Below are 226884 nucleotides of genomic sequence, written 5' to 3' on the forward strand. Positions count from 1 at the left end.
CAGCATGCCGATCAGATAGCGGTCGCGCGGCCCATGCGACCCCCGCGGCAACTCCTCGAAGTCGCCTTCGTACGGCCCGAGCAGGTCACGCTCGACCAGCTTCTGGAACGCGTCCCTCACCTCGAACGACGTGACCGGCGGAAAGTCCTGTGGCACATCGAGCGGATGTCGCGCCTCGCTCACCGGCGGGCCGGCGGCCTGCGCCTCCTCGCCGCCGAACAGATCGCCCTGGTCGGCTCCCGCTGGGAACAGTTTCTCCTGCCGATCGAACACGTGGTGGTGTCCTTCCTCGACTGACCGTTAGCGCCACGCTAGTTGTTCTTGGGCGGCATCTGAACGAGGAGTGACCAGATCGTAAGCGCCTCTACCTCCTTCACGAGAGCCCGTCGCTTACCAAGGCCATGGTGAACGGCTGATCCGCTGCACCAAAGAACCCCCTTCCTTACGGAGAGACGCCGTAAAGTGTCCATCCGTGTACAGTAAGTCACATGCATACGTGGACGAGTCCATGCGGATCGACGATGGACTCTATGTACTGGCTGCTGTCATCGTGCCTGTCGAGTATGCGGACGAGCATCGAGCCGCGCTGCGTGCTCTGCTGCTGAGGAAACAGCCCCGTCTGCATTGGCGCGACGAACGACCGAAACGCCGCCTCGAGATCACCCGTGCTGTAGCGGCCCTCCACCCGAACACGGTCATCGTGATCGGCACCCGCCTCATGCCCGCGAAGCAGCGACGAGCGCGGCGCAAGTGCCTGGAACGGCTTCTCTGGCATCTAGCGTGTCGTGATGTGCCACACGTCGTCATGGAGCGGCGGAACACTGAAGGCAACAAGGAGGACCTCGACATGGTCAACGCGCTACGCGCCCGCGAAGCGCTCCCTCAGGACATGCATGTCGAGTGGGCTAGCCCTCTGGTCGAAGAACTCCTTTGGCTTCCCGACGTGGTCGCGGGCATCGTCGCGCGAGCCGAGACGGGCGATCGGACCCTGAGGGACCTACTGCTCGGTGATCACCTGGTCGAGCACGTAAGCTGCGATTGACGTGGACAGCGCAAAGCCCGGGTTCCCGTCAATTCCGGCGGTAAGCCCGGGCTCACTTCCTCTCCCCCTCACAGGGGGCGGCAGGGGAAGAATACCCCTCAGGCGCCAGTTTGCACATCGCTTTCCGTGACTTCTTCGTGACTCTGCAGGTCAGCGGCGGCGGGAGGCGCACTTCACGCAGGTCTTGACGGCTGGGAGGAGCTTCAGGCGCTCGAAGGGGATGGGTTGCCCGCAGCTCTCGCAGCTCCCGTAGGTGCCGTCGCGTAGCCGCTCGAAGGCGAGGTCCAGTTCGGCGAGGTGAGTCCGGGCCTGTTCGAGCAGGGACTGGACGTGGGCCCGTTCGAACGCCGTGGACGTGCCCTCGGGGTCGTGCTCGTCGTCGGAGGTCGATTGCGCCGACGCGGTGACGAGCTCTTCCCGGTCGCGGCCCAGCAGGGCGATCCGGTCCGTGGTTCTGCGCCGGTCGGCGTCGAGCAGGTCTCGAATGATCGCCTGCTCGGAGGGGGAAAGCACGGCGTCCCGATGGTGTTCGGTCATGACGGCTCCTCACCTTCTCCACCAGGGTATGCCCATCACGGCCAGCGCACTTCCGGGGTTCGTTCGACGAACCGCGCGTACTGCTCGAACGCCCGCTCAACCTCCGCCCTGTCGCTTCCGTGGAGTGGCACGAGCGGCTGTACGGCGATCCGTACCAGGTTCTTCGTGAGAGTGCGTTTCCAGGTGGCCACGACCCGGCCCGCGCGTACCACGGTGGACTGGAAGACCCCGTTGTTGCCGGGGATGATGGCCGCCTTGTGCTCGTCGGCGACCATGTGCGAGCGGTCCTTGTAGCCCAGCAGGTATTCGTCGAACCCCGGCAGCACGAGCACCTCGTCGTCGGCGGCCGGGGGAGGGGCGGTGTCGAGGAGCGCGGCGTCGACGTACGTCTCCACCCCGTCGACGGTCACCTGGGCCAGCGCGTCGCTGGCCACGGCGATGCCGCGTTTGGCGTCGGTCGCGGTCAGGCCGGCCCAGCCCGCGAAGTCCTGCCGGGTGGTCGGCCCGCGGCCGCGGAAGTAGCGCAGGGCGATGGTGCCCAGCGCCTCGTCGCGCTCCGGCCGGTGCGGGTCGGGGACCCACTCGTCGAGCAGCACGAAGCTCTGCTCGTTGCCGATGTTGGGGGCGATGCACAGCAGGCCCCGCTGGCTGGCGTACCACAGCAGGTGGTAGCCGCGCTGGCCGCTGGTGTCGATGCCCTTCTCGGTCAGCACGGCCAGGCATTCCGACCGGCTCAGCCGCCCGCCGCCGGCCAGGGCCGCGCCCAGCACCTCCATGGCCTGAACGGCGGTCTCCTCCGAGAGACCAAGTTGTTCGCGCCGCCTGGCCGCGCCGTTCAGCAGCCGGACGCCCATCAATTCGACCATCCAGCGGGCGTCGCGGGACGGGACGAAATGGATGGTGCCGCGCATCGGCCACGTGCGCAGCGCCTCACGCCGCTCCAACGCTGCGGTGACGTCGGCGGCGGTGTATTCGGGCAGTCGCGCGCCGAACGACCACAGACCGCTGGCCAGGTCCTGCGCCTGCATCGCTCCGAGCCAGGTCACCACCTCGGCCACGCTCGTCGCCCGGCCCGGCGACGGTCGGAGCAGCAGGCTGGTCATGCGCAGATCGAGCACCTGCCGGGGGCTGAGTTCCACCGGTCAACCGTATCCTTCGCCCCCGACAATCTCGCCGATGTGATCGCCTGTCGTCCCGTCCGGCAGGGGGGCTTATGGCGGGCGGCCTGAACCCCTGGGTGTACGTCAGACCGCCCGCGGCCCCGCCGGCCGGAGTCGGCCCCCGGTCGGCGGGGCGGCTCATCGGGCCTGGCCGGCGAGCAGGCGGCGCCACCATTCGTGCGCCTCCTCGCGGCGCCACCGCTCGGCCGTCCAGGACACGGGCTGTACGCCCCGGCGGGGAAGGGTCCGGCGGCGGATCTGGTAGACGCCGCCGCAGGAGACCAGCTCGTAGACCGTCATCCGGCAGGAGCAGGTGTACGCGACTACCCGGCCGGGCCCGACGCCCTGCGCGATCCACCACAGCTCCGTACGCCCGGGGCGGGGCACGGCCGGATGCGGCGAGATCCCCGGGCAGTCCTCGTCCGTGAGGACATCGGGCGGAGCGAGAGCGACGGCGGACGCGGTCACCGCGTTGTCCGTACGATCCGGCACTTCTGCTCGGCGATGCCCTCCTGCTCCGCGATGGCCTGGCACAACTCCACCAGGTCGTCGGCGTCGACCGTACGGTGCGCGCCCGCGTCCTCGACGGCCCGGGGGAACGGCCGCTCACGCGTCGCCCAGAATCGTCCGGCGTCGCTGCGCATGATCCGCCACCCGGCGAATACCGGACGAGCGGCGGCTACAGCCCTATCGTTTGTCATGGGTCAGGACCACCATCCTGATCAAGGCCCCGTCGGCGATGTAGGGCATCGCTGGCGGGGTCCGCTTCATGCAGGCAGTGGTCTTGAGGCTCCTACCTGCATCACCGGCTTGGACGATCCCCATACTGATGCGCAGAGTAAGCATGAAGTGACACTCCGTGTGTCACGCAGAGGCTGTTAGGACAAGCCAAGCCATTCGGCGAAGCCGCACAGTTCGTCACTGCTGGCGCGGTTGAGGCGCAGGAGCGTCTCGACGTCCTCGCGTACCCAACGGTGCTCGCGCGTGTGCTGCGGTGCGATCCGGCGTGCGCTCCTCAACGCGTCGAAGGCGGCGTCTCTCATGCCAGCCCACAGTCGGGCACGCGCCAATTCGATGAAGAAGCCACTCCGGCGTTCGGCGGGCATGCTGGATGGTGGTGCCCAGGTGTCCCCGATGTCGAGAGCGGGCCGGAGATAGCTGTCGCCGAGGCTGACTGCGAGCGAGACCTCGTGAATGCGCACCGAGTCCGGCCCGAAGGCCGTCCCGTAATAAACGCCCTCGGGGACGATGCCGCCGAGCCGCTGAGCCTCGACACGATGGCTCAAGGCGTACTCCACCTGACCGGCGCGCGCTGCGACAACGGCAGCGCGCATGTGCAGCGACCCCAGCACGCCCATGTACTGGTGGCTCGTGTCCTCACGCGTGCGAAGGCGGTCGATTTCGAGTTCGAGGGCTCGTAGCCCCGCTCCATAGGTGTGCGTGGCGAAGAAGACTTCAGTCCGAACGTATGCCACCGACGCCGCCAGCAGCGGGTCCTCCACGAGCACAGAGGTCTGGCGCATCAGATCGATCAGCCGGGCCGAGAGGTCCAGATAGCCGTACTTGAAGGCGACTGCGTCGGCCGCGCGGTACGAGGTGACCAGCAGCGGTGCGAGGGCAGACGCAGTCCCAAGTCCTCGGATGAGTTCCGCGATCAGGTCAGGAAGCGCGTAGGACAGTCGGACGTACTGAGATTCCAAGCGCCACCGGACCGCTTCGCGTGCGGCCGCCTGTAGCTCAGGCAGGGGACGCACTGGACCCTCGCCGGGGAAATCACAGGTACTGATCACCTGGCGCAGGAGGGGGATGGTGCCGTGGACGCGACTGTCCGTGCGGTTGGTGCCGTGCAGAAGCCGGGACGGATCGACGCCAAGGGCCGCGGCGATGGCATCGAGAACGTTGTCGCCCGGGTTCCGACTTCCCTGTTCCAGCTTTCGGATCATGCTGAGCGAGATGTTCGCTGCCCGTGCGAGATCGCTCTGGGTCATGCGGCGCGCGCTGCGGATCGCCGCGATGCGATCTCCCGCGCCTGCGCTACTTTTCCTCGCCGAGGGCATCAGGGCTCCGTCCGGTCGTCTCCAGGAGAGCGGGAAGGTCTGCGAGACCGTTGATTCGCAGGTCGGCGGGTACGGCTGGGTCGTCGCCCCATAGAAGCCCCCACGGCCCCCGTCGAATGAGGCAGGTGACGAGGCCCGCCGCCTTAGCTGGAATGACATCGTTCACAGGGTGATCGCCGACGTAGAGCGTTTCCCTGGGGGCCGTGCCGGCGAGCTTGACGACGCGATCGAAGAAGGCGGTATCCGGCTTGGCCACACCCCATTCCGCCGAGGTGGCGAGGGCGTCAACGGGAAGGCGTAGCCCGCGCAGCAGATCGCCAACCTTGGCCGTCTGGTTCCCGGCGATGCAGACGCGTAGGCCCATGTCCTGTAGGGCCTGAAGCCCGTCCCGTACGTCGGGGTACAGGTCGGTGTCGTCCAGATGCTCACCCCGGCCGGCGTCTTCACGATCTCTGTACGCCGCGTGGAGGTCGATGCCGGGGCGGATCATGCGGATCGCTTCGGCGTTGTCCAGCCCCAGCGCCGTCACCGCGCCGACGAGCGCGGACATCGTGTGGCTGGGTACCCCGAGCCAATCCGCCCATGATCTCCAGTACCGATCGTCGCGGACCAGCGTCTCGCCGATGTCGAACACCACAGCCCTGACCACACCGGCAGCGTAAGCCACTTGACTGACGTCGCGATGGCAACGTGCAAAAGTGGCCAGGGCGGTTGGGTAGTCATCGATGACAGGAGGGACGACGGCAATGGACAGGGCCAGGCGCAAGCTGTATCCCGCCGGAGAACTTGACTATGCGGTACCGCCAGGGGAGACCCTGCGGGAGCTTCTCGAAGAGGAGGAAATGACCCGATATGAGCTGGCCGTGCAAATCGGCGTGCCGCTCGATTATGTGGACCAGCTCATTCGCGGCATGTTGCCTCCTACATCGGAGGTCGCAGCAGCTCTGGACGAATCACCGGGACTTCTGCGAGGCTCTGGAACCGGCTTGAGGCGGATTATCAGTCGACTCGGGTCCGTCTCCAATCCGTCGACGGTCGGAGAGAGTATGCATACAACCCGTGGTGACACCGTGGAGCCGCAGAAGATATCTGGTTACAGGACCAGCAGGTGGCAGCCGACCGTGCCGAGGCACAAGTCGGAGGACACCTGACGCGGCCGTGAAGGCATCACGCTGACGCTGCGCCGCTGGCTGAGATATGCGAGATCTTGATTGTGTTGGGGGCGCACCATAACTACAGTATTTGGCCAACCCAGAGGCTGATGGCAATCTCTCGAACTTAGGTGCTAATTGAGCTGTATAGACACTTTGAGCAGCAGCTTCATGCTTGTGGCGATATCGCTGGCTATGGACAGGCCGGTGATGATGGTCACGTTTTCATCGCAATCCAGGACGCCCCTACTGACAGTTCTGGATTGAGATGGAACGCTCCAATGATGGCGAGGGTAAGCGGCGAGTGGCGCAACAAGCTCTACTACGGCGACAACCTGGACGTGCTACGTGAACACATTTCCGACGAAAGTGTTGACCTGATCTATCTGGATCCGCCGTTCAACTCCAACCGCTCATACAACGTTCTCTTCAAGGAGAAGTCGGGGGAGGACTCGCCAGCTCAGATCCAGGCTTTCGATGACACCTGGACGTGGAGTCACGAAACTGAGGTCTTGTATATCGACGTGATGACAGGCCCCGCATCAAACGAGGTAAAGAACGCTCTTGAAGCGATGCGGAAGCTGTTGGGCGAAAACGACATGCTCGCTTACCTCGTTATGATGACACCCAGGCTCATCGAGCTTCACCGCGTCCTGAAGCGAACCGGCGCACTCTATCTTCACTGCGATCCAACAGCTAGCCATTATCTGAAGATGACACTCGATGCGATCTTCGGGCCCAAGAACTTCCGGAACGAGATCGTGTGGAAGCGTACGGCGGTCAAGGGGGATGCGAAAGTACGCTATGGCCGCGTTCATGACCTTTTGCTCTTCTATTCGAAGAGTACCGATCTCGCCTTCACTGCGCAGACAACTTTGCACTCAGATGAGTATAAGGCGCGGTTCAAGCTCGACGATAAAGATGGGAGGGGGCCTTATCAGGATGGCCCGCTAGATTCTCCTAACCCGCGGCCGAATCTGATGTACAACTACAAAGGATATCCGCATCCACCTAATGGCTGGAGAGTGAGTCCGGGGGAGATGGAACGCCATGACATGGAAGGGCGCCTGATCTTCCCGAAAAATCCTGGTGGTCGCATCCGCAGGAAGCTCTACCTTGCTGAGCAACCTGGCGTACCGATGGGAGATGTGTGGACCGACATTCCGCCTATCAACTCTCAGGCCACGGAGCGCCTCGGGTATCCGACACAGAAACCCCTGCCCCTGCTTGAACGTGTTATAGCTTCAAGTAGTCGGCCGGGGGATACCGTCCTAGATCCTTTCTGTGGATGCGGCACCGCTATCGACGCCGCGCAGAAGCTCAAGCGGAATTGGATCGGCATCGACATCACGACTCTCGCTGTAGACCTCATCGATGCGCGACTGCGTCATACCTACGGTGAGTGGGTTACGGCGAGTTATGAGACCCGTGGCATTCCCAAAGATCTATCGGGAGCTCGCGCCTTGTTTGCACGTTCTCCGTTCGAGTTCGAGCGTTGGTGCGTGGGGATGGTGGACGGCCAACCCAATACGAGGCAGGTCGGAGATAAGGGTATCGACGGGGTCATCAGAATCCCCGTAGGTGGTCGAGGCCAGCAGGACAAGATACTCGTTTCAGTGAAGGGTGGAACAACGAATCCCAGTCATGTGCGGGACCTCGTAGGGGTTGTTACTTCGGAGCGAGCAGCTATGGGTGTTTTCATCACTATGAACAAGCCCACTGCGGGCATGAGGAGCGCTGCCGACCGCGCCGGTTTATACACGTGGCCCGTGAACGGGCAGACCTATCCAAGGATTCAAATTATCACCATCGGAGAACTACTCGATGGTAAGCGGCCTAAGACGCCCCCAACTCTGAACCCATACTTCCGGGCAGAGCGACGTTACGGGGACGTCGACCAAGCCGAACTCTTTTGAGAATGGTGCGATTCAAGACAGCCTGCGGCCCGAACTGCTTGGCTGCCCGGGGTGTTCATGTGTTTCGGCCGTCAACACATCCGGGGCATGGAGTCCAGCCGTCGGCCTCGGCGGCGGCTGCGGACATCCGTAGGACGCTATGCAGGCGATTGCCCTGGCTTTCGCTGCCACGCCGACCCGCCTGGAACATGAGGCAGTCCTCGCTGGCGTGGTAACGGTCGCTCCCCCTCGTAGTAATCACCTGAAGGATGTCTGTCATGCCTTAGCTCCTGTCAGGGACGTCAGTCTGCCAGAGTTTCTTCTGTTTACCGATCAGAGTCCCAATGCTCGCTGCCAATCGCATTGTCAGCGAACTCTCGTACTGACTGGTCTACTTGCATTTGGTGCTCAACATCAAGTTGGTTGTATAGATCATCAAATTCTTCCTCGCTCAGAGACTCCAAGCCCTCAACGAGTTCCCCGACAATGCCGTCCTGTTGGGCTTCAGTCAGTCTTCCCTTGCTCATTACTCCCTCCCTTCGTGGGGTTATCGCCCGGCTCCGAACGCTTCTTTCTGCGCTGATTGGATGATGCTCTTGCCCGTTTTCGCCTTAGCGGCACGGTTCCACTGGTTTGGGCCTAGCAGACGGGCTGGAGCGCATCGGCAATCACTCCAACTATGACCGGCCGTGCAACGAGCCGCTACAGGTTCAGAACAATCCTGGCGGGCCGGCTTCGGGCTTCTGGGGGGCGCGGCCGGTCTTGGTGGGCCTAGGCTTGCCGGACTTCTTCTTGTCGTGGAGGCCCTTGGCGACCTCTTCGGCGTAGCGCTCGTGGTTGAGTTCGAGCAGGCGGTCCACGAACTCGCGCTGGGCGAAGGGGCCGACCGTGTAGCGGGTCTCCCGACCGCCCACCGTGTGATGGCCGTGGTCGAGGCGGTCGAGCATGTCGTCCCAGCCGTAGGCCCGGCAGACCGCCGCGTCGATGTCTCGGTGGATGCGGCGCAGTTCCACGATGTCCTTGTCCTGGCACGCTGGATTATTGACGAGGTTGTACGTCGCGGTTAGCCCGGCGTGGCGGGCCAGCATGAGTTCCCGCCGGTACGTGTCGAGCTTGTTTCCAAGGTCCCGCATCTCTTCTGTCAACTCAGGCAGCGGCAGCGTCTCGAACACATCCGACGGCGTATAGCGAAGGTCCGCCTTCATGGACGACGCGCGAGCACGCGCCCACCAGTAATGTGGCGCACTCGACAACAACGCCAGCATCGCCGTGTCGTCGGTCGCGAACACGCCGAGCATGTGCGAGAAGACCTGGCCGGTCGGCGCCATCACCGGCATCACGACCTTGCTCACCAGCGTGATGACGATGACTCGATTAAGCTCCGCAATCGCAGTCCTGAGCCCTGGCGCCAACTTCTCATACTGCCACCAACGCTCTCGGGTGGCTTTTTTAGTATCAGGTAGCTTGTCCCGATCCGGCTTAACCAGGCGCCGCACCCTCTCTAGACAGAAGGGGTACTGCCCGGCTTGAGTCAAAGGCCAATCGCGAAAATCGATAATCCAACGACTGGCGCTCTGGGCAGGGCTAGAGTTCAGATCCTGACCATTGAGATACTTGAACAGGACCTGCCTGCTGCCTGGATCCTTCGCAATCAGATCCACGGCATCTTCGTCTGACATCGCGAAACCGATGCCATTGACGAAGTTGCCGATAAAGCCAATATTCTGACTGGCGACTAACTTGTACGGGTTTCCGGAAATTCGAGATTCTGGAGAGAGTGTTGAGGAGATTGCAGGAACCGACACGCCATCAGCCACGCGCTCCACCTGCTGGCCGAGAGCATATCTGCTCGTCCAAGCGGCGCAGTATTCCAGCGCGGCGCTCTTGGATGGCCACGGCTTACTCTTTATGGCTTGTCTGATTGTTACCCCGTCTGCCATAAGTTGATCAAGACCAACCTCCCGGGTGTCACCTTGGGCCAGGGTGTTGGTCGCGATCAGGCCCGTCTGGCCGGCAGGGCTGAGTATGGCGTGAGCGCGTAGGACGAAGTAGGCGACCAGGTCGGCATTTCCTTTGGCGCCGTTGGCTATAGCCGAGACGAGGTACTCACGATAGGCCGACCCCGAGCTTCCGCTGATCTTCTTGCCGCCGAGGAAGGGCGGGTTGCCGATGATGGCGTCGAAGCCGCCGCTGGCCGAACTGCCGTCGGCCTTCCCCTCGAAGACCTCGGGGAAGACCAGCGGCCAATGTACCGACTGGCGGTTGAAGGTGCCGGGGACCTGGTCCGTTGCCAGCCACTCCTTCCTCGTCTCCTCGGTCTTCGGCATGCTGTCGGGCTCGCCGTTCACCAGCGCGCTCGCGAACTGCGCCGCCTGCAAAGAAGCCCGGTCAAAACCGCGCAGCTTGTCCGGCTGAGCGGGCACCGGTGCGTCACCCATCCGGCCCTGCTCCACGGCATACCGCAGCGACGCCCCCACCAGCAGGTCGGCGAGGAGCCGGTTCTGGCGGGTCTCGTTGTCGATCTCGGACAGGATGCTTCGCTTCTTGTTCAGCGCCTCGATGCCGTTCGAATCCACCGAGATCTCGGTAAGAAGCCTCCGCTTCTCCGCCGCGTCGCGGACGACCCGCTGCACGTCCTTGGCCCATTCGAAGAGGTCGCTGTGCACCTTGCGCCCCCGCGCAGGCACCAGGTGCATGTATTCGAGCTGCTCCAGCGACGTGATCCCGAGCAGTGCGTCACCCACCGCGAGCCGGTCGTCCACGAATGTGAACGGCCGGGCCGGGTCCATCGACACCAGCCACAGCGACAGCTTGGCCATCTCCACGGCCATCGGATTGATGTCCACGCCATACAGGCAGTGCTCGATGACCTGCCGCCGCGCCTCGATGACGACAGGGTCCGCGTCGGCATCGGCCGTACGTTCCCCGGCACCCTCCAGGTAAGCCGCCGCCTCCTCCTGGTCCTCCTGCGACCAGGCCTCGACCAGCCGGTCCCCGAGGTAGCGCGCAGCGGCCACCAGGAAGGCCGCCGAGCCCATGGCGATGTCGGCGATCTTCAACCCCCGATGCCCATCCCTGCCCAGGATCTCGGCCGAGCTGCGCAGTTTCCACTGCGACCGGTCGGCCGTCTGCAGCGGGCCGGGCGAGTAGACCAGAGGCTCCAGAGCACCCTCGACGACCTGCTCCGCCAGGAATCGAGGCGTGTAGTGGGTGCCGGTGTTCTTGCGCAGCGCCGACTCCGTGACGAACAGCGCCCCGGGCAGGATGACGACCGGCAGTCCGCGCAGGTCGTGGCGCAGCAGACCGGCGAACGGCAGCAGCCGCCGGGCCAGCTCCGCGTCGCCGCCTGTGACGGCGAGCAGCCGCCGAGTGGCCTCCAGCGTCCCGGCCTCGTCCAGCGGCGCAAGCCGCTTGCGCAGGGCGGCCACGCTGCCGATGCCCGAGTCCTTGTACTTCTCCGCCAGCCTCTCGGCCAGGGCATCACCGGAGTCCCGCGCCAGCGCCTCCAGGTCGGCGAGCTCGACCTCCTCTTCCCGGCCGGCCTTGCCGACCAGGCCGAGAACGGTGTCCGCCGCACGGAACCCGTCGTACGACAGCAAGCCCTCGTACACATAACCGATCTGCTCGACGTCAAGGGAGCGAAAACTGAGCCTGCGACGCTCCCGGTTCTTGCCCTTGCCGACCTCGACGTACTGCACGGCTCGCAGCATGTGCAGCACGGTCCGGTCGTCGATGGTGAACGGCATCCAGGCGTGCGCGTCGGGGTCGAACAGCGACCCGTCGTGGGCGTGCATGGTCAGCCGTGGGTGCTCGACGCCGCTGTGCACGGCCCGGAACAGGGCGAGCAGCCGGTGCCAGGCGGCGTGGCTGTTCTCCAGCTCCTCCTCACTGCCCTCGATCGCCCGCTGCTCCAGCTCCGCACAGAGCCGCCCCGCCGAGTACGCAGCGGCGTACACCTTGTTGTCCGACGGCAGCAGGCCGCGCTCCTCGGCGAAGAGCAGGAAGACGACCCGCATCATGACCGACACCGCGCCCCGGTAGACCTCGTGCGCGGTGACCTCGCCCGGCACGCCGGCCCGGCCGATCGCGGCGACGAGCAGCTCGACGGCCTGGCGGACCTGGACGCCGAGGGCCTCGGTGATGTCCTCCTGGCTGTCGAGGCTGGCCTTGAGCAGCGCGGGCAGGCGTTCGGACTCGGGGAAGGAGAAGAACCGGTCGAAGCCGAGCAGCGAGACGAAGGCGCGCAGCACGTCACGCTCGGCGGCCTCCGGCCAGGGGATCGCGTCGAACACCGCCGTGGTCGTCACCCCGCCCCTGGGCGCCCAGACCAGCGTCCACCAGCGGCCGTCGGTGACCAGGCCGAGCTCCACGCCGTGGTGCCGGCACAGCTGCGCCATCCGGTCGGCGGGCGTGGCCGCCCACTTCGACAGCTTCATGCGCGCGGTGGGGTGTCCGCTGGTGATCATGCCGAGCAGCCGTATGGTGTCGGGCTTGGGCGCGTGTCCCGGCACGGCCAGCGCGAACGACGGCGTGAGCGTGGTGTCGTGCTCGGGCACGTCCATCGCGAGGTGGTCGAGCGCGCGTTCCGGGCCGCCGACGTGGAGGGCGTCGCCCCAGCGCAGCAGCCCGCGCAGCACGTGCTCGACCCAGGCGCGGCGGTCACGGCCCTTCTGCCACGCCGCATGCGCCAGGCGCAGCCCGTCGAGCCGCTGCCGGTCGATCGCGTCGAGGGCCGGCCAGGTGGAGCGCAGCACCGGGATGCTGAGGAACGGCCCGGTCACCTCGACGAGGCTGAGCCACCCCTGGTGGTCGACATCTCGCGTGAACCTGCTCATCGGGTCGCCTCCCGTCTCGGCATGACGAAGACCACGGCCACCGGGAACCGGTGCGGCCGGGGGTCACGGTAGCGCGCCGCGATCGCTTCGAGTTCCCGGTCGCGCTCCCGGCCGAGGCCGGCCAGGCGTTCCTCCCAGGATCTGCGGTCCCTGCGGTATTGGTCGCGTTCCTCCTTGGTGGCCGCCGCCTCGGCCCGGCTGAACAGCGCGTCGCCCTGGTCGCCCTCGGCGAGCTTGGCCCGCAGGGTGGCCTCGAACCGTTCGAGGTTGGCCACGACCCGGGTCTGCTCGGCCTCCCTGCGCTGGGCCAGCTTGCGTTCGAGCTGTTCCCGTTTCTGCTCCGTACGCCAGTCGATCGACTGCAGGAGCGGGCCGGCGACGCGCGGCCAGACCTCGGCCAGGCGGTGCCGTACGGGGGCGGAGGCGGGGGTGCCCTGGGTGAGCGCCCGGTCCAGGATGCCGCCGAGCACGGTCAGGTTCTCCAGGCGGCGGAACCGCCCGCTCTCCTGCACCCAGCCGCCTGCGTACAGCACCTCCTCGTGCAGCCGCACCCCGTCGCCGCCGACCAGCACGAAGCGGGAGAACGCGCCGGCCAGGGTGGTCTCCAGAGCGGGATCGTCGCTGACCACCGCCGTCACCCGGTGCAGGCCGATCTCGCTGTTGGAGACCGCCGCCCGCAGCAGGCGGGTGGACATGGCGACGAGCGGGTGGCCGAGGTGGGCGAGCACGACGTCGTCGCGCACCCGGCCCTCCGGGTCGAGCGTCGCCTCGGCCTTGAAGGTCACCGGGCGCTGGTACGGCGCCTCGTCCTTCCTCGTCTGCTTCGCCGGCAGCCCGGCGGCGGCGCGCTCCCAGGAGCCGGTGAGCGGCGGCACGTCGTAGAGGCCCTCGGTGAGGTGCTTCTCGTCGAGGTGTGGCGTGAGCGGCTGCTGCCGGGCGAGCTCCAAGGCGGTGTCGACGACGCGCTTGACGTTCTCCGGGGTGATCCCGAGCTCGGCGACGGTCTCGTCCAGGTTGGCCCGGAGCCTGCGGACCTGCTCGCCGACGTTCGTCTCGGCGGGGACGGTTCCCTCGGAGGCGCCCGCCTGCTCGACGTCGTAGTCGGCGATGTCGCCGAGCATCCGCCGCTGCACGGCCCTCGCCAGGACGGCGTTGACCGAGCCGAGGTCCTCCTCCATCTGGGCGACCTTGTTCGCCACCCGGGACAGGAACTCCAGGTCGGCCTCGTACGAGTCGACGGCCTTGTCCCAGCCGGTGCCCACGAAGTGGCGGATGTCCGGCGTGCGCTTCTGGCCCCAGCGATCGACCCGGCCGATGCGCTGCTCCAGCTTGTTCGGGTTGAACGGGATGTCGTAGTTGACCAGGCGGTGGCAGTGGTTCTGCAGGTCGATGCCCTCGCTGGCGGCGTCGGTGGCCACCAGGATCCGCACCGGGTGCTCGCCCGGGTCCTTCTGGAAGGCCACCCGGAGCTGCTCGCGCTCGGCGGTGGACATGCCGCCGTGAAGCACGGCGAGGTGGTCGCCCCCGAGGTCTTCCTGCCTGAGCAGCTCCACGAGCCACTTCTGGGTGTCGCGGTACTCGGTGAAGACCACGACCCGCTCGTTGGTCCAGTGCTTGTCCGGGCGGCAGACCGCGCGCAGGTAGTCGATCAGCTCGCGGGCCTTGGCGTCGGGCGCGGATTCGTAGTCGCGGGCCCAGGCGCGCATCCGCTCCAGCAGCGCGATCTCCTCCTCGCCGGCGACACCCTGCAAGGGAACGGCCATGCAGAGCGCGTCGTCCTCGGCCTCGGCGAGCGGCTCGTCGTCGAGGGTGGCGATCTCCTCCCAGAAGTCGTCCGCCCACTCCTCGTCGTCGTCCTCCACGGGTGTGGCCGGAAGGTCTCGTACGCCGTCGAGGTAGACGCCGAGGGTGTGGGCGAAGGCGGCGGGGCTGGAGAACAGGCGCTTCTTCAGCAGCAGCGTGACGAGGTCGGCGGCCTTGCGGCCCTTGAGGTTGGCGTTGAGCCTGGCCCTTCGCGCCTTGGCGAACTGCTTGAGCAGGTCGTGCACCTCGCGCTCGTCCGGCGGATACGGCACCGGGATCGCGCGGGCGTCCCGGTCGAGGAACCGCTTGGTGCCGTCGGCGTTCACGATGTGACGCTTGAGCCGGCGGATCACCGTCTCCTTCATGGCGGACTCGTCCGGGTCGACGCCCCGCGCGAAGCTCTGGTCGTCCAGGATCTCCAGCAGCGCGGTGAACGATGCCTGGTAGCCGTTGTGCGGCGTCGCCGACAGGAACAGCCGGTGGGTGAAGTGCGGCGCGAGGCGGCGGATGAGCTTGGTCTGCTGGGAGTCGACCGCGTAGACCTGCTTGGGCGCGGCGGGCGCCACGTGATGGGCCTCGTCGAGGATCAGCAGGTCGAACCGGCGCTCCATCGCGCCCGGGTCGAGGACCTCGTCGAGCAGCCGCTGGGCCTTCTGCCCGCGCAGCCACGGCAGGCTCACAATGCTGAGCGGGTAGACCGTGAACGGGTTGGCGGCGCTGCCGTGCGTGCGACGCACCTGCGCGCACCGCTCCGTGTCGATGATCGTGAAGTCCAGGCCGAACTTCTCGGCCATCTCGTCCTTCCACTTCAGGGTGAGACCGGCTGGGCAGACGACCATGATGGTCCGGGCCCGGTGGCGCAGCAGCAGCTCCTGGGCGACGAGACCGGCCTCGATGGTCTTGCCCAGGCCGACGTCGTCGGCGAGCAGCAGGTTCACGCGGGGCGCGTCGAGGGCGCGGGACACCGGTTCCAGCTGGTAGTCCTCGATGGCCACCCCGGAGCGGTACGGCGCCTGCAGGGTCTTCACGTCGGCGCTCGTCACGGCCGACCAGCGGATGGCGTCGAGGAACGCGGCGAGCCGCTCCGGCGAGTCGAACCCGTCAGGACTGACGTCGGGCAGGGAACCGCTGGGCAGGACGCGGCGGCCCGGCTCTATCTCCCACACGACGTCGAGGGTGTCGCCGTACCGGCCGTCCTCGACGCTCTGCAGGGTCACCAGGGTGCTGCTCTCGCCCGGTTCGACCTCGCCGACCACCCAGCGCTGCCCGCGGACCGAAACCAGCTCTCCGATGGCCGGTCTCTCAGAGGTCGCACTCGTCACCGTTCACTCCTTGCCGACGGCCCTTGCCAGCTTGGGCCAGCATGGGGAACGATCCAAGCCCCATCCGCCCCGGAAGTACCCGCTGGAATCTACGGCAGATACCAAACCGATGTCCATAGCGACAATGGTTGTGTTTTCGGTTCACAGATAGACATCTGGTCGCTTACGCCGGTGGGGGAGTGAGATCGCCCTTGCCGAGGGCTTTCAGGAGCGAAGCGGCAGCGGCTTGGCCGGCGTTGCTGACGTTGCGCAGTTCGTCCTCGAACTCGAAGATTCTCCTGAATGACTCACCGTATCGCCGCTGCTCTTCGAGAGGCATGCGTGGCACGACAGCGCGGCGAGGTTCGAACCTGCTCACACCCGAGTGGGTGCCGGTGCCCATAGTCACGGGCAAGGCTCTGAGAAAGCCCGCGAGGAAGTACGAGTCGATCCTCTGGGCATCGGGTCGCAGCAGGGTGAGCCGGGGACCCAACAGGATCCCTCTCTCCGTGACCACTCTTGCGGCGAACTCTCCTGACCTGGCTGCGACGACGACGTCACCCGGCTCGATGAGGACGCGGCCTTCCGGGTGCGTGCGGTGCGGCGGCGTGGTCCCGGAGAAGAGGTCTTGGTCGGTCAGGACGAGGTCGCCGGCTCCCGATATCTCGAAGCGCCCGGCGTTGAGCACCCGGATCGCCCCGACGCGCTCCAACTCGGAGAGATGGACCGAGGGCATCGCTGCGGCCGCGGAGGGCACGGCTTGGGGGATCATCGTCGACAACCGCTCGACGCGGTGGAGCAGTTGCTCGCGCACCGCGGGGAAATCGTGTGCCGATGGCTGGCCCACATGGCTCACATGTCCAGCGGGGGTGACATCGACGTTCTCATCCACCAACTCGATGATGGGCACCGACCGCACCGCGCCCGGCCCTTGGGCGGCTCGCTCGGGATCCACCCGGAACTCACGCCAGCGCTCGGCGATCTCATCGAAGCTTTCAGGCTCGGCTTCGGCCATCAGCACGTGCGAAGGGATCGGGCCGCCCTCGATCGGCTTTCGCAGGACCCAGATGTGAAGAGGGAGGCCCGTGCCCGCGCCCATCCTGGGCGGCAGCCCGACGACCGCCTGGAGCGCCCCTTGCCGGAGCAGGTTGCTCCGGATGCGGCGGCCCGAGCGGCGGCCGGCGGCGATGGCGGGCATCAGCATGACGGCAGTGCCGCCGGGTTTCAGATGGGACATGGCGTGCTGCACCCAGGCGAGTTCGGACTCCGCCTTCGGCGGCATGCCGTACTCCCAGCGTGGGTCGCTGACCAGGTCGTCGTATCCCCAGTTACGGTCGTTGAAAGGGGGGTGGCACAGGACGGCGTCGACCGTGACCCCCGGCCAGGAGTCGTGGCGGAGAGAGTCACCGGTCCGCACTGACCCCTCGATCCCCGCCAGCACCAGGCGTGTCCGGGCGAGCCTGGCCACCGAGTCGTCGGCTTCCTGGCCGTACACCTGTTCCACCTCGCGGATCGTGGTGAGGAGCACGCCCAGCCCGCACGCGGGGTCGAGGACGGATCGGACATCAGGGCCGGCCAGCCTCGCCATGAAGTGCGCGATCTCGGCCGGCGTCTCGAAGAGCCGGCGCGAGTGGACCTCGGCGTAGCGGTCGAGCAGGAAGGCGCCGGCCTCGGCGTTTCCCTGTTCTTCCGCGAGGTCCCGCAGGAGCCCCCAGGCCGAGGGAGGCACGAGCCGGCGTTTTCCGTGGCCTCTCAGCAGCTCGGTCGCTTCGGCGACGACCTCGCCGAGACGCAGGTCGTCGGCGGCGTTCCTGATCTGCTGCCAGACGCGTTCCCTGAGCGGCACTTCCTCGACCTTGCCCTGGTGGAGAAGCCATTCCTCCACCGCTTTCAGGGAGAACGCAGGGCTGGTCGCGGTGCCTCCGACAGGGGGTGGGAAGTCCTCGTAGCGTCGTCGCCAGTTGCTCACGGCCGCGCGGCCCACGCCGACCATCCGGGCGATGTCGGCCGCTGTGACGGTCGCCTCGTCTCCCGCCATCGTCGGCCTCCTCGTGTCCCGTCTGCTCCTGAGGGCGATCGCCCTCAGGAGATGGCCCGTCGGAGGGGCGCCGTGTAAGAGATTCACAGTTTAGCTGCTCACCTGCAACCCCGAGTCCATGGGCCCCGCGTGCCGGTCACTCGTGGTTGAGCGGAACACGATCTCAGGACGAAGTTCTAGCAACCGACATTAGTCTTGTGTGTACGATTCACAACATGCTTTACTTGCCTTCCTGTAGTCCCTGGGCTTACGAGATCCCCGCCGACCGCCACGAAGAGAGCCGGCCATGCACACAAACCCCCAGCAGCCGCAGCACGGCTATCCACCGCCCCACCCGCCAACCGTGATCGTCCAGAAGAGAGGTGGCGGCTGCCTGAAAGCCCTGCTGATCGGCGCCGCCGTCCTCGTGGGGCTGGTCTTCCTCGGTGCGGTCCTCGTCGGCGGCTCCGACAAGACCGGCGAGCCCACCGCCGCCTCCGCCCCGGACGGTGAGGAGCCGAAACGGGCGGGCATCGGCGATGTGGTCAAGGACGGGAAGTTCTCCTTCAAGGTCACCAAGGTCGAGAAGGGGCTGTCGCAGGTCGGCGAAGGATTCACGATCTCCAAGGCCCAGGGTCAGTACGTGGTGATCCACCTGACCGTGAAGAACATCGGCGACGAGGCCCAGATGTTCCACGACTCGTCCCAGAAGCTCATCGATGCCAAGGGGCGCGAGTTCGACGCCGACTCCGGCGCCGCCATGCTCGGCCTGAAGGACTCCAACGCCTTCCTCAACAACATCAATCCCGGCAACGCCGTCAAAGGAATCCTGCTTTTCGACGTTCCCGAGAACGTCACATTGAGGGCCGTCGAACTGCACGACTCGATCTTCTCCGGCGGCGTCACCGTCGCCCTCACGCGCTGACGAGCAGGGACAGAGTACCCAGCGGGCCCTGCCTGTTGTGATCCCAGGGACACCGCCGGCTCTCGATAACGTCTCCAGCACATCGGTTGACATTGATACCAGAAGCCGCAAAAATCACGCAGTTTCCAGCTAATGGACCGGTCCATCCGGAACCCTCTTTAAAGCTGCACCCAAACATGACCGAAAGGACATGTGTCTTCCGTGACGGACCAGGAACTCGCCGGAGAATTACGGGATCTCGCGCGGCACCCCGAACTGAAACTCCGCGCTGAGCAGCTTCGTGAGCTGGCGAAAGCCACCACGACACCCAGCGAGGCCGAGCGCTGGTGCGAGGTGGATCTGTTCGCCGCCTTCCCGCCCCGAGAATCGGTCATCCCGGCAGTTTCGGAAGTGAGTCCGAAATGGTATCGGCTGCTCAAGTTTCTTGACCTTATCCAGCCTGTTCTCGTCTTCCTTCCCATCGCCGTCACCTGGTTCGGCCTCAAGGAGGCCACTACGGCGTACGGCGAGACCCTCGCGGCAGGCGGCATCGAGGCGGCGCGCCGGCCGTTCCTGGAGATGTGGCAGCAGGGCTTCGGCGGAAGACTGCCGGCCTGGCTCCAGTTCGACGGCGTCGCCGTGCTGACGTTGTCGGCCATCGGTCTGCTCATAGTCGTCACCATCAGCGAGCGCATGCTGCGGCGCTGGTTGGAGCAGCGGGCCGAGGAGCAGGTGGACGCCCTCCGTGCCAAGCTGTTGGCCGCACTGACCCGGGCGAGCCTCATGCTCGCCCAGGTGCGGCTGTCCTCTCCGGCCCGGTTCCAGGCCGAGCTGACCAAGAGCGCGGCCGAGCTGAACATGCTGGGAGAGACGACCAGGAAGGTCTACACGAAGGTGGTGGAGGCGCTCGACCTGGCGCTCGAAGCCTCCGGCCAGGCCTCGGACGCGCTGACGGCGGGAGTCGCCGACATGCGGGACTCGATCGCGACCCTCGACAAGCAGGTGGCCACGGTCACCTCCGCCGCCGAGACCCTGCTCCGGGCGGTCGAGCGGACCGCGTACGCCATCGACTCGGTCGGGGAGAAGACCGATGAGGCGGTCGACCGCGTGGGTGACCGGCTAGGAAACGTGATCCTCGACTCCACCACCGCCGTCCGCAAGTCGGTCGACGAGTTGGCGGCACTGAGCGCGCAGGCCGTAAGCGACATGGCGGCATCCGCCGGCCAGGTCGTCGGGGACCTCGCGACCTCGACCGGGCAGGCGGTGCGCGAGCTGGCGGATTCGACCGACCAGGCCGTACGCGAAACGGCGGCGGCCCTGGACGTGCGGATCGGTGAGCTGGTGAGTGTCACTGCCGATCTTGGTTCCGCCGTGGGCCGGGTGGAGACGGCCACCAGCGTGAGCGGCGACCGGATCAGCCGGGTCCTGACCGACGCCAACGGCACCCTCGCCGCCACTCTCGGCGGTGCGGGCACAGAGGTCAGGGAGGCCCTCGATGACTGGGCTGGGACCGCGAGCGCGCACGCCGCGCGAATCGAGATGGTCTCGGACACCGCCGGACGCACCGTACGGCTGCTGGAGGAGACGCGGGACGCGCTGGACCGGCTTCCCGCCGACCTCGCGCGGACCCTCCAGGAGGTCCCATCAGCTGTCCGCGAGGTCACCGCTCCCGAGATCGCCGGACTCCAGGCCGCCATCGCCCGGCTCGACGACACGGTAAGGCAGGTCACCGCCGCCGGCGCCACGGCATATCCGCTCTCCGACACCGAGGCGGCCTCGGGAGGGCACCCGTGACCGCTCGTCGCGGTTCAGTCGCACCGCTGCTCCTCGCGGGATGGCTGTTCGCCGACCTCCTGCTGGCGCTCACGATCATCATGCTGGGAGCGCAGGCACCGCCGCCCGCCCCGGCCAAACCCCTCGCGGGCAAGGGGACGACGTCGCCGAGCCCGTCCCCGTCACCCTGCGCGACGCGGGCCGCCGGGGTGGCCGCGAAGCCAACCAAGATCTCCTTCCGGGTGCACCCCGGCTCCTCCGACCGGGAACTGCTCGGTCAGGTGAAGCGGGAGCTGCGCAAGTACAAGAAGCGGCTGGCCGGACGGCACGCCGGCATGGTGCTGACCTTCGGCGCCGACGGCGGCGCGGGGAACGGCGTGCACCTGGCGACGCGGGTCAACGCGGCCGCGGGCAAGGCGTTTCCTCGCATCTTCCAAACCGCCGCGACTCGGAACTTTCATGACCTGGCAGCCCCGAGCGGGTCGATCTCCATGGAGATCTACTTCGTCTCCGACGGCTGCTCCTCCATCCGCGAGAGTTGAGGACCACCTGATGAGCGAACAGGTACTCCCCTTCTACCTGGTCTGCGACGAGTCGTACTCCATGCAGGGCCCGCCGCTCGACGCCATCAACCAGGAGCTTCCCCTGATCTACCAGGAGATCGCCAGCAACCCGGTCGTCGCGGACCGGGCGAGGCTCGGCATCATCGGCTTCAGCACCACCGCCGAGGTGCTGCTCCCGCTGGCCGACCTCAACGACGTGCACTCCATCCCGCAGCTGACGCCGCGCGGCGCGACCAACTACGGAGCCGCGTTCTCTCTGCTCAAGCAGACCATCGAGCAGGACATCGCGGCGTTGAAGCAGTCGGGGCACACGCCGTACCGGCCCACGGTGTTCTTCCTCACCGACGGGCTCCCCACGGACCAGTGGCATGTGGAGTACAAGAATCTGGTCAGCCACGATTTCAAGGCATACCCGACCATCCTGGCGTTCGGCTTCGGCGACGTGGACGCGACGACCCTGCAGCAGATCGCCACCTTCCGGGCGTTCATCGCCGACGGTGACATGGCACCAACGCAGGCGCTGCGAGAGTTCGCGCGGCAGCTGCTCAACTCCGTGGTCCAGTCGGCCGTGGCGTCGTCCTCGAATCCGTCGGGCGCCGCCCAGCTCATCATCCCCGACCAGGTGCCCGGGTACACGGTCCTCGCCCCCGACCCCATCTGACCAAAGGAACCGCACATGGAACAGGTTCAGGAGTTCTCGGCGGCCGAGACGGTGGAAGCCGCGCCCGGGATACCCGAACCACTCGTCATCGGCCGCACACCGAGGCTGCTCTCCCAGCCAGGGCCGCTGCCGTCGGTGCGGCGGCCGGATACGGAGATCGACGGCTGCGCCCTGCCCTGCCTGGAGGTACGCGCCGCGTCCGTAAGAGGAGACGCGCATCGCTACTACGGCACGCCGCGACAGGACGCGATGGGGCTCTGGCACGACGGCGACCGCAGGCTGCTCGCTTGCGTGGCAGACGGCCTGGGCAGCAAGGAACAGTCACATATCGGAGCGGCCACGGCCTGCGAGGTCGCGCACGCCAACCTGCCTGACTTCCTTTTCTGCGCCGAGCCGATGACGGCTGCCCGATGCCTCATCGAGAACATCGCCTGCGACATCAACGAGCGGGCGGAGAACCTCAAGATCGCACCGGACGAGCTGTCGACGACCTTCCTCGCCGCCGTCGTCGAGGAACTGCCTGAGGCGTCCATGCATCGCGCCGTCATCATGCGGGTCGGTGACTGCACCGCTTGGCGGCTGCACAGAGGCGTGTGGACGTCGTGCTTTCGGGACGGCGAAGCCGCGGATGCGGTCGCGACCTCGGCGACCCGCGCCCTGCCGCGGGACGTCGAGCACGTCGAGATCGGTCACGCCGACCTCTACCCGGGCGACATGCTGCTGTTGTGCACCGACGGTCTGGCCAAGCCGATGCGCGCGCCGCAGGTGAGCGCGCAGCTGTCGGACTGGTGGCGTATGGGACCGCCGCCACTGCCCGAGTTCTTCTGGCATATGAGCTTCCGGGCCAGGACGCACGACGACGACCGTACCGCCGTCTGCATCTGGAGGGGCTGAATGGCCTTCACCCCCCACCCGCTCGACCGGCAGCGCGGGACACTGCCCCTTGAGCCCGAGCCTCTGGACAAAGGCGGCCAGGGCGTGGTCATCCGTGTCCTCGGGCCGGAGAACCTCGTCTACAAGGAGTACATGCCGCACGTCGGCCACGTGAACGGCAGGGCCCTGGCGGAACTCGTCGACTTCGGTCATCGGCGGACGGCCGGAGAAGTGGGCTTCCTGCTGGCCCAGTGCGCCTGGCCCGTCGCGAGAGTGGTCCACGAAGGCCGGGTAACAGGCTTCCTCATGCCGCATGTGCCCCGGGAGTTCTACGGCCCGATAGGTGGCAAGCCCAAGCTGGTCGAGCTGCAGTATCTGCTGTATGAGCCGAACTGGGCCTGGCAGAGCCTGCACCAGCCGAACATCACGGGCCGTCTCGAGATCGCCACCATGGCCGCCAAGATGATCGACCTGCTGCACACCCACGGGTGGGTGGTCGGAGACCTGTCCTTCCGGAACCTGCTGTGGCGCCCGGGCGCTCCGTACAAGGTGTTCATGCTCGACTGCGACGGACTGCGCCGGCACGGGGGAGAGCCGGTGCTCCGGCAGGCGCACACGCCCGACTGGGACGATCCGCACCAGCCGTCCAGCGGGCCGGAACTGGACACGGACCGCTACAAGCTCGCGCTACTGGTCGTCCGGGTGCTGGGTCGGGCCGCGTCGGTACGGCCCGGTCAGGAGCCGACGCTGCTCCCTGGCTTGCCGGACCAGGTGCTCACAGCGGTCAGGGAGCTCTTCACCCGTGCGCATGGGCCGCGAGGCACTCGTCCCAGTGCGGCCGAGTGGGTGCAGGCACTGGTCGGCCGTAAGCGCATCGCGGTGACACGCCCTTCGCGTCCGCAGCAGTCAGTCCCCGCCGGGCCTGTCGCCCCGATCAATCTGCCTGGTACGAGCCGGCACAGCGTGACAGTCAGCAGACCGGCATCGGGAAGCCGTCCCGTCCTTCCGCAGCCGTCACCTTCACCGTCTTCCGAGCGGAGATGGACCCCCGTCCTCCCGCCCAGTGGGCGGACGGCTTCCCCCGGCAAGGTGATGAAACCGCCCCCGACGCCTCCGCGGTCCGTCCCTCAGGGCGCACAGCCCGTATCGGCACCGCCGAGACCGCGGCCCGTGCCGGTGTCCGGGTCACAGGCGGCACCGCGTCAGCCCGTAGGGGCATCGCCGTCGCCATCATCGACGGCGGGAGCAGCGACGACCCTGGGCCGGCGAGTGATCGACTCGGATGCCTATGCCGAGCAACGGCAGATGGCCCCGCGAGGCGGCGCCGTCGATGACGACGCGGTCGCCCGCCTCATCGATCACCTGGCGGCGGGCACCGGGCGGGACTCGGTGGCGAATGTGGCGGTGCTGCTCGGAGACCCCGCCGACAGGACGGTCCTGCTCATGCGGTCTCTGAAGAACCTGCTCAACGTGGAGCAGACCGAGGTGATCACGCTGAAGGACGGCGACCGTACGGTCGAACTGAACGTGCGACTGCTGCAGGAGCAGTTCCTCGAGGAGGATGAGCCGTGACACCGAAGGTGAGCCGGGCCAGGCGCCGGCAGATCATCGAGGCCTTGGGCCGTGGGACGGTGCCGCGAAGCGGCCTGGACCTTTTCGCGGTCGGCATGGAACGGTTCGAGAAGGCGCTCGACGACGAGTTGGCAGCGGTGACGGCGGGCAGCGCGGGGTTCAAGGCGGTCCGCGGCGAGTACGGCTCGGGCAAGACGTTCTTCGCCCGGTGGCTGGCCGAGCGGGCCAAGCGGAAGAGGATGGCCACCAGCGAGATCCAGATCTCGGACCGGGCCACACCGCTGCACAGGCTGGAGACCGTCTACCGGTCGCTGATCGGCGCGTTGAGCACGGCGACCTCGCCGCCGAGCGCGCTGCGGGACATCGTGGACACCTGGCTCCTCGCCCTTGAGGATGACGCCGGGGTCGCGAAGGACAACCGGAGCGCGATGACGGCGGCGGTCGAGGACCTCATCGAAACGCGACTGGCGGAGACCGCCAAGAACGCGCCCGCGTTCGCGACCGCGCTGCGTTTCTACCGCCGGGCCCGCCTATCGGGCGACAACGCGACCGCGGACGGCCTGCTCGCCTGGGTAGGCGGCGAGCCGAACGTCGCGGCGAGCGTCCGCCGCTATGCCGGGCTCAAAGGCGACCTCGACTCGACCGCGGCTCTCCACTTCCTGCAGGGCCTGCTCGTGGTGCTGCGGGACTGCGGCTATCCAGGGCTGCTCGTCGTGCTTGATGAGGTCGAAACCCTGCAGCGGATGCGCAGCGACAACCGCGAGCGGAGCCTGAACGCCCTCCGGCAGCTCATCGATGAGATCGACAAGGGCCGGTTTCCCGGTCTCTACCTCGTCATCACCGGCACCCCGGCCTTCTACGACGGCCAGCAGGGCGTTCAACGGCTCACCCCGCTCGCGCAGCGGCTCCACACCGATTTCCGGACCGATCCCCGGTTCGACACCGCCAGGGCGGTGCAGATCCGGCTCACCGGTTTCGACCGGGACAAGCTGGTTCAGCTGGGCGGCGCCGTACGCGATCTGTACGCTCAGGGGAATCCTGCCGAACAGCGGATCACAGCTCTCGTCGACGACGCCTACATCAAGGATCTAGCGACGTCGGTCGCGGGGCACCTGGGGGTAGGCGTGGCGCCCCGCATCTTCCTCCGCAAGCTCGTCGCCGACGTGCTGTACCGGGTGTCGGACCATGAGGACTTCGACCCGCGCAGGGACTACCGGCAGGTCACGGTCACGGAAAGCGAGCTGAGCGAGGACGAGCTGAACGCTTTCCGCCGGAGTCGGGCCGCCGTCTCCGCGGACGAGGTGGAGCTCGATCTGCCGTGACCTCACCGGTGCTCGCGCTGCATCCGACTATCGCTTACCACCTCACGAACACGATGGGCTGGCCGCGGCTGCGACCGCTGCAGGCGGAGGCGCTCGAACCCATCGGCGAGGGGCAGGACACGCTGCTGATCGCGCCGACAGCGGGCGGCAAGACCGAGGCGGCGGTGTTCCCGCTCCTGTCCGCCATGGAGGAACGGACCTGGACCGGGCTGTCCGTGCTGTACGTCTGCCCGCTGAAGGCCCTGCTCAACAACCTGCTGCCTCGCCTGCAGGCGTACTCGAGCTGGCTCGGCAGGCGGGTGGAGCTCTGGCACGGCGACGTGTCCGGCTCCCGCCGCCAGGCGATCCTGCGTGATCCGCCGGACATTCTGCTGACCACCCCGGAATCCCTCGAGTCCATGCTGATCAGCAACGGGGTGGACCACCGCCGTCTGCTGGCCGACCTGCGTGCGGTGGTGGTGGACGAGGTGCACGCGTTCGCTCGGGACGACCGCGGCTGGCACCTGCTATTCGTCCTTGAGAGGCTGACCCGGCTGACCGGCCGTCCGCTGCAGCGGATCGGCCTTTCCGCGACGGTAGGCAATCCCGCCGAACTTCTCACCTGGCTCCAGGGTTCAAGCGCCGGGAGACGCCCAGCGCGGGTCCTCGCCCCCGAGTCGCCTGCCTTGGCCGCCGAACCCGACGTCGAGCTGGACTACGTGGGATCGATCCCGAACGCGGCCCGGATCATAGCCGCGCTGCACGAAGGCGAGAAGCGGCTGGTCTTCTGCGACTCGCGGCGCATGGTCGAGGAGCTCGCGCAGGCGCTGCGCGGACACGACGTCACCACGTTCGTGTCCCACGCCTCACTGTCTCTGGACGAGCGCCGCCGCGCCGAAGAGGCGTTCGCCCAGGCCCGCGACTGCGTCATCGTCTCCACATCCACGTTGGAACTCGGCATCGACGTGGGCGATCTCGACCGCGTGGTGCAGATCAACGCGCCGTGGTCGGTGGCCTCGTTCCTGCAGCGGCTCGGTCGTACGGGCCGCAGAGCGGGCACCCGCCGCAACTGCCTGCTGCTCACGCTCACCGACGACGACCTGCTCGCGGCGGCCGGGCTCTTGGTGTTGTGGGGCAAGGGGCAAGTCGAAGCGATCGAGCCGCCTCCGGAGCCGCGGCACATCGTCGCCCAGCAACTCCTCGCGCTCGCCCTCCAGGAGGGGAGGGTCGGCGACGCGCTGTGGCCCGGCTGGTGGAACGGCCTTGACCCGTTCCGGCTCGCAGGGGCCCAGCAGGTGCTGGACCATCTGATCGCGGAGGGCTTCCTGGAACGGGACGGGGGCGGGCTGCTCGTCGGGCCCGAAGCGGAACGGCGGTTCGGCCGCAGGCACTTCATGGATCTGACTGCGGTGTTCACCGCGCCGCCGGAGTTCACCGTGTTTCATGGCCGTGCGGAGATCGGACGGACCGATCCCGCCGTGCTGACCAGCGCGTCACCCGGCCAGCGCCTGCTGCTGCTCGCCGGGCGCACCTGGCAGGTGGACTGGATCGACTGGAAGCGCCGGCGATGCTTCGTGGAGCCAGTGGACGGCACGGGCGGTGAGGCCCGCTGGGCGTCATCGGTGTCCGGCGGCGTTTCCTACGCACTCGCCCGCGCCATGCGCGACGTCGTTCTCGGCGCTGATCCCCCGGTACGGCTCACGCGCAGGGCCGTCGCCGTGCTGGCCAGACTGCGCGACGAGCGCAGCGGCACGGTACAGCCGGGGGGCACGTTGATCGCCCGCGAGGATGGCGACCTCCGTTGGTGGACCTGGGCAGGCCTTCGGGCCAACGCCACATTGAAGAGCAGCCTCGGCCCGCTGACGGACCCTCTCCAGCGAGGCGATGATCTGTACATCAGGCTGCGCAACGACATGGACCCCGGCGCATGGCGGCACGCCATCCGGGGCCTCGACACCCGGCTCCGCCCTCCGGAGGTGGACGACAGGGCGCTGCGCGGTCTCAAGTTCACCGATGTGCTGCCGCGTGACGCAGCCCATCAGACGTTGTCCGCCCGCCTGGCCGATCTCCCCACCGCTGCCTCGGTACTCCGTGAACCCGTGCGGTTCACGGTCTCCGCGAACTGATGGAGCGCCGTGTCAGAGCCGGGGCCGGATGCTCAGGCGAGGTGGGGTCCAGCAGCCGGACGCGGGCTATGTCTCAAGCGGAACGGTGCCTCCCGGAACCGGTCCGGGAGGCACCGTCGGGGAGGGGTCAGGCCGCCACGTGAACGCGCTCCGTGCGGCGCTCGCGGGCCGGGACCAGCCGGGCGCCCAGGGCGCGGGCGCCGATGACCATGGCGGCGGCGGCCAGGACGATGTCCTTGAAGATGTACTGCGCCTCCAGGGTGGGGGCGCCGGGGAACAGGTCGGTGAAGAACAGTGCGTACGGTGCGAAGAACCCGGCCAGTGCGCCGGTCATCACCACCAGTCCGGTCTTCAGGAGTCTGCCGGTCACCAGGGTGAGGCCGATGAAGACCTCCATGCCGGCGATCACGAGCTGGGCGGCGTAGCCCGACAGCATGCCCAGGGACAGCTTCTCCAGCGTGGCCACCGAGAGGGCCTCGGCCGGGCTGACTCCTGGGAAGAACTTGAGCGTGCCGAAGGCGACGAAGACCAGGCCGAGGCTGACGCGCAGGATGTCGATGCTGTGCCTGGACAGCCAGGTGGTCAGCTTTGAGGTCGCGTTCTCGATCATTTCTTTCTCCCCGTCGGTGTCGTTTCCGTCTGGATCCAGACTGGCGAGACGGCCGGCGGAGAACATCCGGCGACGGGAGGCAGTTGGTCTACGCCTTCACAGGTACGGCGGGTCACGCGCCTACTGCCTCACGCCTAAGGGTCCGCCCTAGGGGGAGGTCCGGTCCGATCCCCTAGGGCGGCGGGCGTAGTTCGCGATGGGACGCCCGGCGGACGCGCCGGCGCCGGGCCGAGCAGGACTCTGGGCTCACCGTCCCTTCGCAGAAACGGGAGTCATCATGGTGCGCTTGCTCATGGCAGGTGTCCTGGCCGTCGATCCGCACGTCGTCGACTGGATCGACAAGAACGCCCAGCAGCAGGTCACCAGGGAGGCGATCGGCGCGGCCACCGTCGTGGGCCTGGGGGAGTCCAGCCACGGCACCCACGAGGAGGCCACGATCAAGTTCGGCGTCCTGCGCTTCCTCGTGGAGGAGATGGGGTTCCGCTCGATCGCGTGGGAGGAGGACTGGACGACGAGCGTGCGGGTCAACCGGTACGTCCTGACCGGCGAGGGCGACCTCGACGCGCTCATGGGCGAGCTGACGACGACGTGGCGGAACCGCGAGGTGCGCGACGTGCTCGCCTGGCTGCGGGCGTACAACGCGGGCCACGACGACAAGGTGCGGTTCGTCGGCGTGGAGTACTACGCCACCCGCTCCCTCGCCTACGACGCCGTCTCCTCGTACGTGACCGAGGCCGCCCCGCAGCGGCTGGGCGAGTTGCGGAGGCACCTGCGGCCCATCCGGCCCCGCCACGAGGACGCCGGGGCCAACCTGAGGTGGTACATGGGGGTGACCGACAAGCGGCCCTACATCCGTCACGCCCGCGCGGTGTACGAGCTGGTCGAAGGGCTGCCCGGGAACGACCGGCAGCGGCTGGCCCTGCACCACGCCCGTCAGATCCTCTCCTGGTACGAAGCGTTCAGCCTGCCCTTCGAGGACGTCTACGCCTACCGCGACGCCCGCGCGGCCGAGAACCTGCGCTGGTGGCAACGCCGCACCGGCGACAAGGTGGCCTACTGGGCGGCGAGCGCGCACACCGCCGCCGCGCCGGGCCTGCGGATGGTGCTCGGCGGCGAGGCGGTCGCCTTCGACAGCGCGGGCTCCTACCTGCGCCGCTGGTACGGGGACCGCTACCGCTCGATCGGCGTGCTGTTCGACCACGGGAGGCTGAGCACCGGTGACGGTTGCGGCGTGGCCCCGGCGCCGGTCCCGCGCCCCGACCCCGGCTTCGCCAACCGCGTGTTCGGCGACGTCGGCCGCGCCCAGTACGTCGTGGACCTGCGCGCCAAGGCGCCGGAGGCCGTGCGCGAGTGGCTGCGCGCGCCGGCGAAGGTACGCGGTTACTCGGACTACGTCCCGGCGGCGGCGCAGAAGTCGTACATGGAAGGCGGGTCGCTGGCGCAGTGGTTCGACGTGGTCATCCACCGGCAGGTGATCACTCCCTGCACGCCCCTCTAGGGGCGGCGCCCGTGTCCATCCGGCGGCTTTCCGTTCGTCGTCATGCGGTACGCACCCTTTCGTGAAAGGACCGGACCCATGACCGCCCAACACCGCCGAACCACGCTCCTGCTGAGCTGCGGCGCGCTCGCCGGGGTGCTCTTCCCCGTCGTCTCGTTCGCGCAGGCCTTCACCCGCGAGGGCTTCGACCTGCCCCGGCACGCGCTGAGCTCGCTGACACTCGGCGATCTCGGCTGGCTCCAGATCGCGAACTTCGTGGTCACGGGCTTGCTGGCCGTCCTCTTCGCGGCCGGCATCCGGCGGGCGCTGCACCCCGGACGGGCGGGCACGTCCGGGCCGGCGCTGGTCCTCGTCTACGGCGTGGGCATGATCGGCGGCGGGATCTTCGCCCCCGACCCCGCCCTGGGCTGGCCGGTCGGCGCCCCCGAGGGCCTTCCCGGGCATCTCAGCGTGAACAGCCTCCTGCACACGGTCTTCGCGGCCGCGGCGTTCCTGTCCCTGATCGCAGCCGGGCTCGTGTTCGCCCGGCGGTTCGCCGGTCAGGGACGCCGCGGCCGGACGGTGTACAGCGCCGCGACGAGCGTCGCCACGTTCGTCCTCACGGTGCCGCCGTGGAGCGAGGACAGCGCGAGCCTGCGGTTCGCCGCCGCCGCGGTGATCATCTCCAGCTGGCTCGCCGTCGTCTCCTGGTGGTTGCGTGCCGGGTCTCAGGCGTTGTCGTCGCCGTACTGCGCCGCGATGTCCTCGGAGGAGGCCCAGCGGCTGTAGGTGGGCGACTGCGGCCAGCCGCCGGGCGAGTCCTGCCACTCCTCCTGCCGTCCGTACGGCAGGAGGTCGATCAGCGCGAAGGTGTGGGTGAGCTGCTCGGTGCCCCGGCCGTTGGTGTGCCAGGTGCGGTAGACGGTGTCGCCGTCGCGCAGGAACACGTTGACGGCGAAGCCTTCGCCGGGCGGCGCGCCGACGTCGGCGCCGAACGGGCTGTTCGCGGTGGAGTACCAGGTCATCTTGTTGCCGACCCGCCGCTTGTAGGCGAGTGCCTCGTCGATGGGGCCCTGGGTGACGATGACGAACCGGGCGTCGTAGTCGTCCAGGAACTCCAGCCGGGTGAACTGCGAGGTGAACCCCGTACAGCCCGGGCACTGCCACTCCTTGCCAGGGAACCACATGTGGTTGTAGACGATCAGCTGGCTCTTGCCTTCGAAGACGTCCACCAGGCGGACGGGTCCGTCCTCGCCCTCCAGCGTGTAGTCCGGCATCCGCACCATCGGCAGGCGGCGGCGCTGGGCGGCGATGGCGTCGAGCTCCCGGGTAGCGGCCTTCTCCCTGACCCGCAGCGCTTCGAGCTCACGCTGCCAGGTGGCGGCGTCGACGACGGGCGGTAGTGCTTTCGTGTCCATGTCTTCTCCCTGCTTGCCGTGTCCGAAAGAGGTAGACCTGCCCCGGCCGTCGAATTCATCGGCAGGCGTTCCTCACGTTTCGGTAGGAATGCCGCCAACCGCGATCCTTTAGGGTGCAGGCGTGGAGAGGATCTTGGCGGCGGCCGCGGCGGTCCTGGGCGAGGAGGTCAGCGGGCCGGTCGATCTCGGCGGGAGTTCGCGCAGCCACGTCCTGAGGTGTGCGACCCCCGGCGGCGGCACCGTGGTGGTCAAGGCGTACCGGGAGGTCGCGGGGTTCGCGGCCGAAGCGGCCGGGCTGCCGTTCTGCGGCGGGTCGGGGCCGCGGTTGCTGGCGGTGGACCCGTCCTTCCCGCTCGTCGTGATGTCGGATCTCGGCGTCGCGCCGAGTCTGGCCGACCTGCTGCTCGGGGAGTCGGCGGAGGCGGCGAGGGACGGGCTGCTCGCCTGGGCCAGGACGTACGGGCGGATCGCCGTGGCCGGCGCGGGGAGGCGGCGGGAGTGGGAGCGGGCGCGGGCCGTCTACTCCGGGGGCGAGGCGAGACGGCGTCTCCTGAGTGGTCTCGGAGAGGTGTTGCCCTCGGTGCCCGCGGGCCTCGACGCCGAGCTCGCGGCCCTGGAGGCGGACCAGGAGCGGTTCCCGGTCTTCTCGCCGGGTGACATCTGCCCGGACAACAACCTGCTGACAGCGGGCGGGATGCGCGTGCTCGACTTCGAGAGGGCCGGATACCACTCGGCCTTTCTCGACGCGGCCTACGTGCGCATGCCGTTCGCGACGTGCTGGTGCGTGTTCCGGCTGCCGCCCGGGCAGGCGGCGGAGATCGAGGACGCGTACCGCGAGGAGGTGGTCGTCGTCCATCCCGAGCTGGCCGACGACGGACTCTGGGCGGCGGGGGTGCGGCAGGCCGTGGCCACCTGGACCATGTTCATGACGTGGGCCATGCTGCCGGGGGCGCGTGAGCGGGACCGGCCCACGCATTCCACCCGGACGCCCGTGCCCAGCAGGCGCCAGCTGCTGCGCCACCGGTGGGGCTACCTGCTGGAGCATCTGGACGCGGGCGAGTTCCCCGCTGTTCAGGAAGCCGTACGGGCGTGCCTGGAGACCACCGCGCACTGGGAGGTCGCCGAGCTGCCCTACTACCCCGCCTACCGGTAGGCGGGCGGTCTCTCCTGTCGCGCTACAGCATCGTCTGGCGCAAGCCACAGGACTGAGCCGGGCCGGGCGAGCGATTGGCCGTCCTTCGCGCGCGCGGCTCCGATATCGTGACCACGCTACGTGAGCAGATCGGCACGTTTAGACACGTTCAACCCCGCTCGGGCTCTGCCCGCCCCCACCGAGGAGGATGTGTGAGCTCACTCCCCACGCGTATGGCCGACCGCTGGGAGAGACGGCGACCGCAGGACCGGCTCTACTGGCAGGTCCTGCTGGGGGATGACCCGGGCGCGCGGGCCATCGTCCAGGAGGCCCACGACCGCCTGGCCGGCGTGCCCGGTCTCGATCGGGTGCCGCCCGAGTCCGTGCACCTCACCACGTTCGTCGCCGGCCGCTCGGACGAGATCACCGGCGACCAGGTACGGGTGATGGCCCAGGAGGCGGCGGGCCAGCTCGCCAGGGTCGAGCCGTTCACCGTCACGCTGGGCCGGGTGCTGTACCACCCCGAGTCGGTCGCGCTGGAGGCGCGGCCGGTCGAGCGGCTCCGGCCGCTGCTCGAAGCGGCGAAGTTCGCCACGCGGGCGGCGACGGGCCGCGACGGCGTCCTGGACCACGAGCCGTGGACTCCCCGGGTCACGCTGGCCTACAGCAACTCCGACGGCCCCGCGGCCCCCGTCATCGACGCGCTAGGGGAGCGGCTGCCGGACCGTGAGGTGACGATCCGCAGCATCCACATCGTCGACCAGGAGGCGGCGCTGAGCTGGCGCCCGGTGGCGGAGGTCCGGCTCGGCGCGTCATGAGGTCGTCCTGGAAACCGCCCATAGGGTGACGATTGATCTGTGAAAGCGCGTGCAGTTGAATACTCGGGTGCGAGCTGGCCGAGTGATCTCCCCGGTTCTGGTGGGCAGGGAGAAGGAGCTCGCCCGGCTCGTCGCGCTCGTAACCACCGCGCCCGCCGTGGCGGTGATCGAAGGCGAGGCCGGCATCGGCAAGTCGCGCCTGGCCGCCGAGCTGCTCGGCGACCCGGCGGTGGCGGGGATGCGGGTGCTGAGCGGGTCGTGCGTGCAGATCAGGGAGCCGTTCCCGCTGGGGCCGATCGTCGAGGCGCTGCGCGGGCGCGCGCCCGATCTGGCCGGGGCGGAGCTGACGCCGGTCGCGGGAGCGCTGCGCGACCTGCTGCCCGAGCTCGCCGGGGTGCTGCCCGAGAAGCCCCGGCTGCCCGACGACCGGGCGGCCGAGCGTCACCGGCTCTTCCGGGGGCTCGCCGAGGTCATGGCCGCTCTCGGTCCCGCCGTCCTGCTCGTGGAGGACCTGCACTGGGCGGACGGGCAGACGGTCGAGTTCCTCACTTACCTGATGTCCGTGCTGCCCGGCACGCTCCGCGTGGTGCTGACGTACCGGGGCGAGGAGGCGCCGGCGGCGGTGCGCGCGATCACCGCGCGGACGGCCGACGCGATCAGCGTGGCGCACCTGGTGCTGCCGCCGCTCGACGCCGCCCAGACGCGGATCATGGCGTCGGCGATCCTAGAGGCCGACCAGGTGACGGCCGAGTTCGCCGAACACCTCCGCGCGCGGGCGTCCGGCCTGCCGCTCGCGGTGCAGGAGCTGCTGGCGCTGCTGCGCACGCGGGGGACGCTCATCAAATGGGAGGGCGGATGGGCGCGGCGCGCGCTCAACGAGCTGGACGTGCCGAGCGGCGTCCGCGTCACGGTGCGCGAGCGGGTCGCGCAGCTCTCCGACGGGGCCAAGCGCGCCGCGGAGCGGGCGGCCGTGCTGCGCACGCCGGTGCCCATCGAGGTGCTCGCCGACGGTGACGCCGGGGCGATCGACGAGGTGCTCGGCTCGGGGCTGTTCGCCGAGACGGGCGGCGCGGTGGGGTTCCGGCACGTGCTGGCGGCGCAGGCCGTCTACGAGGCGATCCCGGCCGGCCGCCGCCAGGCGCTGCACGCCGCCGCCGCGGATCTCGTACGAGGGCTTCGACCGGTGCCGCTGGGCCGCCTGGCCCACCACCTGCGGCACGCCGGACGGGCCGAGCAGTGGGTGGAGACCGCCATCGAGGCGGCCGACCAGGCGTCGAGGCTGGGCGACGACGCCGAGGCCGCGCGCCTGCTGGAGGACGTGCTGCGCGACACCGACCTGCCGGCGGCACGGCGGGCGGAGCTGACGGTGAAGCTGGGCTGGGCCGCGCTGGAGCTGCTGCGCCCGCCGCCCGTCGCCGACCTCATCACCGGCGCGCTGGAAGGGGATGTGCCGCGCCCGCTCCGCGGCAGGCTCCGCTTCCTGCTCGCCCTCCACCTGGAACGCACGCGGACGGACATCGCGCGCATCGGCGACGCCTTCGCCCAGGCGGTCGAGGACCTGGAGGAGGAGCCGGGGCTGGCCGCCTGGGCCATGGTGGGAGTGGGCCGCCCGCCGAGCGACCTGCCGCCCGCCGAGAGCAGGGCCTGGCTGGAGAGGGCGCTCGCGACCCTGCCCGCCGTCGGCGACCCCGCCATGCGGATGCTGGTGCTCGGCAAGATCGCGATGATCTTCGTGGTGATCGGCGATCCGCGCTGGGACGGGCTGGCGGAGGACCTGCTGCGCGAGACCGGCGGGCGCGGGCTGCTGCGCCGCGAGGTCAACGCCTACCGGTCCATCGGGGGCGCGGCCCTGTTCAGCGGTCATCACCGCAAGGCCCGCCGCCTGCTGGCCGCGGCGATCGAGGACGGGGCCGAGCCCGATCTCCGCGGGCGGCTGGAGCTCCGCTGCCTGGTGAACCTGGCCGCCGCCGACTACTTCGACGGCTCGTGGGACGGGCTGGCCGCGCGGCTGGAGGAGCTGCGCGGCCATTTCGGCGACGAACCGCACGAGCGCATCCTGGTCGACATCGTGGCCGCCTGCCTGGGCGCGGTGCTCGGGCGGCAGGAGGCGGCGCTGCCGCCCCTGCTCGACGCGATCGCCATGGCCCAGTCGCGCGGCCAGTTCGACGACCTCGTCCTGCCCATCAGCATGCTGCTCAGGCTGGCCGCCGCGCGCGGCGAACCGGAGCAGGCGATCGCGACGGCCGCCGAGGCGGCCGCCCATTGGGAGGCGGGCGGGCTGTGGCCGGTGGCCGTCCGCGCCCTGCCCGCGCTGACGGAGGCGCTGCTGGCGGCCGGCCGTGCCGCGGAGGCGGCGGATGTGATCGACAGGCACGCGTCCCAGTTGGCCGGGCTCGACGCGCCGCTGGCCGGACCGGCTCTCGGCCACGCCCGCGGCCTGCTGGCCGCCGACGGGGGGCGCGGCGCCGAGGCCGCGCGGGAGTTCGCCGCGGCGGCCGAGGCGTTCGAGCGGATCCCGGCGCTGTACGAGGCCGCGCAGGCGCACGAGCACGCGGCCGCCTGCCTGTTCGCCCTGGACGACCCCGAGGCCGCCGTCCACCTGGGCCGGGCCGTCACGCTGTACGGCGGGCTGCGCGCCCGGTGGGACCTGGACCGGGCCACGGGGCTGGGCCGCCGGTGGGGAGTCCGGCCGCCCGCGCCCGCGCAGAACGGCGGCGACCAGGCGCTGTCGGCCCGTCAGGAGCAGGTGGCCCGGCTGGCGGCGGAGGGGCTGACCAACCAGGAGATCGCCAAGGAGTTGTTCCTGTCGCCGAAGACGGTGGACAAGCACGTGAGCGCGGCCATGCGCAAGGTCGGGGCGCGGTCACGGACGGAGCTCGCCCGCCACCTGAATTCCTAGATTGGGGATTTTTCCCCATAGGGCTCCCCATACCCCATTCCGCCGGGCTGTGGCGACACTTGCGGCATGTCCGAAACCACCTCCGAGCCCGGCCCCGACGACCGCCAGGAAGAGGCGACGGAGCCGCCCGAGCCGCCCGAGCCGTCAGAGCCGCCTGAGCCGCTCCTGCCGCCCGACGGCTTCGAGCCCGCCTGACCACCCCCTCCAGAAAGGCCACCATGGCACTGCCCCGCCCCCCGTTAGCGCGCCGCGCAGGCATGATCCTGACCGCGGCCACGATGCTCACCACGGCGCTGGCCGCCACCCCGGCGTCGGCCGCCGACGGGACCACGCCCACCCCCGCTCCCGCCGCGCAGGCCCGGACCCAGACCGTCACCCTGTCGGGCGTGCGCGCCGGCAAGGTCGTCGTCACCCTGATCACCGGTGACAAGGTCCAGCTGAGCCGGTCGGAAGCCGGCAAGTATCGGGTGGAGACCGCCCCGGGCACGCGGGACGAAGGCCGCCGCGTCAACCTGTTCACCCAGTTCACGCCCGACGGCGTCTTCGTGCTCCCGGACGACGCGGTCTCCGCCGTCCAGGCGGGGCTGCTCGACAAGCGGCTGTTCGACGTCAAGTATCTGGCCGAGAACGGGTACGCCGACGACGCGACCAAGCGGGTGCCGGTCATCGTCCAGTATCCGGAGGACCAGGCCGAGGCGTCACTCAAGCGCTCGGCCGCGGCCATCCCCGCCAGTGAGCCCACCGGGACGCTGGAGAGCATCCACGCCTCCGCCCTCGACGTCGACAAGGCCGAAACCGGCGCCTTCTGGGCAGCCGTGCGCGAGCGGCCCGACGCCAGGCGGGGCCTGGCCGCGCCCGGCACGCTGGGCGGCGGCATCGCCAAGCTCTGGCTGGACGCCAAGGTCAAGGCCGACCTGGACGTGAGCGTGCCGATGGTCGGCGCGCCCCAGGCGTGGGAGCGGGGGCACGACGGGACCGGCGTGACGGTCGCCGTCCTGGACACCGGCGCCGACGCCGCCCACCCCGACCTGACCGGGAGGATCGCCGACAGCCGGTCGTTCGTCCCCGACCAGCCCGTCCAGGACGGGCACGGCCACGGCACCCACGTCGCCGCCACCATCGCCGGGACCGGCGCGGCCTCGGGCGGCAGGCACAAGGGCGTCGCCCCCGGCGCGCGGCTCGCGGTCGGCAAGGTGCTGAACGACAACGGCGAGGGCATGGAGTCGTGGATCATCGAGGGCATGGAGTGGGCCGCGCGCAGCGGCGCCAAGGCCGTCAGCATGAGCCTCGGCGGCACGCCCACGGACGGCACCGACCCGCTCAGCCAGGCCGTCGACGACCTGACCGCTGAGACCGGCGCCCTGTTCGTGGTGGCCGCGGGCAACCTCTACAACGAGGAGACCGTGAGCGCCCCGGGCGCGGCGGACGCGGCGCTGACCGTGGCCGCGGTCGACAAGGACGACCAGCTCGCCCCGTTCTCCAGCCGCGGCCCGCGCGTCGGGGACTCCGGGCTCAAGCCCGACATCGCGGCTCCCGGCGTGAACATCGTGGCCGCGCGGGCGGCGGGCACGGCCATGGGCGCCCCCGTCGACGAGCACTACACGGGCGCCAACGGCACCTCGATGGCCACGCCGCACGTGGCCGGCGCCGTCGCCATCATGGCGCAGCGGCACCCGGACTGGACGGCCCAGCAGCTCAAGGCCGCGCTGATGTCGACCGCCAAGGACGACGGCTTCACCGTGTACGAGCAGGGCGCCGGTCGGCTGGACCTGGACAGGGCCACCGGCCAGCGGGTCTTCACCACCGGCGGCGGCGTCGACTTCGGCCTGCTCGAAGGATCGGGTGAGCCGAAGACCGGCGAGGTCTCGTACACGAACCTGGGCGACCAGCCCGTCACGCTCGCGCTGAAGGCGGAGATGAGCGGTGGGGCGAAGGTGGGCGTCGCGGACGCGACGCTGACGATCCCCGCGGGCGGCACGGCGGGCACGACCGTCACCCTCGATCCGGCCGGGCTGGAGCTGGGCAAGTACAGCGGGGCCGTGATCGCCGAGGCTGATGGCGTCCGCCTCACCACGCCCATGGGCGCTGTGCGCGACGTCCCCAAGTTCGACCTCACGATCCGCACCCTGGACAGGGACGGCAAGCCGCGCACCCCGACGGCCATGAGCGTCGTCGACGTCGACGGGACCAAGGGCGAGCTCGGCCCGCATCGCGTGCACGACGTGGGCGTTATCGTGACGCGGGTGCCCGCGGGCACCGTGAGCGTGCTGCAGGTGCTCGACTGGGTGGACGGCGACGACCGCGCCAACCGGGGCTGGCTGTTCGAGCCGGAGCTCACCGTCACCGGCGACACCGAGATCACCCTCGACGCCCGCGAGGCGTCCCAGATCCGCTTCACCACGCCGAAGACCGCGGAGCCGCTGAACAACAGCTACGAGGTCTTCTTCCAGCGGACTCTCCCCAGCGGGCAGATCTACGGCGGCACCCTGCTCAACGGGGCGCCCGTCGGGGCGTGGGAGAAGGTGTGGGCGCTGCCGACCAAGAAGGTCACCAAGGGCGCGTTCCGCTTCACCGGGCAGTGGGAGCTCGGCGTGCCCGAGGTCACGATGACCGCGCGGACGCCGAAGCGGCTGTCGCTGAACCCGGTCTCCAGGGTCCACGTCCTCGACCGGGCTGAGCTGCACCCCGGATACGTCCCCTTCGAGGGCACGCGGGACCTGCGGGTCGTCGACGCCGGCAAGGGCCGTCCCGAGGACCTCGCGGGCAAGGACCTGCGCGGCGCGCTCGTCCTGATCGACGCCGAACCGGCCGAGGGGTCGCTCGGGCCGCAGTGCGGTCTCCAGATCGAGCGCGTCGGGCCGATCAGGGACGCCGGCGCCGCCGGCATCCTCGCCTTCAACGAGCGGCCGGCCTCCTGCCCGATCCCGCTGGCCCTCGCGCAGAAGCCGTTCAGCGGGCCGCTGCTGCCGGTCAACCTGCCGATCGCGTACGTGTCCCACGCCGAGGGCGTGAAGGTGCGCGAGGAGGCCCGCCGGGGCCGGGTCACCATCCGGGTGGAGGGCACGCCGCACACCCCGTACTCCTACGTGTTCAAGCCGTACGCGGACGGCCGGATCCCGGACTCCATGCACTACAAGGTCACCGACCGCCAGCTCCACCGCGTCGACTTCGACATGCACGCCGGGCCGTACAGGAAGGCCTCGGTATGGCGGAGCACATGGCGCACCGACGACGTGACCTACACGGGCACCGGCACGGACGCGGTGAGCTGGTCACTGCCGCTGCCGCAGCGCAGGCACCAGTGGGTCTGGCCGCTCGACCGTACGATCGTGCACTCGACGGGCATGTCGGCCCTGACCACGCCCGATCCGGCGGCGGAGACCGAGGAGTCGCGCTACCGCGTCGACGTCTTCGACAAGCCGGGACGGACGACGCAACGGTGGTTCACCACCCCGAGCACGCCGGGCGCCGCGACCGCCTCGGAGAAGGTGTTCAAGCTCGCCGACCCGAAGGCCGCCCCGCTGGAGAAGCTGGTGGTCGGGGTGCCGTGCGCGATCTGCGTGCACGACGGCAACCTCTGGGTGACCCCGTCCATGGTCAGCGGGGTCGGGGAGCGGCGTGACGACGGCGTGGCCTTCGGGGACCTCCAGCCGCGGTACGAGATCCACCTGTACCGCGACGGACGGGAGATCCCGAACGCACCCGTCGAGCCCTTCGCCACCCTGCCGCGTTACCCGCTGCCGGAGGGCCAGGGTGTCTACCGGCTGACGGCCAGGAACGACCTGCAGGACGTCGAGTGGACGTTCACCGCCCCGCCGGGCGAGGACCACGCCAAGCCGGGTCTCAACTGCTACGCCTGGTGGATCGACGGCCCGGTGGAGCACTGCCGCACCACCCCCGCGGTGTACGTGAGCTACGACCTCGGTGACAGCCTGTCCACCGGGAACACGGTGGCCGCCGGCCGCAAGCACACCTTCGAGCTGGAGGCCTACCACGGGCCGTCGGCCGCGAAGATGCCCGCCATCGCGGGAGTCCGGCTCTGGACGAGCACCGACGACGGCGCCACCTGGCAGCCCGCCGATCTCAGGCGCGGCCGGGACGGCGTCTACACCGCCGGGGCCAGGTATCCGGCCTACCGCGCCACCAAGGGCGCGGTGAGCCTGAAGGTCGAGGCGTGGGACGCGGCGGGCAACCGCGTCAAGCAGACCACGCTGCGCGCGTTCGACCTGCGCTGACCCCTCGCGCCGGCGCCCGTCCCCGGTGGGGCGGGCGCCGGCTAGTCCTCGGGGCTGGTCCTGGAGTCGAGCCAGGCGTCGATCAGCTCCGTGAAGTCCTCGCCCGTGTGCTCGTTGACCCAGGCGGTGAACGACGCCCGGTCCTGGCCGGTGTTGCGGTGCTCCTGGACCCAGGCGCGGGTCATGGCGAAGAACCTGTCGTCGCCGATGCGCCGCCTGATCTCGTGCAACATCACCGCGGGGCCGTAGTAGACGTTGTGGTCGGCGAACCGCTCGGGCCGGTAGTCGCCCGGCGGGCCCGCCAGCCGGCGCGCGAACCTCTCCTCCAGGCGCAGGTCGTCCATGTGGTCGTCCATCGAGCCCGGGCTGTGGTCGGCGGTCCACTGGATCTGGAAGTACATGGCGAAACCCTCGTTCAGCCAGACGTCCTTCCAGGTGCGCGGGCCGACGCTGTTGCCGAACCAGTGGTGGGCCAGCTCGTGCAGCACCACCTCGGGGCGCAGGTAGTCGCCGCCGAGGGCGATCATCTGCTGGGTCTCCATGCCGGAGTCGCTGGTGGCGACCAGGCCCGCGCTGGGGAACGGGTAGGGACCGGCCTTCTTCTCCATCCAGCGCAGCAGCTCCGGCATCCGGCGTATCACCGGCAGGGCATGCCTGTCCTCGCGGCGCACCCAGTAGGTGATGGGGAGGCCGCGCGGGCCCTTCGCCCGGTGCATCCGGTACTTGTCGACGGTGAACAGGGTCAGGTAGCTGGCGACCGGGTCGGTCGACTTCCAGCGGTAGGTGACCTTGCGCCCCTTCTCGGTCTTGCCGCCGTACGTGCCGTGCGCGACGCCGGCCCAGCCCTTGGGCACGGTGATGGCGACGTCGTAGAGCGCCTCGTCCGACGGGTGGTCGTTCACGGGGAACCAGGTGAACGCGCCGAAGGGCTCCTGCAGCGCCCAGGCCGAGCCGTCCGCGGACGAGCGCAGGCCGAGCCGCGCGAGGTCGTAGCGCATCTGCCCGGAGTTGTGGGGTTTCGGTACGCCGTGGTAGCGGATCACCACCCGGGCGGACTTGTTCGCGGCGAGGGTGGCGCGGAGCGGGATCGTCAGGTCGTCGCCCCTGCGCCCGGGCTTGGCGGTCTTGCCCGCGACGGTCACGTGGTCGATCTTCAGGGCGCGGCCGAAGTCGAGCCTGATCTCCTTGATCGGCTTCACGGCCCGGACGGTGAGGGCGGCGGTGCCCGTCAGGCTCCGGCGGTCGGGCTGCCAGCCCAGTTTCAGCCCGTAGTGCAGGACGTCGATCGACGGGTTGCCGTATGCGGGGAACACCGGGTCCTTGACCGGTTGCGAGCGCCCTTTGGCGTAACGGGCGGGTTCGCCGGGAGTGGCCGCCGAGGCGGTGCCGCAGCAGGTGGCGGTCAGCGCGCCGACCAGGACCAGTAAGGGTAATCTCCGCATTCGCGACATCATAGTGATCACCGCCGGGGTCGGCGGGGGATTGCTCGTCCTGCGGGTGCCGGTGAAACTTTCACTCTCTGGATGGAGTTCCGATAGGCCAGGTAGAGCCGGTGGCCAGGTGGGAACCGGACACGCCGTCTCCGATATGTTTCGGAAATCGTTGACAACTTTCGGGGCCGGATGAACACTGTCGCCAGTTCGCATCACGCTCTCCGCCTTCGCGAGGAGGAAGCACACATGAACGGCGCCCCCGCCCCCCAGAGCACCCGCAGACGCGGCGGCATCACATCCTTCGTCCGCCGATCCTGCGCCGTAGCCGCAGCGCTGGTCATGGCGGTCGCGATGCCCGGCATCGCGCACGCCGCCCCGATCACCTCCAATCAGACCGGCAACAACAACGGATACTTCTACTCGTTCTGGACCGACAGCCAGGGAACGGTCTCCATGGAGCTGGGTTCCGGCGGGAACTACAGCACCTCATGGCGCAACACCGGCAACTTCGTCGCCGGCAAGGGCTGGAACCCCGGAGGACGCAGGACGGTCAGCTACTCGGGCAGCTTCAACCCCTCAGGCAACGCGTACCTGACGCTCTACGGCTGGACGAGAAGCCCGCTCGTCGAGTACTACATCGTCGACAACTGGGGCACCTACCGGCCGACCGGCACGTACAAGGGCACGGTCACCAGCGACGGCGGCACGTACGACATCTACGAGACGACGCGCTACAACGCCCCCTCCATCGAGGGCACCAGGACATTCCAGCAGTACTGGAGCGTACGACAGTCGAAGCGGACGGGCGGCACCATCACCGCCGGCAACCACTTCGACGCCTGGGCCAGGAACGGGATGAACCTCGGCAACCACGACTACATGATCATGGCCACCGAGGGATACCAGAGCAGCGGAAACTCGAACATCACCCTGGGCAGCACCGGCGGCGACCCGGGCAACCCCGGCAACCCCGGCAACCCGGGCGGCGGCTGCACCGCGACCCTGTCGCAGGGCCAGCAGTGGAGCGACCGTTACAACCTCGGCGTCTCGGTCAGCGGTTCGAGCAACTGGACCGTGACGATGAACGTGCCGTCACCCGCGAGGATCCTCTCCACCTGGAACATCAGCGCCAGCTACCCCAGCTCTCAGGTGCTGACCGCCAGGCCCAACGGCAGCGGCAACAACTGGGGGGTGACGATCCAGCACAACGGCAACTGGACCTGGCCGACGGTCTCCTGCAGCGCGGGCTGACCTCGTACCCCGTGGCGCGGCGGCCCGGCGGCCGCCGCGCCGCTGTCACTCACGGAGGCGCGACCGCCCGCAGGGCCTCCCGGTCGGCCGGGGCGGCGTCGGCGACGAACCACGCGGCGACCCTGCGGAACACCTCCTCCTCGGTGTCCACGTCGAGCAGCAGTTCGGGGCCGATGAGCGCGGCGACCTCCTCGAACGCGTCGCCATGGTCAGTCAGCTCCCACCCCGGCCACCGGGCGGGCAGGTCGCGCGGGTCGAGCGAGCAGTCGAGCGACCACCAGTCGAGCCGCCGGCCGGGCGCGTCCACGTAGAGGCCGTTCCAGGGGACGTTCTCCAGCGCCGCGAACGGGACGGCCTCCTCCTGCGGGGTCAGCAGCACGCCCGGTCCGGCGAGCAGGGGCTCGGCCAGCCCGGCGGCCCACCAGCCCCCGAACGACAGCCGCTCCCCGTCGCGGGCGGCGATGAGGACGTCGGCGACGGCGGACAGGTCGTCCTCCGCGGGCGCCTGGGCCCAGCGGGCGCGCGGCGTCGGTGTCTCGTCGAGGTAGAGCACGGTGTCGTACGGGAGCGCGAGGTAGTCCATGACCTGGTGCAGGCCGCGAGCGGCCCAGGTCACCGTCCAGCCCGGCCAGAGGGCCGCGACGAGCCGCAGCCAGGCGCGGACCTCCAGCACCGAGGTGTGCCGGTCGGGCCCCGGGATCCACTGGTCGGTGTGGACGAGCAGGCGGCGGGCGGGCAGGTCGAGGAGCGCGACGCCCTGCCACCAGATCGAGTTCATCCAGTGGTCGCGGTGACCGCCCCGCTGCTCGCGGATGAAGGCGAGCATGCGGTCGGGGCCGCGGAGGAGGTCGTGGTAGAGGGTCTCGGCCGCCCTGTCGCGCGACCAGACGCGGTGACCGGACCCGTCCACGATGACGTAGTGCGCGTGGCCGCCGCTCATGCCGGCTTCCCGCGCAGCTCCCTGGTGGCCGCGCGGTGGGCCTCGCCGACGCGGGCCAGCATGTCGAGCAGCAGCGGCGCCTGCTCCGGGGTGTAGTGCGCGCCGAGCGTCGCCAGGTGCCGCCTGGACGATTCGCAGGCGGCCTCGTAGTCGTCGAGCCCGCCCTCGACCAACTGCACGGTGACCATCCGGCGGTCGCGTTCGCCGCGCACCCGCCGCACGTAGCCCGCCTTCTCCAGCCGGTCGATCAGCCGGGTCGTCGAGGCGGACGGCAGCCCGAGCTCCTCGGAGAGCGCGCCCGCGGTCATGGGCCCGCGCGTCTCCAGCAGGATGGCGGCGGCGACGTCGACCGGCTGCAGGCCGAGCCGGTCGGCCACGGCCTCGTTGTGCAGCAGGACCGCGACCAGGAACTCGCGGAAGATCGCGTCCTCGGGTTGCTTGTGGGGCACTTTCCCAACCTACTCCACCCCGGAGTATCTTCGAATCGAAGATACTCCGAGTTGGAGAAAGATATGGACATCCTTGTCATGGGAGCAGGCGTCGGGGGCCTCGCCGTCGCCCGGGTGCTGCTCGCCGCCGGGCACCGGGTGCGCGTGTACGAGCGGGCCGCGGAGTGGCGCACCGGCGGCGCGGCCTTGATGATCTTCAGCAACGGCGCCGCCGTGCTGCACGACCTCGGCGTGAGCCTCGACGACGTGGGCGGGCGCGTCGACCGGATCGACGCGATGACCGCCGGCGGCCGGCTGCGCGTCAGCATGGACATCGCCCACGCCGCCGCCCACCACGGTTTCGAGACCAGGGCCGTCTCCCGCCGCGACCTCATGGAACTCCTCGCCGACGGCGTGCCCGGCGACCTCGTCCAGTACGGCAAGGCCTGCCAGGACGTCACCCAGGACCACGACCGGGTGACCGCGACCTTCGCCGACGGATCGACGGCCACGGGCGACCTGCTCATCGGCGCCGACGGTCACCACTCGGCCGTGCGGCACCGGCTGTGGGGCGACGCCGGAGTCCGACCGGCCACCTTCGGCACCTGGCAGGGCCTCAGCCCGATCGACATCGAGCTCACCCGTACGCACCGCCACCTCATGATCACCGGACGGGAGGGCGCGTGCGGCCTCATCCCCGCGGGCAAGGGCATGCTGCAGTGGTGGTTCGACGTGCCGTGGTCGCCCGGCGACCGGCGGCCCGACGCGCCGCTGGCCGAGCTGCGGCGCCGGTTCGGCCACTGGGCGTCACCGGTGCCCGAGGTGCTCGCCGCCGCCACCGAAGCCGATCTCACCTTCTTCGGCCACCACTGGCGCAAGGTCGGCCCGGTCTGGGGGAAGGGCCGCGTCACCCTGCTCGGCGACGCGGCCCACATCATGCCGCCCACCCTGGGCCAGGGCGCCAACCAGACCCTGGAGGACGTCTGGGTGCTCGGGCGCGAGCTGGCCCGGGACGGCGACCCGGCGGTACGGTTGCGCGCCTACGAGAAAGCCCGATACCCGCACATCTCCCTGGTTTCCCGGATGGCCAAGCGCAACCCGGCCAACTGGCGCATCCCACCGCTTCTCGGCAGGCTGATCCCGGAGACGTCCCAGACCGCCATGCTCGCCCGCTACAGCAACCGCCTCACCGCGCGATCCCGCTGAGGTGCAACCTTCCGCCCGGCGGACCGCGCCTGCTCACCGGAGACCCTCATCTCGCGGAGGACCTGCTGCAGAGCGTCCTGGCCAACGTCGCAGGGCAGTGGTCGAAGCTCGACAGGAAGGGCAACCCCGAGGCGTACACCCGCAAGGCGCTCGTCAACCAGTACATCTCCTGGACGCGCCGCGCCCGCCCCGAGTTACCCAGCGCCCACCCGCCCGAAGCGGGCGTCTCCCACGACGAGGCCACGCTGGACCGCATCATGCTCCGCCGGGCGCTGGCCCAGCTGACCCGCAAGCAGCGGGCCGTGATCGTGCTGCGCTTCTGGGAGGACCTGACCGAGGCGGCGGTCACGGCGCTGGCGGCGACGACGGCGGGCGCGGTGGCGGTCTGGCCGCACCCCGCCGGCATCGTCGCGACACAGGGGCAGGACGTGCCGGACCTGCGGGGCAAGGTCGGCGCGATCCGCTACGCGTACCAGACGCCGTGCGAGATCGACGAGATGACGCGGCGCTCCGACTGCAGTGCCGTGGAGTGGCGGGTGGTCACCCAGAAGGGGACGTACCGGCTGCCGCAGGCGCTCACCTCCTCCAAGAAGGCCCCGCGGGTGCCGGTCGCGATCAGCCGGGACGGGAGGAGGCTCGCCTACTACAGCCGCGACGCCGGGGCGCACGTGATCAGGGACATGGCCGAAGGCGAAGAGGTGGTCTCCCCTGTCAAGGTGGCGGAGGAGCGGATCGGCGCCGGATCCACCTGTGGGTGACGCCGGTGACCGGAGGCGGCAAGCCGGTGCGGTTCGACGGCGTGTTCATCATGTTCAGCGAGCTGGCCCCGGACGGCCGCACGGTCGTCGCCGTCGAGTTCGACGAACTCAAGCCGGGCAGACTCACCCTGCTCGACGCCAGGACCGGGCGGACCCTGCGCAAGGTCTCGATGCGTGGCCTGCCGCCGGGCGACCGGATCGACGGGACCGGCATCTGGCTGAACCGGAACGAGGTCACGGTGGTCGCGGGCAGCCGGGAGCTCGTCGCGTACGCCCTCGATGTCACCACGGGGCGCACGCGGCGCCTGGCCTCGTACGGAAACGAGCGCAGGTCCCTGACCCTGCCCGGGGTCAACCGGGACTTCAGATAGCCGGGCGGGGCGGCGCGCGCCCCGCCCGTCCGCTACCTCACCGGCCGGTACGTGAGGTGGGTGACGAGCGCGGTGCGGGAGGGCTCGCCGAGCGGTTCGAGGTCGATGTCCGCCAGGCCGTCGAACAGCCGCTCGCCGCGGCCCAGGAGCACCGGCGCGACGTGCAGGCGCAGCTCGTCGATCAGCCCCGCCGCCAGGTACTGGTTCACCGTCATGCCGCCGCCGGCGATGGCGACGTCACGGTCGCCCGCCGCCTCGCGCGCCAGGCGCAGGGCCTCCTCGGGACCGCCGGTCACGAAAGTGAACGTGGTGCCGCCCTTCATCGGCAGCGGCTCGCGCTCGTGGTGGGTCAGCACGAAGACCGGCGCGTGGTACGGGGGCTCCTCGCCCCACCAGCCGCTCCACTCCAGGTCCCAGGCGCCGCGGCCGGGGCCGAACATGTTGCGGCCCATGATGAAGGCGCCGGCGGCGGTGATGGCCTCGATCTCCGCCTTGTGGAGCTCCGGCTCGTCGACCATCCACCGGGTCAGCCGCCCGTTCTCTCCCTCGCCGAACGGATTGTCCAGGCTCTGGTTCGGCCCGGCCACGAAGCCGTCGAGGGACATCGCCATGTCGCAGATGACTCTGCTCATCTCATCGCCTTTCAGTTCCAGGCGCTCCTTCTCGCGCCTGCCACCGGGTGGTCGGAGCCGCCCGGCGGTTCTCTACATCCGGCGGGGGAGCATGTTCCCCCGTGCGGGGGAGGCCGGGGCCGGGAGGCCCGCCGATCCTGGAAACACCGAACTCGAACTCCAGGGAGCTGCCCATGACCGTGCGCCAGGCGCGCTGGCCCGCGTACACGACGGCGGTGCTGTTCCTCGGCTACGCCGCCGGCAAGGCCGTCTACGCCGCGCAGGGCAAGCTGGGTTTCCCCGGCGGCCCGGTGGTTCCGGCGGCCGACTACGAGCGCTACGCCCGCGAGATGATGGACGTGGCGGCCGCGCAGTGGATGGCGGCCGCCAACGGCCTGCTCGGCGCGGCCCTGGTCCTGCTGACGGTGACCGGGCCGGGCCGCCGGGTGCCACGCGCGCTGATGCTGCTCGTGCTGGCCGTCGCGCTGGCGGGCGTCGGCGCCGGAGCCGTGATCATGGTGGCGGACGGGTTCGTCGGCATCGGGATCGGCTGGCAGTGGCACCACGGCGTGATCGGGATCGCCGCGCTGGGGCTCCTGGCCGCGACGACCCACTCCTATGCGCGCGCGACCCGGCCGGGGCATGCCGAGCTGACCGGCCGGTCGTGATCAGACGGGTTTTGCCACGTCGGACGGCAGGAGCTGTTCGGTGAGCAGGCGGCGGACGTTGGCGGGATCGGCCAGCCAGGGCCGCAACAGCTCCCATCCGTGGAAATATCCGAACATGTACGGGCTCATCGCCGACGGCCGCAGCAACGGCAGCGCCCTGGCGATCTCCGCGTCGTCGTACAGGCACCAGCGGGCCAGATAACCGGCCAGTTCCTCGTCCGTCCGCCCCTCGGCGGCGAGGAAGGCGACGTTGCCCCACACTCCCCACAGCGCGTTCCTGACCAGGTGGATCGCCGCGAAGTCGCTGCCGTCGGGCCGGATCCCCAGCTCGGCCAGGACGTTGTCGGTCAGCCACGCCTGCGCCTCGTCCCCCGGGAAGAGGATCTCCTCGGCGCACAGCCCGAGCCCCTCGCTCAGCGCGAACGACGGGGCCAGCATGAACCGGACCCGCTGGTCCGTCCGGGTCGCCCCCAGGTCCTTCAGCATCGACTCGGCGATGTGACCGGGATGGCCCTCGTGGGCGACGACGTAGAACAGGTCGGCCACGTTGAACGGGATGCCGGTGTTGATGAAGATCACCGACTTGAGGTCGCCCGCGTAGTGCCCGGCGGCGTGGAAGTGCGCCTCCGGCACGAGGTGGCAGCCGACGACCTCGTCCGGCGGCAGCGGGACGATCGCCTCCGTGCGGGCCCGGGTCTCGGCCACCGCCTTGTCCACCAGCGCGGGCAGCCGGTCAATCTGGTCCAGCGCGTGAGCCGACTGCCAGGCGTGCAGCCGGTCGGACAGCGAGCCGGCGGCCCTGGGCAACGCCGCGTCCAGCCGGTCGTGCGCCTCCTCGAACACGAGCTCGGGCACCCACCGCGGCCGCAGCCCCAGCACGAGCTCGCCGTACTCGGTCAGCGGGAGCCGTTCGCCGTCCAGATAACGGGCCACCGCGCGCATCGCGACCACCTGGGCCCGCAGGTAAGGGGTCAGCTCCCGGTCCAGTAACCGGTCGGCGCCGGCGATCAGGTCGCCGGGCGGCCGGACCGGCTCCGCCTGCGCCCGCTCGCTCCACTCGGCCGGCCCCCGGTAGACGAGCCCGGCACCGTTCAGGTGCCGGTTGAGACGGAGAGCGAGCATCGCGTATTCCTGCTGCCATTCCTGTTCGTCCATGCCCGCCACGCTAGTTGCACCGAACGCGCCCGGGCCGAAGGTGCATCTAGGTCTACCCCTGTCGTATTTCTAGCCGGATTCCCCGCGGGTGATCGCGTCCGTAGCGTCGGGGCCACGAGAACTTCATCGGAGAACGGGGTGCTTCCTGTGTTGCAGACGTCCGAGCCGGCCAGGCCGGCGACCACGGCCAGGGCCCTGGCCCCCGACCTGGCACGCGGTTTCATGCTGCTGGCCATCGCGTTCGCGCACGCGCCGCTGTTCGTGGTGGCCGTCGACCGGGGCTCCGCCGCGGCCAACGCGGTCTCCGAGTTCTTCCACGTGCTGTTCGTCAACAACCACGCGCGGCCGATGTTCGCCTTCCTGTTCGGCTACTCGCTGGTTCAGCTCCTGAACAGCCGGACCAGGCGCGGCGCCGACTGGGTGACGGTCCGCAAGCTGCTGCGCCGCCGGGGGTGGTGGCTGATCGCGATCGGGTTCGCGCACGTGGCGCTGCTGGTCCCGATCGACATCCTGGCGCCGTACGGGCTGGCGGCCGTGGTGCTGACCGGGATGCTCCGGCGCGGGGACAAGGCGCTGCTGTGGACGGCGGGGACGCTCATGGTGCCCGCCACGGCCGTGGTCGGGTTCGCCATGTGGGTGGCGCTGATGCAGGGGCTCTCCACCTTCTCCCTCGGCACCATCGCCGCCGGGGCGCGGGGCTTCGGCGAGCTGCTCGTCACCAGGATGGTCGGCTGGCCGTTCGGCCTGGTCCTCGGCACCATCATGGTGCTGCCCGCGGTGCTCTTCGGGATGTGGGCGGCCCGGCGGCGCGTCCTGGAGGAGCCGGAGCGGCACCGGCGCCTCCTGGTCCGCTTCACGGTGATCGCCACGGTCGTCTCCGTCGCCGGTTCCGTCCCCGCCGCGCTCATCCAGACCGGCCTGTGGACCGGGGCGTCCGGCCCGGCCGCGGTGGCGGCCTCGGTCGCGCAGCCGCTCACCGGATACTTCGGCGGCATCGCCATGGCCTGCGCCGTCGGCCTGATCGCCCCGCTGGCCGCCCGCGGCCGGGGTCCCCTGATCACCGCCGTCGAAGCGCTCGGCCGCCGCTCGATGAGCCTGTACCTGTTCCAGTCGATCGCGTTCGTCGTGGTGTTCTTCCCCTTCGGGCTCGGCCTGCAGGACGACCTCGGCATCGCCGGCGCCACCGGCGTGGCCGTGGCCACCTGGCTCGTCTCGCTGCTGATCGCCGACCTGATGCGCCGCGCCGACCACCGCGGCCCCGCCGAGATCCTGCTGCGCCGCCTGGCCTACCGCCGCACCTGACGCCCTGCGAGTACGACGAGAGCCTTCCGGAGGGTGATGGTTTCATCACTTAAGGTGATGGTCATGGATGCGGAGACGGACCGGCTGATCGGCGTGGCGACGAGGATGTTCGCCGAGGTGGGATACGACTGGACGTCGATGCGGATGATCGCCGAGGCGGCGGGGACCGACGTGGACCGGCTGGTCGAGACGGTGGGCGAGAAGCCGGAGCTCTACCACGAGGTGATGGTCCGCGCCGTCAACGCCGAGCGGGCGGCCATGGAGCCGGCGCTCAGGTCCTTCGTCCCCGGGGTCCAGGGGGCGCTCGACCTGGCCGACGCCTATCTCGACTACAACATCGCGCACACCGACTATCTGTCGCTGTGGCTGCACCGCTGGACGGGCGACGCCGCCGACACGCCCGACTTGGAGGGCATGTTCTCGCGCCCGCTCGCCTTGGAGGTGGCGGAGACCATCCGGGAGCTGACGCCGGACGACGTGGACGGCGACCACCTCGTCTGGACCGTGGTGTGGTGCGTCTACGGGTTCCTGTCGGGCGGCATGCGCCACGTGTCGCCCGACTGGCCGCAGAAGCGCGGCGAGCCGGTCCAGCCGGGCGTGGTGGAGTCCTTCCGCGCCTACCTGCACACCCTGATCCGCCGCATGATCGCGCCCGCCGGGTGACGGGTCAGCCGATCGCGCCCTGGTCGCGCAGCGCCGCGAGGCGCGCCGCCGAGTAGCCGAGCTCCTCCCGCAGCACCTCGCCGGTGTGCTGGCCGACGGACGGCGCCGGGCGCGGCGGGCTTTGCTCGCCGTCCACGACCACCGGCGAGCCCGCCGAGAGGTGCGGGCCGACGCCGGGCTGGTCGAGCATCCCCAGGACGGGGTTGCCGGCCAGCAGCGCATCGGGGTCCGCGGCCAGCTCCTCGAACGTCCGGTACGGCGCGTACAGCAGCCGCCTGGCCGACAGCGCCGCGTCCACCTCGGCGAACGGCCGCCCCGCGAACCACGGCTCCAGCAGCCCGCCGATGACCGCGCGGTGCGCGTACCGGTCGGAGTCGCGGCGGAAGTCGGCGCCGAGCGCCCGCTCCACCGCCTCGACCGCGGCGGTCAGTCCCGTCAGGGCGAGCAGGTCGGACCAGTGGCGCGAGGTGAGCACCACGAGCATGACGCGCCGGCCGTCGGCGGTGCGGAAGTCGCGCCCGTAGCCGCCGTAGAAGTGGTTGCCGTCCTTCGTCCGCGGCTCGCCGCCGAGCTGGGCGTCGGCGAGATAGCCGAGGTTGGCGACCATGGACAGCGCCACGTCGCGCAGCGCCACCGTGATGCGCCGCCCCTCGCCGGTCAGCAGCCGGTGGCGCTCGGCGGCCAGCAGCCCGGTCGCCAGGTAGAGCCCGGCCGCGATGTCCCAGGCCGGCAGCACGTGGTTGACCGGCCCCGCCTCCCCGGCCGGCCCGGTCACCGCGGGCAGCCCGGTCTCGGCGTTGACCGTGTAGTCGACCGCGGTGCCGCCGTCGCGCCTGCCGGTGAGCAGCGCGTGGATCAGGTCCTTGCGGCGCTCACGGAGCTTCTCGTACGAGAGCCCCGGCAGATCGGCGTTGGCCACCACGACGCCGCGCCGCTCGACCAGGTCGGCGATGACCGCGCGGCCCTCGTCGGAGCGGAAGTCGACCTCGACGGCCCGCTTGCCCTTGTTGAGCCCGGTCCAGTAGAGGCTGGTGCCGGACGGGCCGAGCGGCCACCGGGAGCGGTCGGCCTGGCCGCCGATCGGCTCCACCCGGACCACGTCGGCGCCGAGCTGCGCCAGCGTCATCCCGCACAGCGGCGTGGCCACGTAGCCGGACAGCTCGACGACGCGCAGACCTTCCAGCGGGGCGGACATTCCGGCCGGGGTCACGCGCGTGCCCCGCGCATCAGCTCGCGCCCGACGATCAGCTTCTGGATCTCGCTGGTCCCCTCGTACAGGCGCAGCAAGCGCACGTCGCGGTAGATGCGCTCGACCGGCACGCCGCGCATGTAGCCGCTGCCGCCGTGCACCTGGACGGCCAGGTCGGCGACCCGGCCCGCCGACTCCGTGCAGAACAGCTTGGTGGCGGACGGCGCGAGCCTGCGGTCCTCGCCGGTCAGCCAGAGCCGGGCGGCCTCGGCGGCCATCGCCCGGCCGGCCATGCACAGGGACTTCTGCTCGGCGAGCATCGCCTGCACGAGCTGGTAGTCGCCGACCGGCCGGCCGCCCTGCCGGTTGTGCGCGGCGAACGCCACCGACTCGTCGAGCGCCCGCTCCATCAGGCCGACGGCCATCGCCGACATGTGCAGCCGGCCGCGCGCCAGCACGGTCATGGCCGCCCGGAAACCGGCGTCGACCTCGCCGCTGACCAGCGCGTCCGCGCCGACCCTGACCTCGGTGAACGTGACGTCGGAGGTCCAGGCGCCCTCCTGGCCCATCTTGGCGTCCTTGGGCCCCACCGCCACCCCGGGAGCGTCGGCCGGCACCAGGAACACCGCGATGCCGCTGCCCGCCGCGTCCGCGGGGCGGACTCGGGCGAACACCACGAACAACCCGGCGATCGGGGCGTTGGTGATGAACCGCTTGCCGCCGTCGATCACCCAGCCGTCGCCGTCGGGCGCCGCCGTGGTCTTCAGCCCGGACGGGTCGGAGCCCGCCTCCGGCTCCGTCAGCGCGAACGCCGCGGTGACCTCGCCCGACGCCAGCGACGGCAGCCAGCGGCCCTTCTGCTCCTCGGTGCCGAACCCGACCAGGACCTGGCCGGCGATGCCGTTGTTGGTGCCGAACATCGACCGGAACGCGAGACTGGTGTAACCGAACTCGAAGCCGAGCCGGACGTCCTGGGTGATGTCGAGCCCCAGCCCGCCGTACTCGGCGGGGATGGCGTAGCCGAACAGGCCCATGTCGGCCGCCTGGCGGCGGAGGTCGTCGGGGATCGCGTCGGAGTCGGCGATCTCCTGCTCTCTCGGCACGACCCGGTTGCGGACGAACTGGCGTACCTGCTTGAGGATCTCTTCGAACTCGTCGGCTGCGACCATGCTCCTGACCTATCGAATAATGTTCTGCCGTGTCAACGGTTGTGGTAGTCGCCGGGCCGCTTCTCGCGGAACGCGCTCATGGCCTCCGCGTAGTCGTCGGTCGCCTGCACGATCGCCATGTGGGAGGAGATCAGGTCAAGGCTGGTGCGCAGGTCGGTGCGCATCGACTGGTGGACCGCCCGCTTGATCATCGAGATCGCGATCGGCGGCTTGGCCGCGATGCCCCTGGCGAACTCCATCGTCTCCGCCATGAGCGCCTCGTCGTCGTAGACCCGGTTGACGATGCCCAGCCGCAGCGCCTCGTCGGCGTCGACGAAGTCGCCCGTCATCAGCAGCTCCATCGCCTTGGCCGGGCCGACCAGCCGGGGCAGGAAGTACGCGCCGCCGTCGCCGGGGACCAGGCCGATGCGGATGTAGCCCTCGGAGAACCGGGCCGACCGGGCGGCGAACCGCATGTCACACATGAGAGCCATGTCCATCCCGGCGCCGACCGCGACCCCGTTGACCGCGGCGATCAGCGGCTTGTCCAGGTCCTCGACCGCCCGCGCGACCTTGTGGACCCGGTCGGTCAGCATGCGCTTGCGCTCGATCGGCGTCGCCTCGATCTCGTCGAGCGCCTTCAGGTCGACGCCGCTGCAGAAGCCCTCGCCGGTGCCGGTCAGCACGACCACCCGGACGCCCTCGTCGTCCTGCGCCTCGCGCAGCGCCCGCGCCCACGCGTCGATCATCGGCCAGGTGAACGCGCCCAGGGAGCGCGGGCGGTTCAGCCGGATCACCGCCACCCCGCCGTCGACCTCGTAAACCAGCTCGTCCTCGGCCTCGGCCACCGGACACTCCTCTCATTCCGGACAACCCGCCGAGCTTCTCACAGCGGCCACCCCCGGCTCGCGCCAGGTCCGCCGCGTCCTCTACCGTCTGCCTCATGCCGACCTTCAGTCCCGTGGCCGCTCCCACCGTGCTCGACCTGCTGACACTGGAGAAGCTCGAAGAGGACCTCTACCGGGGCACGACCGTCTTCGAGGAACCGTTCCCGCTGTACGGGGGACAGGTGGCCGCGCAGGCGCTGGCCGCGGCGGGCGACACGGTGGAGCCCGACCGGTTGCCGCACTCACTGCACGGCTACTACCTGCGCAGCGGCGACGCGGCCCGGCCGACCGTGTTCCGCGTCTACCGTGACAGGGACGGCCGGTCGTACTCCGCCCGGCGGGTGGTCGCCATCCAGAACGGCAAGGTCATCTTCAACATGTCGGCGTCCTTCCACGTCCCCGAGTCCGGCGCGGACGTGCAGATCCACCCCGCGCCCGACGCGCCGGACCCGGACGGGCTCGAACCCGTGCGCCTGCCCCGGTTGTTCTCCATGGACAGCCGGCTGCCGCCGCAGCCGTACGAGGCGGCCGAATGGCCCACCCGGTTCTGGGCCCGCTGCACCCAGGACCTGCCCGGTGGTCAGCTCCTGCACGCGTGCGTGCTCACGTACCTCTCCGACATCTCCAGCGGGGTGACCGGCGTCCCGCACGGGGAGGGCGCGCGTTCGGGCTCCAGCCTGGACCACGCGGTCTGGTTCCACCGGCCGGCCCGCATGGACGAGTGGGTGCTGATGGACCTGGTGCCGCACACCGTGTCGGCCGGGCGCGGCTGGTACACCGGCACCATCCACACCCGCGACGGCCGGCTCGCCGCCAGCATCACCCAGGAGACGCTCTTCAGGAAGCCGCGCTGACCAGCTCGACGTCGAACCGCACCTCGACGTCGTCGTCCAGCTTGAGCGCGCCGAAGAACGCCGAGTACGGCTTGACGCCCCAGAGGCTCTGCTTGACCGTCGCGCTGCCCCGCACCCGCTCGCCGTCGAAGCGGCAGTCGAGGGTGAGCGGCCGCGTCTGGCCCGCCATCGTCAGCTCGCCCTCGACCCTGAACGACTCCCGCGTCCCGGTGACCTGCCGCGACCGGAACGCGATCGCCGGGAACCGGCCGGTGTGGAGCACCTTCTCCTGGATGTTGCGCGCGATGTCGCGCCGGTCGGAGTCGGTGAGCGGCTTCACCCCGCCCGTCCCCGACACCACCCGCAGCGACCCGGCCTCCACCTCGACGCTCACCCGGCTCGCCCCGGGGTCGTCGAGATCGACCACGGCCTCGCCGCGCCATCGGTCCGCCTCGATCGTCAGGTCATGACCGGCCTTGGCGCCCAGACCGGTACGCCTCGTCTCGACCAGCAACTGCCCCGTCTCCGGACCCAGCGTGTATGAATCCCCCATACCCCGCACGCTACCCACCGTTGCCACGACAAGACCGACGGCTTCCGTAGGGTCGTGGCATGAGTGTCGTGATCGAGGCCGTGCGTGAGGCGAGTGACGAGGTCGTGGCGGCGTTCGGGCGGCTGCTGCCCCAGCTCTCCGCCGGGGCGGCGATCGACCGGGAGGCGGTGGAGCGGGTGGTCGGCTCCGAGGGGAACACGGTGCTGGCCGCGCGGGCCGGGGGCGTCGTCGTGGGCCTGCTCACGCTGGTGGTCTACCCGCTCGCCTCCGGGGTGCGGGCGCGGATCGAGGACGTCGTGGTGGACGGGGCGGCGCGCGGCCAAGGGGTGGGGGCGGCGCTCACCGGGCGGGCGCTGGAGCTGGCCAGGGAGCGGGGGGCGCGCACGGTCGACCTGACGTCCCGGCCGGAGCGGGAGGCGGCGAACCGGCTGTACGAACGGGCGGGGTTCCGGCGGCGGGATACGGCGTCGTACCGGGTCATTCTCTGAAAGGGGCTGGAACGGCTGGGTCGCATGATCGAAAAGCCTGGGTCGCTGTGGTGAAATTTCAGCAGAATACGGGATATGTCGTTTTCAGCGGGCGACGATCCGCCATCCCGGGACGACCACGCTCGCGAGCCCGTGGGGGAGGGGCGGGGCGGGAGGTTCAGGAGGGTGCTGCGGCGGGCCGGTGGGAGGTACGCGCCCGCTGACTTCGGGGTTCCCCCGTACGCGCCGGACGGGCCCGCGCCGCGGTTGTACGCGCCGGAGCGCGAGACCGACAGGAGGCGGCGGGGTGCGCTGGCGGTCGGCCTGGCCGTCACCGCGGCCGTGCTCGCCGGCGGCGGGGCGGTGGTCGCGGCGATCACGTACCAGCTGCACGCGATCCCGGCGCCGCCCGCCGATCCCCCCACGCTGACGCCGCACCACACGACGGCGGCCCCGGTGGACACGCGGCTGAGCCACGAGGAGTTCGGCGACCGTGACCTGGGCCGCGAGCTCACGGCCGCCAAGGTGGGCGGCTGGGACCACCCCACCTGCGACCCCGTGGACGGCAGGGGCCGCGTGCTGGGCAGGAACCACTGCGACCACGCCGCCCAGATCGCCTACTCCGCCCGGGACGGGAAGCTCCGGGCGGTCCAGCTCCTGCTGGCCTTCCCCACCGAGCACCGCGCCCGGGCCGCCGCCGTCAGCCTGTCCAAGCGGACGTCGGACGCGATCCGGTGGCGGCGGGGCGGCACGCATGCCAAGTACGCGTACGGCAAGGCCGGTGTGGCGGGCGCCGGCCCGTACGTGGTGGTCACCGTGGTCACCGCGACCGGCCGGGCCGGCGGGCAGGCGCCGGCGTTCCACCGCGTGCTCCACTCGGACACCGTGCACCGTTTCGCGGCTCTGAACAGATCCTGAAGGTCGATGCCCTACCGTGCTCACCGTGAGCCGGAAATCAGCGATCACGAGCGTCCTGGCCCTCCTCCTGGCGATCATGCTCGCCGCCTGCGGCGCGACCGGCGGCGGCGGCGCGGAGCGGCAGTCCCCGGCCGCGCGCTCGGCCACGCCCGAGAGCGCGCCCGCCGAGCCGACGGGCTGCCGGCACGGCGAGCTCATCCCGGCGGTCGACATCCCGGCCGTGCACGCGGACCCGGTGGTGATCCCCGAGGTACGGATCGGCGGCGAGGTCGTCCCCGAGGTGACCATCCCGGGGGTGGACCTCCCCGCCCAGCGGATCCCCGCCCAGTGCACCGAGATCAAGCCCGCGCCCGGCGGCTGCCTGGGGGCCGCGTCGATCCCGCCGGTGTCGATCCCCGCCGTCGAGATCCCGCCCGTCGAGATCCCCGGCCTGGACGCGGGCGGCATCAAGCTCGACCCGGTGCGCGCCGAGGGCGCAAGCGCGCCCGCGCAGCACGCCGAGGGCGTCTCGACGCCGGAGGTGTGCCAGGCCGAGCCGAAGGACGGAGGCGTCGTCCTGTCCGTGGTCAGGCCTCCCCTCGTCCGGGCGCCGCTGGTCCGGCCGCGTCTGATGCGCGGCAACCTGATCAGGCCGTACGCCTGCAACGACCGGAACGAGTGCGTCCCGGCCGTCGAGGTGCCCGCGCTGGAGGTGCCCGCAGTCGAGGTGCGGGCCGTCGAGATCCCCGCCGCCGAGATCAGGGCGTACGAGGTCGGCTCCTAGATCGTCAGTGCTGGTGGAGCTTTACCGATTTCTGGTGTCAGCCCCTCTGTGATGGTCCGGTGACCGGGTAGCCGCTGGTAAGGACAAAGGGGGAAATCATGAGACATGACGACTTCGTTGGCCAAGTACAGGCCCGAGCCCGTCTGGGCGACCGGGCACACGCCGAGCGGGCCATCCGGGCGTCGCTGGAGACGCTCGGCGAACGGCTGCCGGAGAGCCTGGCCGACAAGCTCGCAGCCCAGCTGCCACACGAGATCGGCGAGAACCTGCGCCGCACCGAGGTCTACGGCGGCCTCGGCACCGGAGAGCACTTCGGCCGCGAGGAGTTCATCCGCAGGGTGGGCGCCAGGGCCGGGGTCGACGATCGAAGAGCGGTGTTCCTCGCCCGGGTGGTGTTCGAGGTCACCGACGAGGCCACCCAGGGCCGCATCATGACCAAGGTCCGCGAGAGCCTCACCGAGGAGCTGCGCGAGCTGGCCACCGCGGGCAGCCAGGGACACCTCTGACAGGTCCGTGTTCCCGGCGCCGGACAGGGTAGCTGCCCCGGGCATCCCCCTGACCGAGCGTCGTGGAAAGGACCGCCGACATGTCCGATCGCATCGCAGATCCGTGGGGGAGGCGCACCCCCTACGGCCCGCCCTCGGCGGCCGAACGGGTGGCGGCGTCGCTGCCCGGACCGGTGCGCCGGGTGCTGCCCCGGGAGATCGGACAGCGCGCCACCTGGCCCGTACGGGTGGACATGTTCCTGGAGGAGGGCGTCGCCGAGGCCGACGTGGACCGCTGGGTCCGGGCGGCCTCGATCCTGCACAGCAACGGCGACGCGATGGACATCGCGGTCGCCGGAGGACGGATCGTCGGCGTGCGCGGGCGCGCCGGCGACCGCGTCAACCGGGGCAGGCTCGACCCCAAGGACCTGTACGGCTGGCAAGCCAACAACAGCCCCGACCGGCTCACCCAGCCGCTGGTCAGGCAGGACGGCCGGCTGGTCGAGACCGGCTGGGACGACGCGATGGGCCGGATCACGGCCCGCTCGCGCGAGCTGCTCGACGGGCCGGGCGGCTGGGGCCACTTCGGCTTCTACACCAGCGGCCAGCTGTACCTGGAGGAGTACTACACCCTCGGCGTGATCGGCAAGGCCGGCATCGGCACGCCGCACATGGACGGCAACACGAGGCTGTGCACCGCGACCTCGGCGGCGGCGCTGAAGGAGAGCTTCGGCACCGACGGCCAGCCCGGCTCCTACACCGACGTGGACCACTGCGACGCCATCGCGCTGTGGGGGCACAACGTGGCCGAGACGCAGACCGTGCTGTGGATGCGCATGCTCGACCGCCGCCGAGGCCCCCGCCCGCCCGCGCTGATCGCCGTCGACCCGCGCCAGACCGCCGTCGCCCGCGAGGCCGACGTGCACCTGGCAGTGCGCCCCGGCACCAACCTGGCGCTGATGAACGCGATCGTCCACCGCTTGCTCGACAAGGGCTGGTACGACGAGCGGTATGTGCGCGCCCACACCCTCGGCTTCGACGAACTGGCCGAGACGGTGCGCGACCGCACGCCGGAGTGGGCCGCGGAGATCTGTGACGTGCCCGTGCGCGACATCGAACGCGCGGCGGAGATCATCGGCACCTGCCGCAGGCTGCTCTCCACCGTCCTGCAGGGCTTCTACCAGTCCAACCAGGCCACCGCGGCCGCGTGCCAGGTCAACAACCTCCACCTGCTGCGCGGCATGCTCGGCCACCCGGGCGCGGGCCTGTACCAGATGAACGGGCAGCCCACCGCGCAGAACACCCGTGAGACCGGCGCGGACGGCGACCTGCCCGGCATGCGTAACTGGGACAACCCCGCACACATCGACGAGCTGGCCCGGCTGTGGAACGTCGACTCGTCCGTCATCCCGCACTGGGCGCCGCCGACGCACGCCATGCAGATCTTCCGCTACGCCGAGCAGGGCTCGATCAAGCTGCTCTGGATCTCGGCCACGAACCCCGCCGTCTCCCTGCCTGACCTGGCGCGCATCCGCCGCATCCTGGCCCAGGAGAACCTGTTCGTCGTCGTCCAGGACATCTTCATGACCGAGACGGCGATGCTGGCCGACGTGGTGCTGCCCGCCGCCACCTGGGGGGAGAAGACCGGCACGTTCACCTGCGCCGACCGTACGGTGCACCTGTCGGACAAGGCGGTGGACCCGCCCGGCGAGGCCCGCTCCGACCTGGACATCTTCCTGGACTACGCGCGCCGCATGGACTTCCGCGACAAGGACGGCGCCCCGCTGATCAAGTGGCACGACCCGGAGTCCGCGTACCGGGCCTGGCAGGCCTGCTCGGCGGGGCGGCCGTGCGACTACACCGGCATCACGTACGAGCTGCTGCGCGGCGGCGGCGTGCAGTGGCCGCTCGGCACCGAGCGGCTGTACGCGGGCGGCAGGTTCAACACCGACCCTGACTACTGCGAGACGTACGGGCACGACCTGGTCACCGGCGCCGCCCACGGCGAGGAGAGCTACCGGGCCAAGGAGCCGCGCGGACGCGCGTTCCTGAAAGCGGCCCCGTACCAGCCGTCGCCGGAGGTGCCCGGCGAGGAGTATCCGCTGACGCTGACCACCGGCCGCACCGTCTACCAGTTCCACACCCGGACCAAGACGGGCCGCGCCCCGCAGCTCGCCGCGGCGGCGCCGGAGCCGTGGGTGGAGATCAGCCCGGCGGACGCCACCGAGCTGGGGGTCGGCGAGGGCGACCTGGTGCGGGTGGAGTCGCCGCGCGGCGCGCTGGAGGCCAGGGCGCGGGTGTGCGGCACCCGTAAGGGCACGGTGTTCGTGCCGTTCCACTACGGCTACTGGGACCGGGACGAGTCAGGGCCGGGCGACGGGGCGGCGCGCGCCGCGAACGAGCTGACGATGACGAGCTGGGACCCGGTGTCCAAGCAGCCGATCTTCAAGGTGGCCGCGGTCCGGCTGAGCAAGGTGGCCGCGGCGGAGGGTGCGGTGTCGGCCGCGCCCACCGTCGGCAACCGGCCGGCCGACCCACGCGTCCCGGTCACCGCCGGCGGGCCCGCCGCCGAGGCGGACGAGCACGTCGAGGAGGAGTGAGCCATGCATCTCGCCCACTACCTGGGGCTGCTGCACCGTTCGCAGACCGAGCTGGCGTCCGCCTTCCGTGAGGTCGGGGAGCAGCACAAGGACGAACCGGACGTGTTCCACGTGTGCGAGCGGCTGGCCGCCCAGTGCGACGCGCACGCCGGCCGGCTGCGGCCGTTCGCCGAGCGCTACTCGGAGGAGTCGCCGGACGAGCCGGAGCGGCTGCACTCCACCCTGTTCTCCGGCTCCCGCACCGGCGGGCTCGGGCTGCTGCGCGACCTGCACGACCTCTACCTGATGGCGGCCGAGTGCGACATCTCGTGGACGCTCATCGGCCAGGCCGCGCAGGGCGCCAGGGACCGGGAGCTGCTGGGCGTGGTCTCCGTGTGCGAGAGCGAGACCGCCGCCCAGATGCTGTGGCTGCGCACCCGGATGAAGCAGGCCGCGCCGCAGGCGCTGGTCGTCGCCGCCTGACCCCCGGCCCGCCGATCAGGCCGGGCGGGTGAACTCGCGCCGCTCGGCCGTCCACCCGGCCGCCTGCTCGCTCAGCGTGAGGCCGAGCCCCGGCCGGTCGGGCACGAGCATGCGCCCGTCGCGGATCTCCAGCCGCTCCTCGAACAGCGGCTCCAGCCACTCGAAGTGCTCCACCCAGGGCTCCTGCCCGTACGCGGCAGCGAGGTGCAGGTGGATCTCCATGGCGAAGTGCGGGGCGAGCTGCACCCGGTGGTGCTCGGCGAGCGCGGCCAGGCGCAGGAACGGGGTGACGCCGCCGATCCGCGGCGCGTCCGGCTGCAGGATGTCGGCGCCGCCCGCGCGCAGCAGCTCGGCGTGCTCGGCGACGCTGGTCAGCATCTCGCCGGTGGCGACGGGCGTATCGAGCGCGGCGGCCAGCGCGGCGTGCCCGGCGTGGTCGTGCGCGTCGAGCGGCTCCTCGATCCACACCAGGCCGAACTCCTCCAGCGCCCGACCCATCCGGGCCGCCGCCGGCCGGTCCCACTGCTGGTTGGCGTCGACCATCAGCGGCACCTCCTCGCCCAGCAGCTCGCGCGCCGCCCGCACCCTGGCCAGGTCGGCCCGCCCGTCGGGCTGGCCCACCTTGATCTTGATGCCGCCGATGCCGCGCTCCAGCGCCGCGGCGGCGTTCTCCAGCACCCGCTCGATCGGGGCGTGCAGGAAACCGCCCGAGGTGTTGTAGCAGCGCACCGAGTCGCGGTGCGCGCCCAGCAGCTTGGCCAGCGGCAGCCCGGCCCGCCTGGCCTTCAGGTCCCACAGCGCGATGTCGAAAGCGGCGACGGCCTGGATCGACAGCCCGCCGCGGCCCACGGACGCGCCGGCCCACACCAGCTTCTCCCACAGCCTGGGGATGTCGTTGGCGTCCTCGCCGATCAGCTCGGGGGCGATCTCGCAGGCGTGCGCGTACTGGCCGGGGCCGCCCGCCCGCTTGGAGTAGCAGAACCCGATCCCCTCCAGGCCGCCCTCGGTGATGATCTCGGCGAACAGGAAGGCGACCTCGGTCATCGGCCGCTGCCGCCCGGTGAGCACCTTGGCGTCGCTGACCGGTGTGTCGAGCGGCAGGTAGACGGACGACAGGCGGACCCGGGCGATGCGGTCGAGGGGATTCATGAGGGGATCATACGAATCCGGTTGTCATGGCGCAGGGATGACAGGTGTCATGCCCGGCCGGTGACTGAGCGGACTGGCCCCGGCGGCCCATGATCGACCAGGCTCGTGCGTGACGTTGACGCCGAGTCCGGAGGTAGCAGATGTCGATCATGACACGCGTGCTCGCGGGGGTGAGCGCGCTGGTCGTGGCCGGGGCGGTCGCCGTTCCCGCCCAGGCGGCCGCGCCCGGCGGGGGCGAGCTGCGGGAGTCGCTGGACGCCGTCCACGAAGCAGGCATGTACGGGGTCTACTCCGCGGTACGCGACGGGCGCGACACCTGGAAGGGCGCCTCCGGCGTGGCCGACGTGCGCACCCGGCGGCCGGTGAAGCCCGACATGGTGCACCGGGTGGGCAGCATCACCAAGACGTTCACCTCGGTCGCGGTGCTCCAGCAGGTCGAGCGCGGCACGGTAGAGCTGGACGCGCCGGTGAGCCGCTACCTGCCGGACCTGGTCCCCGGCGACCGGATCACGGTGCGCATGCTGCTCAACCACACCAGCCACATCGCCGACTACATCCCCGGCGCCTTCCCCTCGCTGCTGGAGGGCTCCACGGCCAGCCTGGACGAGCACCGCTTCCGCCGCATCGAGCCCGAGGAGCTGGCGCGTCTCGGTCTCCAGGCCGCGCCGACGGGGCAGCCGGGGGCGACGCCCGGCTCGTACTCCAACACCAACTACATCCTCGCCGGACTGCTGCTGGAGAAGGTCACCGGCACGGACGCCGAGGCGTACATCACCCGCCACGTGATCCGCGAGGCCGGGCTGCGGCACACGTCTTTCCCGCGCACGCCGCGCATCCCCGGGCCGAGCTCCGGCGCGTACGAGTCCATGTACGGGCTGATCGACCCGCCGCGTGACTACGGCGTCTACGACATGTCGTGGGCCGGGACGGCCGGGGCCGTCGTGTCGACCATGGACGACCTCAACCGCTTCTACCGCGCGCTGCTCCAGGGTGAGCTGGTCGGCGCCGCCCAGCTCGCCGAGATGCGGCGGACCGTGCCCGTGTCCGCCGGGGGCGGCGTCATCGAGTACGGTCTCGGCCTCTACGCGCTCGACCTGCCCTGCGGCCGCTTCTGGGGCCACGACGGCGGCGTGTTCGGCATGATCACCCAGTCGCTGTCGAGCCCCGATGGCAGCCGCCAGATCTCCGTGGGCCTGAACCGCGCCAAGTACCAGACCGTCGACGAGAACGGCCAGATCGTCCCCCACCCGATCGACGCCGCCTTCGTCGGCCACCTCCTGCTCGCGCTCTGCGGGCCGGGCCAGGCCAGGACGCTGTCGACGCCCGTCACCCCGTTCCCGGCGGACCGGCTCCAGCTCAGCCGATGAGCCGCGCCACCAGCCTGGGCACCGCCTCGCTGATCGGGTCCCTGATCACCTCGTCGGCCAGGTCGTCGTACGGGGTCGGCCCGGCGTTCACGATGACCAGCCGCGCCCCGTTGCGCTCGGCCAGCGCGGCGAGCGACGCGGCGGGCATCACCTGCAGCGACGTCCCGACGGCGACGAACACCTCGGCCCGTTCGGCGGCCTCGGCCGCCCCGGCGATCACGTCCTGAGACAGGTTCTCGCCGAACATGACCGTGGTCGTCTTCAGGATCCCGCCGCACTCCCGGCAGGCGGGATCCTGCTCGCCGTTGTCGATCCGGTCCAGCGCCTCGTCCAGCGTCGAGCGGTCGCCGCATCCGACGCACACGACGCCGAACATGTTGCCGTGCAGCTCCAGCACCCGGTCAGGGCTGGACCCCGCCCTCTGGTGCAGGCCGTCGACGTTCTGCGTGATCAGCCGATCGAGCCGCCCGGCCCGCTCCAGCTCCACCAGCGCCCGGTGCGCGGCGTTGGGCTCGGCCGTGCGCGCCGGGCTGCCCCGGCGGAACGCCCAGGACCGGCGCCGGATCTCGGGATCGGCGAGGTAGTAGCCGATGGTGACGAGCTTCTCGTGGTCGGGGTCCTGGCGCCACAGCCCGCTGGGACCGCGGTAGTCGGGGATCCCGGACCCGGTCGAGATGCCGGCCCCGGTCATGACGGAGATCATCACCCCATGGTAGGGACAACCGGTAGTTCGGCATCAGCTGTGCCTGTTAACGGCCCCGAATAGTGACTATGTGAGAAATGAACTGCTTTCATGTCTATGTCCGATAAGTCTTACGTGTAGGGCTTCTGTGCCATGGGCATGACCATCACGCTCAATGCGACTCATTTCACCATCAGTCCGATTCGGGGGAACGGCTCGATGTATATAAACGGAATTCGCGCCATCATCGGAGGCGCCGTTCTCTCGGCCGCCGCGCTCGCGGTCGGAGCGCCGGCGGCCGGCGCGGGGGCGAGCGTACCGTGCTCCGGGCGCGCACTGGTGAAGGCGATCGACAACGCCGCGTCGGGCGCGACGCTCTATCTGACGCCCGGCTGCAGATACGTCCTGAACGACTTGACCGGCCCGCTTCCGGCCATCGACGCGCCCCTCACCATCCGCGGGGGCAACAGCACGATCCAGCGGGACCCGGCGGCGGACGCGTTCCGCCTGTTCACCGTCAACAGCGACTTCAACCTCGACCGGGTCAAGCTCCTCGGCGGTGACGCGAGGACCTCCCCAGGGGGATTCGGCGGAGCCGTCGCCGTCAACAGCGGGACCACGAACCTCAACAGAGTGTTCATCCGGAACAACACCGCCACCTTTTCCGGTGGTCTCGGCGGCGTCGCCGGAGCCGTCGTCAACGTGTCGAACAGCAATATTCAGAACAACACCGCGACCAGGAACGGCGGCGGCGCGGCCAATGACGGGAGAATGACGTTCATCGACACCGTCGTCAACAACAACCGCGCCGGGGAGAAAGGCGGAGGAATAGCCAGCGACGGAATCCTGGTGGTGACCGGAAGCGTCGTCAACGACAATACGGCCGGCACCGCCGGAGGGGGCGTGGCGAATTTCGGTCCCGGCACCGCGTCCATCATCCGCAGCATCGTCAACGGCAACACGGCGAACAACGCCCCGGGAGGCATCGACAACGAGGGCGCCCCCGGCGCCGTGACGCTGACGCGGTCGATCGTGCGGGGCAACACCCCGACCAACTGCGCGCCCACGTTCGTCCAGGGGTGCGTCCGCTAGGCTGATCGAATCCCCCCGATCATCCCGGCTTGACCTTGACGTAGCGTCAAGGTCTCTAATGAGGGCATGCGGATCGGCGAGCTCGCCGCGCTGGTCGGGGTGTCCACCCGGACCGTGCGGCACTACCACCAACTCGGGTTGCTGCCCGAGCCGGCGCGGACGGCCGGCGGCTACCGGGACTACCGGTTGCGCGACGCCGTGCTGCTCGCCCGCGTCCGCCGGCTGGCGGAGCTGGGGCTGTCGCTGGACGAGATCCGCGACGTGCTCGCCGACGACCGGGGCAGGGACCTGCGAGAGGTGCTCCTGGAACTGGACTCCGACCTGGCCAGGCAGCAGGAGCTCATCACGGCGCGCCGGGTCCGGCTGGCGGCTCTGCTGGAGGAGGGGGAGCTGCGGGCCGACTCGGCGGTCTCCCCGGACATGGCGGCGGTGCTGCGCGACCTGGACACGGAGGGGTCGACGTTCGCCGAGATGGACCGCGAGATGCTCACGCTCATGGACACGGTCGCCGATCCCGGGATGCGCGACGAGATCGTCGAGCTGATGCGGCCGCTCGCCGAGCCGGGCATGCGCGAGCGCGCGCACGAGCTCTACCGGCGCCTCGACGGGCTGGCCGACGCCGAGCCGGGCGATCCGCGGGTCCGCGAGCTGGCCGCCGACCTGGCCGCGCACATGCCTGACGAGCTGGTGCGCGGGGTGATCGAGCACCTGCCGCCGGAGGGCGGGCCGTGGCTCGACGCCATGCTCGAAGAGCTGACACCCGCGCAGGGCGAGGTGTTCCGGTTGATGGTCGACATGCTGAAGGAGCAGGCGTGAGGGTGCTGCGCAGGATCGCCGGGTTCGACGCCAAGGGCATGGCCAGCCTCGCGCTGTGGGTCGCCCGCCGCAGGGACGGCGTGCCGCCCGGCGCGCTGGCGGTGTCCTACTCCAGGGCCCAGTCCGCGACGATGATCCTCCTCCTGGTCATGATGGCCGTCGAGGTCGTGGTGGTGGAGGTGGTGCTGCGCGCCTTCGACGTGCCGGCCTGGATCCGCGTGCCGATCCTGGTCGCCGACCTGTACGGGCTGCTCGTCGGGTTCGCGGTGGTGGCCGCCTGCGTCACCCGGCCGCACGTCGTCACCGGCGGTGAGCTGCGGATCCGGTACGGCGCCTTCTTCGACCTGCGCATCCCGCGCGAGCTCGTCGCCTCGGTGCGCACGGTGCGCTCCTACAACGAGGCCGGTCTGGTCGGGGTCCAGGACGAGCGGCTGACCGTGGCGGTGGCGTCGCAGGTGAACGTGGTGGTGGAGCTGTCGGAGCCGGTCACCGCGGTCCGCCCGCTGGGCGCCGAGGCGGAGGTCACCACGGTGCGCTTCTTCGCCGACGAGCCGGCCACGCTGGTGGCGGCGCTGCGCCCGGCCCAGGAGAAGGCGGCCTAGCGCGCGCCGATGGCGTGGTCGATGAAATCGAGGAGCACGGCGGTCTGCTGGTCCAGGTCGACGCCGGCGTCCATCGCCCATGACTCCAGCACGCCGTCGACGCAGCGCACGATGATGTTGGCGACGCCGCGCGGGTCGAAGGACCGCAGCTCGCCGTCGCGCTGGCCCTGGGCGAGGATCTCGGCGATCCCGTCGACCTCCTCGGCGAGTTCGTCCGAGTAGGCGTACGAGCCGTCCTCGCCGCGGTGGTTGGCCATGATCTCGCTCATCGCGAGGAACTCGACGCGATGGGCCTGGAAGAACTCCAGCTGCGACCCGATCCACGCGCGCACCCGCCCGGCGGCCGTCTTCTCGGCCGCGATCCGGGGCTCCATGTGCTGCCAGCCCCGGTCGAAGAGCCGGGTCACCACCAAGCGGAGGATCTCGTCCTTGCCGCCGAAGTGGTAGCTGATCACGCTCTTGCTGATGCCGGCCTTCTCGGCGATCCGCGCGAACGAGGTGTGGGCGTAGCCCACCTCCGCCACCACCTCGGCGGCGGCCTCGACGATCTGGGCCCGCCGGGCCTGCTCGATGAAGGACGGCCGCTTCCGTCCCGGCGGCCCGTGACCCTCCGGCCCGCTCATCCCGACACGTCCGCCGCGTGGGCGAACAGCAGCCCGAGCCAGACCCAGCCCACGACGATCGTGGCGCGCTGCACGAGCCCGGCCTTCGGGTGGTCGGTCTCCCACGCGTGACCGAAGGCCAGGAAGCCGGCGGTCCCGGCCGCCGCCGTGAGGGCCGAGTACCACTTCCACCCGGTCTCGGGCAGGACGAACGCCGCGATCAGCGCGGCGGCGGGCAGCGCGAAGAAGACCAGCGCCCCGGCGTAGTCGTGCAGCTTGTGCGCCGTCGACACCTCCGTGGGCGTCTCCTCGGACGTTCCCGGCGGGTAGCCCCGCATGGGGTCCATCGGGAAGACGCCCGAGGCGACCAGCGAGAGCCCGAACACCCCGATCACGACGGCGAGCGGCACGCTGCCGAGGGCGCCCGCGACGGCGACCGCGCCCGCCGTGATCGCCGCGCCGCACACGATGAAGTTGGCCCCTTGCACCCATCCGCGCGGCCCGAGGGCCAGCGCGCTCACGGCGTGCCGGACCGGCCGGTATCCCGGCCGGGTCCAGCCGTCCAGCACGAACGTGACGACGAACAGCCACGAGCCCAGCGTGCCCAGCCACAGGACCGTCGTGGTCATGAGCCCAGTCCGTCCGTCTTGATTTCAGGTCGCATGGCCTGATTTTAGAGCAGTCGGACTGATTTCGCGTTCTAGCGGCAGCGGTCTCCGTTCACGTGGAACACCTCGGGTGACGGGTTCGGGCCTGCGGGGGCGGTGCCGGCGAAGCCGAAGGCGGCCGTGGCGCCGGGCCGGAGCTTGCCGTGGCCCTTCGCGGTCACGACCGGCCCGTCCTGGGAGACTGCCGCGCCCCAGGAGTCACGGACACGCTGGGCGCCGGGGAACGACCAGCGCAGATTCCAGCCGTCGAGCGACTTGCCGCCGGTGTTGCGCACGGTGACGTGCGCGACGAAGTTCCGGCCGCCCTGCGCCGTGTAGCGGACGTCGCAGCCGGCGTGACCGGACCGGTCGGCCAGGATCGCGGAGATCCAGGCCAGCGGGGCGTTCCAGTTGATGGTCAGCTCGTTCGTGGCCCACGACTCGATGTGGTCGACGTAGCAGAACTGCGGCTCACAGCCCTGGAGCAGCCGCTGGGCGACCGGGTCCTGGATGGCCGAGTTCGGCCCGCCGGAGAGCGTGCCGCGTGGCGGGTTGGGCAGCGACGCGTCGAGCTGGCGGGCGTACCAGCGGCTGTGCTGGTTCTGGGACGACACCTCGCCGTAGCCGGTCACGTACGACTGGTTGAGCGCGTTGCGGCCGAGGATGTAGTCCATGCCCTCGCGCACGCCGGCGCGGTACTTCTCCTTGCCCGTCAGGTCGTAGGCGACGGCCATCACCACCATGTTGTTGAGCACCAGGTTGTTGGAGCCCCAGTCGTAGTCCGGCGGCCCGTACGGCTGCCCGTAAGCCTGGTCGCGCTGCACGGCGAGATACTTCTCCGCGCCCTCCAGCACCGAGCGGCGCACCCGCTCGCGGTCCCGGATCGCGTTCGGCACCGTCGCCAGCTCCAGGCGGCCGAGCTGGGCGGTGTTGCCCCAGTCGAAGCCGCGCTCACGCCAGATGTCGCCGGTGTGGTGCGGCGAGGCCAGCACGAACTGGGCGAACTCCTTCTCTCCCGTGGTGATGAACAGCTCGGCGGCCGCCCAGTAGAACTCGTCGCTCACGTCGGTGTCGGAGTAGGCGCCGCCGCCCACGCCGTCGTTCGGGTCGGCGAGCAGGTCCGGGTTCGCCACGGCCGCGGCCCACGCCCGGCGGGCCGCCGCCAGGTTGCGCGCGGCGAACGCGGCGTCGTACGGGGCGAACACGCGCGCGGCCTGGGCGGCGGTCGCGGCCAGGTTGAGCGTGGCGGCGGTGGACGGCGGGTGCAGCTCACGCGGCTGCGGGTCCAGGTGCGGCATCAGCGGCAGCCCGGTCCACTGCGCGTCGTGGATCTTGTGGTGCGCCATGCCGGCCAGCCGCTCGCCCTGCGGGACCTGCATGCTCAGCAGGAACTCCTGCTCCCAGCGGGCCTCGTCCAGCACGTCGGGGACGCCGTTGCCGCTCTCCGGGATGCGCAGCTGACGGTCCGCGAAGGCGGCCTTGTCGCGCTCGTACAGGCTCATGAGCTGGTGGACCGAGATGCCGCCGTTGACCACGTACTTGCCGTGGTCTCCGGCGTCGTACCAGCCGCCGCTGACGTCGAGCGAGTAGTCGCAGACGCCCGGCTGGCAGGGCACGGAGGTGTCGCCCCGGTTGGGGGCCGTGCCGACATGGCCGGCGGGGCGGCCGTAGCCGGGCCGCAGGTCGTCGCGGATGTCGATCCCGCTGCGCTGGGTGTAGTAGAACTTCAGCGCGTCCACCCGCATCTCGTCATACAGGTTCTCGGCGATGTCGAACGGGCGGCTGGTTTCGCCGTCGGCGGTGAGCGTGTAGCCGGTGCCCGGCTTGCGGTGGCCGCTGAAGTCGATGCTCTGCACGTTCTGTCCCGAACTGGCGTCGACGCCGCGCGGGTCGCTCTTGCCGCGTGCGACGGTACGGCCCGACGAGTCCTTCAGCTCCCACTTGAGCGGCTCGGTCGCCTCGGTGACCACGGTCGCGTTCTTGGGGCCGGACGGCAGGTAGCCGACCATGTTGACGCGCACCCGGGGGCCGGTGTCAGGCTCGTACTCCTCGGGCTCCGCGCCGCCCCGCAGCGACACGTCGTCCATGCAGAACCTCCAGGGCTCGGCGCTGCCGCCCATCTGGAAGGCGACCTGGGCGTTCGGCAGCGAGACGGGGGCGGTGAAGGTGTAGCGGTAGACGTTGCCCGACACGCTCATCTCCGGCGCGGCCGACAGGTACTGCGTCCACGGGTCGACCGGGAGCTGCACCAGCGCCCTGCCGACCTTGGCCGGGGTCGCCGAGGCGTAGAACGCGAACGCGTACGTCTCGCCCTCGACCAGCGGCAGGTTGTCCTGGCCGATGATGACGTCCCACGGGTTGGCGGTGCCGCCGGGGACGTCCACGCACATCCGGCCGTCGTCGACGCCGAGCGTGAGGTTGCCGGTGCCCCACCAGGGGCCGGTGCCTTCGTCGAAGGTGCCGTTGACGATCTGTTCCGGGCCCTCGTCGGCGGCGTGCGCGGGAGTGGCCAGGGCGAACGCGGTGAGTAAGGCCAGTGCGGCGGCCAAGCGTCGAATCATGGGGATCCTCGGGTTTTGGGAGCGCTCCCAGGATCTTCTGGTGTCAGTGCCGCCCCGTCAACGAACCGTCACATCCGCCCTGGTCGGCGGTGAAACTTTCACACCCTGGTTAGTTCGGCCTCGATGAGGTCGGCGGCCCGGATCGTGCCGCCCTCGGCACGGGACTCCTCGCGCAGCCGATCGAGCCGCCCGGCCACCTCCGGGTCGGCGGTCAGCTCGGCCAGGGCGCTCCTGAGCGCGCCGGCCGTCGCGTCGGCCGTGTCGATCCGGCGGGCCACGCCCAGCTCCACCAGCCGGTCGGCGTTCATGAACTGGTCGACCGCCTGCGGCACCGCGATCATCGGCACCCCGGCCAGCAGGCCCTCGCCGCAGCCGCCCATGCCCGCGTGCGTGACGAACGCGTCCGCCCGCTCCAGGATCGCCTGCTGCGGCACCCAGGAGTGGACCTCCACGTTGCCCGGGATCGGACCCAGCTCGGCCGGGTCGGTGTGCTTGCCGATCTGCAGCACGACGTGCCAGCCGGGCAGGTCGCCGAACGCGGCCAGGCACTGCCGGTAGAACTCCGGCTGCCGAGTGTAGGCCGTGCCCAGCGAGATCAGCAGCACGTTCGCCGCCCCCGCCGGGCGCTCCCAGGCGCCGGTGGGCTTCTTGCAGGGGCCGACGAACGTCACCCCGTCGTGCACGCGGTCGGCGTGCGGCTGCATCGCCCGGGGGATCAGCGCCAGGCAGCGGGCCGGCCGGCCCGAGAAGGCGTCGGCGTCGGTCGTGGTCGCGCCGTTGCCCGCCAGCCACTCGGCGAACCGCGCCCGGTAGGCGTCCGCGCCGGGCAGCTGCCAGAGGTGCGCCGCCACCTCCTCGTCGTAGCCGTCCCAGCCGACCATGGAGGGGGAGAGCTGCACGAGCGGCCGTCCCTGCCGCTCGGCCAGCGCCCGCGCCGCGTACCCGCCGATGTCGTACAGGTAGAGGTCCGCCGGGTCTTTGTCGTACGCGGCCTCCAGTTGCGGCAGCAACTGGATGTTGTCCTCCAGGAAGATCCGCATGGCCGCGATCGGGTCGTCCGGCCAGTCGTGGTCGGCGACGGGCAGCGTCGAGGTGCAGGGCACCAGCTCGGCGCCCGCGCCGGTGACCATTTCGGCCACGACCGGGTCGTTGGCGTAGGTCACGCGGTGCCCGCGCGCCACCAGCTCCCCGATCACCTCGATGCTCGGCAGGACGTGACTGATGGCGGGGATGCCGACCATCGCGATGTGGGCGCTGCTCATAAGGTGATCCTATTGACCGTGCTTCCGTGTCAACGTCCACGTCAGCACGGCCACCGTCGCGGCCGCCGTCAGGACGGCGAGCGCGACGGGGAACACGGGCTCCGAGGGCTGCGTCGCCCGCGGAGCGGCGCCCGCCGCCACGGCCGTCGGCCCCGCACCCGGCGCCAGCACCTCGTTGCCCGAGCAGAGCGACGTGGTCAGCCCTTCGTCCCCCTCGCGGGCGAACACCAGATAACGGGTCCCCTCGGTGAACGCGTAGCCGCAGGCGGGCCCCTGCGCCCTGGTGACCACCTCGAACTCGTCCCGCTCCGGGCCCTTGTACACGCGGTCGGCCCGCAGCGTCGCCGTCACCCGCCCGCCGTTCAGCATCGGCTCGTCCACCCGTACGGCCGTGGCCGTCGCGGTGAGGACGACATCGGCGTCACGCATCCGCTCGGCCGGCTCGCGCGACGCGCACGAGCAGGCGTGCGCCGTGCCCCCGCCCGCCACGAGGAACCCCGCCACCAGCGTCAGCACGGCCAGAAATCGGATCATCATGCCTACCGGAACGTGCCGCGGGCGGGATCGGTTCAGCGGACGAAGTTGACCCGCTCCAGGTGGGGTTCGTACTCGGTCGGCCCGGCGACGAGCTTCTCCCTGATGAGGTCCAGGGTGGCTCCGCTGGACGGGGAGACGCGCTGGAAGATCTGCGTCCTGCCGCGCACCCGCATCACGATGACGTGCTTCTCGTCGTACCAGCCGGCGAAGGATTCGGCGTGTCCGCCGACGCGGTGCACGACCCTCCCCGTCGCGGCGTCGACGACGCCGATCCGGCGGCCCTTGTCGTTCTCGCCGAGAACGGTGGCGAACAGGCGGCCCGAGGGAGAGGCGACCGTCACCGCCGCCCATTCGTCGAACGCGCCCACGCCCTTGTAGAAGCGTTGCCGCCGGCCGTCCATGTCGTAGACGGCGACCCCGCCCTTGTGGTCGTGCCGGGCCATCACCCGTCCGGGGCCGGCGAAGAAGAAGCGGAAGCCGCGGCCGATGTCCCAGTCCGCCACCCGACGCTGGGGGCCGGTCCTGACCAGGCGGGGGACGCGGTCGCGCGCGTCCAGCGTGACGAAGCCGATGACGGTGAGAGCGCCGTCGCGGTGCTTCCGGTACGCGGTGAGCAGCAGGGTGCCGCCGTCCGCCGACCACTCGGGCGAGGTCACCGGAGCGGGCATCCTGACGGCGTGCGTGCGGCCGGTACCGCGGTCGATCAGGTCGATCTTCTCGGTGGCCCGCCACAGCCGTCGGTCGGGTACGCCCGCCACCCACCGGCCACCGGGCGCGACCAGCGCCTCCCGGTACCGGGTCTTGACGAACGTCCTCCCCTCGCGCAGGTAGCCGTGGAAGGCCTGGCCGGCGTCCCAGATCAGCGAGTACGAGGCCAGCCGCACCGGTAGCCCGTCGTTGACCGTGCCGACCGTCCCCGCGAGCCTCACCCACGGCTTCTCCCCGGCGGCGGCCGACGGCGCCCCCGCCACCCCGACCACCAGCGCCATGAGCACGGCGGCCACGGATCTCTTCAGCATGTCGCCCCCTCTTCGATCACCTGCTTAGACCCGTGATCAAGAGGGGTGGTTCGAGGGGTGCCCGATCCGTCGGGAACATGATCGAATCACCGCTAGGGTGTGGCGGGTTCTATCCGGACTTATGGGGGTTGCTCGCGTACAGCAAGATCCCTGACCTCCTCCGTACGGCGTCCGCGCCGGATAGGACTTGATCTTCGCGGGCGCTCCTGTCGGGAGATGCGAGGAAGTGACCGATGCGCCGCTACAGGTTCGGCTGGGTCGCCGCCGTGGTAGCCGGGGGATTCGTCGTCGCGGTCGTCGTGTCGGGGGCCGTCGCCGCGGTGACCGATGACGGCCATCTCTGGCTCCTCACCGGCGTCCTCGGCCAGGGTCCTGGCGGGTGGGCGACGGTGCTGCCGATGGTGGCACTGGGGGTGTTGCAGGGCTGGGGGTTGTGGCAGATCCTGCGCGGGCGGTCCATGAAGGAGAAGGCCGAGCCGGCCGGGGACGCTCGTCTCCTGCGGTCCGTCCTGTACGCGTCGCTGCTCTTCGAGTTCGTCCCCTCGCCGTGGTGGGTCGGCATCCTGGAGGACGCCCTGCGGGTGGCTCTGGTGGTGCTGCTCTACCGGGTGCTCAACCGCGCCTCCACGGTGGTGCGAACGGTCGCGCTGGTGGCGGGGGTGTACGGTCCGGTGGCCGGGCTGGCGGACATGGTGCTCGACGTCGGCTCACTCCGTCTGTTCGGGTTGCCGTGGCTCGTCTGGATGGTGCTGACGCTGGTCGCCCAGGGGAGGGACGGCCGGTGGAGCCGTGCCACGGTGTGGTTCGGAGCGGTGCCGGCAGCGGACTTCTTCTTGCCGGTGACTGTTTCCACCCTCGTCCCGGACGGCCTTGCCACCTTCTACTGGATCTCGATCGGTAGCCGGGCGTTCGAGGTGTTCGGGTTGGTATGGCTGGCCCGTACCGCGAACGAGCTCGGGAGCCGGCCGAGGGAGCCGGCGCCTGGCCGCGGGCACGATCCTCGTGGACCGTGGAGGCCGGCGCTCGCCGGGACCGTCGCGATGGCAGTGCTCGTCCTGGTCCCGGTGTCAGACCACGTGCCCGGGCCCGTCACCACGTCAAGAGCCTGCGAGCGGGCGGAAGACGAGCGGCGGTGGGACGCCTCGGCTCCGTCGATCACCGGTGAGCGGGCCTTCGTGTGCGAGGTACGCACATCAGGCAAGCCGTCGTTCGCGCAGGGCATGCCGGACGGCAGGCTGATCGTCTACGGGCACCGCCTGTGCGGCGCCTACACCCGCGCCGACCCGCGTGAGCTGGCAGGACTGCGCGAGAGCGACGGCCTCGACCCGGCGGACCTGGCGACCCTCCTGGCGGGCATCTGTCCTCGCGCCGCCGCCACGCTGAAGGCGGCGGCCGAGGCCGAGCAGCGGGAACTGCTGGCTTGGGAGGCGGCGCAGCAGCGCGAATGCGCCAAGGTGCCCCGCCACCGCCCTTTGATCAAGCCCGTGAAGGCGACGGTGGTGAAGAGTCCGCCCGCCGCCCGCCGATGGAGACCAAGGGCTGGGCACACGTCGTCGAGGTCGGCTACCACAGCCCGGAAGGCAGCATCGTCCTGCACGACGGGCTGGGCAGCGCCTTGCTCCCCGACCTCGCCGCCCACGGCAAGGGCCACTACCGGATCCGTGTCCATATGAGCCGGATCCCCTGGGAGGGGGAGGAACGGGGCGCACAGCGGCTGCTCATCATGTCCTACCCCGGCCGCGGTGACCGCGTCGTCGAGCACCGCTCACGCAAATCCCCTTGACCCGGTCAGCCGTCCCCTGCATGTCCCGCGAACAACCGGCGAAGATCTGGCGTGCCCGGCCCTGTTCCGGAAGCGGCCCCCTCGCGGCGTTCGTAGTCCGCCAGGATCTGGGTGCGTAGCGCGACAGCTTTCACGTTGGGTGACGATATATTGACTGTATGTTTACGGCCTTTGTCGACGAGAGTATGCGCCGCCGTCCCGACGACGACAACATCTACGCCATGGCCGCGATCACCCTTCACGCCACCGGCCACCACGACGCTCGTCTGACACTGGAGTCTCTGCGCCTCGGCAAGAACCCTCGCCTGCACTGGCGTGACGAGCCCATCGCCAGGCAGCTCGTCATCGCCGATGCGCGTCCAAGCTGCCCCTTGCCGCTGTTGTCGCCGTACACATCTACGACACCACATGCCGCACCGAGCGGGCACGTAGACGTTGCCTTGAGCGCCTTCTTCTCGAACTGGAAGGTGCCGGTGTGACGGAAGTCGTCGTCGAAAGCCGCTCGCCCAGCCAGGACCACTTGGATCTTCTGTTCGTCATGGCCCTGCGGAAGTCGCGGGTCATCTCAAAGGCGATCATGGTCCACTGGCGGCCCTCGCACCAGGAGCCGCTGCTCTGGGCGGCTGATGCGGTGGTCAGCGCGACCACCTGGTGGATCGATGGGCATGGCGCCGGCTTCGAGCGCCTGCAAGAGCGTGTCAGAGTCGTGTGCGTTGATTGAGGATGAAAGCGCAAAGGCCGGACGCCCGATTCCATCGGGAGGCCCGGCCTCACTTCCGTCACCCACCGGGGGTGCGGCGTTTTCAGTATGCCTTACCGAGAGTGATCGGACAACCCCGTTCCAGAACACCTGAAGTGCGACGAAGCCGGGTGACGGCCGCCGCCCGGTGGCAGGTGTGGGCGGCGGCCGTCGGCTCACAGGGGGAGGTCACCCGTGGCCGAGGCGGTGGAGCCGGTGGCCTGGTAGGCGGCGATGGTGCGTTCGGCGATGCGCATCTGGTGGATCTCGTCGGCGCCGTCGGCGAAGCGGGCCCAGCGGGCGTGCTGGAACATATGGGCCAGCGGCGTGTCGGTGGAGTAGCCGAGCGCGCCGTGGACCTGGATCGCCCGGTCGATGATGCGGTTGAGGCTGTTGGCCACGAAATGCTTGGCCATGGACACCTCGGTGCGGAAGTCCTCACCACGGTCGATCTTGTAGGCGGCGTGCAGCACCATGAGCTTGCACTGGTAGAGCTCCATCGCGGAGTCGGCGATGAGCCACTGGACGCCCTGCTTCTCGGCCAGCAGGGAGCCGTGGCTGTGGCGGTTGAGCGCCCGGTCGACCATCATGTCCAGGGCCGTCTCCGCTTGGGAGATCCAGCGCATGCAGTGGGCGAGCCGGGCGGGGCCGAGGCGATACTGGCCGAGGCGGTGGCCGTTGCCGCGTCCGCCGAGTATCTGGCTGTCGGTCACCCGCAGGTCCTTGATGACGATCTCGCTGTGGCCGGTCGAGCCGTGCATGGTCTCGACCTCGCGGACGTCGTTCCAGCCTTCCTGCGGGAGGTCGATGAGGAAGGCGGTGTTGGCGCCGCGGTGGCCTTCGGGGACGTCGTCCTCGGTCCTGGCGATGAGGATGGCGAAGCTCGCCCGGCGGGCGTTGGAGATGAACCACTTGTGCCCGTTGATCACCCATTCGTCGCCGTCCTTGACGGCGCGGGTCTGGATCAGGGTGGGGTCGGAGCCGGCCACCTCGGGCTCGGTCATGGCGAAGCAGGACATCTGCCGGCCTTCGAGGAGCGGCCGGAGGTACTTCTCCTTCTGCGAGTCGTCCGCCCAGTGCAGCAGTGTGTGCATGTTGCCCTCGTCGGGGGCCTGGCAGTTGAGCACCCACGGGCCGAGCCGGGTCTTGGCCGCCTCCGACTGCACCATGGCCAGCTCGACGTGGCCCAGCCCCATGCCGCCCCACTCCTTCGGCATGTGCGGCAGCCACAGGCCCTCCGCCTTGGCCTTCTCGCGCAGCGCGAAGATGCCGCGGAGGTAGGCGTCCCGGTCGCGCTCGCTCAGCTCGTCGCTCGCGGGGATCACGACCTCCTGGATGAAGGCGCGTACCCGCTTGCGGATCTCCTCGTGCTCCGGGGCGAGGGTGAAATCGATGGCCATGGCATTCTCCTAGATGTCGGGGAAGTGGCAGGCGACGTAGTGGTCGCCGCCGTTCACCGGGCGGATCTCGGGCTCCTCGCGCGCGCACCTCTCGGCGGCGCGCGGGCAGCGGGTACGGAAGCGGCAGCCGGACGGCGGGTCGACCGGCGACGGCGGCTCGCCGCTGATGAGCCGGTCCGCCGGCGGCAGGTCGAGCCCGCTGCCGGGGATGGCGGCGAGCAGGGCCTTGGTGTACGGATGGGCGGGCCGGGCGATGAGGTCCTCGCTGGGCGCGAGCTCGCACGTCTTGCCGAGATACATCACCAGGATCCGGTCGCTGACGTTCTTCACCACGGCCAGGTCGTGCGCGATGAACACCAGCGTCAGCCGGTAGCGCTCCTTCAGGTCCTCCAGCAGGGCGAGGATCTGCGCCTGCACCGACACGTCGAGCGCCGACACCGGCTCGTCGCAGATCACCACCTCCGGCTCCAGCACCAGCGCCCGCGCGATCGAGACACGCTGGCACTGCCCGCCGGAGAACTCGTGCGGCCGCCGCACCGCCGCCGTCGCCGGGTCCAGGCCGACGGCCTCCAGCACCTCGTCGACGTCGAGGGCGCCGCGCCCCCACACCTTCGGCCCCTCCTCGACGATCTCGCGGACGCGGCGGCGCGGGTTCAGCGACGAGATCGGGTCCTGGAAGATCATCTGCAGCCGCCGCCTGACCCGGCGCAGCGCCTCGCCGCGCAGCGAGGTCAGGTCGAGCCCGTCCAGCCGCACCGAGCCGGCCCGCGGGCGCGGGAGCTGGATGAGCGCCCGCGCGGTGCTCGACTTGCCGCAGCCGGACTCGCCGACGATGCCCAGCGTCTCGCCCTTGGCCAGGTCGAAGCTCACGCCGGAGACCGCCCTGACCGTGCGGCCGCGCCCGGCGGGGAACTCCACGTACAGATTCTCGACCTGGAGCAGCACTTCGTCACGCGGGCGCAGGTGCGCCGTCCCGCTACCGGCCATGGCTCTCGGCTCCTTCCGGCGCGCCGGCGACCGCCGATCCGGTCGGGTACCAGCAGGCGTAGAGATGGTCGTGGTCGCCGGTCAGCGGCGGGGCCTCCGCGCCGCACCGGTCCTGGGCGTACGCGCAGCGCGGCCGGAACGGGCAGCCCGGCGGGACGTCGGCCAGGTCCGGCGGACGGCCGGGGATGACCCGCAGCCGGTGGTGCGACGGGTCGGTGAGCCGCGGCGCCGCCTGCAGCAGCGCCTCGGTGTACGGCATCCGGGGCCGGGCGAAGACCTGCTCGGCGGGGCCGTGCTCGACGACCTTGCCCGCGTACATGACGATCACCTCGTCGGCCCACTGCCGCACCACCGACAGGTCGTGGCTGACCAGCACCACGGCCATGTCGCGCTCCTCCCGCAGCCGGTGGATGAGGCGCAGCACCTGGTCCTGGATGGTGACGTCGAGCGCGGTCGTCGGCTCGTCGGCGAAGAGCACGTCGGGGCCGCAGGACAGCGCCATGGCGATGGTGACCCGCTGGCGCATCCCGCCGGAGAGCTGGTGCGGGTAGCGGCCCAGCGTGCGGACCGGGTCGGGGATGCCGACGGAGGCGAGCAGCCGCGCCGCCTCCTCGCGGGCCCGCTTGCGGCTCATGCCCAGGTGCACCCGGAGCGGCTCGGTCACCTGGGTGCCGATGGTGCGGACCGGGTTGAGCGCGGTCATCGGGTCCTGGAAGACGGTGCCGAGCCGGCGGCCGAGCACCTGGCGCATCTCCTCGGGCGTGAACCTCGTCAGGTCGTCGCCCTCCAGGCGGACGTGCCCGCCCCTGGACACGTCGGCGGCGGGCAGCAGGCCGAGGATGGTACGGATCAGCATCGACTTGCCCGAACCCGACTCGCCCACGATGGCGAGGGTCCTGCCGCGCTCCAGCGTGAAGGACACCCCGTCGACGGCCTTGACCGTGCCGCGCGGCGTGTGGATGTGCGTGCGCAGGTCGTCGACCTGGAGCAGGGCGCCGGTGACGGGCTCCGCCCCAGGGCCCGCGGGCAGCGGCGCGGACTGCCGGGCCGGCTCCAGCCCGCTCTGCCGCACGTCGGTCAGCGCCCGCAGCCGGTCGCCGACCAGGTTGAACGACAGCACGGTCAGGAACATGACGATCGAGGGCGCCAGCACCACGTGCGGGGCGGTCTCCATCAGCGTGCGGCCCTCGTTGATGAGCCCGCCCCAGGTCGGGGTGGGAGCCTGCACCGAAAGCCCGAGGAAGGCCAGGCTGCCTTCGGCCACGATGACCACGGCCATGCCGATGAAGGCGTAGGAGGCGGCCGGCACCGCCACGTTCGGCATGATGTCACGCCACAGGATGCGGCGGTCCCGTACGCCGAGGACGCGGGCGGCGAGCACGAACTCCCGCTCGGCGAACGACAGCGTGGCGCCCCGGATCAGCCGCACCCAGGCGGGGATGCCCAGCACGCCGAGCACGATGAGCACGTTGCGCAGGCTGGCCCCGGCGAAGGCCACCACGGCCAGCGCGAACACCAGCGAGGGGAAGGCCAGCGCGATGTCGTTGACCGCCATGATCACCGCGTCGGCGAAGCCCTTGCGGTATCCGGCCAGGATGCCGAGCGGGGCGCCGAGCCCCAGGCCGAGCACCACCGCGCCGATGCCGACGCCGAGTGAGACGCGGGCGCCGTGCACGACGCGGCTGAACACGTCGCGGCCGAGGCCGTCGGTGCCGAAGGGGTGCTCCGCGCTCGGGCCGGACCGGGGCGGGCCGACCAGCGTCTCGTCGTAGCCTGGGATGGGCAGCAGGTCGGCCAGCGCGGCCGCGGCCACGACCAGCGAGATCCACGCGGTCGCGATCCAGAATCCGGCTCCGAAGCGCCTACGCACGACGGATCCTCGGGTCGACGGCCGCGTACACGACGTCCACCAGGAAGTTGACCAGCACGTAACCGACCGAGATCAGCACGACGCCTCCCTGCACGGTCAGATAGTCGCGGGAGAAGATGGAGTCGACGATGAGCCGCCCGATGCCGGGCAGCCCGAAGAGCGTCTCGATGATCACCGTGCCGCCGATGAGCGCGCCGAGGTTGAGCCCCACGGCGGTGATCAGCGAGATCGCCGAGGGCCGCAGCGCGTGCCGCCACAGGATGCGCCGCGGCGACAGGCCGCGGGCCCTGGCGAGCGTGATGTAGTCCTCCTGCAGGGTCGCGATCAGGTCGGCGCGCAGCAGCCGCGCGTAGACGGCGAGCTGCCCGCAGCCGAGCGTGATCGCGGGCAGCAGCACCGAGGTGAGGTTCCAGCCCAGGTCCACCGAGATGGGCGTCCACCCGGTGGCGGGCACGACCTGCCAGGTCACCGCGAAGATCAGGATGAGCAGCACGCCGAGCACGAACACCGGCGTGGACAGCAGCGCGAAGCTCATCGCGGTGAGCGCCTGGTCGAGCGCGCCCCCGGCCCGGCGGGCCGCGGCCACGCCCACCGGGATCGCCAGGCCGAGCGCCACGAGTTGCGCGGCGACGAGCAGCTCCAGCGTGACCGGCAGCCGCTCGGCCAGCTCGTCGGCGACCGGCACCCGGGAGATGTAGGAGGTGCCCCAGTCGCCGGAGAGCAGGCCGCTCAGCCAGTCGGCGTAGCGGACCATCAGCGGCTGGTCGAGCCCCATGTCCGCGCGGAGCTGCGCACGGGCCTCCTCGGTGGCCGAGATGCCGAGGATCTGCGTGACGGGGTCGCCCGGCAGGAGGTTGAGCAGCCCGTAGGACAGGAACGTCACCACGAGCAGCACCACCACGAGCCGGACGAGCCGGTGGACGACGAGGATCACTGTGTGCTGATCCAGACCCCGGAGAACGGGTGGTAGGGGATCGGCGCGCCGGTCAGCGGGAGACGCTTCTCCCCGTCGGGCAGCACCTGCTCGTCGATGCCGCGGACCTTGGTCTTCGCGATGATCGCCCCCGTGGTGAGGTGGTCGAGGAAGACGTACGGCACCTGCTCGCGCAGCCGCTCCTGGACCGTGGCGTACGCCTGCTTGCGGGCGGCCTCGTCAGGGGAGACCCGGCCGATGTCGAGCGCCTTGCTGAGCTGCTCGTCCTTGAGCCGGGTGAAGTTGAGCGAGACCTTGCCGACGGGCTGCGCGTAGGCCTGGTGCAGCCAGATGTACTCGCCGTCGGGGTCGGAGGAGGAGAACGCGGTCCACACGGTGGCGTGGTAGTTGCCGATGACGGCGCGGTTGATCAGGTCCGGCTGGTCGGCCTGCTTGATCGTCACGTCGATGCCGGCCTTGCGCCACATGTCCTGGACCAGTTCGACGCCCTGCATGGTGTTGGGGTCGGGCGTGGAGATCACCTCGAACTCGACCGGGCCCTTCTCCGCCTCCACCTCCTTCACCAGGGCGGTGGCCTTGGCCAGGTCGAAGGCGGGGTAGGCGCCCTGGTCGGAGTACCACTTGGAGTCCTTGGTCCAGGGACCGTCGGCCGGTTCCGTCAGCCCGCCGCGCAGGGTCGAGACGACGGCGTCGCGGTCGGTCGCGTGCGCGAGGGCCCGGCGCACCCTGACGTCGTCGAGCGGCGGGACGGCGGTGTTGAGCATGAACGTGTACTCGGGCGCTGGCATGCCCTGCGTCCGGTACACCGCGTAGGCGTCCTTCTGCTCGCCGTACTTGACGATGTCCTCGTCGCGGGTGGTGCCCATGGCGTCGACGCCGCCGGCCTCCAGCGTCTGGGCCCTGGTCTGGCTGTCGGGCAGGATGCGGAACTCGATCTCGTCCAGGTACGGGAGGCCGCTGCGCCAGTAGCGGGGGTTCTTGGTGACGACCATCCGGCTGTCCGGCACGTACTCCTTGAACACGAACGGCCCGGTGCCGACCGGCTTGAGGCTGGCGGCCTGGGGGTCGGCCAGCGACGAGGGCGGCACGATCATGCCGACCTGCGCGGCCAGGTAGTAGGGGAAGGCGACCCAGGGCTGCTTGAGCTTGACCGTGACCGTCATCGGGTCGGTCAGCTCGATGGAGTCGAGCGGCTGGAAGACGGCCGTGTTGAGCGGGGACGCCTTCTGCGCCTCCAGGTTGGCCTTGACGATGTCGCCGGTCAGCGAGATGCCGTCATGGAAGGAGATGCCGTCCCTGACCTTGATCGCCCATTCGTCGTACGTGTCGTTGGGGGTGAGCGACTCCGCCAGGTACGGCTTCCAGGCGCCTTCGGCGTCCATGCTCACCAGCGGTTCGATGATCGTGGTGACCATGCTGTAGCTCTGCGCCGCGAACTGGTCGGTCACCGGGTTGAGCCCGTTGGCGTCGGCGCTCAGCGCGTACACGAGCTTGCCGCCCGCCTTCGGCCCCGACGAGTCCGACGGCGACTCGCCCGCCGGCGCCGCGCCGGGCCGCTGCCCGCTGCACGCCACCAAGGTCACAGCCGCCAGCACGAGGGCCAACGGCCTGGTCCAGCGTTTCATCCACGCCTCCTCCCGGTCATCCCCCGAGAGCAATTTCACCGATAGTACTATCGGTGAAACTTCGCACAAGCGCCAGAGGGCGGATCGTTACCGGGGATCGGTCCAACTACAGTTATCGGTGGACGAGAGAAGGTAACCCGTGACCAACACACCGCTCACCAGGAGCGAGGCCAAGGACCTGACCAGGCGGAGGCTGATCAGGGCCGCCCTGGAGATCCTCGACAAGGAGGGTGAGGCGGGCCTGACGACGGTCAAGGTCGCCAAGGCCGCGGGCATCGCCCAGTCCAGCTTCTACGTGCACTTCAAGGACAAGCAGGATCTCCTGCGCGCCCTCGGCGACGAGGGCGGCGAGCGCCTGCGCCGCGCCATGCGCGAGGCCCGCCGCCAGGCCCGCGAGGCGCCCACCGAGCTGGAGAGCCACCGCGACTCCTTCCGCATCCCGCTCGACGCCATCTCCCGGCATCCGGAGCTGCTGCGCATCCAGCTGCGCGCCCGCCACGACCCGTCCTCGCCGCTGCGCGAGTTCGCCACGGAGACCGCCAAGGCCTACCGCGACCACCACGCGGCCGACCTGGCCGCGCTCGGCTACACCGCCGACAACGAGCGCGACCGCCGCCGCCTGGAGATGATCGCCGAAGGCATCAACGCGGCCACCAACGCCCTGGCGATCGGCCACATCGAGGGCCGCTACCCGGAGATCGAGGAGGCCGTCGACGTGCTGGTCGCGCTGTCGAGGGGCGCGCTGCGGTGGCTGCGCGCCACCCAGACGGGCTCCTGATCAGATCAGGTACGGGGCCACCAGCCCGAGCCTGCGCAGCCCGGCCGCGACCAGGTCGGCGAAGAGCGTCGCACCGTGCTCGGAGGTGTGGGTGTCGTCGCCCTTCTCCCGCGTGAGGTAGAGGCGCTCGGACCCCTCGGGGCCGAGCCCCTCGACCAGCGCGCGGCTCTCGGCGGTGAGGTCGATCAGCGCCACCCCCTGGGCCGCGGCCACCGCGCGCACCTCGGCCGGCAGGTCGACGCCGAGCCCGTTGACGATCAGCCCTTCCTGGTCGAGGCACCCGCCCCGGAACCGGCGCCGCACCACGGGCGTGACCAGCACCGGCGCGGCGCCCCTCGCCTCTATGCCGTGCACCAGGCGGGTGAGGTTGGCGCGGAACTCCACCGCGCTGGTGTGCTTGTCGTTGTGGCCGAACTGGACCAGGGCCACGTCGCCGGGGCCGAGCTGGTCGCGCATCGCCGCCCACATGGCAGGTTTGGCCAGGAACGACGCCGACGACTCGCCCGAGCCCGAGTGGTTGACCACCGACAGCCCGCGCCGGAAGTGACGCGGCAGCCGCTGCCCCCAGCCGGTGTAGGGGGCCGTCGCCTGGTCGGTCACGGTCGAGTCGCCCGCCAGGAACAGGCTCCGCCCCCTGGCCGGGCTCAGGTGCACCGAGCTCACCTCGGGATCCGGGCCGGTGAACGTGAGGGTGAGACCGGGGCTGCCGTCGCCGTCGAAGCCGTTCTGCTGGCTCTCCGGGGTGCGGACGTTGACCGTGAAGTCGCGGCGCGCGGGCCGGTCGCCGGGCGACGCCCACACCATCAGCCGCCTGGCCTCCGCCAGCACCTGGGTCGTGGCGCCGCCGATGACCACGCTGACGTCGTAGTGGCCTGGCTCCACGTCGAAGATGTGGGTGATCGGCTTCACACGGGCCCTCCTGCGCGGTCAGCCGCGAGCTGCACGCCCGCTGGCACGGGCCGGCGGGGGGAGCGTGCTGAGCGGCAGCGCGATCGCACGCTTGAGGATCTTACCGGTCGGGCTCACCGGAAGTTCGTCGAAGACCGAGATGTGGCGGGGATACTTGTACGGCGCGACCCGTTCCTTGACGAAGGCGCGTAGTTCGTCCGGATCCACGGGCTCCCGCAGCGCCACCACGGCGGCGATCTCCTCGCCGAGCTCCGGATGCGGCACCCCGATGACCGCGGCCTGCCGCACCGCCGGGTGCTCGTACAGCACCTCCTCCACCTCGCGCGGATAGACGGTGTAGCCGCCGCGCAGGATCACGTCGCGGCGCCGGTCGACCAGGAAGAAGAACCCGTTCTCGTCCACCCGGCCCAGGTCGCCGGTGTGGAACCAGCCGTCGCGGATGGCCTCGGCGGTGGCGGCCGGATTGTTCCAGTAGCCCTTCATCACGTTCGGGCCGCGCACCACGATCTCGCCGATGTCGCCGCACGGCACCTGGCGCCCGTCCTCGCCGACCACCCGCATCTCGATGCCGCGCACCGGCCAGCCGATCGAGCCGGGCCGCCGGCCGTCGCCGCCCCTGTTGGTGGCGGCCACCGCGGAGGTCTCGCTGAGCCCGTACCCCTCGACGATCGCGCAGCCGAAGCGCTCCTCGAAGGCGCGCAGCACGTCGAGCGGCAGCGGGGCGCCGCCGGAGACGCAGATGCGCAGCAGCGACAGGTCGGCGGCGCCCGGGTGGTCGAGCAGCGCGATGTACATGGTCGGCACGCCCTGGAAGACCGTCACCCCGTCGCGGCGCATCATCTCCAGCGCCCGGCCCGCCTCGAAGCGGCTCATCAACGTCAGCCGCGCCCCGGCGTGCACGGTCGCGTTGAGCGAGCACGTCTGGCCGAAGGAGTGGTAGAGCGGCAGCGCGCCCAGCACCACGTCGTCCACGCCGAGCGCGTGCATGCGGGCGATGGTCGCGGCGGTGCCGCCCAGGTTGCCGTGGGTCAGCTCGATGCCCTTGGCCCGGCCCGTGGTGCCGGCCGTGTAGTGGATGACGGCGGTGTCGCCGTCGTCGCGCGCGGCCACCCCGGGGTCGGCGGCCAGGCCGCGCAGCAGCCGGCGGAACTCGTCGGGCACCACGAAGAAGCAGTCGGTGCCGGTGGCGGCGGCGCCGGCCTCGGCGGTCTCGGCGAAGGCGTGCCAGGCGATCAGCAGGCGCGGCCCGCAGTCGCTCACGTACGCGGCGATCTCGCGCTTGCGCAGCAGCGGGTCGAGCGGCACCACGACGGCGCCCATGCGCAGCACCCCGTAGTAGACCGCGGCGAACTCCGGCACGTTGGGCAGCATGATCGCCACCCGGTCCCCGGTCCCGATGCCGCGGCCGCGCAGCAGCGTCGCCACCCGCGCGGACATCGCGTCCAGCGCCCGGTAGCTGAGCACCGCGTCGTCCAGCGTGATGACCGCTCTCTCACCGAGTCGCTCGGCGGAGGTGTGGAGCCGGTCGGCGAGGTTCATGGGAACGACCGTACGTCCGAGGTCCCCCGGTCCTCATTGGTCGCGGTGGCCAGTCTTTTCCGCTCGGGATTGGTGGGAGGAAGCGAGTCCTGCAGCGCGATCGCGACCAGCAGCTCGACGAGGTCGTTGATGTGGCGCAGGCTCCGGCCGGTGCGCTCCTGGATGCGGCGCAGCCGGTATTGAGCGGTGTTGGGGTGGATCTGCAGCCGCTCGGCGGCGGTGCGCAGGTTGAGGTCGGCGGCGGCGAACGCGCGGATGGTGGCGGTGAGCACGCCGCCCCTGGCCCGGTCCTCGTCCAGCAGCGAGGTGATGCGCGGGTCGACGAGGTTGCGTGCGGTGTCGTCGGCGCCCAGGGCGAGGTACTGGAAGGGGGTGATGCGCGGCAGCGCGGCCACCCCGCCGTCCTCGGGCAGGAAGTCGATCACCGCCCGAGCCTCCTGGTAGGCCTGCGGGATCCGGGCGATGCCCCCGCCGACCGTGCTGATGCCCATCGCCAGCACGATACCTTCGGCCAGCAGCGACTCGCGGAGCGCCTGCAGCCGGTCGCACAGCTCCTCCGGGTCGCCGTTCTGGCCGAGCACCGGGACGGCCACGATCTCCGACTGGCGCACCACCGACAGCGTCCGCCCGCCGGTCCTCGCGTTCGCCCCGGTGTTCAGCCGCGCGAGCGCCGCGCACGCGGCGTGCCGGGCGTCGGCGCCCCGGTCCGGCCCGCGCGGCACCGCGGTGCGCGGGCCGAGCACGACCGCGACCACCACGAGCAGCGGCGTGCGGGTGTCCTCGCACAGCCCGTGCGCCTGCGCGGCGGCGAGCTGCGGCCCGCGCGTCGGCACCGCGCCGGCCAGCAGCGTCTCCAGCAGGTCCCGGGTCTCGCGGACGGCCTCCGCGGCCGCGTACTGCTGGAACTCCATGTACGCGTGGGCGGCGTGCGTGCTGGCGAAGTCGCAGTACCGCATGAGCGGGGCCGCCAGCGACAGCGCGGCCTCGCGCCCGGCGGCGGTGTGGCCCGCCCTGGCCAGCACCGACTCCCAGAACACCTGCTGGCCGACCCTGAAGGCGTTGATGTAGTCGGCCAGCGCGATCCCGGCCCTGGCCCGGCGCATCGCGGCCCGGCGGACGTAGGCGATGTCGTCCGGCTTCACCGTCCTGTCCTCGAACAGCACGGCGAGCTTGCCCCGGTAATGGCGCACCACCTGGTCGCGCACGTCGGCCAGGAACTCCTCGCTCTGGGCCGCGTAGGCCGGGATCTCGGCGCGCATCGTGACCACGGCCGCCCCGGCGAGCTTTTCGACGTCGGAGAGTAGTTCGGAGAGGATCCGCGCGCGCTGCGCCCGGACCGGCTCCGCACCAGTGAACGTTTCCATACCGGAACCACTGGACATGTCCGGGATGATCCCCGGTGGTTGCGGGGAGGTCAACGGCTCGTAACCGCTCCGAGACAGTCGCTGTGTCCTGTGGACAACCTTCGGTGCACATGTTGGGTCGCCGTGCCCAATGCGGCCGGAGACGGGCCGAACCTACGCTGACCCCAACTTCAGAACATTCTTCCGCTCGCTGTGCCCCAGGAGGCCGGATGCTGGAAGTACACGATCTTACCGTCCGGTTCGGCGGCATCACGGCGCTCGACGGCGTCGGATTCTCCGTGGGGAACGGCGAGATGGTGGGCCTGATCGGACCCAACGGCGCCGGCAAGACCACCCTGTTCAACTGCCTGACCCGGCGCTACCAGGCCGACGCGGGGCAGGTGCGCTACGAGGGCGAGGACCTGCTCGCGGTGCCGCCGCACGCCATCGCGGCGCTCGGCATCGCCCGCACCTTCCAGAACCTCGGCCTGTTCCCGCGCATCTCCGTACGGGACAACGTGCTGGTCGGCGCGCACCACCGGGGCAGGGCCGGGTTCCTCACCGCGGCGCTGCGGCTGCCGGGCGTGCGCGGCGAGGAGCGGCGGCTGCGGGCCCAGGCCGACGCCGTGCTGGAACGGCTGGGCCTGTCGGCCGTCGCCGACCACCCGGCCGCCGGGCTGCCCTTCGGCACGCTCAAACGGGTGGAGCTGGCCAGGGCGCTGGCCGCGGAGCCGCGGCTGCTGCTGCTGGACGAGCCGGTCAACGGGCTCAGCTCGGCCGAGGTCGAGGAGTTCGCCGGCACCCTGCGCGCCATCCGCGACGACCTGGACCTGACCGTGGTGGTGGTCGAGCACCACATGGGCTTCGTCATGAGCACCTGCGACCGGATCGTCTGCCTGGACTTCGGCAAGAAGATCGCCGAAGGCCCGCCGGCCGAGGTCCAGCGCGACCCCGGCGTCATCGAGGCCTACCTGGGGACGGCGGTATGAGCGAGCTGGTGGTCTCCGGGCTGAACGCCGGATACGGCGGCGCCCAGGTGCTGCACGACGTCAGCCTCACCGTGGGGGAGGGCGAGATCTGCGCGATACTCGGCCCCAACGGGGCGGGCAAGACGACCCTGCTGCGGGCGCTGTCCGGCATGGTCAAGGGGCGCGGCGGCGTCCGGCTCGGCGACGTCGAGCTGCTCGGCCGCTCGCCCGACGCGCTGGCCAGGATGGGCGTCGCGCACGTGCCGGAGGGCCGGGGCACGTTCATGCCCCTCACCGTCGAGGAGAACCTGCGCCTGGGCGCCTACACCCGGCGCGACCGCCTGGAAGAGGACCTCGACCGCATCTACGGCTACTTCCCCGCGCTGAAGCCCCGGCTCAAGCAGGCGGCGGGCAGCCTGAGCGGCGGCGAGCAGCAGATGCTCGCCCTCGGCCGGGCGCTCATGCTGCGCCCCCGGCTGCTCCTGCTGGACGAGCCGTCGCTCGGCCTCGCCCCGCTGATCACCCGGGAGCTCTTCCGCATCGTGCGGACCATCAACGAACAGGAGCGCACCACCGTGGTCGTCGTCGAGCAGAACGCCCATCTCGCCCTGGGCATCGCCCAGCAGGCGCACGTCCTGGAAACCGGGCGGATCGTGCTCTCGGGCACGGCGGCGCAGATCCAGGAGGACGAGCAGGTCGCCCAGTCCTACCTCGGCTATCGGGTCTGACCATGACCGGATTCCTGCAACAGGTCATCCAGGGGCTGAGTACCGGCGCCATCTACGCCAGCCTGGCCCTCGCGCTCGTGCTGATCTACCAGTTCACCGGGATCGTCAACTTCGCCCAGGGGGAGCTGGCCATGTTCTCCACCTACATCGCCTGGCAGTTCACCGCGGCGGGCATGCCGTTCTGGCTGGCGCTGGTGCTCACGCTGGTCGTGTCGTTCGCCGGCGGCATGCTCATCGAACGGGTGATCATCCGGCCGGTCGAGGGGGCGCCGGAACTGACCCTGGTGATCGTCACCGTGGGGCTGTTCATCTTCGTCAACGCCGCCGCCGGATGGATCTGGTCGTTCCTCATCAAGGACTTCCCCAACCCGTTCCCCGGCGGCGCCTTCGAGGTGGGCGGGCTGACCGTCGGCTTCCAGACCCTCGGCGTCTTCGCGGTCGTCGGGATCGTCATGGGCCTGCTCTACCTGCTGTTCCAGCACACCAAGATCGGGCTCGGGATGCGCGCGGTGGCGACGAACCCGGTCTCCGCCCGGCTGGTCGGCATCCGGGTCGGCGTGACGCTGGCGCTCGGCTGGGGGCTGGCCGCCACCGTCGGCGCGGTGTCCGGCGTGCTCGTCGCGCCGCTGCTGTTCCTGGAGCCGAACATGATGGGCGGCGTCCTGATCTACGCCTTCGCCGCCGCCACGCTCGGCGGCTTCGACAGCCCGGCGGGGGCGGTCGCCGGCGGGCTGATCGTCGGCGTGGCCGAGACCCTGGCCGGCGCCTACGTCGGGGCCATCGGGCCCGACCTCAAGGTCGGCGTGCCGCTGGTCATCATCCTGGGCGTGCTGCTGCTGCGGCCCCAGGGCCTGTTCGGGCGAGCGGTGGTGGAGCGGGCATGAGCGAGTCGACACAGGTCACCAGCAGGGCCGGCGCGCCTCCACGGGGGCAGGCGCAGGCGCCGGGCCGACGGGTCCGCCGGCAGCGGATCGTGGCCGGCGTGCTGCTGGCCGCCGCGATCTACGCGCCGTTCCAGCTCGTGCCGTTCCACGTCTTCCAGCTCACCATGGTGCTGGTCTACGCGGTGGCGCTGCTCGGGCTGAACGTGCTGGTCGGGCACGCCGGGCAGATCTCGCTCGGGCACGGCGCGTTCTTCGCCGCCGGGGCGTACGCGGCAGCGATCATGATGTTCCACTGGGAGCTGCCGTACCTGGCGACGCTGCCCGTGGCCGCCGTCGTGGCGTTCCTGCTGGGGCTGGTGCTGGGCGTGCCCGCGATGCGGCTGCGCGGCCTCTACCTGGCGCTCGTCACGCTGGCCATCGCGATCTTCCTGGTGCCGCTGCTCAAGCGGTTCGAGGAGGTCACCGGCGGGTCCATGGGGTTGTCGCTGGCCAAGCCGGCGCCGCCCGCGTGGAGCGGCCTGGCCGAGGACCAGTGGCTGTACTTCCTCGCCCTGGCCGTCGCCGTGGCGGCGTTCCTGCTGGCCGCCGGGCTGCTCCGGTCTCGGGTGGGGCGGGCGCTGCACGCCGTGCGCGACAACGAGATCGCGGCCGAGGTCATGGGGGTGCGGCTCTCGTACTACAAGACGCTCGCCTTCGCCTGGAGCGCGATGTTCGCCGGGGTGGCGGGCTGCGTCTACACGTGGGTGATCGGGTTCGTCTCGCCGGACTCGTTCCCCGTCACGCTGTCGATCACGCTGCTGGCGGGCATCGTCGTCGGCGGTCTCGGGTCGCTGTCGGGCCCGGTGCTCGGCGCGCTGTTCGTGATGTTCGTGCCCAGCCTCTCGCAGGACATCAACGAGGCCGCGCCCGGCGTGATCTTCGGCCTGCTGATCATCGCGGTGATGTACGTGGCCCCGACCGGCCTGGCCGGCCTGGCGGGGCGCGCGGCCAACTCTCTCAAGAAGACCCTCCGGAAGGGGTAACACGACATGCGTTTTACTGCGATCGGCCGTACGGCGGTGACGGCCACCCTGGTGATCGCCGCGGCGGCCTGCGGGGGTCGAGGGGAGACCGGAGAAGGGCAGGCGACGACCAGCGCCGCCCAGGGACAGTGCCAGGGGCAGCAGACCACCGGCATCACGGACACCACGCTCAAGCTCGGCGGCATCTACCCGCTGTCGGGGCCGGCGTCCGCCTACGGTGACATCCCCAAGGGCATCAAGGCGTACTTCGACTACGTGAACGCGGAGAAGGGCGGCGTCGACGGGCGCAAGGTCGAGCTGGTCGTCCGCGACGACGGCTACCAGCCGCCGAAGGCCGTCGAGGAGGCGCGCAGGCTGGTCGAGCAGGAGCAGGTGTTCGCCCTCTTCCAGACGCTGGGCACCCCCTCCACGACCGCCACCTGGGACTACACCAACCAGCGCAAGGTGCCACAGGTCTTCGTCGCCACCGGCGCCTCCCAGTGGGGCACCGACACCGAGCACCCGTGGACCATCGGCTGGCAGCCGAACTACGTCTCCGAGGCCCGCGTCTACGCCCAGTACCTCAAGACGGAGAAGCCCGGCGCCAAGGTCGCCGTCCTCTACCAGAACGACGACTTCGGCGAGGACCTGTTCGGCGGCTTCAAGCGGGCCATCGAGGGCACGGACGTCACCGTCGTGGCGGAGCAGAGCTACGAGGTCACCGACCCCAGCATCGAGCCGCAGATGCGCAACCTGGCCGAGTCAGGCGCCGACGTGTTCCTGAACGTCACCACCCCGAAGTTCGGCTCGCAGGCGCTGGCCGCCGACGTCAAGAACACCAAGTGGAACCCGCTGCACATCGTCAACAACGTCGCCGCCTCCGTCACGGTGCTCAAGCCGGTCGGCTTCGAGAACGTGCAGGGCGTCGTGTCGTCCTCGTACTACAAGGACCCGAACGACCCGCAGTGGGCGGACGACGCGGAGATGAAGCTCTACAAGGAGAAGATGGCGCAGTACGCGCCCGGCGCCGACCCCAACATCCCGTACCACACCTTCGGCTGGGCCGTGGCGAGCAGCTTCCACAAGGCGTTGGAGGCCGCGCCCTGCAAGACCCGCGAGGGCCTGATGGAGTCGGTGCGCAACCTGAACAACGTCCAGGTCGACATGCTGCTGCCCGGCGTGACCATGCAGACCTCGGCCGACGACGCCTTCCCGATCGAGTCGATGCAGCTCATGGAGTTCAAGGGTGAGCGCTGGGAGGTGTTCGGCGAGGTGATCGACACCCGTAAGGAGTTCGGTCCGCTCAGCAACTGACGCCGGTCAGGGGCCGTCCGCCTTCGGAGGCGGACGGCCCTTCGGCGTCCGGCGGTCAGAGGCGAGGCGTCACGGGCGCGCCTTCTCCGGCAGCGGCCGCCCGTCCTCGCCGAGGTAGTCGCGCCAGGAGCGCGACGGCCGCCAGCCGAGCAGGCGGACGGCCTTCTCGCAGGAGATGCCGGACGCGTCGGGCCTGGACAGCGGCCTGATCGGGATCGCCTCGCCGTAGACCGTGGTGATCAGGTCGGCCAGCCCCCGGTTGGCCGCGTTGTCGGGCGAGGCGATGCAGAACACCTCGTGACCGGGCAGCCCGGACTCGACGGCCAGCACGATCGCGTCGGCCAGGTCGTACACGTCGATGTAGCTCCACAGCCCCGCGCTCGGCTGGTAGGGGTCGCGGAGCTGTGGCCCCAGGTTGCGGGCGTAGTTGCCCTCGTGCTGCACCCAGCTCGGCCGCAGCGACACGCACGGGATGCCGGTGCGGCGCACCGCGGCGTCCATGAGCTGCTCGCCGAAGTGTTTCGAGAGCGCGTACGGATCCTGCGGCGCGACCGGGTGGTCCTCGTCGATCGGCGCGTACGACGGCAGGAACGGCCGATCGGCGAAGAAGAAGCCCGGCACGGTCTCGCTGGAGATGTTGACGAACCGCGTCACGCCGAGCGCCACCGCGGCCTCGATCATGTTGAACGTGGCCATCAGGTTGTTCTGGAACACCACGTGCGGCGGGTTGTGGGTGGGGTCGGGGATCGCGGCGGCGTGCACCACCGCCTCCGCCCCGCGCACCACCGCGAACGCCTGGCCGGCGTCGGTCAGGTCGGCCTGCCGGTAGCCGGGCTCGGCCGGGTCGGGCCGCTCCCAGACCGGGCGGGTGACGTCGACCGCCGTCACCTCGTGGCCCGCGCCCATCAGCGCCCGCACGGCCGCGCGGCCGACCTTGCCGTGCGCTCCCGTCACGACGACCCGCATCGCACCCTCTTCCCGTGATGGCTCACCCGTCGGACTCCGGATAGGCGAAGAAGCGGGTGTGGACGCGCCGCGCCCCGGGGCCCGCCTCCTCGGCCGTCTTGTCGTACTTGCCGAGAAGCGCGATGTATTCCTCGAAGAACTCCGCCAGCTCCTCCAGCGTCACCCGGATCGTGCCCCGGGAGTAGGGGAAGGCGTCGCCCCAGCCGCCGGGATCGACCGCCGCCTGGGCGCGGCGGAACGCCTGCATGTCGTCGGCGATCGCGCGGGCGTTCATCTCGTCGATGATCGCCCTGGTCTCCTCGTCCTGCTCGCTGCGGAGCGGGAAGCGCAGGTCGGCGGGGACGAAGCGCCACCAGCGCTCGCGGCCGTGCGCCTTCTCCGGCAGCTCCTCGACGAAGCCGTGCTTGGCCAGCTCGCGCAGGTGGTAGCTGGTGGCGCCGGTGTTGAGGTCGAGCTCGCGGGCCAGCTCGGCGGAGGTGGCGGGGCCGTGGGCGCTGAGGTGGTTGAGGATGCGCTGACGGCGGGGATGGGCGAGCGCGCGCAGCGCCTCAAGGTCGTCGAGCTTGCGCGTGCCGTGCTCAGCCATGGCGTCAACCTAACTGTCGCGTGAGTTCTGTGCAACTTTGCCCGCTGCTAGCTGGGGTTCGGGGGTGAATTGTGCACAAGCCAGCTTGCACAATCCATTGTGCACAGTTCATTATGCATCTATGGATGCTCTCTCCCGGCGGCTGCCGGCCGCCGTCGCCCTCGTCGCCGTCACCCTGCTCGCGGTCGCCGCCTGGCTGGCCGAACTGCCGCCCGTCCCGGCCGGGCGGGACGCGCCGCCCGGCTCGTTCAGCGTCGAACGGGCCTGGCCCGTCCTCGAACGCATCGCCGGCGAGCCCACGCCCGTCGGGTCCGCCGCCGGCGACGCCGTCCGCGACCATCTCGTGGCCGAGCTGACCCGGCTCGGGTTACGGCCCGAGGTGCAGACGGGGGCCGGCGCGCACCCGTTCGGCGGGGACGTGGTGGCCGGGGTCACCGAGAACGTGATCGCCGTCGTCCCCGGCGCGGACTCCACCGGCCGCGTCGTGCTGGCGGCCCATTACGACTCCACGCCCACCACGCCCGGCGCCAGCGACGACAAGGCGTCCGTGGCCGCCATCCTGGAGATCGCCCGCGCCCTGCGCGCCGGGCCTCCGCTCCGCAACGACCTGGTGCTGCTGCTCAGCGACGGCGAGGAGCCCGGGCTCATCGGGGGCGAGGCGTTCCTCCGTCACCCCATGGCGCGGGACGGCGGCGTCGTGGTCAACCTGGAGGGGCCGGGCAACGCCGCCCCGTCGTCCGTCTACAACGTGACCCCCGGCGGCGGCGCCCTGGTGGGGGCGTTCGCGCGGGCCATGCCGCACCCGGTGGGCGAGTCCGCGATGGTGGGCGCCTACCGGGGGACCGGCTTCCACTCCGACCTGACCGTGCTGGAGGAGAACGGGTGGATCGGGATCGACCTGGGGCTCGCCGGCGGGCGCGCCTACTACCACCATCCCCGTGACACCCCTGCCGCCCTCGACCGGGCGGCGCTGCAGATGCAGGGGGACAACGCGCTCGCCATGGTCCGCGAGCTCGGCTCGGCCGACCTGCGTGAGCTCCGGCAGCCCCGGGACGAGGTGTTCTTCACGACCTTCGGCGTGGTGTTCCCGCTACCCGGCGGGACTCGCCACCCCACTGGCTGTCCTGGCCGCCCTGGCCGTCCTGGCCCTCGCCGCGTACACCCGCCTCTCGGCACGACCCCGGAGGGCGGAGCCGGCGTCCGGCGGCACCCACCAGCCGGACGTCCCCCGCTCCAGGTTCGGGGGTGGTGCGCCTGTGACGGTGCCGCGGTTGGTGGCGGGGGTGGTCGCCGTGCTGGGGGTGCTGGTCGTGGTCACCGGGCTGAGCATGGGGTTGTGGCCGGCGCTCGTGGCTCTGGAGCCGGGGTACGGGGATCTGGTCAGCGATCCGTACCGGCCGGAGCCGTATCGACTGGGCCTGGTCATGATGGCGGTGGCCGTCGTGTGGGGGGCGTACGTGGCGCTGCGGCGATGGCTGAACGCGGTGGTCCTGACCGTCGGGGTGCTGTTCTGGCTGGCGGTGCTCGGGGTCGCGGCGGCGTTGCTGATGCCCGGGGCGTCGAACTACGGGTCGCTCACCGCGCTCGCCGGGGCCGCGGGGCTCGCGGGCGCGCTGGCGCTGCGGCGGCGGCCCGTGCTGGGGACGGTCGTGCTGGCGTGCGGGGTGGCGCCGGCGGTCGTGATGTTCAGCGTGGGAGCGCGGTCCATCAGCACCGCGATCGGGCTGGTGATGGCCGCCCCCGCAGGTCTCTTCTACGCCTTCGCCGCCCTGTCGGCGCTCCCCCTGCTCGCCGCCGTCACCCCGGGAGGTGGCCGGACCCCGGCGGCTGTCCCTGCGCGCGGCGAAGCCCCGGCGGCCGTCCCTGCGAGGGGCGGCGCGCCGGTCCAGCCGACCGGCGTCGGGCCGAGGACGGGCGCGGAAGGTGGTCCGGGTGTGCGCGTCGGGCGCCGGTCGGGCGGAGAAGGTGGTCTGGGTGTGCGCGTCGGGCGGCGGACGGGCGGGGGAGGGGGCGGGCGCTTCTGGCGGTGGGTCGGGGTGTGGGGTGGGCCTGTGGTGGCGGGGGTGCTTGCTCTGGTGCTGGGCGGGGTGGGGCTGGGGGTCAACCGGTTCGGGGAGGAGCGGCCCCGGCTGGCGCATCTGGCGTACGTGCTCGACGCCGACGCCCGGCAGGCCGCGTGGGTGAGCATGACCGAGCCGCCGCACCCGTGGGCGGCCGAGCGGGCGCCGGACGTGCCCGGCTCCTGGGACCTGCCGCTTCCGTACCGGCAGGTGCCCGCCCGCGTGGGGACCGCGCCCGCCGCCGGGCTGCCCGCGCCCGAGCTGACCGTGCTGGAGGAGCGGCGTGACGGCGGCGAGACCACACTGCGGGTACGGGTGCGGTCCCAGCGGGGGGCCTACCAGCTGAACCTGCATGCCGACGTCGCGGTCACCGGTGGCTCGTTCGAGGTGCCGGGGCTGGCGCCGGTGACGCTTCCCGCGTACGAGCCGGAGGGCGGGGCGTGGCCGTTCGAGGTGCAGTTCTTCGCGCCGCCGGAGGAGGGGGTGGAGTTCACGCTCCGGTTCGAGAGCGCGACGCGGCCCCGGCTGGCGGTCGCCGACATCACGCTCGGCCTCGACGGCGTCCCGGGGCACCGGCCGCGCCCGGCTGGGGTGGACATGACCCCGTCCGGCGGCGGGCTCCCCACCGACTCGGTGACGGTGGTCAGGGTGCTCTGAGCATCCTGGGCGCGGAACTTCGCACCGAAGGTCAAAAGCTGAAATCTTCTTGGGAAACCCCTCGGGCTGGGCGCCGTAAGCAAGCCTTCGGCCTGCCCGGCCCGCCGTGGTCAGGGAAGAGCACATTCCGCCTCGGGACAGAGTCCTGACCGGCGACATGGAACGGCGGGGTCCTGTGAGGGCAGGGCCCCGCCGTTCCGGGGCGTCAGTTCTGGGCGGTTGCGGAGGAGAGGGCGGCGCGGGCGCCGGCCGGGCGGTCCGGGATGGTGCGCAGGTCGAACGCGTACCGGGCGGTGGAGTCGGCGATCGCGTCGGAGTTCACGTCCAGCGCGAACGCGTTCACGTTCGTGAGGGTGTCGCAGGCCAGGTGGTAGCAGGGGTCGTAGGCCTGGCCCGCCGTGCCGCCCCACAGGGCCGCCTCATCCGGCGTCTTGATGCCTTCCGCGCCGGTGAAGATGCCGCCGGAGGGGATGCCGACCGCGATGAACGGCCCGTAGTCGGAACGGCCGTCGAAGTCGGTGCCGCGGGTCGGCACCTTGCGGTCCTTGAAGAACTTCTCCAGCCGCGCCTCGATCTGCGCCGATCCGGGCGGGCCGGCGGGCGCGCCGGTGGCGTCGGAGTCGTCGCCGTCGTAGAGGAACAGGCCGTAGTTGGGCGAGGCGACCATGTCGAAGTTCAGGTAGACCCTGATCCGGTCGCGCTGCGCCTGGGTCAGGCTCTCCACGTACTGGTCGGAGCCCAGCAGGCCGATCTCCTCGGCGGCCCAGAAGGCGAAGCGGACCTTGTTCTTGACCGGGAAGTGCCGCATCTGCAGCGCGGTCTCCAGGATGGCGGCGCTGCCGGAGGCGTTGTCGTTGATGCCCGGGCCCTCGGGGACGCTGTCCAGGTGGGCGCCGACCATGACCACGTCGCGCGAGTCGCCCCAGCGGCTCTCGGCGATCACGTTGTCGTTGGTGCCGAGCGTGAGCGTCGCGTCGACCGCCAGGCGCACCGGCGTGGCCGTGGTGGCCAGCGCGTTGCCGACGGCGAAGTCGGCGTAGATCATCGGGATCCCGGCCCGCCACTCGCCGATGTCCAGCGGGTTGGCCTCGGTCCGGCCCGGCTGGCCCTCGTTGAAGACGATGATCGCGGACGCGCCGGCGAACCCGGCGTTACGGACCTTGGTGGCGAACGGGCAGGTGCCGCGCTGGATGAGCGCGATGTTGCCCGCGGTGAACCCCGCGAAGTCCGCCATCTCGCAGCCGCTGGTCGAGGTCGGCGTGGGGGCCGGCGGCAGGGTCAGGTCGACGCCCTGCACCGGGGCCGTCACGTCGCCGGCCGGCGACGGCTGGAAGGTGAAGAAGTCCTCGTTGGGCGTGTAGTCCGCCAGGACGGGCGGGCTGTTCTCGACCCAGCCCGCCACGAAGTCGATCGGCTGCAGGGTGACCTTGTAACCGGCCTTGCGGAGCTTGTCGGCGACGTAGTCACGGGACGCGTCGTAACCGGAGGTGCCCGCCGCCCGGTTGCCCCCGTTGGCGTCGGCGATGGCCTGGAAGGCCTTGAGGTGCTTGCTGACGTTGGCGCCCTTCACCTGCTTCACCAGCAGCTTGGCGAAGACCTCGTCGAGCCCTCCGGCGGCCTGGGCCGGAGACGTGAGGGAGAGCGGGAGAGCGAGTGCCGTGACCAGGGCGAGGGCACGGACGACGCCTCGGCGAATTGTCATGTCGCACTTTCCATGTGACGGCAGTGGAGTCGTGCGCCCGTCTGGGCGCTGGGCCATCTCAGGGGATGGCTAGAGGGAGATCCGCACGGCAACTCATGCCCCCGAAGCGTGCTGAACGGAACGTATGCCTGCGGGCAGCCTCTGAGAAGGCCCAGTCAGCCCATCACATGCGGCAGATTTGGGACACTCTCGCAGTTGACGACCCCGCGTACGCGGTCTATAGGGGCCCTCGCCGCCACGGCCCCCTGATCGCGTACGTGCGCCCTGGCGGATCGAGCGAGGCCGTCGAGCCGAGCTGGTTGACGAAGAGCACCGAACCGTCGGGGCTGAAGCACGCCCCGGCGAACTCGCTGTCGTCGGCGATGTTGACCGCGAACTCGAAGGGCCGGCCGCGGCGCGGGTCCAGCCCGATCAGCCGGTTCACGTTGGCCAGGCCGGGGGCCAGCGGGTGCGGGTCGGCGTCGGCGTCGGAGGCGTCGTCCTCGCACAGCACGATGCCGCCGCGCGGGGTGAACGTCAGGTTGTCCGGCGAGTCCAGCTCCTTGCGCCCCGGCGACTCGTACACCAGGACCAGGGTCCCGCCCTCGCGGCCGGGGATGTACCGCCAGACCTGGCCGTACCCCTCCACGTAGCCGTCGGCGCCCGGCGCGTCGCCGTTCTTGGCGTCGCCGCCGCTGGTGGAGTTGAAGAACACCGAGCCGTCGCCCCACCAGCAGCCCTCCAGCCGGTTGAACTTCGCCCCGCCCTTGGCCAGCCCCTGCTGCGTGCAGGTGGGGGCGCCGCCCTCCAGGTCCGGGTCGGGGTCGTCGACGCGCACCCACTCGACCGGCAGCCTGGCGCCCATCCGCTGGCCCTCGCGGCAGTCGTAGCCGTCCACGCCGCGGATCTTGAGCATCTCCAGCACGCCGCCCCGGGCCAGGTTCTCCGGGTCGCGCGGGCGGAACCGGTAGAACCCATCGGGCTTGCCCGAGTCGTCCTCGGTCTCGTACACGTACCCGGTGCGCGGGTCGACGGCGACCGCCTCGTGCGAGAAGCGGCCCATCGCGGTGAGCGGCATGGACGCGGCCGGTCTGCCGGGGGAGGGGCCGCGCAGCGGCACCTCGAAGATGTAGCCGTGCTTGCGCTGCCATCCGCCCGCCGGCCCCGCGGTGGTCTCCTCGCAGGTCAGCCAGCCCCGGTCGCCGAGCATGCGGCCGCCGGCGCAGTTGATGATCGTGCCGTTGAGGCTGACGAAGTGACGCAGGACCTCGCCGCTGCGCAGGTCCACCTCCAGCGTGGTGGTGCCGCCGACGCCCAGTTCGTCGTACCGGGCGGAGCCGGGCACGTGCACGCGGCCCTCGGGCGTGCCGGGGGCGGTGCGCACCTCGTGGTTGCGGATCAGGCGGACGGTGTGCCGGCGGGTGCCGGGGAAGGCGGCCATGCCGTCGTGCGCGATGGGCGTGAGCACGCCGTCGGACATCGGGGTGCCGGTCCTGCCGAGCACCACGTACGAGAACCCGGACGGCAGGGCGAGCAGTTCCTCGCCGGTGTTCGCGCTGGGGGCGCGGCGGAGCGGGCCGTAGCCCTCGCCGCCGGTGGCGGCCTCGCGGCCCGTCTCGGCCCAGGAGGCGTGCGCGGCCAGGGTCTGGACGGCGACGGCGGTGGCCAGGGCGCCGCCGGTGGAGAGGAAGGATCGTCGATCGAGCGCGGTCATGGGGAGTTCACCTCGCTGACAGCTCGGGTTCACAAAGCGTAGACGCCGGATTCGAGGGCAAGGAGGCCCAACTTGATCGGGCCGCGCGAAGTAGCGTGTGAACCGTTCCCGGCGCGAAGGGGCAGGTGTGCTGCAGCGGATCCTGCGGATGGCGGTCGCCGTCACGGTGGTGGTGCTGGCCCTCGTGCCCGACAGCCTGGTCGGCCGGGTGGCCGGGGCGGGTCCCGGGGAGTGCCCGCCGCGCGACACCCGGGTCCTGGCCCGCTACCCGATCACCGGTTACTGGATGATCCCGCGCTCCGACGCGTGCGTGACCCGGCGGATGGTCGAGGCCATCCACGGGGTGGGCGCCGACACGCTGATCACGTTCGGCGCGCGGCTGCTGCCCGCGTCCGTCGGCCCGGACGGGCGGGTGGGCGGCGCATTCGACGACTGCGTCGAGGACGGCAGGACCTGCTACCAGGCTGCCCGCGACACCGGCAGAACGATCCGGCAGGTCTACACGTACACGGCGAGCGAGCACTTCGGGGCCGGGGTGCTGCGCTGCCCCGGCCTGGACCGGCGAATCGAGAACGGCGGGCGCGTCTACTACCGGCTGATGCTCGGCGACTCGTGCGAGGCGTCCACGTACGACCTGCTGCTGGTCGCCGCCGACGGCGACGGCGTGGGGCACATGATGACCGAGGCCGCCGCGCAGGGCATGAAGGTCTTCCCCGGCCTGCCGGTGCCCCCCAAGGACGGGGCCAAGCCGTGGCTGCCCGACCTGGCCCACCTGCCGGCGCTCAACGCCTTCACCGCGCGGGTGGTCGCCGACTACCGGCAGCGGTACGGGGCCTCGCCCGCGCTCGGCGGCCTCTACCAGTCGTTCGAGCTGGCCATGCGGGGCCGGGCCGGCGACGACCCGATCATCGCCCTGTACGCGGCGCAGCACGAGGTGGTGGCCGGCGCGTGGCCCGGGGTGACGATCATGGTGAGCCCGTTCTGGGACGCGCGCCGGGGCCGCGGCTTCCCGCCGGAGCAGGTGGAGAAGGGGTTCGACGAGATCGCGGCCACCCGGGCGGGGGCGCCGATGGTCATCGCGATCCAGGACGGGCGCGGGGTCGGCAAGGTCCCGGTGCACGGGCCTGACGAGGCGGACGCGCCGGTGGACCCGCGGCTGGAGCCGGTCACGGGCAAGGTCACCAACCGGCAGGCCTACTACGGCTCCGCCCGCGACTACATCGAGGCCGCGGCCCGGCGGGTGACGCCCGGCGTGCGGCTGTGGGTGAACGTCGAGGTGTTCGAACCCACCCAGGTGGCGGGCGAGTGCGGCCGGGCCGACCCGTTCCCGCTGCGCGGCCGTACCACCAAGGCCCGGGTGGACGAGCAGGTCGCGGCGGCCGCCGCGCACGGCACCAAGATCATCGCGTACGGCTGGGACCCGTTCCTGACCTGCCGTGACGACCCGTCGGCGCCGTCGCTGGCGGACGAGCTGGCGGCCGGCTGGCAGGAGCCGATCGTGGCGCGAGCGACCCCGGCCGTGCGGGACGGGGTGGTCGGCGTCCTGGTCGAGGGCTACCACCTCGGGGGCGGCACGCTGCGCTTCGCCTACCACCGGGCGGGCTCGGGGCCGGTGACGGTGGAGGCGCCCCAGGAGTGGCACGACCCCGGCACGGGCCGGGGCATCCCTCTGGAGTCGGCGTGGGCCGCCTTCGAGCCGGAGGATCCTGATCCGGCGCGGCCGTGGGTCACCATCACCGCCACCAACGGGGCCGGGCACACCGCCACGTCCGGTTACGCCATGGCCGTCAGTCCGTGACCTCGTGGCGTCGCTCACCTATCGTGTCGTCGTCGTGACTTAGTGTGCTTCTGGGATTCGTTCTAGAGGGGGACCGATGTCACGCCGAAGCACCCTGGTCGCGCTGGTGACGGTGAGCACCGCGCTGGTCGCGCCGCCCGTGGAGGCCGCCGCCGCGCCGCCGCCCGTGCCGGGAGCGGAGGTCTCACCGGTCATGGATCCGCAGCGGGCGATCGACTACTGGACGGCCAGGAAGCAGTCCAGGGCCGACGCCGTCGACCTGCCGGAGAACGTCGTCATCCCGCGGTCGGCGGGGTCGAGGGTGAGCGTGCCGCGTAACGAGCGGCTGACGCCCGGCTCCGACGTCAACGGTTACGCCCGCGTGCGCAAGCCCTACCGGCGGACGCTGGAGAGCAGGGCCACCGGCCGGCTGTTTTTCCTGGACGCGGCCGGTGACCGCAGGTCGTGCAGCGGCGCGGTGGTGCGCTCCGCGCGCAAGCTGCTGGTGGCGACGGCCTCGCACTGCGTGTACGGGGTGGCCGGACGGGGCGGGCGCGCCACCTGGTCGGAGCACATCGCGTTCGTGCCCGCGTACGACGGCAAGGCCGCGAGCCTGCGCGAGCGCGCCCCGTACGGCGTGTGGGGAGCGCGGCGCGTCTACAAGCCGCGGTCCTTCACCGGCGTGTCGCCCTACGACTGGGACTCCATCTACGACCTGGCGCTGGTCGAGGTCGGCAGGCGGGGCGGCGCGACGCTGCAGGGGACGGTGGGCGGGTTCACGCCGCTGCGCAACGAGGGCGGCCGCCACACCGTCGCCAGCCTCGGCTACCCGAGCGACGCCCCGTACGACGGCACCCGCCAGCTCTGGTGCCTGGCCCGCACCCGGCCGTGGGCCGGACACGCGGTGCGCGGCGAGACCGGCGGGCGGCTGCGCACCGACAACTGTCACCTGTACGGGGGCAACAGCGGCGGCCCCTGGCTGACCAGGGACGACGGCCTGCTGATCGGGGTGCTGACGTCCGGGGCGAACGACGAGGCCGGCCACGGCTACGCGGTGGCCAACCCGCTCGGCCGGGACAGCTTCGGCGCGGTGGTGCGCCGGGCGGACCCGGCGGGCGTGTACGACGCGCTGTCGGTCGAGGGCTCGGGCACCGCCCGCGAGGTCACCGCCACCGTGACCATGAGAGGGCTGATGGCGGCGGCCCAGGTGCCGGTCACGTTCACGCTCCCGCCCGGCTCGCGGGCGGGGGACGCGCCGGGCTGCGAGGGCGAGTGGCGGCGGGTGACGTGCACGCTCGCGCTGATCCGCCCGGGTGAGTCGGTACGGGTGAGCGTCCCCGTCCGGATCCCGCGGGATGACCGGCCGACCGCGACCGTGTCCGTCGGCTCCACCTTCCTGGACCCGGACCCGCGCGACAACAGAGACACCTTCCAGCTCGCGTCACGGTGACGCGGCCCCGTCCAGGGCGGCGCCCAGCAGGTCCAGCAGGGGTTCCCGGCGGCGGCAGTTCTCCAGCGCGAACGAGTCGGCCAGCGCGATGAGCTCGGTGTCGTCGAGGCCCCTGAACAACTCGGCGTACTCGGGCAGCAGCGCCTGGGCGATGAGGATGTGCCTCACCAGGTCGTCGGTCTGGTAGCGGGCGCCCCACGGGTACGGGTCCCAGGCGGGGAACTCGGTCTCCACCAGCGCGTGCAGCGGGGCGAGCGCCTCGGCGCCCTCCTCCATCGTGGAGCCCCATCGATCCGCGCCGAGCCGCCGCTTCTTGTCGATGAACGGGCCGAACCTCTCCAGGTACGGCCCGCCCGCGCACACCAGGCCCTGCAGGCCGACGTCCTTGTAGGTCCACAGGGACCAGCCGGCCTCGTGGCGGTCGTAGATCTCCAGCTGGTCGCGGAGGATCTGGTAGCGCTCCCCGTCCCGCTCCGGATCCCCGGTGTAGACGGGCCCGAACTCGCCCACCCACAGCGGGGTGCCGGTCTCCCGCTGGAACCGCGACCGCTGCTCGAACGTGCGCTCCAGCTCGTCCTTGTCACACCAGCGGCCCTGGGTGTAGCCGGGATAGCCGCCGCCGTGGGCGAACCCGGCCAGGGCGTAGTCGTGACAGACGAACACCGTGTTCTCGTACACCTCCCTGAAGATCGAGAAGTCGGTCGAGTAGGTGTTGCCGTCCAGGAACAGCACGTGCCGGGGATCGGCCGCGCGCACCGCCTTGACCAGCCGGTCGTAGAACGGGCCGATGACCTTGCCGGTCGGGTCGCCCGGCTCGTTGACCGGGTTGTAGCCGGCCACCCACGGGTTGTCGCGGTAGTGGTCGGCGATGGCCTCCCACAGGTGCACGGCCCGGTCCTGGAAGTGCCGGTGCTGCCAGAAGGCGGCCACGTGCGTCGGGTTGTCGGAGTGCCAGTGCTGGTTCTGCGAGCCGGGCAGCGCGTGCAAGTCGATCACGCTGTAGATGCCGTGCGCGCCGAGCAGGTCGATCACCCGGTCCAGGTGGTGGAACCCGTACTCGATGATCTCGAAGGGCCGGTCGTCCGCCTCGAAGTGCCGGTAGCTGATCGGGATGCGGACGCAGTTCATGCCGAGCCCGGCCAGCAGCGCCGCGTCCCGCTCGGTGAAGAAGGAGGTGAGCAGCCGCTCGAAGAAGAGCGCGGCCCGCTCCTCGCCCAGCACCTGACGCACCGCCGCGCGCATCGACGCCTCGTTGGCCGGGTAGCCGGTGATGAAGTTCTCCATGTTCATCCAGCCGCCCAGCCCGACCCCGCGCAGGCGTACGGGCCGGTCGTCGGCCGTGCGGAGCCGAGCTCCGGAGACGTGCAGCATGGTCACCCTTTCGTCGCTCCCGCTGTGAGACCACCGATCAGGTGGCGTTCCGCTATGGCGTAGAACCCCAGCGCCGGCACCATGGCCAGCACGAGGTAGGCGAGGACCCGCGCGGTGTCGGAGCTGTACTGGCCCTGGAACTGCTGCACGCCGAGCGGGAGCGTCCAGCTCAGCTCGTCGCTGAAGACGACCAGCGGGAGCATGAAGTTGTTCCAGCTCCCCACGATCGCCAGCACCGACACGGTGGCCAGCGCCGGGCGGGCCATCGGCAGCAGGATCCGCCAGAAGAAGCCGAACGGCGAGCAGCCGTCGATCGTGGCCGCCTCCTCGATCTCTCCCGGGATGCTCCTGAAGAACTGGCGCAGGATGATGATCGTCAACGGCAGCCCGAACGCGGCCTGCACGAGGATCACGCCCAGCGGGTTGTCGATCAGGTTCAGCGTGCGGAGCATCACGAAGATGGGCAGGATCGCGACCGCGAACGGGAACATCAGGCCCGCCGTGAACAGCGTGAACAGCGCCTCCCTGCCCCGGAAGGCGAAGCGGGCGAAGACGAACGCGGCCAGCGCCGACAGCGCGACGACCAGCACGGTGGTCGCGACGGCGATGAACGTGCTGTTCCAGACCTGGCGCCAGAACGACCCTTCGGCCAGCACCTCGGTGTAGTTGCCCGGCTCCCACGGGCTCGGCAGGCCGAACGGGTTCACCGAGAGCTGCTGGGTGCTCTTGAAACCGCCGAGCAGCGCGTACACCACGGGGATGAGGATGAACGCGCCGACGACCCAGGCGATCGCGTGCAGGGGCAGGGTCGTGCGCTTCATCGTTTCCCTCCCATGGCGGTGGTCGCGCCCTCCAGGTCACGCCGCATGACCAGGCGCTGGTACGCCAGGGCGAAGACGAGGCTGAGCCCGAACATCACCACGCTGATGGCGCTGGCGTAGCCCACCTGGGCGCGCTCGAAGCCGAGCGTGAACATGGTGACGGCGAGCGTCTCCGACGCGTGCGCGGGCCCGCCCTCGGTGAGGATCCACACCAGGTCGAAGAGCTGGATGGTGTAGATGACGGAGAGGAACACGCTGATCCTGATCGTGGGGCCGAGCAGGGGCAGCGTGACGTACCGGAAGATCTTCCAGCCCGCCGCTCCGTCGATCTTGGCGGCCTCGATCAGCTCGTTCGGGATGTTCTGCCGCCCGGCGAGGTAGATCATCATGTGGAAGCCGAAGTACTTCCAGGTCATGACCACGAAGATCGACCAGAGCGCGCTGTCCGGGTGCGACAGCCACTCCGACTCCAGCCCCAGCGGGCCGAGCAGCTGGTTGGCGATGCCGTTCTCCGGCGACAGGATCAGCGAGAACAGCACGCCGGTGATGACCTCGGACAGCACGTACGGCGCGAAGAACACCAGCCTGTAGAGCGCCCGCCCCCTGATGCGCTGGTGCAGCAGCATCGCGATGCCCAGCGCGAACGGGAGCTGGATCACCAGGGTCGCCACGATCAGCAGCAGCAGGTTCCCCAGGTCGGTGTAGAAGATGTCGCTCTCGAAGAGCCTGGTGAAGTTGCCGAAGCCGATGAAGTCGGTGGGCAGGCCGCCGAAGCCGTTCCACCTGAACGCGCTGGCGTAGACGGCGACCAGGATCGGGGCCACCACGAGCAGCAGGAAGAGGGCCAGCGCCGGCAGCACGAACAGGGCGATCGTCAGCCGGTTGCGGGGTCTTCCCCGCCTGCGGCGGCGGCGCGGACCGGCCGGAAGCGTCTCCGCTTCCGGCCGGCGGGTCACGGTCGTCATTCGCTCTCGCTCTTGGCCACTTCGGTGATGTCCTGCGCCACCTGCTCCGGGGTCTTGGCGCCCGCGAACAGCTCGGCCACGCTGTCGTTGACCTCGGCGCCGACGGCGGGCGGGTACGCCTGGTCCAGGTAGAGCTGGAAGCCGGTGGCGCTCGCCAGCGACTCGGCGACGACCTTGAGGTTCTCGTCCTTGACCGCGCTCTCCACGCCCTTGAGGACGGGGAGGACGGCGCCGGACTCGACGGCCTTGGTGTGGTTCTCGGTGCTGGTGAGGAACTTCAGGAAGTCGAGGGCCTCCTTGGGCGCGTCGGCGCCCAAGGCCATGCCGCCGCCTCCGCCGAACGCCTCGGTGATGGCGCCCTTACCGCCCTCGACCTCGGGGAACGGGAAGAAGCCGAGGTCCTCGCCGAGGCCCTCGCCGGAGTCGGCCTGCACGGTCGGCGCCCACTGGCCCATCAGCTCCATCGTGGCCTTGCCGTTGGCGACGCTGGCGGACTGGCCGTCGGGGGTCGAGTAGCCGGCCCCGAGGAAGCCGCGCTGGAACGGCTCCAGGTCGACCAGCGCCTTGAGCTGCTGTCCGGCCTGGACGAACTCAGGCTTGGTGAAGTCGTGGTCGGTGCCGGCCTGCTGCAGCGCCGGCAGCCCGGCGATGCGCATCGCGAGGTAGGCCCAGTAGTAGTGGCCGGGCCACTTCTCCTTGCCGGCCAGCGCGATGGGGGTGATGCCGGCGGCCTTCAGTTTCTTGACGGCGTCGAGGAAGCCGGTCCAGGTCGTCGGCGGCTCGGCGATGCCCGCCTTCTCGAAGTGCTTCTTGTTGTACCAGAAGCCGACCATGCCGATGTCCGTGGGCAGCGCGTACGTCTTGCCGTCGAACTGGTACGCGGCCATGGAGGCCGTAGTGAAGTTCGTCAGATCGACGTCGGCGCTGATGTCCTTGATGAGCCCGGCGTCGACCTGCTGCTTCAGCACACCGCCGCCCCAGGTCGCGAAGACGTCGGGCGCCTTGCCCGACTGGGTCAGCGTGGTCAGCTTGGCCTTGTACGCCTCGTTCTCCAGAACCGTCATCTTGACGGTGATGTTCGGGTTGGCGGCCTGGTATTCCTTGGCCCGGGTCTCGTAGATCGTCTTCAGCGGGTCGGACGTCGACAGGTGCCACCACTCCAGGGTGACCTTGCCGGGCGCACCGCCTTCCTCGGGTTCAGTGGTGGCGGTCTGCCCGCCGCCGCACCCGGCCACCAGGACGGCTGCCGCTATCAACGCACAGGTTCTCTTCATAGGGGTTCCCTCCTCGGCTGGCGAAAGTTTCGTGAACCCCCCGATATTTTCATTGACCGGAGCATAGGTATATGGCTGACAAAGCGTCAATAGCCGCGTCGGTCGCGATCGGATCACGACCGGTTATCCGGATTCCGAAAGTTTCGGCTAAACTCCGGATCATGTCTGGGAAGAGGCGGGTGACGATCGCTCTGATAGCCGAGGAAGCCGGGGTGTCGATCCCCACGGTGTCCAAGGTGATCAACGGCCGGCCCGAGGTCGCCCCGGCGACCCGCCATCGCGTCGAACGGCTGCTGCACAAGCACGGCTACCAGCGGCGCATCAGCCAGGACGAGACCCCGGCCGGGCTGGTCGACCTCGTCTTCACCGAGATGGAGTCGCCTTGGGCGATGGAGATCGTGCGCGGCGCGGAGAGCGCCGCCCACGAGGCCGGGGCCAGCGTCGTCATCACCGTCCTGCACACCCACGCGGGGCCGGGCCGCGACTGGCTCGAACGGCTCGCCGGCCGCCGGACCGACGGCGTGGTGATCGTCGCGTCGAAACTGTCGTCCGGCGTGCAGGACCAGCTGAGTGCCCGCTCGCTGCCGTTCGTCGTGGTCGACCCGGAGGGCGAGCCCGCCCCCGGCGTCGTCTCCGTCGGCGCGACCAACTGGAACGGCGGCCTGGCCGCCACCCGCCACCTGCTGGAGCTCGGCCACCGCCGCATCGGCATGATCAGCGGGCCCGCCGACATGCTGTGCAGCCAGGCCCGCATCGACGGCTACCGCGCCGCGCTGGAGACGGCCGGGGTGCCCGCCTCGCCCGAGCTGATCCGCCGCGGCACGTTCATGGTCGACTCCGGCCACGACCACGGCCACGCGCTGCTCTCCCTCGACGACCCGCCGACGGCGATCTTCGCGGGCAGTGACATGCAGGCGTTCGGCGTCCTGGAGGCGGCCCGCCAGCGCGGCCTGCGGGTGCCCGAGGATCTCAGCGTGGTCGGCTTCGACGACATCCCGCTGGCCAAGTCGGCCTGGCCGCCGCTGACCACGGTGCGCCAGCCGCTGCAGGAGATGGCCGCGCTCGCCACCCGCACCGTGCTGGCCATGCGGCGCGGCGAGACGCCCGAGGCCCGCCGCGTCGAGCTGGCGACCGAGCTGATCGTGCGCGAGAGCACCACCCCGCTGCCCGCCTGACCCGGGTTTCGGCCCTGGCGGCGCGGGCAGCCGCAGGGCCATGATGCGCAGACTCGCGAACGGTGCCATCAGCGGCGCCGCGGCCACCATGACGATGAGCACGGTCATGCTGGCGGGCCAGAAGGCGGGCCTCATGCCCGGCCAGCCGCCCAAGCACATCGTCCGCGGCCTGCTCCCCGGCAGCAAGGCCCGCCACAAGACCGGCGAGGGCGTGCTGGGCGCGGTGGCCCACCTCGGTTTCGGCGTCGCCTCCGGCATGGCCTTCGCCCTGCTGTCGCGCCGCCCGCGCCGCAGGGTGCCGCTCGGCGTCGGCTACGCGCTGCTGATCTGGGTGGTCAGCTACGAGGGCTGGGCGCCGCGGCTGAGCGTCCTGCCGCCCATCGACCGCGACCTCCCGGGCCGCCCGGCCGTGATGGCCGCCGGCCACATCGTGTACGGGGCAACGCTCGCGGCCCTGCTCAACCGCCTCGAACCCGGTGAGAAGCCACCGGTGCAGGAGGAGGCCGCTCAGAAGGAGTCCCAGCCCGCGCTCTCGTAACAGCCGGTCACCCGCGCCATCAGCGCCTCGTCCACCTCGATCCGGTGGCCGTCCACCCGGTCCACGGCCACCACCCCCCACGAGTTCGCCAGGAACACGGCGGGGAACTCCGTCAGGTCGGCCACCCGCAGCACCCGCCGCTCGCATGGCACGCCGGCCCGCGCCAGCTCGCCCTCCAGCAGTCGCATGGTGACGCCGCGCAGCATCGGCGCGTCCGGCCAGATCACCCGGTCGCCGTCGAAACACCCCAGGTTGGTGACCGCCCCTTCCGAGATCACCCCGTCGTCGGACGTCAGCAGCGCCTCGTCGTACCCCTCCCGCTCGGCGAGCCTGCCCAGGTAGCCCTGCGGGAAGCCGCCGGTGTGCTTGATGTGCGGCAGGAACCGCTGGTAGCGGACCGACCTGAGCCTCTTCGGGGTCGCCGCGAGCCGCACCGGCGGGCCGGACACCGCGATCACCCGCACCCCGCCGGCGTCGCACACGAACACCCGCACGCTCGCGTCCACCGCCCCCAGCGCCCGGACGGACGCCCGCACCAGGTCCAGGTCGAGCTCCTGGCCGAACAGCTCACGGGTGGCGCCGCTCAGCCGGTCCAGGTGCGCCGCCAGCCCGCGCACCTTCCCGCCCCGCACCTGCATCGCCGTGAAGTGCCCGTATCTCGCGGACATGGCGAGCGCCACGTCGCCGGCCTCCGCCGCCCGCCCGTCGATCACCGCACCCATCAGGCCTCCCACGCCGCTCCAGGATCATTATCCCGAGCTGAAATATTCAGCGCACCTTCCTCGAAAGTTTCGCACCAGGCGAGGACTCGTAAGGTCGTCAACCATGACGACGGACTTGGACGGGCTGGCGGAGCGGCTGCGGGCGTTCGCGCGGGCCCGCGACTGGGAGCAGTTCCACACGCCGAAGAACCTGGCGATGGCGCTGGCGGGCGAGGTGGGTGAGCTGGTGGCCGAGCTCCAGTGGCTCACCCCTGACGAGTCGCGCGACCCCGGCCCCGAGACCCTGTCCCGCATCACGGCGGAGCTGGGCGACGTCACCGCCTACCTGGTACGGCTCGCCGACGTCCTGGGCGTCGACCTGGTGGCGGCGGCCCACGCCAAGCTGGACGCGGGCGAGCGCCGCTACGACCCCGCCCGCTACCGCGGCTCCGCCAGGAAGGCCCCGCACCTCCCGCCGGACGCTTTCTGACGGACCCGGCGCGTAGGGTGACGGGCATGCGTTTCGGGGTGCTGGGCCCGCTGGCCGTCTGGACCGACGCGGGAGAGCCCGTGACGGTGCCGGGGCTCAAGGTGCGCGCGCTCCTCGCCGACCTGCTCGTGCACGACGGGCGGCCGGTCTCCACCGACCGCCTGCTCGACGACCTGTGGGGCGACGACCAGCCCGGCAACCCGACGGGCGCCCTCCAGGTGCGGGTCTCCCAGCTGCGCAAGGCGCTGGAGGACGCCGAGCCGGGCGGCAAGCACCTGGTCGTCTCCAAGGCCCCCGGCTACCAGCTGGCCGCGGGCCGGCAGGTCGACGCCGCCCGCTTCACCGACCTGCTGGCCCGCGCCGAGGCCGCCGACGACCCGCGCACCCGCGCCGGCCTGCTCGCCGACGCGCTCGACCTGTGGCGGGGCCCCGCCTACGCCGACTTCGCCGACGAGGAGTTCACCAGGGCCGCCGTCGTGCGGCTGGAGGAGCAGCGGCTCACCGCGCTGGAGCTGCGCGCCGAGGCGCGGCTGGAGCTGGGCGAGCACGGGCTGCTGGTGGGCGAGCTGGGCGACCTCGTCTCCCGCCACCCGCTGCGCGAGCGGCTGCGGGCCGCCCACATGCGCGCCCTCTACCGCGCGGGCCGCCAGAGCGAGGCGCTGGCCGGCTACGCGGAGCTGCGCGAGAGGCTCGCCGAGGAGCTCGGCCTCGACCCGGGCCCCGAGCTGGCGGCCCTGCACCAGGCGATACTCGGCCAGGACCCGGCGCTGAGCGGCCCCGCCGAGCGCCCGGCCACCAACCTGCCCGCCTCGCTCAGCAAGCTCATCGGCCGGGGCGACGCGCTGGCCGAGGTGCGGTCGCTCGTGCGGGAGGAGCGGCTGGTCACCCTCACCGGCACCGGCGGGGTCGGCAAGACCCGGCTGGCGCTGGAGGTGGCCGGCGAGCCGGCCGAGGAGTTCCCCGACGGGGCGTGGCTGGTGGAGCTGGCCCCGCTCGACCGGCGCACGGCGTCGCTGCCCGAAGCCGTCATGGCCGCGCTCGGCATCCGCCAGGACGACGCCGCCGCGCCCGCCGACCGGCTGGCCGACGCGCTGCGGGCCCGCCGGATGCTGCTCGTGCTCGACAACTGCGAGCACGTCGTCGAGCAGGCCGCCGAGCTGGCCGCGCGGCTGCTGCGCGCCGCCCCCGGCCTGCGCGTCCTCGCCACCAGCAGGGAGCCGCTGGCGGTCGACGGCGAGGTGCTGTGGGCGGTGCCGCCGCTCAACCTCCCCGCCAGCACCGACCTGGCGGTCATGGCCAGGTCTGACGCGGTGCGGCTGTTCGTGGCGCGGGCGGCGGCGTCGGCGCGCGGGTTCGCGCTGAACGCGGGCAACGCGCAGGCGGTGGCGCAGCTCTGCCGCCGGCTCGACGGCATCCCGCTGGCGCTGGAGCTGGCCGCCACCCCGGTGCGGGTGCTCGGCGTGCGGGGCGTGGTGGACCGGCTCGACGACCGGTTCAAGCTGCTCGCCTCCGGCCGGCGCGGCGCGCCCGCCCGCCAGCAGACGCTCATGGCCGTCATCGGCTGGAGCTGGGACCTGCTCACCGAGCCCGAGCGGGCGGTGCTGCGGCGGCTGGCCGTGCACGCCGACGGCTGCACCATCGAGGCCGCCGAGGCGGTGAGCCCCGATGAGGACGTGCTCCACCTGCTGGCCCGGCTGGTGGACCGGTCGCTGGTGGTGGTCGTCGACGGCGCCGCGGGCGTGCGCTACCGGCTGCTGGAGTCGGTGGCCGAATACTGCCTGGCCCGCCTCGCCGACGCGGGCGAGCTGGAGAGCGCGCGAGCCGCGCACGCCCGCCACTACCTGGCCCTCGCCGAGCAGGCCGCGCCACACCTCTACGGACACGAGCAGCGGGCCTGGCTGCAGCGGCTCGACCAGGAGGGCGCCAACCTGCGCGCCGCCCTCGACACGGCCGTCGAGCAGGGCATGACGGACGTCGCGCTGCGGCTGGTGAACGCGCTGGCGTGGTATTGGTTCCTGCGCGGCCGGCTCGCGGAGGGCCGGCGGTCCCTGGAGACGGCGCTGGCCGCGGCCGGGCCCGACGGCGGTGACGCGTCCGCCCGCGCCGCTGGATGGCTGGCCGGGTTCACCGCGCTGCTCGGCGAGGAGGTCGACTGGGAGCCGGTGTTCGCCCGGATCGACGACCGCGCCGCGCGGGCCAGGGCCACGCTCTTCGTCGGCCTGGTCGTCCTCGACCTGCCGTCCAGCGAGGAGCTCGTGGGCAGGGCGCTGAAGGAGTGCCGCGCCCTCGGCGACCGGTGGGGCGTCGCCGCCGCGCTCAGCAGGCAGGCCAGGACCGCCTTCGCCACCAGCGACCTGGAGACGCTCAAGGAGGTCGGCGAGGAGAGCGCCCGGATCTTCCGTGAGCTGGGCGACCGCTGGGGCCTGCTCCAGGCCACCGAGTGGCTCGCCGGGATGGCCCAGACGGTCGCCGACGGCGAGCGCGCCAAGGAGCTGTTCGCCGAGGGCCTCCACATGGCCGAGGAACTGGGGCTGTGGCCCGAGGTCGCCCGGCGCACCTCGTGGCTCGGCTGGCTGGCCATGTACGAGGGCGACCACGCGCGCGCGATGGAGCTGTGCGGCAGGGCCATGCGGCTGGCCGTCTCCCACGGCTACCAGGAGGGCCGGATGATGTCGGAGATGGGGCTCGCCTTCGCCGCCCAGAAGGCGGGCGAGCTCGACCTGGCGGAGCGGCACCTGCTCAACCTGCTCGACGGCGTCCCGCGCGGCCCCGGCGTCGAGCCCGCCCTGCACCTGCCGACCACCCTGGGCGCGCTCGGCTACGTCACCGAGCAGCGCGGCGACTGGGCCGCCGCGCTGGCGCTGCACCGTGAGGCCTACGACGCGTGCCGCAAGCTGGGCGACCCGCGCACCACCGCGTTCACCGTGGAGGGCATGGCCAGCGCGCTGGCCGCCGGCGGCTCCCACCCGGCCGCGGCCCGCCTGCTCGGCCTCGCGGCGGCGGCCCGCGCCCGGCACCACACGCCGCCGGTGCCCTCCGAGCAGGAGGAGATCCACCGGGTCGCCGAGGCGTGCCGGGAGGCGCTGGGCGAGCCCGCGTACGCGGCCGCGTACGCCGAGGGCGGCAAGCTGGAGCTGGACGACGCTCCGTCGGCGCTCTCACCGGCAACCGGACCGTGAGCCGGAACGTCAGCCGGCCAGCAGCTCGCCGAGCCGGTCGAAGAACTCCATCCAGCCCCGCCGGGACTCCTCGCCGGCGCCGTGCTCATGGAAGGTCATCGCGGTCCGGCCCCCGGCGTCCGCCAGCTCGACCGTGACCACCGAGGCCGGACCCGGGCTGCCGGGATCGCCGATGGTGAAGACGAACCGCCCCGGCGGCGCCACCTCGCGGTAGGCGCCGTCGAACGTCACCTCGAAGCCCTCCTCGGCGGTCAGCGTCACCTGCCATCGGCCGCCCGGACGGGCGTCCAGGACGATCCGGTCCACCGGCGCGGCCATGAACCGCGGCCCGAACCACCGGGCGAACCGCTCCGGCGTGGTCCAGGCGGCGAACACGTCCTCGCGGGGCACGTCGAACACGCGGATGATCTCGTACGAGGCGGTCTGCGTCATGGTGGCCTCCCTCTCCATGTCGGCGAGGGCCCACCATGACCGGGCGGGCTTACGATCCACTTCATCCGGCCTTAAGGGCTAGGCTGCGCGGGTGGACAGCGCAGAACTCAAGGAACGCGTACGCGAGCTGCGGGCCGAGGGCCGCTCGCCCAAGGAGATCGCCCGCGCGCTCAAGGTGCCGCCGTCGGCCGTCGCCCCGCTGGTGCGGGCCATCGCGGCCGAGAACGCCGGCGGCGGGGACGACCGTGAGGCCGAGCTGATCGGCTGCTGGATGAGCGTCGGCTGGAGCAACGGACTCGGCGTCGACCCCGCCCGCGGCTGGACGGACGAGGCGCCCGACGCCGAGGGCGGCAAGGTGTCGGTGCTGGTGGTGAGGCGTCACAACTGGGACAAGCTGACGGTCGTCGGCTGCCTGGCCGACGTCTACTGCACCGGCATCAAGCACATCATCGGGCCCGACGTGGTCGACGAGCGGGAGCTGCGCCGGTTCAGGGAGTTCTTCTTCTCCGACTACAAGGGCTTCCAGGAGGTGCCCGTCGAGCTGGCGCGCCACCTGGTGTTCGGCGCCGACGACTACGCCCGCTCGCTGGGCGTCGAGTCGCACGAGGAGATCGGGCAGCTCTCCGGCCTGCTGGGCGACTGGGAGGGGCCGTCGGCGATCACGTTCGGCCGCCGGGGCAGGCCCTACTACGTGCCGGACACGTACGACGACCCGCAGAAGGTCGTCCACATCCTGCGCCGCAAGCTCTCCTACGACGAGTTCGACTACGACATCTAGCTCTTCTCGCCGGAGAACCTCTCCCACGCCGACTGCCGAGCCGTGCCCATGGCGGCGCCGATCCGCGCCCATGAGACGCCCCGGTCGCGCAGCCGGTCGACCCAGACCTGGAGGTTGGCGTCGACCTGGGCGCTGACGGCGGCGATGCGCGGCAAAAAGTCGAGGATCTCCTGGTCGGACATGGTGTCCGGCCAGGGGATCTCGGCGGTGGACGACGACTCGCGCGGCATCTCCAGCACGGCGTTGCACAGCCCGACGCACTCGTCGCAGATGTAGACGCCGGCGCCGGCGATCATCTTGCCCACCTCGTCCTTGGACTTGGTGCAGAACGAGCAGCGGATCTCCAGGTCCTGCATGGAAGCCTCCTTGAGCTGTCAGGTGTGACCTGACACGGACGCTAGACCGTCAGGGTCACCCTGACAACCCCTCCGCTTCCCGATACGGTGGCGCTACCCGCCTGGCACAGTGCCCCCGCCGGGGCGTACGCACGAAGGAGCGCGACATGGCCGAGTCACGGGAGCACAGGTTCGTCGGCACGCGAGGTGAGAACGTCGTGCGCGAGTGGCCGAACGAGCGGCCCCGCTACGTCGCCGTCCTCGTGCACGGCTACGGCGAGCACATCGGCCGGTACGAGCACGTCGCCGACGCCCTCGTGCGCCACGGCGCCGCCGTCTACGGCCTGGACCACATGGGACACGGCAAGTCGCAGGGCGAGCGGGTGCTGATCGACGACTTCGAGGACGTGGTGACCGACGTGCACGCGGTGGACGAGCGCGTCCGCGCCGACCATCCCGGCGTGCCCGTCGTGTTGATCGGCCACTCGATGGGCGGCCTGATCGCCGCCCGCTACGCGCAGCGCTACGGCGACGGTCTGGCCGCGCTGGTGCTGTCCGGGCCGGTCATCGGCTCCTGGGAGGTCATCCCGCAACTGCTCGCGCTCGACCCGATCCCGGAAGTGCCGATCGACCCGGCCACGCTCTCCCGCGACCCCGCCGTCGGCGTCGCCTACGCCGAGGACCCGCTGGTGTGGCACGGCGCGTTCAAGCGGCCCACGCTGGAGGCGCTCGCCACCACCATCGAGGTCATCGCCAAGGGCGGCACCTTCGGCCCGCTGCCGACGCTGTGGATCCACGGCTCCGACGACCGGCTCGTCCCGCTGTCGGGCACCCGGCCCGGCATCGAAGCCGTCAAGGGCGGCGACTTCACCGAGATCATCTACCCGGAGGCCCGTCACGAGGTCTTCAACGAGACGAACAAGGACGAGGTGCTGGCGGACGTGACGACGTTCGTCGACCGCGCCCTCGCGTCACGCCACCCGTAGCCAGGCGTGCCCCGAGCCCCGGGTCCTGGACAGCTCCACCTTCCAGCACCCGGGCGCGGGGAACACCCACCCGGTGCCCCACTCGTAGCCGGGCCGCCGCCAGTTGGACCCGCCGTGGTCCTCCAGCCAGACGAGCTTGGCCCGCTTCCCGCCGGGCCCCGTCGCCGAGACCTTGAGCGGGCCCTCCCCGGTCATCCGCCACACGATCTTCACCTCGGCCCCCGCCTCGAACGGCACCTCGGCGAACAGCAGCCCCCACAGCTCGGCGTCCTCGGAAGTGCCCCGCACCTCGGCGAAGCCGTCGGCGGGAGTGAGCAGTTCGGTCCCGTTGCACGTCTCCCCGGTCTTCACGGCGTCGGCCATCGGCCCGTCCGCGCCCGGTGGAGGCGCGTGCGTGGACTCGCCCGTACCCGTCGTGCCTGCCGCGCACCCGCCGACGAGCACGACCACCGCCACCACCGCCATCGCCAACGCCCGCACCGACGCTCCTCCCGGCCGTTCCGTCCATCCCTTCCTCTACACACGGACGGCCGGAAAGGTTCCTGCGTTCATGGGGAGCGTTCGAGTTCGCGGCGGTAGGCGTCGAGGACGAGACCGTGGAAATGGTGGACCGCGTGCTCCGACAGGCCGGACCCGCCCGGATCGTAGACGATCTTGCCTTGGGTGAACGCGGGGCTGCGCATCCCGCGCTGGACGCTCTCCACCAGGGCGATGTCCTCCTTCTGGAGCACCTCGTCGATGTAGCGGATGCTGTCCACCTCGGCCTCGTCGGGCTCGGCCGTCTCCAGGTAGAAGTCCCAGGTCTCCCGGGTCCGCTCCGGGCCGTCAGGGATGAGCTGCAGCACCATGAAGTTGCCCCGGCCGGGATAGCGCAGCAGGCATGTGTTGGGCCACAGCCACCAGACCGCGTGCTCGGTGACCGTCGCCCCCGACACGTCGTAGGCGGAGTTCTCCGCCTTGCCGGCCAGGGCCATGTGGCTGGACCAGATCCCGTGGGTGGTGACCTCGTAGGTGCTCATGTCGACCAGGGACACGAAGTCCTTGTGCGCCACGTGGCAGTGGTAGCACTCCAGGAAGTTGTCGACGACGTTCTTCCAGTTGGAGGCGATGTCGTAGGTGAGCCGGCGGGCGAGGGTCAGCTTCGCCACGTCCGGCGCCCGCGCCAGGATCTCCGCCTCCAGGTCCCCGGCCTGTTCGGTCAGGGGCGCGGCCCCGGGATCGAGGTTGACGTAGACCATGCCGCCGAACTCGCCGGCCTGGACCTGGTCCAGGCACACGGCGGAGGCGTCGAACCCGGGCATGTCGCCGGTGTTGCGCGCCCGCCGCAACCGGCCGGTCAGGTCGTAGTTCCAGGCGTGGTACGGGCACACGATGCTGCGCCGGACACCGGACCCCGTCAGCAGCTCGTGCGCCCGGTGCTTGCACACGTTGTAGAACGCCCGCAGCGCGCCGGCCTCGTCGCGGACCGCGACGATCGGCAGGCCGGCGACCGTGCCCGTCACATAGCTCCCCGGCTCCCGCAGCTTCTCCACGTGACACAGCCACTGCCACGTACGAGCGAAGATCGCCCGCTGGTCGACGTCGGACCAGCGCGGATCGGTGTAGGCGTCGGCGTGCAGGGACATCGACAGGGCGGGGTCGGGGTCGTATCCGGCGGAGATGTGATCGAACGGATCAGGTGTCACCGTACCTCCAAGACCTGACACCGGCGCACGGGATCCGCGTGGCGACACCCGAATTCGGCGCCAACTCAACCGAGGCTAATGATCCTTGAGGCGAACAATCAACCCTTTGATCACTTAATCGGCGGCCTCGCGGTTTTCCGTCCGTTTCGCAGGCGCTGCTGCCTCAATCCCGGGCCTCGGGGTCCAGCCCGAGCACCGAACGCCCCCCGTCCACCGGCAGCGTCACCCCGTTGACGAAGGACGCCTCCGGCGAGAGCAGGTACGCGACCGCCGCGGCGATTTCACCGGCCGTGGCCACCCGGCCGAGCGGATGCAGCCGCGCCATCTCCCGCTCGACCTCGGCCGCCGCCTCCGCCGGCTGCCCGGCCAGGAACTCCTCGTACCGTTCCGTCGCCACCGACCCGGGTGCGACGGCATTGACCCGGATCCCCCGCTTGCCGTACTCGACGGCGAGCGCCCTGGTCAGCCCCTCTATCCCGGCCTTGGCCGTGGCGTACGGCAGGCTGCCCGGCACCGCGCGCCGGGCCTGGTGGGAGGTGACGTTGACGACGGCGCCGCCGGTGCCGGCGGCCAGGAAGCGGCGCACGGCGACCGCGCAGCCGACGACCGCCAGGTCCAGGTTCGCCGCGATGAGTCCGCGTACCTCCTCAATGGGCGCGCTGTGCACGGAGGCGTCGCGGAAGACGGCGGCGTTGTTCACCCAGCCGGCCAGCGTGCCCGCCTCCTGCGCCAGGTCGGCGGCGCGGCCCGCGACACCCTCGTCCGCCGCGTCGCCGACCACCCCGACCACCCGCTCGCCGGCCCAGCCCAGCGCATCGGGGTCGCGCTCCACGACCACCACGGTGTGCTTCTCTCCCAGCAGGCGCTCCACGACAGCCCGCCCGATCCCTCTGCCTCCACCGGTCACCACATACGAAAGGCTCATGATTGGACGATATGTGGATCTAGCCCACGCCCGTCCCTTTCCTGCAGGCGGTCCCAAAGCATGGTCTTCGCCCACCAGCACTCCGCGCCCGACAGCTCAGGCCGCGCCCATTGGGGGCGCGCCCCCCCAAACCCCCATCTAAAACCCCGCTTCGCCGCTTCGTAGGGACGTGTGATCCCAGGGCGAGGCATGTCTGCACACTGAGTGAGCCCTCCAACTCCAGTTCAGGCTCCAATGCTGGCCGTGCTCTGACCCAAGTGTTCGGTGGAGCGATCGCGCCCCTGGATCGGGCTGACCGCGGCCGAAGCGTTCATCGGCTTCTTCGCCATTCGCCCCGCACGGGCGGCAGCGGCGGTTACCGCAACCTGAACCGACAAACATAGCTATAAAGAGCATCTGGGTCCGATCGCCGCGGCAGGTCACTAAACGGTGGTTGTGGCCCAGAACCAAGCGTCCGAAGTTTTTGACGAGCACAAACAGCATCCGACCACCGCCATGTTTCACGCTGTGCTGTTGGGTGGTCGCCGCGTCGAGGGAGCGGAACAGTGCCGATTCAACCCGGATCGTCGCAGCACCTCAGGAGACTCCTGAGGCTTCCTCTTGACACACAGCCGCTGGCACCTCACTGTCACAGGCAAACCCCGGTCGGCTCCCCGGGAGGGCGGAACGATGAGCCCAGGCGACATAGATCTGGCCGGTAACGAGCCACGTGGATACATCTGGTCCGATTATGTCGGCTGCGCGGGTTCGGGGCACAAATGGGCGATGCCGCGGTCAGATGACATCCGGGTGTGTGACAGAGGGCATCGAATTCGGCAGGTCGAAGTTGAGCTTCGCTGCACTGTTTGTGGCTGGCAGGCGAAGTGGTACCGTAAGAGACCCTTGTGTCCTGTTGGCGGAAGCTCCCATCAGTACGAGATTGTGAACTACACGCCCCAATGATAGACAGCCTGTTCGATCGGGCCAGCTCCATTCTTGAGAAGCGTTTCCTTCGCAACGCTTTTCTCCCCGTGCTGCTGTTCCCACCCGTCACGCTATTGCCGAGCCTCCTGCAGGGCGGCAGGCTTGAGGCTCTGGTTGCGGCTTGGAGTGCGCAATCTCTCGGACTGCAGGTGATCGAGACTCTGGGTTTCTTCGCACTCTCGTGGTTCGGGGCGTCTGTTCTGGCGAGCCAGTGGCGCAATATCGTACGACTGTTCGAGGGATATCCTTGGCAGCGATGGCACAGAATCTATGGCGTCGGCAGGAAGTGGCACGGTGCACGTCAGGCCGAGCTGCAATACATGAGCCTCTATGGTCCGAATATCGACGCTGCCGTACATCTTCAGCATCGCATATACCCGGAAGATCCGAGCCATGTCCTGGCGACCAGGCTGGGAAACGTACTGCGCGCTGCCGAGGCATATCCCATCCAGCGATACGGTGCTGGACTGGTGACTCTATGGCCGCGCTTATACCATGTGCTGCCGCGGGAGATCCAGAACGATGTTGAGAATGCCCGCGCAACGATGGAGTTCCTGCTGGTTCTTTCCCTGTGGTTCTGCGGCTTCGGCGTCATGAACCCCTTCATAGCCTGGTTTCTGGACACGTCGATGCCGCTGGCTCTAGGGCTGCTCGGGGTCAGCCTGTTCTTCGCGTACTGTGCATATGTCTCTGCCATTCCAGCGGCGATCGAGTACGGTCAGTATCTCAAATCCGCATTTGAGGTGTATCGATTCGCGCTGCTCAAGCGCCTGCGGTTGCGTCAGCCCACTTCCATGGCTGACGAAAAGAAGCAGTGGGCTGACCTCCAGAGACTGATTCTTGAGAATCTTTTCCTCGACTCTGATTATGAACCGGACACGGAAGAGATCCGGCTGCTGGTGGCAGGGCCTGATACCCCCACCAAGCCTGGTGGAGGTGCACGGTGAATCCCTCGCCCGGCCAGAGGGAGTCGCAACCCGGCCCAGGCGAAAGCGCAAGCGGACAGATGCAGAGTGCCGCACCGCCACCTGACCGTCCCGATGACGCTGCGCCTTCAGGAGGAGAAGGTCCGATGCCGGCGACACGAGTTGCCGGCATCGATCCTCCGCGCGATGCGGGTGCTCTACTTCCAGCTCTGGGTGCCATTGATGGCAGGCTGAGTCCTCCACGTCAGCAACGCAGCCCTCTGTCTGGACTCATCCTCCTTATAGCCTTCGTCGCGATCCTGGCGGCGGGTGTCTGGGCTATTCAGATCCACCGGCAGGTGCCGGTGCTGGTGGCGAAGTATGACTTGCCCGCCTACTATCAGGTGAAGATAGATGATTTCGACCTGGAGACGCGAGCCAGCTTCGATGCGAGTGAGTATGCCACCTTGCCGATTGAGGGCAGGCTCACCATCGAAGCAGTGCGAGCGGGTGAACCGCTCCTGACCTCTGATATTTCTCCTGACCTCAGGGGAGTGCTGGGCGGGCGGATATCGACCGTCGGGCTTACCGTGCCCTACGGAAAAGTCTTCGGCGGCACGCTGAGCACAGGCGACCCGGTGCGCCTGGTGACGGTTCAGCGTGGGCGGCGCAATCATGAGATTTCAGGGGTTGTGCTTTCTGTCTCCACTGCGGGGGCGAATTCTTGGGCGGTCATGCTGGCGCTGCGATCCAAAGAGGCAAGAGCGCATGTCAGGTCTTTGGCCGGCAGCAGTATGGTCATTCTGCGCGATGCGACCACGAAGCCGCTTGGCACTGAACAGCGATCTTCATCGTGAAGGCCCCTCGGGGAAGGCGTCGGTGAGCCTTTGGGGGACAGGGGTCAGGAGTCGGACAGGGTGGCCAGGACCTGGTCGCCGTACTTGGCCAGTTTGTTCTCGCCCACCCCGCTCACCGTGCCCAGCTCCTCCAGTGACGACGGCCCCAGTGTCGCGATCTCACGCAGCGTGGCGTCGTGGAAGATGACGTAGGCCGGAACCCCTTGCTCCTTGGCCGTGGCCGCGCGCCAGGCCCGCAGCCGTTCGAAGATGGGGGCCGCCTCCGGGGGCAGGTCGGCCGCCGGGCGGGACTTCGGGGCCGACGCGGCCTTGGCCGGGCGGCGGGGGTCGCGGCGCAGGCGGACCTCGTGCTGGCCGCGCAGCACCGCCGCGCTGGCGTCGGTCAGGACGAGGGCGCCGTAGTTGGGCTCGACCGCGAGCAGGCCCTGCGCCAGGAGTTGCCGGGCCACGCCGTGCCACTCGGCGTTGCCGAGCTCGGTGCCGATGCCGAAGACGGTCAGCGAGTCGTGGCCGTGCTGCAGGACCTTGGCCGTCGTCTTGCCGAGCAGGATGTCGACGATCTGCCCCACGCCGAACTTCTGTCCCCGCTCGCGGGCCAGCCGCAGCACCGTGGAGAGCACCTTCTGCGCCGGCACGGTGCCGTCCCAGGACTCGGGCGGCGTCTGGCAGGTGTCGCAGTTGCCGCACGGGGAGCCGCCCGGCTGGCCGAAGTAGTCGAGCAGCATGACCCGCCGGCACGTCACGGTCTCGCACAGGGCGAGCATCGCGTCGAGGTGGAGGGCTTGGCGGCGGCGGTGCTGCTCGTCGCCTTCGAGGGCCATGCGCCGGTGCTGGACGACGTCCTGCAGGCCGTACGCCATCCACGCCGTGGCGGGCAGCCCGTCGCGCCCGGCCCGCCCGGTCTCCTGGTAGTAGCCCTCGACGGACTTGGGCAGGTCGAGGTGGGCCACGAAGCGCACGTCGGGTTTGTCGATGCCCATGCCGAACGCGATCGTCGCCACCACGACCAGCCCTTCCTCGCGCAGGAAGCGGGCCTGGTGGTGGGCGCGGGTGCGGGCGTCGAGGCCGGCGTGGTAGGGGAGCGCGGGGATGCCGTTCTCGACCAGGAACGCGGCGATCTTCTCGGCCGACGAGCGCGACAGGCAGTAGACGATGCCGGAGTCGCCGGGGTGCTCGGCGCGGAGGAAGTCGAGGAGCTGCCGCTTGGGCTCGCTCTTGGCGGTGATCCGGTAGTGGATGTTGGGGCGGTCGAAGCCGGCGACGAAGTGGCGGGCCTCGCCCTCGCGCAGGCCGAGGCGCTCGGCGATCTCGGCGTGGGTGGCCGGGGTGGCGGTGGCGGTCAGCGCGATGCGCGGCACCTCGGGCCACTGGGCGTGGAGCTCGGACAGCGCCAGGTAGTCGGGCCGGAAGTCGTGGCCCCACTGGGAGACGCAGTGGGCCTCGTCGATGGCGAACAGCGAGATCGCGCCCTTCTTCAGCAGCCGCACCGTCGACTCCAGCCGCAGCCGCTCGGGCGCGAGGTAGAGCAGGTCGAGCTCGCCCGCCAGGAACTCGGCCTCCACCAGCTGCCGCTCGTCGAAGTCCTGCGTCGAGTTGAGGAACCCGGCCCGCACCCCGAGCGCGGTGAGCGCGTCCACCTGGTCCTGCATGAGCGCGATCAGCGGCGAGATGACCACGCCCGTCCCGGGCCGGACGAGCGCGGGGATCTGGTAGCACAGCGACTTGCCGCCGCCGGTCGGCATGAGCACGAGCGCGTCGCCGCCCGCCGCCACATGCTCGATGATCTCCTGCTGCCCCGGCCGGAACGTGTCGTAGCCGAACACGCGGTGCAGGACCTCGGTGGCTGTATTCATGCGGCTACCTTACGTGTTCGGAATCGCTCTCGAGCCGGGTTCGCCCACGGCGATCGTAGCCGCTGCGCATCGTCCTCCCTTGCCCCTTTCGCGGCGTGGGAATGAAAACCGTTCCCATCTGGTTGACGGGCACATGAAGAAGAACCTGCATCCCGCGTACCGTCCCGTCGTCTTCCGCGACCCGAGTGCCGGGGTCGCCTTCCTCACCCGGTCCACCGCGACCGGCACGGCCACCGTGGAGTGGGGGGACGGCCGCACCTACCCGGTGATCGACGTCGACGTGTCGTCGGCGAGCCACCCCTTCTACACCGGCCGCGGCCGCGTCCTCGACAGCGCGGGCCGGGTCGAGCGCTTCAACAAGCGTTACAGCAGGCCATGACCCCGTACTGAACGGCCCGTCCCTGGGTAGCAGGGGCGGGACCGGCGGTGGGAGCGGTGGTGATGGCATATGGCCCTGTCGGAGCGGGAGCGCCGCATCCTTGAGGAGATCGAGGATGCCCTGGAACGCGACGACCCCAAGCTCGCCAGGCGCGTGTCGGGGGTCGCCTCCGGGACGGGCCGTCTCCGGAGGCTGCTCCTGAGTGGTTGGTTCATGGTCGCGGTCATCGTCGTGACAGTCGCCCTACTGGTGCTGGCGGTCGCGCTGGCGTGAGAGGCGGCGCTGGATGATGACCAGGTCGACGGCGGCGAAGACCGCGACGGCCGCCGCGATCGCGGCCTCCCATGCCCACACCTGCTCGCCCGTGCTCATCGCCTGCGTGATGAAGTAGACCGCCGCCGCGGTGCCCAGCACGAGCGCGGCCAGGGACAGGATCCGGCGCAACCGGTAGGGGCTGCGCGCGGTCAACGGCTCCGTTCCCGCGCGGTTGCGCAGCCACATGGGGATTCACACTCCTCTCAGGCGAGACAACGCAGCGCCGACACGAGCCGCGGGCTGAGCCCGTTGCCCGGAGGGAGCCGGCCCACCGTCGCCTCGACGAAGTCCGGATAGGACAAGCTGGCTTCGGCGTCGCCGAAGTGCACCCAGATCTGCTCGGCGGTCTGCTCCACCTGCACGCTCGGGTCCTGCTCGGCCAGCGCGAACCGGCCGACCGCGACCCGCCAGAAGGTGCGGTCGTCCGCCTCGTCCGGGCGGACGGGCGCGCCCACGTCGTCGGCGTGCGTGGCGTACTCGGAGTCGTAGTGGAAGGCCTGCTCGCCCACCGGATAGGGCCCGGCCATGGTCTCCAGGAGGGCGTCGCGGCCGAGCGCGCGCATGCGGCGTCGGGTGTCGCCGTTCTTGTCGCGCCACTCCCGCAGCACCTCTTCGACGGGCAGGTCACGCCGCTGACGGACGCACCACTCGTTGAACTCGTTGTAGCCGCCGATGCCCTCCGCCTCCATCAGCAGCCGTAGCTCGCCGAGGGTGCCGTCGAGGCAGGCCTGGTTGTAGAGCTCCTCGCCGGCCAGGTGGCCGAGCACGTCGCGGACGGTCCATCCGGCGGCGCGGGAAGGGCGCCGCCAGCCCTCCTCGTCCAGGCCGGAGAAGAACCAGTCCAGCCGGGACGCCTCGGCGTCGAAGATGTCGAACGGGTCGTACTCGCGCAGCAGATCCTCTGGCATATCCGGTCGCTACCCGCAGGATCCCGGAACTCACCGGGCCCGGGCACGGCGAAGGCCCGGCCGGAGCCCGGCCGGGCCTTCACTCAGTGGTGCTTACCGGCGCCAGCTGTAGACGCGCACGTAGTCGGTGCGGCTGGTGGCGTCGTCGAGCTTCCTGTCGCCCTTGAAGACGGCCTTGTAGCTGCCGCTACGGTAGGCGCGGTCCTTGGCGTAGAACTTGCCGTGACGGTCGGTGCGGTCGGAGGCGACCCACTTCCAGCCACTGGAGCCGTTGGCCTTGTAGTAGACGTGGACCTTCTCGTAGCCCACGGCGCGCCAGTGGTCACCGCGCTCGGCCAGCAGGCGGCCGGAGAAGTAGACCGACTTGCCCTTGCGGACCTTCGACGGCGAGGCGTCGAAGCTCAGCCGGGTGTCGGCCTTGCTCCAGCCCTTGCGGACGTCGACGTAGAAGAACGACGTGTCGTGGGCGACACGCTTGCCCTCCTTGTCGAAGGCGGTGGCGATGGCCTTCCACTTGCCTTCGGGGTCGTGCGAGGTGAACGGCACCGAGAAGAGCCAGTTCTCCAGGGGCTTGACTTCCTTGCCCCGCAGGGTGCGGAACTTGCTGTCGGCCGGCTCGACGCTGAGCTCGACCTTCTCGACGTCGGAGCTGGCGCCCACCTTGAAGCGGGCGACGGTCTCGCTGCCGTGCTTGACGACGACAGGGTTCGGCGAGACATCGAGGATCTCGACCTTAGGCGCCTTGGTGGTGGTGGCGGCGACGGCGCTGCCACCAGACATCAGCATGGTCCCGCCCGCGAGAGCGGCGACCAGGCCTACGGCGATCTTTCGCATGAGGGTGCTTCTCCCCGTAAATCTTGTGGCACCGGCCCGGGATGACCGGTTCCCTTTACTGCTTAGAGCCACACTAAGGGGGAAAGGTTCGCTAAAGTTACGGAAAAATTTTGATCACGGTGGTCACCTGCACTGATGGAAAAAAATCCGTTTTGAGGCCACCTGACCGACTAGGCTCGGAGCCCATGACCGACGTCTACACCCTCGGAGAGGCGCTCGGGGTGGTCTCCAGCGGCCGGGTCCGCCACGAGACCGAGGCCAGGCTGGACATCTGCGGCCCCGAGTTCACCCTGGCCGTGGCCCTGGCGCGGCTCGGTCACCGGTGCGCCTTCGCCGGCAAGGTCGGCTCCGACGAGCTGGGCGCCCGGGTGCTGACGGTGCTGCGCGGCGAGGGCGTCGACGTCACCGACACGCGCGTCACGGAAGGGGTGCCGACCGGGCTGCTGCTGCGCGACGCGCGGGTGGGCCGCGAGCCGCTCGTCACCCACTACCGCGCCGGCTCGGCGGGCTCGACGCTGTCACCCGGCAACGTGCCGATCGACCGGGTCGGCGCCGCGCGGATGCTGCACGTCACCGGCGTCACCGCGGCTCTGGGCAGGGATCCGCACGACGCCGTGCTGGCCGCCGTGAGCGCGGCCAAGAGCGCGGAGGTGCCGATCTCGTTCGCCGTCGAGTACCGCCCCGAGCTGTGGGCGTCGGTGCGCGAGGCGGAGGAGGTGCTCACCGAGCTGGCCTGCCAGTCGCACCTGCTCTTCGTCCGCCAGGACGAGCTGGACCTCGTCAAGCCCGCGCTCACCCCCGAACGCGAGGTCGTGGTCGCCCGCGGCGCCAAGGGCGCGAGCGTGCGGGCCGACCGGATGCGCTACGACGCCCCCGGCCCGCAGACGCCGGTGGTCGACTACGGCGGGGCCGGGGACGCGTTCGTGGCCGGTTACCTCAGCGCGGCCCTGGACGGGCTGACCCCGCCGGAGCGCCTGGGGCGCGCGACGCAGCTGAGCGCCGCCGCCGCGTCCACCGCCAGCGACTGGCAGGGCCTGCCGGCCAGGGGCGAGCTGTAGCTACTCGATGTTCAGGGTGAACGTCGAGGTGGTGTTCTTGATGTTCTGCGCGTTGTCGGCGAAGCGCAGGCCGCGGAACGTGGCCGAGCCGACGGCCGGGCCCTGGCCCTGCTCCGGCAGCTCGTTGACCCAGATGCCGAAGCCCGACTTGGCGTCGTAGGCGTCGCCGCTCCTGCGCGCCCCGGTGATCGACACGTCCGTGAAGACGGTGTCGGTGACCGGGTTCACCGGCCGCGCGCCGTCGTACATGGTCTGGAACATGATCCCGCTGTACGTGGGATCGACGATGTCCAGATTGCTGACCCGGATGCCCTGGAACGTCTTCGACGCCGAGAACAGCCACATCGCCGGGAAGGTCTGCGCGCCCCAGAAGTGGCCGCCGGCCCGGACGAGCGAGATGTTCTCGAACCGGGTGGGCGGGTTCGCCCCGAAGCCGTGCATCGGGTAGCCGAAGTCGAGCGAGCTGATCGTGACGCCCGAGTAGACCAGCGTGTCGGCCACGTAGATGTCGCGGAAGGTGTTGCCGTACCCGCCGTAGACGGCCACGCCCGCGGCCCGCCAGGTGAGCAGCGAGGTCAGGTTCTCGTAGACGTTGCCGTGCTGCTCGCCCGCGTTGTTGTCGGTGGCGGAGAACAGGGCGAAGCTGTCGTCGCCGGTGGACCGGGTCTCCACGTGGGTGACGTGGTTGCCGGTGCTGCCGTTGGTCATGTTGAGCCCGTCGGCGAACACGTTCCTGATCCGCGAGTTCCTGATCGTCATGTCGTCCGTGTTCGAGCCCCAGTACATGCAGACCTGGTGCTCCACCCACAGGTTCTCGATCGTCATGTCCGCCACGTTCGTGAAGTCGAACACCTTGCCCGGCCCGTCGATGCGCGAGGTGTAGTTGCCGAAGTAGGCGAAGCCCGCGAACGTCGAGCCGTTGGCCGTCGCGTCCGCGCGGAAGCCGACGTCGGTGTTCGACTGCCCGGCCGGCGCGTGGAAGCGGGTGTACCAGGGCCCGGCGCCGACGATCCTGACGGCCTTCCCGTACACCTGGAACTTGCCCGTCGTCTGGTAGCCGCCCGGCGGCAGGTAGACGCCGGTGAGCGCGCTGTCCATGCGGGCCCGGTCGAGCGCGTTCTGCACGTCCTGGTGCCCGAACCCGGTCGGTACGGCGTACTTCGCCGGGTCGGGGTTGCCGATGGGGGAGACCTGCTCGAAGTCGACGAAGTCGATCGTGTAGGTGGAGGTGTTGGCCGCGTCCTTCTGCAGCCTGATCTTGCGGCCCGCCGGGACCGTGGTGTCCAGCATCAGGTTGGCCTCGTCGTAGACGTGCCGCGGCGGGCCGGAGCCGGGGTTGTTGTCCGGGCTCGCCTCGGGGCCGTACAGCCAGGCGAAGCGCGAGGTCAGGTTGATCGCCTTGTGGAAGGCGCCGTCGACGTACACGTTCAGCGTCGCGTCGAGGCCGCCGCCGCCCGGCGCGTCCGGGATCGAGAAGCGGGTGACGAGTGTGTTCGTGGCCGCCTTGGTGGTGAACTCGACGTAGGAGCCGGTGGCGGCGAGCGTCACCGCGCGGCGGCCGGACGCCTCCCCGGCCAGGTCGCCGATCGTCCTGTTCGGGCCGATCCGGGTGGCGCCGCCGCCGACGACCGCCTCCTCGGCCTCGTACGTATCGTACGGCATGTTCGCGCCCCTGCCGATGGACAAGGGGTGGGTGCTGGTGTTGTTGTCCCGCTTGTCAGGCAGTTCCCTGGGGTCGTCGGCGAGCACCACGCGGACCGTGTGCCGGCCGTCGGCCGCGGTCCAGGTGCCGAGCGGGACCGGGGCGGTGGTGGCTCCCGGCGCGATGACGCCGCTGGCGGAGCCGGTCAGCGTGCGGACGGTCGCGCCCGAGCCGTCGAGCACGGCGAGCGTGATGCCGTGCGAGCCGGAGCCGGAGGCGATGGTGCCCTGGTTCCTGATGGCGACGGTGAAGGTGACGGCGTCGCCGGGGTCCGGGTTGCCCGGGGTCCAGCCGACGTCGGCGACCAGGTCGGCGGTGTCGGGGAGCGGGACGGCCGTGCCGAACACCTGGAACTCGGCCACCTGCCCGCCGGGCGCGCCGGAGTTCGCGGTGATCCGCAGCCGCACGTCGGCGGCCCGCGCGGTGACCGGGATCGTCACGCTGTTGCCGGTGGCGGGGTCGAAGACGTACGCGGCGGGCGCCACGAGGCGGGAGAAGTCGGCGGCGCCCCGCGCGCGGCCGAGCACCTCGACGGTCTGGGTGCGCCTGGCCCAGACCGCGTCCGGGTTCAGCTTGAGCACCACCGAGGTGAGGTCGGCGTCGCCGCCGAGCGCGACGGTCAGCGTGTTCGGGTAGGTCTGGCCCTCCCAGTACGTCCTGACGTCACCGTCGTTGGCGTTGCCGGCCACGTACGTGTGGGTGTGCGAAGAGGCGGCGATCCCCTTGCCGGCGGCCAGGTTCGTGCCCGGCTCCGGGTCGGGGCCGGGGCCGCCGCTCTCCCCGTACACCTCGAACTCGGCGAGCTGGGCGGCGGGCCAGCCGGTGTTCGCGGTGAACAGAAGCCGGACGTACCGGGCGCTGCCGCTCAGCGTGATCGTGGCGGACGGCGCGAAGCCGTACGTGGCCGACGGCTTGAGCGTGGTGAAGCCGGAGCCGTCCGCGCTGCCCTGGACGGTGAGCGTCTGGGTGCGGCTCGGCCAGCCGGCCGGCAGCTTGAGTGTGAGGCCGGTGAGCGTGGCGGCGGCGCCCAGGTCCACCTGGACCCACTGCGGGAACTGGCCGTTGGCCGACTCCCAGTAGGTGGCCTGGTCGCCGTCGGTGACGTTGGCGGCCCGGTAGACGTCGGTGAAGCCGCTCGCGGTGGCGGCCTTCCCGGCGGCCAGATTGGTGGCGGCGGCGGCCGGGGGCGGGGCGATGAGGAGTCCTAGGACGAGGGTCAGGGCGGCTAAGAGTGCGCGCATGGGGGTGGCCCTTCGCAGGAGTACAGTTGGCCGCACCATAGGCTTTCCAGCAGATGTGAGCAATATCTCGACTGGATTGCGCAAGAAATGAATGCTTCTGTGATGCTCACGTAAGTACTTGCAATGGTTTGCGCTGACAGTCGTATAGTTTGCGTCATGACGCGACGACTCGCAGAGGTGGCCAAGAAGGTCGGGGTGAGCGAGGCGACCGTGAGCCGCGTGCTCAACGGCAAGCCGGGGGTGTCCGACGCCACCCGGGAGGCGGTGCTCACCGCCCTCGACGTGCTCGGCTACGAGCGCCCCACCCAGCTGCGCGGCGACCGGGCCCGGCTGGTCGGCCTGGTCCTCCCCGAGCTGCAGAACCCGATCTTCCCCGCGTTCGCCGAGGTCGTCGGCGGCGCGCTGGCCCAGCAGGGGTTCACCTCCGTGCTCTGCACCCGCACGGTCGGCGGCGTCTCCGAGGCCGACTACGTCGATCTGCTGCTCCAGCAGCAGGTCAGCGGCGTGGTGTTCGCCGGCGGCCTGTACGCGCAGGCCGACGCCGCGCACGGCCACTACGAGCTGCTGCACGAGCGCAAGCTGCCCACGGTCCTGGTCAACGCCGCCGTCGGCCACCTGGACTTCCCGCAGGTGTCGTGCGACGACGTGGTGGCGGCCGAGATCGCGCTGGGCCACCTGCGTGCCCTCGGCCACGAGCGGATCGGCATGGTGCTCGGCCCCAGGGACCACGTGCCCTCGCGGCGCAAGCTGGAGGCGTTCCAGGCCGGGGGCGGCGACGCGGACCTGGTCGAGCACACCATGTTCTCCCTGGAGGGCGGGCACGCGGCTGCCGCCCGGCTGGTCAGGCGCGGGGTCACCGCCGTCGTGTGCGCCAGCGACCTGCTCGCGCTCGGCACGATCAGGGCCGCCCGCCGCGCCGGGCTGAGCGTGCCGCGCGAGGTGTCGGTGGTCGGCTTCGACGACTCGGCGCTGATGAACTGCACCGAGCCGCCGCTCACGACGGTCCGCCAGCCGATCGACGCGATGGGCCGGGCCGTCGTCGACCTGCTGGTGGCGCAGATCGACAAGGCCGTCGTGCCCGCGGACGAGCTGCTGTTCGAGCCTGAGCTGGTGGTGCGCGCCTCCACGGCGCGAGTCCGTACGTGATGTAGTCGTTATCTTGCAATCTTCAGTCTGAATATTGCGGAGATAAGTCGCTGATCCTATGGTGTGGGCAATTCGCATCAGAAGGGTCAGATCATGAAGAGATCCGCTGGGCTCTTAGTCGCATCCGCGCTCGGACTCGCCGCCTGCGGCTCCGGGCAGCAGGCTCCCCCGGCGGGCGGGGCCGACCAGGTCACCATCACCGTCGCCTGCCAGCCCGCCAAGTCCGCGCCCAAGGAGCGCCAGGCGTGGGACGACGACGTGGCCGCGTTCATGAAGGCGAACCCCGGCGTCACCGTCAAGAGCACCGACCAGCAACCCTGCTTCGACCCCAAGACGTTCGGCCCCAAGCTCGCCGGCGGCCAGATGGAGACCGTCTTCGTGGTCCCCGTCACCAACTACGACGACGTGATCAGGCAGGGGCAGGCCCTCGACATCACCGCGTACACCGGCGAGATCAAGAACTGGGACGACCTGCGCCAGGACGTGCGCGACCTGGTGACCAAGGACGGCAAGGTCTACGGCGTGCCCAACGTGCACTACGGCGTCGGCCTGGTCTACAACCGCAAGCTGTTCGCCGAGGCCGGCCTCGACCCCAACACGCCGCCTGCGACCTGGGCCGAGATCCGCGAGGCCGCCAAGAAGATCGCCGCGCTCGGCCCCGGCCACGTCGGCTACGGCGAGTACTCCGGCGGCAACACCGGCGGCTGGCACTTCACCCAGGCCATCTACGGCCGCGGCGGCAGCATCCTGACGGACGACGGCAAGAAGGCCGCCTTCAACTCGCCCGAGGGCAGGGCCGTCCTGCAGACGCTGCACGACATGCGCTGGGTCGACGACAGCATGGGCACCAAGCTCCTGGTCGGCTGGGAGTCGCTCATGGTGGCGATGGGCAGCGGCAAGGTCGGCATGATGCTCGGCGCCCCCGACGTGGTCACCGACGTGGTCGGCAAGTTCAAGGGCAGCGTCGCCGACTACGGCATCACCGGCTTCCCCGAGGCCAAGGCGTCGCTGAGCGGCGGCGAAGCGTTCATGATCAACCCCAAGGCCACGCCCGAGGAGGCGAAGGCGGGCATGCGGTGGCTCGACTTCCGCTTCAACACCGTCGGCAAGGGCCGCTTTGACTTCGCCCGCGGCAAGGCCATCGGCAACCCGGTCGGCGTCCCCGACAACGCGGTCTACGGCGACTCGCCCACCGGCCAGGCCATCCAGGCCGACCGGGTGAAGAACGCCTCCCTGCCGGTCGAGAACTACGACCCGTACGTCAAGGCCTCCGCCGCCATCCCGCCCAAGGCCGAGCCGGTCCACGCCCAGGAGATCTACGCGATCCTCGACGTGGCCATGTCCGGCGTGCTGTCCGACAAGGACGCCGACATCGACAAGCTGCTCGCCGACGCCGAGACCAAGGTGAACGCCGTGCTGGCGGCCAAGGGCTGACCCATGGCTGTTCTGAGGCGCAACCTGACGGCCTACGGGTTCCTGTGCGCGGCGCTGTTCTGCTTCGCGGTGTTCGCCTGGTATCCGATGATCAGAGAGTTCATCCTGAGCTTCCAGGAGACGAACCTGATCGATCCGCCCACCTGGGTGGGGCTGGACAACTTCGAGTACGCCGTGGGATACCCGGGCTTCACCGAGGCCTGGATCGCCACCCTGCAGTTCACGTTCCTCGCGCTGGTGTGCGGCTTCGCCGTGCCGTTCGTCGTCGCGCTCGTGCTCAACGAGCTGCGCCACGCCCGGGCCTATCTCAGGTTCGTGGTCTACCTGCCGGTCATGCTGCCGCCGATCGTCGCCGTGCTGCTGTTCAGGTGGTTCTTCGATCCCGGGCCCGGGCTGTTCAACCAGCTGCTCGGGCTGGTCAACCTGCCCGGCCTGGCCTGGCTCGACTCCCCGGCCACCGCGCTGATCTCCCTGGTCATCGTCTCGACCTGGATGAACATGGGCAGCGCGACCCTGATCTACCTGGCGGCGCTGCAGAACATCCCGCCGGAGCTGTACGAGGCGGCCGAGCTGGACGGGGCCGGGATCCTCAAGCGGATCAGGCACGTCACGATCCCGCAGACCAGGCTGATCCTGCTGCTCATGCTGATGCTGCAGATCGTGGCCACCATGCAGGTCTTCATCGAGCCGTACATGCTCACCGGCGGCGGGCCCGCGGGCTCGACCGTCACCGTCGCCTACATGATGTTCCAGTTCGCCTTCACGAACCAGAACTACGGCGTGGCCGGCGCGCTCGGCATGATGCTCATGATCGTGCTGCTCGTCTTCGCCGCGTTCCAGCTCCGGCTCACCCGGGAGGACAAGGCATGATCTCCGTCGGCGCCCGGGCCGCCGCCGGCCGCAGGCGGGCGGCCCGCCGCCCGAAACCCATCCACACCGGGCAGTTCCGTACGATCATCTCCCCGCTCCAGCTCAACAGCCGATGGGGACGGCGCGTCTACTGGGCCGTGCTCGTCACGGTCGTGGTGACCTTCACGCTGGCCTTCGTCTTCCCGCTCTACTGGATGATCACCGGCGCCATGAAGACGGGCGAGGAGATCGCCCAGATGCCGCCGACGCTCTTCCCCGCCGACCCCACCCTCGACGCCTACGCCGAGGCGTGGAACCTGTTCGACCTCGGCACGCTGCTGTGGAACACCGCCTACTACTCGCTGGGCGGCTGGATCTTCTGCATGCTCGTGGACGTGTCGGCGGCGTACGCGCTGTCGAGGCTGCGGCCGATGTTCGGCGGGGTGATCCTGGGCGCGATGCTGGCCACGCTGATGATCCCGGCCATGGTCGTGCTGATCCCGCTCTACGTCACCGTCGTCGACCTCGGATTGTTGAACAATCCCTGGGGGCTGTGGTTCCCCGCGGCCGCCAACGGGTTCAACATCTTCCTGCTCAAACGGTTCTTCGACTCGATCCCGCGCGAACTGATCGAGGCCGCGCGGATCGACGGCGCCGGCGCCTTCCGGGTGCTCTGGTCGGTGGTGCTGCCCGTGTCGCGGCCGATCCTCGGCGTGGTGTCGATCTTCACCATCGTCACCTCGTTCAAGGACTTCGTCTGGCCGCTGCTGGTCATGACCGACAGCGACAAGATGACGCTCAGCGTCGGCCTGTCGCAGACCGCCGGCATGGTCACGCAGAACGCCGTCATGGGCGGCCTGGTCGTCGCGAGCATCCCGACGATCATCGTCTTCTTCGTCTTCCAACGTCACATCATGGCGGGTCTCACCGCCGGATCTATCAAAGGGTGATCATGTCGAAAACGTGGTGGCGGGGGGCCGCGATCTACCAGGTCTACCTTCGCAGCTTCGCCGACGGCAACGGCGACGGCGTCGGCGACCTGGCCGGGCTCCGGTCCCGCCTGCCCTACCTGAAGGACCTCGGCGCCGACGCCATCTGGCTCAACCCGTGGTACCCGTCGCCGATGGCCGACGGCGGCTACGACGTGGCCGACTACCGCGGCATCGAGCCGGTGTTCGGCACGCTCGCCGAGGCCGAGACGCTGATCGCCGAGGCGCACGAGCTGGACCTGAAGATCATCATCGACGTGGTGCCGAACCACAGCTCCACGGCCAGCGACTGGTTCCAGCAGGCCCTGGCCGACCCGGCCGCCCGCGACCGGTTCTGGTTCCGCGACGAGCCGGGCGACTGGCAGTCGATCTTCGGGGGTCCCGCCTGGACGCAGGTGCCTGACGGGCAGTGGTACCTCCACCTGTTCGCCCCGGAACAGCCCGACTTCAACTGGGACAACCCGGAGGTGCACCGGGAGTTCGAGGACGTGCTGCGGTTCTGGTTCGACCGCGGCGTGGACGGCGTCCGCATCGACTCGGCCGCCCTGCTCCACAAGTCCGACACCGCGTGGGAGGACCTCGACCCCGTCCACGACGTCTACCGCCACTGGCGGACCATCGCGGACTCGTACGAGGACCGCGTGCTGATCGGTGAGCTGTGGCTGCCCGACCAGGAACGCTTCGCCCGCTACCTGCGGCCCGACGAGCTGCACACCGCCTTCAACTTCGACTTCCTGTCATGCCCCTGGGACCCGGAGGAGCTGCGCCGCGTCATCGACCTCACCCTCACCACGCACGCCACCGTCGGCGCCCCGCCCACCTGGGTCCTGTCCAACCACGACGTGACCCGCCCCGTCACCCGTTACGGCCGCGCCGACACCAGCTTCGCCCACGGCGGCGCCCTCCACGGCACCCCCTCCGACCCCGAACTGGGCTACCGCCGCGCCCGCGCCGCCGCCCTCCTGGCCATGGCCCTGCCCGGCGGCCTCTACGTCTACCAGGGCGAGGAGCTCGGCCTGCCCGAGGTCGAGGACCTGCCTGACGAGCTGCGCCAGGACCCCATGTACGCCCGGTCCGGCGGCACGAACCCCGGCCGCGACGGCTGCCGCGTCCCCCTGCCCTGGTCCGGCGACGAGCCGCCGTTCGGCTTCGGCGGGCCGTCGCCGTGGCTGCCGCAGCCGGAGAGCTGGCGCAAGCTCACGGCCGAGGCCCAGCTCGCCGACCTGGACTCGATGCTCAACCTGTACCGCACGGGGCTGCGCCTGCGCCGGGAGTGCTTCGGGGACGGGACGCTCGCCTGGCTCCCGTACGGGGACCGGGTGCTGGCCTTCACCCGCGATTCGGGCGTCACCTGCGTCGCCAACCTGGGCCCGGACCCCGTCCCGCTGCCGGACGGGGCGGTGCTCCTGGCGAGCGGCCGGCTGGAGGACCGCCTCCTGCCCCCGGACACCACCGCCTGGCTGCGCACCCCATGATCGGGGCGGGCTAGCATCGGTGCGGTGAAGCGCCTTCGCCCGATGCCGCCCGCCCAGCTCGACGCCGACGCCCGCGCCCTCTACGACCGCATCAACGCCGGCCCACGCGGCGCCTCGATGCTCGACGACCAGGGCGCGCTGGTCGGCCCCTTCAACGCCATGCTCCTCAGCCCCGCCCTGGGGGACCCCCTCCAGGAGCTGGGCGCCGCCATCCGCTACCGCTCGTCCATGACGGACCGGTGCCGCGAGCTGGCCATCCTGATCGTCGCCGCCCACTGGTCCAGCACCTTCGAGCTCCAGGTCCACGAGAAGATCGCCACCGGCCTGGGCTTCACCGACGCCCAGCTCGCCGCTGTCCGTACGGGAGAGCCGCTTGCTCTGGAGGACCCGGAGGAGGCCGCCGTCCTCCGCGTCACCCGCGCCCTCGTGACGAACGGGGACCTGGACGACGAGGAGTACACCCTCCTACCGGCGCCGGCCCTCTTCGAGCTGACCACGCTGACCGGCTACTACGCCACGCTGGCCCTCCAACTCCGCGTCTTCCGCGTCTGACCGCCTCTAGTCGTCGAGCTGTCTCCACGGTGGCGCCCGTGATGGCCGGCGCGGGGATGGCTGAGCTTGATCATCTGTAGCCCGCTTGGGACTCCAGCTGACGATCCCTCTGATGATTACTTAAAGTGATGTTAATGTTCCTCTCCGTGGAGGGTCTCGTTTACCAAGTTGGTTGATAATGGGGGTCGGCGCAGATGGAGGTGTTCTATGCGAGCAGTCGCCTGGAGCTCCTGTGCCTGTCCGCCCGGGAGCTGGTCAGGGCCTATGGTCGTGAGGGGGCTCGCAAGGTGGGGCAACGTCTGCAGGCGCTGCGGGCTGCCGAGACTCTCGACGAACTCTTCACCATGCCAGGGCGGTGCCACCCCCTGCGAGGAACGTACGCCGACTGCTACGCCATGGATCTCCATCAGGGATGGCGGATGGTGTTCAGGCTCATGACGTCGGAGGAGAAGAAGGAACGGGGGATAGAGGAAGGGGCGGCAGCTCTGGTCATAGAGATCGTCGACTACCACGGCTGATCAACGCAGTTCGAGAGGAGCGTGAGGGATGGCGGCCATCGATTTTCACACGTCCGGCGTTCCCGATTACGCCGTGCCTCCAGGGGAGACGATCCGCGAGTTCCTTGACGATCTCGGTATGAGCCAGCGTGAGCTTGCGGCACGGCTCGGCCTGAGCCCGAAACACGTCAACCGACTCATTCAAGGGTTGGTGCCGCTGAGCAGCGATGTCGCTCAGCGGCTTGAATTGGTAACCGGCATGCCTGCTCGGTTGTGGAACCGTCTTGAGGCGGACTACCAGTCTGCGCAGCAGAGGCTGCGGCTTGAAGGCGAATTGGCGGCGGCGGTTCCTTGGGCGAGAAGCATGCCCGTTCGTGAGCTGGTCAGGCGAGGGATTCTTCCTGAAGAGCCCAAGGATGACCTTTCCCGCGTGCAGCAATTGCTGGCCCTGTTCGGTGTCGCTCACCTGTCCACGTGGCAGGATCTCTACGAAAGCCCCGTCGCGTCCTTCCGTCAGACCAGATCGTTCGAGGCCATCCCGAGCGCGGTCGCCGTGTGGCTCCGTCTCGGCGAGCTCGCTGCCCGTGATGTCGAGTGCCGGGAGTTCGACGCGGCAGGGCTTCGCGCTGCTCTGCCGCGGCTACGTCAGCTGACTACTCAGCCGCCCGGACTCATCGCCCCGATCATGCGTGACATCTGTGCCCGGCATGGTGTGGCCGTTGTCTTCGTACGCGAAATCACCGGCGCGCGGGCCAGTGGAGCCACCTGCTGGCTTTCCCCGGGTAAGGCCATGCTCCTGCTCAGCCTCCGGTATCGGACGGATGACCATTTCTGGTTCACCTTCTTCCACGAGATGGGCCATATCGTCCTGCACGGGAAGAACGACATCTGGATCGAGGACAGCGTGTCGGCCGATGACCCGAAGGAAGCGGAAGCGGATCGATTCGCCTCTGATCTCTTGATCCCGCGGACGCTTCTGCCCAGGCTGTCTTCTCTCAAGTCCCTTGGCTCGGTTGAGGAGTTCGCGCATGAACTGGGCATCGCGCCGGGGATCGTCGTCGGGCGCCTTCAGCACGACGGTTTCTGGCCTGCGAGCCAAGGCAACAGGCTGAAAAGAAAAGTGGATCTGGAGAGCGACTTCTAGGAGCATGTTCACTGGATGACGTCCTCGCCGAGTTCGGTTACCCCGCGAACAGCTGTAGATGATCCGGACGATGATGCGGCAGCGCCTACACCTCGGTGAGCAGGTAGAGCAGTGCGTTCATGCTTGTCCCGCTCACGATGTCGCGCTTGTCGATCAGTCGCCGGATCTCCGAGAGCGGCACCCACTCGATGCGCTCGGCCTCCCACGGCTCGGTGGGCGGGCCGATGTGCCGGGCGGTGTCGGCCCGGAAGATGTGGTGCTCGGAGTCGGAGATGCCGCTCGTCGGCTGGGTGTAGAGCAGCGGGCGCAGCGGGCCGGGACGCCAGCCGGTCTCTTCCTCGACCTCGCGGGCGGCGGCCGCGATCGGCTCCTCGCCCTCGTCGACCTTGCCGATCGGGATCTCCCAGCCCCACGTGTCGGTGATGAACCGGTGCCGCCAGATCAGCAGCACCCGGCCCCGCCCGTCGGTGACGACCGCACCGGCCCCGGGCGCCGTACGGATGAGCCGGTGATCGAGGTGTCTGCCGTCCGGCAACTCCACATCGGCCACCCGGACGTCGATCCAGCGGTCAGAGTAGAGCGGTTCTTCCGAGTGGACCTGCCAGCGCATGCGGCTGCTCCCAGCGTGGACGGCTGCGTCGGCACCACGCTACAAGGAACCCTGGTCACCTCAACGCGTTGATCACCGTCAGCTGCCGTTGAAGATCACTGACCTGCGGCGAACGGCGCTAGCCGCACTTGCCGGTAAGCCAGGCGCGGTATTCCCTCGGGTAGTTGGTCATCACGCTCTTCGGGGCCTGGTTCAGCACCTGCTGCCATCGGCTCGCGTTGCCGCTCCACGCGGGCGGCGGCTCCTCCCAGCCCACGCCGTCGGTCCAGCGGGCCTCGGAGCCCTTGAGCAGGCCGGGGTGGCGTCTGGCCAGTTCGGCCTGGATCCAGGAGTCCTGCGAGTAGACGAGGATGCGCTGCGCGGCCTGGCGTTCGGTGATCGGGTCGGAGATCTCCTTCCAGGCCGCCGTCGCGTACGTGGGGTCGGACAGCGCGCCCCGGGCCTCGGGCTTGACTTCCAGCAGCGCTACCAGGCCGCGTGAGCGCACGTGGTCGAGCCACTGCCGCAGCGTGTAGACCTGCTCTCCCTGGTACGGGCCGCGCGCGACGCGCCGGTCGCGCAGGTTGTCGCTGCCGGCCGTCCACCAGAGGGCGGTGATGTTCTTCCTGGTGCCCGTCAGGCCGTTCGTGGTGGTGTTGTGCCACATGACGGCCTTGGTGCCGTGCCTGGTGAGCTGGACGTCGCCTTCCACCCCGTCGGCGCCCCATGCTTTCTGGTCGTCCAGGGCGCGGACGTTGTTGGGCTGGCGGATCTTGTCACGGTCCCACGGGTTGGAGCCGGAGGGGTAGCCGCCGTGTCCGAAGACCTGCGGGCAGGCGACCACGCGAGCCGCATCCGTACGGGCGTGCGCCGAGGGCGGGACGGCCGCCCAGGTGATCGCGGCCAGTGATGCGGCGATGGCCGCGTTCGTCCTGATCGTCATAAGGGTCCGACTCCGTACGTGATCGAGGGGGTGATCCGCAGGCGCAGCGTACGTGCCGGGTACCACGTGATCAAGAGGGCGTCGGCACGGCTCCGTCAGGTTGCCTCGCCCACCGATAGACGTGAGAATCACTGACCCATGGCTGTCTTAAGGATCACAGGCACTGTCGCGATACTCTGCCTTGCGCTCTCGTCAGGCTGCGGATTGCTGCCCGGAACACCGAACACGTCCGAAGGCCCGCACCGGGTGCCGGTCGAGTCACCGGCCCGGCCCGGCGACGACGGCGCCGGTGTGCCGGAGGCCCTCTCGCATCACTGGGTCGGCCTCAACCCGGTCTGGACGGTCGAGCAGATCGACAAGACGCCCCAGCACTACGGCCTGGTCTCCGACGGCGTCCGCTTCGTAGCGATGCGCAAGGAGATCAAGGGCGGTGCGCGCGGCGAGCTGACCGGCTACGACGGCGCGACCGGCAAGCGGCTGTGGCAGCGGGAGCTGGCCTGGAGCGGGTCGAGCGCGCCGGTCGCCGAGGACGAGACGATGGTGGTCGCCCTCGGCGACGAGGTGGACAACAGGATCGAGGTGCCCGCGGAGTTCGTGGCGCTCGACACCACCACCGGCGAGGAGCGGTGGCGTGCCAAGGTGCGGCAGCGCGCGTTAATGACCTCCCACCTCTTCCTGCCTGCGCCCGCGCAGGGCGCCATCCTGGACGGCGTCTTCTACTACGCCGACGGGGCCAAGCTGTACGGGCGTGACCTCGTCACCGGCAAGGTGCGGCACCAGCGCACCAGCAAGACGCACCTCGCCGTGGCGGGGCCCGTGGCCGCCGGGGATCGGCTGGTGATCCTGGTCCGGCCGGACCCGTTCAGGCATCAGGAGAACCTCGATGGCAACGTCCGCAGCGCGGCCGTGCTCAGCAAGACACTCACCCCTGTGCACCAGCTCGACCTCCCGAAGGGAACCGAGGCCACTCAGGTGACCTCCGGCGGCGACATCGCCGTCGTCAGCGAGGGCGGCGGTACAAACCGGCACATGTGGGGCATCGACGCCCATACGGGCAAACTGCTGTGGAACCAGCCGCTCGGGAAATCCCAGTTCGTCGGCCCGCCGGTGGGGAACGTCCTGCCCCTCGTGGACTCCTCGCGCAACCACGAGCAGCAGTTCGTCGGCCACGACCTCCTCACCGGCCGGAAGCTGTGGAAGCTCGCGCCCCGCCAGGCCGAGAACCGCGTGGACAGGAGCCGGGCGATGGGCGTGGCCGACGGCACGCTGTTCGGCCTCGGCCACGGCGTCGAGATCGTCGATCCGTCGACCGGGAAGATCACGTTCGCCGCCCAGTTCACCCCGCGCGGCGGCGGCCTGGTCACCGCCGCAGGGGGGCGCATCGTGATCTACAACCACGACGGGCTCATGGGCTTCGACTGACACTTCCGGGACGATTCGACGGATCGCTAAGGGAATGAACGGCGGCGGCGGAGGAGCAGGCCGCCCGCGCCGGCGGCCAGGACGAGAGCGGACCCGGCCAGGACGAACATCCGCCCGTCGGGGCCCGCGTCGCCGCCGGCCCCGGTGGCGACCCCTTCACGAGGGGTGATCGACCTCCGGGGTTCCTCGGAGTCGTCCTCGGTGGGGGTCACGGTGACGACGGCCGTCTTGGTCGGGGTGGCGGAGGCGGAGGGCGAGGCGGAGCCGTCGCCGATGGTCAGGGTGTAGGTCTTGAGCGAACCAGGGCTGGTCGGCTCGCACTCGATGAGAGGCTCGGTCGGCCGCGGCCCGAAGTTGACGGAGGCGGGTTTCACGGTCGCGGTGCCCGCGCGCCCCGAGGTCGTCTTCATGTCCACCGAGGCAGGCAGCGCGATCGGCTGACCGACGGCGACGCCGCTCAGCTCGCCGACGCCGGTGGCCGAGGTGAGCCCGGTCAGGCCGGAGATCGACGCGTACGCGTACATCTTGAGACCCGTCGTCGGCAGCCCGTTGGGCGCTTCCAGCTCGGCGCCGCTCTCGTACGTGCCCTTCCAGCCGATCGTGAACTGCTCGCCGACCTTGGGGTTGGCGGTCGGCAGCGTCAGGGTGGTCCTGATGCGGACGGTCTGGGGCGCGCCGGAGGTGGGGGTGCAGGTGTAGTCGACCACGTCACCGGTGCCGCCGCCGCCTCCGTCCTGGCCGACCGTGACGGTCACGCTCTCGGTGCCGGTGGTGGTGCACGTCGTCACGTCGGTGGGGGTGACGGCCAGGGCGAGCTTGAGGCTGCCGGTCTCGGTGGAGGGCTTGATCGTCACCTGGCCGCCGGTGGTGGCGGTGATCTGTACGGTGCTCGTCACCTGGCCCGCGGGCACCGCGGTGGTGCCGGGCGTGACGCTCGCGCCGGTCTTCGACAGGTCGGCGTGGGTGCCGCCGGTGACCGCGAGCTTGCCGTTGACCTGGACCTGGGTGGTGGCGGTCGGCGCGGTGCGCAGGGTCAGCGCGGGGATGGCCCACTTCGCCTCGAACGAGCCGCTCGCGGTGTCCGGCACGACGATCGGCACGCTCAGCGTGGTGTTGCTGAAGGGGCCTCCGGAGCAGGTGTACGCCACCGTCAACGTCTTGTCGGCCGCCTGCGCGGGTGCGGCGGCGGACAGGAGCACCAGGCCGATGGCCGATGCCACCACGGCGAGCTTCGGCACGATCCGTCTCCCTGTCGATGGGATGAAAGGACCGCACCACGATGGCATCCTTTGGTCACATCTGTATCGAGATCAGCATCCTTCGGCAAATAATCGCTTGCCTGGGCCTCCTAGCCTGGAATTCATGAGACCTCTCACCGAACCCCAGATTCGCACCTCGTTCGTCAACTGCACCAAGGGTGAGGCGTCCCGTCTGCACGTGCCGCGTGACCTGCCCGGCCAGCCCTGGGACGACCTGGACTTCCTCGGCTGGCGCGACCCGAAGGCCCCCGACCGCGCCTACCTGGTGGCCGAGCGCGACGGCGGCCCGGTCGGCGTCGCGCTCCGCCTCGTCACCGCCCGCCACGGCCACCAGCGCCGCAGCATGTGCTCGCTCTGCCTCACCACCCACACCGGCAGCGGCGTCGCCCTCGTCTCGGCCCGCAGGCGCCGCGGCGAGGCCGACTCGGTGGGCGCCTACGTCTGCGCGGACCTCGCGTGCCCGCTGTACGTACGAGGCAGGCGCAAGCCGGAGTTCGGCGAGCGCCTGGAGGAGTCGCTGACCCTGGACGAGCAGGTCGACCGCATGACGGCCAACCTGCATGCCTTCCTGGACCGCGTGGCCTGATCAGGTGCGGTTCTTGCAGGTGTCGCGCACCTTGTAGAAGTACGACAGGTACTCGGTGTGCACGTCCCGCCCGGAGATCCTGATCTGGGCGTCGTCCGCGTTCTCCAGGTGGGTGAAGTTGGCGCTGCCGGTGTAGACGCGGGGCGTGATGTCGTCGTCGTAGAAGCCGTCGGTCATCATCAGCTTCAGGTGCGGCACGACCGAGCGGCCGCCGGCGGTGAAGCGGCAGGGGGTCACCTGGATGCGGCGGCCGTTGACGGTCTTGGCCAGCTCGGCGCGGATGGTGGCGTCGGCGTTGCCGGTACCGTCGGCGCTCTTGTAGTAGACCAGGTCCACCCAGCAGTTCTCGCCCCGCAGCCGGACCAGCTCCTGGGCGATGGCCAGCCGGTGCTGGTTGAAGTGGGTCAGCACGAGCCTGATGTCGGTCTGGCGGTAGACCCCGTCGGTGTCCTGGTAGCGGCACTCGACGAGCTTGAGGATGTTGGCGATGGGGTCGCCGCTCGACCTGGCGCGCGGGAAGAACGTGGCCCGGTACTTCGAGCCGGTCGGGGTGGTCCAGTAGTAGGCGGGGTTGGGTGCCTGCCGTCGGCCCAGCCGCAGGTCGTCGAAGTACTTGTAGTAACCGTTGTAGACGGCGGCGTCGGTCAGGGTGAACGCGTCGTTGTAGGAGTTGTACAGATACCAGTCGGACAGGTTGGACGAGGTCTGGAAGACGACGTTCCCGTGCGTGGTCCCGTTCACCTCGATGCCGGAGAACAGCGCGAACTTGCTGTGCAGGTAGTCGCGGCCGATGCAGCCGCGGTCGACCGCCGACGGGTTGGGATACTCGCAGCCGATCACGTACGAGCCGGCGCTCTCGTTCGCGCCGAGCACGGCCTTGAGGCGGGCGGTGATCTCGTCGTTGGCCCCGTTCTCCATGTCGTCGAGGATGACCTTGACGCGGACGCCGCGCTGGTGCGCCTGGATGAGCGCGTCGGCCACCTCGGTGGAGCGCTGGCCGGGGGAGAACTGGTGGTTGACGAACCTGATCTCGCTGGCCGTCCTGGCGGCCCTGATCAGCCGGATGAGCTGGTCCATCACGGCCGACTGCTGGGCGCTGGGCGTGCCGGGCACGCCGGAGTCGGCGACCGGGTCGTTGAACACGGGCGCGTTCAGCACCGGCGGGCCGGTGACGTCGGCGGACGCGCTGCCGGCGGGTAACAGGGCCGCGGCCAGGCATAAGGCCACGAGCGTGGCGATTTTCTTCATGAAGAGCGCCTTTCTGCGTGACAGTTTTCGCTGCTCGACTGTCATACGCGGAAAGATCGCCTGTCAAGGGCCCCTGTCAGGTGGACTCGCGGATCACCAGCTCCGTCGGGAGGACGACCGGCTCGGCCGGGAGGCCCTCGAACAGGTCCAGCAGCAGCCGCACCATCGCCGCCGTCTGCTCGATGACCGGGTGGCGGATCGTGGTCAGCGGCGGCTCGGTGTACTTGGCCGCCTCGATGTCGTCGAAGCCCACCAGCGCCACGTCGTCGGGCACCCGCCGGCCCGCCTGCCGCAGCGACTGCAGGGCGCCCACCGCCATCAGGTCGTTGGCCACGAACACCGCGTCGAGCTGCGGGTCGTCGCCGAGGAGCTGCCGCATGGCGACCGCGCCGGACTCGCGGGTGAAGTCGCCCACGGCGACGATCGAGCGGCGGTCGGAGTCGCGCAGCACGTTGCGGTAGCCGGTGAGCCTGTCCTGCCCGCCGATCATGTCCTGCGGCCCCGCGATGGTGGCGATGCGCCTGCGCCCCTGCTCCACCAGATGGCGCACCGCGGTCTCGGCCCCGCCCACGTTGTCGTTGTCGGCGTACGGGATGTCGACCGGGACGGCGGGCCGGCCGTACGAGACGACCGGGACGCGCAGCCGGGACAGCGCGCTCGGCAGCGGGTCGGCGCCGTGCATGGAGATGAGCATGACCCCGTCGACGTGCCCGCCCGCGATGTAACGCTCCACCCGGGCGTGGCTCTTGGCCGACGAGGCCAGCATGAGCACGACCTGCTTGTTGACCGTCTCCAGCTCCAGGCTGGCCGAGCGGATCACCGTGGAGAACAGCGGGTCCTCCGAGAACACCCTGGTCGGCGGCTCGGAGACGACCAGGGCGATCGAGTCGGTGCGCTGGGTGACCAGGCTGCGCGCCGCCGAGTTGGGCACGTAGCCCAGCTCGTCGATGGCGCGCAGCACGGCGTCGCGGATCTGCGGGGCCACCGTCGTCTGGCCGTTGACGACACGGGACGCGGTGGCCCGCGAGACGCCCGCGCGGGCCGCGACCGCTTCCAGGGTGGGACGTCTCATGGCAACACCAAAAGGGAGGGCACGGAAGGAAATCTACAGGCGGTTCGCGGCGATCACATCGCGATACCACAGCGCGCTGTCCTTGAGGACCCTGACCTGCGTCGCGTAGTCCACGTGCACGATGCCGAACCTGCGCCGGTAGCCCTCCGCCCACTCGAAGTTGTCGAGCAGCGACCAGACGAGATACCCCCGGAGGTCGGCCCCCGCCTCGATGGCCCGGCCCACCTCGCGCAGGTGGCCGCGGAGGAAGGACACCCGGTCCGCGTCGTGGACCCTGCCGTCCTCCACCACGTCGTCGAAGGCCGCGCCGTTCTCGGTGACCATGAGGCCCACGTCCGGATAGTCCTTCGACAGCCGCACCAGCAGCCGCGACAGGCCGTCGGGCACGATCGGCCAGCCCATCGCGGTGACCGGCGCGTCGGCGGGGGCGAAGCGGATGTCCTCCGAACCCGGCCAGGCCGCGTCCGCCGGCAGCCCGGGCCCCGCCTCGACGACGCACGGGTTGTAGTAGTTGATCCCGATCAGGTCGATCGGCGCGTTGATCGCCTCCAGGTCGCCGTCCAGGATGTGGCCGGTGCCGCCGTTGCGCCCGGCGGCGGCCAGCACCTCCTCCGGGTAGCGGCCGTGGAGCGCGGGGTCCAGGAACTGCCGGGTCAGCAGCGCGTGGACCCGGTCGACGGCCGCCGCGTCGGCCTCGTCCGGCACCGCCTCGTGGTCGTTCACCTGGGCCGGGGTGAGCACGGGGGAGGAGTTGACGACCAGCATGATGCTGGCCGCGCCCGCCTCCCGCAGCCGGGCCGCCGCCAGGCCGTGGCCCAGCAGCAGGTGGTGGGCCGAGCGCATGGCGGAGGCCGGGTCCTTGCGGCCGGGCGCGTGCACGCCGTTGCCGTAGCCGAGGAAGGCCGCCACCCACGGCTCGTTCAGCGTCGCCCAGTTCTGTACGCGGTCGCCCAGCCGGTCGTGCACGACGGCCGCGTACTCGGCGAAGCGGTGGGCGGTGTCGCGGTCCGCCCACCCGCCCCGGTCCTCCAGCGCCTGCGGGAGGTCCCAGTGGTAGAGCGTGAGGTACGGGGAGATCCCGGCCTCCAGCAGCTCGTCCACGAGCCTGTCGTAGAAGGCCAGCCCGCGCGGGTTCGCCGGCCCGCGCCCGTCGGGCTGGATGCGCGGCCAGGCCACCGAGAACCGGTAGGCGGCCAGGCCCAGCTCGCGCATGAGGGCGACGTCGTCGCGGTATCGGTGGTAGTGGTCGCAGGCGACGTCGCCGGTGTCGCCGTCGGCCACGTTGCCGGGGGCGTGGGAGAAGGTGTCCCAGATCGACTGGCCTCGCCCGTCCTCCTTGACCGCCCCCTCGATCTGATAGGAAGCCGTAGCGGCACCCCAGACGAAGTTTTCCGGGAAAATCATCCCTTGACCGCTCCTTGCATGATTCCGCCGATGATTTGCTTGCCGAACAGGGCGAAGACGATGACGAGCGGCAGGGTCCCCACCGCCGTGCCCGCCAGGCCCAGTACGTAGTCGTTGACGTATCCGCTGGCCAGCGTCGACAGCGCCACCTGGACCGTCGGGTTGTCCGGGGTGAGCACGACGAGCGGCCAGAAGTAGTCGTTCCAGGCCGACATGAACGTCAGCATGCCCAGCACGGCCGCCGCGGGCCGGGCGGCGGGCAGCACGACGTGCCAGAACAGCCCCCAGGTCGTGCAGCCGTCGACCCGCCCCGCCTCCAGCAGCTCCGTCGGCAGCGCCCTGCTCAGGTACTGCGTCATGAAGAACACGCCGAAGGCGTTGACCAGTGCCGGCACGATCAGCGCGTAGTTGGTGCCGGTCCACTCCAGCTTGATCATGAGCATGTAGAGCGGGATGATGCCCAGCTGGGCCGGCACCATCATGGTCGCGACCGTGATCACGAGCATGATGTTCTTGCCCCTGAAGCGCAGCTTGGCGAAGGCGAACCCGGCCAGCGTCGAGAAGAACATCACCGCGATCGAGATCGACCCGGCCACGATGAACGAGTTGAGCAGCGCCAGCCCGAACGGCACCGTGTCGAAGACGCGGGCCACGTTGGCGAAGAAGTTGCCGCCGGGCAGCAGCGGCGGCGGCACCTGGGCCAGCGCCGAGTTGTGCCGGGAGGCCACCACCACGCTGTAGTAGAGCGGGAAAGCGGAGAAGAACGCCACCGCCGTCAGCGTCAGATAGCGCAGCTTCATATCACTCCGCCCTTCACGCGCCTGGTCACCAGGTAGTTGATGCCGGCGACGACCACGACGAACAGGAACATCACCCACGAGGCCGCCGAGGCGTAGCCGAAGTCGAACTTGGTGAACCCGTGCTCGTAGACGTAGAGCGCCAGCGTCTGGAACTGCCGGTCGGGCCCGCCCGTGACGAGGCCGCCCCCGCCGCCGCTGCTGGTGCCGAAGAGCAGCGGCTCGGCGATGACCTGCATGGCGCCGATGGTCGAGACGATGACCACGAAGATGATCGTCGGCCGGATCATCGGCACGGTGATCCTGACCAGCTGCTTGAGGTTGCTCGCCCCGTCCAGGGTGGCGGCCTCGTACAGCTCGCGCGGCACGGCCTGCATGGCGGCCAGGAAGATGAGCGCGTTGTAGCCCGTCCACCGCCACATGATCATCACCGAGAGGGCGAGGTGCGAGGTCGCGGTGCCGGCGGCCCAGTCGATCTGGCCCACGCCGAACCACGACAGCACCCAGTTGATCAGGCCGAAGTCCCGCCCGAACAGCTGGCTGAAGATGACCACCACGGCCACGACGCTGGTGACGTTGGGCACCAGCAGCGAGACCCGGAAGAGGGTCTGGAAGCGCAGCCGCCTGTTCAGCAGGTGCGCCAGCCAGATGGCCAGCACGAGCTGCGGCGCGGTCGACAGGATGCCGATCGACAGGGTGTTGAAGGTGGCGTTCCAGAAGTAGTCGTCGGCCAGCAGCGTCCCGTAGTTCCGCATCCCGACGAAGGTCTGCTCCTCGTCCAGGAGCGTCCACTCGTGCAGGCTGACCCAGGCCGTGTAGGCGAGCGGGAACAGGCCGAACGCGGCGAACAGCAGGAAGAAGGGCGCCACGTAGGCGTACGGCGACACCCTCGTGTCGAGGGTGTGCCGCACACTTGTCCTACGCCTCCGCCCTACAGCGAGAGGGAGGGTGCTCATTTGATCTTCTTGACGTCCTCGAGAACCTGCGCCCACGCCTCGTCCGGGGTCTGCTTGCCCTGCTCGACCCGGCCCAGGCCGTTGCCGATGGCGACCCGTACGTCGGCCTCCTTCGGGCCGAGGTGCTGCGGCTTCAGCGCCTTGGCGGCCTCGGAGTAGATCTTGCCGATCGGGGCGTCACCGAAGAACGGCTTGGTGAACGACTGGATCGACGGGTCGTCGTACAGGGCGGGGATGGACGGGAAGGTGCCCTCCTCCTTGAAGACCTTGGCCTGGTTCTCCTTGGAGGTCAGGAAGTCGATCAGCTCGGCGGCCTCCTTCGGGTGCTTGCTCTGCGCGGGCACCATCAGGTGGGAGCCGCCGCTGTTGCCGGAGCCGCCGGGCACGGTGGCGATGTCCCACTTGCCGGAGGCGTCCTGGGCCTGCTCCTGGATGAACCCGGTCATCCAGGCCGGGCAGATGATGGTGGCGAACGAGCCCTTGGCGAAGCCGGTGTTCCACGGCGGCGAGAAGGCCGCGAGCTTGGCGGTCAGGCCCTCGGTGGTGATCTGGTTGGACAGGTCCCAGGCCTTCTTCACGTCCGGGTTGGAGTCCACGATGATCGTGTCCTGCGCGTCGTAGAGCCCGACGGGCGCCTGGTTCACCATGGCGCGGAAGATCTCACCGGGGGAGTCGACGAACTTGGCGCCCTCCACGTTCGCGGCGGCGAACTTCTTGCCGGTGGCGATGTAGTCGTCCCACGTCGGCCAGAGCTGCCCGACCTCCTCCCGGTCCTCGGGCAGCCCGGCCTTCTTGAACAGGTCCTTGCGGTAGCACATGGCCAGGCCGCCGACGTCGGTGCCGAGGCCGAGCAGCTGCCCGCCGTCCTTGCTGAGGCCCTGCTGCCACTTCCAGTCGAGGTACTCCGGCTGCCGCTTGTCGAGCCCGAACTGCTTGAGGTCGGTGAACTTCTGCGGCTGCGCGGTGAAGGTGCTGATGTAGCCCACCTCAACGCCCTCGATGTCGGCGGCGCCGGCGTTCGTGGCCAGCCGCTTGACGAGGTTGTTGTGGTGGTCGTTGAACTGGGTGACGTTCTCGACGATCTCGACGTTCGGGTGGGTCTTCTTGTACTCCTCGTAGAGCGGCTTGAAGCCGAAGTCGCCGAAGAGGTTGACGGTCAGCTTGATCTTCTCCGCGGGCGCGGCGTCGGCGCCCGCGGTGTCGCCGCCGCCACCCCCGCCGCCGCCACCGCACGCGGTGGCGAGGCCGAGCAGGGACGCGGTGATCAAGGGTACGGCGATGCGCCGGAAACGAGGAGCCATGGAGCCCTCCGGGACTGGGAGCCTTGGGGGAAGAGTTGCGAGAGAGCGCTCTCCGAAAACTTTCGGCCAGATCACCGCGGGCTGTCAACGGCTGTTGGGTAACGATCCCTGTTATGAAGAGAGCGATCTCAGGACGGGAAAGCCTTGCCGTGCGGGTGGTGGCGGGTCCTTCCAGCCCTGCTCGGTGCACGGTCCTTCTCGAACACCGCGATGCCCGGCGCGCACCGGACCCGCGGCCCGTACTCGCCCAGGGAGCGCTCTCTCAGCAGGTCGAGGGCGCGCAGGCGCACCGACTCGGCGTGGCCGCGGTCGTCAGCTGAGCACCCGGCCGACCATCCGCGCGTACATCCGCCCCGGGCTGGGAGAGGACGTGAGGAAGCCCGGCAGCATCGGCAGCGCCACCGCGAACGGTTCCAGCAACCGGTAGAGCTCGTCGGCGTCGGCGGGCCGGTCGCCCGGCTGCTTCTCCAGCAGCCGGGCCAGGAGGGCGCCCAGCCCGGCGGGAAGCCCGGGGATGGCCGGTGGCCGCTCCTTCACCTGCTTCTCGAACACCACGTAGTCGGTCGGCCCGGTGAACAGCTGCCTGCCCGTCAGCATCTCGTGCAGGACGCAGCCCAGGGAGTAGAGGTCGCTGCGGGGCTCGGCGACGCCGTGCTGGATCTGCTCCGGGGCCATGTAGGCGGGCGTGCCCAGGATCTGCCCGATCCGGGTGAAGGTCGTCACGTCGGCGTCCCGGAGCATCGCCAGGCCGAAGTCGAGCACCTTGACGCTGCCGTCGGGGCAGAGCATGAGGTTGGTCGGCTTGAGGTCGCGGTGACAGATCGACAGCGCGTGCGCGGCCGTCAGGACGGCGCAGGCCTGCGCGGCGATGGCGGCGGCCCACGGCACCGGCAGCGGCCCGTGCTCGCTCACCACGTCGGCCACCGTGACGCCCTCGATGAACTGCATCACCTGGTAGAGCCGCTGCTCGTGGGTGCCGAAGTCATAGAGGACGGGAGCGCCCGGGTGTTCGAGCCGGGCCAGGATGCGCGCCTCGCGGGTGAAGCGGAGCTCCAGCTCCTGATCGGGGCCGCTGGGCAGGCGCAGCAGCTTGACCGCGACCTTGCGATCGAGGTGGCGGTCGTGGCCCGCGTAGACGGCGCCCATGCCGCCCTGGCCGAGAGGAAGATCGTCGAGCACATAGCGGTCGCCGATGACCATATGCCCCCCTCCCGCGCCCTTCCGGGGAAAAACTACACCGTCAGGACTGTGGGTGCAGGTGGCCGTCGGTGAGCCCGTCGAGACCCAGCCGGATCAGCGTCTGGCCCAGCTCCGACGTCTCCCGCAGCGCGTCTTCGAGCACCGCGAGCTGCCGGAACGCCTCCCCGTACGGGCGCTGCTCCTTGAGCGAGAGCCGCGGCAGGCGGGTGCGCCGCACGTCGAACCTGCTGGAGCCGGTGGACGCGCGGCTCCCGGCCGCGCGCAGGAAGCCCGCCAGGAAGTCGGGGTCGAGCCTGCGGGCGTCGACGCGGTAGAGCGTCAGCTGCGGGCCGAGCACGCCGCCGCCGTCGGAGATCACCCGTACGGAGGAGTAGGAGGCGACCACGTCACCCGGCTGGATCGGGACCAGGCCCCGCTGGCTGATGGTGCGGCCGGACGGGGGAGCCCCGGCGGACAGGTCGTCGGCGGTCAGCACCGGGAGGTCGCCGTCGCCGACGGCCATCCTGGGCGGGGCCTGCGAGACCGCCACCAGGCCCTCCTTGATCAGGTCGCCGACCGTGGTGGCGGGCTGGTCGAGCGGCTGCTCCAGCACCTTGAGGTCGGGCGGCGTGGTCGCGGCCGCCAGGAACCGGTCGCGGGTCTCGGCGAACGCCCGGCCCACGTTCTCCCGCCGCTGGTGGCGGGCCGGGGTCATGTCGACCTCGTCGGCCAGCAGGTCGATGATGCGTACGGTCTGGCCGGAGCCGTCGCGCAGGTAGGCGCGCCAGGCCGGCTCCACGACGGACGGGTCGGCGGCGGCGTCGAGGATCAGCACGTCGGACGGCGGCCGCTCGCCCGCGGCCGGGCGGCGCAGCAGCCACAGGTCGCAGCCGGGCAGGGCCACCACGGCACGCAGCGCACCGGCGCGCAGCAGGTTGGCGCGGATGCGCCGGCCGGCCTTGCGGCTCGCGGCGGCGGGCGGCATGAGGATCGCGACCAGGCCGCCCGGCTTGACGTGGGTCAGGCAGTGTTGCACCCAGGCCAGCTCGGGCTCGCCGCGCGGCGGCAGGCCGTACTCCCACCGGGGGTCGCCGACCAGCTCCTCGTAACCCCAGGCGCGCTCGTTGAACGGCGGGTCGCAGACGACCGCGTCGGCCTTCTCGCCGGCGAACGCGTCGTGCCGCATGACGTCGCCGGACGTGATGGTGGCGTCGGCGTCGCGCAGCCGCAGCCGCGAGGCCGCGATCGCGGCGGAGCTCTCGCTCAGCTCCTGCCCGAGCAGCCGCCGCGTCACCGCCCCGCCCCCGCCGGCGGCGTGGAGCAGGAGGGTGCCGACGCCGCAGGCGGGGTCGAGGACGGTGGGGGCGTCGCCGACGAGGGCGACCATCAGGCCGGCGATGTCGTCGCGGGTGACGGAGAGCTGCCGGGAGTGGGCCTCCAGATAGCGCTCGACGAGGAACTCGTAGGCCGTCAGCGCCCCGTGGCGCTCGGCCAGCTCCGACACCGGCTCCGCCTGCTCGGGCCCGAGGTCGCCGTCGCCCGAGGTCAGCAGGGCGCCGGCCTGGGCCACCACCTCGCCGAGTCGCAAATCTCCCGCGGTTTTCAGGCGTTGCCACGCACGGTCCGCCACCGACAACTGGTAGGACTTCCCGTAGCGGCGCAGCCACGCCTCCACTTGCGGCAGCGAGAAGAGGGGTTGATTGGCCGTGCCGCCTATGGGCAAGGGGAAGTCGTCGTGGCGGCGGCGCCAGTTGCTGACGGCGGCACGCCCGACACCGGCGAGCCGGGCGATGTCCCCGGCGTTCAGGGTCGGGTCGTGGCTCATGGGGCCACCATAGTTCAATGGAGTCTTCAGCGCATCTGCTTGTGAAGTCTTTCAACCAGTGATTTACTGCGGGGTATGAAGCACAACATCCGCTATGCCGCCGGATCAGATGTGGGCCGCCGCCGGGAGCAGAATGAGGATTCCGGATACGCGAGTGGCCGGTTGCTCGTGGTGGCTGACGGGATGGGCGGACACGCGGCCGGCGAGCTGGCGAGCGCGGCGGCGATCGCCGTCATGCGCGAGCTCGACGCCACGCTTCCCGAGACGGGGTGCGACCTGGAGTCGGCGCTCGACGGCGCGGTCCGCGAGGCCGGGCGCAGGCTTGTCGAGCTGGCCGAGATCGACCCCGCGCGCAGGGGCATGGGCACGACGGTGACCGCGATGTTGTTCGACGGCTTCCGGTTCTCGCTGGCCCACCTGGGTGATTCTCGCGGATACCTGCTTCGCGACGGCGCTCTTTACCAGATGACCAAGGACCACACGCTCGTCCAGTCGATGGTCGACGAGGGGCGCATCACCGAAGACCAGGCCGCGGTCCACCCGCGCCGCTCGATGGTGCTGCGTGTGCTGGGCAGCGAGGGCAGGGCTGACGCCGACCTGGCGCTGCGTGAGGCCGACCCCGACGATCGCTACCTCCTCTGCTCCGACGGGCTCACGACGGTGCTCGGGCCCGAGGTCCTGCACGAGGTGCTGACCACGGTGGCAGACCCGGCGGCGGCCGTCCAGCGGTTGATCGATCTGGCCAACGAGGGGGGCTCGCCCGACAACGTGACCGTCATCGTGGCCGACGTGGTCGCCCCCGGCGCGGGAGACGACCAGATCTACCGCGTGGGCGCGGGCGCGTAACACCACCGGTCCCACCTGCCTCTGGTCTCACTTGCGCACCACAACCGAAATATCGGCTCATAGCTTGACACTTTCCGGGTGTCACGCGCACATCCGAGATGCCGCGATTACAGTCCATCGTGATCTGCCACGCCTCTGGGGGGAGTCGAGCTGGACCCGATCGCGGATAAGTTACTCAAAACGGTCCGAAAGGAACTCGGGTACCGGGAGAAGGACGGCCAGCACACCAAGTTCGGCCACTGGTACGCCGAGCGCGTCCAGGACCCCCAGTACAAGGACGCGCCGTGGTGTGACATGTTCATCGCCTGGGCCGCCGACAAGGCCGGCATCGGCGAGTACGTCGGCCAGTTCGCCTGGACACCGTCCCATGCCGTCTGGTTCATCGAGCAGGGCGCCTGGACGAAGAAGCCCGAACCCGGGGCGCTGGTCTTCTTCGACTGGCGGGGCGGCAAGAGCTACAAGGGCGTCGACCACGTCGGCATCGTCGAACGGGTCGAAGACGGCAAGATCCACACCATCGAGGCGAACGTCGACCGCGTGTGGCTCAAGCGCAAGGTCCGCGACACCGACAAGGTCGTGGGCTACGGCCTGCCGCGGGTCGTCCAGGCCAACGCCGAGCGGACGGAGATCCGGGAGACCGAGCACCCGTTCCCGTTACGCGAGCGGGCCGACAAGCCAGGGAGCAACCCGCTCGACCTGATCGGCACGCCGGTGGCCCTGCTGCTCCTCATCGTGGTCACCACCGTGGTGATCGCCTTCCGCCTCGCGGGCCGTCGCCGCGGCCATCATCGTCACGGTCCGTGGAACGAGCCATCGGCCCAGCCGGAGATCGAGCGGATCGGACCCCAGTACGTCATGCGGAGCCCGGTGCCCACCCAGCCCGGGCCGCCGCCGAGGGAGTCGGTGGGCGCGGGCGCGCCCCGTCGCCGCCGTCCCTACGACCCCCAGCCCTGACCCTCAGGACTCCAGGGAGATGACGACCTTGACGTGGTCGCCCTTCTCGAAGGCTGCCTCGTACTCCTTCAGCGGGAGGCGGCGGGTGATGAGGGCGTCCAGCCAGGAACGGTCCGCTTCCTGAAGGGCCTTCGCGGCGTCCCGGTAGTGGCGCAGGTTGGCGTTGACGGTGCCGAAGACGACGTCGTTCTCCAGCACGATGTCGCGGTTGATCTGCCCCGCGTCCGCCCGCAGGTGCCGTCCGCCGCTGGAGACACCGGTCAGGCAGACGATGCCGGCCGCCGCCGTGTTGAGCATGGACTCGAAGACGAGTGACGCGGAACCGGTCGCCTCGATGATGATGTCGGGCCGGTAGCCGCCGACCGCGTCCAGGCTGCTGCCCGAGTGGTAGGTGGCGCCCAGGCCGGTGACCAGCTCGGGCTTGAGCCCGCTCTCCGCCCGGTCCAGGACGTGCACCTCCAGGCCGCGCTGTTTGCTGAGCAGCGCCGCCAGCAGCCCGATGGGCCCGGCCCCGGTGACGAGCACCCTCTCCGGCTGGAACCAGGCCCGCGAGCCGATCCGCTCGATGTGCTCCCACGCCTTGGCCAGCACGGACGTGGGCTCGACCAGCACGCCGAGCACTCCCAGCGCCGGGTCCACCTTGACCGCGTAACCGGCCTCGACTGTCCACTGCTCGCTGCCGTAGCCGTCGCGTTCCTTGATGCCGCGCTCGGTGTACTCGCCGTTGCGGCACATGTCGAACTCGCCCCTGGCGCAGGCTCCGCAGGGCACCGGGTCGGGCCGGCGCACCACCCCCACCACCAGGTCGCCGGGGGAGAACGCGGACCCCTCCGGCGCCTCCAGCACCCGCCCCAGCGACTCGTGCCCGAGGATCATCGGCTCGTCTCCCGGGAAGCCGTACTCGCCCGAGACGAGCTCCCTGTCGGTCCCGCAGATGCCCAGTGCCAGGCCCTGGACAAGCAGCTCGCCCGGCTTCGGCCGGGGATCGGGAACCTCCGTGACGCCGAGCGTGCCCTGCTTGCCCGGCACCAAAGTCATCGCACGCATGAGGCACCCCTACCCAGGGAAGCCTGGGAAATAGTAGGACGTCCTAGTATCTTCATGACAGGGCCACTGACGAAGGAGTGAGCAGGCGTGCATGTACCCGTGCATCCCGTACGTTTCGTGACGGCGGCGGCGTTGTTCGACGGTCACGACGCGGCGATCAACATCATGCGGCGCATCCTCCAGACCCAGGGGGCCGAGGTCATCCATCTCGGGCACAACCGCTCGGTGGAGGAGATCGTCGACGCCGCGATCCAGGAGGACGTCCAGGGCGTGGCGATCAGCTCCTACCAGGGCGGCCACGTGGAGTTCTTCACCTACCTGGTGGACCTGCTGCGCGAGCGCGGCGCGGGCCACATCAGGGTGTACGGGGGCGGCGGCGGGGTGATCGTGCCCGAGGAGATCGAGCTGCTCCACTCTCGGGGCGTCGCGCGGGTCTTCTCGCCCGAGGACGGCCAGCGGCTGGGCCTGCCCGGGATGATCAACAAGTTGGTCGAGGAGTGCGACGTCGAGCTGGAGGGCGTGCCCTCGGTGGAGGCCGTGGTCTCCGGCGACCAGGCGGCGCTGGCCCGCGCGATCACCCTCATCGAGTCGGGACGGGCCCCGGCGGAGCTGGTCGAAGGACTGCGCGCGGCCCGCAGGAACGCCCCGGTGCTGGGCATCACGGGCACCGGCGGGTCGGGCAAGTCCTCGCTCACCGACGAGCTGGTCCGCCGGTTCCGGGTGGACAACGACGACAAGCTGCGCATCGCGGTCATCGCCATCGACCCGACGCGCAGGCGGGGCGGCGGCGCGCTGCTCGGCGACCGGATCAGGATGAACAGCCTGAGCCCGCAGACCTACTTCCGCTCGCTCGCCACCAGGGGCGCGCCCAGCGAGGTGCCGGCCTGCCTGGACGACGTGATCATCGCCTGCCGGGCCGCCGGGCACGACCTGGTCGTGGTCGAGACGCCCGGCATCGGGCAGGGCGACGCCGGCATCGTGCCGCACGTGGACGTGCCGATCTACGTGATGACGCCGGAGTTCGGCGCCGCCTCCCAGCTGGAGAAGATCGACATGCTCGACTTCGCCGAGGCCGTGGTGATCAACAAGTTCGAGCGGCGCGGGGCCGAGGACGCGCTGCGCGACGTGCGCCGCCAGATGGTGCGCAACCGGGAGGCGTTCGGCGTCAGGCCCGAGGACATGCCGGTGTTCGGCACGATCGCGGCCCGCTACAACGACGCGGGCGTCACCGCCCTCTACCACCACCTCAAGGACCTGCTGGCGGAGAAGGGCCTGCAGGCGGGCCCCGGCCTGCTGGCGCCCGTCCAGGGCCGTACCTCGCAAGCGTCCGCGGCCATCGTGCCGCCGTCGCGGGTGCGCTACCTGGCCGAGATCGCCGAGAGCGTGCGCGCGTACCACGAGGAGACCCGCGCGCAGGCCGAGGTGGCGCGCCGCCGCCAGCAACTGGAGGCGGTGCGAGGGCTGCTCGGCGAGGAGGACGAGCGGCTGGCGAGGCTGAGCGAGCAGGCTGAGCGCGAGCTCACCGAGGAGAGCCGGGCGCTGCTGGACGACTGGCCCGGCACCAGAGCCCGCTACAGCGCGGACGAGCTGGTCGTACGGGTGCGCGACCGGGAGATCCACACCCCGCTCTGGCGCGAGACCCTGTCCGGCAACCGCGTCCCCCGGGTCGCGCTGCCCCGCTTCGAGGACCACGGCGAGCTGCTGCGCTGGCTGCGCGCCGAGAACCTGCCGGGCCGGTTCCCGTTCACCGCGGGCGTGTTCCCGTTCAAGCGGGACGACGAGGACCCGACGCGGATGTTCGCCGGCGAGGGCGACCCGTTCCGCACCAACCGGCGCTTCAAGCTGCTGTCGGAGGGCCAGCCGGCGACCCGGCTGTCGACCGCGTTCGACTCGGTGACGCTGTACGGGAACGACCCGGACCTCCGGCCCGACATTTACGGAAAAGTCGGGACGTCAGGGGTGTCGATCGCGACGCTCGACGACATGAAGGTCCTGTACGACGGCTTCGACCTGTCGTCACCCAGCACGTCCGTGTCGATGACCATCAACGGCCCCGCGCCGACGATCCTGGCCTTCTACCTCAACACCGCCGTCGACCAGGCGCTCGACCGCTTCCGCGAGGAGCACGGCCGCGAGCCGTCGGCGGAGGAGGCGGGCGAGCTCCGCGCCCGCACGCTGGCCACCGTGCGCGGCACCGTGCAGGCCGACATCCTCAAGGAGGACCAGGGCCAGAACACCTGCATCTTCTCCACCGAGTTCAGCCTGCGGATGATGGCCGACATCCAGGAATGGTTCATCCGCAACCGGGTCCGCAATTTCTACTCGGTGTCGATCTCCGGCTACCACATCGCCGAGGCCGGCGCCAACCCGATCAGCCAGCTCGCCTTCACCCTGGCCAACGGCTTCACCTACGTGGAGGCGTACCTGGCGCGGGGCATGGACGTGGACGACTTCGCGCCCAACCTGTCGTTCTTCTTCTCCAACGGCATGGACCCCGAGTACAGCGTGCTCGGCCGGGTGGCCCGGCGCATCTGGGCGGTCGCCATGCGGGAGAGGTACGGCGCGGGGGAGCGGTCGCAGAAGCTCAAGTACCACATCCAGACCTCCGGCCGGTCGCTGCACGCGCAGGAGATGAACTTCAACGACATCCGCACCACCCTGCAGGCCCTGATCGCCGTCTACGACCACTGCAACAGCCTGCACACCAACGCCTTCGACGAGGCCGTCACCACCCCGTCGGCCGACTCGGTGCGCCGGGCGATGGCGATCCAGCTCATCATCAACCGCGAGTGGGGCCTGGCGCGCAACGAGAACCCGCTGCAGGGCTCGTTCGTCATCGACGAGCTGACCGACCTGGTGGAGGAGGCGGTGCTGAGCGAGTTCGAGCGGCTGTCCGACCGGGGCGGCGTGCTCGGCGCGATGGAGACCGGCTACCAGCGCGGCAAGATCCAGGACGAGTCGATGCTGTACGAGACGCGTAAGCACGACGGGTCACTGCCGATCATCGGGGTCAACACGTTCCGCAACGGCGACGACCACGTCCCGCACAAGCTGGAGCTGGCCCGGGGGACCGAGGAGGAGAAGCGCTCGCAGCTGGATCGGCTGACCGCCTTCCAGGAGCGGCACCGCGACGAGGCCCCGGCGGCGCTGGCCCGGCTGCGCGAGGTGGCGATGTCCGACGGCAACGCCTTCGAGGTGCTCATGGACGCGGCCCGCGTGTGCACGCTGGGCCAGATCACCGAGGCGCTCTTCGAGGCGGGCGGGCAGTACCGCCGCAACGTCTAGTTCCTGCGGGCGACGCCGCACAGGCCCAGCGAGGAGGAGGGGTCGTCGACGAAGTCGATGGTGTCCTCCTCGGTGGGCCGCCACTCCGGCAGCCACACCAGCCCGGGTTCCAGCAGCTCGAAACCCTCGAACAGGGCCGCGATGCCGGCGCGGTCGCGCAGCACGAGCGGCGAGGTGGCCCTGCTGTAGACCTCGGTGCCCTCCTCGACGGCGTCCGGCCGGGAGTCGCTGGCGCCGTGGCTCAGGACCAGGTAGCTGCCCGGGGCCATCGCGTCGCGCAGCGTCCGGATGATCTCGCGCGGGTTCTCGGACTCCTGGACGAAGTGCATGATCGCGACCAGCAGGACGGCGACGGGCTCCCGGAAGTCGATGATCCTCCGTACCTCCGGGTGGTCGAGGATCTCCTTGGGATTGCGCACGTCGCCCTGGACGGCGGCGTTGTCCTGGCCGTCGAGCATCATCCTGGCGTGCACCAGGACCACCGGGTCCAGATCGACGTAGACCACCCTGGAGCCGTCGGCCACCTCGTGCACGGCGCCCTGGCTGGGCAGGCCGGTGCCGATGTCGAGGAACTGGCGGATGCCCAGACCGGTCAGGTGGCGTACGGCCCTGCCGAGGAACGCCCGGTTGGCCCGCGCGGCCAGCTTCGCTTCGGGCACGATGCGGAGGATCTGCTCGGCCGCCTCCCGGTCAGCCGGGAAATGGTCTTTTCCGCCCAGGTAGTAGTCGTACATCCGGGCGACGTTGGGCGTGTTCGGATCGAACTCCATGGAAGCTGACTCCAACCGGCTGCCCCCCAGGTCCGGAGATGAGAATATCTTTCCAAGATTCTATGCGCCAGTAATGTGATTTGTGGGGAAGATGTCTGGTTTGAAAAGCGAGAATTCCGCCCTGCGAGACGACACCGGAGTTCCCGTCCAGATACCGGAGACGGTTTCCGGCATCGTCTCCCTCGTGCCGTCGCTGACCGAGTCGGTCGCCGTCACCCTGCCCGGCGCCCTGACCGGCGCGACCGACTGGTGCACGCACCCGGCGGACCTGGACGTGACCAGGGTCGGGGGCACCAAGAACCCGGACCTGGAGGCCATCCGGCGGCTGCGCCCCGACGTCGTGCTGGCCAACGCCGAGGAGAACCGCGCCCCCGACATCGAGGCGCTCCGCGCGGCCGGCGTGCCCGTCTGGGTGACCAGGATCGAGACCCTCGACCAGGCCTTCACCTCGCTGGCCCGCATGTTCACCGGCGCCTGCCGGACGACCGTCCCCGCCTGGCTGGTCGAGGCCGGGGAGGTCTGGCGCCAGCCGTACCGCGGCCCGCGGCGCACGGCGGTCATCCCGATCTGGCGCCGCCCCTGGATGGTCGTCGGCCGCGACACCTTCACCGGCGACGTCCTGGCCCGGCTCGGGGTGCGCAACCTGTACGCGGACCACCCCGAGCGCTATCCCAGGATCCCGCTGCCCGAGCTCGCCGGGGCCGGCCCCGACCTGGTGGTGCTGCCGGACGAGCCGTACGCCTTCAGCGACACCGACGGCCCCGAGTCGTTCCCCGGCCTGCGCTGCGTGCCGGTCAGCGGCCGGCTGCTCACCTGGTACGGGCCCTCCCTCACGGAGGCCAGGGCGGAGCTGGAGCGGGCGCTCAGGTGACGGCGCCGGACCGCGCGGCCAGCGCGGCGTCCACGGCCCGCGGCGACAGCACGTGCTCCATGACGATCACCGCGGTGCCCACGATGCCCGCCCGGTCGCCCAGCGAGCTGGTGACGATGTCCAGGTTGCGGGTCGTGTACGGCAGGCTCCTGCGGTAGACGCTCTCCCTGATGCCCGTCAGGTAGTGTTCGCCGGTCTCGGCCATGTCGCCGGCCAGCACCAGCACGCCGGGGTTCAGCAGGCTGACCGCGGTGGCCAGCACGACGCCCAGCGTCCGCCCGCCCTCCTGGACGCGCGCGATGGCCGCAGGGTCACCGCTGTGGACCAGCCGCACCACGTCACGGCTGGTGTCGCGGCCCAGGTCGGTGGCGATGGCGTGGCCGCTGGCCAGCGAGGCCACGCAGCCGCGCGAGCCGCACGTGCACACCCGGTCGTCGGACTCCGACAGCCGGACGTGGCCCAGGTTGCCGGCCGCCTCCTCGACGCCCCGGTAGACCCGGCCGTCCAGCACGATGCCGGTGCCGATCCCGGTGGACACCTTGACCAGGACGAGCGACGCGCAGCCGCGCCAGGACGACCACCACTCGCCCAGCGCCATCGCGTTGGCGTCGTTCTCCACCAGGACAGGCACCTCGAACTCCGCCCGCAGCGCCTCGCTGATCGGATGGTCGTCCCAGCCGGGCATCAGGAACGACCTGATCATCCGCCCCGAGGCGTGGTCGACCGAGCCGGGCAGGTTGAGCCCGATGCCGCAGACCTGGCCGGCGGGGCGGCCGGTGCGGTCGAGCAGCCGCCGGAACGCCTGCCGCACCCACGTGAGCACCGCCTCCGGACCCCGCGCGATGCGCATCTCGATGTGCTCCTCGGCCATCGGCCGGGCCGCGAGGTCGGTCAGCGCGACCCGGGCGTGACTGGCGCCGAGGTCGGCCACCAGCGCCAGCCGGCTGGTGGCGTCGATGTCGAGCACCGAGGGCGGCCGCCCGCCCCCGGAGGTCGCGACGCCGGACTCGTGGATGTATCCGGCCTCGATCAGCCGGTCGACCCGGTCGGTGACGGTCGACCGGGACAGGCCGGTGACCTCGATCAGTTCTTTGCGGGTGCGGCAGGTGCGGTCGCGGATGAGCTGGAGGACCTGCCCCGCCGTCAGCATGGGTCTATCCTTTCTCCGCTCCCGCCGTGAGCCCTTCCGTGAGGAGCCTCTCACTGGCGAAGAAAATGATCACGATGGGCAGTGTCAGAACCACCGATCCTGCCATGAGCACCGTCGTCGGGATCTCGATACTGCCCGCAAGCTGTGAGAGCCCGAGCGAGACGGTCCAGCTGTCCCGCTTCTCCACCAGGAAGAGCAGGGCGAACAGGAACTCGTTCCAGGCGATCATGAACACGTAGAGGCCGGTCGCCATGAGCGCGGGCTTGGACAGCGGCAGCACCACCCGCCAGATGGTCGACAGGCGGCCGCAGCCGTCGATCGCGGCCGCCTCCTCCACGCTCTGCGGCACGGTCTCGAAGTAGTTGCGCAGCATGTATACCGTGACGGGCACGGTCTGCGCGATATAAACCAGGATCAGGCCGACGAGCGACCCCCGCAGCCCGAGCATGGTGAACAGCACGAACAGCGGAATGGCCAGCACGATCGCTGGGAAAAGATAGACCGCCAGAAACAGGAAATGCACCTGGCGGCGCCCGAAGAAGTCCAGCCGGGCCACCGCGTACGCGCCGGGGATCGAGATCAGCAGGGTCACCGCCACCGACGCGACGGCGACGATCGCGCTGTTGCGCATGAAGGTCAGGAACCCCTGCCGGTCCAGGACGTCCGCGTACGTGTCGAAGGTGAAGCTCCGCGGCCAGAGCGAGCCCGGCTCCAGGATCAGCTCCTGGATGTCCCGGAACGACAGCATGACCATGTAGTAGAAGGGGAACGCGGTGGCCAGGAAGAGCACCGCGATCACCACCGGCCGCAGCACCCTGAACAGCGCCCGCTCGAACCTATCCCTGCTCACCGCGTTCACCTCCGCCGAAGAACCTGAGATAGACGACGAGGAACACGACCAGCACGACCGCGAGCACGATCGCCTGAGCGGCCGAGGCGCCGATGTCGTCGCGGGCGGTCAGGAAGTTGTAGACCCGCACGCTGACCACCTCGGTGCCGGCGCCGCCCCCGGTCAGCAGGTAGACGTCGTCGAACTTGGTGAACGTGAACACGAACCGCAGCACCGACAGCAGCGCGATGATCCGCCACAGCTGCGGCAGGATCACGTAGCGGAAGCGCTGGGTCGGCGTGGCCCCGTCGACCGTCGCCGCCTCCTCCAGCTCCGACGGCAGCGCCTGGATCCTGGCCAGGATGAAGAGGAAGGCGAAGGGGAAGTAGCGCCACGCCTCGAAGGCGATCACCGTGAGCAGCGCCACCGGCACCTCGACGCCCAGGAAGGTGCCCCGGGCCTGGGTGAGGAAGGCGATCGGCTCCTCCAGCCAGGTGTTGACGATCCCGTACTGCGGGTTGAGCATCGTCTCCCACAGGAACGCCACCGCCACGACCGGCGCCACGTACGGGATCAGGATCGAGGCCCGCACCATCGTGCGGCCCCTGAACCGGCCGCGCAGCGCCAGCGCCGCGACCAGCCCGATCACGATCGACAGCGCCGTGCCCGCCACCGTGTAGACGAGCGTGTTGACCAGGGCCGACCAGAACCCCGGCTCGGCGAGCACGTACGCGAAGTTGTCCAGCGTGTAGTCGCCGAAGAGCCCGGACTGGCGGATGTTGATCAGCCGGACGTCCTGGAACGCCAGCATGATCGCCCACAGCAGCGGCACGACCACCACGACCAGCGTGATGACCAGGGTGGGCGAGATGAGCGCCAGCCCGGCCCTGCCCTCCTGCTCCGGCAGGGTGCGCCCGCGCCTCACTCGCGGATCCCGCGCTTGATGGTCTCGACCTCCCGCGTGGCCTGGGCGGCGGCCTGCTGAGGAGTGATCGATCCGGCCACGACCGCGCTCAGCGCGGTGGGCACGGGCAGCTCGCCCATCACGGCGCCGACCAGCTTGCCCTGGCCCTGCGGGATGCCCCACCGGTCGAACGTCTCGGGGCTGGTGCGCAGCGCTTCGAGCACCTCGGGCGGGTAGATGTCGCCCAGCGGCTTCTTGGTGTCGACGCCGGCCTCCAGCGCCTCCCACTTCTCCGCGTAGCCCTGACGGGTGGGGAACTTGCCCTCCGGCGCCATCCCGAGCCACCGCTCGTAGCCCTCGTTCATCATGTACGAGACGAACCTGCTCGACGGGTCCGTCTTGGCGTCACGCATGATCGCCCACGAGACGATCTCGCCGTACTGCGCGGGCGCGCTCCCGTCGGGCCCCTTCAGCGCGGTCACGACGCCGGTGTTCTCGGCCAGCCACTCGGGGTTCTCCCGGCACTGCTCGCAGCTCGGCAGCGCGTCCTTGCGCAGCCCCGCCAGCTCGTCGAGGATGAACGACGACCAGATGGTCATGGCCGCCTTGCCGGAGAAGTAGGTGGCCCTGGTGGAGTCGACGTCCTGGGTGCCCTTGACCGAGTAGTTCTTCGCCAGGTTCGTGTAGAACTCGAAGGCCTTCACGCACTGCGGCGAGTCGAGCGTGACCTTCCCCGCGTCGTCCACCAGCTCGCAGCCGTTGGCCAGTGCCACGTGCTCGAAGCTCTGCGCGGTGAAGGAGTCCTTCGGCGCCACGGCGAGCGTGATGCCCGCGACGCCGCCGGTGTTCAGCTTGGCCGCGGCCGCCTCCAGCGCCTCGTACGTGTCGGGCGGTCGCAGGCCGGCCTTCTCGAACAGGTCCTTGCGGTAGAGGATGAGCTGGGCCCAGCCGTCGCTGGGCACCGCGAGCAGCTTGCCGTCGCCGGTGTCGAGCTCCAGCGCGCGGGCCGAGAACGTGTCGCGGCCGAGCTGGTCGACGATCTTGCCAGGGGTCTCGGTGTCGAGGAGGTCGTTGGCCTCCAGCTCACGGACGGACGCCAGGGGCAGCGCCCCGATCACGTCGGGCAGGTCGCCCGCCGCCGCGGCCGAGGTGACGACCTGGCTGAACTGGTCCTCGGCGATGCCCACGAGCTCGACCTGGATGCCGGTCCGCTGGGTGAACTCCTTGACGATCTGCTGTTGCACGGCCATCCGGTCCTCGAGGTTCTCCTCGGTCCAGACCGTGATCCGGTTGCCGGCTTCCTGTTCGTTGCCGCCGCCGCAGGCCGCCAGGCAGGTCGCCGACAGCAACGCGACGGAGAGGACGGCGGTTACCTTCTTCGGCATGACGCGCTCCTCCGGATGGGGATATGCGGCCACTTACCCTCTGATCAGGTCGCGCAACGCAGCGGAGGCGTTTCCGCACCTCCCGCCGCACTGGGCACTGACCACGACCGTCCCTTCCGCCGCCCGCGGTTGGTACTCACGGCCCGGCGAACCGTAAAGGGAGGGTCTGCGCAGGGCGAAATTCTCGTATCCGTCAGACGCGGCAGACGACGCCGAAAGGATCAATCTGATCGGATTTCGGTCATCGAGGCGAAGCGGTTCCGGCTGGTACCAGCGGCCGGGACCCTCTCTGGAGCTGCTCTGCCGCAAATAGCGGGTAAGGTCGCTTTCCAGAACTCGATGTCTGAAACCCCTTTTTGCTGAAGTTTCTCGTACGGAAGTCGTAGACTTTAGAGTGATCCGCCCCCGACTACGGTGTGCGGAGCAGTACTAATCCCGTGACTTTTGATTGATCAATAAGCGTAAGTTGTTGGGGAATGCGCGTCATCACCTTCGAAGAACCGGGCCAGGTCTCCGTCAGCCTGGAACCGCCCGCCGAGCTCGTCCCGGGCAGCGTGCGCGTCCGTACGATGTACTCAGGTGTCTCCGCGGGCACCGAGCTCACCGCCTACCGCGGCACCAACCCCTATCTCAACCGCAGGTGGGATGTCGAGCGACGCCTCTTCCTCGATGGGCGGACGCACGCCTACCCGCTGACCGGCTGGGGCTACCAGGAGGTCGGCGAGGTGGTGGAGGCGGCGCCCGACGTCGCGGAGCCCGCCGTCGGCAGCGTCGTCTGGGGCATCTGGGGCCACCGCGCCGAGGCCGTCGTGCCGGCCGCCCGGCTGGCCGGTCACGTCCTGCCGCCCGGCGCGACCCCGCTGCACGCGGTCTTCGCCCGGGTGGGCGCGATCGCGCTCAACGCCGTGCACGCCGCCGACATCCACCTCGGTGACCAGGTCGCCGTCTTCGGACAGGGTGTCATCGGCCTGCTCGCCACCCGGCTGGCCGTGCTCAGCGGCGCCCGCGTGGTTGCGGCCGACGCCATCCCGGCCCGCCTGGAGCTGGCCAGGCAGTACGGCGCGGCCGAGACCTTCGACGTGAACGCCGGCTCGGTCGCCGAGTTCATCCGCAAGCGGATCGAGGGCGCCGACACCGCGATCGAGCTCAGCGGCAGCCACCTCGGCCTCCAGGAGGCCATCCGCACCGTGCGCCGGGGCGGCCGGGTCGTCGCCGCCGGCTTCTACCAGGGCGACGGGCTCGGGCTCCGGCTGGGCGAGGAGTTCCACCACAACCAGGTGCAGCTGATCTCCTCCCAGATCGGCGGCGTCGCCTCCTGGCTGTCCCACCGCTGGGACGTCGAAAGGCTCCAGCGGACGTTCATGGAGGTCGTGCACCGGGGCGAGCTCGACGTCAGCGGCCTGGTCACCCATCTGGTGCCCGTGGACGAGGCGCCCGCGGCCTTCGACCTGATCGACAAGCACCAGTCCGAGGTGCTCCAGCTCGTCTTCACCTTCGAGGAGTCACAGTGAAGCTCGCCGCCCAGGAGCAGCTCCTGCCGGGCCGGTCCCTGCAGGAGAAGTTCGCGTTCGCCGTCGAATCCGGGTTCGACGCCATCGAGCTCCGGGGCAAGGGCGATTTCCACTTCGCGGGCCGGCTCACCGAGCTGAAGCGCGCGCTCGCCGACGGCGTGGTCATGCCGACCGTGTGCGTCGACATGCCGCACTTCATCGGCGACTTCGACCCGGCCAAGCGCAAGGACGCCATCCAGCAGCTGCGCTCCCAGCTGACGGTCATCGGCGAGCTGGGCGGCGTCGGCGTCATGACCCCCGCCTCCTGGGGCCAGTTCTCGCTCCGGCTGCCCCCGTTCACGCCCCCGCGCAGCGCGGCCGACGACCGCGAGGTGCTCGCCGAGGCGCTGGGCATCCTGGGCGAGCACGCCCAGCGCAACGGTGTGCTGATCATGCTGGAGCCCCTCAACCGGTACGAGAACCACATGGTCAACACCCTGGCCGAGGCCGTCTCGTACTGCGCCATGGACTCGATCAGGGTCGTCGGCGACACGTACCACATGAACATCGAGGAGGACGACCCCTGCCGCTCCCTGGTGGAGGCCGCCCCCTACCTCGCGCACATGCAGATCAGCGAGTCCAACCGCAACCAGCCGGGCACCGGTCACCTCGACTGGGGCGCCCAGCTGGCCGCCCTCGACGCTGTCGGCTACGACGGCTACCTCGCGCTCGAATGCCGCCTGCGCGGCGAGCCCGAGATCGTCCTCCCCCAGACAGCGGCCTTCATCAGGAAGTTCCTATGATCCTCCGCGACGCGCTGCGCGTCCTGATCGACAACTGGGACGGCAGCCACACCGTCCCCTCCCGCACGCTCTACCCCCACCAGTGGAGCTGGGACTCCGCCTTCATCGCCATCGGCCACGCCCGCTGGTCGCCCCGGCGGGCCAGGACCGAGCTGCTCAGCCTGTTCGGCGCCCAGTGGCACGACGGCAGGGTGCCGCACATCGTGTTCAACCCGGCGGTGCCCGAAGGCGCCTACTTCCCCGGTCCCGGGTTCTGGGAGGCGCGCTCCCCGTCCGGCTGGACCACCTCCGGCATCGTGCAGCCGCCCGTGCACGCGCTGGCCGCCTGGCGGGTCCACCTGGCCGAGCCCGACCCCGCCTTCCTCGCCAGGATCTACCCCAGGCTGGTGGCGCAGCAGGAGTTCCTGCGCGCGCAGCGGCGCGGGCCCGACGGGCTCGTCTCGATCGTGCACCCCTGGGAGTCGGGCATGGACAACAGCCCGTCCTGGGACCTGCCGCTGATCGCGGTGGAGCCGGTGCCCGACGGCGTGGCCCGCCGCGACCTGTGCCACATCGACCCGGCCGAGCGGCCCACGGACCGCGACTACGAGCGCTACATCGCGCTCGCCCGCGCCTACCGCGACACCGGCTACAGCCGCGCGTGCGCCTTCCAGGTCGAGGACCCGCTGTTCAACGCCGCGTACGGGATCGCCGAGTCGACCCTGGCCGAGATCGCGCGGGTGATCGGCCGTGATCCCGCGCCGCACCATGCCGAGGCCGAGGCGGTCACCGCCGCCATGGTCGAGCACCTCTACCAGGACGGCCTGTTCCACTCCCGTGACGCCATCACCGGCTGCCTGATCCGCTCCGGCAGCGCCGCCGGTCTGGTGCCGCTCATCCTGCCGGGCCTGCCCCGCGACATCGCGAACGCGCTGATCGGCACCGGCCTGGACCTGTTCGGTCTCAAGGACGGCGTGCTGCCGAGCTACTCCCCGGCCGCCCCCGGGTTCGACCCGGTGCGCTACTGGCGCGGCCCGAGCTGGATCAACGTGTCGTGGCTGGTCTGGCAGGGGCTCAAGGCCCGCCGCCCCGACCTGGCCGGCGCGCTGGCCGACGGCATGATCGGCGCGGTGGGCCGGTCCGGCTTCCGCGAGTACTTCCACCCCTTCACGCTGGAGGGGCACGGGTCCGGCGACTTCAGCTGGTCAGCCGCGCTGATCGTCGACGTGATCGCTGAGCACGGCCTGGAGGGCGTGCCGCTCACGGCTCGCGAGCTGGGCCATCAGGCGGGGTCCCTCGTCGAAGCCGACCACGTCGGTGATCAGGTGCCGGCGTAGCAGCTCGCCGCGGCCCGCGAGCAGGACGACGCTCTCGTACGAGAGCCGCTCCCGGTCCCAGGCGTGCGCCAGGCCGCGCGGCACCCGCCCGATCTGCGCGCAGCGCAGCGACAACCCGTTGTGGTGGAACTCCTCGCCGAGCCGCACCTCCTGGGCGCCGTCGGTGTAGAAGGCAAGGTCGACGGCCACCCCCTGGGGCCGCAGCAGCTTCAGCGCCAGGGCCAGCGCCCTGGCCCGGCCGCGGCACTGGAAGACCACGTCGGCGCCCCGGTCGTCGGGGCCGTGGCGCCAGCGCCGCTTCAGCTCGACCGCCGGATCGGCGTCGGCGGCCAGCGTGTCGGCGCCCAGCGCGGCGGCGACCGCCAGCCGGTCAGGCGTCTCGTCCACGACCACCACCTCCGCGGCCCCGTACGAGATCGCGAACGACGCGGTCAGCAGCCCGACCACGCCCGCGCCCACCACCGCGACCCGCCGCCCGCGCACCCCGTCGCCGAGATGGTGGACGTCCTGGCCGTACAGGTCGGCGGCGGCGTGCAGCAGCCCGTTGGCGCAGATGGGGCCCATGTGGGCGACGTAGATGCCGAGCATCGGGTCGAGCTCTGCAGGCAGCGGCACGAACCGGTCGCGCATCGGGTCGGCGACGTAAGCGCTGCGGTGCCCGTACGCCATCGCCACCAGCGCGCCCTCGGCCACCGCCCGGGTGCGGGTCTCGACCACCCGGCCGACCTGCATGTAGCCGATGCCGCGCACCGGGTAGGCGATCGACGGCGTGCCGTCCAGGAACAGGCCGAGCCCGCGGTCCCACGTCGAGGTCAGGTAGGGGTTGTCGCCCTTGACGTAGGTGAGCTCGGTGCCGGCCGACACGCCGCTGTGGACGGTCTCCACCAGGAACCCGCCGTCGGGCACGTCGCCGAGCTTCTCCTCGACCAGCGTCACTTCGCCGGGCGCCTCGATGCTGAGGACGGTCGCGACGTCATGCATCGAGCATCACCGGCTTCCGTTCGCGTGCGGACCGCGCCAGCGCCAGAGCCAGCCGGTGGGTCTTGAGCGCCTCCCGGTACGGGACGCGCACGTCGGCCTCCTTACCCTGGACGGCGTCGACGAACGCGCGATCCACCGCCACTTTGGCCTCGCCGCCGTCCCGCAGCCGCTGCTCGCCGTCGACGACCAGCTCGGTCTCGCTCAGCTCCAGCGCGATGCCCTCGGCGTGCACCTCCAGGCCGGCCCGGTGCTTGCGGTCCAGCAGGCAGCAGGTGGCCAGCAGCCCCGTGGCGCCGGCGGCGAAGCTCATGACGGCGGCGGTGGCCCGGTCCACCTCGCCGTCCGCGGCGTTCCCGGCGGGCACCGCGTGCACCATCGTCACCTCGCCCACGAGCAGCCGCGCCAGGTCCAGCACGTGGACGGCCTGCTCGACGGTCTGACCGCCGGACCTGCCCGGATCGAGCCACCAGGCGACCGGCGGCACCTTGTCGAGCCAGTGGCCCAGCGCGAGCCGCACCGGCCGATCGGCCAGCAGGTCCCGGGCGCGGTCGAGGATGTCCAGGTAGCGCCAGTGGTGGCCGACGGCGGAGGGCAGCCCGCGCCGGTCGATCTCGTCCGCGATCGACTCCGCGGTGGCCAGGTCGAGCGAGAGCGGCTTCTCCACGAAGATCGGGAGATCGCAGGCCAGGATGTCACGCTCGGGGTCACCGTGCGCGAAGGGAGGCACGCACACGTACACGGCATCCAGCCCGCCCGCGCTCAGCAGGTCCGCATGGTCGCCATAGGCGGGGGAGCCGTGCTTGGAGGCCAGCGCCTCGGCTCTGCGAGGATCTGTATCGGCGATCCCGGCGATCGTCACGTCGGGGAAACCTGATAGGACGTCGGCATGACGGGCGGCGACATTGCCGGCCCCTACGATGCCCACACGGATGGCGGGAGACATAACCCGGCATATCCCACGCCCTCCAGAAAACAAACAAATACGTTCGAAGAGTCATCAAGGGGGCAGTTGTCGCCGACCTGACCTCCAAAGATCGGGGTTGACTGCATGAAATCAGATCTGGAGGCCTTGACGAGGGTCCGGGAATGGTACGGACTCCACTCCAGCACGGCCGCCGAATGGCCGGTCGACTCTCTCCTGCTGGCCAAGGGAGCCACCACGGTGAGCGTGGTGCTGCCGGCCCACAACGAGGAGTCGACGGTGGGCGACATCGTCACCGCGATCCGCCGCGACCTGGTGGAACGGGCTCCGCTCGTGGACGAGATCGTCGTGGTCGACTCCCTGTCCACCGACGCGACCGCCTCCAGGGCGGCCGCGGCGGGCGCCCGGGTCGTCGCCCAGGAAGCGGTGCTCTCCCACCTTCCGCCGCTGACCGGGAAGGGCGAGGCGCTGTGGAAGGGGCTGGCCGCCACGACCGGGGACATCGTCGTGTTCGTGGACGCGGATCTGCGCGACTTCGGCTCGCACTTCGTCTCCGGCCTGCTCGGGCCGCTGCTGCTGGACCGTGACATCCAGTTCGTCAAGGGCTCGTACGAACGCCCGTACACGGGCGCGGACGGGGTGGCCCACCGCGGCGGCGGCGGGCGCGTGACCGAACTCGTGGCCCGCCCGCTGCTCAACATGTTCTGGCCGGAGCTGTCCGGCTTCGCCCAGCCGCTCGGCGGCGAGTACGCGGCCCGCCGCGAGGTGCTGGAGCAGGTCCCCTTCGTCACCGAGTACGGCGTCGAGTTCGGGCTGCTGGTGGACCTCCTGCAGCTCGTCGGCCTGGACGCGATGGCCCAGGTGGACCTGGGCGTACGGGTCCACACCCACCAGTCGGTGGCCGCGCTCGGCCGGATGGCCGGGCAGATCATGCTGACCGCCTGGTCCCGTCTGGAACGCCAGGGCCGCCTCGTCTCCCCGGAGTCGCCCGCCCACACGCTGTTGCAGTTCGGCCTGGATGGGCAGGCGGACCTGGTGGACGTGGGCGTGGCCGAGCGGCCGCCCCTGGCCACTCTCGTCTTAGAGGAGGACGTGGCTTGAACATCCTGCTGAACGCCGGGCCCTGGCTCCCCGTACCGCCTCCTGGATACGGCGGCATCGAGAACGTCGTCGCCACCCTGATCCCCGAACTGCGCGCTCGGGGGGTGCGGGTGGTGCTGGCCTCGGTGGGGACGAGCGCCATCGAGGTGGACGAGCTGATCAGCGTCTACGCCGACGGCCAGTTCCCCCACCTGCAGAAGCCGTACAACCAGGTCATGGGCATCGCCCACGCCCACCAGGCGCGCGTGGCCGAGGAACTGCGCCGCCGCGACGACATCGACCTCGTCCACGACCACCTCGAAGTGGTCGGCCCCGGCGTGCTGGCGGCGCTGGACGGCCCGCCCGTCCTGCACACCCTGCACTGGGACCTGCACAAGCACGCCGCCTTCTACGACTCCTTCCCTCACAAGATCGCCGTCAACGGCGTCTCCCACTCCCAGCTCGCCCGCGCCCCCGAGGCGCTGCGCCGGGCCGCGCTGGGGGCCGTGCACCTGGCCACCCCGCTCGCGGGCACCGGCCTGCGGGTCGAGCGGGGCGAGCACCTGGTGGTCATGGGCCGCGTGTGCGGGCTCAAGGGCCAGCACGTGGCCGCCCGCATCTGCCAGAAGCTCGACCTGCCGCTGACGCTGGCCGGCCCGGTGAGCGGCCTCGACACGCCCGCCGAGCTGGAGGCCGTCGCCCAGGACCCGTCCCACCCGCTCTACGGCCACCCCGACGTGCGCTACCTCGTCGACCACGTCTCCACCTACCTCGACGGCGACCGCGCCACCTGGATCGGCTCGGTCGGCGGCGAGGACCGCGACCGGCTCTACGCCTCCGCCCGCGCCTCGTTGTTCCCCATCCAGTGGGACGAGCCGGGCGGCACCGCCGTCGTCGAGGCGCTGGCCCTGGGCGTGCCGCCGGTCGGCCTGCGCCGCGGCTGCCTGCCGGAGATCATCGACCACGGCCGCACCGGCTTCCTCGCCGACACCGAGGAGGAGCTGGCGGAGTGGATACTCCGGGTGGACGAGATCGACCCGGAGGAGTGCCGCCGCGAGGCCGCCCGCCGCTTCTCACCGGCCGTCATGGCGGAGCGCTACCTGGAGCTGTACGAGCGGGCGATCAGGAGAAGCCCCGTGGCAGCACGGTGACCGGGACCGGGGCGGCGCGCAGCATCTTCATCGCCAGCTCGCCCAGGAACACCCGGTGCGGCTGGGCGTCCTCGCTCGCCGCGCAGATCAGCAGCTCGCCCGGGAGCCACGTGGCGGTCTCCATCGCGGCCGCCACGTCGTGGCCCTCGGCGACGTCGGCCTCCGCCTCGATCCCCGCGGTCTCCCAGGCCAGGCGCACGGCCAGCGCCAGGTCGTCGCGGATGCGCTCGGGATCGTCGGTGCGCAGGTCGAAGGTGATCAGCCGCAGCGGCACGCCCAGCCGCAGCGCCGCCTGCGACATCCGCGCCACCGCCTCGTCACACTGCGGCCGGTGCACGTACGCGAGCGTGAGCCTGGACAGCTCGCCGGTCGGCGCGAAGCCGGACGGCGCCACCATCACCGCCTCCGGCGACAGGTGGAGCAGGTGGTCGCCGGTGCTGCCGAGGGCGATGCGGCCGTGCTGCCCGCCGGCCGCCGACCCGACCACGATCAGGTCGGCCTTGATCCGGCTGGCCAGCACCCCCAGCCCGCGGCCGGCGCCCCGGCTCTCGAACGCCATGTACTCCGACGGGACGTCCTCCAGCGCCACGCCCGCCTCCGCCAGGTTGGCCTGGGCCTCCACCGCCCGCCCCGGGCTGCCGGGCGGGTAGATCGAGGCCACCGTGAGCTCGCCGCCGGTGACCCGCGTGATGGCCGCGCCGAGGGCCAGCGCCTCCCGCCCGCCCGCGTCGTGGGTGTAGCCGACGATCACGTGCTCTCCGATCACGAAAGCGTCTTTACCCGCTTCGAGCAGGGAATACGCCGTCATTGCAAAGCGTTGCATAACAACGGAGGCGAAAGGAATTGAAGATCACTCTTGACACCAAGTTCATGGGTTCGTCCGGCATGATCACCCTGCGTGACGCCGTCGGGCAGCTGAGGGCCCAGGACCTCGCCTGTACGGTCGCGGGTGACAAGGTAGGGGCGAAGGCGCGGATGTTCGCCGAATGCGTCGAGCGCGGTTTCACGCCGCTCCGCAGCGAGATCATGGCCGCCTGCTACATGGCCGAGCGCGACGCCGTCACCGAGTCCTTCGAACGCGGCCTCATCACCCGGGGCGAGCTGGAGCAGACCCAGCTGGCGCTGTCGAGGCGCTTCCTCGGCTCCACCTGATCTTCCTCCTTTCTGACGGCACATCGCGGTGCCATCTCCTCGTAAAGTCGTGTCCATCACCTGTTAATGGATTGGACACGTGTGTACCGCGACATCGTCGACTTCGCACTCACCACGCCGGCCTGGCTGCACACCCTGGCCGAGGTCGGCACCGACGCCGGCCTGTTCATCTTCGCGGCGTTGTTCCTCGTGTGCTGGTGGCGCGCCCGCCACGCTCCCGCGCGGGACCTGGCGATCGCCATCGCCGGACCGGCCGGGATCGTGGGCGCGTACGTGATCAGCGAGGTGCTGAAGCTCCTCGTCAGGGAGGACCGGCCGTGCCGGGGCGGCGTCGTGACGATCGCCGCCTGCCCGCCGGCGGCGGACTGGTCGTTCCCCAGCAACCACTCGGTGATCGCCGCCGGGGCCGCCGGAACCCTCATGCTGGCCTGGCGCGCGCTCGGCTGGGTGGTGGTGCCCCTGGCCGTCGTGATGGCGTTCTCCCGGGTGTTCGTCGGCGTGCACTACCCGCACGACGTGATCGCCGGGTTCGTGCTCGGCCTGACCCTCGCGCCGCTGCTGGCCCTGCTGATGGTCGGCGCCGTCACCCCGGTGGTCCGCCTGGCCCGCGCACGCCTGTCCGCCGTAGGTTGAGCGCATGGAACTGGTGACGGTCGAGGACATCCGGGCGGCCGCCGGGCGGATCGAGCCGGTCGTCGTCCGCACCCCGCTGGTGCCGGTCGGAGACCTCCTGGTCAAGCCCGAGAGCCTGCAACGGGTCGGCTCGTTCAAGATCCGCGGCGCCTACAACGCGGTGGCCCGGCTGCGCCCCGCCGGGGTCGTCACCCACTCATCGGGCAACCACGGCCAGGCCCTCGCCTACGCGGCGGCGAGCTTCGGCGTGCCCTGCGTGGTCGTGGTGCCCGAGGGCACGCCCCGCGTCAAGACCGACGCCATCCGCCGCCACGGCGCCGAACTCGTCGTGGTGCCGCCCGACCGGCGCCTGGCCGCCGCCGCCGAGGTGGCCGCCGGGCGCGGCCTCACGCTGGTGCCGCCGTACGACCATCCGGATGTGATCGCCGGGCAGGGCACGATCGGGCTGGAGATCCTGGCCGACCTGCCCGACGTCGAGGTGGTCGCGGTGCCGGTCAGCGGGGGAGGGCTCGTCTCCGGCATCGCCGCCGCCGTCAAGGCGCTGCGCCCCCGCGCCGCCGTGATCGGCGTCGAGCCCGAACTGGCCGCCGACGCCGCCGAGAGCCTGGCCGCCGGCCGGCTCATCACCTGGGAGCCCGCCCGCACGTTCCGCACCAGCGCCGATGGCCTGCGCGCCGAGCTGTCGGAGCTGACCTTCGCCCACCTGCGCGCGCACGTCGACGCCGTCGTCACCGTCACCGAGGACGAGATCCGCGCCGCCATGCGCCACCTGGCCACCGCCGGCCGCCTGGTGGCCGAGCCGAGCGGCGCCGTCGCCACGGCCGCCCGCCTGTCGGGCAAGCTGCCGCGCGGGCTGACGGTGGCGGTGCTGTCGGGCGGCAACGTCGACCCCGCCCTGCTGTGCGAGGTGCTTCAGACCGCCGACCAGGAGTGACGGCTGAGGAACCCCCGCTCGCCCGTCGCGTACTCGTGGAAGGCGCGCCGCACCTCCTCCAGCTCCGCCACCTCGGCGCGCACCATCGCGCCCTCCTTGTACTCCAGCTCGTAGCCGGGGGAGACCTGGATGAAGTGGTGGCCGAACGTCACCAGCGCCACGAACGGGTTCTGCGGCGACATGGTGCCGAGCACGTCGTGCACCAGCCCCAGATCGGGATCGTGCACGATGAGCCCGTCGCCGGTGTGGAGCTGCATACCCTGGTAGACCCCGAGCGGTGCCACGTTGTGGACGAGGTCGCGCTGCGGGTCGTAACACACCAGCCCGTACGCGCGCGCGACCTCGAACACCTGGGCCGACATCTCGTCCATGGTCTCCAGGTCCATCGTCACCAGCACGTGGTCCCCGTAGACGGTGACGGTGCCCGGCAGCTCCTTGGCGACCTCCGGCAGCTCCCTCTGAACGGGCTCGCCCTTGCGGACCTCCAGATAGGCGGCCCGTGCCTGGTCCCTGGAGACGGGCACGGGCGCGTCCCACACCATCAACTCAACGCTCACCCGTCCATCTTGTCGGACCAAGGCCGCACTTGATGGGGTACCAGCTGGAACCGAGCCGAAACCGCGCCCTGACGCAGCCCGCCCGGCGTGGCGTCGCTACGTGGTGGCGGCCGGCTTCTCCGTCTCGGGCACCAGCTGGATCGTGCAGTGCATGCACCGGCGGGCCTCGATCGGGATCTCGCCCAGGCACTCCGGGCACTCCTTCGTGGTGGCCGCCTTGTCGCGGTCGAACAGGGTGACGAGCCGCGTCATCGGCAGCACGACCAGCCAGTAGACCACCGCCGCGATGATCAGGAAGGTGATCAGGTGGTTGAGGAAGTCGCCGTACTTGAACTCGCTGCCGTTGACGGTGAACGAGTACTGCGCGAAGTCCGGCTGGCGCCCCCCGGTGACGGCGCCGATCAGCGGCGTGATCAGGTCGCGGACGAGGGCCTGCACGAGCCCGCTGAAGGTCGCGCCGACGATGACGGCCACCGCCAGCTCGACGATGTTGCCGCGCAGCAGGAATTTTCTGAAACCAGCCATAGCAGGCAACCGTATGTAGGCGGCCAAGCACAGGTCAACACAGGGTTTCAGACGGCGTCGAAGCGTCCGGCTTTGACCGCGTCCCGGAACTCTTCCCACTCCTCGCGATCGAACGAGAGCGTCGCGCCTTCAGCATCCTTGCTGTCGCGAATGAGGATTTTGTCATCATATTGCGCCACTTGTACGCAATTTCCGTTGTTGCATGAGAGCCAATGCGGCTTATGGGGAGCCTGCGGAGAGCTCATGCGGAACCTCTCAGAGTGTCTCTATGGCTGTGAAAGAGCCATCGTAGTCTCATCAGCAAGCTATCAAGCTGATGTTACGCCAGGTGTGGATGGGCCACTCTTCTTGAGCTTCTCGATGAAATCCTCCCAAGCCTCGGCGGAGAAGTTCAGCACGGGGCCGTCGCGATGTTTGGTGTCGCGGACGGCGATGCGGCCGTCGGGCAACATCGCCACGGCGATGCAGCTACCGTTGTTGCAGGAGGGAGTCTTCCAGCAGAGTTCCGGTTGGGGATTCGACATCATGTGCCCCTCCTGACTTGCTGACGGTAGGCGTCTACGATGAGTTGCCTCGCGCGCGTGCCGATGCTGGAGGTGGAGTTCCCCGATCCAGCTTCAGATACGTTCTGATGCAATCACCATCGGCAATTGCATCAGCTCTTGCCTTAATACTCAAGCGGCGCGTTTCGGGATCCTGGTTGTCAATCGGGGAGCTGGAAAGGTTGCTGTATCAGCTCCACGTGATCGGCGATGGCTGAGGCAGCCAGCAGTTCAGTTTGATCCACACGCCCGAACCGAGGGCCGACGCTGAATGATGGCCTGCATGAGCCCGATAGGCGCGATTCGATCAAGGTGATCGGCTCGAGGCGCGGATGAAATGTCAGGGCCGGATCACGGTCACCGGTTCACCGCACCTGGTCGCGCTGACGACGAATTCCTGCTGCACCGTCCCGTTGCCGGCTATATACGCTTCGACCGTGCTTCCCGGCTAAGGAGTTCGAGACTGAGACCATCCCGAGGGCCACTTCTTCCTTGGGCCAGGACAAGCAGTTTCATCGCTTCCGCGAGATAATCGACTACCTGACCTCGATGGCCCAGCCTGCGGAGGGGAGCACCGACATGATCGTAAGCCGGGTGGCGACGATGGACCGGGCATGATGACCGGCGCCAACCCCACACTCCGCCAGCGCCAGCTCGCCAACCGGCTGCGCGATCTGCGGCACGACTCGAACATGAGCATCGCCGAGGTCGCCGAGGCGCTCCTCTGCTCCGCCGCCAAGATCAGCCGTATCGAGACCGCCCAGCGCCGGGCGAGCCTCCGCGACGTCCGCGACCTGTGCAGGCTGTACGGGGTCGAGGACCCCTCCGAACTGATGGCCCTGGCCAAGGACGCCCGCGAGCAGGGCTGGTGGCAGGACGGCGAGGACGTGGACTTCCGGCCCGTCCCCGGGCTGGAGAACGACGCGATCGCGATCTCCGAGTTCGAGACCACCACGATCCCCGGCCTGCTCCAGACCGAGGACTACGCGCGGGCGGTGATCCAGGGCTTCCTCCCCCAGATCGATCCGTCTGTGCGGGAGGATCGGGTCGCCTACCGGATGAAGCGCCAGAACGTGCTGCGCAAGACGAAGCCGCCACGCTACTGGGTCCTGCTGGACGAGTCCGCGCTGCACCGCCACATCGGGGGCGAGCAGACGATGGCCGACCAACTGGACCAGGTCGCCGAGATGGCCGCGGCGCCGCGCATCACCGTGCAGGTGGTGCCGTACACGGTGGGCGCGCACATGGCGCTCGACAGCGCATTCATGTTGCTGGAGTTCGACCCGAGCGCGGGTGTGGCCGACACCGTCTACATGGACACGCTGGCCGGTCAGATCTTCCAGGAAAAGCCGGCCCAGCTCGCGCGCTTTCGTGAAGTGCTCAATCAACTCCGTGCGGTGGCCCTCAGCCCGAAGGACTCGATCGCCCTCGTGCGTCAGCGGAGTACTGCCTTCAAAGGTTGATCAGCAAGCAAGGTCTTATAGAGCCGCTTCCAAAACCCGGTTGCATGCCAGTACTGCCGGGCGCATTCGTTAGGGTGAGGGTTTCGTTACTCGTAAGGCTAAGGCGCTGAAACGGGGAATCTCTACCTTGCTCCCTTCGGGGTCGTTCTCCCACTTGTGTTCGCTCTTCGGCTGTACCTAGGTCCGCCGAGGGCCGTTCACTAGGGGAGGAGGTGACCTTGATGCCGTCGCAGGGTGGCGACCGAGGTGGCGCGGACGAGCCGTTATGGCCCGTTCTCGTTATCGCGGTTGCGGAAACGATGAAGGCTCTAGCCGATATCGTGCAGGCGCTGGGGAGCATGCACAGCGGCCGACCTTGATGGTCTCGTACCAAAGATGACCACCGAGGCCGACCGAAAGAGGGGCTTCGCGTCTGTCACTTGGCCGAGGGCTGACGCGGAGCCTCTCGCTGTTGGGCCTAGTCAACGCTTTGGTGGAGCGCCTCCGAATGCCTTCGCGTTGTAGATGGTACCCCGTTCTGATGCGGGAAACCCTGGCAATTGCCTTTGGCAGCACGCGATCGCGCTTTAATCGCTGGTCATAGGCTAGGCGTAGGAATGGAAATTGCCAAGAGGTCGCCTTGGGGACATTGATCGATCTTTCATGCTCGGAAAGCGAGCTCGTGCGGTGAACGACAGCCCGGATCCGGCTTCAGCACGCTGGGAATTCGCGGGCTGCCTCTGAGGGCCTGCTGTGTGCAGGGCTTCTAGCCTCGATCTTTCTCGACCTTGAGTTGGTCGGCTGAGGTCTTCGGCTGGAGATCGATTTCCTCGCTGTGGTCAGCGTGGCTGCCCGGCTGTCGCGCCGGGTGGGCGGGGTTCCAGGGCCCGAGGGTTCCTTCCTGGTTCGTGGGGATGGTTTCGTGCTGGTCAGGTCGGCGCTGGCAGGGCTTGGAGCCGGGCCAGGGCGGTCAGGAGTGTGCCGGCCCAGGGCCATCGCGTGGCGATGCGCAGGCGCAGGCGCAGGCGACGGCCACCGCGCACCAGGCGTCCGGCGGCGGCGAACAGACGTAACCGCAGGCGTTTGGGCTCATAACGGCGGGCGTCGGTGCCGTGTAGGGCCAGCATCTGCATCCAGGCGAGCAGTTCGCAGGCCAGGGCGACGATCTCGAGCCAGATCTGGTTCTGGGCGAAGTCGTGCAGGGGCAGGTTGCGCAGGCCGGTGTCCTTGGCGGCGCGGATGCGGTCTTCGGCGCGGGCGCGGCGGCGGTGGCGTAGTTCCAGGTCGGCGGGCTGGCCGCCTTGGGTGCCGGTGACGAAGCAGGTGAAGCGGTGTCCGTCTAGATCGGTGAAGCGCAGCTGGGCGCCGGGGTGCGGGCGTTCTTTGCGGACGATGACGCGCATGCCTTTGGGCCAGCCGGTCAGCTCCAGCAGGCCGGTGAGCTCGGCGACCCACGCGCCCGGGCGCGGCCGGCGGTCGGCGTTGTAGGCGGGGGTCCAGGCGGTGGCGGGCAGTTTGAGGATGGCGGTGGCGATGTCGTCGGTGATGGTGAAGCCGATGGAGTACTTCAGCCATCGTCCGGGGCGGGTGAGCCAGTTCAGGAACTCGTGGGTGCCGCCGCCGGAGTCGGTGCGGATGAGCACGTTGCGCCGCTGGGCGCGGGGCAGCTGGGCCAGGGCCAGGCGGGTGGTTGCGATGTGGTCGGCGGCGGTGTTGGAGCCGGCGTTGCCGGGCCGCAGCAGCAGGGCCAGCGGTTCTCCACCGCCGCCGGGGCCGTGGTCGGCGAAGGCGGTCATCGGGTGGAAGCCGTAGCTTTTCTTCCAGGTCGGGGCGGCGTGCTGCTTGTCGGAGTGGGAGATGACGATGGTGGCGTCGAGGTCGACGATCACGGGCTGGGCGTCGGCTCCGGGGGCATGAGCGCCGGCCAGGTGCCAGGCGCGCTGGCGGGCGGTGGCGCGGGCGGTGCGGATGGCCTTCAGCGCGTGGGTCTCATCGGCGGCGAGCCGGTCGATCAGGCGTGAGACGGTCGGGTCGGAGGCGATGGGGCCGAACAGCTCGGGCTGGGAGCGCAGCAGGGCGATGTCGGCCAGGCAGTCTCCGCCCAGGGCGAGAGTGAGGGCGAGATCAGCGATGACTTTGCCTGGGTCGTGCACGGCGCGTGAGGGGCGCCACCGCTCCAGTTCGTGTGACAGCGCCCGGTTCAGGCCGGTGGTGGCCAGCGTCCGGGTGAGGAGGAGGCCGCCTGCGTGGGACAGGAGACCGTTTGCGTCAGCGGACAGGCTGATCTTGCGGTTGGACGCGATAGTCTGCACGTGAAAAGTGCCTCTTGCTCTGGCGCGGACAGGACCTTCGACAAGCCCTATCCTCCCAGCTCAAAGGCACTTTTCTCATGTAAACGATCAGTTCGGCTCAAATTCCCCGTGAAAGCCCGAGGCTAGAGGGTGATCGGGGTCCAGTCGTAGCGGGGTTTCCGTCCCAGATGCTCAGTGCGGTAGCTGTCTTACGTCCCGGCCTCGACCAGATCGAGATCTCGAAGTGCGGCTGGAGCACTACGAGGTGATCGGAGCGGAACGAGGGGAAGGTACTGGTCGCGTCAGAGGGAAACGAGGCCGGGCTTGTCCGGTAGGGCGGGGGAACGGAACATGGGAGGGACCGGGAGGAAGCCTCGATGATCGAAATCTGGCCGGGAGATCCTTACCCGCTCGGGGCGACCTATGACGGCGCCGGCACCAACTTCTCGCTCTACACCGAGGTCGCGGATGCGGTGGAGCTGTGCCTGTTCGACGAGGACAACCGCGAGGAGCGGGTGAAGCTCACCGAGGTCGACGGCTTCATCTGGCACGGCTACCTGCCGGGCATCGGCCCCGGCCAGCGCTACGGCTACCGGGTGCACGGTCCGTACGACCCGGCGCACGGGCTGCGCTGCAATCCGAACAAGCTGCTGCTCGACCCGTACGCGATGGCGATCGAGGGCGGGGTGACCTGGCACGAGGCGGCGTACGGTTACCGGTTCGGGCATCCCGACACCCGCAACGACCTCGACTCGGCCCCGTACGTGCCGCGCTCGATCGTCGTCAACCCCTTCTTCGGCTGGGGTCACGACCGGCCGCCGGCGACCCCGTACCACGACACGGTGATCTACGAGGCGCACGTGCGGGGCCTGACCATCAGCCATCCGAAGATCCCCGCGCGGGTGCGCGGCACCTACGCCGCGCTCGGCCATCCGGTGATCACCGACCATCTGACGAAGCTGGGCGTCACGGCGCTGGAGCTGATGCCGGTCCACCAGTTCGTCACCGACCACGTCCTGGAGCAGCGCGGGCTGTCCAACTACTGGGGCTACAACTCGATCGGCTTCTTCGCGCCGCACAACCGCTACTCCAGCACCGGGCAGCGCGGCCAGCAGGTGCTGGAGTTCAAGGCCATGGTGAAGGCGCTGCACGAAGCCGGCATCGAGGTCATCCTGGACGTCGTCTACAACCACACGGCCGAGGGCAACCACCTGGGGCCGACGCTGGGCTTCCGCGGCATCGACAACCCCAACTACTACCGGCTGGTCGACAACGACAAGCGCTACTACATGGACACCACCGGCACCGGCAACAGCCTGCTCATGCGCTCACCGCACGTGCTGCAGATGATCATGGATTCGCTGCGTTACTGGGTCATCGAGATGCACGTCGACGGGTTCCGGTTCGACCTGGCCTCGACGCTGGCCCGGGAGCTGCACGAGGTCGACCGGCTGAGCGCGTTCTTCGACCTGGTGCAGCAGGACCCGGTGCTGTCGCAGGTCAAGCTCATCGCCGAGCCGTGGGACGTCGGGCCCGGCGGCTACCAGGTGGGCAACTTCCCGTCGCGGTGGACCGAGTGGAACGGCCGCTACCGCGACACCATCCGCGACCTGTGGCGCGGCCAGCCGGCCACGATGCCGGAGTTCGCCTCCCGCTTCACCGGGTCGAGCGACCTCTACCAGGCCGACACCCGCCGCCCCGCCGCCTCGATCAACTTCGTCACCTGCCACGACGGCTTCACGCTGCGGGACCTCGTCTCGTACGACCACAAGCACAACGAGGCCAACAAGGAGGGCAACCGCGACGGCACCGACGACAACCGGTCCTGGAACTGCGGCGCGGAGGGCCCGGCGGGCTGGGCCATCGAGTCCCTGCGCGAGCAGCAGAAGCGCAACTTCCTGACCACGCTGTTCCTGTCGCAGGGCGTGCCGATGCTGTCGCACGGCGACGAGCTGGGCCGCACCCAGCAGGGCAACAACAACGGCTACTGCCAGGACAACGAGCTGACCTGGGTCGACTGGTCGGACGTGCGGGAGAACTGGCTGCTGCTGGAGTTCACCCAGAGCCTGGCGGCGCTCCGCAAGAAGCATCCGGTCTTCCGCCGCAGGCGGTTCTTCTACGGCAAGCCCGTACGGGGGCTCAGCGACATCGCCTGGCTCACCCCGTCGGGCGAGGAGATGACCGACAGCGATTGGAACGTCGGCTACGCCAAGTCGCTGGCCGTCTTCCTCAACGGCGAGGCCATCACCGAGCCCGACCGGCGCGGCCGGCCCATCAGGGACGACTCGTTCCTGCTGCTGTTCAACGCGCACCACGACACCATCCGCTTCACGATCCCCAAGGACTACGGCGAGATGTGGCAGACCGAGATAGACACCGCGATGCCGATCAGATTGGACGTGCGCATGTGCCGCGCCGGGGAGGGCGTGGCGGTGCCGGGGCGGAGTGTGCGGGTGCTGCGCCGTGTCTGATTCCCTGACCAGGCCCGTCTCGACCTACCGGCTGCAGCTGACCCCCGACTTCGGCTTCGCCCAGGTGGCGGAGATCGCCGGCTACCTGCGCGACCTCGGGGTCAGCCACGTCTACCTGTCGCCGATCCTCCAGGCGACGCCCGGCTCCCTGCACGGCTACGACGTCACCGACCACTCCAGGATCCGCGAGGAGTTCGGCGGCGCGAAGGGCTTCCGCGAGATGGCCGAGCAGCTCGCGGCGCACGATCTCGGCGTCGTGCTCGACCTGGTGCCCAACCACATGAACACCAAAAACGCCGCGTTCTGGTCGGTGCTGAAGGACGGCCCGGAGTCCCCGTACGCGCGCTGGTTCGACATCGAGTGGGAGGACGGCAAGGTCGCGCTGCCCGTGCTCGGCGACGACACCGAGCCGGTCGTCGACGGCGACGTGCTGCGCTACCACGAGCACGAGTTCCCCTATCCGGGCCACTACCGGCTGGTCGACTGGCGGGAGGGGCCCGGCTACCGGCGCTTCTTCGACGTGTCCACCCTGATCGGGCTGCGGGCCGAGGACCCGGAGGTGTTCTTCGCCACCCACGAGGTGATCTTCTGGCTGCTCGACGAAGGGCTGGCCGACGGGCTGCGGGTCGATCACCCCGACGGCCTCGCCGACCCCCGAGGCTATCTGGAACGGCTGCGCGCCAGGTCCGGCGGCACCTGGACGGTCGTGGAGAAGATCCTCATCGGGGAGGAGCGGCTGCCCGCCGACTGGGCGTGCGACGGCACCACCGGCTACGAGACGCTCAACCGGGTCACCGGCCTGTTCGTCGACCCCGGTGGCAAGCGGCCGCTGGTCGAGCTGTTCACCCGGCTGACCGGCGAGCCCGCCGACTACCGGCAGGTCATGACCCTGGCCAAGCAGGAGGTCGTCGACCTGTTCTTCGGCGCCGAGGTGAGCCGGCTGGCCCGCGCCGCCTCCTGCGACCCGGCGGCGGTCGCCGAGCTGCTCGCCGCCATGCCGGTCTACCGGGCGTACGTGGTGCCGGGCGAGCCGCCGCCCGCCGTGTCGGTCGAGATCGTCGAGGGGGCGGCAGCGGTCTGCTCCTCCGCCGTCCACCCGCTCGTCGAGCAGGTCCTGCACGGGCCGCCCGAGGTGATCACCCGGTTCCAGCAGGCCTGCGGTCCCGTCATGGCCAAGGGGGTCGAGGACACCGCGCTCTACCGGTGGTTCCCGCTGTCGTGCCTGAACGAGGTCGGGTGGGAGCCGGACCACTTCGGCGTGCCGGTCGAGGAGTTCCACGACTACTGCGCGGCCATGCCGCCGCACACCATGACCACGCTGTCCACCCACGACACCAAGCGCTCGGAGGACGTGCGGGCCCGGCTCTCGGTGCTGTCGGAGCTGCCCGAGGAGTGGGAGAAGGCGGTGTCGGAGTGGTCGGCGCAGGTCGCCTTCGACCGCCGGCTCGACTACCTGGCCTGGCAGAACCTCATGGCCGCCTGGCCGATCTCGGCCGGCCGGTTCACCGACTACCTGCTGAAGGCGGCGCGCGAGGCCAAGACCGCGATCTCGTGGGTGCGCCCCGACCCGGACTACGAGCGGGGGCTGCGCGCGTTCGCCGAGGCGGCCGTGCGGCTGCCGGTCGGCGAGTTCACCGAGCGGATCGACCGCTACGCGATGGCGAACTCGCTCGGGGCCAAGCTCGTGCAGCTCATGATGCCCGGCGTGCCCGACGTCTACCAGGGCAACGAGACGACCGACTTCTCCCTGGTCGACCCCGACAACCGGCGGCCCGTCACATATCCGCGCACCCCCGCCTCCGCCTGGGACGCCGCCAAGCTCCGGGTCACCACGCAGGCGCTGCGCCTGCGCCGGCGCGTCGGCCCCGCCGCACCGTACACGCCGCTGCGCGCGGACGGCGCGGCGGCGGAGCACGTGATCGCGTTCGCCCGAGGCGGCGACGACCCCACCGGGACCGGTGTCGGCGCGCGGGCCGTCGCCGTCGCCACCCGGCTGCCCGTCGGCCTGGAGCGGCGCGGCGGCTGGGGCGGCACCACGCTGTCGCTGCCGCCGGGCAGCTGGCGCGACCTGTTCGGCGGCGGCGTGCACACCGGCCGGGTCCCCCTGGCCCACCTGCTCGGTTCCCTTCCCGTCGCACTCCTGGAGCGAAATGATCTTTGACGTGTGGGCCCCCAACGCCACGGCCGTCGAGGTCCTGGTCCTGGGCGAGCGGCGCGGGCTGTCCGCCGGGACGGACGGCTGGTGGTCGCTCGACGTGCCGGACGCCGCGCACGGCACCAGCTACGCGTACGTGATCGACGGCGACGGCCCCTACCCCGACCCCCGCTCCCGCCGGCAGCCCGAGGGCGTCTTCGGGCCCAGCGCCGTGTACGACCACGCCCGCTACACCTGGTCCGACCACGACTGGAAGGGCCGCGACCTGCGCGGCGGGGTGATCTACGAGCTGCACATCGGCACGTTCACCCCCGAGGGCACGTTCCAGGCCGCCGCCGGCAGGCTGGACCATCTCGTCGAGCTGTGCGTCGACTTCGTGGAGATCATGCCGGTCGCGCCGGTGCCCGGCACCCGCAACTGGGGCTACGACGGGGTCGACCTGTACGCGGTGAACGAGACCTACGGCGGGCCCGACGGGCTCAAGACCTTCGTCGACGCCTGTCACCGGGCCGGCATCGGCGTCATCCTCGACGTGGTCTACAACCACCTGGGGCCGTCGGGCAACTTCCTGCACCCGTTCGGCCCGTACTTCGGCGGGTTCGAGGGGAGCTACTGGGGCGAGGCGGTCAACCTGGACGGGCCCGGCTCCGACGTGGTGCGCCGCTACTTCATCGAGAACGCGTTGCAGTGGCTGCGCGACTACCACGTCGACGGCCTGCGGCTGGACGCCGTACACGCGCTGCACGACAAGCGCGCCACCCACCTGCTGGCGGAGCTGGCCGAGGAGGTGGACGCGCTGTCGTGCGCGACCGGCCGGCCGCTGACGCTGATCGCCGAGTCCGACCTGAACGACCCGCGCATGGTGCGTTCCCTGGACGCGGGCGGCCTGGGCATGACCGCCCAGTGGAACGACGACGTGCACCACGCGCTGCACACCGCGGTGAGCGGCGAGACCCACGGCTACTACGCGGACTTCGCCGGGCTGTCCGCCCTGGCGAAGGTGTTCACCGACGGCGTCCTGCACGACGGCGGCTACTCCAGCTTCCGCCGCCGCTCCCACGGCCGGCCCTACACCGGCGTCCCCGGCCACCGGTTGGTCGCCTGCCTGCAGAACCACGACCAGATCGGCAACCGGCCGATGGGCGACCGGCTGCCGATGCCCGCGCTCAAGCTCGGCGCGGGCCTGCTGCTGACCTCGCCGTTCACGCCGATGCTGTTCATGGGGGAGGAGTGGGGGGCGGGGACGCCTTTCCTGTTCTTCTCCGACCACGCCGAGCCCCACCTGCGCGAGAGCGAGGGCGGGCGCAGGGAGAAGGAGTTCGAGGGCTTCGGCTACACGTGGGAGGCGCCCGACCCGTCGGCGGAGGAGACGTTCCTGAGCTGCAAGCTCGACTGGCAGGAGCTGAAGGACGAGGCGCACTGGTCGCTGCTGTGCTGGTACCGCGACCTGATCGCGCTGCGCAAGGCGCTGCCCGAACTGACCGACCCGCGCCTCGACCGGGTCAGGGTGGAGACCGATCCGGCGGGGAAGTGGCTGGTCGTGTGGCGGGGCGAGGTGTGCGTGAGCGTGAACTTCAGCACGGACACGGTCACGGTGCCGGTGCCGCTGGGCGGGCTGCTGCTGTCGTCGGACGAGCCGGTGGCGGAGGACGGGCAGGGGGTACGGCTCCCGGGCCAGTCCCTGGTGGTCCACCGCCCTTCCGGCTGAAGGCCCGATCCGTTCCTGTGTCGACCAGCTCTGCGGTCGGTGACCCGGTCCGTTCTTCGGGGGTCCGACTGGCGGCCGGCGGTCGTCCACAGGGGGTGTCGCTCCGCGCTCGTCATCCCCAGAACCTGGTTCGTGCCCGCGTGCCCGGCGCGCTCTCGCCGATCCTGGGGTCCCGACCACCGGAGGCCCTCGTGAAGATCGTCCTGCCCCTGCCCGTCACCCTGACGTCCCTGTTCGTCGTCACGCTCATCGGCGGCGCCTTCGAGCCCTGGCAGCTGACCGGCCCCCACAGGAAGGCCGCCATGGCCGCGCTCGGCTCCCGCCGCCTGCGGCTCACCCACCACCCCACCCCGTGGAAACCCGCCGCCGTCGCCCTCACCCCCGGCGAGCGCCGCCTGCTGCGCCGCTCCAGACAGCACCTCACCGTCTCCTCCGCCGCGCCGCCCCACGACCAACCGGCCGCCGTCCAGGCCGCCAGGGCCGTCGCCCGCGCCCTCGCCCAGGCGTACGGCGGCCTCCTGGCCGACCCGCTGACCGGCGCAGTCCTGCCCGCCCGCGACCCGGAGCCCACCGCCTTCCACCTGGCCGACGGCTGGCTCGGCTGGGACGTCCAGGTCCACGACGACGCCACCTGCTCGCCGTGGGACCCGGCGGGCGCCGGCGCCTGCGACGGCCTCATGGTCACCTCCCGCGGGCTGCGCAGGTTCGCCCTCCCGGAGATCACCCTCGACGGCGCGGCCTGCGCCCACACCCTGTGCGCCACCAACCTCCTGCGTACGGTGGCCGCCCGCCTGGTCGCCGGCCACCTCGCCTTCGCCGCCGCCCACCCCGGGGCCCGCCGCCGCGCCATCGACGACCACCTCCCCCTCCCGCCCGCCCCCCTCGGCGTCCGCCTCACCCCCTGCGCGCCGGCCCCCTCACCCGGAGGCGGCAGCATCAGACGCCTGAAGGTCGGCCCGGCGGGCGACGCCGGCCCCGTCACCTACCTCAAGGTCGGCCCCCCGGCCGGCTTCACCGGCTCACTGAACGACTGGCTCTGTGCCACCCAGGCCCCCGCCCGAGCCGCCGTCACCTCCATCGCGGCCTGACGCCCTCCGGCGGGGAACGACCGGGGCCGGTCGTTCGTAGGACCTGATGTGGACCCATTCGAAGACCTCGACCGCAGGTTGAGGGAGGCACACGACCGAGTCCGCTGGTTCGACCACCTGGCGGCGCGGCGCTCCTCGCTCGGGCGGCAGATCCGGGAGGTCGCCGACCTGGTGACCGAGCTGGAGCAGCAGCTGGCCAAGGAGCGGCGAGACGTCGAACGTCTGGAGGGCGGCCTGTCCGCGTTCATGGCCAGGCTGACCGGCTCCAGGGAGGAGCGCCTCACGCGGGAGCGGGCCGAGGCGGCGCTCGCGGGGGAGCGCCTCGACGGCCAGCGCGCGAGACTGGAAGCCCTCACCGGCGACCTCGGCGAGACGGAGCGCGACCTCGCCGCCACCGCGGGGGCCGCCGACGACTACCAGCGGCTGCTGTCCGAGAAGGAGCGCCTCCTCGTCGAGCGGGGCGACCAGCGCGGGCGGCGCCTCATGGAGCTGTCGGGCCTGATGGCCGACACACAGGCCGACCTGCGCGAGCACGACGAGGCCCTGCAGGCGGGCAAGGCGGCGGGGCAGTGGGTCGGCCACGTGCTGACGCAGCTGGAGCACGCCCGCGGCGCCTCGACCTGGGACATGTTCGGCGGCGGCGTCTTCGCCGACGCCGTCGAGCGAGAGCACCTCGTCACCGCCGACCAGGCCACGTGGCAGGCTCAGCAGGCGCTCGACACGTTCGCGAGGGAGCTGGCCGACCTCGGCTGGGCCGTCCGGCCGAAGATGCCGGAGGTGGACACCCGCTGGTTCGCCGACGTCTTCTTCGACAACATCATCACCGACGCGCTCAAGCACCAGCGCATCAACAGGACCCGCACCGCCGTGGCCGAGATGTCCGCCTGGATCGACGACTCGCTCCGGACGCTCGCCCAGGGCCAGGCTGACCTGACCCGGCGCCTCGGCGACCTCACCGGCGAGCGCGAACACCTGCTCGCCACCTGACCGTCAAGGGACGGCCGCCCAACTATGCCGGGCAGGTCGCATCTCAGCGGCTGAGGACGCGGCGCAAGGCGGACTCCAGCGCGGTGGCCGGTTCGGGGGCGGGGCCGGTGGCGCGCCAGGCGACGTAGCCGTCCGGGCGGACCAGGACCGCCCCGCCCGCGCCGACGCCGTACCGCGACCGCCACTCGCCCTTGACGTCCACCGCGTCGTGGCCGAGCACGACCCTCGACAGCGCGACCCCGAGACGCCTGGACACCAGGCGGCCCGCGTCCGACCAGGACTGCCCGCCCTCGCCGTCGGCCAGGAGCACGAACCCGCCGCCGAACAGGTCGATCGTGGACATCGGGCGGCCCTCCCAGGTCAGCGGCACGTGCGGGGCCCGGCTGCCGGGCCGGCCGGTGGGGTGGCGCGGGTCCTCCAGCAGGGAGCCGTCGTCGTCCGGATCCTCGATGACGGCCGTGGAGTGGTAGCGGGCGCCGAGGACGGCGCCCTGCGGGTCGCCGAGCGGCTCGGGATAGCCGACGCGGGCGGCCGGCGGCATCCGCATGCCGAGGTTGGCCAGCTGGGCGTCGGCGGTCATGACCCCGATCGGGCGGCGTTCGGCGTCGTAGGAGTCCAGGAAGTCCGGCCCCGCCTGACCGGTGATCACCAGCCAGAGGCGCCAGGCCAGGTCGGCGCCGTCCTGCAGCGCGAGGCTGCCGCCCTGGCCGCCGGTGGGCGGCATGGTGTGGGCCGCGTCCCCGGCCAGGAACACCCGGCCCTCGCGGTAGCGCCCGGCCAGCACGTGCGCCATGGCGAAGCTGGTCCGGTCGAGCAGCTTCACCGCCAGGTCGGGCACGCCGGTGGCGACGCGGGCCAGCTCGACGCAGCGTTCGGGGGTGAAGTCGGCCTCGCTCCGGCCCGCGCCGGTGTCGTAGTTGACCGCGAGGACGTGGGCGCCGACCCCGGTGCCGGTGAGGATCACGCCGGTCATCGCGTCGTTCCGCAGGTACCAGAGCGTCACCTCGCGCTCCCGTACGAGCCCTGACAGGTCGGCGTCGAACATGATCGAGCACATCCGCCCGAGCTCGCCCTTGCCCGTCACGGGGATGCCGAGGCTCCGGCGCAGCGGGCTGCGGTAGCCGTCGGCGGCCACCACGTAGTCGGCGCGCACCGTGACCGGCCCGTCGTCGGAGCGGACGGTGGCGGTGACGCCCGCGCCGTCCTGGTGGAGCGCGACCAGCTCGGTGGAGAACCGCAGGTCGGCGCCGAGATCCTCGGCGCGCTCCCGCAGGATGCGCTCGACCTCGGCCTGCGGGGCGCCCACGAGCGCGGCGGGGGTGGCCTCGGCCATGAAGGCGAACTCCTCCCGCTCGTCCGAGACGATCATCTGCGGGTCGGGGTCGTCGAGGGCCGAGGCGATGGCGATGCGCAGGTTGTCACCGATGCCCGCCCAGAGGTCGCTCAGCTCCTGCTCGACACCGGGGACGGAGCGAAGCAACTCGACGGCCCGGTGATTCACGCCGAACGCCTTGGGCTGGAGCGAGGTGCCGGGCCGCCGCTCGACCAGCATGACGGGGATGTCACGCCAGGCCAGGAGCAGGGCCGCGCTCAGACCGGCGTAGCCGCCGCCGACGATCAGAACAGGGACACGGTGGTACGTCATGACGACCTCCCGAGGCACGAGTAATATCGCGATGGTCACGATATGTCGCGTCTCGGGAGCGGTCAAGACATATCTCGAACTCAGCCCAGGTGCTTCTCCAGCGACTCCACCTTGCCGGTCATGGCGTCCGTCACGCCGGGGCGCAGGTCGGCCTTGAGCACGAGCCCCACCCGGGGAGCGACCTCCGCCACCGCGTCGACGGCCCGCTTGACGACGTCCATCACCTCGTCCCACTCACCCTCGACGGTGGTGAACATGGCATCCGTGTGGTTCGGCAGCCCGCTCTCCCGCACGACCTTGACGGCCCTGGCGACGGGCTCGGCGACCCCCTCGCCGACGCCGAGCGGGGTGATGGAGAATGCGACGATCACGGCGTGACCTCCTGAGCTCCTGGCGCGGCAGGTCCGCGCCGACGAACGTGGCAGGCCGGACGGTCAGAGGTGGAGGTGCTCGTCCTCCGCCTCCTCCTCGTCCTCGGCCGGGCCCTCGGAGGGCTCGACGCCGAGCATCGCCTCACGCGGCTCGATCTCGTCGATGTGGTCGACGAGCTGCAGCACGTGCTCTGGCTCGATCAGCCACTGGAGGGCGGAGGCGCCGGTCTCGTCGGACTTGACCAGCTCGGCCTGCTCGCTGCGCTCTTCGTCGGTCAGCTCGGCCTCGGGGTGGCGGATCTCCGCCAGGGCCGCCGCCTGCAGGGCGTCCACGTCGAGCACTTCGACCGTCAGCTCGACCGTGAGTCGTAGGAACTTCTGTGCGTCACTCATGCGACGAGCCTAGGGCAGCTTCCACTCCACGGGGGCCGCGCCTTGCTGGGCGAGCAGTTCGTTCGCGCGGCTGAACGGGCGGGAGCCGAAGAACCCGCTGCGCGCCGACAGCGGCGACGGGTGGGCGGACTCGACGCGCGGCACGGAGCCCAGCATGGGCGCGAGATTGCGGGCGTCGCGGCCCCACAGGATGGCCACCATCGGCTTCTCACGCGCGACCAGGGCGCGGATGGCCTGCTCGGTGACCTCTTCCCAGCCCTTGCCCCGGTGGGAGGCGGGCTTGCCCGGCATCACCGTCAGCACCCTGTTGAGCAGCAGCACGCCCTGGTCGGCCCAGGGAGTGAGGTCGCCGTTGGCCGGCCTGGGCAGCCCCAGGTCGGACTCCATCTCCTTGTAGATGTTGACCAGGCTGCCCGGCAGCGGCCGCACGTCGGGGGCGACGGAGAACGACAGCCCGACGGGGTGACCCGGGGTGGGGTACGGATCCTGACCCACGATCAGGACCCTGACATCATCGAAGGGCTGGTTGAAGGCACGCAGCACGTTGGCTCCCGAAGGGAGGTACTGCCTGCCTTCGGCGATCTCGTTGCGGAGGAACTCGCCCATGTGGGCGATGCGCTCGGCCACGGGCTCCAGCGCGCGGGCCCATCCGGCTTCGACGACTTCGTTCAGTGGACGTCCGGCCATGGGCGTTGAGCTTAGCCAGGTCTGGCGGGCGATGCGTACGGAACCCGGAGAAATGATCACCAAGGGCGGGCGCCCGCGCCCCCGCGGGAAGACGGGCGCCCGCTTGGGTCACTTCACCGAGCCGGCCATCATGCCCTGGACGAAGTAACGCTGGAACGCGAAGAACAGCACCAGCGGGATGATCAGCGACAGGAAGGCGCCGGACGAGAGGATGTCCATGTTGGTGCCGAACTGCCGCATCTGGGACTGGAGGTACTTGGTCATCGGCTGGTTCGCCGGGTTGGCGTAGACCAGCGCGATCAGCATGTCGTTCCACACCCAGAGGAACTGGAAGATGCCGAGCGAGGCGATGGCGGGCTTGCCCAGCGGGAACACCACCGACACGAAGATCCGCCACTCCGGCGCCCCGTCCATCCGCGCCGCCTCCAGCAGGGAGGCCGGGATGCCGATGAAGAAGTTACGGAGCAGGAAGATCGCGAACGGCAGCCCGAACGCCACGTGGAAGAGCACGACGCCGGGGATCGAGCCGAAGATCCCGACCTGGCCGTAGAGCGCGGCCACGGGGATCAGCGCGATCTGGATCGGCACGATCAGCAGCCCGACCACGACCAGGAACAGCAGGTCCCGGCCGGGGAACTCCATCCAGGCGAACGCGTACGCCGCCATGGCCGCGATGCCGATGACCAGGATCGTGGTCGGCACCGTGATGGCCACGGTGTTCCAGAAGGACGCCCCGAAGCCGCCGGCCAGCAGGTCGGCGTAGTTGGCGATGGTGATCTCGGCGGGCTTGGTGAAGATCGTCCACCAGCCCTCGGCGTTGTTGACCTCGGTCGTGCGCAGCGAGACCACCAGCAGGCCCAGGGTGGGCACCAGCCAGAACAGGCCGAGCAGGATCATCACGACCTGGACGACGCCGCTGCCGAGGCGGTCGACGATGCGTCCGGCCAGGTTTCGCCGTGGCGCGCCGGCGTGGCTCTGCGCCGGGGCCGTGGCCGTGGCCGTGGTCATGACTCACCCCTCTTGAACCTGCGGATGTTCATGATCATGAAGGGCAGGACCAGGATCAGCAGGAAGACGGCCAGCGCGCTGCCGAGCCCCTGGTTGTTCCCGCCGCCGAACGCGACCCGCCACATCTCCAGCGCGATCACGTTCGCCTCCGGCTGAACCGACGGCGGTGCGATGATGAACACCAGGTCGAACACCTTCAACGTATTGATGATCATCGTCACGAAGACGACGAGCAGCACCGGCGACAGCAACGGCACCGTGATCCTGCGGAACACCTGCCATTCGGTGGCGCCGTCGATGCGGGCCGCCTCCAGCGCGTCACGCGGGATGGCCGCCAGGCCGGCCGCGATCAGCACCATGGCGAACCCGGCCCACACCCAGACGAAAGCCCCGATGATCGCCGGTGTGATGAGCGTCGGGCCGAGCCAGGTCAGGCCGTTGTACGCGGCCGTGAAGTTCTCCTGCGGCAGCCGTACCTCGTAGGAGCCCGAGGGCAGGCCGTCGAACCGGAACGAGCCGTCAGCGGCCGTCGTGGCGGTCGCCGCCACCTCGCCGTCGCTCACGGCCTCCACGGTCATCCCGGGCAGGCCCTTCTCCGTGGGGTCCGGCTGGCCGTTCACGCCGCCGCCGCCCGGGGTGAAGTCGAACCACACCGTGCCCGACAGCCCGTCGCCGCCGGTCGCCGCGACCGCCGGCTGGGCGTCCGCGGGCATCACCTCCGGCTTGACGCCCACGATCGGGATCAGCACGGTCTGGCCGGACTCCACCGGCTGCTTGGTGACGACCGAGCCGTCCTCCTGGGCGGCCACCGGTGACTGGTCGCCCTCGCGGGCGCGCGCCTCCGGATAGCCCTGCGAGGAGGAGAACGTGTCGTGCACCACGGTCATGATGGCGTTGGCCACGCCCTTGTCCGGGTCCTCGTCGTACACGAGGCGGAAGATGACGCCGGCGGCCATCAGCGAGACGGCCATCGGCATGAAGACGATCAGCTTGAACGCGGTCGCCCACTTGATGCGCTCGGTCAGCACCGCGAAGATCAGGCCGATCGTGGTGACCACGATCGGGGCGACGATCACCCAGATCAGGTTGTTGCGGATGGTCTTCAGCGTCCCGGCGTCACTGAAGATCGTCCCGTAGTTCTCCAGCCCGACGAACACCTGGTTGGTGGAGTCGTACATGCTGCGGACGATCGAGTATCCGATCGGGTAGACCACCCAGATGCCGAGGAGCAGGGCCGCCGGCAGCAGGAAGACGATGGCGATCGTGGGTGACGGGCCGAGGCGTCGTCGTGTGCGGGGGGTATCAGCCGGTCCCGAGGTAGGCCCGCCCGTGTCGTCCACGGGCGGGTCCTGGGGGCCGTCCAACCTTTCGGTCACGGCCATGCCTCTTTACTTCCAGGCCTTCTTGGCCTCTGCTTCGAGCGCCTCCTGGGCGCCCTTGACGTCACTCGGGTCGCGCAGGAAGTCCTGCAGGACCTTCCACTCGCCCTTGCCGTCGGTGCCGCCGAAGGCGCTCGGCGCGAGGTCGGACATGTCGTAGCGGACCGACTCACCGGCCGTGACGATCGTCTGGCCGAGCTGCTTGGTCATCTCGTTCGGGTAGTTGTCGGGGGAGACGTTCCTGTTGGGGGACAGGTAGCCGGGCAGCTTGGCCCAGACCTCGCCGCCCTCCTTGGAGGCCAGGAACTGCAGCAGCGCCATGGCGCCGGGGGAGTCCTTCATGGCCACCGCGACGTCACCGCCGAGCACGACCGGAGCGGTGTCGCCCACCTTCGGGAACGGGAAGTACTTGGCCTCCTCGCCGACCTTGGCGCCGGACTCCTCGGCCGTGACGGCGACGAAGTCGGCCTCGATCACCATCGCGGCTTCCTTCTCGCCGTAGACCTTGGTGACGCAGGTCGGGAAGTCGGTCTGCAGCGCGCCGGAGGTGCCGCCCGCGACGAACTCCTTCTTGCCGGCGATCTGCGCGATCTTCTCCAGGGCCGTGGCGACGCTGGGGTCGGTCCAGGGGATCTCGTGCTTGGAGAGCTGGTCGTACTTCTCCGGGCCGGCCGAGGACAGGTAGACGTTCTCGAACAGGTCGGTCAGCGTCCAGCCGGAGGCGCCGCAGAACGAGAACGGCGCGGTGCCGGAGTCGGCGATCGTCTGCGAGGCGGTCACCAGCTCGTCCCACGTGGTGGGCGGCTGCACGCCGGCGTCCTCGAAGGCCTTCGACTGGTACCAGACCAGCGACTTGTGTGCCGCCTTGATCAGCACGCCGTACACCTGGCCGTCGGCGGAGCCGAGCTCCTTCCAGTATTCGGTGTAGTTGGCGTCGATCTCCTTGGTGACGTCCTCGGTGAGCGGCTTGAGCGCCTTCTGCTCGGCGTACTGCTGGACCAGGCCCGGCTGCGGCAGGATCGCCACGTCGGGCGGGCTGCCGCCCTGGATGCGCGGGCCGAGGTAGGCGCCGGTGTCCTCACCGGTGGAGGCATAGGTGACCTTGGCGCCGGTCTTGTCGGAGAAGGCCTTGAGCACCTGCTCGAAGTTCTTCTGCTCCTCGCCGGTCCACTTGGCGGCGACTTCGAGCGTGACGCCTTCGAGCGTCTTGGCGCCGCCGCTCTCGCTGGCGGCGGGAGCGGACTCGGTCGGCTGGGAGGTCGTCGGGGCGTTGCCGCAAGCGGTCACCGCCAGCGCCAGTCCGGCCAGAATCGCTGTTGCTCTGCCTTTACGCATGGCTTGCCTCACTGGGTTCTGATGATCTCTTCGAGTTCAGCTTTCAGCGAGGCCGCCACGTCGTTCGCGGACTCGCTGATCGGGGGGGTGAGCGCTTTGGCGACCGTGCTCGCGATCACCAGGCTGAGCTGGTTGTAGTGCGGGCTCGCCGCGCGCGGCTCGGCGGCGAGGATGCTCTCCTTGAGTACGGGCAGGTACGGAAAGCGCTCGATGAGCTCTGGGTCGTCGTAGAGTTCGGTCCACACCGGCGGGAACGACCCCTCGGTGAGGACCCGGCGCTCGTTCTCCAGGCTCGTGAAGTAACGGATGAACTCCGTCGCGGTCTGCTGGTGCTGCGAGTAGGCGCTGATGGCCAGGTTGATGCCGCCCAGCGAGCTGCTCCCCGGCCCGTCGGGGCCCGGCAGCGTGGTGACCGCGACCTTGTCGCCGAGCCTGTTCCTGGCCGGCCCGTAGGCGTGCGGCCAGTTGCGGGCGAAGGCGAGCCGGCCTTCCTGGAAGGCCAGGCGGGACTCCTCCTCCTTGTAGTTGAGCGACTCCTCGGGGATCCAGCCTTCGCGCAGGCCCTGCTGGAGGAACTCCAGCGCGGTCGTCGCGGCGGCGGGTTCGAGGGTCACCCTGGTGCCGTCGGCGCTGAGGAGCTGGCCTCCCGCCGACTGCACGGCCTCGGAGAAGTTGACGGTCAGTCCCTCGTACGCGAGGAACTGTCCGGCATAACCCTCGATATCGTGCTTTTTCGTGATCTTTTGGGTCTGTTCGCGAAGTTCCGCCCACGTGCGCGGCGGCTTCTTCACCAGGTCGGTGCGGTAGTAGAGCAGCCCCGCGTTGCTCGTGTACGGGACCGCCCACAGCTTGTCCTTGTAGATCGCGGTCTTCACGACAGGCGGCAGGAACTTGTCGAGCGGGAAGGACCCGCGCTCCAAGGGGATGATCCAGCCGTTCTCCGCGAACTCCGCGGTCCACACCACGTCCAGCCCGAGCACGTCGTAACGGGTGCTGCGGGCCTGCAAGTTGGCCACCATCTGGGCGCGCTGCTCGTCGGCCGCCTCGGGCAGCTCGATGAGCGTCACCTTCTCGGCCGGGTGGGCCTGGTTCCAGCGATCCAGCAAGGGTTGAAGGTACGCCGTGGTGTCGCGCCCGGTGGCGAACGTGATCGGGCCGGTGCTTCCCGCCCGGGACTCGCCGCCACCGTCATCGCCCGTCGCCGCGCACCCTCCGGACGCCGCGAGGACGGCCAGGACGATCGCCAGACGACGGAGCACCGGTTTTTCCCTCCTTGTGCACGGGGGTTACATACGTGTTAGGTAGATGCATTCATGTTATGCACACCGGTAATCTGGTGGTCAACGGCAAGCCATGTAACGCATCCGTAACACACGGGGAGGTGAGGCGGTGCGGCTTCACCTGCTGGCGCTTCTGGCCAAGGAGCCTGCCCACGGCTACGAACTGAAACAGGACCTTGAACAGACCTTCGGAAGCGCCTACCCGTCGCCCAACATCGGGCAGATCTATGTGACGTTGGGCCGGCTGGAGAAGGACGGCCTGGTGAGAGCCGTCGACGTCGAGCAGTCCAACCGGCCGAACAAGAAGGTCTACTACCTCACGGCCAAGGGCCGCGACGTGCTCCACCTGTGGGTCGACGAGCCGACCGAGGGTCCGCGGGTGCGCGACGAGTTCTTCATGAAGCTGGTGCTGGCCCCGATGACCGGCATCGCCGACCGGATGGTGCTGATCAACCGGCAGCGCCGCCACTACCTGTCGCTGATGAAGGACCTCAACGAACTGCTCGACCGCACCTCTCCGGATGACAAGATCGCCATACTGCTCATCGAAGGTGCGATGCTCCACCTTCAGGCCGATCTCGACTGGCTCGAACGTTGTCAGGAGGACCTCGCATGAGTGACGAGGCCGTGCTCAAGGCGATCAACCTGGTGAAGATCTACTCCGGCGGCGCGGTGCCGGTGCCCGCCGTGCGCGGCGTGGACCTCCAGGTCGACGCGGGGGAGTTCGTGGCCGTGATGGGCCCTTCGGGGTCCGGGAAGTCGACGCTCGTCCACATGCTCGGCGGCCTCGACTCCCGCACCAGCGGGGAGATCTGGCTCGACGGCAAGCGGGCCGACACCCTCTCCGAGAGCGCCTGGGCGCTGCTGCGCCGCAAGAAGATCGGCTTCGTCTTCCAGTTCTTCAACCTGGTCGCCAACATGACCGTGGCCGACAACGTCGAGCTGCCCGCGCTGCTGGCCGGGGCCTCGCCCAGGGAGGCCCGCGAGCGCCGCGAGGACCTCCTGGGCGCGCTCAACCTCGGCGACCGGGCCGACGCCTCGCCCGCCCAGCTCTCCGGCGGCGAGCAGCAGCGGGTCGCGCTCGCCCGCGCGCTCGCCAACCAGCCCAGCGTGCTGCTGGCCGACGAGCCCACCGGCAACCTCGACAGCCGCAACACCCGCGACGTGCTCCGCCTGCTCGGCCGGGTCCACAAGGACGGCCAGACGATCGTCATGGTCACCCACGACGCACGCGTGGCCGCGCTCGCCGACCGGGTGGTCAGCCTGCTCGACGGCGAGATCGTGGACGACGGCCGCATCGCCAGGCCCCGCCGGCGCACCGTCGGAGAAGTGATCGACCTGCGATGAGCACCGCACGCGCGGGCAGCCGCTGGATCAGGGCGGACCTGCGGGCCAGGAAGGGCCAGGCGACGCTGACCGTGCTCGCCGTGGCCGGCATCGTGGCCGCCCTGATCACCGCGGTGACCCTCCTGGAAGACTCCACCAACCCGTGGCGCGGCCTGTTCGCCCAGACCGAAGGCGCCCACGTCTGGCTCTACACCCGCGACAACACCGCCCAGCTGGCCGGCGTGCAGGCGCTCGACGGGGTGACGGCCACCGCCGGCCCGTACCGGTCGGCCCCCGTCACCGCGCTGCAGGACGGCAGGCGCGAGCCCGCCTCGCTGCGCGCGATGCCCGCCACGCCGCCCCGCGTGGCGCATCCCGCGGTCGTCGAGGGCGGCTGGCTCGACCCCGCGCAGCCCGACGGCGTGGTCGTCGAGCGCTCCTTCGCCCGCGAACTGCGGCTGCGGATCGGCGCCCCGTTCACCGTCGTCGCGCTCAGCGGCCAGCGCCACACGCTGTACGTGCGCGGCATCGCCGACTCCGCCGACCAGGGCTTCTACCCGGAGTGGACTCCCGGCCTGGGCTGGGTGCTGCCCGAGGCGCTCGACCGGATCGAGCCGATGCTGGGCCGCAGCGAGTGGGTGACCGGGCTGCGGCTGACCGACGCCGACGCCGCCCAGGTGGTCTCCCAGCGGGTCGTCGTCATGCTCGACGACCAGCTCCAGCGGCTCTACACCTGGCGCGAGATCAGGGCCGCCATGGAGCTCGACAACCGGCTGCTCGGCACCATGCTCGCGCTGTTCGGCGTGGGCGGCCTGGTGGCGGCGGCGCTCGCGCTGGCCAACGCGGCCGGCGGACGCGTGCTGGGCCAGCTCCGCGACCTGGCGACGCTCAAGTCCATGGGCTTCACCCGCGGCCAGGTCGCGCTGCTGCTGCTGGTCGAGCACGGCGCGCTCGGCCTGATCGGCGTCGCGCTCGGCACGGTCGCCGGCTGGGCGGTCACCGCTCTGGCCGTCGGCGCCAGCTCCGTCGCGCCGATACCCGTGCTCACCATCGTCGCGGGCACCGCCCTGGCCGTGCTGGCCGCGGTCGGCGTGCCGGCCTGGCGCGGCGGGCGCACCCCGCCCATCCCGGCCGCGCCCTCCCAGCCGCCCGGCGGCCGCCTGTCCAGGCTGGCCAGGCTCGCGCTGCTGGTACGGCTGCCGCCCGCGCTCGTGCTGGGCACCAGAGACGCCTTCACCCGCCGGGTGCCCGCGTTCCTGACCGTGTTCGGGCTGGCCGTGCCGATGATGATGATCACGATCGGGCTGGGCGTGTGGGCCACGCTCGACAACTTCGCCCGCAATCCCGAGCAGGTCGGCCAGCACGCCTCGCTCTACGTGCGCCCCGGCAAGCTGGAGGCGGCCCAGGCCGCGCGGCTGGCCGGCGCCGACCGCGACGTGGCCGCCGTCTATCCCGGCACCGACGTGAACGCGCTGGCGCCCGGAGAGGGCCGGTCCGTCCGGGTGCGGGCGGTCGGCGGCTCCGCCTCCGACCGCTACCCGTTCCCGGTCGTCGAGGGCCGCATGTACGCCGAGCCCGGCGAGGCCGTGGCCGGGCAGGGGCTGCTCGACCTGCTCGGCGTGAAGATCGGCGACCGGGTGCGGCTGACCGTGGGCGGCTCGCCGCTGATCGTGCGCGTCGTCGGCCGCACCGTCGAGCCCGACCAGGACGGCGAGGTGCTGTCGGTCGGCCTCGACAGCCTGGCGGCCAAGGACTCCGTGCCGCCCGAGTACTACGCGCTCGCCCTGCATCCGGGGGCGAGCCGCGACGAGGTGGCGGCCCGGCTGCTGGCGGAGTCAGGGGAGAACCTGGAGGTGCAGGCCGCGGTCAACCCCGCCGACCGGCTGGCGATGATCCGGGTGGTGATCGTGGCGCTGACCGCCGTGCTCACCCTGATCGGGCTGGCCAACCTGCTCACCGCCAGCGCGCTCGGGCTGCGCGACCACGCGGCGGACCTGGCCGTGCTGAAGGCGATGGGGCTGACACCCCGCCAGGTGATGGCCACCCTCGTGACCGGCACCGGCCTGCTGGTGATCCTGGGCGTCGTGGCGGGAGCCGCGGCCGGGGCCTCGGTGGCGACCGGGCTGATCGACCTGCAGGGTCACACCAGCGGGGTGGGCGCCGGGATCGGCCGCCCGCCCTCGCCGGTGACGCTGGCCCTGGCGGTGCTGCTGGCCGTGGGCACGGCCCTCGCGGTGGCGCTCATCCCGGCCCGCCGCGCCGCCCGCGCCCAGGTGCCGATCACCGCCCGCTGACCTGCGGAAACGCCACCGCCCGGTGACCAGTCACCTGGTCACCGGGCGGTGATCGGTCAGCGCGTCGCCTCTCGCCGCAGCGCGAACCAGTAGAAGCCGTGACCCGGCAGGGTCAGCAGGTAGGGCAGGGCGCCGATCACCGGGAAGTGCACGCCGCCGCGCGCCTCCACCGGCGTCATGCCCTCGAACCGGCGCAGGTCCAGCTCCACCGGCTGCGGGAACTTCGACAGGTTGTTCACGCAGAGCATCACGTCGTCGCCCTCCTCACGCACGTACGTGAGGACCGACGGGTTGGACGACCACATCTCCGTGTACGAGCCGGTGCCGAACACCGGGTGGTCGCGCCGGATCTGCAGCATCTTGCGGGTGAAGTGGAGCAGCGACCCCTCGCTGCGCTGCTGGGCCTCCACGTTGATGGCCTGGTAGCCGTAGATCGGGTCCATGACCACCGGCAGGTAGAGCCGGCCCGGATCGCCGGTGGAGAAGCCCGCGTTGCGGTCGGGGCTCCACTGCATCGGCGTGCGCACCGAGTCGCGGTCCTCCAGCCAGATGTTGTCGCCCATGCCGATCTCGTCGCCGTAGTACATGACGGGCGAGCCGGGCAGCGACAGCAGCAGGGCGGTGAACAGCTCGATCCGGTCGCGGTCGTTGTCGAGCAACGGCGCCAGCCGGCGGCGGATGCCGAGGTAGGCCCGCATCCGCGGGTCCTTGGCGTACTCGCTGTGCATGTAGTCGCGCTCTTCCTCGGTCACCGTCTCGAGCGTCAGCTCGTCGTGGTTGCGGAGGAAGATGCCCCACTGCGCGGTGTCCGGCAGCTTCGGCGTACGGGACATGATCTCGGAGATCGGCTCCCGGGTCTCCTTCTTCACCGCCATGTAGATGCGCGGCATCAGCGGGAAGTGGAAGGCCATGTGGCACTCGTCGCCGCCGACCGTCGGGTCGCCGAAGTACTCGACGACGTCCTCCGGCCAGCCGTTGGCCTCGGCCAGCAGCACCCGGTCAGGGTAGAGGCGGTCGACCTCGGCCCGGACCTTCTTCAGGTAGGCGTGCGTCTCCGGCAGGCCGGCGCACGCGGTGCCCTCCCGCTCGAACAGGTACGGCACCGCGTCCAGCCGGAACCCGTCGATGCCCAGGTCGAGCCAGAAGCGCAGCACCTCCAGCATGGCCTCCTGCACCGCCGGGTTGTCATAGTTGAGATCCGGCTGGTGATGGAAGAACCGGTGCCAGTAGTACTGCTTGCGCACAGGGTCCCAGGTCCAGTTGGACTCCTCGGCGCCGACGAAGATGATCGGCGCGTCGGGGTAGCCCGTCGGCTCGTCCGACCAGACGTAGAAGTCGCCGTACGGGCCCTCAGGGTCGTGACGGGACGCCTGGAACCAGGGATGCCGATCAGAGGTGTGGTTCATCACCAGGTCGGTGATGATCCGCAGGCCGCGTTCGTGGGCGGCCTCCACCAGTTGGATGAAATCGGCGAGATCCCCGAAGTCCGGCAGGATCTTCATGTAGTCGGAGATGTCGTAGCCGCCGTCGCGCAGCGGCGATTCGTAGAGCGGCAACAACCAGAGGCAGTCGACGCCCAGCCACTCGAGATAGTCGAGCTTCTCGACGAGGCCGCGAAGATCTCCGGTGCCGTCGCCGTTGGAGTCCTTGAACCCCCGGACGAGAACCTCGTAGAACACCGCCCGCTTGTACCAAGCCGGATCTTCCGAGATGAAGTTCTCGGCCACCGGCTCCGGTGATGGGGATGCGTTGATCATGTGTCGCTCACAGAAGGAGATGTGGGCAGGACGAAGTCACCGGGTACCCCGGCGTTCATATCTGGTGACCGCGCCGCGTGGAGTCGTCATCCCTGCGAATCCATGCCCTTGACAGGCCCGGATTTGTGATCCGGTGCCCGCTTGTGCGGCGCTTACGGGCCGAACACTACCAGCCCGTTGGCTTTCCGGAACCCGCTTGTGGTGTGCCAGCTGTAATACCCCGGAGATCCCTGCGTAACCGTGATGTTACTGGCTGTTCTTCTCGGTGTAACTAGAACGGGGCAGAGAGGTCATCCAGGTCGTTTTCGAAGTCACTCAGCCAGAGACCGAAAAGCACCAGCCCGCGCACCCAGAACCGGTCGTTCCATCCGTTGAACCGGGTCAGCGCGTCGGGCCCGTCGGCGACCAGCGCGTGCAGCTCATCCGACAGCAGGCCGGGCACCCGCGTGGCGACCACCCGCAGCATCCGGTGGGAGTAGTCGCGCGCGGGGGCGGCCGTGGAGCGCAGCGCCACCCGCCGCAGCGGCTGCTTGATCACGTTGGTCGAGGGCAGCGCCGCCACCCGCGGGTCGGCGGCGTGCAGCACCTCGCGGTAGAAGCGGCCCTTGTCCTTGCGGGCCACGCCCACCGACAGGGCCGCGTCGAAGAAGTCCGGGTGGATGAACGGCGCCGCGAACGACGCCTCAGGCCCCACCAGGTTGACCGCCGAGCGGGCGATGCCGCGCACCGTGCGGGTGTGGAGCACCGACAGCGGCAGCTCGGCCCGGTGGCCGTGGAGCATCGAGGTGGCCGCCGCGAACTGCTCGCGCACCGTCTCGTCGATCCACGCCCCGGCCGCCTCCGACAGGAACGGCTGCGAAGGCGCCCCGAGGCTGAGCGAGCCCAGCACGGCCGCCGACCGTTCGGCCTGGCTGGTGGCCTCCAGGGCGGCGCCGCTGACCATGAAGTTCTTCAGCAGTGGCCCGCCCGCCAGCCCGTCGACCAGGATGCGGCCCGACGTGTGGACCTCCTTGGCGAACGGGGCGTACCACGCGTGGTGCGGCGTCAGGTATTCGAGCCTGCGCGCCACCTCCGCGGCGTCGTCCGGGTACGAGGCCGCGTCCTGGGTGATCACCCGGTGCGGGATGCCCAGCTCGCCGGTGATCGCCCTGGCGAAGGCGATGTCGGTGTCGGTGCCGTCGTCGGGGCTCGTGGTCCACGACTCCACGTCGAACCCCCGGGACTTCGCCACGCTGCCCAGCAGCCGGGAGTCGTAGCCGCCGCTGATCGGCACCAGCAGCTTGCGGCCGTCGTAGTCCTTGTAGACGTCGTGCAGCAGCTCCACGATCTCGCCCGCGCCGACCCACGTCTCGTACGGCTCGCTGCGCAGCCAGCGCGGCAGCCTGCGCTCGGTCGACAGCCGCTCGCCGTCCCAGACCAGCGCGCTGGAGCCCGGCAGCCGCTTGATCTCCCGGTAAGGAGTCGCCTCGCCCAGCGGGAACGTCACCCGCAGGATCGACGCCCAGGCAGACCAGTCGATCTCCAGCGGCACCAGCGCCATCAAGGGCTGGATCAGGGACGAGAAGTAGACCGCCTCGCCGATCCGTACGTAATAGACGTCGACCAGCCCGAGCGCGCCGGTGTGCAGCGTGGTGCGCGGGCCGTCGCCGATCAGGCCGGGCGTCTCGTACGTCTCCGCGACCGCCATCCAGTCGGCGGCCCGTTCCGCGCGGGCGGCGGGCGGCCTGCGCTCTCCCCAGGAGAACGCGAACGCCTCGCCGGAACGCTGGTAGGGAGGCAGCGGGGCGGAGCTGAACAGCGCCGCCTCGGCCGTCTGGAGCGCGGGGCGCACGCGAGGGCCGGCGGAGGACAGTTTGCCGACGAGGGCGCTGTCGATCCGTCCGAGACCGCCGCAGACATAGGGCCGCACGATGAACTGCACCGGATCTCTTCCCTTCGAGCCGCTTCCCGCAAAAGAGTATCCTTTGCCGGGCTGAGAGACGGAGGTCCAGTTGTCCACCGAGCTGGAGAGCACGCGCAAGGCGCTGCGGGAAGCGGTCGCGCAGGCCGAGCACGCGGCCGAGCTGGCGAGGCTGCTGGACGCGGCGCAGAGCAGGCTGGCCGAGGCCGAGCGGCACGCGGAGGAGGTCAAGGCGCTCGCCGAACGGCTGGCGGGGGCCGAGGAAGACCTGGAGCGCGAGCGCGCCGCCGCCGACAAGCTCCGCAAGGAGCTGGCCGAGCAGCGCTACCAGGCCGAGGTGGCCAACTGGAAGCTCAAGTCGATCAAGGTCGCGCGCTGGAGCAGGCTCGGCGACGCGATCAAGACCGGCAAGAGCAACCCCGTCCGGCTGGCCAAGGAGCTCAAGGGCGCCACCAAGCCGGTGAAGCGGCCCATCGCCCCCAAGCGCAAGCCCGTCGTCGTCCAGCGCAAGGACGACCGGCCTGGCGCCGCCTTCCAGGCCACCACCACGACCCGCACGCTCGCCGGCGAGTCGTTCAAGCTGAGGCCGTTCCGGGTGCCGACCGGCCCCAACACCCGCCCCCACATCACCGCCGCGGTGATCGCCGAGCCGCACGCCGAGGCGCTGCTGCGCTACGAGTGGCGGCAGACCACCGGGTTCACGCCGCGCGACTTCGCCAGGGTGCTGCCGCTGGAGGTGCCCCACCTGCTCGTGGTCGAGTCCGTCGCGACCGGGCCGTGGGCCGAGGAGCTGCGCGGCGAGCCGGGCGACGGGCTCAAGGCGCTGCTGGCCTGGTGCGCCGAGCGCGGCATCCGCACCGTGTTCTGGCACACCCACGGCGACGTGTCGGCCTACGCCGCCTCCGCCGAGCTGTTCGAGCACCGCTTCACCACCGACCTGACCGTCGGCTGGCCGCGCCTGCAGTTCGGCGTCCAGCCCCGGGTGCACAACCCGCTGCCGCTGTCCGGCGGACGCATCGACCGGGTGCTCACCCTCGACCAGCTGCTGCCGGGTCACCTGGCCTATCCCGACGTGCTGACCTCCTACCGCTGGCCGGCCGGCGTCGACTGCCCGCCCGGCACACCCATGTGGCGCCTGGCCGAGATCGCCGCCTGCGGCACCCCGATCGGCCCGGACCCCGACACCCGACGCGCGCACGTCGCGCTGCGGCGCGCCTACGACAGCGGCACCATGACCGAGCGGATCGACGAGCTGCTCGACAAGGTCGGGCTGCCCAGCGCCCGCGCCACCCTCGACACCTCCGTCCTGCTCGTCATCCCCGAGCCAGGGCGGACGGAGCACGCGCTGGCCCAGGTCGCCAGGCAGAGCGGGGTCGCCCAGCTCGTCGTCTTCGGCCCGCCCGAGGCGGGGGAGCGCGCCCGCGACGTGCTGCCCGACGCCGACGTGATCCACCGGCCGCTCCGTCCCGAGCTCACCGTCGGCGCGATGCTCGGGCGCGGGCTCGACCTGTGCGAGGCCGACCTGGTCGCGGTCATGGACCCGCGCGACGTCTACGGCTCCCACTACCTGTCCGACCTGCGGCGCGCCTTCCTGTTCACGACGGCCGACATCGTCGGCAAGGCCGCCTTCTACGCCCACCTGCGCAAGCCGCAGGCCACGCTGCTCAAGCAGCCGGAGGCCGAATACTCCTACCTGCCGGAGATCGCCGGCGCGACCCTGCTCGCCCGCCGCAACCCGCTGCGCGAGCTGGGCTTCGCCGACCTCACCGACGGCTGGGACGAGGTGCTCATGCGCCAGTGCCGCCAGGACGGCGTCAAGGTGTTCGCCGCCGACCGGTTCGGCTACGTCCGGGTGCGCGACGAGGACCGCTGGCTCCTCGGCGCCGCCCACCTCGTGGAGTACGGCTCCGCCGAGCCGCACGCCCTCATCTGACCATGCGCCGGCGGGGGTCCCGGTGATCGCGCGGCTGGCGGAGGTGCTCGGGGAGCCGCCGGTCCCTGACGGCACGTGGGAGCGGGAGGCGGCCTACGTCTCGCCCGCCGCGTTGCGGAGCGGGGTGCCGGCGAAGGATCTGGCCGCGCGGCTGCGGGCGCTGCCGGGCGTGACCGGGGCCGAGGCACTGCCCGGCGGGTTCGTGCGGGTCGTGGTGGCCGTGCCGGGGGCGCTCCTGGACGACTTCGAACCTCCCGCGCTGCCGGAGCCCGCCTGGCCGGACTTCCCCCGTACGTGGGAGAACCCCGGGTTCGTGGTCCGGTACGGGCACGCGCGGGCGGCGGGCGTGCGGCGGTGGGCGCGCGACCTGGGCGTCCCGGAGACCGGCTTCCGGCCCGGCCTGCTGGAGTCCCCGTACGACAGGAAAGTCCTGCGGGTGCTGGCCGAGCTGCCGGGACGGGCGGCGAGCAGGGATCCGGGCTGGGACGCCTACCAGGTGCGGCTGGCGCTGGCGTACCACGACGCGCACGAGCGCGCCCCCGCGGTGCCGATGGGAGACGCGCCGCCGCGGCCGGTGCACACCGCGCGGGTGCGGCTGGCGGCGGCGGTGGAGAGCGTGCTGGCGGGACCGGATCGCATCTAAGATATATCCGGCGAAACAGTAAAAAGACGTAAAATCTTCGCCCGTCGGCCCATGATCGTGTCTCGATAGGTGAGCACCGGGCACGGGCAGACGGGCCGTTCCGATAGCCTCGATCGGGTGAGTCGATTCGCCCACCCAGCCGGGGACCGGCACGCCGAGCCGCCGCCCCACGAGCGCCCTCCGCTGGCGCCCGCCGACCTCAACCGGATCAACCCCGCGATCTGGCCGCGAACGGCCGGCCGGGCCGACGGCGCGCTCACGATCGGCGGGCTGGACATACGCGATCTGGCCCGCGAGTACGGCACCCCGCTGTACGTCCTCGACGAGGACGACGTGCGCTCGCGCATGCGCGACTACGTCACCGCCTTCGCCGGCTCCGACGTCCACTACGCGGGCAAGGCCTTCCTGTGCAAGGAGATGGTCCGCTGGCTGCAGGACGAGGGGCTCGGCCTCGACGTGGCCAGCGGGGGCGAGCTGGCCGTGGCGCTGAGCGTCGGCTTCCCCGCCGAGCGCATCACCCTCCACGGCAACAACAAGTCGTCGGCCGAGCTGAGGCGGGCCCTGGAGGTCGGCGTCGGCCACGTCGTGGTCGACTCCTACGAGGAGATCGCCCGGCTCGGCTACTTCGCCGCCGAGCTCGGCAAGCGGCCCAAGGTCATGATCCGGGTGACCACCGGCGTCGAGGCGCACACCCACGAGTTCATCGCCACCGCCCACGACGACCAGAAGTTCGGCCTGTCGCTGAGCTCCGGCGCCGCCGCCGAGGCCGTGCGCCGCGTCCTGGAGCTGCCGTCGCTGGAGCTGGTCGGCCTCCACTCCCACATCGGGTCCCAGATCGTCGACACGGCGGGGTTCGAGGTGGCCGCCCGCCGCCTCACCGCGCTGCTCGTGCAGATCAAGGAGGAGCACGGCGTCGTGCTGCCCGAGCTCGACCTCGGCGGCGGCTACGGCATCGCCTACGTCGAGGGCGACGAGGCGCTCGACGTCAAGACCATCGCCGACAGCCTGCGCGAGATCGTGCGCAAGGTCTGCACCGACGCCGGGCTGCCCGTGCCCCGCCTCACCGTCGAGCCCGGCCGCGCCATCGTCGGCACCGGCGGCATCACCCTGTACGAGGTCGGCACGGTCAAGGACGTCGAGGGGCTGCGCACGTACGTGAGCATCGACGGCGGCATGAGCGACAACGTCCGCACCGCACTCTACGGCGCCGAATACACCGTCGTGCTGGCCAGCCGTGAGAGCGACGCCGCGCCCATGCTGAGCCGCGTCGTCGGCAAGCACTGCGAGAGCGGCGACATGATCGTGCGCGACTGCTACCTGCCGGCCGACCTGGTGCCCGGCGACCTGGTGGCGGTCGCCGCAACCGGCGCCTACTGCCGTTCCCTGGCCAACAACTACAACTACCTGCCCAAACCTGCCGTGGTCGCCGTCTCCGACGGCCGGTCCCGGGTGATCGTGCGGGGCGAGACCGAGGACGACCTGTTGAGGGGGCAGCTGTGAAACCGTTGAAGGTGGCCCTGCTGGGCTGTGGAGTGGTCGGCTCCCAGGTCATCCGGCTCATGCACGAGCAGCACGACGACCTCGCCGCCCGCGTCGGCGCCCCGTTCGAGATCGCCGGCGTCGCCGTGCGCCGCCTGGGCCGCAAACGCGACGTGGAGGTCGACCCCGGCCTGTTCACCACCGACGCCGAGTCGCTCGTCACCCGCGACGACGTCGACATCGTCATCGAGGTCATCGGCGGCATCGAGCCCGCCCGCTCGCTCATCACCGCCGCGCTGACCCGCGGCAAGTCCGTCGTCACCGCCAACAAGGCGCTGCTGGCCGAAGACGGCGCGAGCCTGTACGAAGCGGCCAGGGCCGGCGGCGGCGACCTCTACTTCGAGGCGAGCGTGGCCGGGGCGATTCCGCTGCTGCGGCCGCTGCGCGAGTCGCTGGCCGGTGACCGCGTCAACCGCGTGCTCGGCATCGTCAACGGCACCACCAACTACATCCTCGACAAGATGGACTCGACCGGCGCGTCCTTCACCGACGCCCTGGAGGAGGCCCAGACCCTCGGCTACGCGGAGGCCGACCCCACCGCCGACGTCGAGGGCTTCGACGCCGCGGCCAAGGCCGCCATCCTGGCGAGCCTCGCCTTCCACAGCCGGGTCACCGCCGAGCAGGTCCACCGCGAGGGCATCACCGAGATCACCGCCACCGACGTGGCCTCCGCCAAGGACATGGGCTACGTCATCAAGCTGCTGGCCATCTGCGCCCGCTCCGACGACGGCCGCTCCATCGGCGTCCGCGTCCACCCCGCCATGATCCCCAGGTCCCACCCGCTGGCCGGGGTGCGCGAGGCCTACAACGCGGTCTTCGTCGAGGCCGAGTCGGCGGGCCAGCTCATGTTCTACGGCAAGGGCGCGGGCGGCGCCCCCACGGCCTCGGCCGTGCTCGGCGACCTGGTGGCCGTCGGCCGCAACCGGCTGGCCGGCGCCCGCGGGCCGCAGGAGTCGACCTACGCGTCGCTGCGCGTGCATCCCATGGGCGAGACCGTCACCCGCTGCCACGTCGCGCTGGACGTCGCCGACAAGCCGGGCGTCCTGGCCAGGGTGGCGGAGCTGTTCGCCAAGCACGACGTGTCCATCCAGACGGTGCGCCAGGAGGGCCACGGTGACGACGCCCAGCTCGTCATCGTCACCCATCGGGCCACCGACGCGGCGCTCTCGGCGACGATGGAAGGGCTGCGCGAGCTCGACATCGTCCGGGCCGTCGCCAGCGTGATGCGCGTCGAGGGCGACGAGTAACCGGCGAATCACCGTTTTCATCCCGTGATCGTGAAGAGCTGATCACGGGATGATTTCGTACACTATCCGTGATCTTCTGCGGGAAATGTAACTACGCGTAGAAGATGCTGAATGAGTGCTGTGACCAGCCTTCGGGGTTTCCGGGAAAGAACACCGGATGAGTCCGCTTGTGTAAGAAGCGGCGTAAGGTAGGCGCCGGTCGAGTTTCCGGTCCTCAGGAGCAGCATCGATGTCCCTCACCCCATGCGGTTTCGCGCGCACGCCGGAGAAAGGGCTCGCCCGCCTGCTCTGGCGTGACGGCGAATGGGTCGTGGACGGGCAGGAGGAGCCCGGGGAGGCGGCGCTGCGGGCGCTGCGCGGGCTCGAAGTCGACTGGCCCGAGCAGCGGGTGCCGCTCGACGGCGTCATGCGCATGGCCGCCGCCGGGGTGCCGCTGACGTCGTCCGGGGCGCCCTCGTGGGTGCCGGAGGAACTGCGTGAGCCGCTCACCGACCACTCCTGGCTGGCGCACGAGCCCGACGGCACCGCGCGGTGCCTGGCCGACCTGCGGCGCGAGGAGCACAGCATCCGTCTGCGCCGCCTGGCCGCGCCTCGCCGGCCCGCGCAGCCGCTGGTCAGCGTGGTGATGGCGACCAAACGGCCGGAGTACGTCGCCTCCGCGCTGGGCCAGATGGCGCGCCAGCGCGGGGTGCGGGCCGAGGTGGTGCTCGGGCTGCACGGGGTCGCGTTCGAGCGGGTGCGGGAGGCCGTCGAGGGCTGCCCGCTGCCGGTGAGCTGGGTGGAGGCGGACGCCGGGGTCCCGTTCGGCGAGGTGCTGAACCGGGCCGCCGCCCGGGCCGGCGGCGACTACGTCACCAAGTGGGACGACGACGACTGGTACGGTCCCGGCCACCTTTCCGATCTGCTCATGGCCGCTGCCTATTCGGGGGCCGACGTGGTCGGTATGACGGGCGAGTTCTTCTATCTGGAGCCGCTCAATCTGACGATCAGGCGCACGACCTTCGCGAGCGGGGCCTCGTACCCGAGCGAGGTGTGGGCGGATCACATAGCGGGCGGGACGATCTTGCTGTCCCGGGAGAAATTTCAGGAAATAGGGGGGTTTCCTGCCTTGCATTCGGCAGTGGATCGGGAGTTTCTCAAGGCGGCGACCGGCCTCGGCGCGCGGGTGTACCGCACCCACGGGCTCGGGTACGTGCTGCGCCGCGGGCTGAGCGAGCAGCACACCTGGCAGCTGCCGCTGGCCCATTTCGTCAAGGTCGCGGCCAACCAGTGGCACGGCTTCCGTCCCAGCCTGCTGATGGAAGCGGCATGAGGGTACGCAACAACGACTACCGCCCGATCCGGCCCGCCGCGGACTTCGAGCCGGAGCTGCGGGTGAGCGTGGTCATCCCCGCCTACGGCGCCCAGGACAAGCTCGACCTGGTGCTCGCCGGGCTCGCCAGGCAGACCTACCCGGCCGGTCTGACCGAGGTCATCGTCGTGGACAACGGCAGCGACCCGCCCCTGCGGCTGCCCGCCGACTGCCCGCCGGACACCCGGCTGATCCGCTGCGAGACCCCCGGCCGCGGCAGCGCGCGCAACGCCGGGCTGGCCGAGGCCACGGGCGACGTCATCCACTGGCTCGACTCCGACGTGGTGCCGACCGCCGGCGCGATCACGGCGCACATGCGCTGGCACCACGCGGCCCCGTACCTCGCCGTCACCGGCTACATCCGCTTCTCCGAGTCCCCGCTGCCCGAGAAGCTGCCCGACGACCTCGAGGCGTACTTCGAGCCGGCCGAGCCGCACGCCTGGATCGTCCGCCTGGTCGAGCGGACCGACGGGCTGACCGACAACGGCGAGCGCCCCTTCAGCCTGCACGTCGGCGGCGCCACCTCCGTCAGCGCCCGGCTGATCGAGGCCGCCGGGCCCATGGACGGCGACCTCGTCCTCGGCCAGGACACCGAGATGGGCTACCGGCTCATGCAGGCGGGGGCCGTGTTCGTGCCCGAACCGGAAGCCCGCGCCTACCATCTCGGACCCACCATGCGGATGCGCCACAAGGAGCGCATCGACCGGGTCAGCTACGCGTTCATCGGCGACCGCATCCCCGCCTACCGCTGGCTGCGCCGCCATCCGGGCCGCACGTGGAAGATCCCGTACCTGGAGGTCCTGGTCGACGGGACCGCCGGGTACGACACCGTGCGCGCCACCGTGGACGCCCTGCTGGCGGGCACGGCGCACGACCTGCGCGTGGTGCTCGTCGGGCCCTGGGACACGCTCGAACGCGACCGCCGCGCCCCGCTCCGGGACCCGAACCTGGAGCTGGAGCTGGTCCGCGGGCACTACGCGTACGAGAGCCGGGTGCGGCTGGCCGCCGACGACCGCGTCGACCCGGCCGTGCCGTACGTGCTGCGGCTGCCGCCCGGCTGGGCGCCCGGCGAGGACTCCGTGGCCGCGCTGCTCGAACGGGCGCGCACCGAAGGGCTCGGGCTGATCAACATCCTGCTCGACGAGACGCCGGACGGGGTGGTGTCCGCCCGGCTCGAACGCGCGGCGTCCTTCGCCAGGGCACGCCTGCTCGCCGGTCCCGGCGAGGACCTCGACGACGTGGTGGACGAGGTGTCCGGCATCGTCTGGGTGTCCGGTGAGAGCTGCGGTTTCGCCGGCGAACAGCCGGCGCCGCAGGGCCGCCGCAGCGCCTACCGGGCCCGGGTCGCGGCCCAGGCGGAGGCGGAGCGGCTGGCCAAGGAGACCGAGCGGCTGCGGGGCGAGGTGGCTAGGTGGCGCGACGAGGCGGGCAAGTGGCGCAAGAGCGCCGTCGAGTACCGCCGGGAGATCGCCACGCTCCGCAAGGAGGCGGCGGGCCTGCGCCGCGACCTGTCCGCCGCCGACCGCAGCCGGCAGACTCTCCGCACGGCCTTCTCCGCCCGCGTCAAACGCGCCCTCCGCAAGTAGGCGCCTCCCTCGTACGTCAGTCGGGACGCAGGGCGGATCTGAGGCGGCCCAGGAGGGTGCGGTCGGGGCCGGGGGCCGCCGGGGCCGGGATGGTGACCGGGGCCGGCGGCTGCTCCTTCGGCTGCGGCCAGTAACGGTCGGGGGAGACGCGGCGTACCCCATGGGTGGTGCCGACGACCGCGTCCGGGTCCTCGCACGGACCCGACAGGAGCAGGGCGCGGCCCAGCGCGGAGGTGCGCTCCAGCCGGGCCTCGCGGCCGTCCGGCAGGTCCACGACCAGCACGCCCGTCAGGTCCTTCTGCACCGTCTCGATCATGCGCTCCAGCGTGACCCGGTGCAGCGGCACCTCCACCGGCCCCCGGTAACGGAAGGGGATCGGCGCGGGTGTCGGCGCGGCCTCGTCGATGAGCCTGATCCGGTCGTCGTGGCCGAACAGGTCGCGCATCAGCCGCAGGTCGAAGTGCGGGTCCGCCAGCACTGACCGCCGTCCCTCGCGCAGCCGGGACCACGGCCCGACCAGCGTCACCACCACGTCGTGCAGCTTGCCGTCGAGCGCCGCCGAGACCGCGCGCCGCACGTCCTCCTCCGCGGCGCCCGTGACGTCCAGCACCACCTCCACGTACGGCACCAGCCACCGCCGCCCGCGGTCCTTGCGCAGGTCACGCCGGAGCGGGACGCGGTGCGCCAGGTACGGCTCGACGGCCCGCACGGCGCGCTCCCTGTCGCGGTGCTGCGCGGGCAGTCCCAGGTGGACGGCCCGCGCTCGCATCTCCGGCACGAAGACCACGCCGTGCATCGCCAGCCGGTAGGCGAACTCGGTGTCCTCGCCCCGCAGCACGTTCGGGTCCAGTCCGCCGACGGCGTGGAACACCTCGCGCGGGATGGCGACCGTCGGCCCCGTGCACACGTGGTACGGATTGCGGCTCTTGCGCAGCCCGTCGGTCTTGGCGATCGTCGCCTCGGTCGAGCTGGCCACCGCCGCGTCCAGGTCGAACAGCTCGTCCAGGCGCCGGGCGCCGAACACTTCGCGGGCGGTGAGCGGCGGCGCCTCGACGAACTTCTTCATGCCGATCGTGACCAGGTAGTCGGTCACGTGGTGCCAGCGGGCCATCGCCTCGATGTGCTCGCGGCAGGGCACCATGTCCGCGTCGAGCCGCTGGATGATCTCGCCGTCGGCGGCCTTGACGCCGGTGTTGACGGCGTTGGAGATGCCCCAGCCGCACTCCGGCCGCACGATCCTGGTGTTGGCCGGGCGGATCTCCGGCAGCACGATGGGCGGCTCGCTGCCGTCGTCGACGACCAGGACCTCCATGAGGTGGCCCGGGTACGTCTGCGCCGCCAGTGCGGCGAGCGTCAGCTCCAGGTGCGGCCCCCCGTGCGCGGGTATCACCACGCTCACGGACAGTGCCGGAGACCAGCAACCCAGCTCGGGTGGCAGCAAGGCCGAATAGTCGTTCTGCGGCAAAGCAGGACGCGCGTTCATGTGGATGACCCCCTGGCGAGACCCTATCGGGAGATGCTGGGAATTTGCTGAATAATGACGTTGCGCGACCCCACTTGTCAGGGTCTTGACAGCTCGCCCCCGCTCAGCACGCACACCCCGCCCACCCCGTACACTCGGTGCGGAACATCGCAGGTAGGGAGTCAAGCATGAGCAGGTCCTGGCGTGGCCTCATCGAGGAGTACCGCGAGCGTCTTCCGGTCACCCCCAAGACGCCCGTCATCACGCTGCTCGAAGGCGGCACGCCGCTGGTGCCCGCGCACCGCGTCTCCGCCCTGACGGGATGCGACGTCTACCTCAAGGTCGAGGGCGCCAACCCGACCGGCAGCTTCAAGGACCGCGGCATGACCATGGCCATCAGCAAGGCCGTGGAAGAGGGCGCCAAGGCCGTCATCTGCGCCTCCACCGGCAACACCTCCGCCTCGGCCGCCGCCTACGCCGTGCGCGCCGGTCTCACCTGCGCCGTCCTGGTGCCGCGCGGCAAGATCGCGATGGGCAAGCTCGCCCAGGCGCTCGTCCACGGCGCGACGCTGCTGCAGGTCGAGGGGTCGTTCGACGACTGCCTGGAGATGACGCGCAAGCTGTCGTCCAACTACCCGATCGCGCTGGTCAACTCCGTCAACCCGTTCCGCCTCCAGGGACAGAAGACGGCCGCCTTCGAGATCGTCGACGCGCTCGGCGACGCCCCCGACATCCACTGCATCCCGGTGGGCAACGCGGGCAACATCTCCGCCTACTGGATGGGCTACCAGGAGTACGCCGCGGACGGCCTGGCCGCCAGGCGGCCGCGCATGTTCGGCTTCCAGGCCAGCGGCGCCGCGCCCATCGTCGACGGCGCGCCCGTGTCCCACCCGCACACCATCGCCACCGCCATCCGCATCGGCAACCCCGCCTCCTGGCAGCTCGCCACGGCCGCCAGAGACGAGTCCGGCGGCCTGATCCACAAGGTGACCGACCGGCAGATCGCGGCCGCCTACAAGCTGCTGGCCCAGGAAGAGGGCGTCTTCGTCGAGCTGGCCTCGGCGGCCAGCGTGGCGGGCCTGCTCCAGGCGCACGCCGAAGGCCTCGTCGACCCGGGGCAGCGGATCGTCTGCACCGTCACGGGCAACGGGCTGAAGGACCCCGACTGGGCCATCTCCGGCGCGCCCGCCCCGATCACCATCCCCATCGACGTCCACGCCGCCGCCTCGGCGCTCAGCCTGGCCTGACCCTCGCGCGGCACGGTGCTCCCGCGTCCGGGTGGCGGTCGCGGGAGAAGAGGGATGGCATGACGGGGATGTGCGTGCGAGAGGCATGAAGAGCCTTCGCGTTCCGGGGGCCGCGTGGTCCGCGGGGAAAGGTGAGAAATGAGCACCGTCGAGGTACGCGTGCCCGCCACGTCCGCCAATCTCGGGCCGGGGTTCGACACGCTCGGGCTGGCGCTGACGCTGTACGACCACGTCGAGGCCACGCTCACCGACGAGCCCGGCGTGACGGTGGCCGTCGAGGGCGAGGGCGCGGGGACGGTCGACACCGGCGAGGGCAACCTGATCGTCAGGGTGATGCGCAGGACGTTCGACCGGATGGGCGTCCCCCAGCCGGCCGGGATCCGGCTGCGGTGCCGTAACCGGATCCCGCACGCGCGCGGGCTCGGCAGCTCGTCCGGCGCCATCTGCGCGGGCATCCTGGCCGCGCGGGCGCTGGGCGGCGGCGGGCTGAGCGACGACGCGGTGTACGCGCTCGCCACCGAGATCGAAGGCCACCCCGACAACGTCGCTCCGTGCCTGGCCGGCGGCCTGACGATCGCATGGAGCGAGCATGACGGAGCACCACGTATGGTGAAGCTGACGCCCGACGCGGGCATCCGCCCCGTCGCGATCGTTCCACCGGTACGACTGGACACGGAGACCGCTCGGGGGTTGCTGCCGAAGGACGTGCCCCACAAGGACGCCTCCTTCAACACCGGCCGGGCCGCGTTGCTGATCGCGGCGCTGACCCGACGTCCGGATCGGGAGCTGCTGCTCGCCGCCACCGAGGATCGTCTGCACCAGCCCTACCGCGCGCCTGCCATGCTGGAGAGCGCGGATCTGGTAGAACGGCTCCGTGCAGTGGGCGTGCCCGCCGTCGTTTCGGGAGCGGGTCCCACGGTCCTTGCGTTTTCGACATCGGATTCGCAGGATTTGATCGCGCCAGAAGTGGGTAGTGACTGGCACATCCAGCTAATGGACGTCGACCCAGTTGGTGCGAACGTTCAGTTCCCCGAGACACGCTGATGCCTCTCTAGACCTTCAGGGAATAGCCGTGTGCGCTGGTGATGTTAGGCTGATAGCCGCACCAGGTGCCCCCTTGTTGGGTGCGTGCTTGTCAGCCACACATCGTTGCATCATGCTTCACGTCGCGAGGCGTGAGCAGCGCGGCTGTCTCCCCGGAATCCGTCGCCTCCGGTTGGCCCACACCCGGTTGGCCCGACGTGAGGTGGCGACGACGGGGACTCGCGCGTTCGATCACCTCGACATCTGGTTGTCGGCAGCAATCTGGGGGGTGTCATCCACGCGCCACCGTCCTGTGGCGGCCTGGACGAGCCCCTCGCCAAGAGTGGCGACCGTCCCCAGCGGCGGCCGAAGATCGCAAACGTGCACCCCGACCCGGTCTGTCCCGCCGGATCGCAAGCACCTCCGGGACGCCCGGTCGAACGAAGCCGGGGCCCGACCCCTGGGAAGGACCTTTTAGTTGAGCGACACCACCGAACTCCTCTCCGACGCAACAGGCACATCTGCGGCGTCCGGCGACACCCCCACTCGCGCCGCGGCCAAGCCCCGCGCGCGTCGCTCCGGCACGGGCCTGTCGGCCAAGGTGCTGCCCGAGCTGCAGAAGATGGCTGCTGAGCTGGGCATCAGCGGGACCGGGCGGATGCGGAAGAGCCAGCTCATCGCGGCCATCCAGGAGAAGCAGGGTGGCGGTTCCGGAGAAGGCGCGGCGGCTCCCGCCGCCGAGGCGCCCGCCGCGGCCGACGCGGCGCCCGCCACGGAGCGACCCACCCGGACGCGCAGGGAACGCTCCCGCGCCAAGACCGCCGAAGAGCCCGCTCCGCAGGCCGCCGAGCCGGTGGCCGCCGCGGCCACCGTGACCGCGCCCGCCGAGCCCGTCGCGGCTCCGGCCGAGCCCGTCGTCGAGCAGCCCGCGCAGCCCGCTGCGGACGCCCATCAGGGCGACTCCCGTGGCGAGCGCGGTGAGAGCCGGCGCGAGCGCCGCAGCCGTGGCGAGCGCCGCGAACGCGGCAACGATCGCGGCGACCGTGGCAGTGACCGTGGCAGCGACCGCGGCAGCGACCGTGGCGGCGACCAGCGCGTCGCCGACTCGGGCAGCCGAGGCGACCAGCGCGGCGGCGACCAGCGGGGTAGTGACCAGCGCGGTAGCGACCAGCGTGGTAGTGACCAGCGCGGTAGCGACCAGCGTGGTAGTGACCAGCGCGGGGGCGACCAGCGCGGGGGCGACCAGCGGGGCGACGGCGACGACGACCGCGGTGGCCGTGGCCGCCGGGGCCGGTTCAGGGAGCGCAACCGCGGTCGCGGCCGTGACCGCTTCGACAGCAGCGAGCCCGTGATCGGCGAGGACGACGTCCTCATCCCGATCGCCGGCATACTCGACATCCTCGACAACTACGCCTTCGTGCGCACCAGCGGCTACCTGCCGGGCAGCAACGACGTGTACGTCTCGCTCGCCCAGATCCGCCGCAACGGCCTGCGCAAGGGCGACGTCGTCACCGGAGCCGTGCGCCAGCCGCGCGATGGCGAGCGACGCGAGAAGTTCAACGCCCTGGTCCGCCTCGACACCGTCAACGGCATGGACCCGGAGCAGGCCCGCAACCGGCCCGACTTCAACAAGCTGACCCCGCTCTACCCGCAGGAGCGCCTGCGCCTGGAGACCGAGCCGAACATCCTCACCACGCGGATCATCGACCTCGTCTCCCCGATCGGCAAGGGCCAGCGCGGTCTCATCGTCTCACCGCCGAAGGCCGGCAAGACGATGGTGCTGCAGGCGATCGCCAACGCGATCACCCACAACAACCCCGAGTGCCACCTCATGGTCGTCCTCGTCGACGAGCGGCCTGAAGAGGTCACCGACATGCAGCGTTCGGTCAAGGGCGAGGTCATCCACTCGACCTTCGACCGTCCCGCCGAAGATCACACCACGGTCGCGGAGCTGGCGATCGAGCGCGCGAAGCGCCTGGTGGAACTCGGCCATGACGTGGTCGTCCTGCTCGACTCGATCACCCGCCTCGGCCGTGCCTACAACCTGGCGGCCCCGGCGTCCGGGCGCATCCTGTCGGGTGGTGTCGACTCCACCGCCCTCTACCCGCCCAAGCGCTTCTTCGGCGCGGCCCGCAACATCGAGAACGGCGGCTCGCTGACGATCCTCGCCACGGCCCTGGTCGAGACCGGGTCCAAGATGGACGAGGTCATCTTCGAGGAGTTCAAGGGCACCGGCAACATGGAGCTCAAGCTCAACCGGTCCCTGGCCGACAAGCGCATCTTCCCCGCGGTGGACGTCGACGCGTCCGGCACCCGTAAGGAAGAGATCCTCATGGCGAGGGAAGAGCTCCAGATCGTCTGGAAGCTGCGCCGGGTGCTGCACGCGCTCGACATGCAGCAGGCGCTGGAACTGCTCCTTGACCGCATGAAGGAGACCAAGTCCAACGCGGAGTTCCTGCTCCAGGTGCAGAAGACCACGGTCAACAACGACCGCGACTAGCGGCTGACGCGCGACGGGCGGCGGGGGCGACCCCGCCGCCCGTTCCGTTTCTAGCGGACGTCCACGAGCCGCTGCGGCGACAGCGCGGCGCTGGTCCTGCTCGTGCCGGCCGACTTCACCTGGTAGTAGCCGTCCCTGCCGGCCTTGAAGGACCTGGTGTAGCGGCCGGTGGAGTTGGTGGTCGCGTATCCGGCGAGGCGATACTTCGCGGCGCCCACGGCCTTGAAAGAGATGCGGACCTTCTTGCGCTTGTACGGCCTGCCGTCGCGGTACACCTTGCCGTGCACGCGGAACCACCGGCCCTTGCCGACTCTCTTCGGCACGCCGACGGTGACCCTGGCGCCGGCCTTGGCCGGGGTGCCGGCGGCGGGTTTCGTGACGGTGAAGGAGAGCAGGCTCCTCAGCGTCTCGCCGCCGCGGGTGGCGTGCACCTGCAGCGTCCACTCGCCGGGCGGGCTGTGGTCGCCGAAGTACGTGACGCCGCGGTGGACGCCGTTCGACTCCCTGGCGAGGGTGCCGAGGTCGTAGTAGGCGGTGGAGCTCTCGGCGACCAGCTTGGCCGTGACCGTCTCCGAGCCCTTGACCTTGACCTCGACGCTCACCTTGACGTCCTTGCCCCTGACCAGCTTGACGGGGGAGGGGCTGACCGTCGCCCCGGTGATGGCCTGCCTGGCGGCGACCTGCACGGTGAGGTCGTTGGCCCGCGGGGCGCCGCCGCGCGTGACCTCGGCGGTCAGCCGCCACGCGCCCGCCGGGTCGCCGGGGGCGACGGTCCACTTCCCGGTGACGGTGGCCGAGCCGGGCCTGAGGTCGAACGTGACCCGGCGCCGCTGCTTGCCCGGCGGCAGGATCCAGCCGGTGACGCGCTCGACCGTGTCCGGGTCCTTCAGTTTGAGCGTCGCCCTGGCCTCCGCGTCGGCGTGGGCGGGCACGTACGCGACCGCCTGGACCTCCCCCGTGAAGTCCGGCACCGTGGAGACCCGCTCGTACCGCGTGCCGGCCTGCGCGGACGGCACCCCCGTGCCCGTGAGGAGCAGCGCCGCCCCCGTGGCGGCCGCGAGCAGCGACCGTGCCCTGCCTGTCATCTGATGACGTCCCCCGTCCGGTCGATGATGTGCGGGAGCCTAGTGTGACCGGCGGCGCGGGTCGTCATCAAGATCGGGTGGAATGCCTGGCGGCGCTGGACGGTTGAAGGATCTGGCACACTGGTAGCTGACCGATTTTCGCGGTACCGGCTCCCGCCCCTGCGCTCCGTCGCACCTTGTCTGGCGACCCGGCGACCGCACCCGAAAGGACAGCCATGAAGCGCGACATCCACCCTGACTATCACGTGACGCAGGTGACCTGCTCCTGCGGCAACACGTTCACCACCCGCAGCACCGCCAAGAACGGCGTGATCCACGCCGACGTCTGCTCTGCCTGCCACCCCTTCTACACCGGCAAGCAGAAGATCCTCGACACCGGCGGCCGGGTGGCGCGTTTCGAGAAGCGCTTCGGCAAGAAGGCCTCGGGCAAGTAGCTTCACCGACGCCGGCCCGACGCACGACCGTGCGGCGGGCCGGCGTTCTTGGTTCGAACACAGCCCACACACGAAGGACCCGACGGTGAACCTCGACGAGTTGCTCAAGGAATACTCCGAGCTGGAGCTGCAGCTCGCCGACCCCGCCGTGCACGCCGACCAGAGCAGGGCCCGCACGCTCGGCAGGCGCTACTCCCAGCTCACCCCCATCGTCGCCACCTACCGCGAGCTGGAGACGGCCCGCGACGACCTGACCGCGGCCAGGGAGCTGGCGGGCGAGGACGAGGGGTTCGCGGCCGAGGCGGCGGAGATCGAGGAGCGCATCCCCAAGCTCGAAGAACGGCTCAAACACCTGCTGATCCCGCGCGATCCCAACGATGACAAGGACATCATCATGGAGATCAAGGCGGGCGAGGGCGGTGAGGAGTCCGCGCTGTTCGCCGGCGACCTGCTGCGCATGTACCTCCGCTACGCCGAGCGGATCGGCTGGAAGACCGAGATCATCGACAGTCAGCCGTCCGACCTGGGCGGCTACAAGGACGTCACGGTCGCGATCAAGGCCAAGGGCGACGAGGGCGTGTGGTCCAGGCTCAAGTTCGAAGGCGGCGTCCACCGCGTGCAGCGGGTGCCCGTCACCGAGTCGCAGGGCCGCATCCACACCAGCGCCGCCGGCGTGCTCGTCTACCCGGAGGCCGAGGAGGTCGAGGTCCAGATCGACCCCAACGACCTGCGCATCGACGTCTACCGCTCCAGCGGCCCCGGCGGGCAGAGCGTCAACACCACCGACTCGGCTGTCCGCATCACCCACCTGCCGACCGGGGTGGTCGTCTCCTGCCAGAACGAGAAGAGCCAGCTGCAGAACAAGGAGTCGGCGCTGCGCATCCTGCGCGCCCGGCTGCTGGCCGTGGCGCAGGAGCAGGCCGACGCCGCCGCGCAGGCCGAACGCAAGTCGCAGGTGCGCACCGTCGACCGCTCCGAGCGGGTCCGCACGTACAACTTCCCGGAAAACCGCATCTCCGACCACCGCGTCGGCTTCAAGGCGTATAACCTCGACCAGGTTCTCGACGGTGAGCTCAACGCCGTCACCCAGTCCCTCATCGACGCCGAGATGGCGGAGAAGCTCGCACAACACTCATGACATTTCTGCTGGACGAGATCGCCCTCGCCACCGCCCGGCTGGCGGAGGCGGGTGTGCCGTCACCGCGCACCGACGCCGAGGAGATCGCGGCGTTCGTCCACGGCGTGCGCAGGAGCCAACTGCACGCCGTGAAGGACGCCGACTTCGACGCGCTGTTCTGGGAGGGCGTCGCGCGGCGTGAGGCCCGCGAGCCGCTCCAGCACATCACCGGCCGCGCCTACTTCCGCTACCTCGACCTGGAGGTCGGGCCGGGGGTCTTCGTGCCGCGCCCCGAGACCGAGGTGATGACCGGCTGGGCGATCGAGACGCTGCGCGAGATGGACGTGACCGCGCCGCTCGTCGTCGACCTCGGCACCGGCTCGGGCGCGATCGCCCTGTCGATCGCCCAGGAGGTGGCGCTGTCCGAGGTGCACGCCGTGGAGGTCGACCCCGACGCCTACACCTGGGCCAAGCGCAACATCTCCGAGCACGGCCAGGGCCGCACCCACCTGCACCCCGAGGACCTCGCCGCCGCCCTGCCCGAGCTGAACGGCAGGGTCGACCTGGTCATCTCCAACCCGCCGTACATCCCGCCCGGCGCGGTGCCGCGCGACCCCGAGGTGCGCGACTACGACCCGGTACGCGCCCTCTACGGCACCGGCGACGACGGGCTCGGCGAGGTGCGGGCGGTCGAGCTCACCGCGCGGCGCCTGCTGCGCCCCGGCGGCTGGGTCGCCGTCGAGCACGCCGACGAGCAGGGCAGGGATGTCTACCTGCAGTTCTCGGAAGACAACGGCTGGCGTGACGTACGGCTACGGCAGGATCTCACCCGCAGAGACCGATTCGTCACCGCCAGGCTGGGCCAGGACTAGGATGCACGCGAAGCGGCGCGGCCTTCTCCGGACGACGCCGAACATGACGGAAGGAGGAGGCCTCGTAGAGCGCCGCTCGCGAGCGGAGTGAGGCAATGAGACCGTGACAAAGCGCTTTGACTGCAGCGATCTCGAACAGCGGGCCGAGGGCCTGCGAGAGGCGGCCGCCGCCGTCCGGCGCGGCGAGCTCGTCGTGCTGCCCACCGACACGGTGTACGGGATCGGCGCCGACGCCTTCACCCCCGCCGCCGTCACCGCGCTGCTGGACGCCAAGGGCCGCGGCCGCGACATGCCGCCGCCCGTCCTCGTCGGCACCGTACGGGCGGCCAACGCGCTCGTCGAGGACCTCGGACCGTACGGGCAGGACCTGATCGACGCGTTCTGGCCGGGGCCGCTGACCATCGTCTGCAAGGCGAACCGCGCCCTGTCGTGGGACCTCGGCGACACCAAGGGCACGGTCGCGCTGCGCATGCCGCTCCACCCGGTGGCGCTCGACCTGCTCAAGGAGACCGGCCCGATGGCCGTCTCCAGCGCCAACCGCTCGGGCATGGCGGCCGCCGCCACCGCGGCGGAGGCGGAGGAGCAGCTCGGCGACTCGGTCGCGGTCTACCTCGACGGCGGCAAGACCACCGACAACACCCCGTCGTCGATCCTCGACCTGACCACCGCCGTGCCCCGGCTCCTGCGCCGCGGCGCCATCCCGGTCGAGAAGCTGCGCGGCATCATCGGGTACGTCGCGACCGACGGCTGACCGATACCGTCTGCTTATCCCGCCTGCGCGGTGGGTGGTGGCGAGAATACGGTGGGCCCGGGAGCTAGCGACGTCCGGGAGTGGCCCATGGGCAAGTTCGACGGCATGGATCCCCAGCTGGTCCGCGAGCTGCTGGCGGAGACGAAACAGGCGGCCGTCGAGCTGCGCGAGGTGGAGGGGCGCGTCTCGCAGATCATGTCCAGGGCGGGCCTCGCGACCCAGACCACCCATCGGCCCGTCCAGGTGGCGGACTCCGCGGACCGGATGGTCAAGGACGTCTCCGCCCGGCTGGACCTCCTTGAGAAGCGCGCCGCCGGCGAGTCCCCTTCTGGCGACTCCCGCCGCACGGATCCTCCCACCGACAAACCAGGCACTGACCAGAAGCCCGACAAATCCAACCCAGACACGGACGCCCGCGACGGGAAGCCGGACGGGAACGTGCGGGACGGGAAACCCGATGGGGGCAAGCCGGACGCGGACGCGCGGGGCGACAAGCCCGATGGGGGCAAGCCGGACGCTGACAGCCGCGGCGAGAAGCCGGACGCGGATGCGCGGGGCGAGAAGCCGGATGGGGGCAAGCCTGACGCGGGTACGCCTGAGGAGAAGCCGGACGCCGACGCTCGTGGTGAGAAACCGGATGTGGATCGGCCCGAGGCCAAGCCCGGTGAGGACGGGAAGTGTGACGACGGCGCCACGGCCCGAGAGGACAAGCCCGTTACCGGTACCCCCGAGGAGAAGCCAGACGCCGACGCTCGCGGTGAGAAGCCCGATGTCGGTACTCCTGAGGAGAAGCCGGACGCCGATGCCCGCGGTGAGAAGCCGGATGCGGATCGGCCTGAGGCCAAGCCCGGTGAGGACGGGAAGTGTGACGACGGCGTCCCGGGACGAGAGGACAAGCCCGACGTCGGTACTCCTGAGGAGAAGCCGGATGCCGACGCTCGTGGTGAGAAGCCCGACGCGGATACAGGCGAGAAGCCGGACGCGATAGGCCAGGAGAAGCCGGACGCGGACCGGTCCGAGACGAAGCCCGGGGAGGATGGCCGACGGGACGGGGCGTGCGATGGTGAGCCCGGGACCCAGAAGCCTGATGCCGGTGGACAGCGGGACGGAAACACCCAGGGCATCGCCGACACCCCCCGTAAGGATCACCCGGACGACATCGAGACCGGCAGGCCAAAGGTCGTCGAGATCGACGGGGTCAAGGTGGTCCAGGTGCCCATCGACCCGCCCACCGCGAAGGAGCTGGAGAGTCTCCTGGAGAACCTCGACCAGGTCCAGCCGGCCGACACGCCCTCCGTCGGCGGCCCCTGCGACGACGGCACCTCCCAGGACACCCGCCCACCGGATCAGGGACGCGCGACGCCCGACGAGGGACGGACGACGCCAGATCAGGGACGCGCCACGCCCGACGAGGGACGCGCCACGCCCGATCAAGAACGTACGACGCCTGACGAGGGGCGCACGACGCCCGACCAGGGACGCGCGACGCCCGACACGCCTGGGACCGGCCAGGATGCCCCCTCAAGGGGTGGCGACGCCGGGCTGGTCGTTCCACCCACCCCACCCCCCGATGACGCCGCCACGGCCGCTGTGAGCGCCAGCGCTCCGCCGCCTGACGGCGCCGTCTCGTCCGGCGACGGTTCGCGTACCGAGGGCGCGGTCTCGTACGACGCAGGCTCCCGTCGTGACGATGCGGTCTCGCACGGCCAGGGCTCGCGTCCGGACGGTGGTGTCTCGTATGGAGAGGGTTCACGTACCGAGGGCGCGGTCTCGTACGGGCAAGGCTTGAGCCGTGACGACGTTGTCTCGTACGGCGAGGGCTCGCGACCCGAGAGCGCGGTCTCGTACGGCGAGGGTTCACGTACCGGCGGCAGCGTCTCGTACGGCGAGGGGTTAGCCCGTGACGGCGTTGTCTCGTACGGAGAGGGCTCACGTACCGAGGGCGCGGGCTCGTACGGCGAGGGTTTGCGGCCGGGTGTGGTGGCGGGGGAGGGTGCGGCGCCGAGTGAGGAGGAGTTGCGGGAGCTCATCGCGCGGGCCGCGGGCGTTCCGCCCATGGAGATGCCGTCCGTCGGGGTGGCGGAGGGGGAGTGGGGCCCGGGGGCCGACGGTCCGCCGGGGCAGATCGAGCCCGGTGGTCCGCGGCGAGGCGATGACGATGGGAGGAGTGCCTGATGTACGTGGATCCGCCCGCGCCGCGGCCCCGTGAGCTGGGGGAGATGCCGCCCGCCACCGCGACCGGTCCGCTCGACGAGCAGCCGCGGGTGTGGGAGTTCAACCCTGAGTACCAGCGGCTGGTCACCGCATGGCAGGAGGCCCTGCCCCTGCTCGACAAGCTGTCCAAGGCCCTGGACAAGCCCTACGCCAAGGCCAGGAGCCCGCAGACCTGGGACGCCCCGGTGGGCTCGCGCTACGTCGAGGACATCGGCCAGTGGCGCACCAGGCTCGGCCTCTACCGTCAGGCCGTGCTCACGGCCATCAGCGACGAGGCCGCCGACACGCCCCGGTGGATCCCGGCTCCGGCGGGGGCGCCGCACGCCTTCTCCTGAGAAGGAATGCCAAACTAGGGCAAAGGGGTACGCCGCCGTACAGTGGGGGTCATGGGCGCAGGACCCTTCTACGGTCCGGGCTTCGGGCTCCTGGAGGAGCGGGACCCGGAGGTGGCCGCGCTGCTGCTCGACGAGGTCGAGCGGGTGCGCGGCGGCCTCCAGCTCATCGCCAGCGAGAACTTCGCCTCACCCGCCGTGCTGGCCGCCCTCGGCTCCACGCTGAGCAACAAGTACGCGGAGGGCTACCCGGGCGGCCGCTACTACGGCGGGTGCGAGGTCGTCGACCGGGCCGAGCGGCTGGCCGTCAAGCGGGCGCGCGAGCTGTTCGGCGCCGAGCACGCCAACGTGCAGCCGCATTCGGGCGCGTCCGCCAACCTGGCCGCCTACGCTGCGCTGCTGCAGCCGGGTGACCGGATGCTGGCCATGGCGTTGCCGCACGGCGGCCATCTCACGCACGGCTCGCGGGCCAACTTCTCCGGCCGGTGGTTCGACGTGGCCTCGTACGGGGTGCGGCGCGACACGGAGCTGATCGATTACGACGAGGTCAGGGACCTGGCGCTGCGGCACCAGCCCAAGCTCATCGTGTGCGGGGCGACCGCCTATCCGCGGCTGATCGACTTCGGGGTGTTCCGGGGGATCGCCGACGAGGTGGGGGCGTGGCTGATGGCGGACGTGGCGCACCCGATGGGGCTGATCGCGGCCCGCGCCATCCCGTCCCCGGTCCCGGAGGCGGACGTCGTCACCTTCACCACCCACAAGACGCTGCGCGGACCGCGCGGCGGCGGCATCCTGTGCACCGCCGAGCTGGCCGCGCGGATCGACCGGGCGGTGTTCCCGTTCACGCAGGGCGGGCCGATGATGCACGCGGTGGCGGCCAAGGCGGTGGCGTTCGGGGAGGCGCTGCGGCCGGAGTTCGCCGGCTACGCCCGGCAGGTGATCGCCAACGCGCGGGCGCTGAGCGAGGCGCTGGCGGAGGCGGGCATGCGGCCGGTCACCGGCGGCACGGACACCCACCTGGCGCTGATCGACGTGCGCGGGCTGGGCGTCACCGGCGCCGAGGCCGAGCTCAGGTGCGCCGCGGCCGGCATCACCCTCAACCGGAACGCGATACCGTACGACCCCGAACCGCCGCGCGTGACCTCGGGCGTCCGGGTCGGCACGCCGTGCGTCACCACCCAGGGCCTGGAGCCCCGGGATCTGCGGGAGGTCGGGGCGCTGGTGGCCCGCGCGGTGCGCGACCAGGAGTCGGCCGCGGACGTCAGGGACAAGGTGACGGCGCTGCTG

At 70.5% G+C, this 226884-nt stretch carries 200 protein-coding genes and 2 pseudogenes (2 of these 202 cut by a window edge); 107 read left to right on the forward strand and 95 right to left on the reverse strand.

All coding sequences use genetic code 11. From position 1 onward, the window contains the following. Positions 1-120: the beginning of a DISARM system helicase DrmA gene (drmA, locus tag AB0K05_RS02665; protein ID WP_364225988.1), read on the reverse strand. It extends 3660 nt beyond the left edge of the window; only the first 120 of its 3780 coding nucleotides appear in the window; the start codon lies at positions 118-120; the stop codon falls past the left edge of the window. Positions 121-165: 45 nt separating this feature from the next. Here drmA and AB0K05_RS02670 point away from each other — a divergent pair, with 45 nt between their 5' ends. Both AB0K05_RS02670 and AB0K05_RS02675 read left to right on the forward strand, forming a co-directional pair. Next, positions 166-297, forward strand: coding sequence for a hypothetical protein (locus tag AB0K05_RS02670; RefSeq protein WP_364225991.1), 132 nt, complete (start codon positions 166-168; stop codon positions 295-297). 211 nt (positions 298-508) lie between these two features. Further along, positions 509-1042, forward strand: coding sequence for a hypothetical protein (locus tag AB0K05_RS02675; RefSeq protein WP_364225994.1), 534 nt, complete (start codon positions 509-511; stop codon positions 1040-1042). 150 nt (positions 1043-1192) lie between these two features. Here AB0K05_RS02675 and AB0K05_RS02680 read toward each other — a convergent pair whose 3' ends face one another. From AB0K05_RS02680 to AB0K05_RS02705, 6 genes are all read right to left on the reverse strand, one after another. After that, a complete protein-coding gene (locus AB0K05_RS02680; RefSeq protein ID WP_364225997.1) occupies positions 1193-1579 on the reverse strand; it encodes a TraR/DksA C4-type zinc finger protein in 387 nt (128 codons plus the stop codon). Between the two features lie 35 nt (positions 1580-1614). Continuing rightward, positions 1615-2718, reverse strand: a complete 1104-nt coding sequence (locus AB0K05_RS02685; RefSeq protein WP_364226000.1) for a winged helix DNA-binding domain-containing protein — start codon at positions 2716-2718, stop codon at positions 1615-1617. Between the two features lie 159 nt (positions 2719-2877). Beyond that, positions 2878-3207 carry a hypothetical protein gene (locus AB0K05_RS02690; protein WP_364226003.1) on the reverse strand — a complete coding sequence of 110 codons (330 nt, stop codon included), beginning with the start codon at positions 3205-3207 and terminating at the stop codon, positions 2878-2880. Next, positions 3204-3383 (reverse strand): hypothetical protein, encoded by a 180-nt coding sequence (locus AB0K05_RS02695; protein ID WP_364226006.1) that lies wholly within the window; start codon positions 3381-3383, stop codon positions 3204-3206. The genes AB0K05_RS02690 and AB0K05_RS02695 overlap by 4 nt, the downstream gene beginning before the upstream one ends. 234 nt (positions 3384-3617) lie before the next feature. Next, a complete protein-coding gene (locus AB0K05_RS02700) occupies positions 3618-4796 on the reverse strand; it encodes a helix-turn-helix transcriptional regulator (RefSeq protein WP_364226009.1) in 1179 nt (392 codons plus the stop codon). Further along, a complete protein-coding gene (locus tag AB0K05_RS02705) occupies positions 4774-5562 on the reverse strand; it encodes an HAD family hydrolase (RefSeq protein ID WP_364226012.1) in 789 nt (262 codons plus the stop codon). Before AB0K05_RS02705 ends, AB0K05_RS02700 begins: the two co-directional genes overlap by 23 nt. Before the next feature lie 516 nt (positions 5563-6078). Between AB0K05_RS02705 and AB0K05_RS02710 the strand changes: the two genes are divergently transcribed. Further along, entirely contained in the window at positions 6079-7863 is a 1785-nt protein-coding gene (locus AB0K05_RS02710; protein WP_364226015.1) for a DNA methyltransferase, read from the forward strand. A 305-nt stretch (positions 7864-8168) separates the two neighbouring features. Here AB0K05_RS02710 and AB0K05_RS02715 read toward each other — a convergent pair whose 3' ends face one another. The 4 genes from AB0K05_RS02715 to AB0K05_RS02730 all read right to left on the reverse strand — a co-directional run bounded on the left by AB0K05_RS02715 (position 8169) and on the right by AB0K05_RS02730 (position 17774). Next, positions 8169-8369 carry a hypothetical protein gene (locus tag AB0K05_RS02715; RefSeq protein WP_364226018.1) on the reverse strand — a complete coding sequence of 67 codons (201 nt, stop codon included), beginning with the start codon at positions 8367-8369 and terminating at the stop codon, positions 8169-8171. 183 nt (positions 8370-8552) lie between these two features. Next, positions 8553-12677, reverse strand: a complete 4125-nt coding sequence (locus tag AB0K05_RS02720; RefSeq protein ID WP_364226022.1) for a DNA methyltransferase — start codon at positions 12675-12677, stop codon at positions 8553-8555. Beyond that, entirely contained in the window at positions 12674-15802 is a 3129-nt protein-coding gene (gene drmD / locus AB0K05_RS02725) for a DISARM system SNF2-like helicase DrmD (RefSeq protein ID WP_364226025.1), read from the reverse strand. The genes AB0K05_RS02720 and drmD overlap by 4 nt, the downstream gene beginning before the upstream one ends. Positions 15803-15965: 163 nt before the next feature. Beyond that, the gene (locus AB0K05_RS02730; RefSeq protein WP_364226028.1) at positions 15966-17774 is read right to left on the reverse strand and encodes an N-6 DNA methylase; all 1809 of its coding nucleotides are present in this window, start codon (positions 17772-17774) and stop codon (positions 15966-15968) included. A 331-nt stretch (positions 17775-18105) separates the two neighbouring features. Between AB0K05_RS02730 and AB0K05_RS02735 the strand changes: the two genes are divergently transcribed. From AB0K05_RS02735 to AB0K05_RS02770, 8 genes are all read left to right on the forward strand, one after another. Further along, positions 18106-18723, forward strand: coding sequence for a DUF4352 domain-containing protein (locus AB0K05_RS02735; RefSeq protein ID WP_364226031.1), 618 nt, complete (start codon positions 18106-18108; stop codon positions 18721-18723). Positions 18724-18924: 201 nt separating this feature from the next. Further along, positions 18925-20496 carry a hypothetical protein gene (locus AB0K05_RS02740; RefSeq protein WP_364226034.1) on the forward strand — a complete coding sequence of 524 codons (1572 nt, stop codon included), beginning with the start codon at positions 18925-18927 and terminating at the stop codon, positions 20494-20496. Beyond that, positions 20493-21017, forward strand: a complete 525-nt coding sequence (locus tag AB0K05_RS02745; RefSeq protein ID WP_364226037.1) for a hypothetical protein — start codon at positions 20493-20495, stop codon at positions 21015-21017. Before AB0K05_RS02740 ends, AB0K05_RS02745 begins: the two co-directional genes overlap by 4 nt. Positions 21018-21027: 10 nt before the next feature. Beyond that, on the forward strand, positions 21028-21699 hold the full coding sequence (locus AB0K05_RS02750) for a VWA domain-containing protein (RefSeq protein ID WP_364226040.1): 672 nt from the start codon (positions 21028-21030) through the stop codon (positions 21697-21699). A 15-nt stretch (positions 21700-21714) separates the two neighbouring features. Beyond that, positions 21715-22593, forward strand: a complete 879-nt coding sequence (locus tag AB0K05_RS02755) for a protein phosphatase 2C domain-containing protein (RefSeq protein ID WP_364226043.1) — start codon at positions 21715-21717, stop codon at positions 22591-22593. Next, on the forward strand, positions 22594-24144 hold the full coding sequence (locus AB0K05_RS02760; RefSeq protein WP_364226046.1) for a hypothetical protein: 1551 nt from the start codon (positions 22594-22596) through the stop codon (positions 24142-24144). Then, positions 24141-25466, forward strand: a complete 1326-nt coding sequence (gene brxD / locus AB0K05_RS02765) for a BREX system ATP-binding protein BrxD (protein ID WP_364226049.1) — start codon at positions 24141-24143, stop codon at positions 25464-25466. The genes AB0K05_RS02760 and brxD overlap by 4 nt, the downstream gene beginning before the upstream one ends. Continuing rightward, complete coding sequence (locus AB0K05_RS02770; protein WP_364226052.1) at positions 25463-27571, forward strand: DEAD/DEAH box helicase; 2109 nt, start codon at positions 25463-25465, stop codon at positions 27569-27571. Before brxD ends, AB0K05_RS02770 begins: the two co-directional genes overlap by 4 nt. A 127-nt stretch (positions 27572-27698) precedes the next feature. Here the strand turns inward: AB0K05_RS02770 and AB0K05_RS02775 are convergent, their stop codons facing one another. Continuing rightward, a complete protein-coding gene (locus tag AB0K05_RS02775; RefSeq protein WP_219551256.1) occupies positions 27699-28181 on the reverse strand; it encodes a DoxX family protein in 483 nt (160 codons plus the stop codon). Between the two features lie 277 nt (positions 28182-28458). Between AB0K05_RS02775 and AB0K05_RS02780 the strand changes: the two genes are divergently transcribed. After that, positions 28459-29679: an erythromycin esterase family protein gene (locus tag AB0K05_RS02780; protein ID WP_364226057.1), complete on the forward strand. Its 1221-nt coding sequence runs from the start codon at positions 28459-28461 to the stop codon at positions 29677-29679. Positions 29680-29757: 78 nt separating this feature from the next. Beyond that, positions 29758-30447: a DUF998 domain-containing protein gene (locus tag AB0K05_RS02785; protein ID WP_364226060.1), complete on the forward strand. Its 690-nt coding sequence runs from the start codon at positions 29758-29760 to the stop codon at positions 30445-30447. Here AB0K05_RS02785 and AB0K05_RS02790 read toward each other — a convergent pair. Beyond that, positions 30387-31076, reverse strand: a complete 690-nt coding sequence (locus AB0K05_RS02790) for a DUF899 family protein (RefSeq protein ID WP_271279928.1) — start codon at positions 31074-31076, stop codon at positions 30387-30389. The genes AB0K05_RS02785 and AB0K05_RS02790 overlap by 61 nt on opposite strands. Positions 31077-31197: 121 nt before the next feature. Between AB0K05_RS02790 and AB0K05_RS02795 the strand changes: the two genes are divergently transcribed. The 5 genes from AB0K05_RS02795 (at position 31198) to AB0K05_RS02815 (ending at position 40160) form a co-directional block, all read left to right on the forward strand. After that, positions 31198-32229: a hypothetical protein gene (locus AB0K05_RS02795; protein WP_271279929.1), complete on the forward strand. Its 1032-nt coding sequence runs from the start codon at positions 31198-31200 to the stop codon at positions 32227-32229. A gap of 191 nt (positions 32230-32420) precedes the next feature. Then, positions 32421-33026, forward strand: a complete 606-nt coding sequence (locus tag AB0K05_RS02800) for a 2'-5' RNA ligase family protein (RefSeq protein WP_219551266.1) — start codon at positions 32421-32423, stop codon at positions 33024-33026. Positions 33027-33108: 82 nt separating this feature from the next. Beyond that, entirely contained in the window at positions 33109-35925 is a 2817-nt protein-coding gene (locus AB0K05_RS02805) for a LuxR family transcriptional regulator (RefSeq protein ID WP_271279930.1), read from the forward strand. Positions 35926-35991: 66 nt separating this feature from the next. Beyond that, positions 35992-36120, forward strand: coding sequence for a hypothetical protein (locus AB0K05_RS02810; RefSeq protein ID WP_271279931.1), 129 nt, complete (start codon positions 35992-35994; stop codon positions 36118-36120). 62 nt (positions 36121-36182) lie between these two features. Next, entirely contained in the window at positions 36183-40160 is a 3978-nt protein-coding gene (locus tag AB0K05_RS02815) for a S8 family serine peptidase (protein WP_345482646.1), read from the forward strand. Between the two features lie 41 nt (positions 40161-40201). Here the strand turns inward: AB0K05_RS02815 and AB0K05_RS02820 are convergent, their stop codons facing one another. Continuing rightward, positions 40202-41602, reverse strand: coding sequence for a M1 family metallopeptidase (locus AB0K05_RS02820; RefSeq protein WP_219551271.1), 1401 nt, complete (start codon positions 41600-41602; stop codon positions 40202-40204). 237 nt (positions 41603-41839) lie between these two features. Here AB0K05_RS02820 and AB0K05_RS02825 point away from each other — a divergent pair, with 237 nt between their 5' ends. Then, the gene (locus AB0K05_RS02825) at positions 41840-42844 is read left to right on the forward strand and encodes a glycoside hydrolase family 11 protein (protein WP_148034064.1); all 1005 of its coding nucleotides are present in this window, start codon (positions 41840-41842) and stop codon (positions 42842-42844) included. 49 nt (positions 42845-42893) lie between these two features. Here the strand turns inward: AB0K05_RS02825 and AB0K05_RS02830 are convergent, their stop codons facing one another. Beyond that, the gene (locus tag AB0K05_RS02830; RefSeq protein ID WP_345482645.1) at positions 42894-43784 is read right to left on the reverse strand and encodes a hypothetical protein; all 891 of its coding nucleotides are present in this window, start codon (positions 43782-43784) and stop codon (positions 42894-42896) included. Beyond that, complete coding sequence (locus AB0K05_RS02835) at positions 43781-44233, reverse strand: MarR family transcriptional regulator (RefSeq protein ID WP_148034062.1); 453 nt, start codon at positions 44231-44233, stop codon at positions 43781-43783. The genes AB0K05_RS02830 and AB0K05_RS02835 overlap by 4 nt, the downstream gene beginning before the upstream one ends. Positions 44234-44296: 63 nt before the next feature. On the opposite strand from AB0K05_RS02835, the gene AB0K05_RS02840 reads away from it, so the two are divergent. The 4 genes and pseudogenes from AB0K05_RS02840 (at position 44297) to AB0K05_RS02855 (ending at position 46547) form a co-directional block, all read left to right on the forward strand. Next, positions 44297-45418, forward strand: a complete 1122-nt coding sequence (locus AB0K05_RS02840) for an FAD-dependent monooxygenase (protein ID WP_364226070.1) — start codon at positions 44297-44299, stop codon at positions 45416-45418. Positions 45419-45447: 29 nt separating this feature from the next. Then, positions 45448-45594: pseudogene (locus AB0K05_RS02845) on the forward strand (sigma factor); the annotation flags it as partial. 81 nt (positions 45595-45675) lie between these two features. Continuing rightward, complete coding sequence (locus tag AB0K05_RS02850; RefSeq protein ID WP_364226745.1) at positions 45676-46176, forward strand: hypothetical protein; 501 nt, start codon at positions 45676-45678, stop codon at positions 46174-46176. Between the two features lie 5 nt (positions 46177-46181). Next, positions 46182-46547, forward strand: a complete 366-nt coding sequence (locus tag AB0K05_RS02855; protein ID WP_364226073.1) for a hypothetical protein — start codon at positions 46182-46184, stop codon at positions 46545-46547. Between the two features lie 32 nt (positions 46548-46579). Here the strand turns inward: AB0K05_RS02855 and AB0K05_RS02860 are convergent, their stop codons facing one another. Then, a complete protein-coding gene (locus AB0K05_RS02860) occupies positions 46580-47179 on the reverse strand; it encodes a dihydrofolate reductase family protein (protein WP_271278429.1) in 600 nt (199 codons plus the stop codon). A 173-nt stretch (positions 47180-47352) separates the two neighbouring features. Between AB0K05_RS02860 and AB0K05_RS02865 the strand changes: the two genes are divergently transcribed. Further along, on the forward strand, positions 47353-47826 hold the full coding sequence (locus AB0K05_RS02865; RefSeq protein WP_271278430.1) for a hypothetical protein: 474 nt from the start codon (positions 47353-47355) through the stop codon (positions 47824-47826). Here the strand turns inward: AB0K05_RS02865 and AB0K05_RS02870 are convergent, their stop codons facing one another. Continuing rightward, on the reverse strand, positions 47827-48981 hold the full coding sequence (locus AB0K05_RS02870; RefSeq protein ID WP_364226078.1) for a hypothetical protein: 1155 nt from the start codon (positions 48979-48981) through the stop codon (positions 47827-47829). A gap of 147 nt (positions 48982-49128) precedes the next feature. Between AB0K05_RS02870 and AB0K05_RS02875 the strand changes: the two genes are divergently transcribed. Both AB0K05_RS02875 and AB0K05_RS02880 read left to right on the forward strand, forming a co-directional pair. Continuing rightward, a complete protein-coding gene (locus tag AB0K05_RS02875) occupies positions 49129-50283 on the forward strand; it encodes a DUF418 domain-containing protein (protein WP_364226081.1) in 1155 nt (384 codons plus the stop codon). Positions 50284-50346: 63 nt separating this feature from the next. Continuing rightward, on the forward strand, positions 50347-50946 hold the full coding sequence (locus AB0K05_RS02880; RefSeq protein WP_364226084.1) for a TetR/AcrR family transcriptional regulator: 600 nt from the start codon (positions 50347-50349) through the stop codon (positions 50944-50946). A gap of 4 nt (positions 50947-50950) precedes the next feature. On the opposite strand, the gene AB0K05_RS02885 is transcribed toward AB0K05_RS02880, so the two are convergent. The 3 genes from AB0K05_RS02885 to AB0K05_RS02895 are packed head-to-tail and all read right to left on the reverse strand — an operon-like array spanning position 50951 to position 54131. After that, a complete protein-coding gene (locus tag AB0K05_RS02885) occupies positions 50951-52156 on the reverse strand; it encodes a CoA transferase (RefSeq protein WP_364226087.1) in 1206 nt (401 codons plus the stop codon). Next, complete coding sequence (locus AB0K05_RS02890) at positions 52153-53304, reverse strand: acyl-CoA dehydrogenase family protein (protein WP_148034054.1); 1152 nt, start codon at positions 53302-53304, stop codon at positions 52153-52155. The genes AB0K05_RS02885 and AB0K05_RS02890 overlap by 4 nt, the downstream gene beginning before the upstream one ends. A gap of 32 nt (positions 53305-53336) precedes the next feature. Next, a complete protein-coding gene (locus tag AB0K05_RS02895) occupies positions 53337-54131 on the reverse strand; it encodes an enoyl-CoA hydratase-related protein (protein ID WP_271278434.1) in 795 nt (264 codons plus the stop codon). 95 nt (positions 54132-54226) lie between these two features. On the opposite strand from AB0K05_RS02895, the gene AB0K05_RS02900 reads away from it, so the two are divergent. After that, positions 54227-55024 carry an acyl-CoA thioesterase domain-containing protein gene (locus AB0K05_RS02900; protein ID WP_271278435.1) on the forward strand — a complete coding sequence of 266 codons (798 nt, stop codon included), beginning with the start codon at positions 54227-54229 and terminating at the stop codon, positions 55022-55024. On the opposite strand, the gene AB0K05_RS02905 is transcribed toward AB0K05_RS02900, so the two are convergent. Beyond that, positions 55008-55556 (reverse strand): YceI family protein, encoded by a 549-nt coding sequence (locus tag AB0K05_RS02905; protein WP_271278436.1) that lies wholly within the window; start codon positions 55554-55556, stop codon positions 55008-55010. The genes AB0K05_RS02900 and AB0K05_RS02905 overlap by 17 nt on opposite strands. A 59-nt stretch (positions 55557-55615) precedes the next feature. Here AB0K05_RS02905 and AB0K05_RS02910 point away from each other — a divergent pair, with 59 nt between their 5' ends. From AB0K05_RS02910 to AB0K05_RS02935, 6 genes are all read left to right on the forward strand, one after another. After that, entirely contained in the window at positions 55616-56044 is a 429-nt protein-coding gene (locus tag AB0K05_RS02910) for a GNAT family N-acetyltransferase (protein ID WP_271278437.1), read from the forward strand. A gap of 75 nt (positions 56045-56119) precedes the next feature. Next, complete coding sequence (locus tag AB0K05_RS02915; RefSeq protein ID WP_271278438.1) at positions 56120-56941, forward strand: hypothetical protein; 822 nt, start codon at positions 56120-56122, stop codon at positions 56939-56941. A gap of 25 nt (positions 56942-56966) precedes the next feature. Continuing rightward, positions 56967-57704: a hypothetical protein gene (locus AB0K05_RS02920; RefSeq protein ID WP_271278439.1), complete on the forward strand. Its 738-nt coding sequence runs from the start codon at positions 56967-56969 to the stop codon at positions 57702-57704. Between the two features lie 98 nt (positions 57705-57802). Further along, positions 57803-58210 (forward strand): DUF2267 domain-containing protein, encoded by a 408-nt coding sequence (locus tag AB0K05_RS02925; RefSeq protein WP_148034047.1) that lies wholly within the window; start codon positions 57803-57805, stop codon positions 58208-58210. Positions 58211-58290: 80 nt separating this feature from the next. After that, on the forward strand, positions 58291-60789 hold the full coding sequence (locus AB0K05_RS02930; RefSeq protein WP_364226092.1) for a molybdopterin-dependent oxidoreductase: 2499 nt from the start codon (positions 58291-58293) through the stop codon (positions 60787-60789). 3 nt (positions 60790-60792) lie between these two features. Beyond that, positions 60793-61251: a hypothetical protein gene (locus AB0K05_RS02935; RefSeq protein WP_148034045.1), complete on the forward strand. Its 459-nt coding sequence runs from the start codon at positions 60793-60795 to the stop codon at positions 61249-61251. A gap of 15 nt (positions 61252-61266) precedes the next feature. Here the strand turns inward: AB0K05_RS02935 and AB0K05_RS02940 are convergent, their stop codons facing one another. Next, positions 61267-62400 (reverse strand): mandelate racemase/muconate lactonizing enzyme family protein, encoded by a 1134-nt coding sequence (locus AB0K05_RS02940; protein ID WP_364226095.1) that lies wholly within the window; start codon positions 62398-62400, stop codon positions 61267-61269. Between the two features lie 149 nt (positions 62401-62549). On the opposite strand from AB0K05_RS02940, the gene AB0K05_RS02945 reads away from it, so the two are divergent. Then, the gene (locus tag AB0K05_RS02945; protein WP_364226098.1) at positions 62550-63767 is read left to right on the forward strand and encodes a serine hydrolase domain-containing protein; all 1218 of its coding nucleotides are present in this window, start codon (positions 62550-62552) and stop codon (positions 63765-63767) included. Here the strand turns inward: AB0K05_RS02945 and AB0K05_RS02950 are convergent. After that, the gene (locus AB0K05_RS02950) at positions 63757-64470 is read right to left on the reverse strand and encodes a Sir2 family NAD-dependent protein deacetylase (RefSeq protein ID WP_364226101.1); all 714 of its coding nucleotides are present in this window, start codon (positions 64468-64470) and stop codon (positions 63757-63759) included. The genes AB0K05_RS02945 and AB0K05_RS02950 overlap by 11 nt on opposite strands. 138 nt (positions 64471-64608) lie before the next feature. Here AB0K05_RS02950 and AB0K05_RS02955 point away from each other — a divergent pair, with 138 nt between their 5' ends. From AB0K05_RS02955 to AB0K05_RS02965, 3 genes are all read left to right on the forward strand, one after another. Further along, complete coding sequence (locus AB0K05_RS02955) at positions 64609-65541, forward strand: hypothetical protein (RefSeq protein ID WP_364226104.1); 933 nt, start codon at positions 64609-64611, stop codon at positions 65539-65541. Between the two features lie 66 nt (positions 65542-65607). Continuing rightward, positions 65608-66357, forward strand: a complete 750-nt coding sequence (locus AB0K05_RS02960; RefSeq protein WP_364226107.1) for a MerR family transcriptional regulator — start codon at positions 65608-65610, stop codon at positions 66355-66357. Beyond that, positions 66354-66959 carry a hypothetical protein gene (locus tag AB0K05_RS02965; RefSeq protein WP_364226110.1) on the forward strand — a complete coding sequence of 202 codons (606 nt, stop codon included), beginning with the start codon at positions 66354-66356 and terminating at the stop codon, positions 66957-66959. The genes AB0K05_RS02960 and AB0K05_RS02965 overlap by 4 nt, the downstream gene beginning before the upstream one ends. Here the strand turns inward: AB0K05_RS02965 and AB0K05_RS02970 are convergent. The 6 genes from AB0K05_RS02970 to AB0K05_RS02995 form a co-directional block, all read right to left on the reverse strand. After that, on the reverse strand, positions 66956-67582 hold the full coding sequence (locus tag AB0K05_RS02970) for a TetR/AcrR family transcriptional regulator (RefSeq protein WP_364226113.1): 627 nt from the start codon (positions 67580-67582) through the stop codon (positions 66956-66958). The genes AB0K05_RS02965 and AB0K05_RS02970 overlap by 4 nt on opposite strands. Beyond that, a complete protein-coding gene (locus AB0K05_RS02975; RefSeq protein ID WP_271278449.1) occupies positions 67579-68190 on the reverse strand; it encodes a DUF998 domain-containing protein in 612 nt (203 codons plus the stop codon). Before AB0K05_RS02975 ends, AB0K05_RS02970 begins: the two co-directional genes overlap by 4 nt. 71 nt (positions 68191-68261) lie before the next feature. Then, positions 68262-70769: a glycoside hydrolase family 9 protein gene (locus AB0K05_RS02980; RefSeq protein ID WP_364226116.1), complete on the reverse strand. Its 2508-nt coding sequence runs from the start codon at positions 70767-70769 to the stop codon at positions 68262-68264. A 98-nt stretch (positions 70770-70867) separates the two neighbouring features. Beyond that, positions 70868-72031: a macrolide family glycosyltransferase gene (locus AB0K05_RS02985; RefSeq protein ID WP_364226119.1), complete on the reverse strand. Its 1164-nt coding sequence runs from the start codon at positions 72029-72031 to the stop codon at positions 70868-70870. 9 nt (positions 72032-72040) lie between these two features. Further along, positions 72041-72568, reverse strand: a complete 528-nt coding sequence (locus AB0K05_RS02990) for a hypothetical protein (RefSeq protein ID WP_148034035.1) — start codon at positions 72566-72568, stop codon at positions 72041-72043. 32 nt (positions 72569-72600) lie between these two features. After that, positions 72601-73587 carry a hypothetical protein gene (locus AB0K05_RS02995; protein WP_364226123.1) on the reverse strand — a complete coding sequence of 329 codons (987 nt, stop codon included), beginning with the start codon at positions 73585-73587 and terminating at the stop codon, positions 72601-72603. A gap of 233 nt (positions 73588-73820) precedes the next feature. On the opposite strand from AB0K05_RS02995, the gene AB0K05_RS03000 reads away from it, so the two are divergent. The 3 genes from AB0K05_RS03000 to AB0K05_RS03010 all read left to right on the forward strand — a co-directional run bounded on the left by AB0K05_RS03000 (position 73821) and on the right by AB0K05_RS03010 (position 76091). Beyond that, a complete protein-coding gene (locus tag AB0K05_RS03000) occupies positions 73821-75260 on the forward strand; it encodes a hypothetical protein (protein ID WP_364226126.1) in 1440 nt (479 codons plus the stop codon). A gap of 268 nt (positions 75261-75528) precedes the next feature. Beyond that, positions 75529-75849, forward strand: coding sequence for a hypothetical protein (locus AB0K05_RS03005; protein WP_364226129.1), 321 nt, complete (start codon positions 75529-75531; stop codon positions 75847-75849). After that, the gene (locus tag AB0K05_RS03010) at positions 75846-76091 is read left to right on the forward strand and encodes a hypothetical protein (RefSeq protein ID WP_364226132.1); all 246 of its coding nucleotides are present in this window, start codon (positions 75846-75848) and stop codon (positions 76089-76091) included. Before AB0K05_RS03005 ends, AB0K05_RS03010 begins: the two co-directional genes overlap by 4 nt. Before the next feature lie 194 nt (positions 76092-76285). Here the strand turns inward: AB0K05_RS03010 and AB0K05_RS03015 are convergent, their stop codons facing one another. The 5 genes from AB0K05_RS03015 to AB0K05_RS03035 are packed head-to-tail and all read right to left on the reverse strand — an operon-like array spanning position 76286 to position 82925. Continuing rightward, the gene (locus AB0K05_RS03015) at positions 76286-77509 is read right to left on the reverse strand and encodes an acyl-CoA dehydrogenase family protein (protein WP_364226135.1); all 1224 of its coding nucleotides are present in this window, start codon (positions 77507-77509) and stop codon (positions 76286-76288) included. 9 nt (positions 77510-77518) lie between these two features. Further along, positions 77519-78496, reverse strand: a complete 978-nt coding sequence (locus AB0K05_RS03020; RefSeq protein ID WP_148034028.1) for an ABC transporter ATP-binding protein — start codon at positions 78494-78496, stop codon at positions 77519-77521. Then, a complete protein-coding gene (locus AB0K05_RS03025) occupies positions 78486-80366 on the reverse strand; it encodes a dipeptide/oligopeptide/nickel ABC transporter permease/ATP-binding protein (RefSeq protein ID WP_364226139.1) in 1881 nt (626 codons plus the stop codon). Before AB0K05_RS03025 ends, AB0K05_RS03020 begins: the two co-directional genes overlap by 11 nt. Continuing rightward, positions 80359-81300 carry an ABC transporter permease gene (locus AB0K05_RS03030; RefSeq protein WP_308248976.1) on the reverse strand — a complete coding sequence of 314 codons (942 nt, stop codon included), beginning with the start codon at positions 81298-81300 and terminating at the stop codon, positions 80359-80361. The genes AB0K05_RS03025 and AB0K05_RS03030 overlap by 8 nt, the downstream gene beginning before the upstream one ends. Continuing rightward, the gene (locus tag AB0K05_RS03035) at positions 81297-82925 is read right to left on the reverse strand and encodes an ABC transporter substrate-binding protein (RefSeq protein WP_364226143.1); all 1629 of its coding nucleotides are present in this window, start codon (positions 82923-82925) and stop codon (positions 81297-81299) included. The genes AB0K05_RS03030 and AB0K05_RS03035 overlap by 4 nt, the downstream gene beginning before the upstream one ends. Positions 82926-83064: 139 nt before the next feature. On the opposite strand from AB0K05_RS03035, the gene AB0K05_RS03040 reads away from it, so the two are divergent. Continuing rightward, positions 83065-83703: a TetR family transcriptional regulator gene (locus AB0K05_RS03040; protein ID WP_364226146.1), complete on the forward strand. Its 639-nt coding sequence runs from the start codon at positions 83065-83067 to the stop codon at positions 83701-83703. Here AB0K05_RS03040 and AB0K05_RS03045 read toward each other — a convergent pair whose 3' ends face one another. From AB0K05_RS03045 to AB0K05_RS03055, 3 genes are read right to left on the reverse strand one after another with little or no spacing between them, the layout of a single operon-like run. Further along, positions 83704-84612: a rhamnogalacturonan acetylesterase gene (locus AB0K05_RS03045; RefSeq protein ID WP_364226149.1), complete on the reverse strand. Its 909-nt coding sequence runs from the start codon at positions 84610-84612 to the stop codon at positions 83704-83706. It abuts the gene before it with no gap. Positions 84613-84630: 18 nt separating this feature from the next. Beyond that, complete coding sequence (locus tag AB0K05_RS03050) at positions 84631-86151, reverse strand: long-chain fatty acid--CoA ligase (protein WP_219545603.1); 1521 nt, start codon at positions 86149-86151, stop codon at positions 84631-84633. After that, positions 86148-87515, reverse strand: coding sequence for a helix-turn-helix domain-containing protein (locus AB0K05_RS03055; RefSeq protein ID WP_364226153.1), 1368 nt, complete (start codon positions 87513-87515; stop codon positions 86148-86150). Before AB0K05_RS03055 ends, AB0K05_RS03050 begins: the two co-directional genes overlap by 4 nt. Positions 87516-87724: 209 nt before the next feature. Between AB0K05_RS03055 and AB0K05_RS03060 the strand changes: the two genes are divergently transcribed. The 5 genes from AB0K05_RS03060 to AB0K05_RS03080 are packed head-to-tail and all read left to right on the forward strand — an operon-like array spanning position 87725 to position 92389. Next, complete coding sequence (locus AB0K05_RS03060; RefSeq protein ID WP_148034021.1) at positions 87725-88483, forward strand: ABC transporter ATP-binding protein; 759 nt, start codon at positions 87725-87727, stop codon at positions 88481-88483. Continuing rightward, on the forward strand, positions 88480-89190 hold the full coding sequence (locus AB0K05_RS03065) for an ABC transporter ATP-binding protein (protein WP_364226157.1): 711 nt from the start codon (positions 88480-88482) through the stop codon (positions 89188-89190). Before AB0K05_RS03060 ends, AB0K05_RS03065 begins: the two co-directional genes overlap by 4 nt. Positions 89191-89192: 2 nt before the next feature. Then, positions 89193-90074, forward strand: coding sequence for a branched-chain amino acid ABC transporter permease (locus AB0K05_RS03070; protein WP_219545606.1), 882 nt, complete (start codon positions 89193-89195; stop codon positions 90072-90074). After that, positions 90071-91096 carry a branched-chain amino acid ABC transporter permease gene (locus AB0K05_RS03075; protein WP_364226160.1) on the forward strand — a complete coding sequence of 342 codons (1026 nt, stop codon included), beginning with the start codon at positions 90071-90073 and terminating at the stop codon, positions 91094-91096. Before AB0K05_RS03070 ends, AB0K05_RS03075 begins: the two co-directional genes overlap by 4 nt. 6 nt (positions 91097-91102) lie before the next feature. Continuing rightward, the gene (locus AB0K05_RS03080) at positions 91103-92389 is read left to right on the forward strand and encodes an ABC transporter substrate-binding protein (protein ID WP_364226162.1); all 1287 of its coding nucleotides are present in this window, start codon (positions 91103-91105) and stop codon (positions 92387-92389) included. 69 nt (positions 92390-92458) lie between these two features. Here the strand turns inward: AB0K05_RS03080 and AB0K05_RS03085 are convergent, their stop codons facing one another. Both AB0K05_RS03085 and AB0K05_RS03090 read right to left on the reverse strand, forming a co-directional pair. Continuing rightward, a complete protein-coding gene (locus tag AB0K05_RS03085; RefSeq protein ID WP_148034016.1) occupies positions 92459-93355 on the reverse strand; it encodes an NAD(P)-dependent oxidoreductase in 897 nt (298 codons plus the stop codon). A gap of 22 nt (positions 93356-93377) precedes the next feature. Continuing rightward, positions 93378-93941, reverse strand: coding sequence for a helix-turn-helix domain-containing protein (locus AB0K05_RS03090; RefSeq protein WP_148034015.1), 564 nt, complete (start codon positions 93939-93941; stop codon positions 93378-93380). A gap of 121 nt (positions 93942-94062) precedes the next feature. Between AB0K05_RS03090 and AB0K05_RS03095 the strand changes: the two are divergent. Together AB0K05_RS03095 and AB0K05_RS03100 are read left to right on the forward strand one after the other, a co-directional pair. Continuing rightward, a pseudogene (locus AB0K05_RS03095) lies at positions 94063-94884 on the forward strand (M28 family peptidase); the annotation flags it as partial. Positions 94885-95197: 313 nt separating this feature from the next. Beyond that, positions 95198-96658: a hypothetical protein gene (locus AB0K05_RS03100; protein ID WP_364226166.1), complete on the forward strand. Its 1461-nt coding sequence runs from the start codon at positions 95198-95200 to the stop codon at positions 96656-96658. A 205-nt stretch (positions 96659-96863) separates the two neighbouring features. Here the strand turns inward: AB0K05_RS03100 and AB0K05_RS03105 are convergent, their stop codons facing one another. Together AB0K05_RS03105 and AB0K05_RS03110 are read right to left on the reverse strand one after the other, a co-directional pair. Beyond that, the gene (locus tag AB0K05_RS03105; RefSeq protein ID WP_148034013.1) at positions 96864-98360 is read right to left on the reverse strand and encodes a M28 family metallopeptidase; all 1497 of its coding nucleotides are present in this window, start codon (positions 98358-98360) and stop codon (positions 96864-96866) included. Positions 98361-98577: 217 nt separating this feature from the next. Next, positions 98578-100053 carry an alkaline phosphatase PhoX gene (locus AB0K05_RS03110; protein WP_271278120.1) on the reverse strand — a complete coding sequence of 492 codons (1476 nt, stop codon included), beginning with the start codon at positions 100051-100053 and terminating at the stop codon, positions 98578-98580. Between the two features lie 127 nt (positions 100054-100180). Here AB0K05_RS03110 and AB0K05_RS03115 point away from each other — a divergent pair, with 127 nt between their 5' ends. Both AB0K05_RS03115 and AB0K05_RS03120 read left to right on the forward strand, forming a co-directional pair. Next, a complete protein-coding gene (locus tag AB0K05_RS03115) occupies positions 100181-101851 on the forward strand; it encodes a DUF4434 domain-containing protein (protein ID WP_364226171.1) in 1671 nt (556 codons plus the stop codon). A 76-nt stretch (positions 101852-101927) separates the two neighbouring features. Beyond that, complete coding sequence (locus tag AB0K05_RS03120; protein ID WP_364226174.1) at positions 101928-103280, forward strand: trypsin-like peptidase domain-containing protein; 1353 nt, start codon at positions 101928-101930, stop codon at positions 103278-103280. Here the strand turns inward: AB0K05_RS03120 and AB0K05_RS03125 are convergent. Genes AB0K05_RS03125 through AB0K05_RS03140 form a run of 4 tightly spaced genes read right to left on the reverse strand, consistent with a single transcriptional unit; the run spans position 103272 to position 107711 of the window. Then, positions 103272-104651: a cellulase family glycosylhydrolase gene (locus tag AB0K05_RS03125; RefSeq protein WP_364226726.1), complete on the reverse strand. Its 1380-nt coding sequence runs from the start codon at positions 104649-104651 to the stop codon at positions 103272-103274. The genes AB0K05_RS03120 and AB0K05_RS03125 overlap by 9 nt on opposite strands. Positions 104652-104653: 2 nt before the next feature. After that, positions 104654-105472, reverse strand: coding sequence for a carbohydrate ABC transporter permease (locus AB0K05_RS03130; RefSeq protein WP_148034009.1), 819 nt, complete (start codon positions 105470-105472; stop codon positions 104654-104656). Beyond that, positions 105469-106437 (reverse strand): sugar ABC transporter permease, encoded by a 969-nt coding sequence (locus tag AB0K05_RS03135; protein ID WP_364226177.1) that lies wholly within the window; start codon positions 106435-106437, stop codon positions 105469-105471. Before AB0K05_RS03135 ends, AB0K05_RS03130 begins: the two co-directional genes overlap by 4 nt. After that, entirely contained in the window at positions 106434-107711 is a 1278-nt protein-coding gene (locus AB0K05_RS03140) for an extracellular solute-binding protein (protein WP_219545617.1), read from the reverse strand. Before AB0K05_RS03140 ends, AB0K05_RS03135 begins: the two co-directional genes overlap by 4 nt. Positions 107712-107872: 161 nt before the next feature. Here AB0K05_RS03140 and AB0K05_RS03145 point away from each other — a divergent pair, with 161 nt between their 5' ends. Continuing rightward, positions 107873-108886 carry a LacI family DNA-binding transcriptional regulator gene (locus AB0K05_RS03145; protein WP_148034006.1) on the forward strand — a complete coding sequence of 338 codons (1014 nt, stop codon included), beginning with the start codon at positions 107873-107875 and terminating at the stop codon, positions 108884-108886. A gap of 40 nt (positions 108887-108926) precedes the next feature. Further along, the gene (locus tag AB0K05_RS03150; RefSeq protein ID WP_219545618.1) at positions 108927-109424 is read left to right on the forward strand and encodes a DUF6789 family protein; all 498 of its coding nucleotides are present in this window, start codon (positions 108927-108929) and stop codon (positions 109422-109424) included. Here the strand turns inward: AB0K05_RS03150 and AB0K05_RS03155 are convergent. Continuing rightward, positions 109394-110146 (reverse strand): aminotransferase class IV, encoded by a 753-nt coding sequence (locus AB0K05_RS03155; RefSeq protein WP_271280477.1) that lies wholly within the window; start codon positions 110144-110146, stop codon positions 109394-109396. The genes AB0K05_RS03150 and AB0K05_RS03155 overlap by 31 nt on opposite strands. Positions 110147-110249: 103 nt before the next feature. Between AB0K05_RS03155 and AB0K05_RS03160 the strand changes: the two genes are divergently transcribed. Both AB0K05_RS03160 and AB0K05_RS03165 read left to right on the forward strand, forming a co-directional pair. After that, a complete protein-coding gene (locus tag AB0K05_RS03160; RefSeq protein ID WP_148034004.1) occupies positions 110250-110615 on the forward strand; it encodes a nucleotide pyrophosphohydrolase in 366 nt (121 codons plus the stop codon). 26 nt (positions 110616-110641) lie between these two features. Further along, positions 110642-113794 carry a BTAD domain-containing putative transcriptional regulator gene (locus AB0K05_RS03165; protein WP_364226183.1) on the forward strand — a complete coding sequence of 1051 codons (3153 nt, stop codon included), beginning with the start codon at positions 110642-110644 and terminating at the stop codon, positions 113792-113794. Positions 113795-113803: 9 nt separating this feature from the next. Here AB0K05_RS03165 and AB0K05_RS03170 read toward each other — a convergent pair whose 3' ends face one another. Further along, positions 113804-114226 (reverse strand): SRPBCC domain-containing protein, encoded by a 423-nt coding sequence (locus tag AB0K05_RS03170; RefSeq protein ID WP_364226186.1) that lies wholly within the window; start codon positions 114224-114226, stop codon positions 113804-113806. Positions 114227-114317: 91 nt separating this feature from the next. Here AB0K05_RS03170 and AB0K05_RS03175 point away from each other — a divergent pair, with 91 nt between their 5' ends. Continuing rightward, positions 114318-115004 carry a helix-turn-helix domain-containing protein gene (locus AB0K05_RS03175; RefSeq protein WP_148034001.1) on the forward strand — a complete coding sequence of 229 codons (687 nt, stop codon included), beginning with the start codon at positions 114318-114320 and terminating at the stop codon, positions 115002-115004. Here AB0K05_RS03175 and AB0K05_RS03180 read toward each other — a convergent pair. Then, complete coding sequence (locus AB0K05_RS03180) at positions 115001-115360, reverse strand: ClpX C4-type zinc finger protein (protein ID WP_364226189.1); 360 nt, start codon at positions 115358-115360, stop codon at positions 115001-115003. The two genes, AB0K05_RS03175 and AB0K05_RS03180, sit on opposite strands and share 4 nt — an antisense overlap. Before the next feature lie 146 nt (positions 115361-115506). Here AB0K05_RS03180 and AB0K05_RS03185 point away from each other — a divergent pair, with 146 nt between their 5' ends. Next, positions 115507-116325, forward strand: coding sequence for a lysophospholipase (locus tag AB0K05_RS03185; protein WP_364226192.1), 819 nt, complete (start codon positions 115507-115509; stop codon positions 116323-116325). Here AB0K05_RS03185 and AB0K05_RS03190 read toward each other — a convergent pair. The 3 genes from AB0K05_RS03190 to AB0K05_RS03200 form a co-directional block, all read right to left on the reverse strand. Beyond that, positions 116311-116805, reverse strand: a complete 495-nt coding sequence (locus AB0K05_RS03190; protein ID WP_364226195.1) for a hypothetical protein — start codon at positions 116803-116805, stop codon at positions 116311-116313. The genes AB0K05_RS03185 and AB0K05_RS03190 overlap by 15 nt on opposite strands. 68 nt (positions 116806-116873) lie before the next feature. Beyond that, entirely contained in the window at positions 116874-118010 is a 1137-nt protein-coding gene (locus AB0K05_RS03195; RefSeq protein ID WP_364226198.1) for a ring-hydroxylating oxygenase subunit alpha, read from the reverse strand. 163 nt (positions 118011-118173) lie between these two features. Next, positions 118174-118935 (reverse strand): SDR family oxidoreductase, encoded by a 762-nt coding sequence (locus tag AB0K05_RS03200; RefSeq protein ID WP_364226201.1) that lies wholly within the window; start codon positions 118933-118935, stop codon positions 118174-118176. Positions 118936-119873: 938 nt separating this feature from the next. Here AB0K05_RS03200 and AB0K05_RS03205 point away from each other — a divergent pair. Both AB0K05_RS03205 and AB0K05_RS03210 read left to right on the forward strand, forming a co-directional pair. Next, positions 119874-120845 (forward strand): hypothetical protein, encoded by a 972-nt coding sequence (locus AB0K05_RS03205; protein WP_364226204.1) that lies wholly within the window; start codon positions 119874-119876, stop codon positions 120843-120845. A 125-nt stretch (positions 120846-120970) separates the two neighbouring features. Beyond that, entirely contained in the window at positions 120971-121660 is a 690-nt protein-coding gene (locus AB0K05_RS03210) for a hypothetical protein (protein ID WP_364226207.1), read from the forward strand. Positions 121661-121704: 44 nt separating this feature from the next. Here the strand turns inward: AB0K05_RS03210 and recQ are convergent, their stop codons facing one another. Further along, positions 121705-123513 (reverse strand): DNA helicase RecQ, encoded by a 1809-nt coding sequence (gene recQ, locus AB0K05_RS03215; RefSeq protein ID WP_271275488.1) that lies wholly within the window; start codon positions 123511-123513, stop codon positions 121705-121707. Positions 123514-123646: 133 nt separating this feature from the next. Here recQ and AB0K05_RS03220 point away from each other — a divergent pair, with 133 nt between their 5' ends. Next, a complete protein-coding gene (locus tag AB0K05_RS03220) occupies positions 123647-123892 on the forward strand; it encodes a type B 50S ribosomal protein L31 (RefSeq protein ID WP_364226210.1) in 246 nt (81 codons plus the stop codon). A gap of 69 nt (positions 123893-123961) precedes the next feature. Next, the gene (locus tag AB0K05_RS03225) at positions 123962-124165 is read left to right on the forward strand and encodes a DUF3040 domain-containing protein (RefSeq protein ID WP_148033993.1); all 204 of its coding nucleotides are present in this window, start codon (positions 123962-123964) and stop codon (positions 124163-124165) included. Here AB0K05_RS03225 and AB0K05_RS03230 read toward each other — a convergent pair. The 3 genes from AB0K05_RS03230 to AB0K05_RS03240 form a co-directional block, all read right to left on the reverse strand. Continuing rightward, positions 124136-124393 (reverse strand): DUF6343 family protein, encoded by a 258-nt coding sequence (locus AB0K05_RS03230; RefSeq protein ID WP_148033992.1) that lies wholly within the window; start codon positions 124391-124393, stop codon positions 124136-124138. The genes AB0K05_RS03225 and AB0K05_RS03230 overlap by 30 nt on opposite strands. 17 nt (positions 124394-124410) lie before the next feature. After that, on the reverse strand, positions 124411-125115 hold the full coding sequence (locus tag AB0K05_RS03235) for a maleylpyruvate isomerase family mycothiol-dependent enzyme (RefSeq protein WP_219545631.1): 705 nt from the start codon (positions 125113-125115) through the stop codon (positions 124411-124413). A gap of 93 nt (positions 125116-125208) precedes the next feature. Next, positions 125209-125949 (reverse strand): hypothetical protein, encoded by a 741-nt coding sequence (locus AB0K05_RS03240; RefSeq protein ID WP_148033990.1) that lies wholly within the window; start codon positions 125947-125949, stop codon positions 125209-125211. A 185-nt stretch (positions 125950-126134) separates the two neighbouring features. On the opposite strand from AB0K05_RS03240, the gene AB0K05_RS03245 reads away from it, so the two are divergent. Next, entirely contained in the window at positions 126135-127007 is an 873-nt protein-coding gene (locus AB0K05_RS03245) for a sugar kinase (protein ID WP_148033989.1), read from the forward strand. Here the strand turns inward: AB0K05_RS03245 and AB0K05_RS03250 are convergent, their stop codons facing one another. After that, entirely contained in the window at positions 127008-129950 is a 2943-nt protein-coding gene (locus AB0K05_RS03250; RefSeq protein ID WP_364226216.1) for a discoidin domain-containing protein, read from the reverse strand. A gap of 156 nt (positions 129951-130106) precedes the next feature. Between AB0K05_RS03250 and AB0K05_RS03255 the strand changes: the two genes are divergently transcribed. The 8 genes from AB0K05_RS03255 (at position 130107) to AB0K05_RS03290 (ending at position 138036) form a co-directional block, all read left to right on the forward strand. Continuing rightward, positions 130107-131096: a LacI family DNA-binding transcriptional regulator gene (locus AB0K05_RS03255; RefSeq protein ID WP_219545634.1), complete on the forward strand. Its 990-nt coding sequence runs from the start codon at positions 130107-130109 to the stop codon at positions 131094-131096. A 93-nt stretch (positions 131097-131189) separates the two neighbouring features. Continuing rightward, positions 131190-132530: an extracellular solute-binding protein gene (locus AB0K05_RS03260; RefSeq protein WP_364226220.1), complete on the forward strand. Its 1341-nt coding sequence runs from the start codon at positions 131190-131192 to the stop codon at positions 132528-132530. Between the two features lie 3 nt (positions 132531-132533). Beyond that, positions 132534-133400 (forward strand): sugar ABC transporter permease, encoded by an 867-nt coding sequence (locus tag AB0K05_RS03265; protein WP_219545636.1) that lies wholly within the window; start codon positions 132534-132536, stop codon positions 133398-133400. Next, positions 133397-134329 carry a carbohydrate ABC transporter permease gene (locus tag AB0K05_RS03270; RefSeq protein WP_364226224.1) on the forward strand — a complete coding sequence of 311 codons (933 nt, stop codon included), beginning with the start codon at positions 133397-133399 and terminating at the stop codon, positions 134327-134329. Before AB0K05_RS03265 ends, AB0K05_RS03270 begins: the two co-directional genes overlap by 4 nt. A gap of 2 nt (positions 134330-134331) precedes the next feature. After that, positions 134332-135843 (forward strand): glycoside hydrolase family 13 protein, encoded by a 1512-nt coding sequence (locus AB0K05_RS03275; RefSeq protein WP_364226227.1) that lies wholly within the window; start codon positions 134332-134334, stop codon positions 135841-135843. A 24-nt stretch (positions 135844-135867) separates the two neighbouring features. Then, positions 135868-136395 (forward strand): carboxymuconolactone decarboxylase family protein, encoded by a 528-nt coding sequence (locus tag AB0K05_RS03280; protein ID WP_364226230.1) that lies wholly within the window; start codon positions 135868-135870, stop codon positions 136393-136395. A 194-nt stretch (positions 136396-136589) separates the two neighbouring features. Continuing rightward, positions 136590-136913 (forward strand): hypothetical protein, encoded by a 324-nt coding sequence (locus AB0K05_RS03285; RefSeq protein ID WP_364226233.1) that lies wholly within the window; start codon positions 136590-136592, stop codon positions 136911-136913. Between the two features lie 28 nt (positions 136914-136941). Then, positions 136942-138036, forward strand: coding sequence for a HigA family addiction module antitoxin (locus AB0K05_RS03290; RefSeq protein WP_364226236.1), 1095 nt, complete (start codon positions 136942-136944; stop codon positions 138034-138036). 85 nt (positions 138037-138121) lie between these two features. Here the strand turns inward: AB0K05_RS03290 and AB0K05_RS03295 are convergent, their stop codons facing one another. Then, positions 138122-138646 carry an NUDIX domain-containing protein gene (locus AB0K05_RS03295; RefSeq protein WP_364226239.1) on the reverse strand — a complete coding sequence of 175 codons (525 nt, stop codon included), beginning with the start codon at positions 138644-138646 and terminating at the stop codon, positions 138122-138124. A 118-nt stretch (positions 138647-138764) separates the two neighbouring features. Further along, on the reverse strand, positions 138765-139568 hold the full coding sequence (locus tag AB0K05_RS03300; protein WP_364226242.1) for a glycerophosphodiester phosphodiesterase family protein: 804 nt from the start codon (positions 139566-139568) through the stop codon (positions 138765-138767). 246 nt (positions 139569-139814) lie between these two features. On the opposite strand from AB0K05_RS03300, the gene AB0K05_RS03305 reads away from it, so the two are divergent. Continuing rightward, on the forward strand, positions 139815-140990 hold the full coding sequence (locus tag AB0K05_RS03305) for a PQQ-binding-like beta-propeller repeat protein (RefSeq protein ID WP_364226245.1): 1176 nt from the start codon (positions 139815-139817) through the stop codon (positions 140988-140990). A gap of 26 nt (positions 140991-141016) precedes the next feature. Here the strand turns inward: AB0K05_RS03305 and AB0K05_RS03310 are convergent, their stop codons facing one another. Beyond that, entirely contained in the window at positions 141017-142228 is a 1212-nt protein-coding gene (locus AB0K05_RS03310; protein WP_364226248.1) for a hypothetical protein, read from the reverse strand. A gap of 124 nt (positions 142229-142352) precedes the next feature. Between AB0K05_RS03310 and AB0K05_RS03315 the strand changes: the two genes are divergently transcribed. Further along, the gene (locus AB0K05_RS03315) at positions 142353-142835 is read left to right on the forward strand and encodes an FBP domain-containing protein (RefSeq protein WP_148033979.1); all 483 of its coding nucleotides are present in this window, start codon (positions 142353-142355) and stop codon (positions 142833-142835) included. On the opposite strand, the gene AB0K05_RS03320 is transcribed toward AB0K05_RS03315, so the two are convergent. The 9 genes from AB0K05_RS03320 to AB0K05_RS03360 all read right to left on the reverse strand — a co-directional run bounded on the left by AB0K05_RS03320 (position 142836) and on the right by AB0K05_RS03360 (position 152617). Further along, positions 142836-144083, reverse strand: a complete 1248-nt coding sequence (locus AB0K05_RS03320; protein ID WP_187281354.1) for a phospholipase D-like domain-containing protein — start codon at positions 144081-144083, stop codon at positions 142836-142838. A gap of 76 nt (positions 144084-144159) precedes the next feature. Then, positions 144160-145155 (reverse strand): LacI family DNA-binding transcriptional regulator, encoded by a 996-nt coding sequence (locus tag AB0K05_RS03325; protein ID WP_148033977.1) that lies wholly within the window; start codon positions 145153-145155, stop codon positions 144160-144162. Positions 145156-145188: 33 nt separating this feature from the next. Beyond that, positions 145189-146559, reverse strand: a complete 1371-nt coding sequence (locus tag AB0K05_RS03330) for a GH1 family beta-glucosidase (protein ID WP_364226253.1) — start codon at positions 146557-146559, stop codon at positions 145189-145191. Beyond that, positions 146556-147359: a carbohydrate ABC transporter permease gene (locus tag AB0K05_RS03335; RefSeq protein ID WP_148033975.1), complete on the reverse strand. Its 804-nt coding sequence runs from the start codon at positions 147357-147359 to the stop codon at positions 146556-146558. Before AB0K05_RS03335 ends, AB0K05_RS03330 begins: the two co-directional genes overlap by 4 nt. After that, entirely contained in the window at positions 147356-148312 is a 957-nt protein-coding gene (locus tag AB0K05_RS03340) for a sugar ABC transporter permease (RefSeq protein WP_148033974.1), read from the reverse strand. The genes AB0K05_RS03335 and AB0K05_RS03340 overlap by 4 nt, the downstream gene beginning before the upstream one ends. Continuing rightward, positions 148309-149613 (reverse strand): ABC transporter substrate-binding protein, encoded by a 1305-nt coding sequence (locus AB0K05_RS03345; protein WP_148033973.1) that lies wholly within the window; start codon positions 149611-149613, stop codon positions 148309-148311. Before AB0K05_RS03345 ends, AB0K05_RS03340 begins: the two co-directional genes overlap by 4 nt. A 128-nt stretch (positions 149614-149741) precedes the next feature. Beyond that, positions 149742-149903, reverse strand: coding sequence for a hypothetical protein (locus AB0K05_RS03350; protein WP_364226258.1), 162 nt, complete (start codon positions 149901-149903; stop codon positions 149742-149744). Between the two features lie 22 nt (positions 149904-149925). Continuing rightward, complete coding sequence (locus tag AB0K05_RS03355) at positions 149926-150813, reverse strand: serine/threonine-protein kinase (protein ID WP_148033972.1); 888 nt, start codon at positions 150811-150813, stop codon at positions 149926-149928. Positions 150814-150853: 40 nt separating this feature from the next. After that, positions 150854-152617, reverse strand: a complete 1764-nt coding sequence (locus tag AB0K05_RS03360) for an N-6 DNA methylase (protein WP_364226262.1) — start codon at positions 152615-152617, stop codon at positions 150854-150856. A gap of 75 nt (positions 152618-152692) precedes the next feature. Between AB0K05_RS03360 and AB0K05_RS03365 the strand changes: the two genes are divergently transcribed. Both AB0K05_RS03365 and AB0K05_RS03370 read left to right on the forward strand, forming a co-directional pair. After that, complete coding sequence (locus AB0K05_RS03365; RefSeq protein ID WP_148033970.1) at positions 152693-153463, forward strand: protein phosphatase 2C domain-containing protein; 771 nt, start codon at positions 152693-152695, stop codon at positions 153461-153463. A gap of 159 nt (positions 153464-153622) precedes the next feature. Beyond that, positions 153623-154417, forward strand: a complete 795-nt coding sequence (locus tag AB0K05_RS03370; RefSeq protein WP_364226729.1) for a CHAP domain-containing protein — start codon at positions 153623-153625, stop codon at positions 154415-154417. Positions 154418-154420: 3 nt separating this feature from the next. Here the strand turns inward: AB0K05_RS03370 and AB0K05_RS03375 are convergent, their stop codons facing one another. Beyond that, positions 154421-155464: a glucose 1-dehydrogenase gene (locus AB0K05_RS03375; RefSeq protein WP_148033968.1), complete on the reverse strand. Its 1044-nt coding sequence runs from the start codon at positions 155462-155464 to the stop codon at positions 154421-154423. 87 nt (positions 155465-155551) lie between these two features. Here AB0K05_RS03375 and icmF point away from each other — a divergent pair, with 87 nt between their 5' ends. After that, positions 155552-158749, forward strand: coding sequence for a fused isobutyryl-CoA mutase/GTPase IcmF (icmF, locus tag AB0K05_RS03380; protein ID WP_364226267.1), 3198 nt, complete (start codon positions 155552-155554; stop codon positions 158747-158749). Here icmF and AB0K05_RS03385 read toward each other — a convergent pair. Then, a complete protein-coding gene (locus AB0K05_RS03385) occupies positions 158746-159519 on the reverse strand; it encodes an SAM-dependent methyltransferase (protein ID WP_271275469.1) in 774 nt (257 codons plus the stop codon). The two genes, icmF and AB0K05_RS03385, sit on opposite strands and share 4 nt — an antisense overlap. A 121-nt stretch (positions 159520-159640) precedes the next feature. Here AB0K05_RS03385 and AB0K05_RS03390 point away from each other — a divergent pair, with 121 nt between their 5' ends. Next, positions 159641-160390, forward strand: a complete 750-nt coding sequence (locus tag AB0K05_RS03390; RefSeq protein ID WP_364226732.1) for a helical backbone metal receptor — start codon at positions 159641-159643, stop codon at positions 160388-160390. Here AB0K05_RS03390 and AB0K05_RS03395 read toward each other — a convergent pair. The 4 genes from AB0K05_RS03395 to AB0K05_RS03410 are packed head-to-tail and all read right to left on the reverse strand — an operon-like array spanning position 160383 to position 164658. After that, a complete protein-coding gene (locus tag AB0K05_RS03395) occupies positions 160383-161540 on the reverse strand; it encodes an ROK family transcriptional regulator (RefSeq protein WP_219545670.1) in 1158 nt (385 codons plus the stop codon). The genes AB0K05_RS03390 and AB0K05_RS03395 overlap by 8 nt on opposite strands. A 4-nt stretch (positions 161541-161544) precedes the next feature. After that, the gene (locus AB0K05_RS03400) at positions 161545-162390 is read right to left on the reverse strand and encodes a carbohydrate ABC transporter permease (RefSeq protein ID WP_364226271.1); all 846 of its coding nucleotides are present in this window, start codon (positions 162388-162390) and stop codon (positions 161545-161547) included. Further along, the gene (locus AB0K05_RS03405; RefSeq protein WP_364226274.1) at positions 162377-163294 is read right to left on the reverse strand and encodes a sugar ABC transporter permease; all 918 of its coding nucleotides are present in this window, start codon (positions 163292-163294) and stop codon (positions 162377-162379) included. Before AB0K05_RS03405 ends, AB0K05_RS03400 begins: the two co-directional genes overlap by 14 nt. Continuing rightward, positions 163291-164658: an extracellular solute-binding protein gene (locus tag AB0K05_RS03410; protein WP_364226277.1), complete on the reverse strand. Its 1368-nt coding sequence runs from the start codon at positions 164656-164658 to the stop codon at positions 163291-163293. Before AB0K05_RS03410 ends, AB0K05_RS03405 begins: the two co-directional genes overlap by 4 nt. Positions 164659-165134: 476 nt before the next feature. Here AB0K05_RS03410 and AB0K05_RS03415 point away from each other — a divergent pair, with 476 nt between their 5' ends. Further along, entirely contained in the window at positions 165135-166169 is a 1035-nt protein-coding gene (locus AB0K05_RS03415) for a zinc-binding dehydrogenase (RefSeq protein ID WP_219545673.1), read from the forward strand. Continuing rightward, on the forward strand, positions 166166-166951 hold the full coding sequence (locus tag AB0K05_RS03420; protein ID WP_148033961.1) for a sugar phosphate isomerase/epimerase family protein: 786 nt from the start codon (positions 166166-166168) through the stop codon (positions 166949-166951). Before AB0K05_RS03415 ends, AB0K05_RS03420 begins: the two co-directional genes overlap by 4 nt. A gap of 1184 nt (positions 166952-168135) precedes the next feature. Here AB0K05_RS03420 and AB0K05_RS03425 read toward each other — a convergent pair. Further along, positions 168136-169248 carry a zinc-binding dehydrogenase gene (locus tag AB0K05_RS03425; protein WP_364226282.1) on the reverse strand — a complete coding sequence of 371 codons (1113 nt, stop codon included), beginning with the start codon at positions 169246-169248 and terminating at the stop codon, positions 168136-168138. Then, positions 169241-170191 carry a Gfo/Idh/MocA family oxidoreductase gene (locus AB0K05_RS03430; RefSeq protein WP_364226285.1) on the reverse strand — a complete coding sequence of 317 codons (951 nt, stop codon included), beginning with the start codon at positions 170189-170191 and terminating at the stop codon, positions 169241-169243. Before AB0K05_RS03430 ends, AB0K05_RS03425 begins: the two co-directional genes overlap by 8 nt. Positions 170192-170296: 105 nt before the next feature. On the opposite strand from AB0K05_RS03430, the gene AB0K05_RS03435 reads away from it, so the two are divergent. Next, positions 170297-171271, forward strand: a complete 975-nt coding sequence (locus AB0K05_RS03435) for a glucosyl-3-phosphoglycerate synthase (protein ID WP_271275463.1) — start codon at positions 170297-170299, stop codon at positions 171269-171271. Continuing rightward, on the forward strand, positions 171268-172401 hold the full coding sequence (locus tag AB0K05_RS03440) for a glycosyltransferase (protein WP_148033957.1): 1134 nt from the start codon (positions 171268-171270) through the stop codon (positions 172399-172401). The genes AB0K05_RS03435 and AB0K05_RS03440 overlap by 4 nt, the downstream gene beginning before the upstream one ends. On the opposite strand, the gene AB0K05_RS03445 is transcribed toward AB0K05_RS03440, so the two are convergent. Next, positions 172373-173167 carry a universal stress protein gene (locus AB0K05_RS03445; RefSeq protein WP_261808810.1) on the reverse strand — a complete coding sequence of 265 codons (795 nt, stop codon included), beginning with the start codon at positions 173165-173167 and terminating at the stop codon, positions 172373-172375. The two genes, AB0K05_RS03440 and AB0K05_RS03445, sit on opposite strands and share 29 nt — an antisense overlap. A 77-nt stretch (positions 173168-173244) precedes the next feature. Here AB0K05_RS03445 and AB0K05_RS03450 point away from each other — a divergent pair, with 77 nt between their 5' ends. The 3 genes from AB0K05_RS03450 (at position 173245) to AB0K05_RS03460 (ending at position 175120) form a co-directional block, all read left to right on the forward strand. Continuing rightward, on the forward strand, positions 173245-173553 hold the full coding sequence (locus tag AB0K05_RS03450) for a hypothetical protein (protein WP_271275462.1): 309 nt from the start codon (positions 173245-173247) through the stop codon (positions 173551-173553). A gap of 66 nt (positions 173554-173619) precedes the next feature. Continuing rightward, positions 173620-174186: a phosphatase PAP2 family protein gene (locus AB0K05_RS03455; protein WP_271275461.1), complete on the forward strand. Its 567-nt coding sequence runs from the start codon at positions 173620-173622 to the stop codon at positions 174184-174186. A gap of 4 nt (positions 174187-174190) precedes the next feature. Beyond that, a complete protein-coding gene (locus AB0K05_RS03460) occupies positions 174191-175120 on the forward strand; it encodes a threonine/serine dehydratase (RefSeq protein WP_364226291.1) in 930 nt (309 codons plus the stop codon). Here AB0K05_RS03460 and AB0K05_RS03465 read toward each other — a convergent pair. From AB0K05_RS03465 to AB0K05_RS03480, 4 genes are all read right to left on the reverse strand, one after another. Beyond that, positions 175099-175677: a hypothetical protein gene (locus AB0K05_RS03465; RefSeq protein WP_261808809.1), complete on the reverse strand. Its 579-nt coding sequence runs from the start codon at positions 175675-175677 to the stop codon at positions 175099-175101. The two genes, AB0K05_RS03460 and AB0K05_RS03465, sit on opposite strands and share 22 nt — an antisense overlap. Before the next feature lie 96 nt (positions 175678-175773). Beyond that, positions 175774-176202 (reverse strand): large conductance mechanosensitive channel protein MscL, encoded by a 429-nt coding sequence (gene mscL, locus AB0K05_RS03470; protein WP_148033954.1) that lies wholly within the window; start codon positions 176200-176202, stop codon positions 175774-175776. Positions 176203-176249: 47 nt separating this feature from the next. Further along, the gene (locus AB0K05_RS03475; protein WP_271275459.1) at positions 176250-176447 is read right to left on the reverse strand and encodes a DUF397 domain-containing protein; all 198 of its coding nucleotides are present in this window, start codon (positions 176445-176447) and stop codon (positions 176250-176252) included. A gap of 63 nt (positions 176448-176510) precedes the next feature. Continuing rightward, positions 176511-176729: a DUF397 domain-containing protein gene (locus tag AB0K05_RS03480; RefSeq protein WP_271275458.1), complete on the reverse strand. Its 219-nt coding sequence runs from the start codon at positions 176727-176729 to the stop codon at positions 176511-176513. Between the two features lie 629 nt (positions 176730-177358). On the opposite strand from AB0K05_RS03480, the gene AB0K05_RS03485 reads away from it, so the two are divergent. Continuing rightward, complete coding sequence (locus AB0K05_RS03485; RefSeq protein WP_271275457.1) at positions 177359-178207, forward strand: helix-turn-helix transcriptional regulator; 849 nt, start codon at positions 177359-177361, stop codon at positions 178205-178207. 908 nt (positions 178208-179115) lie between these two features. On the opposite strand, the gene AB0K05_RS03490 is transcribed toward AB0K05_RS03485, so the two are convergent. Next, positions 179116-180498 carry an IS1380 family transposase gene (locus AB0K05_RS03490; protein WP_364226297.1) on the reverse strand — a complete coding sequence of 461 codons (1383 nt, stop codon included), beginning with the start codon at positions 180496-180498 and terminating at the stop codon, positions 179116-179118. A 356-nt stretch (positions 180499-180854) separates the two neighbouring features. Between AB0K05_RS03490 and glgX the strand changes: the two genes are divergently transcribed. The 5 genes from glgX (at position 180855) to AB0K05_RS03515 (ending at position 188886) form a co-directional block, all read left to right on the forward strand. Further along, entirely contained in the window at positions 180855-182948 is a 2094-nt protein-coding gene (gene glgX, locus AB0K05_RS03495) for a glycogen debranching protein GlgX (protein WP_148033950.1), read from the forward strand. Continuing rightward, positions 182941-185109 carry a malto-oligosyltrehalose synthase gene (gene treY / locus AB0K05_RS03500; protein WP_271275455.1) on the forward strand — a complete coding sequence of 723 codons (2169 nt, stop codon included), beginning with the start codon at positions 182941-182943 and terminating at the stop codon, positions 185107-185109. The genes glgX and treY overlap by 8 nt, the downstream gene beginning before the upstream one ends. Then, positions 185099-186811, forward strand: coding sequence for a malto-oligosyltrehalose trehalohydrolase (treZ, locus tag AB0K05_RS03505; RefSeq protein WP_364226301.1), 1713 nt, complete (start codon positions 185099-185101; stop codon positions 186809-186811). The genes treY and treZ overlap by 11 nt, the downstream gene beginning before the upstream one ends. A gap of 191 nt (positions 186812-187002) precedes the next feature. Then, entirely contained in the window at positions 187003-187899 is an 897-nt protein-coding gene (locus AB0K05_RS03510; RefSeq protein WP_271275453.1) for a hypothetical protein, read from the forward strand. Between the two features lie 48 nt (positions 187900-187947). Beyond that, a complete protein-coding gene (locus tag AB0K05_RS03515; RefSeq protein WP_271275452.1) occupies positions 187948-188886 on the forward strand; it encodes a hypothetical protein in 939 nt (312 codons plus the stop codon). Positions 188887-188929: 43 nt separating this feature from the next. Here the strand turns inward: AB0K05_RS03515 and AB0K05_RS03520 are convergent, their stop codons facing one another. From AB0K05_RS03520 to AB0K05_RS03555, 8 genes are all read right to left on the reverse strand, one after another. Beyond that, positions 188930-190531, reverse strand: a complete 1602-nt coding sequence (locus AB0K05_RS03520; protein WP_364226306.1) for an FAD-dependent monooxygenase — start codon at positions 190529-190531, stop codon at positions 188930-188932. A gap of 80 nt (positions 190532-190611) precedes the next feature. Then, on the reverse strand, positions 190612-190902 hold the full coding sequence (locus AB0K05_RS03525; protein ID WP_148033945.1) for an MTH1187 family thiamine-binding protein: 291 nt from the start codon (positions 190900-190902) through the stop codon (positions 190612-190614). Between the two features lie 63 nt (positions 190903-190965). Further along, a complete protein-coding gene (locus AB0K05_RS03530) occupies positions 190966-191295 on the reverse strand; it encodes a hypothetical protein (RefSeq protein ID WP_148033944.1) in 330 nt (109 codons plus the stop codon). Positions 191296-191304: 9 nt separating this feature from the next. Continuing rightward, complete coding sequence (locus AB0K05_RS03535) at positions 191305-191982, reverse strand: uracil-DNA glycosylase (protein ID WP_148033943.1); 678 nt, start codon at positions 191980-191982, stop codon at positions 191305-191307. Between the two features lie 108 nt (positions 191983-192090). Continuing rightward, complete coding sequence (locus AB0K05_RS03540) at positions 192091-192990, reverse strand: carbohydrate ABC transporter permease (RefSeq protein WP_148033942.1); 900 nt, start codon at positions 192988-192990, stop codon at positions 192091-192093. Then, a complete protein-coding gene (locus tag AB0K05_RS03545; RefSeq protein WP_364226312.1) occupies positions 192987-194366 on the reverse strand; it encodes an ABC transporter permease subunit in 1380 nt (459 codons plus the stop codon). Before AB0K05_RS03545 ends, AB0K05_RS03540 begins: the two co-directional genes overlap by 4 nt. 12 nt (positions 194367-194378) lie before the next feature. Then, positions 194379-195704: an ABC transporter substrate-binding protein gene (locus AB0K05_RS03550; protein WP_364226315.1), complete on the reverse strand. Its 1326-nt coding sequence runs from the start codon at positions 195702-195704 to the stop codon at positions 194379-194381. Positions 195705-195712: 8 nt separating this feature from the next. Beyond that, positions 195713-196963 (reverse strand): ABC transporter substrate-binding protein, encoded by a 1251-nt coding sequence (locus tag AB0K05_RS03555; protein ID WP_364226318.1) that lies wholly within the window; start codon positions 196961-196963, stop codon positions 195713-195715. 130 nt (positions 196964-197093) lie between these two features. Between AB0K05_RS03555 and AB0K05_RS03560 the strand changes: the two genes are divergently transcribed. The 3 genes from AB0K05_RS03560 to AB0K05_RS03570 are packed head-to-tail and all read left to right on the forward strand — an operon-like array spanning position 197094 to position 200604. Further along, positions 197094-197600 (forward strand): PadR family transcriptional regulator, encoded by a 507-nt coding sequence (locus tag AB0K05_RS03560; RefSeq protein WP_148033938.1) that lies wholly within the window; start codon positions 197094-197096, stop codon positions 197598-197600. Beyond that, positions 197597-198331 (forward strand): ABC transporter ATP-binding protein, encoded by a 735-nt coding sequence (locus tag AB0K05_RS03565; protein ID WP_148033937.1) that lies wholly within the window; start codon positions 197597-197599, stop codon positions 198329-198331. The genes AB0K05_RS03560 and AB0K05_RS03565 overlap by 4 nt, the downstream gene beginning before the upstream one ends. After that, complete coding sequence (locus AB0K05_RS03570) at positions 198328-200604, forward strand: FtsX-like permease family protein (RefSeq protein ID WP_364226322.1); 2277 nt, start codon at positions 198328-198330, stop codon at positions 200602-200604. The genes AB0K05_RS03565 and AB0K05_RS03570 overlap by 4 nt, the downstream gene beginning before the upstream one ends. Positions 200605-200660: 56 nt before the next feature. On the opposite strand, the gene treS is transcribed toward AB0K05_RS03570, so the two are convergent. Both treS and AB0K05_RS03580 read right to left on the reverse strand, forming a co-directional pair. Then, positions 200661-202361, reverse strand: a complete 1701-nt coding sequence (gene treS, locus AB0K05_RS03575) for a maltose alpha-D-glucosyltransferase (RefSeq protein WP_271275446.1) — start codon at positions 202359-202361, stop codon at positions 200661-200663. A 271-nt stretch (positions 202362-202632) separates the two neighbouring features. Continuing rightward, the gene (locus tag AB0K05_RS03580; protein WP_271275445.1) at positions 202633-204282 is read right to left on the reverse strand and encodes an asparagine synthetase B family protein; all 1650 of its coding nucleotides are present in this window, start codon (positions 204280-204282) and stop codon (positions 202633-202635) included. A gap of 70 nt (positions 204283-204352) precedes the next feature. Between AB0K05_RS03580 and AB0K05_RS03585 the strand changes: the two genes are divergently transcribed. The 6 genes from AB0K05_RS03585 to AB0K05_RS03610 all read left to right on the forward strand — a co-directional run bounded on the left by AB0K05_RS03585 (position 204353) and on the right by AB0K05_RS03610 (position 212560). Next, positions 204353-206194: a hypothetical protein gene (locus AB0K05_RS03585; RefSeq protein ID WP_271275444.1), complete on the forward strand. Its 1842-nt coding sequence runs from the start codon at positions 204353-204355 to the stop codon at positions 206192-206194. Between the two features lie 22 nt (positions 206195-206216). Then, positions 206217-206837: an anticodon-binding protein gene (locus AB0K05_RS03590; RefSeq protein WP_271275443.1), complete on the forward strand. Its 621-nt coding sequence runs from the start codon at positions 206217-206219 to the stop codon at positions 206835-206837. Between the two features lie 117 nt (positions 206838-206954). Continuing rightward, on the forward strand, positions 206955-208337 hold the full coding sequence (lysA, locus tag AB0K05_RS03595) for a diaminopimelate decarboxylase (protein WP_148033932.1): 1383 nt from the start codon (positions 206955-206957) through the stop codon (positions 208335-208337). Further along, on the forward strand, positions 208334-209623 hold the full coding sequence (locus AB0K05_RS03600) for a homoserine dehydrogenase (protein ID WP_271275442.1): 1290 nt from the start codon (positions 208334-208336) through the stop codon (positions 209621-209623). Before lysA ends, AB0K05_RS03600 begins: the two co-directional genes overlap by 4 nt. Before the next feature lie 229 nt (positions 209624-209852). Next, positions 209853-210935 (forward strand): glycosyltransferase, encoded by a 1083-nt coding sequence (locus AB0K05_RS03605; RefSeq protein ID WP_271275441.1) that lies wholly within the window; start codon positions 209853-209855, stop codon positions 210933-210935. After that, the gene (locus AB0K05_RS03610; protein ID WP_271275440.1) at positions 210932-212560 is read left to right on the forward strand and encodes a glycosyltransferase family 2 protein; all 1629 of its coding nucleotides are present in this window, start codon (positions 210932-210934) and stop codon (positions 212558-212560) included. The genes AB0K05_RS03605 and AB0K05_RS03610 overlap by 4 nt, the downstream gene beginning before the upstream one ends. 16 nt (positions 212561-212576) lie before the next feature. On the opposite strand, the gene AB0K05_RS03615 is transcribed toward AB0K05_RS03610, so the two are convergent. Continuing rightward, the gene (locus tag AB0K05_RS03615) at positions 212577-213959 is read right to left on the reverse strand and encodes a glycosyltransferase (protein ID WP_271275439.1); all 1383 of its coding nucleotides are present in this window, start codon (positions 213957-213959) and stop codon (positions 212577-212579) included. A 251-nt stretch (positions 213960-214210) separates the two neighbouring features. On the opposite strand from AB0K05_RS03615, the gene thrC reads away from it, so the two are divergent. The 3 genes from thrC to rho all read left to right on the forward strand — a co-directional run bounded on the left by thrC (position 214211) and on the right by rho (position 218792). After that, positions 214211-215269 (forward strand): threonine synthase, encoded by a 1059-nt coding sequence (gene thrC, locus AB0K05_RS03620; RefSeq protein ID WP_148033928.1) that lies wholly within the window; start codon positions 214211-214213, stop codon positions 215267-215269. Between the two features lie 138 nt (positions 215270-215407). Next, the gene (gene thrB, locus AB0K05_RS03625; RefSeq protein WP_219551283.1) at positions 215408-216313 is read left to right on the forward strand and encodes a homoserine kinase; all 906 of its coding nucleotides are present in this window, start codon (positions 215408-215410) and stop codon (positions 216311-216313) included. Positions 216314-216770: 457 nt separating this feature from the next. After that, entirely contained in the window at positions 216771-218792 is a 2022-nt protein-coding gene (rho, locus tag AB0K05_RS03630; RefSeq protein ID WP_364226332.1) for a transcription termination factor Rho, read from the forward strand. Between the two features lie 50 nt (positions 218793-218842). On the opposite strand, the gene AB0K05_RS03635 is transcribed toward rho, so the two are convergent. After that, positions 218843-219877: a hypothetical protein gene (locus AB0K05_RS03635; RefSeq protein WP_271275437.1), complete on the reverse strand. Its 1035-nt coding sequence runs from the start codon at positions 219875-219877 to the stop codon at positions 218843-218845. A gap of 215 nt (positions 219878-220092) precedes the next feature. Here AB0K05_RS03635 and rpmE point away from each other — a divergent pair, with 215 nt between their 5' ends. The 7 genes from rpmE to glyA all read left to right on the forward strand — a co-directional run. Next, positions 220093-220311 carry a 50S ribosomal protein L31 gene (gene rpmE / locus AB0K05_RS03640; RefSeq protein ID WP_148033924.1) on the forward strand — a complete coding sequence of 73 codons (219 nt, stop codon included), beginning with the start codon at positions 220093-220095 and terminating at the stop codon, positions 220309-220311. 85 nt (positions 220312-220396) lie between these two features. Continuing rightward, a complete protein-coding gene (gene prfA / locus AB0K05_RS03645) occupies positions 220397-221449 on the forward strand; it encodes a peptide chain release factor 1 (protein WP_148033923.1) in 1053 nt (350 codons plus the stop codon). Then, a complete protein-coding gene (gene prmC / locus AB0K05_RS03650; RefSeq protein WP_219551045.1) occupies positions 221446-222300 on the forward strand; it encodes a peptide chain release factor N(5)-glutamine methyltransferase in 855 nt (284 codons plus the stop codon). Before prfA ends, prmC begins: the two co-directional genes overlap by 4 nt. 103 nt (positions 222301-222403) lie before the next feature. Further along, positions 222404-223051 carry an L-threonylcarbamoyladenylate synthase gene (locus AB0K05_RS03655; RefSeq protein ID WP_148033921.1) on the forward strand — a complete coding sequence of 216 codons (648 nt, stop codon included), beginning with the start codon at positions 222404-222406 and terminating at the stop codon, positions 223049-223051. An 87-nt stretch (positions 223052-223138) separates the two neighbouring features. Next, positions 223139-225226, forward strand: coding sequence for a hypothetical protein (locus tag AB0K05_RS03660; protein WP_345482638.1), 2088 nt, complete (start codon positions 223139-223141; stop codon positions 225224-225226). Further along, positions 225226-225600 (forward strand): hypothetical protein, encoded by a 375-nt coding sequence (locus AB0K05_RS03665; protein WP_148033919.1) that lies wholly within the window; start codon positions 225226-225228, stop codon positions 225598-225600. Before AB0K05_RS03660 ends, AB0K05_RS03665 begins: the two co-directional genes overlap by 1 nt. Positions 225601-225651: 51 nt before the next feature. Further along, positions 225652-226884, forward strand: the 5' portion of a protein-coding gene (gene glyA, locus AB0K05_RS03670; RefSeq protein WP_271280217.1) for a serine hydroxymethyltransferase. It continues 30 nt past the right edge of the window; only the first 1233 of its 1263 coding nucleotides appear in the window; it begins with the start codon at positions 225652-225654; its stop codon lies off the right edge, out of view.

The organism is Nonomuraea sp. NPDC049486 (genome assembly GCF_040676925.1).
Taxonomy (GTDB): domain Bacteria; phylum Actinomycetota; class Actinomycetes; order Streptosporangiales; family Streptosporangiaceae; genus Nonomuraea; species Nonomuraea ferruginea.

Bases quoted from the DNA above. Each gene is read 5' to 3' on its own strand.
- AB0K05_RS03130 (WP_148034009.1), bottom strand. From the start codon at position 105,472: ATGAAGCGCACGACCCTGCCCCTGCACGCGATCGCCTGGGTCGTCGGC.
- AB0K05_RS03160 (WP_148034004.1), top strand. From the start codon at position 110,250: ATGACGACGGACTTGGACGGGCTGGCGGAGCGGCTGCGGGCGTTCGCG.
- AB0K05_RS03135 (WP_364226177.1), bottom strand. From the start codon at position 106,437: ATGACGACCGTGACCCGCCGGCCGGAAGCGGAGACGCTTCCGGCCGGT.
- AB0K05_RS03550 (WP_364226315.1), bottom strand. From the start codon at position 195,704: ATGCGTAAAGGCAGAGCAACAGCGATTCTGGCCGGACTGGCGCTGGCG.
- AB0K05_RS03610 (WP_271275440.1), top strand. From the start codon at position 210,932: ATGAGGGTACGCAACAACGACTACCGCCCGATCCGGCCCGCCGCGGAC.
- AB0K05_RS03185 (WP_364226192.1), top strand. From the start codon at position 115,507: ATGGCCGAGTCACGGGAGCACAGGTTCGTCGGCACGCGAGGTGAGAAC.
- AB0K05_RS03150 (WP_219545618.1), top strand. From the start codon at position 108,927: ATGATGCGCAGACTCGCGAACGGTGCCATCAGCGGCGCCGCGGCCACC.
- AB0K05_RS02910 (WP_271278437.1), top strand. From the start codon at position 55,616: ATGAGTGTCGTGATCGAGGCCGTGCGTGAGGCGAGTGACGAGGTCGTG.
- AB0K05_RS03205 (WP_364226204.1), top strand. From the start codon at position 119,874: ATGATAGACAGCCTGTTCGATCGGGCCAGCTCCATTCTTGAGAAGCGT.
- AB0K05_RS02840 (WP_364226070.1), top strand. From the start codon at position 44,297: ATGGACATCCTTGTCATGGGAGCAGGCGTCGGGGGCCTCGCCGTCGCC.
- treS (WP_271275446.1), bottom strand. From the start codon at position 202,361: ATGATCAACGCATCCCCATCACCGGAGCCGGTGGCCGAGAACTTCATC.
- AB0K05_RS02970 (WP_364226113.1), bottom strand. From the start codon at position 67,582: ATGAGCGGGCCGGAGGGTCACGGGCCGCCGGGACGGAAGCGGCCGTCC.
- AB0K05_RS02810 (WP_271279931.1), top strand. From the start codon at position 35,992: ATGTCCGAAACCACCTCCGAGCCCGGCCCCGACGACCGCCAGGAAGAG.
- AB0K05_RS02860 (WP_271278429.1), bottom strand. From the start codon at position 47,179: ATGAGCAGAGTCATCTGCGACATGGCGATGTCCCTCGACGGCTTCGTG.
- AB0K05_RS03455 (WP_271275461.1), top strand. From the start codon at position 173,620: ATGGATTGGACACGTGTGTACCGCGACATCGTCGACTTCGCACTCACC.
- AB0K05_RS02695 (WP_364226006.1), bottom strand. From the start codon at position 3,383: ATGCGCAGCGACGCCGGACGATTCTGGGCGACGCGTGAGCGGCCGTTC.
- AB0K05_RS03295 (WP_364226239.1), bottom strand. From the start codon at position 138,646: ATGCGCTGGCAGGTCCACTCGGAAGAACCGCTCTACTCTGACCGCTGG.
- AB0K05_RS02775 (WP_219551256.1), bottom strand. From the start codon at position 28,181: ATGATCGAGAACGCGACCTCAAAGCTGACCACCTGGCTGTCCAGGCAC.
- AB0K05_RS02755 (WP_364226043.1), top strand. From the start codon at position 21,715: ATGGAACAGGTTCAGGAGTTCTCGGCGGCCGAGACGGTGGAAGCCGCG.
- AB0K05_RS03055 (WP_364226153.1), bottom strand. From the start codon at position 87,515: ATGGAAACGTTCACTGGTGCGGAGCCGGTCCGGGCGCAGCGCGCGCGG.
- AB0K05_RS03200 (WP_364226201.1), bottom strand. From the start codon at position 118,935: ATGAGCCTTTCGTATGTGGTGACCGGTGGAGGCAGAGGGATCGGGCGG.
- AB0K05_RS02785 (WP_364226060.1), top strand. From the start codon at position 29,758: ATGACCGCCCAACACCGCCGAACCACGCTCCTGCTGAGCTGCGGCGCG.
- AB0K05_RS03320 (WP_187281354.1), bottom strand. From the start codon at position 144,083: ATGAAGAAAATCGCCACGCTCGTGGCCTTATGCCTGGCCGCGGCCCTG.
- AB0K05_RS02825 (WP_148034064.1), top strand. From the start codon at position 41,840: ATGAACGGCGCCCCCGCCCCCCAGAGCACCCGCAGACGCGGCGGCATC.
- AB0K05_RS02675 (WP_364225994.1), top strand. From the start codon at position 509: ATGCGGATCGACGATGGACTCTATGTACTGGCTGCTGTCATCGTGCCT.
- AB0K05_RS03485 (WP_271275457.1), top strand. From the start codon at position 177,359: ATGATGACCGGCGCCAACCCCACACTCCGCCAGCGCCAGCTCGCCAAC.
- AB0K05_RS03315 (WP_148033979.1), top strand. From the start codon at position 142,353: ATGAGACCTCTCACCGAACCCCAGATTCGCACCTCGTTCGTCAACTGC.
- AB0K05_RS03365 (WP_148033970.1), top strand. From the start codon at position 152,693: ATGAAGCACAACATCCGCTATGCCGCCGGATCAGATGTGGGCCGCCGC.
- AB0K05_RS03290 (WP_364226236.1), top strand. From the start codon at position 136,942: ATGGCGGCCATCGATTTTCACACGTCCGGCGTTCCCGATTACGCCGTG.
- AB0K05_RS02760 (WP_364226046.1), top strand. From the start codon at position 22,594: ATGGCCTTCACCCCCCACCCGCTCGACCGGCAGCGCGGGACACTGCCC.
- AB0K05_RS02890 (WP_148034054.1), bottom strand. From the start codon at position 53,304: ATGGTCGCAGCCGACGAGTTCGAAGAGATCCTCAAGCAGGTACGCCAG.
- AB0K05_RS02940 (WP_364226095.1), bottom strand. From the start codon at position 62,400: ATGAATCCCCTCGACCGCATCGCCCGGGTCCGCCTGTCGTCCGTCTAC.
- AB0K05_RS03060 (WP_148034021.1), top strand. From the start codon at position 87,725: ATGCTGGAAGTACACGATCTTACCGTCCGGTTCGGCGGCATCACGGCG.
- AB0K05_RS03425 (WP_364226282.1), bottom strand. From the start codon at position 169,248: ATGCATGACGTCGCGACCGTCCTCAGCATCGAGGCGCCCGGCGAAGTG.
- AB0K05_RS02980 (WP_364226116.1), bottom strand. From the start codon at position 70,769: ATGATTCGACGCTTGGCCGCCGCACTGGCCTTACTCACCGCGTTCGCC.
- AB0K05_RS03430 (WP_364226285.1), bottom strand. From the start codon at position 170,191: ATGTCTCCCGCCATCCGTGTGGGCATCGTAGGGGCCGGCAATGTCGCC.
- AB0K05_RS02680 (WP_364225997.1), bottom strand. From the start codon at position 1,579: ATGACCGAACACCATCGGGACGCCGTGCTTTCCCCCTCCGAGCAGGCG.
- AB0K05_RS03535 (WP_148033943.1), bottom strand. From the start codon at position 191,982: ATGGCCGGACGTCCACTGAACGAAGTCGTCGAAGCCGGATGGGCCCGC.
- AB0K05_RS03020 (WP_148034028.1), bottom strand. From the start codon at position 78,496: ATGGCCGGTAGCGGGACGGCGCACCTGCGCCCGCGTGACGAAGTGCTG.
- AB0K05_RS03105 (WP_148034013.1), bottom strand. From the start codon at position 98,360: ATGACAATTCGCCGAGGCGTCGTCCGTGCCCTCGCCCTGGTCACGGCA.
- AB0K05_RS03140 (WP_219545617.1), bottom strand. From the start codon at position 107,711: ATGAAGAGAACCTGTGCGTTGATAGCGGCAGCCGTCCTGGTGGCCGGG.
- AB0K05_RS03000 (WP_364226126.1), top strand. From the start codon at position 73,821: ATGCGCCGCTACAGGTTCGGCTGGGTCGCCGCCGTGGTAGCCGGGGGA.
- recQ (WP_271275488.1), bottom strand. From the start codon at position 123,513: ATGAATACAGCCACCGAGGTCCTGCACCGCGTGTTCGGCTACGACACG.
- AB0K05_RS03570 (WP_364226322.1), top strand. From the start codon at position 198,328: ATGAGCACCGCACGCGCGGGCAGCCGCTGGATCAGGGCGGACCTGCGG.
- AB0K05_RS02790 (WP_271279928.1), bottom strand. From the start codon at position 31,076: ATGGACACGAAAGCACTACCGCCCGTCGTCGACGCCGCCACCTGGCAG.
- AB0K05_RS03520 (WP_364226306.1), bottom strand. From the start codon at position 190,531: ATGACGTACCACCGTGTCCCTGTTCTGATCGTCGGCGGCGGCTACGCC.
- AB0K05_RS03565 (WP_148033937.1), top strand. From the start codon at position 197,597: ATGAGTGACGAGGCCGTGCTCAAGGCGATCAACCTGGTGAAGATCTAC.
- AB0K05_RS02720 (WP_364226022.1), bottom strand. From the start codon at position 12,677: ATGAGCAGGTTCACGCGAGATGTCGACCACCAGGGGTGGCTCAGCCTC.
- AB0K05_RS02955 (WP_364226104.1), top strand. From the start codon at position 64,609: ATGACCATCACGCTCAATGCGACTCATTTCACCATCAGTCCGATTCGG.
- AB0K05_RS03660 (WP_345482638.1), top strand. From the start codon at position 223,139: ATGGGCAAGTTCGACGGCATGGATCCCCAGCTGGTCCGCGAGCTGCTG.
- AB0K05_RS03255 (WP_219545634.1), top strand. From the start codon at position 130,107: ATGACGCGACGACTCGCAGAGGTGGCCAAGAAGGTCGGGGTGAGCGAG.
- AB0K05_RS02780 (WP_364226057.1), top strand. From the start codon at position 28,459: ATGGTGCGCTTGCTCATGGCAGGTGTCCTGGCCGTCGATCCGCACGTC.
- AB0K05_RS03460 (WP_364226291.1), top strand. From the start codon at position 174,191: ATGGAACTGGTGACGGTCGAGGACATCCGGGCGGCCGCCGGGCGGATC.
- AB0K05_RS03340 (WP_148033974.1), bottom strand. From the start codon at position 148,312: ATGAGCACCCTCCCTCTCGCTGTAGGGCGGAGGCGTAGGACAAGTGTG.
- AB0K05_RS03125 (WP_364226726.1), bottom strand. From the start codon at position 104,651: ATGCTGCACGTCTCCGGAGCTCGGCTCCGCACGGCCGACGACCGGCCC.
- AB0K05_RS03665 (WP_148033919.1), top strand. From the start codon at position 225,226: ATGTACGTGGATCCGCCCGCGCCGCGGCCCCGTGAGCTGGGGGAGATG.
- AB0K05_RS02935 (WP_148034045.1), top strand. From the start codon at position 60,793: ATGCATCTCGCCCACTACCTGGGGCTGCTGCACCGTTCGCAGACCGAG.
- AB0K05_RS02730 (WP_364226028.1), bottom strand. From the start codon at position 17,774: ATGGTCGGCGTGGGCCGCGCGGCCGTGAGCAACTGGCGACGACGCTAC.
- AB0K05_RS03245 (WP_148033989.1), top strand. From the start codon at position 126,135: ATGACCGACGTCTACACCCTCGGAGAGGCGCTCGGGGTGGTCTCCAGC.
- AB0K05_RS03415 (WP_219545673.1), top strand. From the start codon at position 165,135: ATGCGCGTCATCACCTTCGAAGAACCGGGCCAGGTCTCCGTCAGCCTG.
- AB0K05_RS03155 (WP_271280477.1), bottom strand. From the start codon at position 110,146: ATGGGTGCGGTGATCGACGGGCGGGCGGCGGAGGCCGGCGACGTGGCG.
- AB0K05_RS03360 (WP_364226262.1), bottom strand. From the start codon at position 152,617: ATGAGCCACGACCCGACCCTGAACGCCGGGGACATCGCCCGGCTCGCC.
- AB0K05_RS02960 (WP_364226107.1), top strand. From the start codon at position 65,608: ATGCGGATCGGCGAGCTCGCCGCGCTGGTCGGGGTGTCCACCCGGACC.
- thrB (WP_219551283.1), top strand. From the start codon at position 215,408: ATGAGCACCGTCGAGGTACGCGTGCCCGCCACGTCCGCCAATCTCGGG.
- AB0K05_RS03080 (WP_364226162.1), top strand. From the start codon at position 91,103: ATGCGTTTTACTGCGATCGGCCGTACGGCGGTGACGGCCACCCTGGTG.
- AB0K05_RS03050 (WP_219545603.1), bottom strand. From the start codon at position 86,151: ATGAACCTCGCCGACCGGCTCCACACCTCCGCCGAGCGACTCGGTGAG.
- prmC (WP_219551045.1), top strand. From the start codon at position 221,446: ATGACATTTCTGCTGGACGAGATCGCCCTCGCCACCGCCCGGCTGGCG.
- AB0K05_RS03065 (WP_364226157.1), top strand. From the start codon at position 88,480: ATGAGCGAGCTGGTGGTCTCCGGGCTGAACGCCGGATACGGCGGCGCC.
- AB0K05_RS03395 (WP_219545670.1), bottom strand. From the start codon at position 161,540: ATGCTGACGGCGGGGCAGGTCCTCCAGCTCATCCGCGACCGCACCTGC.
- AB0K05_RS03085 (WP_148034016.1), bottom strand. From the start codon at position 93,355: ATGCGGGTCGTCGTGACGGGAGCGCACGGCAAGGTCGGCCGCGCGGCC.
- AB0K05_RS02990 (WP_148034035.1), bottom strand. From the start codon at position 72,568: ATGATGATCCGATTTCTGGCCGTGCTGACGCTGGTGGCGGGGTTCCTC.
- AB0K05_RS03475 (WP_271275459.1), bottom strand. From the start codon at position 176,447: ATGAGCTCTCCGCAGGCTCCCCATAAGCCGCATTGGCTCTCATGCAAC.
- AB0K05_RS03480 (WP_271275458.1), bottom strand. From the start codon at position 176,729: ATGATGTCGAATCCCCAACCGGAACTCTGCTGGAAGACTCCCTCCTGC.
- AB0K05_RS03075 (WP_364226160.1), top strand. From the start codon at position 90,071: ATGAGCGAGTCGACACAGGTCACCAGCAGGGCCGGCGCGCCTCCACGG.
- AB0K05_RS03120 (WP_364226174.1), top strand. From the start codon at position 101,928: ATGTCACGCCGAAGCACCCTGGTCGCGCTGGTGACGGTGAGCACCGCG.
- AB0K05_RS03165 (WP_364226183.1), top strand. From the start codon at position 110,642: ATGCGTTTCGGGGTGCTGGGCCCGCTGGCCGTCTGGACCGACGCGGGA.
- AB0K05_RS03335 (WP_148033975.1), bottom strand. From the start codon at position 147,359: ATGAAGCTGCGCTATCTGACGCTGACGGCGGTGGCGTTCTTCTCCGCT.
- AB0K05_RS03345 (WP_148033973.1), bottom strand. From the start codon at position 149,613: ATGGCTCCTCGTTTCCGGCGCATCGCCGTACCCTTGATCACCGCGTCC.
- AB0K05_RS02915 (WP_271278438.1), top strand. From the start codon at position 56,120: ATGTCGTTTTCAGCGGGCGACGATCCGCCATCCCGGGACGACCACGCT.
- AB0K05_RS02870 (WP_364226078.1), bottom strand. From the start codon at position 48,981: ATGGACGAACAGGAATGGCAGCAGGAATACGCGATGCTCGCTCTCCGT.
- AB0K05_RS03070 (WP_219545606.1), top strand. From the start codon at position 89,193: ATGACCGGATTCCTGCAACAGGTCATCCAGGGGCTGAGTACCGGCGCC.
- AB0K05_RS03530 (WP_148033944.1), bottom strand. From the start codon at position 191,295: ATGAGTGACGCACAGAAGTTCCTACGACTCACGGTCGAGCTGACGGTC.
- AB0K05_RS03260 (WP_364226220.1), top strand. From the start codon at position 131,190: ATGAAGAGATCCGCTGGGCTCTTAGTCGCATCCGCGCTCGGACTCGCC.
- AB0K05_RS03210 (WP_364226207.1), top strand. From the start codon at position 120,971: ATGCCGGCGACACGAGTTGCCGGCATCGATCCTCCGCGCGATGCGGGT.
- AB0K05_RS03220 (WP_364226210.1), top strand. From the start codon at position 123,647: ATGAAGAAGAACCTGCATCCCGCGTACCGTCCCGTCGTCTTCCGCGAC.
- AB0K05_RS03540 (WP_148033942.1), bottom strand. From the start codon at position 192,990: ATGACCACGGCCACGGCCACGGCCCCGGCGCAGAGCCACGCCGGCGCG.
- glgX (WP_148033950.1), top strand. From the start codon at position 180,855: ATGATCGAAATCTGGCCGGGAGATCCTTACCCGCTCGGGGCGACCTAT.
- AB0K05_RS02905 (WP_271278436.1), bottom strand. From the start codon at position 55,556: ATGGGGGATTCATACACGCTGGGTCCGGAGACGGGGCAGTTGCTGGTC.
- AB0K05_RS03635 (WP_271275437.1), bottom strand. From the start codon at position 219,877: ATGACAGGCAGGGCACGGTCGCTGCTCGCGGCCGCCACGGGGGCGGCG.
- AB0K05_RS03090 (WP_148034015.1), bottom strand. From the start codon at position 93,941: ATGGCTGAGCACGGCACGCGCAAGCTCGACGACCTTGAGGCGCTGCGC.
- AB0K05_RS03330 (WP_364226253.1), bottom strand. From the start codon at position 146,559: ATGATTTTCCCGGAAAACTTCGTCTGGGGTGCCGCTACGGCTTCCTAT.
- AB0K05_RS03605 (WP_271275441.1), top strand. From the start codon at position 209,853: ATGTCCCTCACCCCATGCGGTTTCGCGCGCACGCCGGAGAAAGGGCTC.
- AB0K05_RS02880 (WP_364226084.1), top strand. From the start codon at position 50,347: ATGGATGCGGAGACGGACCGGCTGATCGGCGTGGCGACGAGGATGTTC.
- AB0K05_RS03270 (WP_364226224.1), top strand. From the start codon at position 133,397: ATGATCTCCGTCGGCGCCCGGGCCGCCGCCGGCCGCAGGCGGGCGGCC.
- AB0K05_RS02975 (WP_271278449.1), bottom strand. From the start codon at position 68,190: ATGACCACGACGGTCCTGTGGCTGGGCACGCTGGGCTCGTGGCTGTTC.
- AB0K05_RS02950 (WP_364226101.1), bottom strand. From the start codon at position 64,470: ATGATCTCCGTCATGACCGGGGCCGGCATCTCGACCGGGTCCGGGATC.
- AB0K05_RS03225 (WP_148033993.1), top strand. From the start codon at position 123,962: ATGGCCCTGTCGGAGCGGGAGCGCCGCATCCTTGAGGAGATCGAGGAT.
- AB0K05_RS02700 (WP_364226009.1), bottom strand. From the start codon at position 4,796: ATGCCCTCGGCGAGGAAAAGTAGCGCAGGCGCGGGAGATCGCATCGCG.
- AB0K05_RS03435 (WP_271275463.1), top strand. From the start codon at position 170,297: ATGAAATCAGATCTGGAGGCCTTGACGAGGGTCCGGGAATGGTACGGA.
- thrC (WP_148033928.1), top strand. From the start codon at position 214,211: ATGAGCAGGTCCTGGCGTGGCCTCATCGAGGAGTACCGCGAGCGTCTT.
- AB0K05_RS03145 (WP_148034006.1), top strand. From the start codon at position 107,873: ATGTCTGGGAAGAGGCGGGTGACGATCGCTCTGATAGCCGAGGAAGCC.
- AB0K05_RS03300 (WP_364226242.1), bottom strand. From the start codon at position 139,568: ATGACGATCAGGACGAACGCGGCCATCGCCGCATCACTGGCCGCGATC.
- AB0K05_RS03005 (WP_364226129.1), top strand. From the start codon at position 75,529: ATGTTTACGGCCTTTGTCGACGAGAGTATGCGCCGCCGTCCCGACGAC.
- AB0K05_RS02900 (WP_271278435.1), top strand. From the start codon at position 54,227: ATGCCGACCTTCAGTCCCGTGGCCGCTCCCACCGTGCTCGACCTGCTG.
- AB0K05_RS02985 (WP_364226119.1), bottom strand. From the start codon at position 72,031: ATGAGCAGCGCCCACATCGCGATGGTCGGCATCCCCGCCATCAGTCAC.
- AB0K05_RS03170 (WP_364226186.1), bottom strand. From the start codon at position 114,226: ATGACGCAGACCGCCTCGTACGAGATCATCCGCGTGTTCGACGTGCCC.
- AB0K05_RS03385 (WP_271275469.1), bottom strand. From the start codon at position 159,519: ATGGAGTTCGATCCGAACACGCCCAACGTCGCCCGGATGTACGACTAC.
- AB0K05_RS03240 (WP_148033990.1), bottom strand. From the start codon at position 125,949: ATGCGAAAGATCGCCGTAGGCCTGGTCGCCGCTCTCGCGGGCGGGACC.
- AB0K05_RS03035 (WP_364226143.1), bottom strand. From the start codon at position 82,925: ATGAAACGCTGGACCAGGCCGTTGGCCCTCGTGCTGGCGGCTGTGACC.
- AB0K05_RS02995 (WP_364226123.1), bottom strand. From the start codon at position 73,587: ATGCTGAAGAGATCCGTGGCCGCCGTGCTCATGGCGCTGGTGGTCGGG.
- AB0K05_RS03230 (WP_148033992.1), bottom strand. From the start codon at position 124,393: ATGTGGCTGCGCAACCGCGCGGGAACGGAGCCGTTGACCGCGCGCAGC.
- AB0K05_RS03325 (WP_148033977.1), bottom strand. From the start codon at position 145,155: ATGAGACGTCCCACCCTGGAAGCGGTCGCGGCCCGCGCGGGCGTCTCG.
- AB0K05_RS02815 (WP_345482646.1), top strand. From the start codon at position 36,183: ATGATCCTGACCGCGGCCACGATGCTCACCACGGCGCTGGCCGCCACC.
- AB0K05_RS03250 (WP_364226216.1), bottom strand. From the start codon at position 129,950: ATGCGCGCACTCTTAGCCGCCCTGACCCTCGTCCTAGGACTCCTCATC.
- AB0K05_RS02930 (WP_364226092.1), top strand. From the start codon at position 58,291: ATGTCCGATCGCATCGCAGATCCGTGGGGGAGGCGCACCCCCTACGGC.
- AB0K05_RS02850 (WP_364226745.1), top strand. From the start codon at position 45,676: ATGCTCCGCCGGGCGCTGGCCCAGCTGACCCGCAAGCAGCGGGCCGTG.
- AB0K05_RS03275 (WP_364226227.1), top strand. From the start codon at position 134,332: ATGTCGAAAACGTGGTGGCGGGGGGCCGCGATCTACCAGGTCTACCTT.
- mscL (WP_148033954.1), bottom strand. From the start codon at position 176,202: ATGGCTGGTTTCAGAAAATTCCTGCTGCGCGGCAACATCGTCGAGCTG.
- AB0K05_RS02715 (WP_364226018.1), bottom strand. From the start codon at position 8,369: ATGAGCAAGGGAAGACTGACTGAAGCCCAACAGGACGGCATTGTCGGG.
- AB0K05_RS02735 (WP_364226031.1), top strand. From the start codon at position 18,106: ATGCACACAAACCCCCAGCAGCCGCAGCACGGCTATCCACCGCCCCAC.
- AB0K05_RS03355 (WP_148033972.1), bottom strand. From the start codon at position 150,813: ATGGTCATCGGCGACCGCTATGTGCTCGACGATCTTCCTCTCGGCCAG.
- AB0K05_RS02670 (WP_364225991.1), top strand. From the start codon at position 166: ATGTCGCGCCTCGCTCACCGGCGGGCCGGCGGCCTGCGCCTCCTCGCC.
- AB0K05_RS02945 (WP_364226098.1), top strand. From the start codon at position 62,550: ATGACACGCGTGCTCGCGGGGGTGAGCGCGCTGGTCGTGGCCGGGGCG.
- rpmE (WP_148033924.1), top strand. From the start codon at position 220,093: ATGAAGCGCGACATCCACCCTGACTATCACGTGACGCAGGTGACCTGC.
- AB0K05_RS03285 (WP_364226233.1), top strand. From the start codon at position 136,590: ATGGAGGTGTTCTATGCGAGCAGTCGCCTGGAGCTCCTGTGCCTGTCC.
- AB0K05_RS02865 (WP_271278430.1), top strand. From the start codon at position 47,353: ATGACCGTGCGCCAGGCGCGCTGGCCCGCGTACACGACGGCGGTGCTG.
- AB0K05_RS03265 (WP_219545636.1), top strand. From the start codon at position 132,534: ATGGCTGTTCTGAGGCGCAACCTGACGGCCTACGGGTTCCTGTGCGCG.
- treZ (WP_364226301.1), top strand. From the start codon at position 185,099: ATGATCTTTGACGTGTGGGCCCCCAACGCCACGGCCGTCGAGGTCCTG.
- AB0K05_RS02830 (WP_345482645.1), bottom strand. From the start codon at position 43,784: ATGAGCGGCGGCCACGCGCACTACGTCATCGTGGACGGGTCCGGTCAC.
- AB0K05_RS03110 (WP_271278120.1), bottom strand. From the start codon at position 100,053: ATGACCGCGCTCGATCGACGATCCTTCCTCTCCACCGGCGGCGCCCTG.
- AB0K05_RS03235 (WP_219545631.1), bottom strand. From the start codon at position 125,115: ATGCCAGAGGATCTGCTGCGCGAGTACGACCCGTTCGACATCTTCGAC.
- AB0K05_RS03015 (WP_364226135.1), bottom strand. From the start codon at position 77,509: ATGGCCATCGATTTCACCCTCGCCCCGGAGCACGAGGAGATCCGCAAG.
- AB0K05_RS03410 (WP_364226277.1), bottom strand. From the start codon at position 164,658: ATGCCGAAGAAGGTAACCGCCGTCCTCTCCGTCGCGTTGCTGTCGGCG.
- AB0K05_RS03180 (WP_364226189.1), bottom strand. From the start codon at position 115,360: ATGCAGGACCTGGAGATCCGCTGCTCGTTCTGCACCAAGTCCAAGGAC.
- AB0K05_RS02750 (WP_364226040.1), top strand. From the start codon at position 21,028: ATGAGCGAACAGGTACTCCCCTTCTACCTGGTCTGCGACGAGTCGTAC.
- AB0K05_RS03375 (WP_148033968.1), bottom strand. From the start codon at position 155,464: ATGCGTGCGATGACTTTGGTGCCGGGCAAGCAGGGCACGCTCGGCGTC.
- AB0K05_RS02925 (WP_148034047.1), top strand. From the start codon at position 57,803: ATGAGACATGACGACTTCGTTGGCCAAGTACAGGCCCGAGCCCGTCTG.
- AB0K05_RS02820 (WP_219551271.1), bottom strand. From the start codon at position 41,602: ATGCGGAGATTACCCTTACTGGTCCTGGTCGGCGCGCTGACCGCCACC.